Origin of the sequence: Nakamurella deserti, assembly GCF_003260015.1 — a bacterium.
GTDB lineage: Bacteria > Actinomycetota > Actinomycetes > Mycobacteriales > Nakamurellaceae > Nakamurella > Nakamurella deserti.
The window spans coordinates 172,389-403,074 of record NZ_QCXS01000003.1 but is presented as its reverse complement, the minus strand read 5'-3'; the positions used below and the strand labels follow the sequence as shown (position 1 = coordinate 403,074).

The window sequence follows — 230,686 nt, the reverse complement described above, 5'->3', positions numbered from 1 at the left end:
TGCGTTCATCGGCGCGGCGCAGGTCGGTCTGCTGGCCGCCGTCGGCCGCGACAAGGTGCTGGTGCACCCGCGGCCGCGGTTGTCCATCATCTCCGTGGGCGAGGAGCTCGTCGACGTCGCGCGGACCCCCGGTCCCGGTCAGGTCTACGACGTGAACTCCTTCGCGCTGGCCGCCGCCGCCCGTGACGCCGGCGCCGACGTCAACCGCATCGGCATCGGCCCCCGCGACCTGCGCCGACTGCGCGAAATGGTGGAGGCGCGGCTGCTGGTCAGCGAGGCCGTCATCATCGCCGGCGCGGCCGGCGGGTCGTCGGGCGCGGTCGTCGCCGAAGCGCTGGCCGACCTCGGCCAGCTCGACCTCACCCGGGTCGCCATGCAGCCCGGCTCGGCCCAGGGCTTCGGTCTGCTCGGGCCCGACCGGGTACCGACGTTCCTGCTGCCCGCGAACCCGGTCAGCGCGCTGGTCGTCTTCGAGGTCATCGTGCGGCCGGCGCTGCGGGTGATGCTGGGCCGCAGCAACCCCTACCGGCGCACCGTCTCGGCGCGCACGCTGGAGCCGATCACGTCGCCGTTCGGGCGGCGGTCGTTCCTGCGGGGGCAGCTGATGCGCGACGACGAGAACGACTACCTGGTGCACATCCTGGGGGGCCACAGCACCCACCTGCTCGCGTCGCTGGCCGAGGCCAACTGCCTGGTGCTGATCGACGAACAGGCCACCGACGTCAACGTCGGCTCCGAGGTGGCGGTCTCGTTCCTGGCCCAACGGGCCTGATCCGGCCGTGAGCTGGTTCGCCCCGAGCACGCCGGGTTGGCCGGGCCGGCTCGGCCCCGTGCCGTCGGCCCTGGGGCCTGTCGAACTGCGCCCGCTGCGGGCCGCCGACGGCGTGGACTGGCGGCGGATGCGTATCCGGGACGAGGCCCTCATCCGGCCCTGGGACCCGAGTTCGAGCCTGACCTGGGTGGCCAGGCACACCCGGCCCGCGTGGATGGACCATCGGGCGATGCTGCGGCAGGCCGCGCGGCTGGGCACCGCGCTGCCGTTCGCGGTGACCGTCGGCGGCCGGTTCGCCGGTCAGGTCACCATCGGCGGCATCCAACGCTTCCCGCTGCACAGCGGCTGGGTCGGCTACTGGATCGGCTCGGAGTTCGCCGGTCGAGGGGTCGCCACGGTGGCCGTCGCCCAGGTCGTCGCGCACGCCCTCACCGAGGGTGCGCTGCACCGGGTGGAGGCGACGGTGTCGCCGGCCAACCACGCCAGCCAGCGGGTGCTGGCGCACCTCGGCTTCCGTCAGGAGGGCCTGCTGCAGCGCTATCTGGACATCGACGGCGGTTGGCGCGACCACCAGCTCTGGGCGCTCACCGCCGAGGAGGCAACCGGCGGCGCCGCGGGTCTGCTGCGCTCCTGGTCGGCGGACGGATTCGCACGTCCGTAGGGCCGGCCCGCCCTGTGACCGGGCGGCCGCCTCCCGACCGCGTGTCCTCCCGAACGGGTGGGACCCGGGTGGCTAGCGTGACAGCGCAGAAGGGTTGGTTCGAGGCTGCGCGCCGTACACGGCGCGGACTGCGGGCGCGACCAACTCGGCAGTGCCAGGAGGATGGGTATGACGGTTCCGCAGTCGTTGCTGCTGGTGGCGCTCGCCGTCGCCTGGATCGTCCTGCTGGTCCCCTCGTGGTCGCGTCGCCGCGGCCACGTCAAGGAGACCGTGGAGGGCAGCGGCTTCCGGGTCCTCAGCCGTGTCCCCGCCGGCGGGCGCCGGCCCGGCCGCCGGTTCCCCGCCGTCTCCCGACGCACCGCCCAGAGCCCGACCAGAACCGTCCGGAGTGAGGATCAGATGTCCAGCCAGCAGGTGAACGACAGCGCCCGCGCCGACGACGACACCGTCGTGCTCGAGCCGGTGGCGGCGGCCGGAGCGGCTCCCGAGCCCCACGGCAGTCATCCGTTCGACGCGGCCCGGGACACGGCCGACCGTGACGGCGCAGATGACGACGGCACCGACGTCGCCGAGTTCGACGGCCGCGCCGACGACGCCCCCGCCCACCTCGACGACGAGGACGCCCGCGAGGAGGCCGCCGCCTACGACGAGCACGACGAGGCCGAGCTGCGCCGCCAGTACCAGGCGTGGCGCGCCTCCACCCGCACCGACGCCCCGGCCGACGCCGACGCCACCGACTCCCGGTCCGCCGACGCGGAGCCGGAGCCGGACAACGTCCGGCCGATCCCGCGCCGCCCCGGCCGCGGTCTGTACGACCCGGAAGCGGCCGAGCGCGCCCGCGCCTGGAAGTTCGCCCGCCGCCGCCGCGCCGTCCTCGTGCTGACCCTGCTGATCGTCGGGTTCGCGCTGGCCGCGATCCTGGTCTCGGGCACGTTGTGGATCGGTGCCGGGATCTCCGCGCTGCTGCTGGTGCTGTTCCTGACCTACCTGCGCCGCCAGGTCCGCATCGAGGCCGACATCCGGGCGCGCCGGCTCGCCAAGCTTCAGCGCGCCCGCCAGATCCGCCCCGAGCACGCCGCCGACCTCGACGGCTTCGCCGACCCGTACGCCCGCCGCGCGCCGGGCCCCCGGGACGCCGCCGGTCCGGTCCGTCACCGGTCGAACCGGGTCGTCCTGGACCTGGACGACGACGATCCCGGCTTCGACGACCTGGAGTACTACGAGCCGATGGAGTACCGCCGCGCCGTCGGGCAGTGACGTCCGTTGACGATGACGGGCGTGGGTGCCGGGGTCTATCAGCAGGCCGACGCGACCATCCGCTTCGACTGGGGCGCTGAGGGCGCGGCCGCCACGGCCGCTGGCGCCGGGATCGTCGTCGTCGTCGATGTCCTGTCGTTCACCACGACGCTGTCCGTCGCCGTCGACCACGGTGTCGAGGTCTTCCCCTACCGGGTCCGCGACGCCTCGGCCGCCGCCTTCGCCGCCTCTCGGCAGGCCGTGCTCGCCGTGGGCCGCAGCGAGGCCGGGGCCACCGGCGTGAGCCTCTCCCCGCTGTCGGTGCGCGCCGCCGCCGCCCCCGACGGCCCGCTCGACCGGGCCCGCCGTCTCGTCCTGCCGTCGCCGAACGGCTCGGCCATCGCCCGCAGCATGGCCGACCGCGGCGCGGTCGTCATCGGTGCGTGCCTGCGCAACGCCGCCGCCGTGGCCCGCTGGATCGTCCGATCCGGGCAGGGCCGTCCGGTCGCGGTGATCGCGTCGGGGGAGCGGTGGCCGGGTGACCTGCTGCGGCCGTCCGTGGAGGACATGTGGGGCGCCGGCGCGGTCATCGCCGAACTGCAGTCGTCGGGCATCCGGACCTCCTCACCCGAGGCCGACGCCGCGGTCGCCACCTACCGCGACGTGCGCGGCCGCATCGGGCTCGCCCTGCAGGCGTGCGCCTCCGGCCGTGAGCTGACCGCCGACGGCTTCGGCGCCGAGATCGCGGTGGCCGCCGAGCTCGGCGCCTCCTCGGTCGTGCCGATCCTGCGCGGCGAGGCGTTCACCGCCGCCTGAGGGACGCGCCGGGTGGCGGTGAACCGGTGGGCACCCCGCGGTGTGCACGACCGCCCCTCGGCGGCTGGTAGTCTTTCGATGCTCACGGGGAACCGTGCGCGGGGCTGTAGCGCAGTTGGTAGCGCGCTTCGTTCGCATCGAAGAGGTCCGGGGTTCGATTCCCCGCAGCTCCACCACGCACCACCATCACCACAGCACCGACAATCACGCAGCACCGACCATCACCGCAGCGCCGAACGGGCCCCGTCGCGAGACGGGGCCTGATCCGTCTCTGGGGTCGGTCCGCTCAGCCGCTGCAGCGGCAGCCGGGCCGTCCACGACGGCTGCGGCAGCGGCCGGTCCAGCAGGTAGCCCTGCACCGCGGGGCAGCCCATCTGCAGCAGCATCTCCAGCTGCCGCTCGTTCTCCACGCCCTCGGCGATGACGTTGAGCCCCAGCTCGGCCCCGAGCGCGATGACCGCCGCCACGATGACCGCGTCCCGCGAGTCGCTGTCCAGCCCGGCCACGAACGACCGGTCGATCTTCAGCGCCTGGATCGGGAACCGCGCCAGGTGGGTCAGCGACGAGTAGCCGGTGCCGAAGTCGTCCAGCACCAGGCTCGCGCCGGCCGTCACCAGCGCGTTCAACGCGGCGTGGGCCGCGTCGCCGCCGTCGAGCAGGGCGGTCTCGGTGATCTCCAGGGTCAGCGTCCCCGGGACCAGCCCGCTGGCGGCGATCGTGGTGGTCACCAGCGCCGCCAGCTCCGGGTCGTCGAGCTGACGCGGCGAGACGTTGACCGCGATGCGCACGGGGCGCCCGCCGAGCTCGCGTTGCCAGCGGGCGGTCTGTCGGCAGGCCTCCTGGAGCACCCACCGGCCCAGCGGCACGATCAGCCCGGTCTGCTCGGCCAGCGGCAGGAAATCGTCCGGCGGCAGCAGTCCACGCTCCGGATGCCGCCAGCGCACGAGCGCCTCCAGGCTGACCAGGTGCTGACCGGCGGTGGTGCGGATCGGCTGGTAGTGCAGGCAGAGCTGGTCCCGGTCGATCGCGGTGCGGAGTTCCGCCTCCAGCTTCACCCGGGCCTGTGCCTGCGCCTGCATGCGCTCGTTGAACAGCTCGATCCGGTTGCCGCCGTGGTCCTTGGCCCGGTACAGCGCGATGTCGGCCTCGCGGAGGAGGTCCTCGGCGTTGGCGCCGTGCCGACGCGGCGAGGTCAGCGTCACCCCGACGCTGGCGGTGACGGTGAGCACGGTGCCCTCGAACTCCACCGGCATCGTCGCGGCCTCCACCATCCGCGACGTCAGGTCGGTGACGTGCTCCTCCGACACGTGCTCGCACAGCATCGCGAACTCGTCACCGCCGAACCGGGCGAGGGTGTCCGACGGGCGCACCGCGGCCGCCAACCGCCGGCCGACCGTCTGCAGCACCACGTCGCCGGCGGCGTGCCCGAGACCGTCGTTGACACTCTTGAACCGGTCCAGGTCGATCAGGGCCACGGCGATGCCGGGTTCGTCGGCGCGCCCGCTGGGCCGGCGCGACAGCGCCTGCTCGAGACGGTCCAGCAGCAGCGCGCGGTTGGCCAGGCCGGTCAGCGGGTCGTGCAGCGCCTGGTGACTGAGCTGCTCGCGGAAGGCCACCTGCTCCCAGGCGGTGGCCACGATGTTGGCCATCGCCTGCAGCAGGGCCACCTCGTGGGCGGGGAACCAGCGCCGGCGGGTGGCGTGCACGGCCAGCACCCCCAGCGCCCCGTGCACGCCCGGCACCGGGACCGCGACGCCGCTGACGATGCCCCGGGCGATCAGCGGCACCGGCGGGGTGATGCGAGGGTCGCGCCGCAGGTCGCGGGAGACGAACGGTTCGGCCGACTCGACGACGTGCATCGCGTACGAGCCCGACGCCGCCAGTGGGATGACCGTCCCGGGTTGGATGGTGTCCGGGCCGAGCTCGGCGGCCACCCGCAGCCCGCCGTCGGGCAACCGCCGCAACGCCGTGCCGTACTCGGTGCCCAGCGCCTCGACGGCCACCGTCAGCGCCGTGGTCAGCAACTCGTCGGGCTCGCTCACCCGCAGCGCGCGCTGCCCCAGCTGGGCGACGGCCTCGGCCATCGCCGCGCGCTGGTACAGGTGCCGGTTGACCCGGCTGAGGAACAGCGCGACGACCGCGACGGTCAGACCGACGATTAGCCAGCGGTCCAGCGCCCCCGCGGTCGGGTCCGCGCCGGCCGCCAGTACACCGCAGCCGACCAGCAGTCCCGCGCCGACGGCCAGCGCCACCGTGGTCCGGGTCAGGTCACGGCGGGCGCGGATCACCGGCCGCCGGCCCGGTGCCACCCACCACGGCAGCGGTCGCCCGCGCAGGTACCCGCTCAGCGTCACCGGCCGGCGCAGAACGCGTCGCGCCGGACGGGGCTCGTCGCCGGCGGCAGGTAGGACGTCGCGACGACGATGGTCCGTGCGGTGACCGCGGCGTAGGTCTCGATCTGCTGGGCCACCAGCTCGCGCGCCTGCGGTGTCGGGGCCGCCACCAGCAGCTCGGCGAAGCGCCACGCGACCTCGCGCCAGCCGACGATGGCCTGCAGCAGCGCGGTGTACCCGACGCCCCACGGGGTGTTCAACGCCGGGATCTGCGGGTCCAGCGTCGCGGCGGTCTCGTCGATCAGCGGCTGGACCACACCGTTGAGCATCCGGTCGATCCGGTCGTGGTCGTTCTTGCGGCTGGTGCCGTCGGGCCGGGTCAGGCCGATCGCGGCCAGGACGAACGGCAGGTCGCGGTTGACGTGGGCGTTCATCCCCAGCAGCAGGTTGCCGAGCCCGCTGACCCCGTCGCGTCCGGCGGCGTCGAAGGCGATGCGCCAGGCCGGCGGCACCCGCTCCAGGGATCCGGCCGACCACGCGTCGTAGGCGTCGAAGTACATCCGGGCGAAGGCCACGTCCTGGTGGTTGACGAAGGTCGGGTCGGCCAGGTTGCCGTCGGTGGCACTGAACCGCCGGTAGGCCTCGGTGGTGCGCAGGTAGGCCAGCGCGAACACCGCCTGGTGGCTGCACGACGCGGCGAGGGGGGCGTACCGCTTCTCCATCGCCCGGATGGTGGCGTCGACGCACCGCAGCCGGCCGGCCACGCAGTCGTCCAGACTGGTGGGCTGGTACTCGTACGTCAGGGCGGGGAGCAACTCCGCCCAGCCGACGAACAGCGGGTCGTCGGCGGCCGCGGACGGCGCCGCCCACGACGACATCGCGACGGACAGGCTGACGGCGACGGTCGCCACACGGCGAAGCACCGAAGACCTCATGGCCACACTCCTGCACTGATGAGCGAAACAGGTGGACCCGCGAGCGGCGGTCAGCACGGAACCGTGAACCCGTCCTGACCTGCTGTGATTGTACACACACCCGTAGTGACCACAGTCGCTCCAATGGTCCATCCGAGGTCAAGCGCTGCGTGAACAAACCGGACGCGGTCGCCGCCGTCCCGGAGGCGGTTCCCCGACCGTGGACGCGGCGGAGGCGACCCGGATCGCCTCCGTCGGCGTCCCGGCTGCGGTTTACTGCGATCTGACGATGCGTCGGCGCATCGTCGCGGACCGTGCAGACGTCTGCCGCCGCCCACCGCTGAGGCACACCGCGCCGCAGCCGGCACCACCGAGGACGTGCGATGGACCCGACCCCCGCGAGCGCGACACCGTTCACCCTGCAGGCGAGGGTCAACGCCGCGGCGCACGCCTCCGGTCACCCCGTCATCGACGCCGGTCGGGGTCAGCCGAACTGGACGGCCGTCGCTCCCCGGGCGGGCTTCTTCCGGCTCGGGCAGTTCGCGGTCGCCGAAGCCGCCGCCGCCGGTGGCCGCCCGGAATGGGGGGAGATGCCCTCCGCCGCCGGGATCGCGGACCGGCTCACCGCCGACCTGGCGGGCGACGACAGCACCGGGGCGGTGTTCCTGGCCGAGGCCGTCCGCTACGCCGCCGAGCAACTCGGCTTCGAGCCCGACGCCTGGGTGCACGAGTTGGTGCGCGCCGTCCTGGGCTTCGGCTATCCGTCGCCGACGTCGATGCTGACGCACCTGGAGAAGGTGGCCGAGCGGTACCTGCTGACCTTCACCGGTTCGCCGGTCGCCCCGTCGCACCGGTTCCGGGTGTTCGCGACGGAGGGCGGCGCCGCCGCGATGACCTACGTGTTCAAGACCCTCCTGGAGAACCGGATCGTGGGCCCGGGGGATGCGGTGGCCATCGCCACCCCGACCTTCACCCCGTACCTGCAGATCCCGGTGCTGCAGTCGTACGGCTTCACGGTCGTGGACATCGACGCCGCCCACAACCGGTCCTACCGCTTCGACGACGAGGTGCTGCTGAAGCTCCTCGACCCCCGGATCAAGGTCTTCTTCGTCATCAACCCGGGCAACCCCGACAGCCGGGCGATGCGTCCGGAGCGTCTGGAGCAGCTCCGTGAGCTCGTCGAGACCAGGCGGCCCGACCTGTTGATCGTCGTCGACACCGCCTACTCGACGTTCGTCGAGGGCTACCGCGGCATCACCGCGGTGCTCCCGCGCAACGTCGTCGTGCTGCACTCGTTCTCCAAGAACTTCGCCGGCACCGGCAACCGGGTCGGGTTCCTCGCCGTGCACGAGGACAGCGTCGCCGACGAGGCGCTGGCCGCCCTGCCCGACGACACCAAGGACGCGCTGCGCATCCGCTACGCCCCGGTCACCGCGGACGTGGACAACCTGTCGTTCCTGCGTCGGCTCGTGGCCGACAGCCGCGAGGTGGCGCTGCACAACATCGCCGGCCTGGCCACCCCCGACCAGGTGCAGATGACGTTCTTCGAACTCGCCTTCCTGATGCCGGGCGGGGACGCCTACGTGCAGGCCACCCGCCGGGAGCTGGCGCGGCGGATGGACGCCCTGATGGGGGCCTTCGGCGTGGCACCGCCCGGGGGGACCGACAGCATGTACTACGCGATCGTCGACGTGCTGGCCGTCGCCCGGGCCCGCCGGGGCGACGCCTTCGCCGATCGGTTGGAGGCCGAGGTCGACCCCGGGGCGGTGGCGCTCAGACTGGCCACTGATCACGGCGTGATCGTGCAACCCGGGTCCAGCTTCCGGGCGGCGCCCTGGGACCTCCGGCTGTCGCTGGCCTCGCTGACCGCCGCGGACGCCGCCGCCGTCGGTACCGCCGTGCTCGCCGTGGTCGACGCCCTGGGCTGATCGACCCGCGCCCACCGCCGCCGTGGCCCTTGGCGCCAACGTGCTCGCCGAGGTCGAGGCCCTGGGCTTAGCGACCCGCACCCACCGCCGCCGCGGCCCTTGGCGCCGCCGTGCTCACCGAGGTCGAGGCCCTGGGCTGATCGTCCGGTGCCCGCCACCGCCGTGGTCGGCGCGTCCACCCCGGACGGGCGCGCTGACCTGCGATTCTGGACGCGGACGCGGGTGGCGACACCACCCGCCGAACGCCGGGCGGCCGCGGGAGGGTGCAGCTGTGAACCGAGGACGACTGGCCGGCCTGGTGGCCGCGGTGATCCTGACCGTCGTCACCGGGGTGCTGATCGCGCAGACGTCGAGCGCGACGTCGGCGACCGGACTGTCCGGCACCACGCCGCCGCCCGCGCCGCAGGCGGAGAGCGTGGACGAGGCGTCGGCGGCGCCGCTCCCGGACGGGGCGGTACCGCAGGCCGAGATCACCGACGACCGCTGGATCACCCCGAAGCCCTCGAACGTCCCGATGGACAAGATCCCCAAGGGCACCAAGGTCCCGCAGTTCGTCATCTTCTCCTTCGACGGCGCCGGCAGCCACAGCAAGATGCAGGAGTTCCTCGCCGCGGCCGCTCCCACCGACAGCCGCTTCACCGGCTTCCTGTCGGGCACCTACCTGCTCACCGACGACCACGCCGACGCCTACGCCGCGCCCGGCACCACGCCCGGTACGTCGTCCATCGGCTTCGGCGGCGACCGGGCCGAGGTCATCCAGCGCGTCGACGACCTGAACAACTTCTACGCGCTGGGCAACGAGGTCGGCACCCACTACAACGGGCACTTCTGCGAGCTGGGCGCCAACTGGTCGACCGCGGAGTGGAACAGCGAGCTCGACCAGTTCCTGAGCTGGTTCACCGACTACAAGGCGGTCAACGGGATCACCGACGGTCCCGACCTCAAGATCCCGGTCGAGGAGGTCAAGGGCGGCCGCACCCCGTGCCTGGCCGGCCAGTTCGACCAGTTGATCCCGTCCTGGCAGTCGCACGGCATGACCTACGACACCTCGGGCGAGAGCCCGTACACCGGCATCTCGTGGCCGACCAAGGAGAACGGGATCTGGCAGTTCCCGATCCCCACCATCTACTCCCAGGCGTTCGCCGACGCCGGCTACTCACCGCTGGTCAAGGCCATGGACTACAACTTCTGGTACAAGTTCAACGAGGCCCAGGAGCAGCCGGAGACCCAGCCGCAGCTCACCCAGCTCGTGCTGGACACCTACCGCTTCATGTACCAGCAGGCCTACCACGACAACCGGGCGCCCATCCTGATCGCCAACCACTTCAACGACTGGAACGGCAACTCGTTCAACCCGGCGGCCGAGCAGTTCATGAAGGAGACCTGCGGACAGCCGGAGACGATCTGCACGACCTACCAGGACGTCATCGCCTGGATGGAGGCGCAGGATCCGCAGAAGATCGCCGATCTGCAGGAGCAGGTCCCGACCGCCGACAAGGCGCCGAAGACCGACGGGTAGGCCCGGGTCACCCGCCCGGCAGCCCGGGGCCACAGGGTCCGGGGCTGCGGTGCGTCCCATGCCGGCGGTGGACGACCCGGGACCCGGGCGACGGCCCCGGAAACACGAGAACCGCCCCCCGCCGGAGCGGGGAGCGGTTCTCGAGGTGGTGGAGGACCTAGGACTTGAACCTAGCGAGGCGCCCCAAGTGCGCATCCCCCGAGGGGCGCAACACTACCCATCTGCGCGACCGGTTGGCAACCCGGCCGCGCAGACCGGTCACGGATGCATGACGGAGGCTCCGCGCGAACGCAGCCGCTGGTCCTCCATCGCCGCGTCGAACTCGGCCTGCCAGTCCACGGACAGGGTGACGCCGCTCCGGCCGGCCTCCTCGGTCGACAGCTCGACCGGGAAGCCGAAGGTGTCGTGCAGAGTGAACAGGTCGGACCCGGTCGCGCCCGTGCGGCGCAGTCCGCGCAGCTGCTTGAGCCCCTTGGTCAGGCTGCGGCGGAACGCCTTCTCCTCCTTGACCAGGACGGCGACGATCTCGGCCTCGTGCCGGTGCAGCTCCGGGTAGGAGTGCTCGTAGATGCCGACGACGGTGGGGACGATGCGGGGCAGGAAGTCCTGCTCGAGGCCCAGGTCGAAGGCGTAGCGGACGGCCCGCCGGACCAGCCGGCGCATCACGTAGCCCTGCGCCTTGTTGCTCGGTCGCACCCCGTCGGCGGCCAGGAACGTCGCACCCCTCAGGTGGTCGGCGACGATGCGCATCGACGCCGTTGCCTCCTCGTAGCTCTTCCCGGACAGCTCCTCCAACCGGGCCACGATCGGCCACAGCAGGCTGATCCGGAACACGTCCGAGGTGCCCATCGACGCGGCCGCGATCCGGGCGAGCCCGCCGCCGAAGTCGACGTTCCGGCGGGGCAGCGGCTCGAACCCGTCGGCGGTGCGGCGGTACTCCATGAACACCGAGTTGCCGATCTCGATGAACCGGCCGCAGTCGCAGTTCTGGTGGCAGTGCTCGCCGTAGGCGGGGTCGTGTTCGACCTCCGGGAACAGGTAGAACATCTCCGAGTCGGGCCCGCCGGGCTCGCCGACCGGCATGTGCTCCGCCGAGCCGCCCCGGCACCACCAGTTCTTCTTGCCGTAGAAGGCGATCCGCGCGCCGCCGGTGCCGACCGCGGCGGCGTGCTCCTCGGTCCCGACCTCGGCGGTGCCGGCGCTGATGCCGGCGGCGGTGAACAGCTCGGTCCAGATGGCGGCGGCCTCGGTGTCCTTTCCGATGCCGTGCGCCTCGTCACCGATGAAGCAGGTGACGTAGATGCGTTCCGGGTCCAGGCCGACCCGGTCGGTGAGGAACGTCCACACCTGACGGATCTGCTCTCGCTTGAAGTAGTCGCCGAGGCTCCAGTTGCCCAGCATCTCGAAGAACGTGGTGTGCCGGTTGTCGCCGACCTCCTCGATGTCCTGGGCGCGCAGGCACGTCTGGCTGTCGGCCAGCCGCTGCCCGGCCGGGTGCTCGGCGCCGAGCAGGTACGGCAGCAGCGGCTGCATGCCGCTCCCGGTGAACAGGGTGCTCGGGTCGTCGGCCGGCACCAGGGGTGCGCGCGGGATGATCACGTGGCCGTTCTCGGCCATGAACTCGAGGAACAGGGTCCTGATGCGGTCGGCGTCCATGCACGGATGGTGACACACGGCCGGCGGGGTCCGTCGGGAAACCCGGGATCCCCGGATCGGGTCACCGCAGCAGTGCCGCCGCCACGATCGCGTTGACCGTCGCGAGGCCGGCGCGGACCAGATCGACCCGCAGCAGGCAGCGGTGCGTGGCCGCGTCGAAGCCCGTCGACAGCCGCCGGTGCAGGGGTACGGCCAGCAGCCCGGTGACGCCCAGCACAGCGGCGAACAGCCCGATGGAGACGAAGCGGAGCGCGCCGTCGCCGGCGATCAGCAACCCGGCCGACGTGATCGCCTGGCCGGCGAAGAGCGGACCCACCACGTAGGTCACCCGACGCTGATGGGCGGCCTCGAACGCGGTGAAGGCGGCCGCCGGGACCAGCCCGAACTGCCGGTAGACCACCACCTGTACGGTCCACTGGAACCCGGCGTAGGCCGCGGTGAACAGCAGATGGACCACCAGCAGCACCGACACCGCACCCATTGTGCGGGACCGTCAGGGGGAGGCGCCGTGCCGCAGCGTCCGGGCCTGTTCCGCGGCCTGGTGCGCGATCCCGCGCACGGCGCACTGCCCGCCCTGCTGGTGATCCTGACGGTGGCCACCGGGGTGATCGACGCGGTGAGTGTGCTCGCCCTCGGCCGGGTGTTCGTCGCCAACATGACCGGCAACGTCGTCTTTCTCGGGTTCGCGTTGGCCGGTGCCCCGGGCTTCGCGCTGCTGGCGTCACTCGCGGCGCTGGTCGGCTTCCTGGCCGGTGCCTGGCTGGGCGGCGAGCTGGTGCACCGGATCCCGGCGGACCGGCCGCGGTTGCTGACGGTGACCTGCGCCGTGGAGTGCGTGCTGGTCGCCGTCGCGTTGGTCGTCGCCGCGGTGACCACCGTGGAGCCCGGCAACACTTCGGCCGTGCTGGTGGCCGCCTGCGCCGCACTCGCCATGGGCGCTCAGAATGCCGTCGCCCGCAGACTCGCCGTCCCCGATCTGACCACCACCGTGCTGACGATGACGCTCACCGGACTGGCTGCGGACCTGCGCACCGGCCACCGGGCCGGTGCGGCCCGCCGGCTGCTGGCCGTGACCGCGATGTTCGCCGGCGCGGTCGTCGGTGCGCTGCTGGTGCTGCACGTGGGCGTTCCCGCCGGGCTCGGCCTGGTCCTCGTCCTGCTCGCCGCCGCCACCTCCGGCGGCGCCCTCTCCGGCCGGCGGTCCCGCCGGCCGGTCGCTCCCGACCGGAAGGACGCCCCGTGACCGACCTCGCTATCGCCGTCACCGACGACCCGGACCACTCCCGCTACGCCGTGACCGTGGACGGCCGACCCGCCGGCGGTGCCTACTACCGCTTCCACGACGGCCGGGTGGTGTTCACCCACACCGAGGTCGACCCGGTCTGGGAGGGCCGCGGCGTCGGGTCGGCGCTGGCCCGGGCCGCCCTGGACGACGTCCGGCACACCGGTCGGCACGCGATCCCGCTCTGCCCGTTCATCGCCGGCTGGATCCGCAAGCACCCCGACTACCTGGACGTCGTCGACGAGCACCACCGGGCGTCGGTGAGCTGACGGCCGGCTCGGTGCATCGGCAGGGGAGCGGGGACCGCTCGGTCCATCGGCAGGGGGCCCGGGGCCGACCGCCGGCTCGGTGCATCGGCAGGGCCCGGGATCGAACACCGGTTCAGTCCAACGGCAGAGGACCCGGACCGAGACCGACGACCGACGCGGTCAACGCCCGGCCGGGCGGCCCGGCGGCCACGCAGGAGGCGTACACCCGGATGGTCCCCGGGACGTCCGTCGGCACCACGGTCAGCACCTGTACCCGCAGGTCGAGCTGCCCGTCGTAGGTGGGGTCGTCGCTGTCGGTCAACCGCCCGGCCAACGCGGTGCAGCGGGCGTCCAGGTCCGCGCCGACCGCGTCGGGCACGCTGCCCGCGTTGAGCGCCACCCCGAGGTAGACGCCGCCCAGGTCGACGTCGGGGTAGCTGCGGTCGGTGGTGCCCAGCAGCTCGGCGGCGTGCGGATCCCCGCACGGCACCGCCGGACCGGTGGGGTCGTCGGAGCAGCGGCCGACGACGTCGCCCCGGAAGGTCTCGAGGGTCATGCCGCGGACGGAGCCGGCGAATCGCTCCCCGGTGTCCGGACGCACGGCGCAGACCTGCCAGCCCCGGTCGGCCGACCGCTGCCCGGGTGGTGCCGGCACGACCGTGGTGCGCACCTCGAGTGGGAGAAGCCAGTCGTCGACCACGACCGGCGGCAGGTACCCGGCGGTCCGCGCGTCGCACTGCGACAGCGTCGGCGGGGTGGCGTCGGCGGAGACCCCGGCGGTCACCTCCAGGTCGTGGGGCGCGACGCAGTCGACGACGGCGGGTCGGCCGTCGGTGAGCAGCAGGCACGCCCCGACGGGCGGCGGCCCGGGCAACGGGGCTGCGGTCGCCGAACCGGGCAGGCCGGGGTGGCCCACCGCCCGCACCGCGAGCACCAGCACGAACGCGAGCAGCAGCGCCGCGGCACCGGCGGCTCTGCGGTTCATCGCCCCACCGTAGGGCGGGTCAGGCGGTGAGACGGTCGAGCAGGGCGGGGAGGTCGACGGTGGCGATCCGGATGGAGGAGTCGCTGCAGCCGTACGGCAGGACCAGTCGGTCGCCGTGCACGAGCGCTCCGCACGAGTAGACGACGTTGGGCACGTACCCGTCGCGCTCGTCGGCGTCGGCGGTGAGCAGCGGTTCCGGGAGCGCACCGATCAGGGTCGTCGGGTCGTCCAGGTCCAGCAACAGCGCTCCGATCCCGTACGTCCGGACGGCACCGACGCCGTGGGTGAGGACGAGCCAGCCGGCCGGCGTCTCGATCGGCGGCCCGCAGTTGCCGAGCTGGATCAGCTCCCACGGCTGGGTCGGTCGCTGGACGATCGGGCCGATGTCCCAGCGGTGGCCGTCGGGGGAGGTGGCCAGCGTGATGCTCTCGCGGTCCCAGCGGGACAGCGCCAGATGACGCCCGCCCACGGTGCGGGGAAACAGCGCCATCCCCTTGTTGGTCGCGGCCGGTCCGATCAGCGGGCTGATCTCGAAGCAGCTGAAGTCGTCGGTGCGGATCAGCCGGGGGGAGATCTCGCGGCCGTCGAAGGCGGTGTACGTGCCGACGTAGGAGCGGGTGCCGTCGTCGGCGGTGAACAGCGTGAAGCGGGCGTCCTCCATGCCCTGCCGTTCGGACTCCCCGGTGGGGTAGATGACCCGCTCGGACAGCGGCGGCCCGGCGGGGAACTCCAGACGGTAGTGACCCCGCGCGATCCGCCGGATGCGTTCGACGACGGCGTCGTTGGCGGCGCCGGTGAAGCCCTGGTGGCGGGCGTCGGCGACGGCGTCCTCGATCCGGGTCGCGCTGAACGACGTGCGGAGCAGACGCAGCACCGGGTCGGCGGCGTCGGCGTCGTCGTGGTCCAGGGAGAGCGCGTCCCGCAGGCGGTCGCGGTTCATCTCGGCGGGTGCGGCCCGTCCGGTGACCATCCGGCGACCGGGGTCGTCGACGGTGACCCCTTCCGCGGTGATCACACCGGTGCGGAACTCGATGCTGGAGACGTGGCCCTCGCCGACGGCCCGGACGCTCATCGCGTACCGCAGGGCGCCGTCGGGGAGTCCGCTCTGATCGGGGTGGCGGACCATCGACGGGTTGAACAACGCCGCCGCCTCGACGGCGAACTCCTGGGTGCAGTAGGCGCCGATCAGCCGTCGTCGCCCCTCGCTCGGCTCGGCGCCGTCCGGCAGGTGGTGCGAGATCATCGCGCAGTGTTCGTCGAACACCGCCGGCAGGTCGTGGTGCCGTCCGCCGAAGCGGTCGACGATGTCGGCCAGCAGCGCGTCGACCTCGTCCTCCGGGATGGCCAGCGCGCGGGCGATCACCGCGTCGGCGCGGGAGACGCCGCTGGCCACGAGCTCCTGGCCGGGCAGGAAGAGCTTGGCGATGACGCGCGTCGGATCCGGTCGCAGGACCACGGAGCCGCGGGTGAGGAGACGCCGCTGGTCACTCATAGGAGCCGAACGCTATCCCACCGCTACCGGGATGCGGGCATCCGGTGCGCCTGCTGCAGGGTGGAGAGCAGCGCCAGGGTGGACTCGGCACCCTGGTTCTCGTTGCGGCCGTAGACCAGCAGGCCGTCACAGCCGCCGCCGCTGACCGGGTCGTGCAGCGCCACCGCCGCGTCGTTGTAGCCGAGGAACCACGCGGCGCACAGCCGTACCCCGTCGGCCCAGCGGTGGTCGCCGGTGAGGGAGAAGGCGGTGGCGCAGGCGTCGGCCAGTGCGGCGACCTCGATGGGCTGCTGGTCGAAGGCGGGCCGGGGCTCGCCCAGCGACCAGCCGTCCACCGGGGTGATCGACAGGTGGCCCTGCACGGATTCGACGTCGAACAGCCAGCCCAGCATGGCCAGGCCGCGGTCCAGGGCGGCGGCGTCGTCGAGGCGGGCGCCGGCCAGCAGCAGCACCTCGGCGAGGGCGGCGTTGGCGTACCGCAACCGGTCCTCGGGCCAGCACCACCGCGGATCGTCGCCGGGGACGCCGACCGACGCCACGGAGTCGGCGAGCAGCGCGCGGGCTCCGGCATGGTCGGGGTGCACGGCCAGCACCTCGGCGGCGCCGAGTCCGGCGAAGGCCATCGCCCGCGGGTACTCCGACCGCAGCGTCGCACCCCGGTCGAAAGCGGCCAGGGCGCGGTCGGCGGACAGCGGCAACCGGGCCGCGGCGGTGCCGAGGCTCCACAGGGCACGTCCCCAGCAGTCCTCGACGGACGGCTCGTCCTCCCAGTGCCGGTCCAGCGCGCGCCGGTTGGCGAAGCGGCCGTCCGGGGCCTGGGCGTCGAGGACGAACTGCAGGTAGAGCTCGCCGAGTGCGAGGAGCCGGGCGTCGGGTGCGTCCTCACGGGCGATGGCGACGAGGCCGCGCGAGACGTCGTCGACGCAGTAGGCGTGCTCCTCGCGGGGCCGGGTGAACTCAGCGTGCTCGAACAGACCGACGTCGTCGGTGAGCCGGTACACGTGCGCGAAGGACACCGCCGGCAGCGCCGGCCGATCCGACCCCGCCGGCCGATCCGACACCGCCGTCGTGTCGGCGGTCGCGGCGGAGGGAACCGCGACCGGAGCCGTCACGCGGACTCGCGCAGGTCGGCGGTGCCGAGCGCCTCGGCGGCGAGCCGCCGGTAGCCGTCGGCGACGGCCGGCCAGAGCAGCTCGGGAGCGACCCGGGTGGCCTCGGCGGCCATCGCGGCGGCCAGTCCCGGCTCGGTGAGGACGCGGCGCAGGGCGGCGGTCATCCCTTCCGGGTCCTGGCGTTCGACGAGCAGGCCGGCGCCGGAGGCCAGCAGTTCACGGGCGTGCGGGAACCCGGTCGACACGACGGGCTTGCCGGCGGTGACCGCCTCGATGAGGACCCCGGACGTGACCTGCTCGCGGGAGTCGTAGGGGAGCAGCACGATGTCGGCCTGCTGGACGAGCGCGTTGAGCTCGGTCTTGTCGATGTAGCGGGCGTCGAAGTGCACGGCGTCCTCGACACCGAGTTCGACGGCCCGGGCCACCAGGCTCTCGCGGTACCGCTCGCCGAAGCGCTCGACGACCTTCGGGTGGGTCTGCCCGACCACGTGGTACTGCGGCTGCGGGCTGAGGTCGCGCAGGCCGGCCATCGCCTCGATGGCCCATTCGATGCCCTTGCCCTCGCCGAGCAGTCCCCAGGTCAGCACGACCGGGGCGCGGTCGGCGTGCTCACCGGTGAGCGGCGCGGTGTCGGCGGAGCGGACCTCGCGCAGCGACGGGCGGTTGTCGGCGGCGCCGTGCGGGATGACCCGGACCTTGGTGGGGTCGATGTCGTAGTGGGCGATCAGCCGCTCCTTGGCGGTGTGCGTCATGGTCACCACGGCCACGCTGTGCGCCACCAGCGCTTCGAGGATGCTGCGCTGCGACTCGCTGGGCGTGACCAGGACGGTGTGCAGGACCGTCACCGTCGGCACCGTGAGCAGCGGCAACAGGTCGAGCAGGACGACACCGTCACGGCCGGGGTAGATGCCGTACTCGTGCTGGATGATCGCGATGTCGTAGCCGTTGAGGTGGTCGGCGGCGGCGGCGACCGCCCCGTCGGCGTTGCGGACCCATTCGTGGGCCACGTCGGGGTGCCGGTCGGCGCTGGGCTCGTCGACGATGCCGAGGACGCGGACGTCGTCCCGCGGTGAACGCAGGGCCTCCAGCAGGGAGTTGGCGAAGGAGGCCAGCCCGCACTGGGTGGGGGGATAGGTGCCGAGGACGGCGAAGCGCACGGGGTCGGGCCCGGCTGTCCTGGCTGCGAACGGTTCGATGGTTTCAAACACGGCTGACCCTCCTGACGACGTCCAGCGGCGACGAGGCCGCGCGCAGCCGTGGTTTCGACCGCACAAGGAAACGATGTGGTGCCGGGTGGCACCGGGGACCGCGCGGGGGACTCACACACGGACGGTGAATGGAATGCCCAGATCAGATGGCCGGGACGCCACCGGTGGGCAACCTGTGAGCGAACCGTAACACCGGCATTCCGGCATACCTACACAACGTGGTAAACGCCTCAGGTATGCCGGGCAGCCGGGTGAGATTCCCCGGGCGGCGCCCGCACGGCTAGTTGTCGATTGCGTGACGATAACGGTCCGTTACCCAGCCGTTCACGTCAGGTGACCCCTGAACGCCCCTCATGGTGTATTCAGATGTCACAGTGAGCGCCATGCGAGAGGCGGTTCGCCCTTCGCAACACATTCACCCGTTGTCCCTGCTCCGTCCACGGCACACCGGTTGACCCAGGAGGTCGTTCGTGCGCAATTCCCTCTTCTCGCGCTCCGCGCCACGCACCGGGGCGGTGGCCGCTCTGGCCGCCCTCGCCCTCGTCGTCGCGGGATGCGGTTCCAGCGACGGTGGTTCCAGCACGACGGGCAGCAGCACGCCGTCGTCGACCTCGCCCGCCGCCTCGTCCTCGACGACCTCCGGTTCGTCGACCACGGCCGGTTCGACCACGGCCGGTTCCACCGGGTCCGGTTCGTCGGCCCCGGGTACCGCGTCCGGTGAGGCCGCGACCGCCACCTCGCTCGCCGACTTCGGCGGGATGGAGGGCCTGGAGGCCGCGGCGAAGGCCGAGGGCGCGCTGAACGTCATCGCGCTGCCGCCGGACTGGGCCAACTACGGCGAGATCATCGCCTCCTTCAAGGCGAAGTACCCCGAGATCACCGTCACCGAGCAGAACCCGAACGCCTCCTCGGCCGACGAGATCGCCGCGGCGGAGACCAACAAGGGCACCGACGTCGCTCCGGACGTGTTCGACCTGGGCACCGCCGTCACCCTGCAGTCCACGGCCTACTTCGCGCCGTACAAGGTGGCCGCCTGGGAGGACATCCCGGACGTCAACAAGGAAGCCTCCGGCCTGTGGGTCAACGACTACACCGGCACGATGGCCATCGGCTACGACGCCACCACCTACGGGGAGGTCACCAGCATCGACGACCTGCTCGACCCGAAGTTCGCCGGCGTCGTCGGCCCGAACGGCAACCCGACCCAGGCCGGTGCGGCCTTCAACGGTGTCGTGATGGCCGCGCTGGCCAACGGCGGCTCGCTGGACGACGTCCAGCCCGGCCTGGACTTCTTCCAGAAGGTCAAGGACGCCGGCAACCTGTACCCCGGTGACATCACCCCGGCGATCATCCAGTCCGGCGAGGCCGGCGCGGTGTTCGACTGGTCGTACAACATGCCCGGCTACGCCAAGGCGCTCGAGGCCGAGGGCATCGAGTGGAAGGTCTTCATCCCCGAAGGCGCCGCGCTGGGCTCGTACTACAACCAGGCGATCAACGTCGACGCCCCGCACCCGGCGGCGGCCCGCCTGTGGCAGGAGTTCCTCTACTCCGCCGACGCCCAGAACATGTGGCTCAAGGGTGGGGCCAACCCGGTCCTGCAGGAGGCCATGGTCGAGGCCGGCACCATCAACCAGGAGTACCTGGACGCGCTGCCGAGCTCGGAGACCCCGGTCGTGCAGACCGCCGACCAGATCGCGAAGGCCACCGAGCTGATCGCGGCCGGCTGGCCGAAGATCAACGGCTGAGCCGCCGGATCCGCACCCCATGACCGCTCCGGTCGCGCCGGCCGTCACCCCCGCGGGTGGCGGCCGGCGCCGCGGTGGCCGGCTGGGCGTTCTCGCCCCCACCGTGCCGTTCTTCCTCTACGTGGGGATCTTCCTCGTCCTGCCGACGCTGATCGTCGTGGTCGGCGCCTTCCAGGGCAACGACGGGGCGTTCACCCTGTCCAACCTGTCGCTGCTGAACACTCCGTCGGTGCGCTCGGCCACCCTGACCACGCTGGGGCTGTCGGCCATCTCGGCGGTCACCGGTGCGGTGATCGGCGGCCTGCTGGCCTACGCGCTGGCCACCGCCGACCCCGAGGGCCGGTTGCGCCGCACGGTGCTGGCGGTCTGCTCGGTGCTCGCCCAGTTCGGCGGCGTCATGCTGGCGTTCTGCTTCATCGCCGCGATCGGCCGCAACGGCAGCGTCACGCAGATCCTCTTCGACCTCACCGGCACCCGGATCACCACGGCCTGGCTCTACGAGTTCCCCGGGCTGGTGCTGGTGTACGCCTACTTCCAGATCCCCCTGATGGTGATCGTGTTCCTGCCCGCGCTGGACGGCATCCGGCCGCAGTGGCGGGAGGCGACCGAGACCATGGGCGGTTCGACCTGGACGTACTGGACCAGGGTCGCCGGGCCGATCCTGATGCCCGCGTTCGTCTCCTCGGTGCTGCTGCTGTTCGCCAACGCCTTCTCCGCCTACGCCACCGCGGCCGCCCTGATCAGCCAGGCCAACCCGCTGCTCGCCCTGCAGATCCGTGGGGCGCTGTCCGGTGAGGTCGTGAGCGACCAGCAGAACACGGCCAAGGTGCTGGCCTTCCTGATGGTCGTCATCGTCGCGATCGTGATGGCGCTCTACGCCTGGATGCAGCGCCGGGCCTCCCGGTGGATCCGATGAAGGAGTCCCGATGACCGCGACGTTGGCCGGCATCACCGAGACCCCGCCGGACCAGGGGCGCTCGCTGCACGCCGGGCGCCGCCGTTCGCAGCGCATCTTCCGCTGGGCGATCGTCACGCTGGTGCTGCTGTTCTTCGCGGTGCCGATCCTGTCGCTGCTGGACTCGTCGAGCCGGCTGCGGGGCGGGGGCCGCGACTGGTCGGCCTGGGACCCGATCCTGCAGATCGCCACCTCGTCGGACCCGTCCAGCGGGCTGATCCGCGAGGGCCTGCTCAACTCGCTGCTGCTGGTGGTGGCGACGCTGGTGCTGATGCTGCTGCTGCTCATCCCGACGATGATCTGGATCCGGCTGCGGGTGCCCTACCTGCGGCGGGCGATGGAGTTCATCTGCCTGCTGCCGCTGACCATCCCGGCGATCGTACTGGTGGTGGGTCTGGGGCCGGTGTACCGGCGGGTGGCCGACGTGCTCGGCACCGGCAGCGTGTGGCTGTGCTTCATCTACGCCATCCTGGTCCTGCCCTTCGCCTACCGGGCACTGGACGCCGGGCTGGACAGCATCGAGGTGCGCACGCTGTCGGAGGCCGCCCGGTCGCTGGGGGCGAGCTGGGGCACGGTGATGTTCCGCATCGTGCTGCCCAACATCCGCACCGCCGTGGTCAGCGCCAGCTTCATCTCGCTGGCCCTGGTGCTCGGCGAGTACACGGTGGCTTCGCTGCTCGCTCGGCGCAACCTGCAGACGGCGATCTTCCTGGTCGGCCAGAACAACGTGAAGACCGCGTCGGCGCTCGCGCTGGTCGCCCTGGCGCTGGGCTTCGTGCTGCTGTTCCTGCTCTCCCTGGTCAGTTCCCGCACGTCCCGAAAGGCCACTCCGTGACCGCCACCGCGTCGTCAGCGTCCTCCGCGTCCTCCGCGTCCTCTGCGTCACCCGCCGGTGCCGCCGCCACCGAGGGTGTCACCGTCGAGCTGGCCGGACTGCGGCGGAGCTTCGGGGCCGTCCGCGCGCTGGACGGCATGCAGCTGGCGATGACGCCGGGCGAGATGGTGGTGCTGCTGGGCCCGTCGGGTTGCGGCAAGACGACCGCGCTGCGGGTGCTCGCCGGGCTCGAGGAGGCCGACGAGGGGCGCATCGTCGTCGACGGCCGCGACATCACCCGGGTGCCGACGAACAAGCGCGACATGGGCATGGTCTTCCAGGCGTACTCGTTGTTCCCGCACATGACGGCCCGGCAGAACGTCGAGTTCGGGCTGCGGTTGCGCGGGGTCGACGGTGCCGCGCGGGCGAAGCGGGCCGCGGAGAACCTCGAGCTGGTCGGGCTGTCGGCGCAGGCCGACCGGTACGCCCACCAGATGAGCGGCGGACAGCAGCAGCGGGTCGCGCTGGCCCGGGCGCTGGCCATCCGGCCGCAGGTGCTGCTGCTGGACGAGCCGCTGTCCGCGCTGGACGCGAAGGTCCGGGTGCAGCTGCGGGACCAGATCCGCCGCATCCAGCTCGAGGTGGGCATCACCACGCTGTTCGTCACCCACGACCAGGAGGAGGCGCTCGCCGTCGCCGACCGGGTCGGGGTGATGCGGGAGGGGAAGATCGAGCAGATCGCCGCGCCCGACGAGATCTACAACCGACCGGCCACGAGTTTCGTCGCCGAGTTCATCGGCTCGACCAACCGGCTGCCGGGGACCGCGTCCGGCGGTGTCGCCGACGTGCTCGGCTCCCGGGTGCCGCTGCTGCCGGGGTCGCCCACGAGCGGTCCGGTGACCGTGCTGGTGCGGCCGGAGGCGGTCCGGGTCGGTCCGGGGGCCGACGGCCCGGGCGCGGCGAGCGTGGTGGCGACCAGCTTCCTCGGGGCCCACGGGCGGGTGCAGGTCCGGCTCCGCGACGACACCCTGGTCATCGCGCAGCTGTCGGCACCGGAGGTGTCGGCGCTGTCCCCGGGCGACCAGGTCACCGTGGTCGTGCAGCCGACGGAGGCGCTGGCCACGTCGGTCGCGTAGTCAGCGCAGCACCCGGACGACCAGGGCGTTGCGGTCCTCTCCGATCGCGGCGCAGAGCTCGTCGATGAGCTGCGCGCCATACCGAACAGAGCCCGGGCGGCGGCCTCGGGTCCAGGGTGGATCATCAGAGCCTCTTCCAGTCGGTTCTCGACATCGGGGTCGTCGTCGACCTCGTCGAGCAGTCGGCGAAGCTGGCGGCTGCGCAGCCGGTCGGACCGACGGGCCAAGTCCCGGGCTGCCTGTCGCTCATTCGGTGCTGTTCACTGGCGTTCGTTCATCAATCGATCGTGACACCACCAGCTGACGTACCGTCCCTGCATGCCGGCAGCTCACGAATGCTCGATCGCCGGCGTCTACCTGTCGTGAAGCCGCCCTTCGAGGACGTGGTGACCCGGCACGGTCCGACCGTGCTGCGGGTCTGCCGGGCCGTCGTCGGTCCGTCCGACGCCGAGGACGCGTGGTCGGAGACGTTCCTGGCCGCGCTGCGCGCCTACCCCGAGCTGCCGGCGACGGCCAACGTCGAGGCCTGGCTGGTGACCATCGCCCACCGCAAGGCGGTCGACCAGGGCCGGGCCCGCGGACGGCGGCCGGTGCCCGTCGGGGAGCTGCCGGAGCGGGCGGCGACCAGGGCCGAACCCGACGCCGCCCTGTGGGCCGCACTGGCCGCGCTGCCGCCGGGGCAACGGCAGGCGGTGGCCTACCACCACCTGGGAGGTCTGCCGTACCGGGAGGTCGCGGCGATCCTGGGCAACAGCGAGGCCGCCGCCCGGCGGTCGGCCGCCGACGGGGTCGCCGCGCTGCGGCGCGCCCTAACATCCGTGGAGGTGCTGTGGTGAGCCTGTTCGACGTGATGACCGAGCCGGTGGCGCTGGACCGCCTGCACGCGCGGCTGGTCGCCGAGGCCGACGCCGCCGGACTGGTCGACGTCGCCTACCGCACGATCGACAGCCCCGTCGGACCGCTGCTGCTGGCCGGGACCGACGCCGGCCTGGTGCGGGTCGCGTTCGAGAGCCTCGGGTTCGACGCGGTGCTGGCGACGCTGGCCGAGCGGATCAGCCCGCGGGTGCTGCACGCGCCGCGGCGACTGGACGCGGTGGCGCGGGAGCTGGAGGAGTACTTCAGCGGGCGGCGGCGGGTGTTCGACGTGCCGGTCGACCTGCGGTTGGCGGCCGGGTTCCGGCGGACCGTGCTGGAGCACCTGCCCGAGGTGCCGTTCGGCGAGGTGGCCAGCTACGGCGGGGTCGCCGGGTTGTCCGGGAATCCACGGGCGGTGCGGGCCGTGGGGACGGCGTGCGGGACCAACCCGGTCCCCATCGTGGTGCCGTGCCACCGGGTGGTGCGTTCGGACGGGGCGCTCGGCGGCTACCTCGGCGGTGTCGAGGCGAAACGGACGCTCCTCGCGTTGGAGGGAGCGTCCGTCCGCTGACGGGTCAGAAGCGGGGGAGCTTGAGCAGGTCCTCCGCGGCCGAGTCGTGCACGGTGGCGATGCACTTGGTGCCCCAGTCGGTGCTGCCGGTGGTCACCTTGCCCTCTTCGCCGGAGCGCTCGTCGTACCAGTAGTAGCTCTGCCAACGGTTCTCGATGTTGCGCACCACGGACGCGCGGGTCTCGGTCGACATCGCACCCGTGGGCGTGATGGAGAACCGGATCTGCGAGATGTGCTGGTTGGAGGTGGCCGGGTACTCCAGGTGGATCTGCCGGATGTAGCGCATGCGGGCCTTCCTCGATGTGACTCACACCGGGCCACGACGGCACCCACCGGCGGAGCGGCGAGGGCCGGGCGGACCCGACGAAGGGCCTGTGGCCCTGTGCCGATCCTACCCGGTGACCCTCCGCCGACCAGCACGAACGCGGGTGCGGTACGCGCTGTGGACGACCGACTGCAGCCCGACACCGGCTGCGGTGGGTCGGCGGCCTGCGGCGCCCGGCGGCCGGGTGTCGGCCGCCCGACACCCGCCACCGCGGCAGCGCCCTAGAGCGCGATACCGACGTACTTCGTCTCCAGGTACTCGTCGATGCCCTCGTTGCCGCCCTCGCGGCCGAGCCCGGACTGCTTGACCCCGCCGAACGGCGCCGCCGGGTTGCTGACCACACCCTGGTTGATGCCGACCATGCCGGTCTGCAGGCCCTCGGCGACCTTGAGCGCCCGGCTCAGGTCGGAGGTGAAGGCGTAGGCCACCAGCCCGTACTCGGTGTCGTTGGCCAGCAGCAGACCCTCCTCGTCGGAGCTGAACGTCGTCACCGGGGCGACCGGGCCGAAGATCTCCTGGTGGAAGACGTCGGCCGTGGGGGGCACGTCGGTCAGCACGGTCGGACGGTAGAAGTAGCCCTTGCCGTCGATCTCGGACCCGCCGGTCAGCACCGTCGCACCCGAGTCGACCGCGTCGGCGACCAGCTCGTTGACCTTGTTCACGGCCTTCTGCTCGATCAGCGGGCCGACCTGGATGCCGTCCTCGTACCCGGGGCCGACGCTCAGCGCGCCCATCCGCTCGGCGAACCGGCGCGAGAACTCCGGGGCCACCGACTCGTGGACGATGAACCGGTTGGCCGCGGTGCAGGCCTCGCCGATGTTGCGCATCTTGGCCAGCATCGCCCCGTCGACGGCCTTGTCGAGGTCGGCGTCGCCGAAGACCAGGAACGGGGCGTTGCCGCCGAGCTCCATGCTCACCTTGAGCACCTGCTCGGCGGACTGGGCGATCAGCTGCTGGCCGACCGGGGTGGAGCCGGTGAAGGTCAGCTTGCGCAGCCGCGGGTCGCTGATGATGCGCTTGCTGACGTCACCGGACTTCGTGGTGGTGACGACGTTGACCACGCCGTCCGGCAGGCCCGCCTCCGAGAGCACCTGCGCGAACGCCAGCGTGGTCAACGGCGTCAGCGCGGCGGGCTTGATGACGACGGTGCAACCGGCGGCGAGCGCGGGGCCGAGCTTGCGGGTGCCCATGGCCAGCGGGAAGTTCCACGGGGTGATGGCGTACACCGGGCCGACCGGCTGCTTCATGGTGATCAGCCGGGTGCCGCCGGACGGGGCGACGGCGTAGCGGCCGGCGATGCGGACGGCCTCCTCGGAGAACCAGCGGAGGAACTCCGCCCCGTAGGTGACCTCGCCGCGGGCCTCGGACAGCGGCTTGCCCATCTCCAGCGTCATCAGCAGCGCGAAGTCGTCGGCGCGGGCGGTGATGAGTTCGAAGGCCTTGCGCAGGATCTCGCCGCGCTGGCGGGGGTCGGTGGCCGCCCACGCCTCCTGCGCGCCGACCGCGGCGTCCAGGGCGGCGACCGCCTCGGGGACGCCGGCGTCGGCGATCTCGGTGAGGGTGTCCTCGGTGGCGGGGTTCTCGACGGAGAACGTGCGGCCGGTGCCGACCCAGTCGCCGCCGATGAGCAGCTTGGTCGGGGTGCGGTCGATCAGGGCGGAGATGGTGGCGGACGGGACGGTCATCGGGGCTCCAGGGGGTCGGGCGGGCGGTGGGGCGGACGGTGGCGGACGCCGGTGTCGGGCGCGGGATGCGGTGCGGTCAGGTCGTTCCCGGGCGGGCGCGGTCGCCGGGCAGCGGGGGCGCGAGCACCCAGAGCACCTCGGCGGCGTCGGCGCCGGGGTTGCGCCACTCGTGCTGGCTGCGGCCGCCGAAGGTGGTCGACTCGCCGGTGCCGAGCAGTCGCGGCTCACCCTCGATGACCAGCTCGAACGAACCGCGCAGGACGGTGACGAAGATGGTCTCGGTGTCGAGTGCGAAGACGCCGCCCGAACCACCACCCGGCTGCAGATGGGTGCGCATGACCTGGACGAGCTTCTCCGACGCCGGGGTGAGCAGGTACTCCTGCACGCCGATACCGCCCATGTCCAGCGGAACCGGCGCCACGACGGTGGTCTCCGGATAGTCGAACAGGCTGCCGATGCCGACGCCGAGGACGCCGCAGATCTGCAGCAGGGTCGGCACCGAGACCCGGGTCAGGCCGCGTTCGGCCTGGCTCAGGAAGCCCTTGGTAACGCCGGCCGCACTGGCGACGGCGGCCAGGGACCGCCCCTGCTCCACGCGGATCTCGCGCAGCCGGGGACCGGCCTGGCCCATCCCGGATGGCGCGATGGCGGTGTCGTCGGGTTCGGGCACCTCCACCACCTCCATCGGCTCCGGGTTTGGTATTGCTAAACCGCAGGGGTTTGGTGATACTAAACCGCATCCTGGTGCCGCTGTAAAGCATTCGATTGCAGTGACCGTCGTGACATTCTCCGAGAGGCGTTGCCCGTGACCACGCTGGCCCCCGACACCACCGCCGCCGCCGCCACCGCCGGCCTGCCGCAGGAGCGCCGGCTCGTCACCGCCGTGCCGGGGCCGAGATCCGCTGCGCTGCACGAGCGACGCCGCGGCGCGGTGTCCGACGGGGTGGCGTCCACGTTGCCGGTGTACGTGGCCGACGCCGCGGGTGGGGTCATCGTCGACATCGACGGCAACTCGCTCATCGACCTCGGCTCGGGCATCGCCGTCGCCTCGGTGGGCAACGCCGCCCCGCGGGTGGTCGACGCGGTGCAGGAGGCGATCACGCACTTCACCCACACCTGCTTCATGGTCACGCCCTACGAGGGGTACGTGGCCGTCGCCGAGAAGCTCAACGAGGTGACGCCCGGGTCGCACGCGAAGAAGACGGCGCTGTTCAACTCCGGCTCCGAGGCCGTCGAGAACGCCGTCAAGATCGCCCGTCTCGCGACCGGGCGGACCGCGGTGGTGGTGTTCGACCACGCCTACCACGGCCGGACGAACCTGACCATGGCCCTGACCGCGAAGGCGATGCCCTACAAGGCGGGGTTCGGGCCGTTCGCCGGCGAGATCTACCGGATGCCGATGAGCTACCCGTTCCGGGACGGCCTCGACGGCAAGGAAGCCGCGGCGCGGGCGATCTCGCAGATCCAGACGCAGATCGGGGCGGGCAACGTGGCCGCGGTGCTGATCGAGCCGATCCAGGGCGAGGGCGGCTTCGTGGTGCCGGCCGACGGGTTCCTGCCGGCTCTGTCGGAGTGGTGCACCGCCAACGGCGTGGTGTTCATCGCCGACGAGATCCAGACCGGCTTCTGCCGCACCGGCGACTGGTTCGCCTGCGATCACGAGGGTGTGGTGCCCGACCTGATCACCACGGCCAAGGGCATCGCCGGCGGGATGCCGCTCGCCGCGGTCACCGGCCGGGCGGAGCTGATGGACGCCGTGCACGCGGGTGGCCTGGGGGGAACCTACGGCGGCAACCCGATCGCCTGCGCCGCGGCACTGGCGGCCATCGAGACCATGGAGGCCGAGGACCTGGTCGGAGCGGCCCGCGGCATCGAGGCGATCGCCCGGCCGCGGTTGGAGGCGCTGGCCGCCGAGACCGGCCGGATCGGGGAGGTGCGCGGCCGCGGCGCGATGATCGCCGTCGAGTTCGTGGCGCGCGGGACGACCGACCCCGATGCGGCCGCCGCCGGTGCGGTGGCCAGGGCCTGTCACGCCGCCGGGGTCGTCGTGCTCACCTGCGGCAGTTACGGCAACGTCATCCGGCTGCTGCCCCCGCTGGTCATCGGCGACGCCCTGCTGTCCGAGGGCCTCGACGTGCTGGCCGACGCCGTCCGGGGCCTGTGAACCGGGGCTTGTAAACCGGCCCTCTGAACCGGCCCTGTGAACCGGGGCCTCTCAGCCGGAGCCGGAACCGGAACCGGAACCGGAGCCGGAACCGGAGCTTGGAGCCGGCCTCGGGCGGGCGGCCGGGGTTCGGGTGGGGAGCCCCGGCTGCACATCCGGGCGGAGCGCGACCTGAGCGGAAAGCTCCCCGATTCCGGTCGAAGAACGCCCATCCGGCAGGGGTCCGCTGCTCCCGGGGCGGATAACTCTCACCGGTGAGAGTTATCCGCCCGAGACCGCGACCCGCGCCCCAGGTTTCGCGCCGCGCCCGGGGTACCGCGCCGCGCCTCGGGTACCGAACTGCCCCCGGGTGCCGCGCCCCCGGGGTGCCGCGCCGGCGGAGCGGGAAGGTCAGCGGCCCCGTGCCGCGGCGGCGACGGCGGTGATCTCGGCGGGGCCGATCCGGCAGCAGCCGCCGACCAGGCGGGCGCCGGCGTCGATCCACTCCCGCACCTGGTCGGCGTCGAACGCCGCCGATCCGGTCCACCGGCGCCGCACCGCGTCCCAGCCCTGTCCGCTGTTCGGGTACACCACCACCGGCCGGTACCGGGCGGCGATCGCCACCGCGGCGGCCACGTCGTCCGGCGCGGTGCAGTTCACCCCCAGCGCGATGATCTCGGGGACCTCGGCGGCCATCGCGTAGACCTCGTCGAGCGGTTCACCGGTGCGGGTCCGCTCGCCGTCGACGGTCAGCGACAGCCACGCCGGGTGCCCGGTTCCGGCGATCAGACCGAGCACGGCGGCGGCTTCGGCCAGGCTGGGCACGGTCTCGACCGCGAGCACGTCCGCGCCGGCCGCCCTCAGCACCTCGAGTCGCGGCCGGTGCCAGTCCCGCAACTCCTCGGCGGACAGCCCGTAGTCGCCGCGGTATTCCGACCCGTCGGCCAGCACCGCGCCGTACGGTCCCACCGACGCCGCCACCCAGCCGTCCGGCCGGACGACATCCCGAGCCCGCCGCGCGATGTCGACGCTGGCGGTCATCAGCGCGGCGGCCGCGGCCCGGTCCGTGCCGAGCTCCGCGAGACCCTCGAACGACGCCTGGTACGACGACGTGATCGCGACCTGCGCACCGGCCTCGAAGTACTCCCGGTGGGCGGCCTCGATCGCTCCCGGCCCGTCGCGCAGCAGCCGCGCCGACCACAGCGACGAGGTCAGGTCCGCGCCGCGCGCCTCGAGCAGGGTGCCGAGACCACCGTCGAGCACGACGGGGCCGGCGGTCAGGGCCTCGGCCAGCGGGACGTGGGGCGGGGGAGCGGACACCTCGACGAGACTAACGAGCCGCCCCCGCCTACGGTGACCTCCATGCGTATCGAGGGAGCGACGGCACTGGTGACGGGCGGGGCCTCCGGGCTGGGACTGGCCACGGTGCACAGGCTGGCCGCGGCGGGTGCCCGGGTCACCGTCGTCGACCTGCCCCGCGCGGAGGTGGTCAACCTGCCGGCGCACGCCGACCACGTGGAAGCCGACGTCACCGACGAGGACCAGGTCGCCGCGGCGGTGGCGCAGGCCAACGCCGAGGGCACCCTGCGGGTGGTGGTCAACTGCGCGGGCATCGCCCCCGCGGTCAAGACGGTGGGCAGGTCCGGTCCGCACCCGGCGGAGATCTTCGACCGGACCATCCGGATCAACCTGATCGGCACCTTCACGGTGGTGCGGCTGGCCGCCGCGGCGATGGCCGGCAACGACGCGATCGACGGTGAACGTGGGGTCGTTGTCAACACCGCATCGGTCGCGGCCTACGACGGGCAGGTCGGACAGGCCGCGTACGCCGCGTCCAAGGGCGGCATCGTCGGCATGACGCTGCCGATCGCCCGGGACCTGGCGCCGCTGCTGATCCGGGTGGTGGCCATCGCCCCCGGACTCTTCGAGACCCCGTTGTTGGCCGGGCTTCCCGAGGAGGCGCGGGCGTCGCTGGGCACCCAGGTGCCGCACCCCGCGCGGCTCGGCCGGCCGGACGAGTACGCGCAGCTGGTCGAGCACATCGTCGCCAACCCGATGCTGAACGGTGAGGTCATCCGGCTCGACGGCGCCATTCGGATGGCGCCCCGCTGATCTGCTCCACGACGCTCCGGCACCGTCGAAACGCCACTGTCCCGGCGGTTTCCGCGCCGGAGGCGAGCAGCGACCGACGGTGCGCGGCGGCGGCGGGAGGGTGCCGCGGACGGTGTGTGGCGGTGGCTGGAGGTCCCGGTGGGCCTGCGCGGCGCAACCGGGACGGCCCCCCGGATCGACAAGGGAGACACCCCTTCAGCGGGCATCGCATCCCGACCCGGGGAGACCCTCCCCTCAGTCCCGGGCGGCGCCGGCGCTGGGCAGCACGGTGCGCAGCACCGGCGGGGTGCGCCCGTCGGCGGCGAAGGCGGCGGTGACCGCTTCACCCACGGTGTCCACCAGATCGGCCGGCACCAGTGCGATGGCCGAGCCGCCGAAGCCGCCGCCGGTCATCCGCGCACCCAGCGCGCCGGAGCTCGTCGCGACGTCCACGGCGAGGTCCAGCGACGGGTCGCTCACCTCGTAGTCGTCGCGCAGGGAGACGTGCGAGGCGACCATGAGATCGCCGATGTCGGTGATCCGGCCGGCCCGCAGCCGTGCGACGGTGTCGGTGACGCGGGCGTTCTCGGTGATGATGTGCCGCGCCCGCCGCACGAGCACGTCGTCGGAGAGCTTCGCCAGGGCGGCGTCCAGGTCGGCGACGTCGATCACCGACAGGTTCGGCACCCCGAGTTCGGCCGCCGCCGCCTCGCAGGATCGGCGTCGCTTCGCGTACTCGCCGTCGACGAGGGCGTGCTTGACCTGGGTGTCGATCACGAGCACCCGCAGGCCCTCCGCGACCGGGTCGAAGGGGACCTGTTCGGTGGTGTCGGCGCCGATGTCGAAGAACAGCACGTTGCCGGCGGTGCACGCGGCCGAGGCCATCTGGTCCATCAGCCCGCAGGGCATCCCGACGAAGTCGTTCTCGTCGCGCTGCGCGAGCCGGGCGAGCTCGGGTCGCTCCAGACCCAGGCCGAGCAGGTCCGACAGGGCCAGCAGGGTCGCGCACTCCAATGCCGCCGACGACGACAGGCCGGCGCCGACCGGAACCGTGGACGACAGGGCGAAGCGCACCCCGGGTACCGCGTGCCCGGCCTCGGTCAGCACCCACACCGCGCCGTTGAGGTAGGCCGACCACCCCTGCGCGCCGGTGCCACCGGGGGTCAGGTCGGTGATCGCCGCGGTGTGCACCTCGTCGGGTGCGACGTCGCTGACGACCGAGACGAGCCCGTCGTCGGTGAGCGCGGCGGCGACGGCAGCGCGGTCGTCGATGGCGAAGGGCAGGACGAGACCGTCGTTGTAGTCGGTGTGCTCACCGATCAGATTGACCCGCCCGGGGGACGACCAGACGCCGGAAGGCGAGTGGCCCCAGGTCTTGCCGAACAGTCCGGGGGCGCTCATCGGGCGGTCACCTCGACGGCGCGCAGCCGCGCGGCGACGTCCTCGGGGGAGATGTCGTTGACGAAGGCACCCATCGCCGACTCCGAACCGGCCAGGTACTTGATCTTGCCGACCGCGCGGCGGATGGAGAACACCGACAGGTGCATCCAGAAGTCGTCGCGGCCGGTGTGCGCGGGGGCCTGGTGGAGGGCCGTGATGGCGGGCAGCGTGTCGTCGAAGACGCCGCCCATCCGGCGCAGCACCTCCAGGTACAGCGCGGCCAGGGACGCCTGCTCCTCGTCGGAGGCGGCGGGCAGGTCCACCAGTCGGCGGCGGGGGTAGATGCTGACCTCGACCGGCCAGCGGGCGGCGAAGGGCACGAAGGCGACCCAGTGGTCGTTGCCGGCCACCACCCGTGAGCCGTCGGCGAGTTCGCGGTCGAGCAGGTCGCCGAACAGGTTGCCGCCGGTGCGTTCCCGGTAGTCGGCCGCGTTGGCCAGCATCACCGCGGTCCGGGGGGTGACGAACGGGTAGCCGTAGATCTGGCCGTGCGGGTGCGCGAGGGTGACCCCGATCTCGATGCCCTGGTTGATGAAGCAGAACACCTGCTCGACGCCGGGGACCCGGTTCAGCGCGGCGGTCCGGTGCGCCCACGCCTGCACGACGGTGCGCATCCGGGCCGGGTCGAGGTCGACGACCTGCGCGTCGTGATCGGCGGTGAAGCAGACCACCTCGCAGCGGCCGACGCCCGGGATCTGCAGTTGGAGCACGTCGGATCCGTGCGGTGCCAACAGGTCCCGGTCCAACGCGGTCGGGATCCCGCCGAACGACGGGAATCTGTTCTCGAACACCACGACGTCGTAGTCGGGGGAGGGGATCTCGGTGGCGAAGGCCCCGCGGGTCGGGCAGAGCGGGCACTGGTCGGCCGGCGGGTGGTAGGTGCGGGTCTGCCGGTGCGAGGCGATCCCGACCCACTCGCCGAGCAGGGCGTCGTAGCGCGCCGTGGACCCGACCTCGACGACGGGCAGGTCACGCGGATCGGTCAGGACCCGGGCCCCACCTTCGGTGTCGTCGAAGTAGATCAGTTCCCGGCCGTCGGCCAGCCGCGTCGGGAGCACGGCAGCGGGGCTGCGGTACACCGGCGCGGACGTCCGGGTGGTGGGTGTGACCGTCATGGGTCGACCTCCGACGTCGGTGACGGATTGGCGGACCGGACGGCCCGACAGGGCAACAGGTTAACGCCAAAGAGTGTTGATTTTCCAACATCGACACCGCCAGCTCTGTGGCGCGTGTTACAGCTTGTGTCCACGCAGGTGGCCGTGTAGAAGACCCGTCGACACCGCGGCCGACGCCGGTCGAACTTTCGCGGTACAGCGATGACGGCGAACGTCGCTGCTGGTCAGTCGGGGTGCGGTCAGCCGGGACATGTTTCGGATGGACAGCGGCGCCGCCGGTGCGCCGGCACCGGACAGCAGTGCTGGTGACGTTATCAATCCGAGACGACGGCCTGTTGACTTCACCATCGGTCACTGACAGATTGTGTTCACTCAACACAGGTGGGCGGCACTGGTGTGCTTCGTCCGATCCGGAGGTCAACGATGACTGGTTCTGATTTCGATGCTCTGCTGCGCAAGACCGGCATGAACCGCCGGTCGATGCTGCGGCTGATGGGCATGGGCGTGGCCGGTGCGGCCGCCGTCCCGCTGCTGTCCAGCTGCACCGGCACGTCCAACGGCGGGAACACCTCCGCCACCTCCACCAGCACCGCCTCGGCCGCCGGCTCGGCGACCGGCGGTTCCGCCGCCGGCGGTGGACAGGTCGGCGGCTCCGTCTCCTTCGGGTCCAACCTGTCCGACGAGGTGCCGAAGAAGGCCTACGAGGCCGTCTTCGCCAAGTTCACCGAGCAGTCGGGCACGACGGTCAACGTCAACACCGTCGACCACAACTCCTTCCAGGAGAACATCAACAACTACCTGCAGGGCAGCCCCGACGAGCTGTTCACCTGGTTCGCCGGCAACCGCATGCAGTTCTTCGCCGAGCAGGGCCTGCTGACCCCCATCGACGACGTCTGGGCCGGGTTCGAGGACCAGTACTCGGAGGGCTTCATCAACGCCTCCACCGCCGCCGACGGCAACAAGTACTTCGTGCCGTTCTACAACTACCCGTGGGCCTTCTTCTACCGGAAGAGCCTGTTCGAGGAGAAGGGCTACGAGGTCCCCACGACGCTGGACGAGCTCAAGACCCTCGGCGCCACGATGCAGGCCGACGGCCTCGCCCCGATCGCGTTCGGCGACAAGGACGGCTGGCCCGCGATGGGCACGTTCGACTACCTCAACATGCGCACCAACGGCTACCAGTTCCACATGGACCTGATGGCGCACAAGGAGGCCTGGACCGATCCCAAGGTCAAGACCGTCTTCGACACCTGGAAGGGCCTGCTGCCGCTGCACCAGTCCGACCCGCTGGGCCGCACCTGGCAGGAGGCGGCGCAGTCGATGGTCAAGAAGGAAGCCGGCATGTACCTGCTCGGCATGTTCGTCGGCCAGCAGATGCCCACCGAGGAGTACGACGACCTCGACTTCTTCGCCTTCCCGGAGATCGACTCCACCATCGGCGCCGACGCGGTCGAGGCCCCGATCGACGGCTTCCTCGCGTCGAGCAAGGGCCTCACCGACCAGAGCAGGGCGCTGCTGACCTACCTGGCGTCCCCCGAGGCGCAGCTGCAGTACCTGGGCGGTGATCCGTCCAACGTCGCGGCCAACAAGACCGCCGACACCAGCGGCTACAGCCCGCTGCAGAAGAAGGCCGTCGAGCTGATCAGCTCGGCCAAGAACATCTCGCAGTTCCTCGACCGCGACACCCGCCCGGACTTCGCCAGCCCGGTCGTCATCCCCGCCCTGCAGCAGTTCCTCAAGGACGGCGACGTCGACTCCGTGACCAACAGCCTCGAGGACCAGGCCAAGACGATCTTCGTCTGATCCGCGCGGTGGCGGGGTCCGGCGTGGCCCGGCCGCGCCCGGACCCCGCCACCGGCCCGTTCCCCCTGTTCCACCCCGAGTGTTCGTCACCCCCGTCCTCCTGGAGAGTCGTATGACCGGATCAACGCCGATCGCGCCCCCCGCGCCGCGCGGTGGCGCTCCCGCCGCGCCGGCGAAGCCCGTCGAGATCGTCGAGGTCAAGGGCAAGCTGAAGAAGCTGAGCACGACCGACAAGGTCGTCATCGGCCTGATGATCGGCATCCCGACGCTCATCGAGGCGGTGCTGGTCTGGTTCCCGGCGGTCGCGTCGATCGTGCTGTCGTTCGGCAACTGGAACGGCGTCGGTTCGCTCGCGCGGATCCAGTGGATCGGGGTGACGAACTACCAGAACATCTTCGAGGTCGACCCGAACTTCTGGCCGGCGGTCCAGCACAACGTGCTGTGGCTGGTGTTCCTCGCCGTCGTGGCCACCCCGCTCGGCGTCTTCCTGGCGGTGCTGCTGGACCGGGAGACGCCGGGCAGCAAACTGTTCCAGAGCGTGTTCTTCCTGCCGGTCATCTTCTCGCTGGCCCTCATCGGCGTCATCTGGCAGCTGATGTTCTCCCCGGAGCAGGGTCTGGTCAACGGTGTGCTGGGGACGGACATCGACTGGTTCGGTGACTCCGGCATCAACCTGTGGGCCGCGTTGATCGCCTCCAGCTGGAAGCATGTCGGCTACATCATGATCCTGTATCTGGCCGGGCTGAAGGGCGTCGACCCGTCGCTGCGCGAGGCCGCGGCGCTGGACGGCGCCAACAACCGGCAGACCTTCTTCCGGGTGGTGTTCCCGGCGATGAAGCCGATCAACATCGTGGTCGTCGTCATCACCGTCATCGAGGCGCTGCGCGCCTTCGACATCGTGTTCATCATCAACAAGGGCAACAACGGCCTGCAGCTGCTCTCCACGATGATCTACACGAACAGCGGTGCCGCGGCCCGGGTCGGGTACGCCTCCGCCCTCGCGGTGATCCTGCTGGTCATCGCCCTGGTGCCGATCGTCACCTACCTCAGCCAGGCCTTCAAGGAGGAGAACCGGTGACCACCCCCGCCGCTGTCATCGACCCGGAACCGCAGGCGCGCGGACGCCGTCGCAACCGCAGGCAGAACTACACCACCCCGCTCACCCGGGGCAGCAGGGCGAGCCGCATCGGCATCACGGTGTTCCTCGGCGGCGCCGCGTTCCTGTGGATCATCCCGCTGGCCTGGACGATCTACACCTCGCTGCGGCCGATCGACTACTTCAAGGACCACTCGTACTTCTCCATCGGCGGGACGTACGACTTCCAGAACTACGTCGACGCCTTCGAGCAGGCGCAGCTGCTGAAGTTCTTCGCCAACTCGGCGATCATCACCATCCCGGCCGTCATCCTGACCCTGCTGCTGGCGTCGCTCGCGGCGTTCAAGCTGTCCCGGGTGGCGTGGAAGTACAACGTCCCGCTGCTCATCCTGTTCACCGCGGGAAACCTGCTGCCGCAACAGGTGTTGGCGACGCCGCTGTTCCAGATGGCCAAGCACACGCCGCTGCCGGAGACCATCTCCGACTCGGGCTCGTTCATCAACACCTACTACGTCGTGATCGCCGTCAACGTCGCCTTCCAGCTCGGCTTCTGCACCTTCGTGATGAGCAACTACATGAAGGCGCTGCCCGTGGAACTGACCGAGGCGGCCCAGGTCGACGGCGCCGGCATCTGGAAGCAGTACTGGAAGATCGTGCTGCCGCTGTGCCGTCCGGCGCTCGCCGCGCTGGCGACGCTGGAGGTCATCTGGATCTACAACGACTTCTTCTGGGCACTGCTGCTGGTGCAGAAGGGTGACCGGCTGCCGATCACCTCGGGGCTGAACAACCTCAACGGGCAGTTCGCGCAGAACTACAACCTGCTCGCCGCCGGCGCGCTGATGTCGGCGCTACCGGTCCTGATCGTCTACCTGGTCCTGCAGAAGCACTTCAAGGCCGGCCTCACACTCGGAGCCAACAAGGGATGAGCACCACCACCACGGTCACCGCCGGCGGCCCGGGCTTCCTGCCCGACCGGTCGGAGCGGTTCGCCGAATCCATGTCGCGGGTGACCGCGGCCCTCGGCGGCCGGCTGGCCTTCGGTGGCGACTACAACCCCGAGCAGTGGCCGGAGGACGTCTGGGCGTCCGACGTCGCGCTGATGAAGGAGGCCGGCGTCAATCTGGTCTCGCTCGGGATCTTCTCCTGGGCCTGGCTGGAGCCCAAAGCGGGCCGGTACGAGTTCGGCTGGCTGGACAAGATCCTCGGCCTGCTGCACGACGGCGGCATCGCCGTCGACCTGGCCAACGCCTCGGCCACCCCGCCGCCGTGGTTCTCCGTCGCCCATCCCGACTCGCTGCCGGTGGACGTCGACGGCGTCCGCCGCAGCTACGGCGGCCGGCAGGCGTTCTGCCCGTCGTCACCGGAGTACCGGGCCGCGGCCGCGGCCCTCACCGAGGCGATCGTGGCGCGGTACGCCGACCATCCCGCCGTCGTGATGTGGCATGTGCACAACGAGTACGGCTGTCACAACTGGAACTGCTACTGCGACACCTCGGCCGCGGCGTTCCGCAGCTGGCTGCAGCGCCGCTACGGCGAGCTCGAGGTGCTCAACGACGCGTGGGGGACCGCGTTCTGGAGCCAGCGCTACTACGACTGGGACGAGGTGATCCCGCCACGGCGGCCGTCCTACAACACCTTCGCCAACCCCACGCAGCAGCTGGACTTCGCCCGCTTCAGCTCCGACGAGCTCCTGGACTGCTACCGCGCCGAGGCCGCGATCATCCGTGCCGGTGCGAGCCAGCCGGTGACCACGAACTTCATGGACTTCTTCAAGCCGCTGGACTACTGGTCCTGGGCGCAGGAGATGGACCTGGTGTCCAACGACAACTACCGCCTCGGCCACCTCGGTGGCACCGGTGCGACACACAACCTCTCGATGTCGGCCGACCTCATCCGGTCGCTGTCCGACACCGCGCCGTGGCTGCTGATGGAGCACTCCACCTCGGCGGTCAACTGGCAGCCGCGCAACGTGCCCAAGGCCGCCGGTCAGATGCGGCGCGACAGCCTGTCGCACGTCTCCCGGGGCGCCGACGGGGCGCTGTTCTTCCAGTGGCGGGCGTCCCGGGCCGGGGCCGAGAAGTTCCACTCGGCGCTGCTGCCGCACGCCGGGACCACGTCGTCCCGCTGGCGCGAGGTGTGTGAACTGGGTGCCGATCTGGTCAAGCTGGCCCCGGTCGCCGGCAGCCGCGGGACCGCCCGGATCGCCATCGCCTTCGACTGGAACGCCTGGTGGGGCGTCGAACTCGACTCGCACCCCAGCACCGACATCGACATGATGACCGCCGTCCGGCGCTGGCACCGCACCCTGTGGGAGCACGGCCACACCGTCGACTTCGTCCATCCCGGACGGGATCTGGACCGCTACCAGGTGGTGCTGGTGCCGTCGCTGTACCTGGTCACCGACGAGGCGGCCGCCAGCCTGGCCGCGGTGGTGGCCCGGGGCGGGACCGTGGTGGTCAACCACTTCTCGGGCATCGTCGACGAGAACGACCACATCCGGCTCGGGGGCTACCCGGGTGCCTTCACCGATCTGCTCGGGGTCCGCACCGAGGAGTTCGGCCCGCTGCTGCCCGACCAGCAGGTCACCCTCACCCTGGCGGGCGACCTCGTCGGCGCCGCGACCGGGACGGTCTGGACCGAGCTCATCGGCACGGCCGACCACGACGTCGAGGTGCTGGCCACCTTCGCCGACGGCATGTTCGCCGGTCGCCCCGCCATCACCCGGCGTCGTCCGGAGCCGGGCCCGCAGGGCTCGGTCGGCGGCGTCGCCTGGTACCTCGCCACGGTGCCCGACGACGCGACGCTGAGCGGGGTGCTGCTCACCGCTTGCCGGCAGGCCGGGGTCGCACCGGCGCTCGACATCGCCGACTGGCCGGCCGGTCTCGAGGTGGTCGTCCGCGAGAACGACGACACCCGTTTCGTCTTCGCGCTCAACGCCGCCGATTCCGACGTCGCCGTGCCGGCTACCGGGACGGACCTGCTGACCGGTGCGGCGTGGTCGCCGGAGAGCCGGCTGGCGGCCGGCGGCGCGGCCGTGATCGCGGCGCGCCGCACCCCGGGCGGGGGCTGACCCCGTGCTCGCCGATCAGCGGCGTGAGCTCATCCTGGCCGAGGTGGAGCGCACCGGGGCCATCCGGATCAGCGAGCTCACCGAGCTGCTGGGCGTGTCGGACATGACGGTCCGGCGCGACCTCGAGCACCTCGAGGCGCGGGGCTGGCTGCGGAAGGTGCACGGCGGCGCCGTGCTCAGCCAGTCGAGCGTGGAGGAGTCCAGCTTCGAGGCCAAGAGCGCGCTGCAGCAACCGGCCAAGCGGGCCATCGCCGCCCGGGCGCTGCAGCTCGTCGAGCCGCACACCGCGATCGGGCTGTCCGCGGGCACCACCACCTGGATGCTGGCCCGCGGGCTGCAGGGCACCGAGATGCCGCTGTCGGTCGTCACCAACTCGACCACCGTCGCCGACATCCTCGCCGTCAACGCGGGTCCCCACCTGCGGGTGGTGCTCACCGGTGGCGAGCGGACCCCCAGCGCGGCGCTGGTCGGGGCCATCGCCGACCGGGCGATCGGCTCGTTGCACGTCGACCGGCTGTTCCTCGGCGTGCACGGGATGGACGCCCGGGTCGGCTTCAGCTGCCCCAACCTGGCCGAGGCGCAGACGAACCAGGCGCTGATCGACAGCGCCCGGCAGATCGTGGTGCTGGCCGACTCGACCAAGTGGGGCGTCGTCGGGCTGGCCAACTTCGGCAAGCTGGGCGCCGCCGACATCCTCATCACCGACGACGGCATCTCCGCCGAGGCCCGGCGGGTGCTGGAGGACCAGGTCGGCAAGCTGATCGTGGTTCCGGTGTCCGAGGGGACCCTCGGCAAGGCCTTCGCCGGCACCACCACCCGTCAACGCGAGAGAGAACACGCATGACCGAGCACGTCCACCTCCGGCGCGACAGCGTCAGCCTGCTGATCGACTGCGCCGGTCCGGGGCAACCCGAGATCCTCCACTGGGGAGCCGATCTCGGAGAGCTCAGCGCCGACGAGGTCGCCGCCCTGCGGGTCGCGCGGACGCCCGCGCTGGCCAACTCGGTCGTCGACGTCCGGGTACCGCACACGCTGCTGCCCGAGCGGGCGCTGGCCTACCGGGGCCGCCCCGGTCTGGCCGGTCACCGCGCCGACGGCAGCGGGTTCGACTCCGCGCTGCAGCTGACCGGGGTGGCGGCCGACCACGGGGAGGCCGGCCGCGACGGCGGGGCGGCCTGGGACGTCGTCTTCACCCTCGCCGACACCGACGCGGGTCTCGAGGTCCGCTCGTCCTGGGCGCTGGACGCCCACGGCGTGCTCTCGGCCCGGCACCAGGTCCGCAACACCGGGACCGGACCGTTCGAGCTCGGCGAGCTGGGAGTCAGCCTGCCGGTGCCGGCCCGGGCGGCGGAACTGCTCGACTTCACCGGACGCTGGTGCTACGAACGCGGCCCGGTCCGCCGGCCGTTCCAGTTCGGTTCCGTGGTGCGGGAGAACCGCCGGGGACGCACCGGCGCCGACAGCTCCTTCGTCACCGTGGCCGGCACGCCGGCCTTCGCCAACCGCCGCGGCGAGGTCTGGGCGACCCACCTGGCGTGGAGCGGCGACCAGGTCACCTGGGCGGAGTCCGAACCGGACGGCACCCGCGCGCTGGGCGCGGCGGAACTGCTCGCCCCCGGCGAGATCTCCCTCGCCGAGGGCGACACCTACACCACCCCCACCGTGGTGGCGGCGTACTCGGCGGCCGGCCTCGACGGCATCTCCGACCGCTTCCACCGGCACCTGCGGGCGCGGACGACGCACCCGTCGTCGCCGCGGCCCGCGGTGCTCAACACCTGGGAGGCGGTGTACTTCGACCAGAACCTCGCCGGGCTGTCCACCCTCGCCGACGCCGCCGCGGCGGCCGGTCTCGAACGGTTCGTGCTCGACGACGGCTGGTTCGGCGGCCGCCGTGACGACACCACCTCGCTCGGCGACTGGACGGTGTCGGCCGACGTCTGGCCCGACGGTCTGACCCCGTTGATCGACCACGTCACCGGACTCGGCCTGCAGTTCGGCATCTGGGTCGAGCCGGAGATGATCAGCGCCGACTCCGACTTGTACCGGGCGCATCCGGACTGGGTCCTCGGGCCGGCCGGGAAGCTCGGCCCCGAGGCCCGCCACCAGCACGTGCTGGACCTGGCCAACCCCGACGCCTGGCGGTACATCCACGACGCGCTCCACGCGCTGCTGACCGATCACGACATCGCCTACCTCAAGTGGGACCACAACCGCGATCTGGTCGCGGCCACCCACGCCGGCCGGGCCGGTGTGCACGTCCAGACCGAGGCCGTCTACCGGTTGTTCGACGCGCTCAAGGCCGCGCACCCGGGCCTGGAGATCGAGAGCTGCTCCAGCGGTGGCGCCCGCGTCGACCTCGGCGTCCTGGCCCACACGGACCGGGTCTGGGCCAGCGACTGCAACGACGCCCTGGAGCGCCAGCAGATCCAGCGCTGGACGAACCTGCTGCTGCCCCTGGAACTCATCGGCTCACACGTCGGGCCGCCGACCGCGCACACCACCGGGCGCACCCACGAACTGTCGTTCCGGGCGGCGACCGCCCTGTTCGGCCACTTCGGTGCCGAGTGGGACATCGCGTCCGCCTCCGACGCCGACCGGGCCGGCCTCGCCGCGGCGACCGCGATCTACCGGCGGCTGCGGGAGCTGCTGCACACGGGTACGGCGGTGCACGCCGACCACCCCGACGACGCCGCCACACTGTCCGGCGTGGTCGCCGCCGACCGGTCGGCCGCGGTGTTCAGCTACGTCCAGCTCCGTACCGGCCCGCTCGAACACCCGGCACCGGCCCGCTTCGTGGGGCTGGACCCCGAACGCCGCTACCGCGTCACCGTCCTGGACGTCGCGGGCCGGCCGGGCACCACCCACCGGGCCGCCCCATCGTGGATGGACGCCGGCGGCATCACCCAGAGCGGCCGGCTCCTGGAGTCCGTAGGGCTGGAGCTGCCCATCCTGCAGCCCGAGCAGGCGCTGGTCCTGGAGCTGCGGACGGCCTGACCGTCCGGAGGGGTAGAACGGGAGGGCTGCCGCAGCCGCGGCAGCCCTCCCGCTCCAGGATCGAGTCCGATGCCCGAACCGACCCGCCGTCAGCGGCTGACGGTGCTGGCCATCTGCTGCTCCAGCCTGTTCGTCGTCGGGCTGGACGCGACGATCGTGAACCTCGCCCTGCCGGCCATCCAGCGTGACCTGGGGGCGTCGCTGACCGGGCTGCAGTGGACGGTGGACGCCTACACGCTGGTCCTGGCGAGCCTTTTGATGCTGGCCGGGTCCACCGCCGACCGGGTGGGCCGCCGCCGGGTGTTCCGGATCGGGCTGGTCACGTTCAGCCTCGGTTCGCTGCTGTGCAGCGTCGCGCCGACCACCGGGGCGCTGATCGCGTTCCGGATGGTGCAGGCCGTGGGTGGCTCGATGCTCAACCCGGTGGCGATGTCGATCATCACCAACACTTTCCGCGACCCGCGGGAACGGGCCCGGGCCATCGGCATCTGGGGGGCGGTCATCGGCCTGAGCTTCGCGCTCGGCCCCGTCGTCGGTGGTGCCCTCGTCGACGGCATCGGCTGGCGGTCTATCTTCTGGATCAACGTGCCGATCGGCCTCGCCGCGGTCGCGCTGACCCTGCACTTCGTCCCCGAGTCGCGCGCGGACCGCGCGCGCCGGCTGGACGTCCCCGGCCAGCTGCTGGTGATGACGGTGCTGGCCACCCTCACGTTCGGCATCATCGAGGGCCCGACGACGGGCTGGTCCTCCCCGGTCATCCTGGGGGCCTTCGTCGTCGGCGGGCTCGCCCTGGTCGCGCTCCTCGCGGTCGAGTCCCACCGTGCCGAGCCGCTGTTGGACCTGCGCTTCTTCACCAGCGTGCCGTTCTCCGCGGCGACGCTGATCGCGGTGTGCGGGTTCGCCGCGCTCGCCGGTTTCCTGTTCCTCAACGCCCTGTACCTGCAGAGCGTGCGCGGGTTCAGCCCGTTCACCGCCGGCCTGCTGACGCTGCCGCTGGCGGGGATGATGGCCGTGCTGCCGCCGCTCTCCGGGCGGATCGTGGCCACCCGGGGTGCGCGGATCCCGCTGGTGCTGGCCGGCATCGGGCTGGCCGCGAGCGGTGTGGTGCTGCTCGGCGTCGGTCAGGACACCCCGATGGCGCGGGTGATCGTCGCCTACGTGGTGTTCGGGGCCGGCTTCGGCATGCTCAACGCGCCGATCACCAACACCGCGGTGAGCGGGATGCCGGTGTCACAGGCGGGGACCGCCGCCGCCGTGGCCTCCACCAGCCGCCAGATCGGCTCCGCGCTGGGTGTCGCCGTCCTCGGGTCCCTGGTCACCTCCCGGGTCGTCGGGCCGCTGCCGCCGGCGTTCGGCGACGCGGCCCGCCCGGCCTGGATCGTGGTCGTCGGTTGCGGGCTGGCGGTGTTCGTCCTCGGCCTGGTCAGCACCACCGACTGGGCCGGGGCGACCGCGCGCCGGGCCGCTGCCGCCTTCGACGACCCCGCGCGGCCCGCCGCACCGGCGCCGCCGGCCGGGAGGACCCACTAGCGTCGAGGCCATGACGAGCACCACTCCCGCGACTGGGCTGACGAACTGGGCGGGGAATCACCGCTATCGCGCGCCGCGGTTGTCCGAGCCGTCGTCGCTGGACGAGTTGGCCGAGATCGTGGCCCGGGCGTCGTCGGTGAAGATCCTGGGCACCCGGCACACCTTCAACGACATCTCCGACACCGACGGTGATCTCGTGTCGATGGCGAACATCCCGCCGGAGATCGTCATCGACGACGCGGCCGCCACGGTCACCGTCGGCGGCGGGGTGACCTACGGGATGCTGGCGCCGGTGCTGCACCAGGCCGGGTGGGCGCTGCCCAACCTGGCGTCGCTGCCGCACGTCGGCGTGGCGGGTGCGGTCGCCACCGGCACCCACGGCTCCGGGAACACCGTCGGCAGCCTGGCCACCGCGGTGTCGGGAATCGAGATCCTCACCGGCGACGGCGAGATCATCGACCTGGACCGGTCGACCGGCGCGTTCCGCGGCGCGGTGGTCAATCTCGGGGCGTTCGGGGCGGTGCTGCGGCTCACCCTGGACCTGATGCCGACGTTCGACGTCCGGCAGTACGTCTTCGAGAACCTGGCCTTCGACGACCTGCTCGACGATCTGGGAGCGGTGACCGGCGCGGGGTACAGCGTCAGCCTGTTCACCAGCTGGGCGGGTGAGACGGTGCCCCAGGTGCTGGTCAAGGCGGTCGGCGACGCGGTGCCGGTCGTGGCCGGCACCACCCCGGCGACCGAGGCGATGGGTCCGGCGTGGACGGCGCAGCTGGGTGAGCCGGGGCCGTGGTCGGAGCGGCTGGCGCACTTCCGGCTGGAGTCGACACCGAGCGTGGGGGAGGAGATCCAGTCCGAGTACCTGGTCGACGTCGCCCACGCCGCGGACGCGATCCGGGCGGTGCGGGCGCTGACCGCGCAGGTGACCCCGCTGTTGTACGCCACCGAGATCCGCACGGTCGCCGCCAGCGACCTGTGGCTGGACCCGGCGTACGGCCGCGACAGCGTGGCCATCCACTTCACCTGGAAGCGCGACCAGGCCGCGGTGCTCGCGGTGCTGCCGGCGATCGAGGCTGCGCTGGCGCCGTTCGCGCCGCGGCCGCACTGGGGCAAGGTCTTCACCCTGGAGGCGGCGGAGCTGGCCGGGCGGTACGAGAAGATGGCCGACTTCCGGTGGATGGCCCAGTACTTCGACCCGAAGGCGAAGTTCGGCAACGACTACCTCCGGCGGACCGTCTTCGGCCGTTGACTCACGCCAGCGCGGCCGCCACGGCGGCTTCGGCGTGCAGCTGCGAGGTCGGGAACACCGGCAGCACGCTGTCGGCGGCTCCGATCAACAGCTCGATCTCGGTGCAGCCGAAGATGACCCCCTGGGCGCCGGCCGCGGCGAACCGCTCGATGACGTCCTGGTAGCGCCGCCGTGAGGACGCCTCCACGACGCCGAGGCAGAGCTCGTCGTAGATGATCCGGTGCACGGCCGCGCGGTCGTCGTCGTCCGGGACCAGGACGGTCAGCCCGTGCCGGGCGAGCCGGTCCCGGTAGAACGCCTGCTCCATGGTGAACGCGGTGCCGAGCAGCCCGACGGTGTCCATCCCGGCCGCCCGGACGGCCGTCGCGGTGCAGTCGCCCAGGTGCAGCAGCGGGATGTCGACCGCCGCCTGGACGGTGTCGGCGACCTTGTGCATGGTGTTGGTGCACAGCACCAGCAGCTCGGCGCCGGCCGCCTGCAGATCGCGCGCGACCCCGGCCAGCAGGGCACCGGCGGCGTCCCAGTCGCCGGTGACCTGCAACCGCTCCACCTCGGCGAAGTCCACCGACGCCAGCACGCACCGCGCGGAGTGCAGCCCACCGAGCTCCCGGGCCACCGCCTCGTTGAGCAGCCGGTAGTACAGGGCGCTGGACTCCCAGCTCATGCCGCCGATGAGACCGATGACCCGGGTGCTGGTGCGCATCCCGGCACCGTACTGCGGACCGGTCAGCCGGCGCGACGGGGTTCGCGGACCGCCCGCAGCGCCAGCCAGCCGAGGGCGACGAGCGCGGCGACGGCGAACACCGCGATGCCGCGCTCCATCAGCCCGAGCGGGAACATCCGGTACCAGGGCGTGCCGGTGACCGGTGCCAGCAGGAACGCCCCGACCAGGAACGACAGCCAGCCGGCCGAGACGATCCCGGAGACCAGGGCGGTGCGGGCGGGAGCCTTCAGCCGGCCCTGCCGGTGCCGGGCGATGGCCACCGCCGCGAGCGGCACGCTGACGAACGCGACGAGGCTCGCGACCCGGTGGATGGAGCCGTGAGCGCTGGGCCCGACCGACCAGTCGTGCTTGGGGAAGATCACCAGCACCACGAGGCTGACACTCCAGGCCAGGAGGGCGATGCTGCCCGGCGACAGCGGGCGCAGCGCCCGGGTGGCCCACAGCGAGCCCGCGATGAGCAGCGACCCGGCGGCGACGGCGACCACGCCGAGGTCGAAGACCCAGCCGAGCGAGGAGTAGGCGTACTCGCTGATCGTGCGCCGCCACGGCGACGTCGCCGAGGTCGGTGGGACGACGTGCAGGGCCAGCACGGCGAGACTGCCGGCCAGCAGCACCACGAGGCCGGCGACCGGCAGGGCCGCGGCGGCGCGTGGGGTCCGGCCGTCCACCGGGGTGCGGGCAGCGGCCGCCTCGTTCGTGACCGACGTGGACGTCACCGCGCACTCCTCACCGCAGGGCTTCACCAGGACTGCTCATGATGCCTGCGCCGCCTGTGCGCCGGATGTGAGTCCCGGGCCGGGACGGGGTTCAGTCGGTGTACATCTTGTCGAGCAGGTCCTTGTACTCCTTCTCGACGGCCTTGCGCCGGACCTTCATCGACGGGGTCAGTTCGCCGTCCTCGACGGAGAGGTCCTTGCCGAGGATCTCGAACTTCTTGATCGTCTCCCAGCGCTCCAGCTTGGAGTTCAGGTCGTCGATCTGCTGCTGGATCATCTGGTGCAGCTGCGGCTGGGTGGCGAGCTTCTCGTACGACGCCTCCAGACCCGCCGACTTCGCCCAGTCGCCGATGGCGTCCGGGTCCAGGGTGATCAGCGCCGAGACGTACTTGCGGCCCTCGCCGTGCACGATGATGTGGCTGACCTGTGGGGAGATCGCCTTGAACAGGATCTCGATCTTCTGCGGGGCGATGTACTTGCCGCCGGAGGTCTTGATCAGGTCCTTCTTGCGGTCGGTGACGCGCAGGAAGCCGTCCTCGGTCAGCTCGCCGATGTCGCCGGTGGCGAACCAGCCGTCGGCGTCCAGGACCTCCGCCGTCGCCTCCGGCATGTTGTGGTAGCCGCGCATGACGCCCGGCCCCTTGATGAGGATCTCCCCGTCGTCGGCGATCCTGACCTGGCTGCCGGGGAACACCGGCCCCACCGTGCCGAGCACGTTGTGCCGGGGCTCGTTGACGAAGCTGGCCGCACTCGTCTCGGTCAGCCCGTAACCCTGCAGGATGGGCATCCCGACCGCCCGGAACCACTCGGCGACCGGTGCGGACAGGGCGGCCGAGCCGGAGACGAAGAAGCGGATCCGGCCACCGAGACGGTGCTTGACCTTGCTGAAGACCAACGTGTCGGCCACCGCGTGCTGGGCGGTGAGCAGCGGGCCCGGTCGGCCGGCGGCGCGGGCGGCCTCGTAGCGGATGCCGACGGCGATCGCCCAGTCGAAGATCTTCGCCTTGGCGCCGCCCTCGGCCTGCGCGGTCGCGGTGACCTTGGCGCGGACCTTCTCGAACACCCGCGGGGCACCGGCCATGAAGGTCGGCCTGACCACCGCGAGGTTCTCCACGATCTTGTCGACGTTGCCGTCGACGGCCGTCACGAAGCCGATCCGCAGCTGGACGCCGAGGAGCACCTTGCCGAACACGTGCGACAGCGGCAGCCACAGGTACTGGACGTCGTCGGTGCGCAGGAAGTCCAGCAGTTCCGCCCCGCGGGCGGTGTAGGTCCAGCTGTCGTGGACCAGCCGCACGCCCTTCGGCCGGCCGGTGGTGCCGGAGGTGTAGATCAGGGTGGCCAGGTCCTCCGGGCCGACCCCGGCGATGGCGTCGTCGACGAGCCGCGGCTCGGCCGCGAGCCGCCGCGCGCCGCGCTCCTCGAGCTCGGCGAGGGTCATCGTGCGGTCGTCGTCCATCGCGCCGTCGATGAGCACGACGGCCAGCAGCCCGGCGGCGCTGTCGGGGTGCCCGAGGATCTTGCCGGCCTGCTCCGGATTCTCCGCGACGAGCACCCGGGAGCCGGAGTCGGACGTGATGTAGGCGAAGTCCTCCGCCGACGTCGACGGGTAGATCGTGGTGGTCGCGGCCGCCGCGCACATGATGGCGAGGTCGCACAGCACCCACTCGATCCGGGTGGTGGCGGCGATGGCGACCCGGTCCTCGGGGGCGATGCCCAGGTCGATCAGGCCGGCGGCGATGCGGTACACCCGGTCGCGGGTCTGGTTCCAGGTGATGGTCGTCCAGCCGCCGTCCTCGGGGTACCGGAAGGCGTCGCTGGTGCCGGACTCGGCCACCCGGTCGGCGAACATCTCGCCGAAGGAGCGCTGCCGCTGCGAGATGGGATCACCGGACGTCGTCGTCGAGTTGCTCATGGGGTCCTCACAGGCCGTACCGGGGTGCCGCGGCATCACCAGCCGCACGCGTTCCCGACCTTACTGATCGTTGACCTGCCACGTCGACAGCCGCGCACCGCGCGGTCGGTGCCACCGGCACCCGTCCGCCAACCGGTGACGGTGTCGGTGCCGGCCCCGGTGACGCCCGACGGGTGAGCGGCGCCCCGGACGGATGGCGGGCACCCGGCGACGCTCGTCGCAGCGTGGCTGCCGGCCGGGAGGACGCCCCGTGGCCACGGACCTCGGCTCAGGCCGGGCGTTCCTCGGCCATCGGCACGGCGTCGTGCTCGGGCAGCGCCCCCGGGCGTCCCAGCAGGTAGCCCTGTCCGTACCGGATGCCCAGCCGCACCAGGGCGGCCCGCTCGGCCGCGGTCTCGATGCCCTCGGCGACGAGCACCTTGCCGCCCCGTTCGGTGAACCAGCACATCGCCCGGGCCAGCGACTGGCGGGCGGCGTCGCGGTCGATGCCGCTGATCAGGTCGCGGTCGAGCTTGACGATGTCCGGCGCCACCGACAGGATGCGCTGCAGCCCGGAGTAGCCGGCACCGGCGTCGTCCACCGCGAACCGGGCGCCCCGCCGGCGCAGCGCGTCGACCCGGAGCAGCAGGTCCGGGCGGTCGACCGAGGTCTGCTCGGTCAGCTCCAGCACGAGCCGGCCCAGCGGGAGGATGTCGACGAGATCCTGGAACTCCGGCGAACACAGGGCGTCGGGGGAGACGTTCACGGCGAGGTAGGCCCCCACCGGCAGGCTCGCGACCTCGTCGACCGCGGCGATCAGGGTCGCCATCTCCAGGGCGACGGCGCTGCCGGTACGGGCGGCCATCTCGAACCAGTCCGTCGGGGTGCCCAGCGCGAAGCGGGTGAGGGCCTCGTAGCCGATGACCCGGTTGTCGCGCAGGTCGACGATGGGCTGGAAGACGGTGCGGAAGGCGTGCTCGGCGATCACCTGACGGACCCGGGTGCGGTCCTCCTCGGTCTGCCGGCGCAGGTCCCGCTGGCGCTCCAGGTGCCCGGCGACCAGCGCGGCGAGCATCCGCATCACCGCCAGGTCCCGGACGTGCAGGTCGTCCTTGGGGGTGTGGGCGAACGAGCAGAACGTGCCGTAGACGGTGCCGTCGGACAGCAGGATGGGCACGCTCAGGTGCGCCCCCACCGGCAGGGCCCGGGTGGCGACCAGGTCGGCGGCCGCGGGCAGCGCCGCGGCGTCGTTGATGAGCTCGGGCAGCCGTCCGTCGACCACCCGTTGGCAGTAGGACAGCTCGAGCTCGTCGCCCGCGCCGACCTGCACCGCGGCGCACCCGGAGGCGTTGTCGACGTACCGGAAGATCCGGGAGCCCTGGCTGAACTCGCCGATGAAGGCGACGTCCATGTCGAGGAAGGAGCGGGTGGCGGACAGCACCGCGTCCACGAAGTCCTCCTGACGGAGGGCCTCGGAGACCATCGAGCCGGCGATCGTGGCGGCGTCCAGCGTGGCGATCGAGCCGTCACCGGCCGGGCGGGCACCCGGGTCGTCGCCGCTGTCCCGGGGACGCGGGAGCTGCACCATCCGGGATCCCCTCCAGTTCGTCACGATGAGTGCTCGTTCGGACACGGGAATGGTATGTGAACGCCGGACCTGCATGTCACCGGACGGCGGCTGCCGGCGCAGAATGCTCCGTACGGGGTTCCGGGCGGGCGTCACGGCCGCACAGAGTGACCGGGCGGTCGCGGTGTTCACCCGCTCGCCGGGTCGCCGGACCCCGGCGGTGCGTCCGTCGGCGCCGCCCTCCGCGGGCAACGGCCGGATCCCGTCAGAGCTGGGCTTCCAGCCGGTCGAGCAGGGACTCCAGCGACTTCTCGAACTCCTCGGCGGAGCGGTTCTGCGACAGCATCGGCTCCAGCCGCTGCAGCAGCGGGTAACCGGTGAGGTCGGCCGACGTCGCCGGCTCCGGCTCGGCCTGCTCGATCGGTGCGGTGTCGGCGCCCAGGGCGGACACCTCCAGCAGCAGGTGGCCGAGCAGGAAGCTCGAGAAACCGCGGTAGGCCGAGACCGCCGCCTCGTCGGAGAACCCGCACTCGCGCAGCGTGCCGAGGAACGTCTCCATCCACCGCAGGCTCCGCAGCGGCGGACGCAGCCACGGCGCCGCCGGCGGACGTGTCGCGATCAGCGGGAACACCTCGGGGTGGGTGAGCGCGATCCGGCGCACCGCGTGCGCGAGCCGGGCCAGGTAGTCCTCCCAGTGCGGGGCGGTGAACTGCACGTCGGGATCGGTGTACAGGTCGTCGATGACGTGCTCGACGATGCCGTCCAGCAGGGCCTCACGCCCGTAGACGTAGCGGTACAGGGCCATCGCCTCGACGCCGAGCCGGGACCCGAGGCTGCGCATGGTGAAACCACGCAGCCCCTCGTCGTCGATCAGCTGCACCGCCGCCTCGAGGATCTTCCGCCGGTCGAGACTGCCCCGGGACGACGTCACCGTCTGGGCGGGGACCACCTGGTACGTGACGCCGGCCGCCGGGCCGTCGATCACGGCCTCGGCCGGTGATGTCGCGCCCGGTCGTTCCACGTCGCTCACGCTCTGAGGCTAGCCCCCCGGATGTCCGTCCGGTTCCCACCGAACGGACGAGGCTCAGCGCAGCCGGGTGATCTGCACCGTCACGTCGTTGCCGATGGCGTCCGGGCCGGCGTAGACCCCGCGGATCGGCGGAGTGTCCCGGTAGTCCCGGCCGCGGCCCGCGACCACGTGACGGAGTCCGGTGCGCTGGGCGTTGGTCGGGTCGAAGGCGTTCCAGCGGCCGTCCCAGAACTCGACCCAGGCGTGCGACTCACCGGTCACCGTCCGCCCGATCACGGCGTCGGCGTCGGGATGCAGGTACCCCGACACGTAGCGGGTGGGGATTCCCAGCGAGCGCAGCAGCCCGACCGCGAGGTGGGTGAGGTCCTGGCAGACGCCGCGGCGGTCCTGGTAGGCCTCCACGGCGGACGTGTGGATGCCGGTGCTGCCCTGCTCGTAGGTCAGCGTCCGGTACACCCAGTCGCACACCGCGTGTCCGGTGTCGGCGGGGGTGCCGCCGTCCCGGAGGTGGGCGGCGATGGTGGTCAGCTCGTCGTCCAGCGCGGTCAGCGGGGTCGGGGCCAGGTACTCCTCGAAACGGTCCTCACAGCCGGAGGTGGCCATCTCCGCCCAGCTCATCGCGGCGGGCGGGGCCTCGGCGGGGGTGAAGGTCTCCACCGTGGTCGCCGAGGTCACGGTGAGCTCCCGGTGCGGGCGGTGCACGTCGAAGGCGGCCACCCGGGTGCCGAAGTAGTCGGTGTAGTGCTGCATGCCCTCGTACGGGTCGATCTCGATGTAGGAGGACAGCACCGACTGGCCGGGCTCGTCACCCGGCTGCATCCGCACCTCGTTGTAGCTGGTGGTCACCGGCTCCGGGTAGGTGAGCCGGGTGCGGTGGATGATCGCCAGCCGCCAGATGTCGCCGGCGCTCAGGTAGTCCAGGGTCATGCCAGCGCTCCCAGCGTCGACTGGTTCGCCCAGGTGACCGCGTCACCCTGGCGGAAGAAGGACTTCGTGACCGCCACGTGGGCGTTCTCCACCGCACGCTGCAGGGTGGTCAGCACCGTCGTCAGCTCGTCCTCCAGCTCGGGACCGGAGCGGTACTCCAGGCCGGTGCGGACCCGGCCGATCAGCCGCCGCGCCGACGACGGGTCGCGCCGCGGGTCCCCGTAGCTGTTCGCACCGGCCGCCTCCAGCTCGGCCAGCGACAACTCGGCGGCGTTCATCGCCCGGAACACCGACCGCGGGAACCGGCGGTCCAGCAGCACGAACTCCAGCGCCGACCGCCGGCCCATGTTCTCCCCGTGGTAGCGCACGAAGGGTTCGAAGCCGCCGGTGGCGGTGACCAGCGCCCGCCACGGCGTGCCGGTGCCCTGGGTGGCCGAGGCCAGCAACCGCACGGTCATGTCGGCCCGTTCCAGCGACCGACCGACGTTGAGGAAGTGCCATCCCTCGTCGTGGCTCATCATCTGGTCGATCAGTCCGTTGGCCATCGCGCTGCGCTCGGCGACCCAGCGCAGGAAGGTGTGCGGTCCCGCCGCACTCGTGGACCGGGTGCGCAGCCCGTGCCAGGTGACGTTCAGGCACTCCCACACCTCCATCGGCACCACGTCGCGGACCCCACGGGCGTTGTCCCGGGCCGCGATCAGCGCCCCGGCGACGCTGGACGCGCGCTCGCCGTCGAAGACCAGCGCCCGGATGAGCAGGTCCGGGTCGTCGGGGGTGCCCTCGGCGAGTCCCATCGACTCCACCAGCTCGCGGACGATCTGGTTCTCCTGCTTCCAGGTCCCCGACGGCAGCAGGTGCAGGTAGGTGTCCACGATCCGGGCCGTGGTGTCGGCCCGCTCGATGTGCCGGCCCATCCAGTACATGGCCTCGGCGATCCGGCTCAGCATGCGTCGTTCCTCCCGGTCCGGTGGCGCTGTTGCTGCTGCTGACCCTGCTGCAACCGGTAGGACGCGGTGTCGAAGGCCGGCATCTCCTGTGGTCCGGTCCGGAACTTGGTGCTGACCTCGGGCACGATCGGCGCCGGTGCCCGGTCGCCGTCGCGGCCCTGCTCGAGCACCCAGGTGTCCTTGGAGCCGCCGCCCTGCGACGAGTTCACGACCAGCTCGCCCTCGGGCAGCGCCACCCGGGTCAACCCGCCGGGCAGCACCCAGACGCTGTCGCGGTCGTTCACCGCGAACGGCCGCAGGTCGACGTGGCGGGGCCGCATCTTGTCGCCGATCAGGGTGGGCACCGTGGACAGGGCGACCTCGCGCTGGGCGATCCAGCCCCGCGGGTTCTCCAGGATCGCCTCCCGGGCGGTGCGCAGCGTCTTCGGGTCGGCCTTGGAGCCGATCACGATGCCTTTGCCGCCGGAGCCGTCGACCGGCTTGACGACCAGCTCGGCGAGGTGGTCCAGGGCGTACTCGCGCTGGTCGGCCTCCTCCATCCGGTAGGTGTCGACGTTGGGCAGGATCGGCTCCTCGCCCAGGTAGTAGCGGATGATGTCGGGGACGTAGGTGTAGATGAGCTTGTCGTCGGCCACCCCGTTGCCGATGGCGTTGGCGATGGTCACGTTGCCGGCGCGGGCCGCGTTCACCAGTCCGGGCAGCCCGAGCATCGAGTCCGGCTTGAACTGCAGCGGGTCCAGGAAGTCGTCGTCGATGCGCCGGTAGATGACGTGCACCGGCATCTCGCCGGCCGTGGTCCGGACGAAGACCTTGTTGTTGCGGCAGATCAGGTCGCGGCCCTCGACGAGCTCGACGCCCATCTCGCGCGCCAGCAGGGTGTGCTCGAAGTAGGCGGAGTTGTACACGCCGGGGGTCAGCACGACGACGGTGGGATCGGCGACGTTCCACGGGGCGACGGCGCGCAGCGCGGCGTGCAGTTTGGCCGGGAAGTCGCTGACCGGACGGACCAGCTGGTCGCCGATGGCCTCGCTCATCAGCTCGGCGACGGCCTGCCGGTTCTCCAGGACGTAGGACACCCCGGACGGCACCCGGACGTTGTCCTCCAGGACCCGGAAGGCGCCGGTCTCGTCACGGATCAGGTCGACGCCGGACAGCACGATGCGGGCACCGTCCTGGCCGGAGATGCCGGCGACCTGACGGGCGAAGTGCGGGCTGGTGGTCAGCAGCCGCTTGGGCACCACCCCGTCGGCGAACACCCGGCCGGCCCCGTAGGCGTCGGCGAGGAAGTGCTCCAGCGCCCGGACGCGTTGTGACACACCCTGTTCCACGGCCTGCCATTCGCCGGCGGTGATGATGCGGGGGATGAGGTCCAGCGGGAACGGGCGTTCCACCCCGCCGAGCGCGAAGGTGATGCCCTGGTCGAGGAAGCTGCGGCCGAGGATCTCGGCGCGGGACTTCAGGTCGGCGGCGTCGAGCTTCTGCAGAGCCGCGTGCACGGTCGCGTAGGCGTCGCGCGTGCGGCCCTCGGCGGCGAACATCTCGTCCCATGCGCGGCCGAAGGGGTAGTTCTCGAACAGGTCCGCCATGTGCGGGACCGTATGCCCGGGCTGTTGCGAAAGCATGACGCTCGTCCGCCCCTCTGTTACGTGCCGGAGTCGTACCCGAACCGGCGGTTAGACCGACCGGCTCCGCCGCCCCACCCCACCGGGCCGCGGCGGACCCTGCGGAGCGGGTCCCCATTGTGGCAGTCCACCCACGGGGGCGCGCCCCGGCGGGGTGGTCCCGGCGTCGGGGGGACAACCGGTGGCCGGACGGGCGCTGCGTGCGGCGGTGCCCGGGCCGGGGTGCACAATCCTCGTCGGACCGGCGGGACACGGCGGCGCCGGTACGGACGAAAGGGACCACGACTGTGAGCACCTCCGGCGGGACCAGGGCGATCTTCGCCGCCCTGGCGGCCAACCTCGGGATCGCGGTGATGAAGTTCGTCGCGTTCGTGTTCTCCGGGTCCTCGTCGATGCTCGGCGAGTCGATCCACTCGCTGGCCGACTCGGGCAACCAGGTGCTGCTGCTGGTCGGCGGCAGGCGGGCCAAGCGGGCCGCGACCCCGGAGCACCCCTTCGGCTACGGACGCGAGCGCTTCGTCTACGCGTTCCTGGTCTCGATCATCCTGTTCTCCCTCGGCGGGCTGTTCTCGCTGTACGAGGGCATCCACAAGGTGCAGCACCCGGAGCCGCTGGAGGTGCCGTGGCTGCCGATCGCGGTGCTCGTCGGGGCGATCCTGATGGAGGGCTTCTCGTTCCGGACGGCGATCAAGGAGAGCAACCACGTCCGCGGCAACGTCGGCTGGGTCCAGTTCGTCCGGCGCGCCAAGGCGCCGGAGCTGCCGGTGATCCTGCTCGAGGACTTCGCCGCGCTCGTCGGCCTCACGCTCGCGCTGGTCGGGGTGTCGATCGCGATCGCCACCGGCGACGGCGTCTGGGACGGGGTCGGCACCATCGCCATCGGCGTGCTGCTCATCGTGGTGGCCTGCGTGCTGGCGGTGGAGACCAAGTCGCTGCTGCTCGGCGAGGGTGCGCTGGCCGAGGACGTCCGCCGGATCACCGCCGCCGCCGAGGCGGAGGACTCCATCGAGAAGGTGATCCACATGCAGACCATGTACCTGGGACCGGAGGAGCTGCTGGTGGCGATGAAGGTGGCCGTGCACCGCACCGACGACGCCGCCGCGGTGGCGCGGGCGATCGACCGGGTGGAGAGCCGGGTGCGGGCCGCGGTGCCCGTCGTGACCGCGATGTACGTCGAACCGGACATCCTGCGGACCGGGACCACCACCGGACCGACCGCAGCGGCGGCACCGACCTCGCCGCCCGGACCGACCGCACCGACCCGGGACGGGGTGCGCTGATGCTCGTCGCCTTCTCCGTCGCGCCGTCCGGCACCGCCCCGTCCGGTACCGCCCCGTCCGGTGGACCCGACCCGGACGGTTCCGGCTCCGGTTCCGGCGGTGACTCGGTCACCCGGGCGGTCGCCGAGGCCGTGCGGATCGTGCGGGCCTCCGGGCTGCCGAACCGCACCGACGCCATGTTCACCACCCTGGAGGGCGAGTGGGAGGAGTGCATGGCGGTCGTGCGGGAGTGCTGCGAGGCCGTCGGGCGGTACGGCACCCGGGTCTCGCTGGTGCTCAAGGCCGACATCCGGCCGGGGCACAGCGGCGAGCTCACGGCCAAGGTCGCCCGGGTCGAGGCGCTGCTCGAGCCGTGACGCGGCGGAGGTGAGGGGGATCACTCGCGCGGGACGTCCCAATCGTCGGGATGGTCCGGTCGACGGCCCGCCGGGCGCCCCCTGACAGGGCGGTGATCCCCCCGTCGGCGGTACGTTGCGTTGATGGACAGTCACTCACCGTCTGACCTGAGCGTCGGATTCGGCGCGACCGCCGCTGCCGCCGTGAGCGGTTCGCGTCACCGTCGGTCGGCGCTCGCGGACCGGGTGGCGGACACCCCGGAAGGCGGGTCTCCGGTGGCCGAGGGACGGTCCTGATGGCGGGCGGCAACGGTGCCGCCGTCCGGTTCGCGGGGACGTCGGACGACGAGGCCGCCCGACTGGCCGTGCTGCACTCCTACGGCGTCCTGGACACCGCCGCCGAACCGTTGTTCGACGATCTCACCGCGCTCGCCGCCGACCTCTGCGGCACGTCGATGGCCCTGGTCAGCCTGGTCGACGAGAGCCGGCAGTGGTTCAAGTCGCGGGTCGGTCTGGACCGGTGCGAGACGCCCCGCGAGCAGTCGTTCTGCGCGCACGCGCTCCGCCGGTCCGACCCGCTGGTCGTCCCCGACGCTTTGCTCGACCCGCGCTTCCGGGACAACCCGATGGTGGTGGAGGCCCCGTTCGTCCGCTTCTACGCCGGGGCCCCGTTGATCAGCCGGGAGGGTGCGACCCTGGGCACCCTGTGCGTGCTCGACGAGCACCCCGGCTCGCTGACCGACCGCCAGCGCCGACAGCTCACCGCGCTGGCGGGGCAGGTGACCGCGCTGCTCGAATCCCGCCGGCAGGCGCACGAACTGGCGACCGAGGTCGCGGTCCGGCGGCGCACCGAGCGGACGATGGCGGCCACCGACCGGCTGCTGCGCGGAGTGCTCTCGCACCCCGACGCGCTGATCTACGCCAAGGACCTCGACGGCCGGTTCGTGCTGGCCAACGACGCCCTGCACGCGCTCTTCGGGCGGACCGACGGCTGGTTGCTGGGCCGTACCGACGCGGACGTGGTCGACGCCGCCGCGGCGGCCGCGTTCCGCCGTGCCGACCGGGAGGTCGCCGACACCGGGGACCGCAGGGTGCTCGAGGAGACGCTCCCGCATCCCGACGGCACCGTCCGCCACTACCTGTCGGCCAAGTTCCCGCTGCGCGACGAGGACGGCGTGGTCTACGCCGTCGCGGGTGTGTCCACCGACATCACCGCACAGGTCGACGCCGCCGCGCGGCTGCAGGCGTCGGAGCGGCGCTGGCGGCAGCTGTTCGACGAGTCACCGGTCGGCATCGGCCTGTCCGACGAGCACGGCACCATCGTCGCCGCCAACGCGGCGCTGTGCGCCCTCTTCGGGCGGCCCGCGGAGGAGGTGCTGGGGGCCACGGCCGCCGACTTCGGGCATCCCGACGACGTGCGCCGTCAGGGCAGCACCCAGGAGATGCTGCGGGCCGCGGGGGGCGAGGTCGTCCAGGTCGAGAAGCGCTACGTCCGGCCCGACGGCGAACAGCGGTGGGCCTGGCTGACCGCGGCCCGCTCCCCGGGGCCGGCCGGTGAGCCGTGGGTGCTGGCCCACGCGCAGGACATCACCGAGCGGCTGCTGGCGGAGCAGGTGATCCGCGACTCCGAGGCCAACCTCTCGGCGGTCGCCGAGGTCGTCGCCGAGATCCAGGCGGGCAGCGACGCACGCGAGACGATCGTGCGGGCGTGCGCCGAGCTCGCCCGGGCCCGCTACGTCTGCCTGTTCGAGCCCGACCCCGCCGACGACGACCTGCTGCGGGTGACCCGGACCAACACCCCGGACCTGGCCGGCTTCGTGCTCGCCCGGGTCCTCCCGTCGGCCATCTGCCGCGCCTTCGACGGCGTCGACCCGGACCCCGTCACCGAGCGCGGCGCACGCTCGTTCCCCGCGCCGCTGGCCTCGGACAGCAACGTGATGGTGGTGCCGGTCCGCGCCGGTTCCACCGTGATCGCGGTGCTGACCCTCGGCTTCGACCACGGCGTCCCGCCGGCGGGCGACAAGCGGGACAACGTCGTCCGGCTGCTCGCCGCGCAGGCGGGGGTGGCGATGCGGCAGAGCGCGCTGCTCGCCGAGTTCGCCGAACGGGCCGTCACCGACCCGCTGACCGGATTGCCCAACCGGCGCGGCTGGGACGACGCCCTGGTGCGGCTGTCCACCGAGCGGCGCCCGGGGGAGCGGGTGATCGTGGCCCTGCTGGACTTCGACCGCTTCAAACTGTTCAACGACACCCGGGGTCACGCCGCCGGCGACGACCTGCTGCGCGGTTTCGCCGACCGCGCCCGCCGGGTGCTGCGGGCCGGCGACGTGCTGGCCCGCTGGGGTGGCGAGGAGTTCGCGCTGGCCCTGCCGCACCTGGAGGACGACCACGTCGACGTCGTCCTGCGGCGGGTCGCCGCGGCCATGCCGCACGGCCAGACCTGCAGCGTCGGCTGGGCCGAGCTCGCCGCCGGCCAGGAGATCCGGGAGGCGATGGTGGAGGCCGATGCGGCGCTCTACGTGGCCAAGGAGTCGAGCCGCAACCAGATCCGGCACTTCTGAGGCTCCGTCGGGCGGGCGTGCGGGAAGCGCCGCTGCGACCTGCGGGACGGCGGGCCCGTCTCAGCCGCGCAGCCGGACCGACAGGCAGGTCACGCAGCCCTCGAGCTTCTCGAACTCGCTGATGTCCACGACGACCGTCCGGTAGCCCAGCCCCCGGAAGACCTCCGCGGACCGGGGCGCCGACGCGGCCATCAGCAGGGTGTCGTCGCCGAGCAGGACGACGTGGGCGCCGCCTTCCTCGGGTACCGCCAGGAACGTGTCGAAGACGGCCGGGTCGTCGACCAGCGGTGGACAGCCGATCACCGTGCCGTCCGGCAGGGCGGTCACCGCGCTCTTGAGGTGCAGGACCCTGGTCGTGGGTACCGGGACGACCTCCCACCCCTCCGGGGTGACCAGCGCACGGAGCTGGTCCACGGCCGCGGCGTTGGTGCGCAGAGTCTGGCCGACGTAGACCGTGCGGCCGATCTTGAGCACGTCACCACCGTCGAGCGTCGCCGGCGCGGTGAGCTCCGCGATCCGGAGACCCGCGGCCTCGACGGCGGCGCGGACCGTGGGGAGCTCGGCACGGCGCTGCACCGCACCGGAGCGGCTGAGCACCGCCAGGTCTGCGTAGACCACGACGGCGTCCTCGACGAACACACCGTCGGGGCAGTCGTCCGCCGGGTCCACCTCGACCGGCCGGAAACCGTGGGCGCGCAACGCCTCCACGTAGTCCGACCACTGCCGTTCGGCGAGCGCCTGGTCGACGACGGACCGCTCGATGTGGGTGACGAGGCCGTCGGCGAGGTGCGGAGCGGGACGCCGGACGAGGGCGCGGGCGGCGGACATGAGGGACAAGATACGGTCCGGGTCCGTCCGCGGCCGGTCCGGAACGCACCGCGGCCCGGACCCCGGGTGGGGTCCGGGCCGCGGGATGCTGCGGGTCCGGGGTCAGCCGGGGATGATCAGGCCCTGGCTGCTGCTGCGCGCGCGGGTGAACCGCTCGGTGGCGTCGGCCCAGTTGATCACGTTCCACCACGCGGTCACGTAGTCGGCCTTGACGTTCTGGTACTGCAGGTAGAAGGCGTGCTCCCACATGTCGAGCAGCACGATCGGCACCTGCGCGAACGGGATGTTGCCCTGCTGGTCGAACAGCTGCAGGACGTTGAGCCGCTGGCCCAGGGTGTCCCAGGCCAGGACGGACCAGCCGGAGCCCTGGATCGCGTTCGCGTTGGCGGTGAAGTGCGCCTTGAAGCCGTCGAACGACCCGAAGAACTCGTCGATCGCCGCGCCCAGCTCGCCGTCGGGCCGGTCGCCGCCGCCCGGGGCCAGGTTCGGCCAGAAGATGCTGTGGTTGAGGTGACCGCCCAGGTGGAACGCGAGGCTCTTCTCGAGCCCGTTGACCGACGCGAAGGCGTTCTTCTCGCGGGCCTCGGCCAGCTGGTCCAGGGTGTCGTTGGCGCCCTTGACGTAGGTGGCGTGGTGCTTGTCGTGGTGCAGTTCCATGATCTTGCCGCTGATGAACGGCTCGAGCGCCGCGTAGTCGTAGGGCAGGTCAGGAAGGGTGTACGGGGCCATGAAGTGAGTCCTCCTCGTGGGTGGCGTGCCGTGATTCCACTCGGATTGGACCCTATACCCGCGGGCCCGGCCGCTTCCCGGGGCCTCGGACGGGTGACCGCCGGGCCCCGGTGTCGGTCGCCCCGGCGAGAAGTCCTCCGGTCCGGTCCCGCCGTCGCGGGAACATTCGCCGGTGCCGCCGCATCGAAGGGTGCAGTGCGGGCCGAGAGGCGGACCCGCGAGACCCGAGGACTCCCGATGACCACTCCGTGGAACACCGCCGGCACCACCACCACCGTCGGCGACGGCCGGCCGGAGACCGCCGCCCCCCAGCAGGCCTGGCAGCAGGCGCCGGCCCCGCAGCCGGCCTGGCCGCAGGCCCCGCAGTACCGGCCGGAGGCGTTCGGGCCGGCCGCCGGCGCGCCGGCCTTCGGCGTCCCGCCGTTCGGGCCGGCCGACGGTCCGTCGGCGCCCACCGCCGACCGGTCGCACGGGTTCCCGCCGCCGTCCTACGGCGCCCCGGCCTTCGGGCCCGGCGGGATGCCGCCGCAGGGACCCGGCGGCCCGGGGTTCACCGGCGGCCCCGGCTTCCCCGGCGGAGCGGCGCCGAGGAAGAACACCACCCTGATCATCAGCCTGATCGTCGCGGCGGTGCTGCTGATCGGCGGCGGCGTGACCGCGTTCGTCCTGCTCGGCCGGGACGACCCGGCCGGCCCGACCGGGCCGGGCACCGCCGCCCCGACGGCGGGACCCACGGTCGGCGCTCCGACGGCCACCACCACGAGCCGCCCGCAGGACGACCCGACGCCCACCACGTCGACCTCGGACTCGCCGGCCACCGGCCCGGCGACCACCGGGGCGCCCCCCGCCACGACCGGCCAGGACGACCCGATCGAGGACGACCCGATCGAGGACGACCCGATCGAGGACGACCCGGTCGAGAACACCGATCTGGGCGGCGGCGACATGGCCACCGCCGAAGGACTGATCGAGAACTGGCTCGGATTCGTCAACGAGGGTGACGCCGAGACCGCCTCCCAGCTGATCTGCGCGGCCGAGCAGCAGGACTTCATCGACGGCTTCGCCGGGGTGACCACCCCCGCCAACCAACTCGAGGCGGTCGACATGCAGTGGGACGGCGACACCATCGCCCTGACCCTCGGCGCGGTCGGCGACACCACGGGGGAGAGCCGGCTCGACCTGACCATGTGGCCGACCGACACCGGCTGGTTCCTCATCTGCAGCAACCCGCTGAGTGCCCAGGACCTGAACTGGTGATGCTCCGACACCGCGCGGCCGCCCTCCGGGGCGGCCGCGGCGGCGTGCTCAGCCCCAGGTGGGGAGCCAGATCCGGGCGGTCAGCTCGGCGTTGCTGATCGGGTCGCCGTTGAGGATCGGCCAGAGGAAGGCGAAGTCGGCGGCCACGACACCCACGTAGAGGCAGACGGCGGCCAACGCCAGCAGTTGCCGCTCCACCCCGGCGGTCCGCTTGGCCAGCACGTCACCCAGGACGAGCGCGATGGCCAGCACCAGGAACGGCGCCACCGGGGTCATGTAGAAGAAGTACATCTGGCGCTCGAGGTTGAAGAACCACGGCAGATACCCGGCGGCGTAGGCGGCGACCACCGCGGCGTAGCGCCAGTCCTGCCGGCCGACGATCCGCCACAGCGCCCACAGCAGCACCGGCAGCGCCAGCCACCACATCGCCGGGGTGCCGATCAGGAAGATCCGCTTCACGCAGTCCGTGGCGCCGTCACAGCCGGTCGCGTCGGCGCCGCCCTGCACGTAGTACAGCACCGGCCGGGTGCCCATCGGCCACGACCACGGCTTCGATTCCCAGGGATGCCGGTTGGCCACCACCGAAGGGGTGACCAGGTTGGCGTGGAACTTCAGCATCTGCTGCTGCCATTGCAGGAACGAGGTCACCACGTTGCCCGTGAGGTGCCGGGCCCAGGCCGTCTCGGACGCGAACCAGGCCCACCAGCTGCCGACGTAGACGATCACCGGCACCACGGCCAGCGACCAGACCGACGGCAGCAGGTCCCGGCGCAGCACCGCCCGCAGCGACCGGGAGACCCCGACCGCGCGGCGCGCGGTGATGTCCCAGACGACGACCACCACGCCGAACGCGGCGAACCAGTAGATGCCCGACCACTTCACCGCGGCCGCGCAGCCGAACATGACGCCGGCGCCGAAGCGCCACCAGCGGGCGCCCAGGGCGGGACCGGCCCAGTGGTCGGCGGTGATGCCACGGTCGCCGGCCGCGGCGGCCAGGGCGTGCAACCGGGTCCGGACCTGGTCCCGGTCGGCCACCACACAGGCGAAGCCGGCCAGGACGAACACCGCCTGGATCATGTCGAGCAGGCCGGTGCGCGACTGCACGTGGGAGACGCCGTCGCAGATCAGCAGGATGCCGGCGATGCCGCCGATGAAGGTCGAGCCGGTGAGCCGGCGGGCGACCCGGACGACCAGCGCGATGCAGACGACGCCGGCCAGGGCGGTCATGAACCGCCAGCCCACCGCGTTGTAGCCGAACAACCACTCGCCGATGGCGATGACCTGTTTGCCCAGCGGCGGGTGCACCACCAGGCCGTAACCGGGGTTGGCCTCGTAGCCGCCGTTGTTGAGCACCTCCCACGAGTTCAACGCGTAGTACTTCTCGTCGAAGATCGGGGTGCCGCCGTCGGTGCGGAAGCCCAACTGCCAGAACCGGACGATCGCGCCGATCGCGCTGATGACCACCGTCACCAGCCAGCCGCGGGTCACGTCGGGAGGCAGTCGTGGGGCGGCCGCCCGTGCCACCGGCACCGGCGGCGTCAGCGGCGGCAGCGCCCCGACCGGGACGACCGTGTCCGCCGGGTCCGGCTCGCGCGCTCCGCCCGCGGCCGGGCCGGGGTCGACCCCGGGAGGCGCCGTGGCCAGAGTGGTCATGCCCCGATCGTAGGGTGAGGCGGTGACCGACCCCGCCGTTCCCGCCGACCGCGCCGAGCCGTCCGACCGGGCCGCCGGAGCGTTGATCCTGGCCGGCACCCCGCTCGGGCGGATCAGCGACGCCTCGCCCGGGCTCGCACGTGCCCTAGCCGACGCCGACGTGATCGCCGCCGAGGACACCCGCCGGTTCCTGCGGCTGGCCGCCGACCTCGGGGTCGACCTGCACGCCAAGGTGGTGTCGTTCTACGAGTCCGTGGAGGCCGCCCGGGTGCCGGGACTGGTGGACCGGATCGCCGGCGGGCAGCGCGTCGTGCTGGTGACCGACGCGGGCATGCCGTCGGTGTCCGATCCCGGTTACACGCTGGTCGCGGCGGTCGCCGCCGCCGGGCTCGCCGTCACGAGCGTGCCGGGACCGAGCGCGGTCATCACGGCGCTGGCGCTGTCGGGGCTGCCCAGCGACCGGTTCACCTTCGAGGGCTTCCCGCCGCGCAAGACCGGTGAGCGGACCCGCGCGTTCGGTGCGCTGCGCACCGAGGCCCGGACGATGGTGTTCTTCGAGTCGGTGCACCGGATCGGTGAGTCGCTGGCCGCGATGGCGGCGGTGTTCGGCGCCGACCGGCCGGCGGCGGTCTGCCGGGAGCTGACCAAGACCCACGAGGAGGTCCGTCGCGGCCCGCTCGGCGAGCTCGCCGCGTGGGCCGCGGACGGGCTGCGGGGGGAGATCACCGTGGTCGTCGCCGGTTCGTCCGGCGCGGGTGACGCCCCGCCCGACGATGCGACGCTGCTCGCCGAGATCGCCGCCCTGGTGGCCGGCGGGAAGAGCCGCCGGGACGCCGTGGACCAGGTCGCGGCCACCTACGACCTGAACCGCCGGTCGGTCTACGCGCTGGCGACCGCCCGCCGCTGACCGGCGCCGGTCGGCGGTGCGGCGGGGTTTACGGTTGTCCGCATGAGCACGACTGTGAAGGAGCGCCTGCGCGCCGATCTGACCGCCGCGATGAAGGCCAGGGACGACCTGCGCAAGGGCACGCTGCGGATGGTGCTCGCCGCGATCACCACCGAGGAGGTGTCCGGCACCGCCGCCCGTGAACTCAGCGACGCCGAGGTGATGACCGTGCTGGCCCGCGAGCTGAAGAAGCGCAAGGAGTCCGCGGAGGCCTTCGACGGCGGCGGCCGGGCCGAGCTCGCCCAGCGGGAGCGCGCGGAGTCCGAGGTCATCGCCGGCTATCTGCCGACGCCCCTGACCGACGACGAGCTCGCCGCCGCGGTCGACGCCGCCCTCGCCGAGGTCGCCGACACCGTCGGTGGCGCCGCCACCATGAAGCAGATGGGCCAGGTCATCAAGGCCACCCAGGCCCGCACCGCCGGCCGCGCCGACGGCCGCCGGATCTCCGATGCCGTCAAGGCCGCGTTGTCGCGCTGACGCCGGCCCGCCCGGCCCGTCGTGGCCGGCTCCGTCCCCGCCCCCCGCGCCGCCCGACCCCGGGTGGCCGCCCGCCCCGAACCGGAAGTGACCCCAGATGACAGATTCTCCCGTCGGAACCGCCGAGATCGGTGTCACCGGCATGGCCGTGATGGGCTCCAACCTGGCACGCAACTTCGCCGGCAAGGGCTTCGTCACCGCCATCCACAACCGCTCGTCCGCCAAGACCCGAGCGGTCATCGAGGAGCACGGCTCCGACGGCACGTTCGTCCCCAGTGACACCGCCGAGGACTTCGTGGCCTCGCTGGCCAAGCCACGCAAGATCATCATCATGGTCAAGGCCGGGGGCCCGACCGACGCCGTCATCGACGAGCTGTCGGCGCTGCTGGAGCCGGGTGACATCCTCATCGACGGTGGCAACGCGCTGTTCGAGGACACCATCCGGCGCGAGAAGGCGGCCCGGGAGAAGGGCATCCACTTCGTCGGCTGCGGCATCTCCGGCGGCGAGGAGGGCGCGCTCAAGGGCCCGTCGATCATGCCCGGCGGCTCGGCGGAGGCCTACGCCTCGCTCGGCCCGATCCTGGAGAAGATCTCCGCGCACGTCGACGGTGACCCCTGCTGCACCCACATCGGCACCGACGGCGCGGGCCACTTCGTCAAGATGGTGCACAACGGCATCGAGTACGCCGACATGCAGCTCATCGCCGAGGCCTACGACCTGCTGCGCCGCGGCGCGGGCATGGAGCCGGCCGAGATCGCCGAGGTCTTCGCCGAGTGGAACCGCGGCGACCTGGACTCCTTCCTCATCGAGATCACCGCCGAGGTCCTCAAGCAGGTCGACGCCGAGACCGGCCTCCCGTTCGTCGACGTCGTGGTGGACGCCGCCGGCATGAAGGGCACCGGCACCTGGACGGTGCAGACCGCGCTGAGCCTCGGCATCCCGGTCACCGGCATCGCCGAATCGGTGTTCGCCCGCGGCCTGTCGTCGTCGACCAGGCAGCGCGCCGGTGCGGGCAACCTGCCCGGCCCGTCGCAGCCGTTCGACATCGGCGACCGCGCCGCGTTCGTCGAGGACGTCCGGCTGGCGCTCTACGCGTCCAAGATCGTCGCCTACGCCCAGGGCTTCGACGAGATCGTCGCCGGCGCGTCCGAGTACGGCTGGGACATCGACCGCGGGGCGGTGGCCCGCATCTGGCGTGGCGGCTGCATCATCCGGGCGCGGTTCCTCAATCGCATCACCGAGGCCTACGCCGACGACCCGGAGCTCGCGTCGCTGCTGTTCGCGCCGTTCTTCACCGACGTCGTCGCCAACGGCCAGGACTCCTGGCGACGGGTCGTCGCCGGAGCCGCCCAGGCCGGCATCCCGACGCCGGTGTTCGCCTCGTCGCTGGCCTACTACGACGGGCTGCGCACCGAGCGGCTGCCCGCGGCCCTGATCCAGGGCCAGCGCGACTTCTTCGGCGCCCACACCTACCGGCGCGTCGACAAGGAGGGCACCTTCCACACGCTGTGGTCCGGTGACCGCACCGAGGTCGAGGAGCAGGGCGCCACCCACGGCGTGAACCAGACCCCCAAGAGCTGAGCCCTGCCGCGGAGCCCCGCCCGGATCTTCTCCGGGCGGGGCCCGTGGCGTTTCCGGGCCCGTCGCGACGCCGGGTCGGGGGGAGGGCGCCGACGCGGCCGGGACGTCGGCCACCGCCGGTGGGGGCTCCGTTCCGGCGGCCGTCCGGGTGTCGGGGTCGCACGCACCGCGGCGGACAACGGGGTGAATTCCTTCGTTCGAGGGCATGAACACGCACGACGATCACGCAGTGTGATGCGCCGCATATGGCCCTGCGGATGTGAAATCCCTTAGATTTCCCGGTGAACGTCCACCTCTGTGGATCACCGACGAAGCCCCCGACGCCGTGGCGACCGTCCGTCGTTCGCCGCCCCGGGAGTCACCATGTCATCGTTCGCCGCCCGCCGTTCGGCGCTCTCCGCCGCCGTCACCCGGGTCGGGTCCGCACCCGCCCCGACCGGATCCCGCCTGCAGTGGGTCGACGCCGCCCGCGGGGTGTGCGTCGTGCTCGTCGTGCTCTACCACGTCGGACTGCTGACCTACGAGCCGTTCCGCGGCGTGATGTGGGCCCCGGCCGAGCGCGGCTGGTTCGCGGTCAACGCGCTGCTCGCGGCCATGCGGATGCCGCTGCTGCTGGCCATCTCCGGCATGCTGGCCGCTCGTCGCATCCGCGAGGGCTGGGGCCGGCCGGGAGCCGCGGTCCGCGCGGCGTCGACCTACTACCTGTACGTCGTCTGGCTGGCGGTGCACTCGGTGGTGTTCGTGCTGATCGGCGGGTCGAGCCTGCAGCAGCGCCTCGGCATCGCGCCGGCCTTCCTGATCGAGCTGGCCGTGCCGGTGCGGACGTTCCTCTGGTACATCTTCGCGCTCTCGCTGTACGTGGTGCTGTTCACGACCATCCGCCGGTTGCCCGGCCGCGTCGTGCTGCCGGTGCTGTTCGTCGGCGGGGTCGTGCTGGCCGCGTTCGAGCCGGGCGACGCGCAGTTCGTCAAGGTCGTCGTCAACTCCGTGTGGTTCGGCATCGGGGTGTACGCCGGGCCGCTGCTGGGCCGGCTGGGCGACCGCCGGCGGGTGCGGGACATCGCCGTGGCGGCGGTCGTCGGGGCCGCGCTGATCGGACTGGGCAAGCTGGGTCTGCCGCAGCCGCTGGACGCCTTCCTGGCCCAGGCCAGCGGCGTGGCGTTCATCGTCCTCGGATGCCTCACGGTGGCGACCTTCGCCCGGTGGGCGCCGTTCGCCCGCACCGCCGAGTACGTCGGGCGCCGGACCCTGCAGGTCTACGTCCTGCACATCCCGCTCTGCTACCTCATCGCCCGGTCCCTGGGCGCCGACCGGCTCCGGACGGTCCTGGCCACGCCGGTGGCGACCGTGCTGTGGCCGCTGCTGGTCACCGCGGCCCTCACCGTGCTGTCGCTGTGGCTGCGGACGGTCCTGGAGAAGGCGGGGCTCGGGGTGCTGTTCGCAATGCCCGCCGGTTGGGCCCGGCGGATCGACGCCGGTTACGCCCGACGGGACGCGCACGCCGCCGCCGGCCCCACCGCGTCCGTGGCGCCGGCCGCTGCGCCGGGCGGGTCGGGTGCGCCGCTGGTCATCCCGGCCCAGCGGTCCACCGCCGACGTCGGGCGGACCGCGCCGCGGCCCTGAGCCGGTACGCCGGGGTTCCCGGCCACCGACAGCGATCGTGCCGGCGGCGGGCGGGTCGGCCGACGCCGCCCGGGGCGGCCGGGAGCCGGACCGCAGCCCACTAACGTGGTGCCCCATGAGCTCGATACTGACCGCCGTCGCCTGGCCCTACGCGAACGGCCCCCGCCACATCGGCCACGTCTCCGGTTTCGGTGTCCCCTCCGACATCTTCAGCCGCTACCAGCGGATGGCCGGCAACGACGTGCTGATGGTGTCGGGCACCGACGAGCACGGCACCCCGATCCTGGTGCAGGCCGATCAGGAGGGCGTCAGCGCCAAGACTCTCGCCGACCGGTACAACCGGGTGATCGTGGACGACCTGCAGGGCCTCGGGCTCTCCTACGACCTGTTCACCCGCACCACCACCACCAACCACTACGCCGTGGTGCAGGAGATGTTCCGCACCGTGCACCGCAACGGCTACCTGGTGCCGCAGACCACGATGTCGGCGATCTCGCCGTCCACCGGGCGCACCCTCCCGGACCGCTACATCGAGGGCACCTGCCCGATCTGCGGCTACGCCGGCGCCCGCGGCGACCAGTGCGACAACTGCGGCAACCAGCTCGACGCCATCGACCTGATCGACCCGCGTTCCCGGATCAACGGCGAGGCCCCGAAGTTCGTCGAGAGCGAGCACTGGTTCCTGGACCTGCCGTCGCTGGCCCTGGCCCTGGGCGACTGGCTCGGCACCCGCACCGACTGGCGGCCCAACGTCCTGAAGTTCTCCACCAACCTGCTCGACGACGTCCGGCCCCGCGCGATGACCCGCGACATCGACTGGGGCATCCCGGTGCCGCTGGACGGCTGGCGCGACCGGGGCGACAAGAAGCTCTACGTCTGGTTCGACGCCGTCATCGGGTACCTGTCGGCGTCCATCGAGTGGGCCCGCCGGTTCGGCAGGGACGCCGACCAGTGGAAGCAGTACTGGGCCGACCCGGCCGCCCATCAGTACTACTTCATGGGCAAGGACAACATCACCTTCCACTCGCAGATCTGGCCGGCCGAGCTGCTCGCCCACAACGGCCGCGGCGCCCGCGGCGGGGAGCCGGGGCGCCTGGGTGCGCTGAACCTGCCGACCGAGATCGTGTCGAGTGAGTTCCTGACGATGAGCGGCTCGAAGTTCTCCACCTCGCGCCGCAACGTCATCTACGTCGGCGACTTCCTGCGCGACTTCGGCCCGGACGCGCTGCGGCACTTCATCGCCGTCGCCGGCCCGGAGAACCAGGACACCGACTTCACCTGGGACGAGTTCGTCCGGCGCACCAACTCCGAGCTGGCCAACGAGTGGGGCAACCTGGTCAACCGCTCGATCTCCATGACGCACAAGAACTTCGGCGTCATCCCGACGCCGGGCACCCGCACTGATGCGGACGCCGCGCTGCTCGCCGCCTCCGCCGAGGCGTTCGGCACCGTCGGAGATCTGTTGGCGCGCAGCCGTTTCAAGGCCGCCATCGGCGAGGCCATGCGGGTCGCGTCGCTGGCCAACAAGTACCTGTCGGAGACCGAGCCGTGGAAGCTGGGTGGCGACCCGCAGCGGCAGGGGACGGTGCTGCACACCGCGCTGCAGGTCGTGGACGACGCCAAGACGATGCTGACACCGTTCCTGCCGCACTCCTCGCAGAAGGTGTTCGCCGCGCTGGGCGGCGAGGGTGTGTGGGCGGCCCAGCCGGAGGTCGTCGAGGTCGAGGACCTCGGTGACGAGGTGGAGGGTGACATCGGGTTCCCGGCGTCGCCGTATCCGGTGATCACCGGCGACTACGCCGCTCAGCAGGCCGTCTGGGAGCGCCGCGAGATCCGGCCGGGGGTGGCGTTGTCCAAGCCGACGCCGCTGTTCCCCAAGCTCGACCCGAAGCTCGGCGAGACCGGGCCGGACTGGGCGCCGGTGGCCTGACCCGTGCTCGAACCGACCGAGTGGGTCGAGCCGCAGGAGTGGAAGCAGGTGCCCGACCCGGGGCCGCTGCGGGCGCCGGTGATCGACAACCACACCCACCTTGACGCCACCGGCTGCCGTACCGCCGACGACGTCGCCGCCGCGATGGCCCGGGCGCGGGCGGTCGGGGTGATCGCGGCGGTCACCGTCGCCGACGATCTGGCCTCCGCCCGGTGGGCGGCGGCCGCGGCGACGTGGCACCCGGACGTGTGGGCGGCGATCGGACTGCACCCCACCCGGGCCGACGTCCTCGACGAGGCCGCCCGCACCGAGCTGGCGGCGCTCGCCGCCGGACCGCGGGTGGTCGCCGTGGGGGAGACCGGGCTCGACCACTACTGGGACGCGGCCCCGCACGACGCCCAGCGCGAGGCCTTCGCCTGGCACATCGCGTTGGCCAAGGAGCTGCGGCTGCCGCTGATGATCCACGACCGCGACGCCCACGACGCGGTCTTCGACGTGCTGGCCGCCGAGGGGGCGCCGGACACGGTGGTGTTCCACTGCTTCTCCGGCGACGCCGCGATGGCCCGGTCCTGCGCCGACCGCGGGTACCTGATGTCCTTCGCCGGGCCCGTCTCCTTCCGCAACGCCCGGGATCTGCACGCCGCGGTCCGCCTCGCGCCCGTGGAGCTGTTGATGATCGAGACCGACGCGCCGTTCCTCGCGCCGCACCCGCACCGGGGCCGCAAGAACGGGCCCTACGCGCTGCCGTACACCCTCCGTGCGGTCGCGGATCTGCGCGAAGCGGACATCGACGAACTGGCCGACACTGTGACGGCCACCACGCAACGCGTCTACACCCTGAGTGATCTCCGCAGGTCAACCGCAGTTTGATCTGCGTTCATGTCGTTACAGTTCTCTTTGTTTCCGTCTCGTGACATCACTCTCACCAATCCAGGGTTGCCGCCCCGTGTAACCCCTCGTTACCGTCTTGTGATAACAGCCGGGATGGTCACGAACATCCGGGTGCGTTGGGTCCGGAATCCCTCACGGGAGACCGTCACCCACTCGGTGAGGATCACCCCCGACAGCAGCCGCGTCCACGCGGGCTGTCCGGCGTGCCCGGGCCGACGCCCTGCGACCTGCCCGGACGGTCCGTTCATTGGATGTGTCTCATTACTCACGACGACAAGAGCGCGTTCGACGGTCTCGCCTCCGAGTCCGCCGATCAGCCCACTGCCGCCACCCCGTTGACCCCCGCCCCGCGGGCCGGTTTCAGCTCCAAGCTCCGCAAGCCCTGGTTCATCGTCGCCGGTGCCGTCGTCGTGGTCGCCGCGACCGTCGGCGGTTCGCTCGTCGCGCTGACCAAGTCCGTCACCATCTCGGTCGACGGCCAGGACCGGGTCATCTCGACGCTCTCCGGCTCCGTGGACGGCGCGCTGGACGCCGCCGACATCGTCGTCGCCGAGCACGACACCCTGGCGCCCGCCGCCGACCAGCCGATCTCCGACGGCACCCGCATCGTCCTGAACAAGGGCCGGCTGCTGAACCTGACCGTGGACGGCGTCCCGACCCAGGTCTGGACCACCGCCACCACCGTCGACGAGGCGCTGTCCCAGCTCGGCCGCGACTCCGGTGACTACCAGCTCTCCGCCGACCGTGGCCGCGAGATCCCGCTGGGCGGCCTCGAGCTGAGCGCCGACACCCTGCACGCGGTGACCATCGACGACCGCGGTACCGCGACGTCCGTCGTCTCCCCGGCCCGCACCGTCGGCGACCTGCTGACCGCGCAGGGCATCACCCTGGGCGCCAACGACCGGGTCAGCCCCGCCGTCGGCGAGGCGCTCGCCGAGGGCACCGCCGTCACGGTCGTCACCCTGCCCACCGTCACTGTCACCGACGGCACCAACGCCGGCGTCCCGGTCGTCTCCGACGCCACCGACGTGGCCGGCCTGCTGGCCGCCCAGGGCATCACCCTCGGCGCCGAGGACACCGTGACCCCGGCTGCGGAGACCCCGCTGTCGGAGGGCCTGCAGGTGTCGGTCGCCCGCATCGCCACCACCCAGGTGGTGGAGGCCGCGGAGATCGCGCAGCCCGCCGACAAGAAGGTCAACGACTCGTCGCTGGCCAAGGGCACCACGAAGGTCGAGACCCAGGGGAAGCCGGGTTCCGCCGACGTCACGTTCTCCGTCACCACCACCAACGGTGTCGAGACCGCCCGCACCGAGGTCAGCCGGGTCACCACCGTCGAGCCGGTCCAGTCGGTCGTCAAGGTCGGCACCAAGACCGCCACCGCGCCGGCCGCCGCCGCCTCGCCTTCGTCCTCGTCGAGCAGCAGCGCGTCGTCCTCCGGTAGCTCGTCCGCGTCGGCTCCGGCCGCCGCCAGCACCCCGGCGCCCACCAGCTCCGGCAGCTCGGGGGTCAACTGGGACGGCATCGCCCGTTGCGAGTCGACCAACAACTGGTCGATCAACACCGGTAACGGCTACTACGGCGGCCTCCAGTTCGACAACCGCACCTGGCTGGGTGCCGGTGGCGGGCAGTACGCCCCGCGCGCCGACCTGGCCACCCGCGAGCAGCAGATCGCCGTCGCCGAGGTCCTGTACTCCCAGCGGGGCCTGTCCCCGTGGGCGTGCGGCCACGCCGGCTGACCCAGCCGTTCCGGCCCCTGAGGGCCGGTCGACAGGCGCCACCGCACTCGGCCCCCACCCGTTCCGGGTGGGGGCCGAGTCGCGTTCCGGGGCAGTCCACCGACGGGGGGCCGGTCGCGGTGGTCGCTGCGAAGGTCCGGGCAGGCACCCGTCCTCCGGGCGGCGTCTTGCCCGCGCCGTGATGCGCCCGTTATGGTTCCGTGATCAGCCGGGATGGGGAAGTCCCGGGTGCCATCCCGCAGGTCGCCCGTCGGGCGCGGTGACGTCACTGCGCCGCGGCCGGGTGGCGGCTGCGGTGGTGCGCGCCTGCCCTCGAACGGAGATCTCGACGGCAAGGACGTGATGTGACGGAGCCCGATGTGCTGGATCCCGCCGAACCCGCACCCACCGGCCCCGTCCCCTCTCCTCCCCGGCCCGCCCGTCAGCTGCTCCTGGGTCTCGCCGCCCTCGCGCTGACCGTCCTGGTCGTGGTGGCGGGAACCCTGGTCGCGCTGACCCGGACGGTCACCGTGTCCGTCGACGGCCAGCCGCGGTCGGTGACGACCCTGCGTGGCACCGTGGACGGTGTGCTCACCGCGGCCGGCCTCACGGTGGGTGAGCACGACACCGTGGCGCCGGCCACCGACACCGCCGTGGCCGAGGGCGCCACCATCGTGCTGAACCGCGGGCGACTGCTCACGTTGACCGTCGACGGGTCCGAGATCGCGCTCTGGACGACGGCCCGTACCGTCGACCAGGCGCTCGGCGAGCTGGGCCGCGACCCCGCGGACTACCAGTTGTCCGCCGACCGCTCGCGCGGCATCCCGGTCGACGGCCTCGCCGTCCGGGCCGACACCCTCTACGACGTCACCGTCGACGACCGTGGCACCGCCCGCCGGGTGTCGACCGTCGCGGCCACCGTCGCCGACGTGCTCGCGGAGTCCGGCGTCGTGCTGGGGCCGAACGACCGCGTCGATCCGGCGCTGACCGACCGGGTCGCCGCCGACACCACCGTCACCGTCATCACGCTGCCGACCGTCACCCTGACCGACGGCACCGCGGCCGCCACCCCGGTCGTCAGCGACCAGCCGACCGTGGGCAACCTGCTGGCGGCGGCCGGCGTCACCCTCGGCGCCCAGGACACCGTCTCGGTGCCGCTGGAGACGCCGCTCAGCGAGGGCCTGCAGGTCGCCATCACCCGGGTCGCCACCAGCCAGGTGACGGCGGTCGAGCCGATCGCCCAGCCCGCCGCCCAGACCGTGGACGACGCCGCCCTGACCAAGGGCACCAGCAAGATCACCCAGCAGGGCCGCGCCGGCGAAGCCACCGTCGTCTACGACGTCGTCACCACCAACGGCGTGGAGACGGCGCGCACCGAGGTGTCGCGGACGGTCACCGTCGAGCCCCTGGCCACGGTGACGCACCGGGGGACCAAGGCACCGGCCCCGGCACCGGCACCGGCACCGGCCCCGGCACCGGCACCGGCACCGGCACCGGCACCGGCACCGGCACCGGCCCCGGCCCCGGCTCCGGCGGCCGCCGCACCCGCGGCGACGCCCGCACCGGCCGCTGCCCCGGCGCCCGCGGCCCCATCGGCCGCACCGGCGCCGGCACCGGCCCCGTCGTACTCGGGCGGGAAGGTCCTGTTCAACGACTTCGAGTTCGGCGTCAACTGGGACGGCCTGGCGAAGTGCGAGTCGGGCAACAATCCGCGGGCGATCAACCCCAGCGGCAAGTACACCGGGTTGTTCCAGTTCGACGACCGCACCTGGCAGGGCACCGGCGGCTCCGGACGGGCGTACGACGCCTCACCGGAGGAGCAGCTGATGCGGGCGAAGATCCTGTACCAGGCGCGCGGGCTGCAGCCCTGGGCCTGCGCGTACGCCGCGCGCTGACGTTCCCGGCGGCCCCATCCGGTGTGGGGGTGGCGGACTCTCGCCGACCGCCCCACCGGAACCGGTGCCGGCCACCCGGTTTTGGCCCGGTCACGCGTCGACCCGTTCGGCGGACGGGCCTCTCGCCGGCAACGACGCAGGGTGACCACGGCCCGCACGGAGTCACCCGACCTGTGCGTTCGCTCATACATGCAGCCGCATGATGGCGGATCCGTTCACCCTCCGTTATTGTTCTGTGATAACCGCCGGGATGGGGAAGTCCCAGACGGTGCCTGTTCCCGAGTCCGATCCGCCACCTCTGTGGACCGTGTGCGCCGCCGGCTGTCGAGCCCGGCGCGTCCCGTCGTGGTGATCATGTCGCTCGTCTGAGGCATCGGTGCCCCCTGCCCGGAACCAGCAAGAACTGGAGCACCGTGAGCCTGCACGAGCCGACGACGCGCGACGACGATCCGACGGCACCCGCCACCGGGAGCGCTGCCGACGCCTCCGCCACCGGCACTGTCGGCACAGCGAGCGCCGCGAGCACCGCCGGTACCCCGGCCCCCCGCCGCAGCTGGAAGCGGCCATTCGTCGCGGCGGCCGCCACCGTGGTGCTGGCCGGTGCCGCGGTCGGCGGCACCCTGGTGTCGATGACCAAATCCGTGACGGTGACCGTCGACGGGCAGACCACCCAGGTCAGCACCCTGTCCGGATCCGTCGCGGGCGCCCTCGAGGCGGCCGGCGTGACCGCCGGCGACCACGACGTGCTGGCCCCCGCGGCCGACGCCGCGATCACCGACGGCAGCCAGATCTCGCTCAACCGCGGGCGGCTGCTCACGCTGACCGTCGACGGGCAGAGCCGCGAGGTGTGGACGACGGCGCGCACCGTCGACGAGGCACTGGCCCAGCTCGGTCAGGACAGCGCCGACTACGCACTGTCGGCCGACCGTGGCCGCGACATCCCGCTGGAGGGGTTCGCGCTGGATGCCGCCACCCTGCACACCGCCACCGTGACCGACGGCACCGGCGAGGCCGTCACGGTCGCCACCCCGGCGACCACCGTCGCCGACCTGCTGACCGCGCAGGGCATCACCCTCAACGACCAGGACACCGTCACCCCGGCCCTGGACACCCCGGTCACCGACGGCACGGCCGTCGCGGTCACCCGCACCGTCGTCAGCACCGTCGTCGAGGACGAGCAGATCCCGCAGCCGGCCGACGTCACCGTCGAGGACCCGAACCTGGACCGCGGCACCACCGCCGTCACCGTGCAGGGTGCTCCCGGCACCGCCGCCGTCAGCTACCAGGTCACCACCGTCAACGGCCGGCAGACTGCCAGGACCGAGGTCGGCCGGACCACCACGGTCGAGCCGGTCGCCGGTCAGATCGCCGTCGGCACCAGGACGAGCCTGACCTGGGTCGGCAACCAGGTGTTCTTCAACGACACCGAGTTCGGCGTCAACTGGGACGGCCTCGCCTTCTGCGAGTCCACGCACAACCCGAAGGCCGTCAACGCCTACCCGTCGCGCGGCCTGCCCACCTACGGGCTCTTCCAGTTCGACCTGCCGACCTGGCAGTCCGTCGGTGGCAGCGGTAACCCGGTCGACGCCACGCCCGAGGAGCAGATCATGCGGGCCAAGCTGCTGTTCCAGTCCCGCGGCCTGGAGCCGTGGGCATGCCGGGAAGCCGCCAAGTAGGCGGTCGTATCCGTGCCAGGATGAAAGACATGACTTCCCCGGGCGGCACCGAGCAGATCTCCCTGCTCGGTGCCGCCCGGATCCGTCAGTTGGCCGCCGAGCTGGACCTGCGGCCGACCAAGACGCTCGGGCAGAACTTCGTGCACGACGCGAACACGGTGCGCCGCATCGTGGCCGCCGCCGCCCTGCGTCCCGACGACCACGTGCTCGAGGTCGGCCCCGGACTCGGGTCGCTGACCCTCGGTCTGCTCGAGCAGGTCGAGCGCGTCACCGTCGTCGAGATCGATCCGCGGCTCGCCGGCCTGTTGCCGCGGACCGTCGCCGAGCAGGCACCCGACCGGGCCGACCGGCTCACCGTGGTCTGCGCCGACGCGCTCACGGTCGGCCGGGCCGAGGTGGGCGAGCCGACCGCGCTGGTGGCGAACCTGCCCTACAACGTGTCGGTCCCGGTGCTGCTGCACCTGCTCGCCGAGCTGCCCAGCCTGCGCCGGGTGCTGGTGATGGTGCAGGCCGAGGTCGCCGACCGGCTGGCCGCCGGTCCGGGGTCACGGACCTACGGGGTGCCCTCGGTCAAGGCGGCCTGGTACGGCACGGTGAAGCGGGCCGGGTCCATCGGCCGCAACGTGTTCTGGCCCGAACCCAACGTCGACTCCGCCCTCGTCGCCATCGACCGGCACCCGACCGCCACCGTCGGCGACCGGGACGCCGTCTTCAGCATCGTCGACCACGCCTTCGCGCAACGCCGCAAGATGTTGCGCTCCGCACTGGCCTCCTGGGCCGGATCCGGCGCCGCCGCCGAGGAGCTGCTCGCCCGGGCCGGGGTCGACCCCACCCGTCGCGGTGAGACGTTGGACGTGGCCGGCTATCTCGCGATCGCCGGAGCCGTGCGGTGATCGGCGCCCTGCCCAGCGCCACCGTCCGGGTCCGGGTACCGGCGAAGATCAACCTGCACCTGGGGGTCGGGGATCTGCGCGACGACGGCTACCACGAGCTGGTCACGATCTTCCAGGCCGTCAGTCTGTACGACGAGCTGTCGCTGACGCCGGCCGACGAGCTGTCCGTGGTCACCCGCGGAGCTCCCGGCGTGCCCGAGGGCGCGGCCAACCTGGCCGGCCGGGCGGTGCTGCTGCTCGCCGAGCACGCCGGGCGGCACCCCGGGGTGCGGGTCGAGATCAGCAAGCAGATCCCGGTGGCCGGGGGCATGGCCGGCGGCAGCGCCGACGCCGCTGCCGCCCTGCTGGGCTGCGCGCACCTGTGGCACCTGGACCTGCCCCGGTCGACGCTCGTCGCGCTGGCCGCGGAGCTCGGCAGCGACGTCCCGTTCGCGCTCACCGGCGGCACCGCGATCGGCACCGGCCGCGGCGAGCAGATCGCGCCGGTACTGACCCGGCATCAATGGCACTGGGTGCTGGCCATCGCCGGCGACGGGCTGTCCACCCCCGCGGTGTTCGGCGAACTGGACCGGCTCCGTGAGCAGTCACCCGGCCCGCGTGTCGGACCCGTCGAGGACGTGCTGGCCGCGCTGGCGCGGCCTGACGCCGCAGCACTCGGGGAGGCGCTCGGCAACGACATGCAGGCGGCCGCCATCTCGCTGCAGCCCTCGTTGCGCCGGGTGCTGTACGCCGGGACCGCCGAAGGCGCACTGCACTGCCTGGTCAGCGGTTCCGGGCCCACGGTGGCCATGTTGTGCGCCGACGCCGACCACGCCGCGGACGTCGCCGCCCGGGTCGCCGGGCTCGGGGTCTGCCGCACCGTGCGGGTGGTCAACGGGCCGGTCCCCGGCGCGCGGGTGCTCGGCGCCTGACGCCGTACCGCCCCACCCCGACACTTTTCGAGCACGGCACGACGGAGAAGGACTGACGTACAGATGGCCAACTTGGTGAACCTGGAGGGTGTGACGGTCGTCGTCGGCCACCGCAACCTGCTGGAGAAGATCTCGCTCGGCGTCCAGAGCGGCGACCGCATCGGCGTTCTCGGGCTGAACGGATCGGGGAAGTCGACCCTGCTGTCGGTCCTCGCCGGCGTCCGCGAGCCGGAGGCGGGCCGGGTGGCCACCGGCCGCGGTACCCGCGTCGCCGTGGTCAGCCAGAAGTCGGAGCTGGCGCCCGGTCTCACGGTGCGCGACATCGCGCTCGGCGACTTCGGCGGTGACGACTCCGCCGATCACCACTGGGCCTCCGACTCGTCCGTGCGGTCCATCCTGGACGGTCTGGGCCTGGGCAACATCGGCCTGGACACGTTGGTGGACAACCTGTCCGGTGGGGAGCGACGCCGGGTCGCGCTGGCCGCCGCCCTGGTCACCGACGCCGACCTGCTGATCCTGGACGAGCCGACCAACCACCTCGACATCGAGGGCGTGGCCTGGCTCGCCGCGCACCTGGTCGCCCACCGCGGCGCCGTCGTCGTCGTCACCCACGATCGCTGGTTCCTCGACGCCGTGGCCACCCTGACCTGGGAGGTCGTCGACGGCGAGGTGTTCATCCGCGAGGGTGGCTACAGCGACTGGGTGTTCGCCCGCGCCGAGCGGCTCCGGCTGGCCGGGGCGGCCGAGGAGCGCCGGCAGAACCTGGCGCGCAAGGAGCTCGCGTGGCTGCGCCGCGGTGCGCCGGCGCGGACCTCGAAACCGCGGTACCGGATCGAGGCGGCCGAGGCGCTGATCGCCGACGTCCCCGAACCGCGGGACACCGTGCAGCTGTCCGCGTTCGCCCGCAAGCGGCTCGGTCGCGACGTGCTCGACATCGAGGACGTCACCGCCAAGGTGGTGGCGACCGACCGCACGGACCGGATCCTGCTGGACCACGTGACCTGGCGGATCGGGGCCGGCGACCGGCTCGGCATCGTGGGAGTCAACGGTTCCGGCAAGACGACCCTGCTTAAGGTGCTGCTGGGCGAGTACCCCCTCGTCAGCGGCACCGTCAAGCGGGGGCAGACGGTGAGCCTGGGCTACCTGTCCCAGGACGTCACCGAGCTGCCCGGCAACCTGCGACTGCTGGAGGCGGTCACCGAGGTGGCCCGGGTGATCAACCTCGGCGGCAAGGACATGACCGCCGGTCAGCTGTGCGAGCGGTTCGGGTTCGGCACGCAGCAGCAGTGGACGTACGTCAAGGAACTGTCCGGTGGCGAGCGGCGGCGGCTGCAGCTGCTGCGGATCCTGATGAGCGAGCCCAACGTGCTCATCCTCGACGAGCCGACCAACGACCTGGACACCGACACCCTGCAGTCGCTGGAGGACCTCCTCGACTCCTGGGCCGGCACGCTCATCGTGGTGTCCCACGACCGGTACCTGATCGAGCGGGTCTGCGACAACGTGGTGGCGCTGTTCGGCGACGGCAGGATCACCCAGGTCATCGGCGGGGTGCCGGAGTACCTGCAGCGCCGGGCGGCAGCGTTGGCAGCCGCGCCGAAGCCGGCGGCCGGAGCGGTCGGCAAGCCCGGTCCGGCGGCTCCCGCCGGCCCGGCGGTGGACCGGCGGCTGGCCCGCAAGGAGCTGCAGAAGCTCGAGAAGCGGCTGGAATCGCTCGACCGCAAGGAGCGCGAGCTGCACACCGCGCTCGCCGGAGTCGGAACCGACTACACGAAGGCCGCCGACCTCGACGCCCAGCTCGCCACCGTCCGCAGCGACAAGGACGAGGTCGAGCTCGAGTGGATGGCCGTCGCCGAGCAACTCGAAGAAGCCTGAGTCCTCGGGTTCCGGACCCCGGCCGTCTCCGGGCGCGCCCCCTGGTCGCAGCCGCGCCCCGTGACGTCCTCGCACGTGGCCGGAGTCGCCACGATGCCGGCGTCGGGGGTGTGGGCGGCGACGACCGGTTCCGGTCGTCCGGCTCCTCGCCGGCGTGCTGCCGACCCGGCCGTGTGCCGCCGGCCAGGTCCCTGCGTCGCTTCCGGCGCGACGCCGCCGACGGGATCCCGTGCCGGTAGCCCGGATGGGTCGCGCTCAGTAAGTGCGGGCGACGAGCTCCTCGATCGCCTGGCGGGTCGGCGACGAGACGCTCGCCCCGGGCGTCGTGGTGGCGAGCGCCCCGGCCGCGCAGGCGAACTGCAGTGCCTCCAACGGCCGTCGGCCTTCGACCCACGCCACCGCGAGCGCTCCGGTGAACGCGTCGCCGGCGCCCGTGGTGTCCACCGCCTCGACCTCCGGCGCGGGGACGGTGAACACCTCGCCGTCGGGCCCGCGGTAGCGCGCGCCGTGACGCCCGAGGGTGGTCACGACGTGGAAGACGTCGTCGACGGCGTCGGCACCCACCTCGGCCGCCTCGTGCTCGTTGAGCACCAGCACCGTCGTGTTGCTCAACAGCGCCCAGCTCAGCGGCTGCATCGGGGAAGGGTTCAGCAGGAACGGTTTTCCGGCCGCCGCGGCGACCGCCCCGGCGTGCACCACCGTGCTGAGCGGGATCTCCAGCTGGCAGACGACGATCGACGCGTCGGTCAGCAACTGCTGCTCGGCGACGGTGAGCTCGGCCATCGCGGCGTTGGCGCCGGGCACCACGACGATGGAGTTCTCCGCTGCGTCGTCCACCGTGATCGCCGCGATCCCACTGGGCCCGTCGACGGTCCGCAGGGCGGCGGTGTCGACGCCGTTCCCGCCCAGATTGGCGGCGAGCTGCCCGCCGAAGGCGTCGTCGCCGACGGCCCCGACGAACCGGACCCGGCCGCCCGACCGGGCGGCGGCGATGGCCTGGTTCGCGCCCTTCCCGCCGCACACCGTCTGGAACGTCCGCCCCAGCAACGTCTGGCCGGGCCGGGGCAGCGTCGGCGTGGTGACCACGAGGTCCATGTTGACCGAACCGAGGACGACGATCGCCGCGTCGCCGGAGGCCGCGGAGGTGCCGGGGTCTGTCATGGACACATACTCTGCCATCATGACCGCATTCGTCACCGCGCTCGGTGCCGCTGCCCGTTCGGCGGCCTGCCTGATCACCGGTGAACCCACCGCCCCCGTCCGGACCCCCTGGTCGGACGTCCACGCCGCCGCCCGCCGGGGCGCCGCCCGGTTGACCGACGCCGGGCTGCGGCCCGGGGGCACCGTCGCGGTGCTCGCCGCCGCCCCCGCCGAAGTCGCCCCGCTGGTCCAGGCCGCCTGGTGGGCGGGAGCGTCGGTGACGATGCTGCACCAGCCGACCGCCCGCACCGATCCCGCGCATTTCGCCGCCGAGACCGCCCAGGTGCTCGGGGTGATCGGGGCGCACCACGTGCTGCTCGGCGCGCAGTACGCGTCCTTCGACACCCGGCTGCGGGCCGCGGGTATCGGTGTGCACCACGCGGCGGAGCTGACCGCCGACGGCGATGAGCTCACCGAAGCCGTTGCCGTGGGCGAGGACTCGACGCTGCTGCTGCAGCTGACGTCGGGTTCGACCGCCACCCCCAAGGCGGTGCGCATCTCGCACGGCAACGCCTGGAACAACCTCAACGCGATGCGGGAGCGGGCCGAGATCGTGCCCGGCTCCTCGGTGATGGTCAGCTGGCTGCCGCTGTTCCACGACATGGGGATGGTCGGATTCCTGACGCTGCCGATGGTGTTCGGCGTCGACGTGGTGACGGTGACGCCGACCGACTTCCTGCGGTCACCGCTGCTGTGGTTCGAGCTGGTCACCCGTTACGGCGGAACCCACACCGCCGCACCGAATTTCGCGTACGCGCTCGCGGCGCGTGCGCTGCAGCGTGCGGAGGGACTGGACCTGTCGACGCTGCGATTCGCGCTCAACGGGGCCGAGCCGATCGACGTGACGGCGGTGCGGGCGTTCCTGGCCGCGGGGGAGCGGTTCGGGCTGCCCGCCACCGCGATGGTGCCGGCGTACGGGATGGCCGAGACCACGCTCGGTGTCAGCATCCAGCACACCGGAAGACCCTTCGCCGTCGACGTTCTCGACGCGGTGGCGCTGGAGGAGGAGCGGGTGGCCCGGCCGCCGGCCGACGCCGACGCGGCGGTGCGGGAGTTCCCGCGGTTGGGTGAGCCGCTGGCCGACATCCAGATCCAGGTCCGCGACGACAGCGGCACCGTCCTGGCCGACGGCGGGGTCGGCACCCTGTACATCCGTGGGCCCGCGGTGACCGACCGCTACCTGACGGTGGACGGCGACGTCGCCACCCAGGGTCCCGACGGCTGGCTGGACACCGGCGATGTCGGCTACCTCGTCGACGGCGAGGTGGTGGTGTGCGGCCGGGTGAAGGACGTCATCATCATGGGCGGCCGCAACATCTACCCGACCGACATCGAGCGGGTGGCGACCTCGGTCGAGGGGGTGCGCGCAGGGAACGCCATCGCGGTGCGCTGGACGGCGTCCGGCGGGCGGGAGTCGTTCGTGGTGGCGTGCGAGTCCCGGCAGGCCGACGACCCCGAGCAGGTCGCGCGGATCGTGCAGCAGGTGCGTTCGGCGGTCACCGCGGCGATCGGCGTGCGGCCCGCGCAGGTGCTCGTCCTGCCGGTCGGGTCCATCCCGAAGACGCCGTCCGGGAAGCTCAAGCGGTCGGCGGCCCGGCAGCTGCTGGAGCAGCGGGCCGGCTGAGCACGCGTCCCCGTCCGACGGCGTGCCGGCTTCTTCGCGACCGTTGTGTCGTCTTCGCGACGGTTCCGGGTGCCTGGAGTGGTCGCTGAGTGGCTGAACTTGTCGCGGAGTGGGTGGTGCCGGCCCAACAGGTCGTCTCCGCACCGACGGTGTCCCTGGCGCACCAGCTGCAGCGGGTGCGTCACTGACCAACCTGGTGCAGAGGTGCGCCAGGCCTCTTCGCGACCGTGGTGTCGTGTTCGCGACGGTTCCGGTTGCCTGGAGTGGTCGCTCAGTGGCTGAACTTGTCGCGGAGTGGGTGGTGCCGGCCCATCAGGTCGTCTCCGCACCGACGGTGTCCGTGGCGCACCAGTTGGAGCTGATGTGTCACTCGTGAACTCGGCGCGGAGGTGTGGCGTGCGTCTTCGCGACCGTTGTGTCGTCTTCGCGACCGCTTCGGCTGCCGGGACTGGTCGCTGAGTGGCTGGACTCGTCGCGGAGTGGCGTGCGTCTTCGCGACCGTTGTGTTGTCTGCGCGACGGTTCCGGCTGCCTGGATTGGTCGCTGAGTGGCTGAACTCGTCGCGGAGTGGGTGGTGCCGGCCCAACAGGTCGTCTCCGCACCGACGGTGTCCCTGGCGCACCAGCTGCAGCGGGTGCGTCACTGACCAACCCGGTGCGGAGGTGCGTCGGGCCCCTTCGCGACCGAGGTGTCGTCTTCGCGACGGTTCCGGCTGCCTGGAGTGGTCGCGAAATGGCTGAACTCGTCGCGGAGCGGGTGGTGCGGCCCAACAGGTCGTCTCCGCACCGACGGTGTCCCTGGCGCACCAGCTGCAGCGGGTGCGTCACTGACCAACCCGGTGCGGAGGTGCGTCGGGCCTCTTCGCGACCGTTGTGTCGTGTTCGCGACGGTTCCGGTTGCCTGGAGTGGTCGCTCAGTGGCTGGACTCGTCGCGGAGTGGGTGGTGCCGGCCCGACAGGTCGTCTCCGCACCGACGGTGTCCCCGGCGCACCAGCTGCAGCAGGCGCATCGCTCGTGAACTTGGTGGGGTAGTGCGACAGACAACTTCGCGACCGTCGTGTCGTCTGCGCCACCGCTTCGGCTGCCCGGAGCGGTCGCGAAGTGGCTGAACTTGTCGCGGAGCGGGTCGTACCCGCCGCAGCTGGCGCGCCGCTGACCAAGCACGGTGCGAAGAGAAACGCAGCTCGACACCGCAATCCGGTAGGAAGGTGCCCGCCCAGCGGGCACTTTTCTCCCCGAATCGGGACGAAAAGTGCTCAGTGCCAGCGGTTCTGGGCGTCGACGAGGCCAAGCCGGATGAGGTCCTCGACGGCGTCGGCGGCGCGTTCGAGCTCCAGCGGGAGCTCCTTGCGTTCGAGGGAGGAGAAGTCCTTGAGGACGAAGTCCGCGGGGTCCTGCCGACCCGGGGGGCGCCCGACGCCGAAGCGCACCCGGGCGTAGTCCTTGCTGCCCAGGCTGGACGAGATGGACTTCAGCCCGTTGTGGCCGCCTTCGCCACCGCCGGCCTTGAGCCGGATCACGCCGAAGTTCAGGTCCAGCTCGTCGTGCACGACGATGACGTCGGAGACGTCGAACTTGAAGAAGCGCACCAGCCCGGCGGTCGCCCCGCCCGAGAGGTTCATGTACGAGCGGGGCTTGGCGATGGTCACGCGGGTGTCGCCGACGCGGGTGGTGGCGACGTCGGCCCCGGCCTTGTGCGAGCCGAAGCGGGCGCCGCCGCGGGCGGCGAGGATCTCGGCGACCATGAATCCGGCGTTGTGCCGGTTACCGGCGTACCCGGGCCCGGGGTTGCCGAGCCCGATGACCAGTGCCTGTTCAGACATGGCGGTCGGTCATCGGGCGCGGCATCCTCGGGGTCATCCGGTGCGAACGGAGCGAGCGGGAGCTCAGCTCGCGTCGTCCTCGGAGGTCTCGCCCTCGATCGGGGCGGTCTCGGCGCCGGTGGGCTCGGTGCCCGCACCCTCGGCCTCGAGCTCCTCGGTGGTCGGGGCCAGCGAGACGCCCACGACCAGCGACTCCGGGTCGGCGACCAGGACGGCGCCTTCCGGCAGCGTGACGTCGCCGGCGGAGATCTGGGTGCCGGCCTCGGCGCCCTCGACGGAGACCTCGAGCGACTCGGGGATGTTGAGGGCGTCGACCTCGATGGACAGCGTGGTCTGGTCGATCACGGTCAGGGTGCCCGGGGCGGCGTCGCCGACCACGTTGACCGGGACGTCGACGGTGACCTTCTCGCCGCGGCGGACCAGGATCAGGTCGACGTGCTCGACGTAGTCGCGCAGCGGGTGACGCACGACCGACTTCGGCAGCGCCAGCTCGTCGGCACCGTCGATGGCCAGGGTCAGCACGGTGTTCGCGCCGCCCTTGAGCGCGCGGCCGAACTCGCGGGCCGGCAGGCTCAGGTGGCGGGGATCGGTGCCGTGGCCGTACAGCACGGCCGGGATCTGGCCGGCCTTGCGGATGCGACGCGACGCGCCCTTGCCGAACTCGGTACGGGCGACGGCTTCGAGACGGGTCTCGGACACGGTGGAACTCCTCTGGAAACGATGTCGGCGCGCCGGGCGGCCGACGACTGCGATGGTCAAAGCGGTGGGTACGAGCGTCTCGACCCCGGCGCACGTCACGGGGGAGCGATCCCACCGCGTCGAATCACGGCTGACCCGATCCGTACCGCGATCGGGCCGCCCTCGCCGAGGCTGTGTCGCCGAAAGGCAACCTGGTCACTCTACCCGGCCAGGGCCTCCTTGAGTAACCGAGCGAAATCGTCCACGTCGTCCTCGGTGGTGTCCCAGGCGCACATCCACCGCACCTCACCGGTGGCGGCGTCCCAGTCGTAGAACTTGTAGCGCTCGCGGACGACGTCGGCCGCGGCCCGCGGCAGGATCGCAAACACCGCGTTGGCCTCGGTGGCCCGGGGCACGGTGACCCCGTCCAGCCCGGACACCGCGGCGGTCAGCCGGGCGGCCATCGCGTTGGCGTGCGACGCCGAACGCAGCCACAGGTCGCCCTCCAGCAGCGCGATCAGCTGGGCGGAGAAGAACCGCATCTTCGACGCGAGCTGCATGTTCATCTTGCGCAGGTACCTCAGGCCGTGCACCGTCTCCGGGTTGAGCACGACCACCGCCTCGGCGGCGAGCAGGCCGTTCTTGGTGCCGCCGAACGACAACACGTCCACCCCGACGTCGGTGGTGAACGCGGCCAGCGGCACGCCCAGCGCGGCGGCGGCGTTGGAGATCCGGGACCCGTCCAGGTGCAGCGTCATCCCGAGGCTGTGCACGTGGTCGGCGATGGCCTTGATCTGCGCCGGCGTGTAGAGCGTGCCCAACTCGGTCGACTGGGTGATGGACACGACGAGCGGCTGCGCCCGGTGCTCGTCGCCGAAGCCGTGGGCCTGCCGGTCGATCAACTCGGGGGTCAACTTGCCGTCCGGGGTGGGGACGGTCATCAGTTTGACGCCGCCGACCCGCTCGGGGGCGCCGTTCTCGTCGACGTTGATGTGCGCGGTCTCGGCGCAGACGACGCCACCCCAGCGGGGCAGCATCGACTGCAGCGACAGCACGTTGGCGCCGGTGCCGTTGAACACCGGGAACACCTCGACACCGGCGCCGAAGTGCGCGGCCATCACCTCGTGTAACCGGGCGGTGTAGACGTCGTCGCCGTAAGCGGTCTGATGGCCGCCGTTGGCGTCGGCGAGGGCCTGCAGGACCTCGGGGTGCACCCCGGCGTAGTTGTCCGAGGCGAAGCCGCGGCGGGTCGGGTCGTGGAGAGTCGTCACGCCGCCGATTGTCCCAGGACGCCGCGGTCCGCCGCGCCGCCCGTCGACGCCGTGATCCCCGCGGTGCCCCGGATCACGTCACCGAGCTTGCGGGACAGCGCCTCGTAGAACATCGACAGCGGGAACTCGTCCGGCAGCACGGCGTCGGTCAGCCCCTTGGGCGGCCCGTCCACCGGCAGCGCGCCGGCGCCCCTGGCCCACACCGACGCGGGATGCGGCGTCAGCGTGGAGCTCACCAGGGCGTACGCGGCCAGCCAGTGCGACACCTTGGGCCGGTCGATCGACCGCCAGTACAGGTCGTCGATGGCCTCCCCGAGCGCGGTCACCGCGCCGGCCACCCCGTTCCAGTCGATGGACAGTCGGTTGTCGGTCCAGTGCAGGACGTGGCGCTGGTGCAGCCAGGCGAACAGCAGCTGCCCGCCGAGGCCGTCGTAGTTGCGGACCCGGCTGCCGGTGATGGCGAACCGGAAGATGCGGTCGAAGAGGATCGCGTACTGGACGAGGCGGGCGTGCCCGATCCCGGTGCCCTCGAGACGGACGGCCTCGCGGAACGCGGTCAGGTCGCAGCGCAGCTCCTCCAGCGAGTACAGGAAGAACGGCATCCGCTGCTTGATCATGAAGGGGTCGAACGGCAGGTCGCCGTGCATGTGGGTGCGGTCGTGGATGAGGTCCCACATCACGAACGTCTCCTCGGCCAGCTGCTGGTCGGCCAGCAGGGCCGCGGCCTCCGGTGGCAGGGCCAGCCCGGTGATCGCGGCCGCGGCGCCGGCGACCCGGCGGAAGCGGGCCGCCTCCCGGTCGGCGAAGATCGCGCCCCAGGTGAACTGCGGCACCGAGCGCATCGCCACCGTCTCGGGGAACAGCACCGCCGAGTTGGTGTCGTAGCCCGCGGTGAAGTCCAGGAAGCGGACCGGCACGAACAGCTTGTTGGAGTGCTCGCCGGACTCGAGGTCGGCGATGAACTCCGGCCAGATGACCTCGAGCAGCACCGCCTCCACCAGCCGCGACGTGCTGCCGTTCTGGGTGTACATCGGGAAGACCACGAGGTGACGCAGGCCGTGCACCCGGTGCCGTTCCGGATGGAACGCCTGCAGCGAGTCCAGGAAGTCGGGGACGCCGAACGTCTCGGCCCAGCGCCGGAAGTCCACCACCAGGGCGGCGAGGTAGTCGGCGTCGTGCGGGAAGTGCGGAGCCAGCGCCTCGATCGAGGCGGTGAGCCGCTCGACGAGCGCCCGGGCCTCGTCGTGCCCGTCGGCGACGCAGCCGTCGGCGGACTGCAGAGCCTGCAGGGCGGTGGCGGCGGCCTTGAGGTGCGACCAGTGCCGGTCCACGACGAGGTCGTCGATGCGCGACGGCGCGGTCTCGGCCGCCGCGGCGGTACCGGCGCCGGCCCAGGAGATCAGGTTGACCATCAGCTCGACGTCGGCGGCCCGCTGCGGGTCGAGCTCGTCGCTGACCAGAGCGGACCGGACGCCGTCGCGTTCCCCGGTGCTGACCCGGTGGTGGGCGTCGCCGGTGTAAGCGGCGAGATCGGTGGCCGGTCCGTCGCCGGTCGGGCCCGCGGCGGTCCCGGTGAGGCGCACGCCGTCATCGGCGACCTCGACGACGACGTCGGCCAGGGCGGGATCGACCACGGCGGTGTAACCACGTCCGCCGAGGACCTCGTCCCACCGGTGATCCGATGCGGGATCACCGGGGATGCGGTGGAATCGTGCGAGTCGAGCCATGGTCGAGGCTCCTCTCCGGTCGGCGTGACGCCGGGACCGCGTGCAGAAATGAAGACGGTCCGCCCACTCTACCGAAGGATCTTCCGCTGGAACGCCATCACGCCGGAAGAACTCCAATGACGGGCGCCGGTGAGGTGAACATCTCCCGACGTCTGCCGTCACCCCGGAAGCCTTGCAACGACGACGGGGCCGCCCCCGGGTGGGGGCGGCCCCGAGCGGCGCCCCGTCGGGCGTCGTGTCGCGTAGGTACGCAGGTCCGTCGTCGGACCCCGGCCGGACCTCAGGTGCCGGGGCCGGACGTCAGTTGTCGAACAGCGAGGTGACCGACCCGTCCTCGAAGACCTCGTGGATGGCCCGGGCGATCAGCGGCGCGATGGACAGCACGGTCAGCGTCGGGAAGGAGTGCTCGGCCGGGATCGGCAGCGTGTTGGTCAACACCACCTCGGACGCGCCGCAGCCGGACAACCGTTCCGCGGCCGGCGGGGACAGCACCCCGTGGGTCGCGGCGATCACGACGTCCTTCGCACCGGCCTCGAACAGCCGGGTCGCCGCCTTGGCGATCGTCCCGCCGGTGTCGATCATGTCGTCGACGAGCACGCAGGTCTTGCCGGCGACGTCACCGACCACACGACCCGCGACGACCTGGTTGGGCTTGCTCGGGTCACGGGTCTTGTGGATGAACGCGACCGGCCGGCCGCCCAGGCGCTGCGCCCACTTCTCGGCCGTGCGTACGCGGCCGGAGTCGGGGGAGACGACGGCCAGGTCGTGACCGGCGTACTTCTCGGCGACGTAGTCGGTGAGCAGCGGCAACGCCATCAGGTGGTCGACGGGGCCGTCGAAGAAGCCCTGGATCTGGTCGGTGTGCAGGTCCACGGCCATCAACCGGTGCGCGCCGGCCGTCTTGAGCAGATCGGCGATGAGCCGGGCGGAGATGGGCTCGCGGCCGCGGTGCTTCTTGTCCTGCCGGGCGTACGGATAGAAGGGCAGCACCACGGTGATCCGCTTCGCCGACGCGCGCTTGAGCGCGTCGATCATCAGCAGCGTCTCCATGATCGACTTGTTCAACGGGCTGCCGCACGACTGGATCACGAAGACGTCGGAGCCGCGGACCGATTCCTCGGAGCGGACGAAGATCTCCTCGTTGGCGAAGTCGTAGATCGTCTGCGGGGTCACGTCGACCTCGAGGTGCTTGGCGATCTCGTCGGCGAGGTCGGGGAATCCCCGGCCCGAGAACAGCATCAGACTCTTGCGGGTCGTGATGGAGATGTGGTTCACGCGGGCGACGCCTTCCCCGGTTCGGTGGTGAGCGGTCCCGGCAGTTCCGGGATCGCGGCGGGCCCGGCCGACGGCGTGGCCGGGTGGTGGGAAGTCGTGTCGGCGGCGCGCTCGGCGGCGGCCGCCATGGTGCTGCCGGGCAGCCGGCGGGCGACCCAGCCGGGGACGGCGGACTGCCGGCCGCGGGCCACCGCGAGGTCGCCGGCGGCCACGTCGTCGGTGATGGTCGAGCCCGCCGCGGTGAACCCGCCCGGCTCGACGGTGACCGGGGCGACCAGGGTGGTGTTGGTGCCGACGAACGCCCCGTCGCCGATGACCGTGTCGTACTTGCCGACGCCGTCGTAGTTGGCCGTGATCGCGCCGGCGCCGAAGTTCACGCCCGCCCCCAGGGTGGCGTCCCCGACGTAGGACAGGTGGGGCACCTTCGCGCCGGGTCCGATCGTGGACTTCTTCACCTCGACGTAGGCGCCCACCTTCGCGCCGGCCGCCAGCACGGTGCCCGGCCGCAGGAACGTGAACGGCCCGACCGCGGCGCCGTCGCCGATGACCGCGCCCTGCGCGTGGGTGCGGACCACGGTCGCGCCGACGCCGACGCGGCAGTCCACCAGGGTGGTGTCCGGGCCGACGGTGGCGCCCGCGGCGACCGTCGTGCCGGCCTCCAGCGAGGTGTTGCGGGCGATGGTGGCGTCCGCGGCGACGACGACGTCGGCGTGCAACCAGGTGGTGCGGGGGTCGAGGACGGTCGCCCCCGCCAGCTGCGCCGACCGGACGAGCCGGTCGTTGAGGGTGCGGGCCATGTCGGACAGCTGCACCCGGTCGTTGACGCCCTCCGTCTCGGCGGCGTCCTCGGCCACCAGGCCGCCCACCGGCCGGCCGTCGCCGCGGGCGATGCCGACCACGTCGGTGAGGTAGCGCTCGCCCTGGGCGTTGGCCGCGGTGATCCGGGTCAGTGCGTCGGCCAGCACGGCGGCGTCGAAGGCGTACACGCCGGAGTTGATCTCGGTGATCGCGCGCTGCGCCGCATCGGCGTCCTTGTGTTCCACGATCGCCGAGACGCCGCCGTCCGGGGCGTCCCGGACGATGCGCCCGTAGCCGGTCGGGTCGGTCACGTGCGCGGTCAACACGGTGACCGCGTTGCCGGCGGCCTGGTGGGCGCTGACGAGCGCGGCCAGCGTCTCCGTCCGCAGCAGCGGCACGTCGCCGTAGGTGACCACGACGGTGCCGGTGAGCGGCCCGAGCACGTCGAGCGCACAGGACACCGCGTGGCCGGTGCCCAGCTGCTCGTCCTGGACGGCGGTGGCCACGTCGGGAAGGTTGGTCTCGAGCCAGGCGCCGACCGTCTCGCGCCCGTGCCCGACGACGGCGACCAGGTGCTCAGGCGCCAGACCGCGCGCGGCGGTCAGCGCGTGCCACAGCAGGGGACGGCCGGCCAGCGGGTGCATGACCTTGGGGAGGGTGGAGCGCATCCGGGTGCCGGCGCCGGCAGCGAGAACGACCACAGCGGTCACGCCCATCGGCATGCAGATCCTCCTGGACGGTGCGCCGACCGGCGCCGCAGCGGAGGAGCTGTGGTCCAGCGGTCGGTGAGGCGGGCTGGTGACGTCCGCAGACAGGGCCTGCGTACCGGTCGTGCGCGCTCCGCCGCCAGGACTCGAACCTGAAATATCTGAACCAAAATCAGAGGTGTTGCCGATTACACTACGGCGGATCGGACGCTCGGCCAGGAACATCATTCCATGCCTGCGGTGCTGCTCTCCCCGCCCCGGGGGTGATCCGTGACCGGGTCGCCCCGCGTCCCGCGCCCGGCGTCCGATCCCGGGGTACCCACCGCCGCGGCGGGTGGGAACGGCGCCGGACCGCGATCGCCCTCGCCGCACCCGGTGCCCGTGCCCGGGCAACACCGTCGGATCCCACCGGTTCGTCGCAACCGACGCCGCGGGGCCCGACGAGGACCGAACCACGCGCCGGCCCGTCTCGTTGACTGGCCACCTGGTCGGAGTGCCCCGGACCGGCGCTCGGCCGTCCCCCGCCCGGGACCGCCCGGCCCGCCGCCGTCCCCGCCCGGTGCCCGGGCCTCGACCAGCCGGGCGGGGGAGATGGGTCACCGACCCCGGCTACGGACCGGCCGCAACGGGTACCTTCGCGGACGGCCCGCCGCCGTCCCCGCCCGTCGCGCCCGATGGCCCGGCGGGACATGTTCCTCGTCTGGAAAGCTTGAATCCGTGAGCGCTGCACCCGTCGTGTCCACCTCCGGTCAGCGTCGTCGATCCGCACGGCCCCGGCCGCCGCTGGCGCCCCTGCTGCCCGCGCTGGCCGCCGATCCGCTGTTCGCGGACCTGATCGCGGCGGCCGGTGCGCCGACCTACCGGATCACCGGGCCGGCGTCGATCCGGCCGTTCGTCGCCGGCTGCCTCGCCGCCGCGAAGGCCGACGGCGGTGCCGCGGTGCCGGTGCTCTTCGTCACCGCGACCGGACGGGAGGCCGAGTCGCTCACCGCGTCGCTGGCCGACCTGCTCGGGGAGGACGCGGTCATGCTGTTCCCGTCGTGGGAGACGCTGCCGCACGAGCGGCTGAGCCCACGCGCGGACACCGTCGGCCGGCGGCTGTCGGTGCTGCGCCGGCTGGCCCACCCCGAGGAGTTCGACGGTGCGGCCCCGAAGGTCGTCGTCACCACCGTCCGGTCGATGATCCAGCCCCTCGCGCCGCACCTGGGCGAGCTCGCCCCCGTCCGGATCGCCACCGGCGCCGAGATCGACCTCGCCGAGGTCACCGAGCAGCTGACGATGCTGGCCTACAGCCGCGTCGACCTGGTCACCAAACGCGGCGAGATCGCGGTCCGCGGCGGCATCCTCGATCTGTTCCCGCCGACCGCCGAGCATCCGTACCGCATCGAGTTCTGGGGCGACGAGGTGTCGGAGATCCGCACCTTCGCCGTCACCGACCAGCGCTCCATCGACCTCGTCGACGCCGTCGTCGCCCCACCCTGCCGCGAGGTGCTGCTGACCCCGGCGGTGCGGGCCGCGGCGGGTCGGCTCTCCGCGGCGGCCACCGGTGACCCGTCGCTCGCCGAGATGCTGGAGAAGCTGGCGGCCGGGATCGCCGTCGAGGGCATGGAGGCGCTGATCCCGGCGCTCGTCGACAGCCCGATGGTGCTGCTGCCGCAGCTGTTCCCGGCCGGCACGCACGTGCTGCTGGCCGATCCCGAGAAGGTGCGATCGCGCGCCGAGGACCTCAAGCGCACCGGGCAGGAGTTCCTGGCCGCGTCGTGGGCGGCCGCGGCCACCGGCGGCAAGGCCCCGATCGAGCTGGGGGACGGTGCGTACCGCGAGCTCGAGGAGGTCTTCGACAGCATCCGTGACAACGACCTCACGTTGTGGCGCGTCGCCGCCTTCGGCGACGGCGAACTCCCCGAGGAGCCGGCGGTGACGCCCGCCCCCCAGTACCGCGGCGAGCTGGGCCCGGCCATCGAGCAGGCCCGCGAGCGGGCCGCGCGCGGCGGCGTGACCGTCCTGGTGGTCGCCGGCGCCGGCACCGCGGAGCGGGCCGCCGAACGGCTGTCCGACGCCGAGCTCGGGGTCCGCCTCGCCACCGACGGACTGGCCGAACGGCCCCACGCGGGAATCGTCACCGTGACGACAGGCCGCCTGGACGCGGGCTTCGTCCTCACCGCCTCCGACGTGGCCCTGCTGACCGAGTCCGACCTCACCGGCACCCGGGGTGCCACCGCCGCCCGGGCGCAGAAGATGCCCACGCGCCGGCGCAACGCCGTCGACCCGCTCGCGCTGAAGCCCGGCGATCACGTGGTGCACGCCCAGCACGGCATCGGCAAGTTCGTCGACCTGGTGCAGCGCACCACCGGCGGCGCCGTCCGGGAGTACCTGGTCGTGGAGTACGCGCCCAGCAAGCGCGGTCATCCGGGGGACCGGTTGTTCGTGCCCACGGACGCGTTGGACCAGCTGTCGCGCTACGTCGGCGGCGAGGTGCCGACGCTGAACAAGCTGGGCGGCGCCGACTGGGCCAAGACCAAGGGCAACGCCCGCAAGGCGGTCCGGCAGATCGCCGCCAAGCTGGTGCAGATCTACGCCGCCCGGGCCTCCGCGCCCGGTCACCGGTTCGCGCCCGACACCCCGTGGCAGCGTGAACTCGAGGACGCGTTCCCGTTCACCGAGACCCCCGACCAGCTCGCCGCCATCGACGAGGTCAAGGGCGACATGGAGAAGGCCATCCCGATGGACCGGGTCATCTCCGGTGACGTCGGCTACGGCAAGACCGAGATCGCGGTGCGCGCGGCGTTCAAGGCCGTTCAGGACGGCAAGCAGGTCGTCGTGCTGGTGCCCACCACGCTGCTCGCGCAGCAGCACCTGTCCACCTTCTCCGAGCGGATGGCCGCCTTCCCGGTCACCGTCCGCGGGCTGTCCCGGTTCACGCCGGCCGAGGAGTCGAAGAAGACGATCAAGGGGCTCGCCGACGGGAGCGTCGACATCGTCATCGGCACCCACCGGCTGCTGCAGCCGTCGGTGGTCTACAAGGACCTCGGCCTGGTCATCGTCGACGAGGAACAGCGGTTCGGCGTCGAGCACAAGGAGTTCATCACCGGCCTGCGGGCGCACGTGGACATGCTGACCATGTCGGCCACCCCGATCCCGCGCACGTTGGAGATGAGCCTGGCCGGCATCCGCGAGATGTCCACCATCGCGACCCCGCCCGAGGATCGGCACCCGATCCTGACCTACGTGGGTCCGTACGACACCAAGCTCGTCGCCGCCGCGGTCCGCCGCGAGTTGTTGCGCGACGGTCAGGTCTTCCTCGTGCACAACCGGGTGTCGGACATCGAGCGGGTCGCGGCGAGCATCCGCGAGCTCGTCCCCGAGGCCAGCGTCGGCGTCGGCCACGGTCAGATGGGTGAGCACGCCCTCGAGAAGGTCATCGACGGCTTCTGGGCGCGGGACTTCGACGTGCTGGTCTGCACGACCATCGTGGAGACGGGTCTGGACATCTCCAACGCCAACACGCTGATCGTCGACCACGCCGAGGTGCTCGGGCTGTCCCAGATGCACCAGCTCCGCGGGCGGGTCGGCCGTGGCCGCGAGCGGGGTTACGCCTACTTCCTGTACCCGCAGGAGAAGGCCATGACCGAAACCGCGCACGACCGGTTGGCGACCATCGCCCAGAATTCCGATCTCGGTTCCGGTATGGCCGTGGCCATGAAGGATCTGGAGATCCGCGGCGCCGGCAGCATTCTGGGCGCCGAACAGTCCGGGCACATCGCCGGTGTCGGATTCGATCTCTATGTGCGTCTGGTCTCCGAAGCCGTGAATGCATTCAAGAAGCAGGCCGGCGCCACGGCTGAAACGGATCAGCCCGACGACGACGATTCTCCGGAAGTGCGGGTCGAATTGCCGGTCGACGCCAATCTGCCGCACGAATACATTCCGTCCGATGTTCTCCGGCTCGACGCGTACCGCAAGATCGCCGACGCCGGGAATGCCGCCGATCTCGTCGCGGTGCGCGCCGAACTCGAGGACCGCTTCGGCCCCGTCCCCCCGCCGGTCGAGGCGCTGCTGGCGGTGGCGGAGCTGCGGCAGGCCGCCCGGGACGCCGGGGTCAGTGAGATCATCATGGGACCGCAGGGCGTGCGGGTCGGGCCGCTGGACCTGGCCGAATCCGGCTTGATGCGGCTCAACCGCCTCTATCCGGGGTCCCGGTACTCGAAGAACCAGCGCACCCTGACCGTCCGGGCGCCGGCCGAGTCCGACCGGATCGGCGCGGCGCCGTTACGGGACGCCGCCATCGTGGGGTGGGCGCACCAGCTGCTGGCCAACCTGTCGCCGGTGGCCGCCGCACGGTCCTGACCTGCGGCGCGAGCCGCCCGTGCACCCGGAACGGCCGTGCACGGGCACCTGGTGGTCGCCGCCGACGACCTCGCGCGACGACGCCTCCGGTCGGTCCTCGGAGGGCCGTCCGGTCGGGCTCTACGCCCGGAAGCGTGGGCCGATCGCCGGCACGCCCTCGATCCGCACCCTGAGTGACGGATCGGCACTCACGGCCCGCTCTGTGCATCCGTGGGCGATCGTGGTGGAGTCCGTGCGGTCGGCCGCCGTCTCGCGGTGTGATCGGTGTCTCAGTGTCCGATTCGTGGCGTTTCGGGCGGACCGGAGCGGCTCCACCCCCATCGGCGGAGTCCCTGGAGCTCCGCTGCCCGTAACCCGAACGTGGAGACGCCACACCCGGGATCCGTGGCATCCGGTCACTTGATCGGTTCCGATGCGGCCTCCGGTCATCGCACACGGGGTGACCGCGGCCGGCATGCGTCCCGGTCCGGGTGACGCTGTGTCACCGCACCGCGGTCCGGACCCCATGCCCCGCACGGTCCCGGAGCGCGTCGGCCGCAGGGGGCCGTCCCGTCCGGACCCCGCTGTCCGGCCGGTCCGCGACCGCCGACGTTTCCGCAGGTGCGCTGCGGGGTTACGGCTTCGTTACCGAAACCCGTCCGCACGCCCCGCAGGTGAACGGAGGGGGAACCGGCGGCCAACGGCACCCGTGGCGCCGCCGGTGCCGGAGCCGGATCCTCGACGCCACCATTTCCGTCGCCGGAACTTGCGGCAATCACGATCCGGACACAGTGCGCAGTCGGTACCACGCCGGAAATGCTGGTGTGCACTTTCCGGATGACCGCACACACACGTGCGGTCGCCGTTGTCAACAGCTGCGCGGAGCGACCGCGAAGTCGTCGTTTCGACCCCGTCGTTAGCCCATGCGTGCACATGGGTCGCCGGAAGGTGAGCCTCGTAACGTACGGTTGCCAGCCCGATCGGCCATGCCATACCGTCGTCCTCGGTCGAGCAACGACGCTTCAGGGACATACATAGCTCCCCGCCCGCGATTCCTGACATCGGCGTCGCCGATATCGAATTCAGTCGGAAGCCTTCCTCGAACCGTGCTCCTCGAACGAAAGTCTGGTCCTTCATGTCGCCTTCCCCCCAATTCCGTCGTCCGACCATCTCCGTCGTGATCCCGGCCCGGAACGAAGCGAAGAACATCCCCTTCGTTCTGGAGCGCCTGCCCGAGGGAGTCACCGAGGTCATCCTCGTCGACGGCAATTCCACCGATGACACCATCGCAGTCTCCCAGCGTCTGTGCCCGGAGATCGTCGTCGTGCGTCAGTCCCGCCGCGGTAAGGGCAACGCCCTGGCCGCCGGGTTCAGCGCCGCGACCGGTGACTACATCGTGATGATCGACGCCGACGGTTCCATGGACCCGGCCGAGATCCCCGCCTTCATCGCCGCGCTGGACGCCGGCGCCGACTACGCCAAGGGCAGCCGCTTCTGCGCCGGTGGCGGCAGCGACGACATCAGCCGCACCCGCGACCTGGGCAACAAGGGCCTGAACCTGACTGCCAACATCCTGTTCGGCACCCGGTACTCCGACCTCTGCTACGGCTACAACGCCTTCCGTCGCGAGTGCATCGCCGCCTTCGCGCTGCCGGACGCGCACGACACCAGCGTCGACGCGGTCTGGGGCGACGGCTTCGAGATCGAGACCCTGATCAACGTCCGCGTGGCCAAGCAGAAGCTCAAGATCACCGAGGTCGGCAGCTTCGAGTTCCCGCGCATCTCCGGCGAGAGCAACCTGCGCACCTTCCGCGACGGCTGGCGGGTGCTGTTCACCATCGGCCGTGAGCGCATCAGCAAGACCCGGATGGCCGACCACGTCGACCGCACCACCCCGGTGGTCGTCGGTCTCCCGGCGCAGCGGTCGTCGCTGGCCGAGCGTCCCGTCGCCGAGCGCGAAGGCGCCGAGGTCCGCGCCATATGAGTTCGGTGCTTCCCGAAGGATCCGCAGTTCCCCGCACCGTCGCCGTCGTGGTGTGCGCCTACACCATGGACCGTTGGGTCGACGTCGTGGAGGCTTACGAGTCCCTCGTGAAGCAGGAGCGACCGGCGGACGAGGTCGTGCTGGTCATCGACCACAACGACGACCTGCTGACGGCGCTGCAGATCACGTTCCCTTCGGCGCACATCATCCCCAACACGAGCGTGCAGGGGTTGTCGGGCGCCCGTAACACCGGTGTCGAGGCCACCACCTCCGACATCGTGCTCTTCCTCGACGACGACGCGAAGGCCGAGCCCGACTGGGTGGCTCGGCTGCTCGCCGTCTTCGACGAGCCCGGCGTCCAGGGCGTCGCCGGCCACGCCGAGGCCAACTGGCCCAAGGTCGGCAAGCCCGCATGGTTCCCGGAGGAGTTCCTCTGGGTCGTCGGGTGCAGCTACCGCGGCCTGCCCACCCGGCGCGCCGACGTCCGCAATCCCATCGGATCATCGATGGGGTTCACCCGGGCCGCTCTCGAGCGCACCGGCGGGTTCACCACCGGCATCGGCCGTATCGGCACCCATCCGGTGGGCGCCGAGGAGACCGAACTGTCCATCCGGCTCCGGCAGGCCGACCCCTCGGCGCGCATCGTGCTGGAACCCGCGGCGGTCGTGCACCACCGGGTGTCCGAACCCCGGTTGAAGCTCAGGTACTTCATGAGCAGGTGCTACTGGGAGGGCGTCTCCAAGGCGGTCATCTCCGGCGACGTGGGTGCCGGTGACGCGCTGGCCGCCGAGCGCAGCTACACGACGAAGGTCCTCCCGCTCGCCGTGGTCCGCGGTTTTCGCGACCTGCTGCGCGGCGACCTCGGTGGTCCCGGCCGGTCCGCTGCCGTCGTCCTCGGGTTCGGGTTGACCGGCCTCGGCTACGTCCGCGGCCTGCTGACGCGCAAGAGCGCCGTCACGCCCGCCACCGCTGTTCCCCTGACTGGAGAATCGTCATCATGACCATCGATACCGCGATCGAGGCCCCCCGGGTCTGGTGCACCGAGGTCGATCTCGGCGGCGAGGTCCCGGGCTCGCTCCCGGTGCCCTCCGACGAGGCGCCGTACACGGCCGCCCGGATCCTGGTCCGGCTGCACGGTGAGTCGCTGACCTTCGTCGAGCGTCCCGTCGTCGACGGCGCCTACGTCCTCGGGGACGTGGTCAGCGGCCTCGGGGCCGAGGCCCGCGCCCGGCTGGACGCCCACCTGGCCGAGGACGCCGGCAGCGTGCAGGTCGTCGACGGGGTGCCCTACGTGCACGCGCCGCAGAGCTGCACCCGTCCGCGCCCCACCGGCCTGTCGATGACGGTCGTCGTCTGCACCCGTGGCCGCGGCGAGGCGCTGCGCAGCTGCCTGGCTCGGTTGGCGCGGATGGACTACCCGGAACTCGACTTCGTCATCGTCGACAACGCGCCCACCGACGACAGCACCCGGCAGGCCTTCCTCGCCGAGGTCGGCGAGGACACCCGCTTCCGCTACGTCGTCGAACCGCGCCCGGGCCTGTCCTGTGCCCGCAACCGCGGTCTGGCCGAAGCCCGTGGCGAGCTCATCGCCTACACCGACGACGACGTCACCGTCGACCCGCAGTGGGCCGATTCGCTGGTCATCGGATTCCTGCGCCGTCCCGACGTGGCCTGCGTGACCAGCCTGGTCTGCACCGCCTCGCTGGAGACCCCGGCGGAGCACTACTTCGACAGCCGGGTGTCCTGGGCGGCGCGGTGCGAACCGCGCGTCTACGACTCCGTCGCACCCGAGGGCGACCTGCTCTACCCGTACTCCGCCGGCCTGTTCGGCACCGGTGCGGGGATGGCCTTCCGGACCTCGGTGATCCGCGACCTCGGCGGGTTCGACGAGGCGCTGGGTGCGGGTACCCGCACCGCCGGCGGCGAGGACCTGGACGCGTTCGTCATGGTGCTCCAGCACGGTCACGCGCTGGCCTACGAGCCGAGCTCGGTCGTCTGGCACCACCACCGTGCCGACCTCGAGGGTCTGCAGAAGCAGATGTACGCCTACGGCACCGGGCTCACCGCGTTCATCACCAAGCACCTGCTCAGCCGCGACACCCGCTACGCCCTGCTGCGCCGTATCCCCAAGGGGGTGGCCAAGATGGCCGCCATCCCGAAGGCGACCAAGAACTCGGTCGGGCGGCAGCAGTCGTCCATCCCGTCGCGCAACCTGCTGCTGCGGGAGTTCGCCGGGATGGCGATGGGACCGGCGCTCTACGGCATCGCCAAGCGGCGCATCCCCGAGCACGACTTGAGCGCGCCGTCGTTCGCCACGGACGCCACGGAGACCGCCTCGCGCTGACCCGCCGGGTTGCCGTCGCCGCGGCCGCCGTATCTGCACGACCGGAGCCCCGTGGCCGCCCGCCACGGGGCTCCGCCGTGTCTGCGGGGCCGGTGAGATTTCGCGGCCCGGCCGGGCAGGGCCCGTGAAGCCACGATGCGAAGACCGGGAACCCCCTCCGCTGTGGCGGATTCGCCCGCTCTGTCCGGGTCTGCGCAGGTCGCAGCCGGTAGCCTGGAGGGTGCCGCCGGACCCCGCCAGGCCCGAAGACGAAGGATTCCCCGTTGCTGAAGAAGCGAACACCGGTACTGCGCCGTCGCCGCGTCCTCGTGGGGGGTGGTGTCGGTCTGGTCCTGGTCGTCCTCGCCGCGTTCCTCACCGGCCGGGCGATCTCGGACTCCACGACGGGCGACGCCGCCCGCGACTACGTCTCGGGCGAGCCGATGCCGCGCGGTGACCTGCCGGGCTGGCGCCAGACCTTCAGCGACGACTTCAACACCGGGGCCCTGGACGAGGACCGGTGGGGTCGGTACAGCGGTACGCCCGGCGGCTCGCCGCAGAGCCACTGGGAGGGCGACCACGTCGTCGTCCGCGACTCCCAGCTGGTGCTCGAGGGTTACCAGGAGGAGGGCCGCTGGGTCACCGGTGGCGTGTCCAACTGGCCGGTCACGCAGCTCTACGGCAAGTGGGAGGTCCGCTTCCGCGTCGACCCCAGCGACGAGACGACGTTCCACTTCCTGCTGTGGCCCCAGGCGGACGTGTGGCCGCCCGAGATCGACTTCCTGGAGAACTTCGGCGGCGGTCGGCAGTCCGCGTCGGCGTTCCTCCACTACCGCGACGAGAGTGAGCCCAACGGCCGCGGCAAGACCGAACGCACCGTCGAGGCGGACTTCACGACCTGGCACACGGCCGGCGTGGAGTGGCTGCCCGGGGAGGTGACGTACACGCTCGACGGCGAGCCGTGGGCCTCCGTCACCGGCGAGAACGTCCCCGATCAGCCGATGTGGCTCGGGCTGCAGGCGCAGGCGGTGGACTGCTCGTCCGGCGACAACTGCACCGACGGCATCACCCGCGCCGACGTGATGATCGACTGGGTCACCGTCTACGAACGGGACTGACCCGCGGTCCCGTCCCGGCTCGCACGGACCGGGGCTGACCCGCGGCCCGGTCGGGCCGCCTCGCGGTCGAGCAGCACCACCGCGTGTCCCAGCGGCATCACCCCTCGCGTGCGGGGCGGCGCGCGGCACCACCCCCTGACGTTCCGCGGGCGGCGCCGCTGCACGGGTGGACGCGGTATCGGGTCGACTCCGCGACCGCCAGAGTGGCCAGCGTCACACTCCGCATCCGTCCGGGTGGCGGTTGCACCGTTGGGGCGCCGCCGGTGACTCCGCGGAGGGCTTCGCACCCACCCGCGGTCACCGTCGGCACGGGCCTCGCGCCGAGCGCCGGGTCGCCACCCTGCGTCAGGACCCCGATCCCCGTCAGGGGTGCGGCGGCGGGTGCCACCTGTTCGCCGCGCCGTCCCCCGATCGCGGCCGGAACGCTCACACTGTGCGCGCCGGACGACCCGAATGAACGTACGCAAGCGGAGTGGGTCTCGTCGAACGGGTGATCGCCCTTTTGCGCGTCGTGACGTCCGACTTGTCCGGTGTGATGCCCGCGCTGACGGTAACGATCTGGACATGTTGCGCGCTGTACCCACTTGCGCCGTAACGCGCCTGCCGAACGGGTGATCGCCCTCGTTCGCCTCGACCCCGGGTGATGCGCGGAAACCCATGCCGGGCTGCTCGATCTGGTTAATCTGCTCGACGTCCGCAAAAGCGGGTCGGGTGGTCGTGGGGGAGTTCTCATGAAGCGTGTGCTGGTCCTGTTGTGTGCGGTGCTGATGGGCCTGGTGTGGGTGGCGCCGGCCCAGGCGGCGGCGAAGCCGACCTGGGAGAAGCCGACGGCGCCCTCTGCCGTGGTCGTCGCCGCCGGCAAGACACCGGCTCAGGCGGTGCTGAGCTGGTCGTCGCCCGCGAAGGCGGGTTCCAAGAAGATCTACGGCTACTCGATCGTCAAGGAGGGCGGAGGCGCCCGATCCGTGTACTGGCAGAAGGCCGATCGGAACACCTCGAAGGGGTACGTGCGCACCTTCGCCAATCTCAAGCCCGGTGTGCGCGTCTCGTTCACGGTCAAGGCCTGGAGCCTGGCCGGCAGCAGCCCTGCAGCCACGGTGACCTACACCCCGGCCGCCGCGGCGAGCGTTCCCACTGTGTACAGCGTGGACACCGCTGCCGGCAGGTTGGTCGCGGTACCGACGACGGGTGGGACGCCGGTGACGGTGTTCTCGGCACCGGACATCTCCGGCCTGGTCGCGGACGCGAGCGGCAACGTGTACTTCACGGCCGGCGGGGCGCTCAAGAAGGTCGCCGCGGGTGGTGTGGTCTCCACCGTCGCCACCGGGGTCAGTGGTGATCTCGACGTGGACCAGGCGGGCAACGTCTATGCCGTGAACGGACGGGACATCGTCCGGATCTCGCCGGCAGGTAAGAAGACCGTGGTCTTCACCGCGACCGAGGACGTCGATCACTTCACGGTGACCGCGGCCGGTGCGGTGACCGTCAAGTACGTGACCGAGAGCGTCGAGACCACCATCGTCACCATCGCCCCGGGCGAGGCTCCGGCGTCGCGGGTGGTCGACTGCCTGGCCTACTGCTTCGGGAGCGGCATGCTCGGTGACGACGCGGGAACCGTCTACATCAACGTGGTCGCCACCGGCGCCAGCGGGTTCTCCTGGTGGCCCCGGTTGGCCGCCGGTGCGACGGTCGTCGAGTCGGTCGAGAACTCGCTGGTCCGGTTCGCCGCGGCGGTCGGGCCGGCTGACCGGTTCTACCTCCTGGAGACAACCCACCTGTGTGTCGGGCCGCCTCACCACCCCGAGGACCCGAACCCTCCCTGCGTGGACGACGACACGGTCAAGCAGGTCGAGGTGATCAACCCCGACGGAACCTCCGCAGGCGCGGTCCCGGTCTCCGGGCTGACGCTCCCGGGGCAGGGTGGCGATCTGGCGGTGGACGGCAAGGGCGCGTTCTACCTCGCGTCGTCGAACGGACTCGCCGGCATCCCGGCCGCCGGTGGCGCAGCCACCGTGCTGGCGTCGGGCTCCTTCAGGGACGTGGTGGTCGTCGGCTGAGCCGATCGACCCGCATTCCCATCACAGCGGCCGCACCGGGATCTTCCCGGTGCGGCCGCTGTCTGTTGTCACGGGCCGTGTCTGCTGGGTCGGGTGCTGGTCACGCACCGCGTTCACCGGACCCGTGCCAGAGCCCGCGTCATCCGGGGTCAGGGCTGCGGCGGGTACGACGCCGAGTGAGCGTGAGGCAGGTCACATCTGCGCTCTCCCGTGGTCCCATCGCCACCGATGGGGTGCGGGGAACGCGACACCGGTTCCCGCGTGATCGCCGATCAATGCCGATGCGGCCCCTTTGTCGAACGCGCGTTCGACGGGGAGTCGGTGGGCCGGGGTGACGTTCGCGTCACGCGAGGGGAGGACGGCGAGGCGTCGGAGCGGGGGAGCAGTCGCGAGGGGTGGTCACCCAGGGTGACAGCGGAGGCGGTGGCGGACTTCGGAGAAAGCTTCCCGCCGCTCGCAAACGTCGTTACAGTCCGTATCTAGGAAGACACGGTGAGTAACAAGAAGCCGGTCGACCGCTGACTCAGACCGCTCACGCTGTGCCTCCCGAAAGGCTACCTCCGATGGCTCTCTTCTCCACCCGCCGACTGCGATCCCTCACGATGGCCGGCGTCGTCGGCTCCCTGCTCCTGGCGGCCGCACCGGCCCAGGCCGCCGCCGCCCCGGTGTTGTCCGCCGGCACCCTCACCGCCTCCGTCCACGGCTACGAGGTCACCGCCACGACGACCGTCAAGTCCAGTGTCGCCACCAGCGTCGAGAAGTTCGGCGTCTGCGTGCGGGGGGCCAACAAGCTCAACGTCGACTTCATCAAGGCGCAGAACGCCTGGGTCACCCCCACCGGCACCACCCACACCGCCACCCAGACGCTGGCTCCGGGCACCTACAACTACTGGACCTGCGCCTACGACGAGGGCGCCTGGCTGACGCTGGACAAGGCCAGGCCGTTCGTGGTCACCGTGCCCGACCCGACCGTCGGGACCACCCCGGCCTCCACCACCCCGGTGACCACCATGCCGCAGGGGGACCTGCCCGGTTGGAAGCAGGTCTTCTCCGACGACTTCACCACCAACGCCCCCACGGGCACCTTCGGTGACGTCTACAAGAACAAGTTCTCGACCTACCACGGCTTCGCCGACTCCTTCAAGGGCGGCACCTACAACCGTGACGTCCTGTCCGTCCACGACGGCAAGCTGGACATGTTCCTGCACAAGAAGGACGGCCGACCGCAGGTCGCCGCCCCCGCCCCGATCGTCACCACCCCGTGGGCCGGCCAGACGTACGGCAAGTTCTCGGTCCGCTTCAAGTCGGACTCGCTGCCGGGCTACAAGGTGGCCTGGCTGCTGTGGCCGGACTCCAACAACTGGAACGAGGGTGAGATCGACTTCCCCGAGGGCGGCCTGAACAGCAAGATGTGGGGCTTCAACCACTGCGTGGGCAACCCGATGCAGAACTGCTCGTGGGCCGACACCCAGGTGAGCTTCACCGACTGGCACACCGTGAGCATCGAATGGACCCCCACCCGCGTGACCTTCCTGCTCGACGGCCAGGTCGTCGGCAACGACACCAAGAACGTCCCGCACACCGCGATGCACTGGATCCTGCAGACCGAGACCACCAGCGCCAACCCGGCCATCACCAGGGACGGGCACCTGGAGATCGACTGGGTCAGCGTCTACACCTACAACAAGTGACGTCGCGGGCCTGAGGCCCGTCGCGCACCCCCACACACGACAGAGCGCCCCGGCCGACGGCCGGGGCGCTCTGTCGTGCAGTGGGGTCGGTCAGGCCAGCGTCGCGAGCCGGATGACGGTGGCGATCACGGCGACGACCGCCAGCAGCACCGAGACGACGGTCAGCCAGAACACCCGGCCACCGGGGGTCCGGGCCGCGATCGTCTCGGCGGTGGTGGTCCGGGGGCCGGAATCACGCTGCCGGAAGAAGTCCGCTCCGACCGTGGCGAGTACCGCCACCACGAAGATCACGATGCCGAGCCAGCCGACGATGAGGTTCTGCATCAGGACGCTCCCTGCGCGTTGAGTTCCAGGAGCCAGGCATCGGGTCCCTCGTAGGTCCGGGTGTACTCACCCGAGTCGATCAGCTGCTGGCCGAGTTCCCAGACCCAGCCGGGCGGGCGGCTGCGGGTCAGCTCACCGACGCGGTCCTGGGTGCGGGTGATCAGCACGAACCGCGGCAGCGGGTCGGCGATGCACTCGGTGAGGGTCGAGCCGACGCAGGTCTCGGCGAGTACATACCGAGTTCGCACTTCGGTCAGCTGGAGATACGGCGTCAGACCGGAGAACAGGGGCAGACCGACATTGTCGCCGGGGACGGTCCGGTCGTACATCATCTGTGCGGCAGCGGCCTGATCGGGCGGTGTCCGCTCGAACGAGGCGTTGAGCCCGCGGGTGAAGGTGAGCAGCAGACCCGACACCACCAGCACGGGCACCATGACCGCCGTGCCGACGAGCACCGATCGGCGCTGGTCTGCCGGGACGGTGGAGGTGGGGGTGGTCGCGCGTCGCGAACGGACCAGCTCGAGGCCGGAGCGGATGGCCGAGGCCGCCAGCGGAGCCAACACGGGGGAGGCGTAGAGGAACGAGCGGATGACGACCTCGCCCCCGTAACTCTGCACGACCAGCAGGGCGAACGGCGCGCAGGCGAGCCCGGCCAGCAGCAGCGCCTCGCGCCGCCGGCGCAGTGTCCACACACCGACGGCGCCCAGAGCGAGCAGCAGCAACGACCAGCCGATACGGACGTACTGGTTGGACTGGTACGTCGCGTCACCGACGATGCGGCCACCGACGCCGGCGGTCACCGCATTGCCGACCTTGCCGACGTCACCCAGCAGGCCGTCGAGGTGTCCGATCCAGAAGTCGATCGCACCGTAGCTGAAGTAGCCGACGAAGATCAGCCCGGTGGCGACCCACAACAGCCGGTAGCGGGTGAGCCCGGTGACGGCGAAGCCGACCAGCGCGAAGATCATCGTGAACGGGGTCAGCTGGTGGGTCACCACCAGTCCACCGCAGAGCAGGGTGAGCACGATGCCCAGGCCCTGCGCGGAGCGGGCGCTCATAGCCTCCGGTAGAGCCGGCGTGCGTTTGAGGGCGCCGATGACCTTGGCCGCCAGGTTGCCGCGCAGCCGCGGCACCACCGCCGTGTCGATCATCCACAGCAGCGTGCCGATGACCGCGACGTAGATGACGAACGCGGTGGCCTGCGGGGAGAAGTAGTCCTGCTGGTACCAGTTGGTCACCACGAAGACGAGCACCGCGACCCACGACCACCGCCAGGAGTGGGTGATGGAGCGGGCGATCAGCAGCAACCCGGGAAGAGCGGCCAGGAAGTAGACCACCGGAGCGAGGACCAGAAAGCTGCGGGCATCGACGGTGCCGCCCAGCGAGACCAGTTGCGCGCCGGCGGCGAAGAAGCCGGGCCAGCTGAACCGGGCGTCGTAGCTGCTGGGGACCGCGCCGTTCTCGGAGATGTACTGGATGAAGCCGACGTGCACCCACCCGACGGGAACGCTGCCCTGACCGTCGGCGACCGGCACCGTGGCGTAGCCGACCAGCGCCCAGACGGTGACCGCCAGCGTGAGGACCAGCTGGTCGATGCGGGCCCGTAGCAGGCTGTAGCCGGTGACCGCGGACAGCACGATCAGCGCCAGCACGAAGCGCCAGCTGACCACCTCGAAGAGACCGTAAGCCGCGGCGTCGTCGAGGACGATCGTCTGCGTCTCCCAGAACCACAGCAGGCCGGCGATCAGGACGGCGCTGAGGCTGATCAGGCGCACCCGGTCGGCGACCACGGACCGCAGTCGCTCGCCGATCGGCGGCGCGGGAACCGCGGACCGCTGCTCCGGGCGCAACGCGAGGACGGTGAAGCCCAGCGCGATGACGGTGGCGAACCAGGACCCGCCGACCGGATGCCAGAACGCGTCTTTGATCGCGAAGGTCCCGTAGACGCTGTGGTAGCTGAAGCTCGCGGCGACCGCCAGGACCGCCGTGGCCAGACCGCTGCGCAGCCGCAGGCACAGGACTATTGGCACACCAGGGACGAGCAGCATAAACAACGAGGCGAGCAGCGGGCGGCCGGCGACGTCGAGGTCCACGGTGGCCAGCAACGGCACCAGCACCGCGAGCACGGCGGTGACGCCCAGCGCCAGCATCCGCGGTGTCACACGGGAACCGCCGGTCACGGGTGGCAGGGGACGGATCTCCTCGGTCGGATCGCCGGTCGTCGCCTGGTCGGTCACCATGGCCTCCTCCGAGCGCCGCTGTCCGGTCGGTTCTTCATCGGGGTGTCCTCTTTCCGCCGCGGACCGGCGCGCGCCGGATCGCAGGTGTCGATCGTCTCATCGGCGCGGCCGCCAAGGGCCGGTCCGTCGCCGTCGGGGATTCGTGGGTGGTGCGCGGGGTCCGGATCACCCGGCGCGGCGGGTGCGCTGCAGCTGGATCCAGGCCCACGGCAGGCAGGCCAGGGCCAGGACCAGCCGCGCGATGTTCCAGGCGGTGCTCTGCGGCAGCGCCGTGGACCCGGCGCCGATCAGGATCACCGCGGCGGCCTGCGCGAGGATGCGCGGCGGGGTCGACGGCCATTCCGCCCGGTTCCCGACCGACCAGCGCAGACCGAAGCTCTGCAGCGTGTAGGCGACGAGGGTGGCGCCGGCCGCGCCGGCGATGCCGAACGGCGGCACCAGGGCGAAGTTGAGTGCGACGTTGAGCAGCGCCGCGGCGGCGGCCCAGGCGGCGAGCGGCTTGGCCCGCCGGGAGGTGATCAGGATCCGACCGCTGGCGCCGCTAGCGGCCACCGGATAGGCGCTGATCAGCACCAGGAAGGAGACGAACAGCAGCGGCTCGAGCTCATAGCGGGCCGGGGCCACCACCCGCAGCAGTATCGGAGCGGCCAGCACGATCCCGAGGACGACCGGCGACAGCAGGGCGAAGATCGAGTCGCGAGAGGACCCGATGATCCGCCAGCGCAGCGCACGGTCGCGGACGGCGGCGAACCGCGGCGTCCAGGCGCTGCTGGTCAGGCCGATCAGCTGCACAGCGACGAAGCCCACCGTGTAGGCGATCTGGTACCGGCCCACCTCGACCGCGCCCAGCAGCGACTGGACGATGATCCGATCCCCGGCGTTGAGCACGAAACTGGACAGCGAACCCAGCATCAACGGCGCGCCGAGGAGCAGCGAGGGTTTGATCAGCTCCCACGAGAACGCCCGCTTGAGCGTGGGCCGGGTGAGGGTCCACCCGATCAGGGTGGCGAGCAGGTCGGCCCCGAGCAGGCCCCAGGCGTAGATCGACGACTGGCGGCCCAGTACCAGGACGGCGGTGATGCCGGCGATCTGGCCGCCGACCGCGGCGAGCACGCTGACCGTGGCGTAGGCCTTGAGCCGGTCGTTGGTGAGCAGCAGGGCGAGCTGGACCATGACGCCGGCGGACGGGATCGTCCACAGCACGGTGATCAGGACCAGAAGCTGAGAACCAGGATCGAAACCGAGCCACACCGACCACCACGGCGACGTCGCCGCCAGCACGGCGGTGACCGCGGTCGCGATCAGGATCGAGGTGCTGGCCAGGGCCCGCACGTTGCGGTCGTGGCCGTCCTCGGCGCGCTTGAGCACGATGGCCTGGTCGAGGCCGACGATCGCGGCGACGATCAGCAACTGGTGCAGCGCGATCGCTGTTGTCAGCTGCCCGAATGCCTGTGTGTCCAACAGACGCGTCATGACCGGCGACACGAACGCGCCAGTGACCAGCTGGAGCGAGGCGACGACGACGTAGAGCATGCCGCGGCCGAACAGCGCCGAACTGCTGGCGCCGGCCTTGTGCGCCTTCTGGGCGTCGGTGTCGGCGGCCGGGGGAGCCGGCACCGTGTCGGTGTGCTCCAGCGGGCCGGTCACCGGGGTGCCCGAGGCCAGCTCCGGCGTCACGGCGTCGGAGAGCGCCGGGTCCGCGGCCGTTCCGTCATGGTCGGCCCGGGGGGCGTCGGGAGGGGTGGGGGAGTCGTCGGAGGTCATGGTGGAGGGGGTGGCGGCCGGTGCGGGCCGGCCGGTCGGTGCGGTGGTGTCGTCCGACGGAACCTCCGTCGGTGACACACTGCCTTCGGGCACCAACCTCGCCACCTGTCGTCCTTTCTCCGTTGCCGTTCTCGTCGCGACCGCAGCGACGGAGTCGGTGCGGGTCCGGGTGCGCGCCGACGGGCGGCACACCGGTCCTGTCGTCGTCGAGTCAGGGATGAATCACTGCCACCGCGGCAGGGCACCGACGGCGCGGAACGTCCGGTCGACCACCATCCAACAGCATCAACCAGACGGCCGACGGTGGCAGCAGGTTGCCCGGTTGTGGCGTGGTCGTCGGTGAGCCATGCATTCCAACTGCGGCATAGCATCGACATCGGGCCGACGCCGGGACCGCGATGCCGTACACAACGTCACCGGAGTCGGGCCCAGTTCTGAGGGTAACCAGTGGAACGCGGGGAAAGAGGACCTGAGGTGGCAGTCACATGGAACGCTGCGTGATCGACGCCGCGATGTTCGTCACGACTAAAGTAGTGACAGCGTGACGGGCTTGGCCGCCGTCGTTCTCGCTCACCGCGACGCTCCACAAGTACGGCGACTCATCACCGCTCTCGGTGATGTGCCGGTGAGTCTGCACTGCGACATTAAGGCCCCGACTGAGGTCGCCACCGCCATGGCCGCAGGATGGGATTCCCGAGTCGAGCTACTGCACCGTAGCTCGGGCTCCCTGAACAGCTGGTCGTTGGTGCGCATCGAGCTCGACGCGCTCCGATCTGCGCTCCGCCATTCCGCAGCTGAACACATCGTCGTGCTGTCCGGCGCCGATTACCCGCTGCTGGGGGTCGATGCGCTCCGCGCGGCCTTGAGGCCGTGGGCCGGCCGTTCCTTCTTGTTGAACCGCCCGGTGCCCTTCGAACACTGGAGTGTCGATCGGCATCCCGACGGCGGACAGTGGCGCACTGCGCACCGGTTCCTCACACGGGGCGACGATCTCTTGACCATCAGAGGGGTGCCGGTGCGCTTCCCATGGAAGCGTCCGCTACCCGAACATCTCTCGGTGCGCGCCTCCAGCCAATGGAAGATCTACGGCCGCGACGACGCAACCCGGCTGCTGGCCACTTTGGACGAGCGACCGGACCTGGTCCGATTCTGGCGGTCCACACTCGTCCCTGACGAGAGCTGCGTCGCTTCGATCCTCAGCTCACCTGAATTGACCGGCGGACCTGACCTTCCCGAATGTCACGGCAGCCCGTGGTACATCAAGTGGGGTCAACGGGGGGCCCACCATCCGGAGTGGCTCGTCGACGACGACTTCGAGAGCCTCGTCGAGGCGCTCGCGGCGCCCGAGGGAGATCCGGTGAGCCTCACCCGCCCACAGCCTCACCGCATCCGACCGTTCTTCGCCCGCAAGTTCGCCTCCGACCGCAGCGCGGGCCTGCTGGACCGGATCGACGCCGAGCTGCACTGACGGGTCGACACCCGTCTCTCCGGCACTCCGGAACCGACGACAGCGGGGCGGTCACCGGAAGGTGACCGCCCCGCTGTCTGTTCCGGGACACCTGCCCCGGGTGGTCCGTCGCCAGACCGACCGGTCCGCCGGCGGCGGACCGGGCCGACTCAGCCGGTGTAGTCGTACATCGTGACCCAGTCGATCTGCAGGTGGCCGTTGGTGGTCATCCGGTCCGGGTTGGTGGTGCCGCTCTCGGTCTGCAGGATCCAGCGCATCGGGGTGCGGGGGACCGCGTTGGTCGAGGTCATGACCTTCTCGCCGTCCATCAGGAACACCACCGACGACGGGGTCCACTCGACGCTGGCGGTGTGCCAGCCGGTGAACGACTTGCCGGTGTTCACCCAGCCGCAGTTGACCGAGGGGTTGCCGATGCAGTGGTTGAAGCCCCACATCTCGCCGGCCAGACCGCCCTCGGGGAAGTCGATCTCACCCTCCTTCCAGTTGCCGCTGGTCGGCCAGAGCAGCCATGCGGTCCGGAAACCGGGCAGTGCGTCGGACTTGAAGCGGATCGTGTACTTGCCGTAGGTCTGCGAGTTCCAGTCGCCGTTGATCAACGGCACCGGGGCCGCGACCTGTCCCTTGCCGTTGGCCTTGTGCAGGTAGAGGTCCATCATCCCGTCGCCCATCGAGATGATGTCCTTGTTGTAGACACCACCGCCGAGGGTGTCACCGAAGCCGCTGTAGCTGGCCCACTTCGACCGGTAGCTGCCGGGGAACGAGCCGCGGGCCAGGTCGGTGGTGAAGTCGTCCTTGAACACCTGCTTGAAGTTGGGCAGGTCGCCCACCGGCATCGCCTGGCCGCTGGCGGTGGCGGCGCCACCGCCGCCGCTGACGGTGAAGGTCTTGGCCGCACCCAGGTCCTGCCAGGCGCCGTCGATCTTGGCGCACGACCAGTAGCGGTAGGTGCCGGCGTCGAACTGGCCGGTCTTGGTGATCGTGGTACCGGACTCGCTGAGCCAGACGCCGGAGTTCTTCAGGTCGAAGTTGTCGCCGGACTCGTCCCGGATGCAGACGCCCGCACGGGTCGCGGTGAGACCGTCGGTGGTGGAGATGGTCGTCCGGACGGTCACCGAGTTACCGGAGACGGAGCTGTCCAGCGTGCCCGCGGAGAGCGTCGCCGCCATCGCCGGGGTGGTGAACGCGGTCGTCAGCAGGCCGATGGTGGCCGCGACGGCGAGGATGCGTTTACCGCCTCGCTTGGTGGGGGATGACATGAACGCGGTGCCTTTCGTCGGGGCATCGTGGTGAGACCGCCCCGCCCTGCGTACGGAAACGCGAAGGCTGTGCCGCGGGAGCGTGGGGCGGCGCCGCACGCAGTTCCCGGGCACGGACGACCGGTGATGCTTCGGGGTGGGGTTGTGTTCGGTGACGGTGTCGCAGTCGGACCCTCATCCGGATCGATGACTGTGCACAGACATTACAAAACGATATCGGTGACTCAGCGCAACAATCGGACATCCAGCGTGATCACGGGCGATTTGGTGCGCCGGCCTCCCGCTGAGCCGGACGGGTGTCGGCGCGGAGCGCATCGGTGACCGGGCGGAGCGATGTCCCGGGCGGTGCAGTGAGAACGTTGGGCCGAACCGGTGTGATGCGACCCGAGGTGCCGCGCGAACGAGAGTTGCGTGATCCTGGCATGAGGTGGGTCACACGTCACGGACGGTGGCCGAGAATCGGACGAACGCCGCGAACGGCGCCGCCCCGGCGGGCGGTCGGGTGCACTTTCACACTTTCGTGCGAACGATGCGCACCTGGTCCCGGACGTCGCCGCTCTGCTGCGTTCGATTCGTCCGGGTTCAGCTGCGGTTATGCAACCGTGATCGGGCGACGTCCGTCCAGACATTCACCGACGGATGCCGCCACAGCCGCGACGTGCGGGTCCCGCAACAGCGACGTGTGCTCGCTGCGGACGTGCAGGTAGCGGTGCGGGCCGGTCAGCAGGGGCTCCCATTCGGCGGGGCCGTTGGGGTTGTTGACCGCGAAGACCATCAGGGTGGGCCCGGCGTAGGCACGCAGCCGGTAACGGCCGCTGACCATCACCCCCTGGTCGAAGAACGCGTCGAAGTGCCGCTGCCCGTCGAACCGGACGACGCCCGCGGTGAGCGCCCGCAGCCGGCGCGACACCCGGAACGGGAGGTCCTGCCATACCGGGACACCACCGGGGGAGAGCCGTCGCCGCCACGGCCCGGGGCGGGCCCGCCGATCCGACAGCGGGTCGGCGGACAGCTCCGACGGGGTCGCGCCGAGCGGCACCGGCAGTACGCCGGAGCTGCGGGGCAGATAGGTGTCGAGCACGGCGACCAGATCGACCGGTTCACCCGCCGCGGTCAGCCGGTGGGCCAGCTCCATCGCGACCAGACCACCGAAGGAATGGCCCAGCAGCAGGTAGGGACCGTGCGGCTGGACGGCCCGGATGAACTCGAGGTATCGGGTCGCCGCCTTCTCCACGCTCCAGTCCGGCACCGCCCGCCGCTCCAGTCCGTGCGCCTGGAACGAGTACACGCGGCGATCGGCGAAGTACCGGCTCAGCGGACGGAAGCTCAGGGCGAGGCCGCCGGAGCCGGCGAAGCAGAACAGCGGTGGAGCGTCCCCACCGTCCTGCAGCAGCACCACGTCGGGCAGGCTCGGCAGCGGCGCCGAGCCCTGGCCGATCCGGGCGGCGAACTCCCGGAGCGTCGGCGCGGCCAGCAGGTCGGTGGAGACCAGCGCGACGCCGGTGGCCTCCCGCAGGGCGGCCAGCATCTCCTCCACGGTCAACGAGTCACCGCCCAGGGCCATGAAGTCGTCGTCCAGACCGATCTGCTCCAGGCCGAGCACGCGTTCCCAGATGTCGGCCGCGACGAGCTCCCACTGGCCGGTGGGCCGCGCCGAGCTCTCCCGGGCCGGGGCCGCCGGCAGCAGCCGCCGGTCGACCTTGCCGCGTTCGTTGCGCGGCAGCCGGGCCAGCGCCACGATCGAGCCGGGGACCATGTACTCCGGCAGGCGACTGCGCAACCGGCGGCGCAGCGCAGCCGGCGACTCGGTGCGCACGGTCGGGTCGGGGACGACGTAGGCCACCAGCCGGGTGGCCGCGGGCGGCTCCGACACCGCGACGACCACGGTCTCCAGCACACCCTCGCCGGCCAGGATGGCCGCCTCGATCTCGCTCGGTTCCACCAGGTAGCCGCGCACCTTCACGGCGGCGTCCGCGCGGCCCAGCATCATCAGCTCGCCGGCGGCGTCCCACCGGCCGAGGTCGCCCTGCCGGATCATCGGCCGGTCGTCGGCGGTGCGTCCGAACCGGGCGGCCGTGGCGGCGGGGTCACGCCAGTAACCGCCCGAGAGGTAGTCCGAGACCACGACGATGTCGCCGGCCTCACCGCGGTCGGCCTCGGTGCCGTCGGTGCGCAGGATCAGGACGGTCTTGTTGCGGATGGGGACACCGGCCGGCACCTGGCCGTCCGGCAGCGGGTCGGTGTTGCCGATGCGCTTGATCGCCAACGTCCCCATCTCCGACGACCCGGTCTCGTTGAAGAACGCCCCGTCGTTGGGCAGGTGCGCGCGGATGCCGGTGACGTCCCCGGCGAACACCGGTTCGCCCAGCGTGCAGACGTAGCGCAGGGTGGCCAGTGACGAGCGGGGCGGCAGCACCGCGGTCAGCGACCGCACCAGGTGCGGCGTGCAGTGCACGGCGGTGACCCGGTGCCGGGCCACCCATTCCGCGAACGGCGCCACCCCCCGGTCCCGCGGGTCGTAGGTGTACACGCCCGCCCCGTTCAGCAGGGCGGCCATCAGCGCCGAGAAGCCGGCCGCGAAGCCGAACGGCAACAGGACGCCGACCCGGTCGGCGGGCGTCAGGCCGAAGGTGGTGCCCTTGGCCGCGACCTCGTTGAGGAACTGTTCGTGGGTCTGCGCGACGCCCTTCGGGCGGCCGGTCGAACCCGAGGTGAACACCACCGAGACCGGTGCCGGGCCGGCGGGCAGATCGTCCGGGTCGGGCAGCCGGCCCGCCACGTCGACCGCCTCGGTGCCGGTACCGGTGTCGGGCTCGGCGGCGAGTTCCTCGAGCGGCCGGATGTCGGTCAGGGTGCCGCCGATCGACCTGGCCGCCGCCAGATTGGTCGCGTCGGCCAGGCAGGTGCGGCAACCGGCGATCTCGACCACCTGCCGGAGCCGTTCCACGGGCTGGTGACGGTCCAGGACGACCAGGACCCGGCCCAGCCGCAGCAACGCCAGGATGCCGACCAGTGCGATCGCGCTGTTGTCGACGAACAGCGCCACCGGTTCGGTGCTGTCGGTGCCGTCGGTGCCGGGAATGCCGGAGGCGTCGCGGGAGCGGTCGGGGCCGAGATCGCGGGCCACCGCGCGGGCCACCCGCAGTGCGGCCGCGTCCGCCTCGGCGAAGGTGTAGGTGGCGTCGTCGGAGCAGATCGCGGTGCGGTCCGGCTGGTGCTCGACGACCGTGCGCCAGCGCGCGGCCAGGGACCGCGTCGGCCCCGGCACGGTCACGGGCGGGAGCGGTGTTGCTACGTCGGCCATCGGGATCTCCACGGGGGGCTCGGCCACGGATCGGCCGTTCGGGTGGGCACTGCGTCCGTCGCGCGGATGCAGGCTGCGACGGATGAGCTTATCGACGGAAACGCGAGGTGTATTCCGGACAGCGTTCGGCGTCGCTTCGTGACCATCCGATTCCGGACGGTGCCTGAAATGCGTCCCGAACGGATGTCGGCGTGTCCGTACTGTGATGTCCGCCCGGGAACTGGATCGATCCCGAGCCCGCCGGTAGCCTCAGGAGATATGGCTGACGAACCCCTGGTGACTGTCATTACCCCGGCATACAACGTGGGCCCTTTCATTCGCGAGGCGATCGAATCGGTCAAGGCGCAGACCGAGGGCCGATTCGAGTACCTGGTGGTCGACGACGGGTCCACCGACGACACGGTCTCGGAGATCCTCGCCGCCTTCGACGGTGACCCGCGGATGCGGCTCATCCAGAACGACCACCAGGGCGGCTCGCAGGCCCGCAACACCGGGATCCAGCAGGCGAAGGCCCCGCTCATCTCGTTCCTCGACGGCGACGACCGCTGGCACCGCGACAAGCTGCGCCACCAGATCGACGTCCTGAACCACCTCGGGCCCGAGTACGGCGTGGTCTTCAGCCGCTCGCGGTTGATCACCGAGGACGGTCTGGTCATCGGCGTGCAGAATGCGCGACCGGGCCGCCACGACATGGACGACCTGCTGGCCGAGAACTGCCCGGCCCGCAACGGTTCGTCGTTGCTGTTCCGTAAATCGTGTTTCGACGACGTCGGGTATTTCTCCGAGGAATACACGTCGGCCACCGACTTCGATCTCGAACTGCGAATCGCGCACGGTTCGGCGACCCCGCTGTACTGGGCCGACAAGCGTTATCTCATCGATTACCGGTTGCGCGGCGGTCAGGTCAGCCGGGCGATCGAACGCCGGTTGCTGGCGGTGGAGAAGATCCTCGCCAACTACGTGCCGTTGATGACCCGGCTCCCGCAGAGCTACGCCTACGTCGACCACGCGGTGTTCGCCCACCGGGGCGACGACGCCGAGCGCATCGAGCGCTGGAGCGATCTGGCCCGGTCGTCGGGCCTGCCCTACCTGATCCGCACCGGCCCGGGGCGCAAGCTCCTGGGCTGGCGCCTGCTGGGTCCGCAGGGCTCGGCGGTCTACCGCACCGTGACCACGCGCTCGCTCGGGGTGGCCCGGGCCGGCGCCCGCTGGGTCGCCGACCGCATCCGCTGATCCGCCGGGCCGGCCCACCCGGGCCGGACGGCGCTCCGCCCGCTCCGACGACGACGTCGCTCCCGACGACTCCGGCCGTCTCCCTGCGACGGCCCCGCCGTCGCAGGACCGGCCGCCGCCGTTCCGCCGCCCGACCCCGAGGAGTACCGCAGTGACCGTCACCCGCCCCGGCGAGCCCGGCCCCCGCACCACTGAGCCCGCCGCCGACGTCGCGAGCGCTGCGACGGCGGTGGGGGCTCCGACGCGTCGCCGTGACGCCGCCATCGACACCATCCGCGGCATCTGCATCGTCACGATGACCTTCAGCCATCTGGCGATGGGCACGCTGGCCGACAAGGTCACCCATCCCGCGCCCTGGGTCGACGGCGCCTCGGGCTTCGTGTTGATGTCCGGTCTGGTGCTGGGCATGGTGCAGCCGGGACGGATCGGCCGCGGCGGCATCCTCGCCGCGGAGATCAAGCTGCTGCGCCGGGCGGGTCTGCTCTACGTCGCGCACGTGCTGACCGTGCTGCTCGCGGTGGTGGCCGGCCACTTCGCGCCCGCGGTCGGCTGGCTCCCGCGTACCGAGGACCACGGCGGCACCTGGGGCACCGTCCGGGACACGCTGCTGCTGCAGGTCAACCCGCCGGACATCGACATCCTGAGCCTGTACGTGCTGCTGCTGCTGTCGGCGATGATCGGCACCGCTCTGCTGGCCGGCGGACTCGCCTGGCTGCTCGGCGTGCTCAGCGTGGGCGTGTACGTGGTCGCCTCGGCGCTGCCGTCGGCGTTCATCCTGCCCATCGGCAACGGTGAGTCGAGCAAGTTCAACGCGGGCGCCTGGCAGCTGCTGTTCCTCAGCGCGCTGGCGGTCGGCTGGTACTGGAAGCGCCTGGAGCTGCGCCGCCGCTTGACCTCGCCCCGGGCGCTTGTGCTCAGCGCCGGTCTCTGGGCGGGTGTCACGCTGGTCGGTGTGCTGTTCGCACGGATGGGCGTCATCCCCGGGATCCAGCCGGCGCTGCACGACGCGTTCTACGACAAGACCGACCAGGGGCTCGGCCGCTTCGTGCTCGCCTGGGCGGCGTTCGTCACCCTCTACGCGGGACTGAGCTGGCTGCTGGGTACGTTCCGGCTCCGTTGGCTGGCGCCGGTGGAGACCATCGGCAAGCGCAGCCTGGCGTCGTTCATCGTGCTGACCGTGATCACCGTGCTGGTGCCCGTGGTGGCCGGCGACGACGTCCCGGGCGCGGTGGCCACGGTGATCGCGGTGGCGTCGCTGTTCGTGATGTACGGGTACGTGCTGCTGCGCTACGGCCGTCCGGGCCGGCCGACGGCGGCTGCGGCGACGCCCACCGCCTGACCGGCCGCTCGCGGTCCGTGACCGCGGGCTCGAGCCGTGGTCACGCACAGCCACCCCCAATCCTCGGAGCCCGGGGCCGGATCCCGGCCCCGGGCTTCGTCGTGCGCTGCTCCGTTCGGTTCCGTGGGCCAGATCACACCGTCATCGGTCAGGGGACGGCCGGGATGCTCAGTCGGGGGCGGCGGCGCCCAGCCGTGCGACGGTCTCCCCATTATCACCGGTGTTCCCAGCAATTGATCGTACTGACGTACGAACGGTTACCTGAGCTTTACGCCGTCACCGTGCGTCCGGTGAGCCACCGGTCGAGAAGGTCGGCGGTCGTGTGCGGGGCGTCCGGACGGGACCGCCCGGTCACCCATCGTCACCGACACCCGGCGACCCGGTTCTCGGGAAACCCTGTTGCGCAGCGCCATGGACGCTTACTGTCGGTTATGCCACCAACACGGTGCGTATCCGGCCAGGGTCACGGACGATCCGCCACACGCCGGCCCGATCATCTGTCCGTCAGTCCCGGAAGGCCCTCCCATGGCTCTGTTCACCGCCCGCCGTCTCCGCGCCGCCGCCGTCGCCGGCATCCTCGGGTCGCTGCTCCTCGGCGCCGCGCCGGCCACCGCCAGCGCCGCCGCCGCCCCCACCCTGAGCTCGAGCGGTCTGGCCGCCACGGTCCGGGGTTTCGAGGTCACCGCCACGACGACCGTCACGGCGACGTCGCCCACGGTGGTGGCCAAGTTCGGCGTCTGCGTCCGCGGGGCCGACAGGTCCAACTTCGACTTCGTGAAGGCCCAGAACGTCACCGTCGGCACCAGCGGCTACACCCAGACCGCCACCCAGACCCTGCCCGCCGGCTCCTACAGCTACTGGACGTGCGCCTACTACAACGGCGCCTGGCTCACCCTGGACAGCGCCAAGCCGTTCGTGGTCAGCAGCACGCCGACGGTGGACGGGCCGGACATCGTCTCGATGCCCAAGGGCGATCTCCCCGGCTGGAAGCAGGTCTTCTCCGACGACTTCACCACCAACGCCGCCGCCGGCACCTTCGGTGACGTGTACAAGAACAAGTTCTCGACCTACCACGGCTTCGCCGACTCCTACAACGGCGGCACCTACAACCGCAACATCCTGTCCGCCAACAACGGGGTGCTGGACATGTTCCTGCACAAGGAGAACGGCCGCCCCCAGGTCGCCGCCCCGGCCCCGATCGTCACCACCCCGTGGGCCGGCCAGACCTACGGCAAGTTCTCCGTCCGGTTCAAGTCCGAGGCGCTGTCGGGGTACAAGACCGCCTGGCTGCTGTGGCCGGACTCCAACAACTGGAGCGAGGGCGAGATCGACTTCCCCGAGGGCGGTCTCAAGGGGACGATGTGGGCCTTCAACCACTGCGTCGGCAACCCGAGCAAGAACTGCTCCTGGGTCGACACCCAGACCACCTACACCAGCTGGCACACGCTGAGCCTGGAGTGGACGCCGACCCGCGTCACCTACCTGCTGGACGGCCAGGTCGTGGGCAACGACACCAAGAACATCCCCAGCAGCCCGATGCACTGGGTCCTGCAGACGGAGACCACCAGCGCCAACGCCATCACCCAGGACGGCCACCTGCAGATCGACTGGATCTCCGTCTACACCTACAGCCCCGGCACCACCGGCACCGCGGTGCCGACCTCGGGCAGCACCGCCCCGGTCACCACCACCTCCGGTGCGGCGCAGATCGAGACCGCCTCGGCCTGGAAGCGCCTCGGCTGATCCCCACCCCCTGCTGACGTCCACGACGGGCCCGCCCACCGGCGGGCCCGTCGTCGTGCGTCGGGGCGGCCGGCCCGACGCGGCGGGGCCTCCGGTCTAGCATCGACCGCCATGACGGACGTCGCCGGACGCCCGGAACCCGCCGGGACGACCACCGCCGGAGCTCGGCCGCATCCGCCCAGCGTCCGGCTCGTCGGCGCACCGGGACCGTGGTCGGACCGGGTGCGTTCCGTACTGCGGGACGGCGGTGTCGCCGTCGCCGCGCCGGACCGCCGGGGCCGTCCCGGTGCCGTGGATCTCACGGTCATCCTGTGGGCGGGGGAGGGGGCGCCGGGGGATCCGGTGCTCAGCGGACTGCCGGCGCTCATCGACGCGGTGCTGGCCGACGGATCGGGCGGCCGCGTGGTGCTGCTGACGCCGCCCGTGGCGGTGACGCCGGACGCCCTCCTCGCCGCCGTGACCGCCGGCGCCGACGGCTGGTTGACCACCGACCTGCCGGCCGACGCCCTCCGGCGGTCGCTGGTGGCGGTGGCCGCCGGGGAACCCGGGCTGGCCCGCCACCACGTCGCCCACCTGATCACCGCGTTGCGGCGTTCCTCGCCACGGACCGTGCTCCGGTCCGACGGCGTCGCCGTCGACCTCACCGACCGCGAACTCGACGTCCTGTCCGCGTTGGCCGCCGCGCCCACCACCCGGGCGGTCGCCGACCGGCTGGTGGTGAGCGAGGGCACCGTCCGCTGGCACATCGCGCAGCTCCTGCGCAAGCTCCAGCTGCCCGCCCGGCAGGACCTGATCGCCCTCGCGGTGGCGCGGGCCGGAGCCCGCGGCGCCGGTGATTCGCCGCCGCCCGGGCCGCCGGTGATCCCGACGCCGCGGACGGCACCGGACCGTGCCCGACCGGCGCCGGCCGACGACGCGGCGTTCGCGGCCGGCTGGCCCCGGCTCACCGACGGCGAGCGGCGCACCGTCGAGCTGGTCGCCCGGGGCCTGACCAACGCCGAGATCGCCGCCACCGGGGGTGTGTCCCGGCACACCGTGGACAGCCGGGTGAAGCGGGCCTTCGGCAAGCTGGGCGTCCGGTCCCGGGTCGAGCTGACCCGTGGCCTGCTCGGCGCCGGCTCGGACCCGCGGCCCGCTGCGGGTCCGGACCGCCGCGGCGACGGGCCCGCGGCCGGACCTTGATCCGGCGTGGGCCGACCCGCACGCGGTGGGTGCGCCGGCCGCCACCCGGCCGGCGTCGGCTCAGCCGCTGACGCGGTCGATGTCCACGTACTGCAGCTTGGTGTTGGTGCCGCCGGCGGCGTCCAGCGTGAGCCGGCCGTCGGACACGTCGACGGTCACGGTGACCGCTCGGGAACGTTCGGTGCTGGTCGGCGTGAACGTCACCCCGGGCTGCCCCTCGACCTGGATGCGGTGCACCGAGTCGGTGTAGGACGGGTCGCCCACACTGAACGTCACCTTGTACCGGCCGGTCGGCACCGCGTACTCCCAGCTGCCGGCGGTCGCACCGGTCGGCTGCATCTGGATGATGCTGCGCAGCCGCTGATCGGCGGTCACCGCCCGGTCGCGGGTCTGGGCCGTCATGTCGAGCGCGGTCGTGGTGCCGGTGCGCACCCAGCCGAAGCCGGTGGTGGCACTGAAGGCGGTACCGGTGTCGGCGGTGTAGCCGGCCGGGAGCGCGGCCGCGGCAGGTTTGAAGTCGATCCGCGCCACCGCGGTCGCCGTGGTCCCCCGGGGCCGGAGCAGTTTGATCCCGGTGGTGGCCGGGTTGTCGGTGAGCTCCGTGACGTAGAGGTTGCCGGAGGCCGGCACCTGCGCGATGTCCAGCGGTTGACGCAGGCCGGTGAATCCGGTGATGCCGGTGATCGGCAGCGACAGCCCGCCGGTCCCGTTCACGCTGAACGCGACGACCTCCTGGTTGGCGTGGTAGCGCACCACGAGCAACGAACCGGCGAGCGCGCCGCCGAACACGGAGCTGTTGCGGTACTCCAGCGCACCGTTGGCCGAGGCGTGCAGGCCGGCGTCGTAGACCCCGGCGAGGTCGAAGTTCGGATCGGCCTTCTGACCCTCGGGGTAGGCGCCGAACCGGAACAGCGGATTGCCGGTGTAGCCGGTGGGGTTGCCGGCCGCCAGCACGTACTCGCAGCGCAGCGCGTTGGGGTGCCCGTAGTACTTACCGGGTCTGACGTCGAAGACGTAGTCGGTCTCCTCCTGCAGGACCCCCTTCAGGGCCGGCGCCGCCGGTCCGGTGTAGCCGCCGTCCGCCCGTCGCGCGCAGGACGCCGGGTAGGGGGTCGGGGTGCCGGGGGTGTTGCCGCCGAGCGCCGAGCCGTTGGTCGGGGCGTAGAGGTGCCCGTTGCTGTGGAAGACCAGGTCGAAGGCGTTGCGGACGCCGGTCGCGTAGAGGGTCAGCGGGGCGGTGGTCGCATACGGGTCGTAGGTACCGGTGTGCGCGGGCACGCCCGACCGGGCGGGCACCTTCATGTCCGCGGTGGCGACGTCCACCGGCAGGGTGGCGGGCAGTTTCGCCGGATCGAGCTGCAGGACGGCGGCGGACAGCAGGTGCTCCTCGCGCTCCCAGGTGCCGTCCAGGGCACCCATCGCGTTCATCGCACCCTGGGCGAAGTAGACCTTGCCGTTCTTCAGCGCGATCGAGTTCGTCAGGTGGTCCTTGTTCGACCGGGGCAGGTTCACCAGTACCGCCTGGTAGTTCTCCAGGTTCGGGCCGGTCAGCCGGGCCACGGCGCCGGTGGTGTCGGGGGTGGGCTCGCCGAGGTAGGCCTGGTTGTCGGTGATCCACAGGATCGGCGCGGTCGGCGTCGACGCCGGGTCGAAGGCCAGGCCGATGACCGAACGGTTCGGGGCGCCTTCCCAGCCGGCGGCGACGGCGTGGTCGCGGACGGTGGTGATCGTCTGCTGGTTGCCCAGGGTGCCGTCGGCGTTGATCGTCCACCGGTAGATCTGCCCGTAGATGCTGCCGGCGTAGAGCTTGCCGTCGGGCCCGAGGACCACCGAGCTGTAGCTGTTGCCCTTGGCGGCACCGGAGTCCAGCGCGTCGAAGGCGACGTTGGCGACACCCGGGCCGGAGCCGTTGGAGGTGGTGAAGACGGAGCTGAACGGCATGAACGACCGGCCGCTGACGTCCTTGACGCCGGTGGTGATCTCGAAGCGGTAGAGCGTGTTGCCGTCCAGCGTGACGCCGGGCTCGAACGACACCGTGTCGCCGCCGCCGCTGGTGACGCCGCCGCCGGAGACCCTGGCGTTGTCGGCCACCCGGGTCAGCTTGACGTTGTCACCGGTCAGGGTCGACTCGTCGACCGCGCCGCCGGACGGGTTGAGCAGGTTGTCCGCGGTGACCGAGGAGTTGACCACCGCGCCGGTGGTGCCGTTGGCCGGGGTGGACTTGACCGTGTACGGCCGTCCGGCGAGGTCGACGGGGACCACGTCGACGTAGTCGATCTTGGTGTTGGTGCCACCGGTCGGGCTCAGCGTCAGCCGCCCGTCGGCGACCACCACGGTGCGGGTGACCGTGGAGAACCGGGTGGCCACCGTCGGCACGAACCGGGCCATGGCGTTCTGGTTCTCCACGTCGACCCAGTGCGCGCTGTCGGTCGCCGTGCCCGCGTCACCGACGGCCACCGTCACCTCGTAGGCGCCGTTGGTCACCGCCAGCTCCCACCGGCCGGTGGCCGCGCCGAGCTGCATGTGCATGAACGAGGCCAGCCGCGCGTCCGGCTGGTTCACCGGCGCACTGCCGGTGTTGCGGTTGCGGCCGTTGCCGACCAGCGACACCGGGGTCTGGTCGGTCGGGGAGATCCAGCCGTAGGTCAGGCCGCTGCCTTGGTTGGCCGACGTCCGCGGTCCGTAGGGCTGGCCCCAGTCGGCCACGTAGCCCGCCGGGGGAGCGGTCACCGCGTCGGTGAAGTCGACGCGGGTGCCGGTGGCCGGTGGGGTGGTGACGGCCGCGACGGTCAGGAAGTTCAGCTTGGTGTTGGTGCCGCCGATCGCGTCGACGGTCAGCCGGCCGTCGGTGACCTCGACGGTGGCGCTGCCGGTGGCGTACTGCCGGGCGTTGGACCCCTGGAAGCGGTTGATCAGGGTGACGCCCTCGGCGCGGACGGTGTGGAAGCTGTCGTAGCAGGGGGCGGCGCAGCCGGTGCGGCCCGGGCCGGCCTGGTCGCCGACGCCGGCGGTCACGGTGTACCGGCCGTTGGGCACCACGTACTGCCAGGCACCGGGCGTCAGGTTGCCGCCGGACGTCGGCCGGGGCACGAGATCGCCGTACTGCACGTGGATCAGCCGGTTCTGCACCGGCGTCACGGTCGTCCGGGTCCGCAACCGGGTGTTGGCCGACAGGTCCAGCGGTGTCGCGGGGTTGTCCTGACGGACCCAGCCGTAACCGCGCGTGGCGTCGAACGCGCGGCCGGTGTCGGCGACGTAGCCCGCCGGGGTCGAGGCGGTCGCCGGCTGGAAGACGAACTGGGCGTCGACACCCGCGGCGGCGGCGGCCGGCGCCGACCACGGCAGGCCGGCCGCCAGGACGACGGCGGTCACCGCGAGGGTGATCCGGGCGCGCCAGGGCGCGCGGCGTCGGAGTGTGGATGTCATCGGTGTTCCCCCTGTGGGCGGCGATACCGGTCGCCGCGTCCCGTCTGTCACGAAATCACCGTCTTGTTGCGGTGCGCGCCCCGAAACGGGGGCGTCTGTCGTTGGTCCTGGCCAACGCCGGCCCGGCGGGCGTCGGAACGTCGCCACGCGGCCGGCGGGCAGCCACGTCCGGGTGGTACCCGGAACGACGAACGGGGCCGGCGGCGGTCGCCACCGGCCCCGTCCGGGCCTGTCGATGCGGTCGGGGCGCCCGGTGACCGGGCGCCCCCCGCTCAGCCGTTGACCCGCGTCACCGAGAAGTTGGCGAAGTTGGCCACGAACGGCGAGCCGCCCTGCTGGTGGGAGGCGATGATGCCGGCCGGGGTGTTGGCGGTGACCCAGGTCGCCGGGATCGACACGTCCCCGGTGTTGATCCGGGTCCACGTCGAGGTGCCGTACAGCGAGTACGAGACGACGACCTGCGGGGCACCGTTGTAGTGCGCGGCGTCGCGCGGCGCCGGGTCGACCTCGATGCGCAGGTCGACGCGCTGCGAGTCGCCACCGGGCAGCAGCACACTGGCCGCGACGGCGCCACCGGCGGAGCTCGTCTGCTTCCAGACGGTCAGCTTGCGGGCGTTGTCGGCGGTGCTCCACTCGAGCTCGGCCTTGATGTAGTTGGTCGCGTTCGGGCCGAAGTAGATGCCCTGCTGCTCGGCACCGGCGTTGATGGCCGTGAACGGGCCGAGGAGCCGGCTCTGTACGCGGAACTTGGTGCCGGCGTTGACGCCCAGCTGCAGCGCGTTGGTGTGGCTGGTGTTGGTGTCGTTGCTGGAGGTCAGCAGCAGCGAGCCGCCGCCGTAGTTGATCTTGGCCGCGTCCACCGTGCCCTGGGCGGTGGTGAACCCGGAGCCGTCGACGCCACCGGCCGCACCGGTGAAGCCGGCGAGGGTCTTGCTGTACTCACCCGCGGTGGGCTGGCTGCTGCCGGCGTCCGGGGTGGCGTTGAGCAGCAGGAAGGCGAAGTCCTGGTAGTCCCAGTTCTTGGCGCTGTTGTTGGCCACGCCGCCGATGTCGTTGCCGATCAGGTAGGCACCGCGGATGACGTTGCCGGCGGCGTCCTTCGCCGGGTAGGCGCGCATGTTGTGCCACCGCGACCCGTTGCGGGCGTCGTCGGAGCGGTTGCTGTAGGACAGCGCGTCGACGATGCCGAAGGCGCCGGACGGCGTGAAGTTCACCGTGTTGACCCCGTTGCTGGCCGTCGTCGTGGCCGGCACGAGCAACTGGTTCTGGCCGTAGCCGCTGTTGGAGCCGTCGGCGCCGCCCGGGTAGGCGTACAGGTAGTTGTTGGTGGACGAGCCCTTGGCGTACCAGCCGATGGAGGCCGACTTGTTGCTGCTCTTGCCGGAGTACTGGGCCAGCGGCACCAGTTTGACCGGCGCCGAGGAGTCCAGCCGGGTGAAGTAGGGCGCGAGGACCTCGTCGCCGACCGGAGCCGAGGTGCCCGAGATCGAACCCCAGAACGGCTTGAAGCTGACGGCGGCGTTGGTCGTGTAGCCGAGCGCGTCGAAGATCAGCTGCAGGGACGGTTCCTTGTCGTTCTCGTACTTGATGGCGCTCAGGCCACCGAGCGTGACGACCCAGGGGCCGGCGCTGCTGTTGACGGTCAGCGTGGCCTGGCTGACCACGGTGCTGTTGGTCGTCGCGGCGTTCTTCTGCGGGGTGTAGCGGACGCACACCGCGGCACTGCCGCCGGCCGGCACCGAGAAGCTGGTCGCCTGCCCGGTGCAGAGGCGGAAGTCACCGGCCGAGGCGCCACCGAAGGTGAGCCCGGTGACGGCGAGCGGGCTGCCGCCGGTGTTGCGGACGGTCAGGTTGTGGCCGGCGCGGAACTCGTTCTGGACGGTGCTGAAGACCATCCGGCTGCCCAGCGCCAGGGCGTCCTCGGGGGAGCTGACCGCGATGGCCGCCGGTGAGGTGCTGCCCTGCGGGGCGATCTGCAGGTAGTCGATCTTGGTGTTGGTGCCGCCGGTGGCGTCCACGTCGAGGAAGCCGTCGGTGACGGTGACGTCGGCGGTGGACACCTTCGAGCGCGCGGCCGAGGTCGCGGTGTGGTCGACCACCCGGGTGCCCTCGACGTTGACCACGTGACGGCTGTCGAAGTACGACGGATCGCCGACCCCCACGGTCACCGTGTAGGTGCCGTTGGCGATGGCGGCCTTCCAGCTGCCCTGGGTGGTGGTGCCCGAGCCGGCCTTGGCCTGCATCTGCATGAACGTGTCCAGCAGCGGATCGCTGCTGACGTTGCGCTGCCGGCCGTTCGCGGTCAGGTCCAGCGGAGTGCCACCGGTGGTGGTCCAGCCGTAGCCCCGGGTGTCGGAGTAGGCCTGACCGGCGTCACCGGTCCATCCGGCGGGGGTGCTGGTGGTGGTGGCCTGGAAGTTCACCTTGAAGGTGCTGCTGACCAGGGTGTCGGCGTGCGCCGTCGACGGCAGGGCGACGGCGGACACGGACAGTGCCAGCACGGTCGAGGCCGCCGCCAGCAGACGCGGGCGGTGCAGTTTGCTCATTCGGAGCTCCAGAACGCTGAGGGATGGGTGCGGGGTCCAGGACGTGCCGGGACACCGACCCGTCGTCGGGTACGGCTGTCGGGGGTCGAGCAGGTCACGCCGGGTCGGCCCGGGTGGGTCGGGCGGCCGGAACGGGTGGTCCGGCCGGCCGGAAACGTCAAGGGCCGGTAATGCGTGGCTGCGCGATCCATGCGCACGAATGCGTCCCGAACGGACTCGTCCGGACCGACCGCGGTGTTACACGACGAGATATCCCTCGCATTGTCGAATGCATTTCGCGCCGTCGTCGACGAGGTGGTTCCCACGACAGGAATGACGACACCTTTCGACGGACGGAGCTCAGCGGACCAGGGCGGGGCGGGGTGGGGCGAATGGTGCGGTGGTGGCGGGGAGTGTCCCGCGGATCGGTCCACCGCGGATCCGAGGTCGCCGCCGTGGACACCGGTGCCGCCGTGGGGACGCCCGCCGCGCGTCGTTGCGCCGACCGGAACCACCGATGGGGACGGCGCCGGGCGCTTCACTCCAACGCCACAGGCAACAGCCCCGTATGACGGAGAGTATCGAACAACGCCGCACGAGAGAACCGCTCGTGTGCAGGGATTGAGTCACATCGCACCGGATGCCCGCCGGGGTGACACAACGTCATCAACCGATGGGTGCACTCGGACCGGTCGGGCGGGGTCCACCCTCTTCCGGTGAAAGGCCGGTGAACGTCCGGCGATCGGGTCCCGCGGCGGCGGGTCGGGGTCGGGCGGTTCACCGCCCGGCCTCCGTCGACCTCCCGGCCGGCTCGTCGCACCAGCGCCGGACGCGGCGTCGCGCTGTCTGTTCGGTCACCCCGGATCGGCGCACGCGATGCACCGGTCGGGGGTCATCCCGACCTTCGACGCGCCGCGGTGGATGTTTTCGTCACGGGTCCCGCATTCACCACCACAGTCGGTGACAAGCGCTTGTCGTAACGACGATCGATGTTCTCCGAGCCCCGGATTCCCGGGAGGGTGGACGTTATGCTCGTGGTGATGCGAATCGGGGTCGCGTCACGATTCCTGGTCATCCGGCCGGTATCGGCAGTGTGGACATCGCCGGAAAGCTGCGATGGCGATCGGCGTGGCCCACCGGCCGCGCGGGCCGGTCGTCGTGTCACCGCCGGTCGGTTGCCCCGCTGTCCGGCTCCTCGCCGGGCGGCCGCCAGCGCTACCCAGCGCTCCGGCGCCCCTCGTCTGACCGACGGGCGCGCGCCGGATCCGCCGTCGATCAGACATTGTGAAAGGTCCCGTCATCGTGGTGTCCAAGACCCAGACGTCCGCAGCAACCCTCCCGGCCTCGGCCGCCGACGCGCCACCGGTGGCGGCGCCGCGTTCGTTGATCGAGCCGCTGCGGCAGGCCCGTCGCGCGCTGCGTGCCGTGCGCACCGAGAGCCGCGCCGTCTCTCGCTACGTCTTCAACGCCGTGCCGGTGTGGCGCTACCGCCGCGCGGCGACGCCGCTGGACAGCGAGGTGCAGCGGGTCGCCCGTGAACTGCGGACCTCCGGTGTCGCGATGACGTCCATCGAGTCGCTGCTCGGCTCCGACGAGGCGTTGCACGAGCTGCAGGCCTACGTGGCGCAGGCCCGCGCCGAGCGCGAGATCGCCCGCGATCCGCTCAAGCCCTACCTGATCGAGCTGTTCGGGGCGCGTCCGGTGGTCTCCGCCGACGACACCCTGTTCTCGTTCGCGCTGAAGGACCGGGTCCGCGGTGTCGCGGAGGCCTACGCGCAGATGAAGCTCCGGGTGCAGGACATGAACGTCTGGATCAACCTGCCCACCGGCGCCGGTCCCACCCAGTCGCAGCGCTGGCACCGCGACCTGCCCGACGACTTCGAGATCATCAAGTGCTTCGTGTACCTGGCGGACGTGACGCCGGGCGCGGGGCCGCTGCAGTACATCCGCACCACCAACACGGTCGAGGGCCGTCGTCAGTGGTTCAAGTCGGAGTTCGACGGAGTCGGGTTCCGGGTCGCCGACGAGGACATCGCGTCGACCTACACCGACGACCAGATCGTCACCGCCGAGGGTTCCGCGGGCACCATCGTCTTCGCCGACACCCGCGGGCTGCACCGCGGCGGGTTCGCCAAGGACACCGAGCGGGTCGTCCTGCAGATCACCTACTCCTCCAACGCCTCCATCCGGCCCCGCAACCTGCAGGCGGCGCCGGGCACCAGGCGTTCCGCGCTGGCCGACTACCGGCTCCGCGCGGCCCGCTGACCCCTGCCCGTTCCGGCGGCGCCGGTCGGTCCCCCCGGGATCGGCCGGCGCCGTTCGTCATTCCGGGGCCGTGGCGGCACGATGACGCTCGACGAGGGCCCGGACGGCCGCGACCAGCGCCAGCACCACGATCAGCCCCAGGTACCAGCGGTAGGGGTAGCGGACCGGATCCGCGGTGACCGGCCACCACAGCGGCAGGCCCGGGCCGGTGGCGATGTCCCGGACGAAGTGCAACGCCACCCCGACCGCCGCGCCGGCCACCACCGTCCACCGCCGGCCGGACACCAGCCACACCGCCAAGAGGATCAGCACCGTGACCAGCGAGTGCGAGTACGGCCGGCCGCCGTGCTCGGCGACCCCCGGCACCCCGGCGTAGAGCGGTACGTGGTCGACGTCGATCAGCGTCGAGCAGGCCAGCGCGGACAGCGTGAACGCCGGTGCCGCGCCGAGCCGGCGGCCACCGACGACGGCCAGCAGGACCAGGGCCGCGGTCGCGACGTGGCCCGGCTCGTCCAACAGCCCGATCTCCAGCCGCGACGAGGCCCGGCGCATCGCCCGGTCGACGAGCACGATCACACCGGCGAGCGCGACCGGCACGAGCGGCTGGCGGCCGACCGCGGCGATCGCGCGGACGGCCGCCGGCCGGGCCGCCGTCCGCCACCAGGTCGTCATGACCCCCGACGGTAGGGGCCGCGGACAGGTCCCGCCGCCCCACCCGGTGTGCCGCCGCTCACCGGTCAGCCGGTGTTCTTCAGCCCGGCGGCCACACCGTTGATGGTGAGCAGCAGCGCCCGCCGCAGCTCCGGGTCGGGCGCCGAGCCGCCGCCGCCGTCGTTCTCGGCGGCGCGCAGCCGGGCCAGCAGGTCGACCTGGATGAACGAGATCGGGTCCAGGTAGGGGTCGCGGACGGTGAGCGTGCGCTGCAGCCCGGGCTGGGCGTCCAGCAGCGACGACTCCTCGGTGACGGCCAGCACCTCGCGGACGGTGAGGGCGTGCTCGGTGCGCACCATCTCGAACAGCGGACGCAGCTCCGCCGGCACCAGGGTGTCCACGTAGTGCGCGGCGATCTCCATGTCCGTCTTCGCCAGCGTCATCTCGACGTTGGAGATGAAGGTGCGGAAGAAGTGCCACTTCTGGTGCATCTCGCGCAGGGTGTCGAAACCACCGGCCTCGCGGACGGCCCGGATCCCGGAGCCGACGCCGAACCAGCCCGGCACGATCTGTCGCGACTGCGTCCAGCCGAACACCCACGGGATCGCCCGCAGCGCGCCCAGGCCACCGCCGCTGGACGGGCGCTTCGACGGCCGGGACCCGATGTTGAGCGATCCGAGCTGCTCCACCGGGGTGGAGGCGATGAAGTACGCCGGCAGGTCGGGGTGGTCGAACAGCTGCCGGTAGGCGCCGAAGGCCGCGTCGCTCATCGTCGTCATCGTCTCGTCCCACGCCGCCATCTGGGCGTGGGAGGCGCGGGCCTTGACGTGCAGGGCCGACGCGGTCAGCGTCGCGGCGACCGTCAGCTCCAGGTTCTCCCGGGCGAGGTCGGGCAGCAGGTACTTGTCGCTGATCACCTCGCCCTGCTCGGTGAACTTGATCTCGCCGGTCAGGGTGCCGTGCGGTTGGGCCAGGATGGCGTCGTAGGTGGGCCCGCCGCCGCGGCCCACCGAGCCGCCGCGGCCGTGGAACAGCCGCAACCGGACGCCGTGCCGGGTGGCCACGTCGCGCAGCGTGCGCTGGGTCTTGTGGATCTCCCACTGGGAGGTGGTCACGCCGGACTCCTTGTTGGAGTCGGAGTAGCCCAGCATCACCTCCTGCACGTCCCCGCGCAGCCGGACGATGAGCCGGTAGGTCGGGTCGGACAGCAGCTCGTCGAGCACTTCACCGGACCTGCGCAGCTCGTCGACCGTCTCCAGCAGTGGCGCGAACCCGATGCGGGCGAACCGGCCCCCGCCCCCGGCGGCGCCGTGCACGTCGAGCAGTCCGGCCTCGCGGGCCAGCACGGCGGCGGCCAGCACGTCGTCGGCCCCGCGGGTCATCGAGATGATGTAGGTCTGGATGACCTCGTCGCCGTAGGTGTCCAGCGCCCGGACGACCTCGCGGAACACCGACCAGGTCTTCGTCCCGGCGGCGTCCAGCGGCGGCGGGGTGCTGGCCAGCGGCCGCCGCGAGGCGAGCTCGCGGGACAGCAACCGCATCCGTGCATCGCGGGGGAGGTCCGCGTACTGCCAGGTGTGCTCACCGAGGCGGTCGACGAGCTGCCCGACCGCGTGGTGGTGGGCGTCGGCGTGCTCGCGGATGTCCATCGTCGCCAGGTGCAGCCCGTACATCGCGACGGTCCGCTCGAAGCGGGCGAGCATGCCGTGGGCGGCGAGCCCTCCGCCGTTGGCGGTCAGCGAGTCGCGGATCAGGGCGAGCTCGTCCTGCAGCGGCGTGATCGACGTGTAGTCGCGGCCCGGCTTCGAGGCCGTGCCGTCGTCCACCCGGGTGCGGGTGTTGAGCAGCTTGGCGCGCATGCAGGTCAGCTTCAACCGGTACGGCTCCTGGGCGTTGAGCTCCAGGATCCGCTGCGGCAACCTGGTCAGCACCGCCAGGTCGGCGTCGATGGACTCCTGCAGCGCGGTCGAGTGCCCGACGATGCCGGACGAGATCGACAGCGCGTGGATGAGCTCGTCGAGCTGGCGGATCATGATGGCGATGGCGGTCTGGTTCTGCAGCCGCAGGATCTCGCGGGTGATCTGGGGCGTGACGTTGGGATTGCCGTCGCGGTCACCGCCGATCCAGCTGCCGAAGGTCAGGGGGGCCGCGTCCGGCGGCAGCACGCCACCCTCGTCCTCGAGCAGGCCGGCCAGGTCGGCCGACAGCTGCGGGATGGTCTCGGAGATGATGTCGCTGAGGTAGTACATGGCGTTGCGGGCCTCGTCGACCGGCGTCGGCTGGACCTGACGCAGCTCGTCGGTCTGCCAGATGAGGTCCACCAGCTCGGCGAGCCGGCGGTCCTGCGCCGCGCGGGCCGCGGTGTCCGGCGCGGTCGGCACGGTGAGGATGTCGCAGAGCAGGCGCAGCTTGGTCAGCACCGACCGGCGGGACGCCTCGGTCGGGTGCGCGGTGAACACCGGCTGGACCGTCAGCTCGGCGATGGCGGAGGTCAGCACGCCCGGACCGGCGGTGCCCGCGATGTCGCGGACCGCCCGGGCGAGCCAGCCGTCGCCGGCGGGCCGGTCGCGGAGCCGCCGGACGCGGTGCACCTGCTCGGCGGCGTTGGCCAGATGGAAGTAGGAGGCGAAGGCGCGGACCAGCTTCGTCGCCTCGGGCAGCGGGAGGTCGGCGAGCAGCCGCCGCAGCTCGTTGCGGGTGGTCTCCCGGTCGGCCTCGTCGTCGAGCTCCTTGGCCGCCTTGCTCAGGGCGCGCACCTGCTCGACGAGCTGGAGGAGCTGGTCGCCGTGCTGCCGGACCAGGGTCTGGCCGAGCAGCGCGCCGACCCGGCGGACGTCGGCGCGGAGGTCGGCATCGGAGGCGTCGGTGACGCCGGGCGGGTCCGAGGGGACCGCGGGCCGGACGCTCCCGGCCGTGAGGGTGGGTACCTGCGCGGGTGCGGCGCTGTCGACAGTCACGGGGGCCAGTTTCCCGCGAATGCGTTACGGCAGCATTTCCCCGCTGGTCGCACGGGTGCGCCCACCTGCCCCGATCCGGGGCGGTGTGACAAGCTGCACAGGTGCCGATCTCTGCGCGACGTCGCCGTCGTCCCGCCCGGTGGGTGGCCCTGGCCGCCGCCGGCACACTGCTGCTCGCCGGGTGCGGGAGGCAGGTCGGAGCGGCCGCGGTCGTCGGCGGTGATCCGATCAGCTCCGCCACCATCGACGCCCAGCGCAGTGCCCTGCCGGACGCGACCGACACCCCGGCACCGGCGGCCGACCGGGTGGCCCAGGCAGCCAGGATCACCGAGGACCGGACGCTGGTCACCTACGCCATCTGGCACCGCCAACTGCAACGGGCCGGCATCGTCTCGCCCCTGACCGACGAGGAGTACGCGCAGTTCGTCGCCGACGCCGCGACCGTGTCCCGGATCTCCGGGTTGCTGGTCACCGGCCCGGACACGCTGCGCGAACGGGTCGAGGACACCTTCTCCCTGCAGCAGCTGGTGCAGGACGCGGTCCAGGCGGGCACGCCGGTGTCCGGTCCGACCATCCGGTACGAGTTCCTCGCCGTCGACACCCTGGCCGCCGCGCTGGACGCCCGGACGCGGTACGCCGGCGATCCCGGCGCCTGGGCGGGCGACGTCGCCGCGGCCGGGGAGCAGCGCGGCGGTGAGGGCGAGGCGGTCGCGGCGGGCGCGGGCGCGCGACTCATCCCCACCGGGCTGTTCTCCGCCGCCCCGGGCAGCTTCGTCGTGGTGCCCGGCGGCGACGGCACCGCCACGGTGCTGCGGGTGACCGAGCGGTCGGTGGGGTCGGCGCCGCTGGACGGCGCCGCCCTCTCCCAGCTCGACCCGAACGCGGTCAACGCACTCGGCGGGATGCTGCTCGCGCAGCGGGCCGGGTCGGCCGCCGGTGACGTCGAGGTCAATCCGCGCTTCGGGGTCTGGGATCCCGTCGTCGCGCACGTGGTGCCCGCTCCGGCTCAGCTGTAGGTCGCGGAAGGTCCGGGACGCGGTCCGGCCGGAGGGCTCGAGGTCCACCGATCGGGGGACCGTCGTCCACCCCCGGGTCGGACGATCGGCGGACACCGCTGCCGGACCCGCCGGCGAATGCTGGGAACACGGCCGCGGAACCCGCCGCGGCCCGTGACGCCCCGGAGTTCCCGATGCCTGTTCCGTCCCCGACCGAGCCCGCGCTGCACGCGACCGGCGTGTCGCCGCCCCACCGGACCACGCCCGTCGACGGCGTCCGGGCACGTGACGTGATCGTGATGCGGCAGGCGGGGGACAGCGCGTCAAAGCCCCGTCGGCGCCACGACGGGTCCCCTACGTTGAGCGCTGTGTCCACCTCCGCCCTGCCGCCCCGCCCCGCGGGCTGCGGTGGGCGCCCGAACGGGCGACTCCCAGGGGTGAACCGCTCACCGGCTGTAACGTTCGCCGTTCCGCGCCCGATGTGTCCCAGCAGTGATCGGTGGGTGGCCCCCGGGGTCCGCACCGCTGCCGGTGGCGGTGGAGCGGCTGCGGGATCGGCCACGCATCAGCACCAGGTCACCCGGCGACGGCTCCACGCCGGGACGGCCCGACGGACGACACCGCCGCCACGTCCGGGTCGGTCGTCGGCGGCTCGGGAGGCAGTGCGCGATCGGTTGTCCGGTTCGTGCCAGTCTGTCGGCGGAGTGCGTAATGCGAGGTTCCTCGTTTGGCGCAGTGGAAGGAGCCGGTTCGTGAACAAATTCGTCACGGAGCGTCAGCTGTTCCCCCATATGCCTGCAGAAGTGGCGATGCTGTTGTAACGTCGGGTCGAGAAGCGAAGAAACAGTGACTCCTCGCGCCCGCCATCACTCGATCGGCGGCCACCGCCCCGCCGGCACCGCCCGGCTCGATCACCGGCACCGCCGCCACCCGACCACGACACCGCCGACCACTCCCGAACTGAAGGTCATCATGAAAGCCTGGGCCGCGCTCTCCGCAGCTGCCGTACTGGTGGCGCTGCCGGTGTCCGTACAGCAGGCCGCCGGTGCGGCCCCCGACACCGCCGTCCCGTCGGCCGAGCTCCCCACGGCCGCCGTGGCGGCCGGTGTCTCGGCCGCCGACCTCGGCATGGTCCTGTGGCTCGCCGTGGCGGTCGTCGCCGCGTTCGCCGCGCTGCTGGTCCTTCGACGCAGTCGCACGGCGGCCGTCACCGACGTCGCCCCGGCCGCCGTGCTCGCGCCGGTGGTGCCGCTGACCGCGACGATCTCGCCGTCCCGCCCGGAGCGTCCGGCCCCTTCCACGACCGTGGCCGGCCGATAGCCCGTGGCCCTGATCGACGAGACACCAGCACGCTCCACCCCGGCGCCCGCCGCCACGACCCGCGGCTCCGTCCGCACCACCCACCGCCCGGCCCGTTCGCAGCACGCGTCCGGGCTGAGCTGGCGGCAGCGCTACGCCCGCTACCTCGCCCTCACCGATCTGCTCGTCATCATCTGGGCGGCGGCGGGCGCGCACTTCGCGCAATCCATCATCAGCCTCGGGCTGCGGGGGCCGATCGACCCGTTCGGGATCGACTCGATCACCACCAGTTGCGCGGTGGTCCTGCTGTGGATCCTGCTGCTGGCCGTCTTCGACACCCGTGACGCCAAGGTCGTCGGCTTCGGCTCCGAGGAGTACAAGCGGGTGCTGAACGCCACCTTCGTGGTCTTCGCGCTGTACACGATGGTGTCCTACCTGTTCCAACTTCCGTTCTCCCGCAGCTATCTGCTGGTGGTCATGCCGGCCGGCGTGATCGGCCTGGTGGCCGGCCGCTTCGTGTGGCGGCGGTGGCTGCAGTTGCAGCGGGACCGGGCGCAGTTCGTCACCAACGTGCTCGCCGTGGGCAACGCGCAGACGGTGCGTGACCTGATCACCGAGCTGCGGCGCGCCCCGCGTGCGGGGTACCGGGTCATCGGCGCGTGTGTGTCCGGTGGTACCGCGCAGTCGGCGGCCGCCGGCCAGGCGACGCTGTCCGGGGAGAACATCCTGGGGGTCCCGGTCGTCGGGTCACTGAGCCAGGTGCTCAGCGCCGTCCGGATGACCGGCGCCGACGCGGTCGCCGTGACCGCGACCGCGGCGTTCGGTCCCACCGCCGTCCGCGAGTTGTCGTGGGAGCTGGAGAAGACCGACGCCGAGCTCATCCTCGCGCCGGCCCTGACCGACATCGCCGGTCCCCGGGTGCACACCCAGCCGGTGGCCGGACTGCCGCTGATCCACGTGGAGCGGCCGACGTACTCGGGTCCGACCCGGGTGGTGAAGTCGGCGTTCGACATGGTCGGTGCGACCCTGCTGCTGATGCTGTTCTCACCGGTGATGCTGGCCATCGCGGTGGCGGTCAAGCTCGACAGTCCCGGCCCGGTGTTCTTCCGCCAGGAGCGGGTGGGGGTCGACGGAACCCGCTTCCGGATGGCCAAGTTCCGCACCATGCGGGTCGACGCCGAAGCCATGCTGGAGGATCTGCGCCGCGCGCAACAGACCGACGCCGGCAACGAGGTGCTGTTCAAGATCAAGAACGACCCGCGGATCACCCGCGTGGGGCGGTTCCTGCGTCGGTACAGCCTCGACGAGATCCCGCAGCTGTTCAACGTGGTGAGCGGGGAGATGAGCCTCGTCGGGCCGCGGCCGCCGCTGGCCGCCGAGGTCGCCCAGTACCAGGACGAGGTGCACCGCCGACTGCTGGTCCGGCCGGGCATGACCGGCCTGTGGCAGGTCTCCGGCCGCAGCGACCTGTCCTGGGAGGAGACGGTCCGGCTCGATCTGTCCTACGTCGAGAACTGGTCCATCACGGGCGACCTGATGATCCTGTTCAAGACGGCCAAGGCCGTCCTGTCGTCGTCAGGTGCCTACTGACGAGGTGACGTGACGTCACCGTCGTGACCCGTTCCGGCGGGTCGGAGCCCGATCCGTATCGGCCCCCTGCCGGGCACGAAATGTTAGCGTGGCTCACTGAGAGTAACTACCAGCGGGCGCCCCGATGAATCACCCGCCGGCTCTCGGACCACGCCCCCGGCCGGGCGGCCCCGCGCCCCCGGCCGGTCCCACACGCCGTCGAGGCGGCAGCGACCGGCGTCGCTGCGCCCGGCGGCCCGGCCCCGCGGCACCGCCGCGGCGCCGGACCACCCGAAGGAGTTCCCGCATGACCGACACCACGACCGCCGCCGACCGCGCGGCCGGCTCCACCCCGATGAGCATCGCGCTCGTCGGCACCCGCGGTGTCCCCGCCCGGTACGGCGGGTTCGAGACGTGTGTCGAGGAGGTGGGCCACCGGCTGGCCGACCGCGGCCACCGGGTCGTCGTCTACTGCCGGGACGCGACCAGCGAGACCCCGCTCGACCAGCGCCCCACCAGCTACCGCGGCATGGAACTCGTGCACAAGCCGGCGATGCGCAAGCGCTCGCTGGAGACGCTGAGCCACACCGCGCTGTCCGCGGCGCACCTCTTCGGCCACCGCACCGATGCCGCCATCGTGTTCAACTCGGCGAACGCGCCGTTCCTGCCGATCCTGCGGGCCGCGCGCATCCCGTTCGCCACCCACGTCGACGGCCTCGAGTGGCAGCGCGGCAAGTGGGGCGGCACCGGCAAGCGCTACTACCAGCTGGCCGAGCGGGCCTCGGTGTGGTGGTCGGACGCCCTGATCGCCGACGCCCAGGGCATCAGCGACTACTACCGGCAGAAGTTCGACGCCGACACCGAGCTGATCGCCTACGGGGCGCCGATCGTCAGCGACGCGTCCGACCGGCTGCACGAACTGGACCTGACCAGCCGCGGCTACCACCTGGTGGTGGCCCGGTTCGAGCCGGAGAACCACGTGCACCTCATCGTCGAGGGGTACACGGCGAGCTCGGCGACCAAGCCGCTCATCGTGGTCGGTTCGGCGCCCTACGCCGACGAGTACACCGCGCGACTGCACGCGCTGGCCGACGACCGGGTCCGCTTCCTCGGTGGGGTGTGGGACCAGGAGCTGCTCGACCAGCTGTACGCCAACGGCCTGACCTACCTGCACGGCCACTCGGTCGGCGGCACCAACCCGTCGCTGCTGCGCGCGCTCGGCGCGGCCGCGGCGACCACCGCCTTCGACGTCGTGTTCAACCGCGAGGTGCTCGGCGACTCCGGCCGCTACTTCGCCTCGGCCGACGACGTCCGCCGGCTGGTCGAGGAGGCCGAGGCCGATCCGGACGCCACCCGCAGCCGCGGGGCGGCGGCCCTGCGACGGGCCGATCTGTACACCTGGGACGACGTCGCCGACCGCTACGAAACTCTCTGCCGGAATCTGCGCAAATCGCGTGATGACCGAGCGCGACGGGCGTCCCACCCGAGAGAGCTACAGAAGCAGCCTTCGTGAGTGTGAGAACCACCCGTTGTGACCGTCCCTGATCCCGGAGAACCCCAGATGCCCAGCACCACCACGGCCGGCCCTGACCGCGCCGCGACATCGCCCCCCACCCGGGAGCGGTACGGCGATGTCGTCGCCAGGCTCGCCGGCGCGCAGAAGCACACGCCGGGTGCGCCCGCCTACTCGCGGTACGTGAACCGGCCGCTCGGCCGGCGGCTCGCCGCGGCGGGTTACCTGGCGGGGTTGACGCCGAACGTCATCACCGGCATCTCGGCGGCGTTCTCCTTCGCCGGGATCGCCGTACTCGCCCTGGCCCGGCCGTCCTGGTGGTCGGGGATCGTGGTGTGCCTAGCGCTGGTCGTCGGTTACGCCTTCGACGCCGCCGACGGCCAGCTGGCCCGGCTGCGCGGCGGCGGCAGCCACGCGGGGGAGTGGCTGGACCACATGGTCGACGCCGCCAAGATCACCGCGCTGCACCTGGCCGTGCTGATCGCCGCGTACCGGTTCTTCGACCTCGGGTCGGCGGGCTGGCTGCTGGTGCCGATCGGGTTCGTGCTGGTCGCCAACGTCATGTTCTTCGGGATGATCCTGAACGACCTGCTGCGGGCGCGGCAGGCCGCGAAGACCGGCACACCGGTCGCCCGGGACCGCAAGCCCTCGTTGCTGCGGTCGCTGCTGGTGGTGCCGACCGACTACGGCCTGCTGTGCGCGGTGTTCCTGCTGCTCGGCGCGAGCTCCGTCTTCTTCACCGTCTACTCCCTGCTGTTCGTCGCCAACGCCGCCTTCATGGCGCTGGCCGCCGTCAAGTGGTTCCGCGACATGGCCTCGCTGGACGCACCCCGCACCGACGCCCCCCGCCCGGCCACCCCCCGAACGGATCCCGCCCGATGAACGCCGTCCCCCGCACCCGTGCCCTGGTGGCCGCCCTCGGTGCGCTCGTCCTGCTCACCGTCGGGGCGTGCAGCTCCGCCGACTCCGACCAGGCCACCAGCACCGCTGCGTCGGTCACTTCCGGTGCGTCGCAGACGGTGTCGGACGGGCAGGTGTCGGACGGGCCGGTGTCGGACACGGCCGCGGAGAACCCGGACGGCTCGGACAACGTGCTGCCGCCGGCGACCACCGACCCGTCGGCACCGGAGTCGTCGGAGTCGATCCCGGCGAACACCGAGCTGCCGCCGGCACCGGATCCGGCCACCACCGAGGTGCCGGCGCCGGGCGGCGGGAACATCGACGAGACGGTGGCGGAATCCACCGTGACGACGAACCCGCCGGTCGCGGTGACCGACACCGCCGACTACGGGAACGGGGTCACCGCTTCCCTGACGAAGACCGAGAAGCTGACCACCACGGCCGAACTGCCGGGGGAGATCGCCGGTCCGGGCGTCGCCCTGACCGTGCGGCTCGTCAACGACAGCGACGCGCCCATCGACCTCGGGGTGGTGGTCGTCGATCTCCAGGACGCCGCCGGCACCCCTGCCATCCCGATGACCACCAGCCCCGCCGCACCGATGACCGGATCGCTGGCTCCCGGTGCGTCCGCCGACGGGACCTACGTCTTCACCCTGCCGTCCACCTACACCGGTCCCGCCACCGTGAGCGTCAGCTACACGGTCGATGCGCCGGTCGTCGTCTTCACCGGCGATCTCGCATGAACCCGCACCTCCACAGCCCCCGTCAGAGCCGTTCACCCAGGAGTCGACCAATGAGGTTCCCCGACCACCTGCGCGCTCGTCTCACCGCAGTCCTGACAACCAGCGCGCTGGTCGCCGGTGGACTGACGGTGTCGACGATCGTCGCACCCCAGGCGTCAGCCGACGTCTCGCCCATCGCCGCGCCGGCGTCGTCCACGGTGACCGCGGACGCGCTGCCCACCGTCCAGATCGACGGCGTGGTGTGGGACCAGGCCATCGTCGGCAACACCGTCTGGGCCGGCGGCCAGTTCGCCAACGCCCGGCCGGCGGGGGCCGCACCGGGCACCCAGCTGACCACCCGCAACAACCTGCTGGCCTACAACCTCACGACCGGTGCGCTGATCACCTCGATCGCGCCCTCGCTGAACGCCCAGGTCAAGGCGGTCGCGGTCTCTCCCGACAAGAAGCGGGTGTACGTCGGCGGCGCGTTCACGACGGCCAACGGCGTCAAGCACAACCGCATCGCCGCCTACGACGCCACCACCGGCGCCATCATCAACTCCTTCGCGCCCAATGTCGACGCGACGGTGAACGCCATCGTCGCCACCGACACGACGGTGTACGTGGGCGGCATCTTCACCACCGGCGGAGGGCTGGCCCGCCCCCGCCTCGCGGCCTTCAGCGCCGTCGACGGCAAGCCCACCGCCTGGGCGCCGACATCCGACGGAACCGTCAACGCCATGGTGCTCTCGCCCGCCGGCCAGGTCGTCGTCGGTGGGGCCTTCCAGAACCTCAACGGCTCGCCCGCCTACGGACTGGGCGCACTGGATCCGGTCACCGGCGCCTTGCTGCCCTGGAACGCCACCGCGAAGATCCGCAACGCGGGCAAGAACGCCGCGATCACCAGCCTGAGCACCGACGGCAACGCCATCTACGGGACCGCCTACCACTTCGGGGCCGGCGGCAACCTGGAGGGCACGTTCTCGGCCGATCCCGCCTCGGGTGACGTCACGTGGGTCGAGGACTGCCACGGCGACACCTACGACGCCTACTCCGACGGTACCCAGGTCTACACGGTCAGCCACGCCCACTACTGCGGCAACCTCGGCGGCTTCTTCCAGTCCGACCCCTGGTCGACCAACATGCGCCACGCGCTGGCCTTCACCACCAACGCGACCGGCACGCTGCAGCACGACCCGCACGGCTACTTCGACTGGTTCGGCACCCCCAGCCCGTCGATGATCAACTGGTTCCCCGACCTCGAGCCGGGTGACGTCACCGGCAAGGGACAGGCTGCCTGGAGCGTCACCGGCAACGGTCAGTACGTCGTGATGGGTGGGGAGTTCCCGCTGGTCAACCGCGTCGGCCAGCAGGGCCTGGTGCGCTTCGCGGTCGACACCATCGCGCCGAAGAAGGTCGGTCCGGACGTCAAGGGTGGCAACAGCAACCCCACCGTCCTCGGGCTGTCCACCGGAGCCGCCCGCGTCACCTGGCAGGCCAACTCCGACATGGACGACAACACCCTGACCTACCGTCTCACCCGCAACGGCGTGCTGATCCACCAGGTCGAGGCGTCCTCGACGTTCTGGAACCGCCCGACGATGGGGTACATCGATCCGGCCGCCAACCTGGTGCCCGGCACGGTCTACCGTTACCGCCTGACCGCCACCGATGCCGACGGCAACACCGCCACCAGCGAGAACGTCAACTTCACCGCGCCGGCCGCCGGCGCCACCAGCGCCTACACGACCCGCGTGCTGGCCGACGGCGCCTCCCCGTACTGGCCGATGAACGAGACCAGCGGCAACGTCCTGTTCGACAACTCGTCGACGTTCAACGACGCCGACGCGTCGGCCGGGCTCACCCGCTCCGTCGCACCGGGCGCCATCGCCGGCGACACCGCGTCCTCCTTCGACGGCACCGGGTCGGCCGCCACCCGGACCGCTGTCGTCGGGCCGAACACCTTCACCGTCCAGGCGTGGATCAACACGACCACCACCAACGGCGGCAAGATCATCGGCTTCGGCAACAACCGCACCGGTAACTCCGGCAGCTACGACCGCCACGTCTACATGGACGGCGCCGGCCGCATCTTCTTCGGCGTGTACCCCGGCTGGGTGGCCACCGTCAACTCGGGCACCGGTTACAACGACGGCCAGTGGCACCAGATCACCGCGAGCATGGGTGCCGGCGGCATGACGTTGTCCATCGACGGCAAGCAGGTCGCGCAGCGCAGCGACGTGACCTCCGGACAGGCCTACTCCGGGTACTGGCGGGTGGGAGGCGACAACACGGGCGGCTGGCCGAACGTGGTCTCGAACAACTTCGCCGGTGCCATCGACGAGGTGGCGGTCTACCCGACCGTCCTGAGCCGCCCGCAGATCGACGCGCAGTGGGTCGCCGCCGGCCGCACCTCCACCATCCCGGCGCCGCCCACCGACCCGTACGGCGCCACCGTCTACAACGACAGCCCGCTGCTGTTCTGGCGGCTCGGGGAGTCCGCCGGCGCCACCACCGCCGTCGACAGCGGACCCAACGGCGACCAGACCGGTGTGATCCAGAACGGCGTCACGCTGGGTGTCCCCGGCGGCATCAAGGGCACCGCCGGCACGGCGGCCGCCTTCGACGGAGCCGACGACCTGGTGGCCAGCACCAACAGCTTCGTGAACCCCAGGAACTACGCGGTCGAGGCGTGGTTCAAGACCACGTCGACCAACGGCGGCAAGATCATCGGCTTCGGGACGAGCCAGACGGGCACGTCCGGCGGCTACGACCGGCACATCTACATGACGCCCGACGGCAAGGTCACCTTCGGAGTCTGGACCGGGTTCACCAACACCATCACCTCGCCGACCGCTCTCAACGACGGGGTGTGGCACCACGTCGTCGGCAGCCAGACCAACGCCGAGGGCATGCGGTTCTACGTCGACGGCGTCCTCGTCGGCAGCAACGGTCAGACCGGAGCCGACGGCACCACCGGGTACTGGCGGGTCGGCGGTGACAACCACTGGGGCAGCGGGTCCCGCTTCATCAACGCCACCATCGACGACGTCGCCGTCTACAGCGGCGGCCTGACCGCCGCCCAGGTCAAGAACCACTTCACCCTGGGGAACACGGTGACGCCGCCGAACCAGGCGCCGGTCGCCGGGTTCACCTCCGCCACGACGTTCCTGGACGCGTCGTTCACCTCGTCGTCCACCGACGCCGACGGCACCATCGCCTCGTCCGCCTGGAACTTCGGTGACGGCGCCAGCTCCACCGACGTCAACCCGACGCACACCTACGCCGCTGCGGGCACCTACACCGTGACCCTCACCGTCACCGACGACAAGGGCGCGACCACCACGGTCAGCAACCCGGTCACCGTCACCGCCGCACCGGTCAACCAGGCCCCGGTGGCCGCCTTCACGGCGACCGCCGCCCAGCTGACCGCCAACGTGGACGCGGCCGGCTCGTCCGATCCCGACGGCACCATCGCGTCCTACGCCTGGAACTTCGGTGACGGGTTCACGACCACCGGTGTCACCGCGTCGCACGCCTACAACACCGCCGGCAGCAAGACGATCACCCTGACGGTCACCGACAACCAGGGGAAGACCACGACCACCAGCCAGCCGATCGAGGTCACCGCACCCCCGGTCAACCAGGCACCGGTCGCCGGCTTCACCCAGGCCGTGGAGAACCTGACGGTCAACGTCGAGTCCACCTCGACCGACCCCGACGGCTCCATCGCCTCCCAGTCGTGGAACTTCGGGGACGGCACCGCCGCGGTCACCAGCGCCGTCGCCACGCACACCTACGCGACCGCAGGCTCGTACACGGTCACGTTGACGGTCGTGGACAACAGCGGCGCCAGCCGGTCCGCGACGCAGACGGTCACGGTGACGGCACCGCCGCCCGCGAACGTCGCACCCACCGCGGTCTTCGCCTCCGCGACCGCGGGCCTGCAGGTGTCGGTCGACGGCGCCGCGTCGAAGGACCCGGACGGCACGATCGCCGCCTACGCCTGGAACTTCGGCGACGGCTCGACGGACCTGGTCACCACGGCCACCGCCACCCACACCTACGCGGTTGCCGGCACCTACCAGGTGACGTTGACCGTCACCGACGACAACGGTGCGACGCACTCCGTGACGGCTCCGGTCACGGTGTCGAGCCCGGCGGCCACCCCGCTGATCTCCGACACCTTCTCCCGGACCAGCACCTCGGGGTGGGGCACCGCCGACATCGGTGGCGCCTGGACGGTGACCGGCGGTGCGTCGAACTTCACCGTCAACGGTGGTACCGGCAAGGTGCGCCTGAACGCTGCCGGGTCGGGCCCCACGGCCACCCTCGGTGCCACCACGGCCGCCGATGTCAGCACCTCGGTGTCGTTCGCCATGGACAAGGCGCCGACCGGTGCCGGCCTGTACATGTCGCTCGGTGCCCGCAAGGTCGGCAACTCCGAGTACCGCGCCACCGCCCGCCTGCTGGCCGACGGCTCCGTCGTGGTCCAGCTGTCCAAGACCGTCGCCGGCGCGAGCACCAGCCTGCGCAGCGTCACCGTCAACGGACTGTCGTACAAGGCGGGCGATTCGCTGAATCTCAAGTTCGACGTCACCGGTTCAGCTAGCGTTGCCCTCGGAGCGAAGATCTGGAAGTCCGGCACGACCGAGCCCGCCACGTGGCAGGCCACGGCCACCGACGCTTCCTCGCCGTTGCCGGCCGGCACCGTCGCGCTGTACCCGTACCTGTCCGGCAGCTCCACCAACGCCCCCGTGGTCGTCACCTTCGACGACCTCGCGGTGAAGGCGGTCAAGCCGTGACGGAAGGGTCGCCGTGCCTCGTTCGATCCTGATCGCCCACCCCAGTGCCGAGCTGTACGGCTCGGACCGGGTGATGATCGAGACGATCGAAGGACTGCAGCTCCGGGGCTGGCGGGTCGTCACGACCCTGCCGGCCCCGGGGCCGTTGGTCCCGGAGATCGAGCGGCGGGGTGGGGAGGTCGTCGTCAGCCCAGCCCCGGTGCTGCGCAAGAGTGCGCTGCGGCCGCTGGGAATGCTGCGGCTGGTCGCCACCACGCTGCGCAGTCTGCCCTCCAGCGTGCGGCTCATCCGGGCCGCCGACATGGTCTACGTCTCGACGTTGACCGTGCCGTCGTGGCTCCTGCTCAGCCGGCTCCTGCGACGCCCCGTGGTCTGCCACGTCCACGAGTCCGAGCGGGCGGCCCCGCTGTGGCTGCGCCGGGTGCTGGCCGGGCCGCTGCTCGCGGCGGACCACCTGATCGTCAACAGCGAGTTCTCCCGGGGAGTGCTGCTGGAGAGCTACCGCTCACTCGCCCGCCACTCCGAGGTCGTCTACAACGGCGTTCCGGGTCCGGCGGCGGTGGTGCCGGCTCGCGAGACGCTGGCCGGCGGGGTCCGGCTGCTGTTCGTCGGCCGGCTGTCGCCACGCAAGGGACCCCAGGTCGCCGTCGAACTGCTGCGGCGTCTCGTCGCCGGCGGTGTGCCAGCCCGGCTGGCCGTCGTCGGCTCGGTCTTTCCCGGCTACGAGTGGTTCGAGGAGGAGCTGCGCCGGACGGTGGCCGAGGCCGGCCTCGACGACGCGGTCACCTTCGTCGGCTTCACCGAGGACGTCTGGTCCCACCTCGCCGACTCCGACATCGCACTGGTGCCGTCCCAGGGCGACGAACCGTTCGGCAACACGGCCGTCGAAGCCGTGCTGGCCGGGCGGCCGGTGGTGGTCAGCTCCAGCAGCGGGCTCGACGAGGCGGTGGCCGGCTACTCCGCGGCCCAGCGCGTCGCCGCCGGGGACATCGACGGGTGGGTCGCCGCCGTGAGGGCGGTCGTCGACCGGTGGTCGGACTACCGGATCGCGGCAGCCGCCGATGTCGCCATCGCCCGGAACCGCCACGCACCCCACATCTACCAACGAACAATGGCCGACCGGCTCGACGAGCTGGCGGCGGGAAAGTGACGGGCATGTCCGCTGCACCGGTCGATCAACTCGGAGCCGACCTCGACGTGGTCGTCGCGATGCTCACCTACCGTCGGCCGGGTGACCTGAGCGAGGCGCTGCCACGCATCCTCGCGCACACGGAGGCGGTCGGGGCGCGGTTGATGGTCGTCGACAACGACCCGGAGGGCAGCGCGGAAGCTGCCGTGGCGGCCTTCGGCGGGCGGGTGTGGTACGTCAACGAGACCCGCCCGGGCATCGCCGCGGCGCGCAACCGGGCGCTCGACGAGGCACCTGCCGACGCGCTGCTCGTCTTCATCGACGATGACGAGCGGCCGACGGACGACTGGCTGGAACTGCTGCTCGCCACCTACCGTCGACACCGCCCCGCCGCGGTGGTCGGGCCCGTGGTCAGTGAGTACGATGTGGAGCCCGACGCCTGGGTGGCGGCCGGCCGCTTCTTCGACCGGCGCCGCCTGCCCACCGGTACGGCGGTCGAGGTGGCCGCGACGAACAACCTGCTGTTGGACCTCGCCCAGGTGCACCGGCACGCCCTGCGGTTCGACGAGGCGTTCGGGGCCAGCGGGGGGTCGGACACCTTGTTCACCCGTCGGCTCGTCCGGGCGGGCGGTCGGATGATCTGGTGCGACCAGGCCGTCGTGATCGACAAGGTGCCGGCGTCGCGGACCACCAGGGACTGGGTGCTGCGCCGGGCGTTCCGCTCGGGGAACTCGTGGACGAGGACGTCGCTGGAACTGGCCGCGCCGGGCCTGCGACGCACCGCGGTCCGCGGACAGTCGCTGGGCATCGGGCTGGTCCGGATCGTCGCCGGTTCCGCCGCCGTGGTCGTCGGCGCGGTCACCGGCCGGCTGGGCCGCCGGGTGCGGGGCACCCGGACCGTGGCCCGTGGCGCCGGGATGGCCGCCGGATCCTTCGGCTACGTCTACCAGGAGTACCGCCGGACGCCGTGACCGGCCGGAAACGCAACGACGCCACCGCGGAGCGCTCGAGGCGCTCCGGGGTGGCGTCGGGGAAGCCGGCGGCAGGTCAGCTGCTGCTGATCTTCATGTTGTCCACGTCGACGTAACCGGTGCGGTTGCCCGCCCAGTCCAGCGTCCCGCCGCCGCGGAACAACGCGAAGGACAGGTGGGTGATGTGCACGTCGCTGCGCGTACGGTACTTGACGTTGCTCATGTTGAGGACCTGCTGTCCGTCCATCCACGCCTTGAGCGTGCCGTTGGACTGGCCGATCGTGTTCATCGAGTAGCACTGCTTGACCGTGTGCCACTTGCCTGCGACGAACGCCTTGTTCCACCGCACGTTGTCGCCGTAGTACCCGGCCTGACCCGAGTTGTAGAGGTAGCTGACCGCCATGTTCGACGGCCCGGCCCAGCTGTAGGCCTTCGGCCCCAGCCACATCAAGCGTCCGGACCAGCCCATCTCGGTCTTGCCGCCGCCCGTCGGGGTGGACGGGGCCGTCCCGGGCGCCACGCCCAGCAGACCGGGCAGCTTTCCGCCCAGCGACCAGTCGAAGCTGCCGTCGAAACGGATCTGGTACTCCACGCAGGCGGAGTCGTAGCTGCGGGGGAGGGAGATGAAGAGATTGTCGCCGTTGTCTCCGGGAGCGGGCTTGCTGTGGATGGTCCCGGCTTTCAGGGTGGTCCGCAGGAATTTGCCGCCCCGGCTGTCGTTCACCAGGCTCATGTCGTTGTAGGCCGAGGCGTTGGTGTTCGTCGATCCCAGGGCGCTGATGAACGCCGCCGGGTTGACGGCTCCCAGCGCCATCGAGTCGAAGGTGGTCGATTTGTAGACGGTGCCGCTCGTGGTGGCCAGCGCAGCGGAGACGACGGGTTCGGTGTCCGCGATCGCCGGCTCGGCGGCCAGGTCGTACGAGGCGAACGAGTCGTAGGCCACGGACACCTCCGGGGACGCGCCGGACAGGTAGTCCCAGACACCCACCCCGCCGGCCGCCGCGATCTTCTCCGGAGCGGCGTCGGTGACCGTCTGCTGCCAGGCCGGCGTGGCCTCGCCCGCCGGGAAGGCACGGAGCTCCACGGTGACCGGATCCGTGCCCGTGACCTGCATCTGCAGCGCAAGATCCTGTCCGGCTGCGGCGCTCACGGACAAGGGGACCGATCCGAGACCGGTGTCCACGCCGCCCGACAGCCGGCTCACACTGACGGTGAGGGCACCGCCCGGGCCGATGAGCACGCGTCCGCGGTAAGCGGAACCGTCGTCCTGCCGCCGCGCCTCGACGGTGTGGTGCAGGCGGAGTTCGGAGATGTCACCGGCCGGAACCGTGACCACGGACTCCACCAGGGCCTCGGTGGTCGAGACATCATCGAGGAACGCGCCGGCGGACTTCCCGGGCTGGAGCCCGGTGATCACGCCTTTCCCGCCGACGATGGAAAAGTCGGCGGAACCGGTGGTCGTGTACTCACCGCCGTCGGGAGCTGTACCCCACCCGGCGCCGTCGGCCCGGGTGAAGCTGTCCACGGTCAGCGGTACGTCGTCGGCCTGGGCGGACGGGACGGCCATGACTGCGGTGGCCAGGGTCGAGAGAGTGATCCCCACGACGGCGGCGCGGGTGGACCGGCGTCGCAGAGCGGCTCTCCAGGAAGATCCCGGGGCCTTCTGACAAATGGGCATGGGTGACGTCCTCTGTTCAGCTGCTGGATGTGCACGCCACCGGGAAAGGGACGGCACGGGAAAAGGGAGGACGCGGTGACGGCCACTCGATGAGTGCGCCGAAACGGGTATTCGTCAATGAATGCGTGATCTCCTCGTGACCTGTCGGGACAGTAATGCCGATGACTAACGCTGGAAAGACGTGCGGACGGTTCCACTACCACGCCCGGGTACGGCGGGAACTCGGAACGTGTGCCCGCCGGCAGACCCGGGCGTGGCAGTCCGCCCGGGGTGTGGCCCCGGCCGGGTGCAAGGCGCCTGGAGAACCCGGATGACGCAGGCCCGTTCGGTGATCCCTTGAGCTGAAAGGGTGAACTACGGTCGGCTCAGGACGGCTCGGCGGGGACTGCGGCGCCTCTGCCGCCCTCGGGTGGTCACCGGATGGATGCGGTAGTGCGCACCAACGGTGGGAGACCTCACCGGCCGATCCGGCCCCGGGCACGCCCTCAGCAGGGCTTTCGTCGGGCGGTGTGGCCGAGCACACACAGCCCCGGCGGTGTGTCGACCTCCGATGACGCAATCACCGGGACGGGCCTTCCGGGCGAACTGTCGGATTTCCTTTCGGTGCACGGGTTGCTCGTTGTGGCGCGAATCACGATCAGCGTCCGGCGCGGTTCGCGATGTTTGTCCGGGTCGAAATCACACGCATGCGCGCGCATGGTGGTGGGAACGGCAAATCCCCCGCCCCCTGCAGCACATGGCTGCAGGGGGGCGGGGGTGGAATCGACCGTGCCCGGGTCAGGAGCTGGTGATGGCGATGTTGTCGATGTCGATGAAGTTGTCCCGGCTGCCGGCCCAGTCCAGGGTGTTGCCGCCGCGGAAGATGCTGAAGACGATGTGCGAGATGTGGACGTCGTTGCGGACCCGGTAGACATAGCTGGTGTCGTCGACGACGAGCTTCCCGTCGATCCAGGCGCGCAGGACGCCATCGGCCTTGCCCACGGTGTTCATCGAGTGGCACTGCTTGACCGTGTGCCACTGGCCGGCGACGAAGGCTGTGTTCCAGCGGACGTTGTCTCCGTAGGTTCCGGCCTGTCCCGGGTGGTACATGTAGCTCACCGCCATGTTGAGCGGGCCCGCCCACTTGTAGGCCTTGGGGCCGAGCCACATCAACCGTCCCGACCACCCCTTGTCGGTGTTGTTACCGCCGGTCGGTGCGGCGAGCGAGGTGCCCGGGGCGACCCCCTCGAGTCCGGGCAGTTTGCCGCCCAGCGACCAGTCGAAGTCGCGGTCGAACCGGATGTCGTAGCTCATGCAGGCCTCGTCGTAGCTGCCGGGGAGCGCGATGAACAGGTTGTTGCCGTTGTCGGTCTTGGTCGGGAGGCTGTGGGTGGTGCCTGCCCTCAGGACCGTGCGGACGGCCTTGCCGCCACGCCCGTCGGAGACGATCGACATGTCGTCGTAGGCGGCGGTGTTCTTGTTCGTCGCCCCGACGGCGTCGTTGAACGCCTGCGGGGTGACGGGACCGTTGGGCATGTTCTCGAACCCGACGGTGCGGTAGCTGGTCGACGCGGAGAGGCTGATGGCGTCGATGATCTCGATGGTGGAGCCGGCCGCCGCCTCGGCGGAGCCGGCCGTGGACATCACGCCGGTGCCGAGCACCGTCGCCGCCAGTGCGACGAGGCCCCACCGGCGGGCCAGGCCGAAGCGGGGCCGGGTGGGTGCGGTGCGGACGGGGGCGGCGGGACCGGGCATGGCGAATCCTTCTGGCTGGCAGTGGCTGAGGAAGGATTCCGCGGGTGCCGGCTCGAACGGCGCGACGGTGACCTTCTGTGACTGCGGACGACCGTATCGCTACGCATAGTGATGGACAAGAGCGTTGAGTGACGGCGCGTTCGCAAAACCGCAGGTCGGCGTGGCGCACGGTAGCCGGCGAGCCGGTCCGGGAGCGTGCCGTCAGTCCGCGGTGTTCCATCACGCAGCGTCAACGTGCACCGACGGTCACCGCGAACGCCATCGAGGTCCCTGTGTCACCCCGCTGAGTGGAGTTCCTGGCCGGCAGGCCGGACCTCTCGTACCCGTGCCGGTGCGGCGGGTCACCGGGAGTGCCCGTCCGCTGCCTCCGGTCACCGCCACGTGGCGGTCCCGCGCCTGCGTCGGGCTCGAAGTCGCCGCGGTGACGACGGTGGGTGACCGCAGACCGGCCCGTCGGTGGGGCCGATGTCCCGCCGCGATGTCGTGGTGTGACCACGGCCACGTCCCGGGCCCATGCCCGCAGGCCCGGAAGGACGGAGCCGATCAGGTCGAACGACCGCCGGCCCGCCGGACGAAATCACGCAACACCGAGACGTCCTCCCGTACCGGGCGGACGACGGCGATCATCAGGACGACGAAGAGGCCGGCCGCAACGACCCCGGCCCCCAGGTCGGCGAGCGGGGGCAGCGGCAGCAGCGTGGCGGCGAAGGCGACGGCGCCCGCGGGCAGGCTCACCAGCGCCACGGGGCGCACAGCGTTGCGCAGCAGGCGGGCGCTGTCTACGCCGGTCACCCGGCCGACGTGGCGGACCGACACCAACCAGAACAGGAAGTAGGCGACCGTGTGGCCCACCGCCACCCCGATCGGTCCCCAGGGCACGCCGGCCAGGATGATCGCGATCATCAGCGGTCGGGTCACCAGGATCATCTTCAGCTGGGCTCCGGTCCGTCCCTTGGCCAGGTAGGTCCAGTAGGCGATCTGCTGGATCGACCGGAAGATCCCGCCGATGGCGAGGATGGCGAAGATGGGCGCGACCGGAGCCCAGGCCTCTCCGAACAGCACGAGGGTGAGAGGCCCGCTGACTCCGGCGGCGACAGCGAAGATCGAGGCGGTGAGGTAACAGGCCACCAGCTGAGCTCGCCCGAGATACCGGGCGAACCGTTCGTCGTCGTCCTGGATCTTGGACAGGACCGGCAGGGCGACGCCGGTCATCGGGGCGTTGATCTGGTTGAGCGGCGTCATCAGCAGCTGGTACGCCCGGCTGTACAGGCCGAGCTGGTACGGGCCGGAGTAGACGCCGAGCGCGATGTTGTCCACGTTCTTCGTCAGGTAGGTCAGCGCCTGGGTCGCGAACAGGCTGGATCCGAAGGCGAAGAAGCGCCGCAGGGAGACCCGGCGGCGGGGTGGTCCCGGGAGCCACCGTGTGGAGACGACGTTCATCGCCAGCGAGACGATCGCCACCGTCAGCTGCTGGGCGACGAGCGCCCAGACGCCGGCGCCGGCGACCGCCAGTCCGGCGGCCACGGCGATGCCCACCGCCTGTGCGGTGATGTCGGCCGCGGCCAGCTTCCCGTAGCGCATGGAACGTGTGAGGTCGGCTCGGAACTGGGTGTTCGCCCCACTGATCAAGAACACCGCCGACAGGCTCAGGATGATCGGCGTCAGGCCGGCCTGGTCGTAGATCGCCTGGATGAGCGGAGCGCACGAGGCGACGACCGCGGTGCACAGAGCACCGAACCCGAGGTTGACCCAGAACAGGTTGGTGCGTTCGTCCCGGGACAGGGTCGGGGACTGGATGGCCGCCGACGACAGGCCGAAATCACGTACCAGGTCGGCGATGCCGATCACCGCGGTCACCATGGCGACGAGTCCGAAGACGCTCGGATCCAGCAGTCGCGCCAGGATGATCATCGAGGCGAACTGCAGACCTGCCCGCACCGCCTGGGTCAGCAGGACGACCTTGCTGCCGCGTGCCGCCCGGTCGCCCAGGCTCATGACCAACGTGTCCGTATCTCTGCGGGCCCCGGGGTGCGGCTGCTAGTTTCCACCTCGGTCACACACCGCGACCCGGTTGTACCGGAGCGTGTGTGGACACGGGCGGCGTCGAGCATTGAGCGAAGTCCCTCAGGGCGGGTGGCAGTGGATGCGGACCCGCCGAGAGGCGGTTGCGCAGGCGACGGTACAGGACCAGGGATCGCAGGGGAGTGACTTCGTGAACGTCGCCGGAACGGCCGGATCGGACGGTGGCGAGACGCTGCCCCGGGTGTCGGTCATCGTCCCCGTCCGGGACGGCTTCGAGCTGCTGCGCAGATGCGTCGACGCGCTGCTCGCCCAGGACTATCCCGCGTCGAGGTACCAGATCCTCGTGGTGGACAACGGTTCCGCGTCGCCGCCGGCGGCGGTGCTGCCGACGGACGACCGCCTGACGGTTCTGGACGAACCGGGCCCCGGCTCCTACCGGGCACGCAACCGGGCCCTGTCCGTCGCGACCGGTGAGATCCTCGCGTTCACGGACGCCGACTGCCTGCCCGACCGGGGCTGGGTGCGCAGCGCCGTCGACGTCCTCCTCGCCCGACCCGAGGTCGACATGGTCGGCGGTCGGGTGGAACTCGCCTACGCGCACGGCCGCCCGGTGAACGGGCCGGAATGGTTCGAGTTCAACGAGGGGTTCCCGCAGGAGCGGTACGTACGGAACGGCTTCGCGGTCACCGCGAACATGGTGACGCGGCGTTCGGTCTTCGATCGCGTCGGAGTCTTCGATGCGGACCTGGTCTCGGGTGGGGACGCGGAGTGGGGGCGCCGGGTGCGCGACGGCGGTGGCGTGCAGGTCTATGTGCCGCAGGCGTGGGTCGCCCACCCCGCACGGGACACGTGGACGGAGTTGCGCACCAAGACGGTCCGTACCACCAGTGGCATCGTGCGCAAGGCCGCGCGCCGGCCACACACCCGCCGCTACCTGCTGCGGCTGCTCGCCGGGCAGCTGTTCCGGTCGGTGTCGCTGCCCTGGAACGTCGTCCGCAGCACCACGCTGCCGTCACCGGCTGCCAGAGCACGGTATGCCGTCACCCGGTGGCGGGTCGACGGCGTCATCATCGCGATCCTGGTGGGAGCGTTGCGTCGCCCGTCGGGCTACTGAGGGCGCACCCACCCGGCCGGGGCGGCGCGATCGAAGAGCGGACGCGTCGGGACTCCCCGACGGTGCACCGCTGGTCCTCCGACGGGTGATCCTCGGATGCAGCCCGTGACCTCCGACCTCATCCAGCGGGTGATTGCGTTACCTTTGTCCGAATTCAGGCCGACGCTACGGCGCCGGACATCGACTGCAGGATCCGTCGGCGGGACAGCCGCGCTCCCGGTGCCGCGGTCCCGGGCACGGTGCGCTGGGCCCGGGGGACGACCGTGCCCCGCGTACGACGGATGCTGCCCGATCGGCGGACAGGAACCATGTTCAACATCTCGCGGCAACGGTGGCGCGTCCTTCTCACGGTGGCGGTCCTGGCGGGCGCCGGGGTGGTGCACGGCGGGTCCGGAGTGGCGGCGGCCGCACCGGGACCGGTGCTGACCCCGCCGACCCAGCTCGCCTCGGCGGACGCGTTGCCGACGGCGCAGGTCGACGGCGTCGTCTGGCAGCAGGCCATCGTCGGTAACACCGTCTACGCCGGTGGCAATTTCGCCACCGCGCGGCCGGCCGGGGTCCCGGTCAACGGCGCGGGGCAGGTGACACGCACCCATCTGCTGTCCTACGACATCCGGACCGGCGTCCTCAACGCCGGTTTCGCGCCGGTCATCAACGGCCAGGTGCGTGCCGTCACGGCGTCACCGGATGGATCACGGATCTACGTCGGTGGGGACTTCCGCACCGTCAACGGGAGCACCAAGACCCGCATCGCGGCGTTCAGCACCGCGACCGGCCAGTTGATCACCGCGTTCGACCCGAACGTCGACTACGTGGTTCGGGCCATCGTCGCCACCGACAGCACGGTGTTCGTCGGCGGCAGCTTCTCCAACTCCCGGGGGGTGCCCCGTGGGCGGCTCGCGGCGTTCAGCGCGTCCACCGGCGCCCTGCTCGGGTGGAACCCGAATGCCGACGGCACGGTGAACTCCATGGTCATGGCCCCGGACGGCAGCAAGCTCGTGGTCGGCGGCTCGTTCCAGAACGTGGGTGGCGGTGCCGCCTACGGTATGGCCGCCATCAGCCCCACGACCGGAGCCCGGTTGCCGTGGAACGCCACCAACGCCATCCGCAACGCCGGAACGAACTCGGCCATCCTCAGCTTGACCACCGACGGGACCTCGATCTACGGCAGCGGGTACCGGTTCGGCACCGGCGGCAACCTCGAGGGCGCGTTCCGGCTCGACCCCGGCACGGGTGACGTGCAGTGGATCGAGGACTGCCACGGCGACACCTACGACACCGCCGTCGCCAACGGGATCGTCTACACGGTCAGCCACGCCCACTTCTGCGGCAACATCGGCGGTTTCTGGCAGAGCGAGCCCTGGTACACCAACATGCGGCACGCGCTGGCGTTCACCCGCGATGCGACCGGCACCGTCGACCACGACCGCCTCGGCTACTTCGACTGGTTCGGGTTCCCGAGCCCGTCCCTGTACAACTGGTTCCCCGACGTCGCCGTCGGCGACGTCACCGGTCAGGCGCAGGCGGCGTGGGACATCACCGCCAACTCCGAGTACGTCGTGCTCGGCGGCGAGTTCCCCACCGTCAACGGCGTCGCGCAGGCCGGCCTCGTCCGGTTCCGCGTGAAGAGCGCCGCCCCCAACGACCAGGGCCCGCGGGTGAGCGGGGCCGGAACGGCGCCCCGGTTGACCGCGCTGTCCCCGACGTCGGTGCGCGTCAGCTGGCAGACCAACTGGGACCGGGACGACCTCGGCCTGACCTACCGGGTGATCCGGGACGGCAACACCGCCGCTCCGGTGTGCACGGTGACCCGGAACTCCACCTTCTGGGAGAGGCCGAGCCTGTCCTGCGTGGACACCGGGCTCAGCCCGGGGACCCACACCTACCGGGTGGAGGCCTCCGATCCGTACCAGAACACCGTCGGCGGTGCCACGACCTCCATCACCCCGTCCTCGGCACCGGCGCGTCCGTACGTGAACCGGGTACTGGCCGACGGGGCCGCACAGTTCTGGCGGCTCGGTGAGTCCGGCGGCGCCGTCGCCGCCGACACGGCCGGGTTCACCGACGCCGCCGTCACCTCGGTGACCCGTGGGGCTGCGGGTGCCGTCCGCAACGATCCCGACACGGCGACCACCTTCGCCGGTACCTCGGCGTCCACGATGAGCACCACCGTTCCCGTCCAGGGACCGGACACCTTCACCGTCGAGGGCTGGTTCCGGACGACGACGACCGCGGGCGGCAAGATCATCGGCTTCGGCAACCGCGCCAGCGGGGCCTCGACCAGCTACGACCGGCAGATCTACCTGGACAACACCGGGCGTGTGTACTTCGGGGTCAACGGTGGCTCCGCCCGCACGGTCAACTCGACCGGGACCTACCGCGACGGAGCCTGGCACCACGTCGCCGCGACCCTGGGGACCGGCGGGATGGCGCTGTACGTCGACGGGACACGCGTGGCCTCCCGGACCGACGTGACCTCCGGTCAGTACTTCTCCGGGTACTGGCGGGTCGGCGGGGACAACCTGAACGGCTGGGCCGCCAGGCCGACCAGCGACTACTTCGCCGGCTCACTCGACGACGTCGCGGTCTACCCGGTGGCCCTGTCCGCCGCCACCATCGCCGAACACCGGGCCGTCGGCACCGCCGCCGCCGGCAACCAGACGCCGACGGCGTCGTTCACCGCGCAGACCAGCGGCCTCGGCGTGTCCGTCGACGGCTCCGGTTCGATCGACCCGGACGGCACCGTGACCGCCTACAGCTGGAACTGGGGGGACGGAACGGCCGCGTCGTCGGGGGTCACGGCGACCCACACCTACGCGACCGCGGGCACCCGGACGGTGACGCTCACCGTCACCGATCAGGCCGGTGCGTCGAGCAGCACCAGCCGGACCGTCACGGTCACGGCGCCGGCCACGCAGCCGCCGACGGCGTCGTTCACCGCGACGGTCACGGGACTGGCTGTCTCGGTCGACGGGCGCGCGTCCAGCGATCCCGACGGCACCGTCGCCGCGCACAGTTGGAACTGGGGGGACGGGTCACCGGCGGACAGTGGAGCCACGGCCGGCCACACCTACGCGACCGCCGGTCAGTACACGGTGCAGCTGACCGTCACCGACGACCGTGGTGCGACGGCGACGACGTCCCGCGCCGTCACGGTCACCGCCGCGCCGACGGCAGGGGTGACCGACACGTTCGAACGCACGGTCACCGGTGGCTGGGGATCCACGGACAGCGGCCAGGCCTGGTCGGCCGCGGGTGGGACGACCCGGTTCAGCGTGTCCGGCGGCGCCGGACAGCTGTCGCTGAACGCCCCCGGCGCGGGTCCGACCGCATCGCTGGACACGGTGTCCCAACGGGACATCGACGGGACGGTCGACATCACGCTCAGCGGCCTGCCCACCACGGGTAACGGGGTGTACGCCACGATGACGACCCGCCGTGCGGCGTCGTCCGGATACGTCACCTCAGCGAAGTTCCTCCCGGGCGGTGCGGTAACGGTGTCGTTGTCCCGGCTGGTCAACGGCGCCTCCACGTCCCTCGGTACCGCGACCGTGCCGGGGCTCGTGTACGCGCCGGGGGATGTGGTCCGCGTCCGGTTCCAGGCCGTCGGAGGTGGGTCCACCGCGCTCGCCGTGAAGGCCTGGAAGGTGGGCACCGCCGAGCCCGCCGGGTTCGCGCTGACCCGCACGGACACGACGGCGGCGCTGCAGAGCGGCGGCGGGTTCTCGCTCCAGGCGTACCTGTCGTCAGGATCGGACGGGGCGCCGATCACGGCCCGGGTGGACAACCTCCGTCTCGGATGACGCGGCTCGGCGCGGCCCGACCCGGGCCGCGCCGCGGCTCGGCGATTCCCCATCCACCCGGGCGTCCGCCACCGGGGACGCGATGCGTTCCTCGGGCCAGTCCCGCGAAAGCGACCCACCGAACCGTCGACCCGTGAGATTCTGACTACTCTGCGTGTCGACAGTGGGGACGATGATCGAAGCCCCGAGGAGGAGCCCGGTGGCATTTCCGTTGCCCGAGGTCCGGTCGGCAGACCGCACCGAATGGACCCGGACGCTCTGGACCGCCGGGCTGATCGGGGTGGTCTGGGCATGGATCATCGTTCCCAAGATCATCCAGTCGGTGTTGTCGCCGAAATACCGGAACAGCGTCGGTGTCGCCAGCGCGCCCTACAGCCGCGTCGCCGCACTCGCCGACTTCGGCCTGTACATCGCGGTCATCGCCGTGTGTGCGCTGATCATCCTGGGCTACCTCAACACCCTGGAATGGCGGAGCTCGGGTCTGCTGCTGTGTCTGCTGATCCCGTGGGCCTACATCGCGGTCCGTGACGTCTACGTCCCGGCCCGCCTGCTCGAGGAGGGGGTCTGCTATCCGCTGATCGTGATCGCGGTCTGGATCCTCAAACCGGATCTGCGCCGACTGGAGATCCTGGGCTATCTGATCGGTGCGACCGCGGTGGTGTCGGTGCTGCTCGCGGTGACGATGCCCACGCACGCCATCTTCCGGTCGGCCAGCGGGGAGGTGATCGTCGACGACAAGCAGATCATCCCCGGCGGGCTGCTGGTCGGGGTCTTCACCCAGGGGAACAATCTCGGGCAGTTCCTCGCGCTCGGGCTGCCGGCCGTGTTCCTCGTGCGCCGTCGGTGGTGGCGCTACGGTCTCGCCGCGGTGGCGACCTTCGCCGTGGTGTGGAGTGCGTCCCGCGGGGCGATGCTCGCCCTCGCGGTGGGAACGGTGGCCTACCTGGTGGTCCGCGTCACCAGGCCGGTGTTGCGGCAGCTGGTCGCGCCGTTCGTGGTCCTGGTGCCTTTCGTCGTGGTCTGCGTGGTGCCGCTGGTGACGACGACGGAGACCGCGTTCACCAACCGGGGGCTGGTCTGGCTGGTGAGCCTGCGAGCGTGGAGCTCGGACCGTTGGTTCGGGCTCGGTGCGAACTGGTACGAGGTGATCGGCAGTTCCTCCAGCCGTATCGCCGGCAGCGTCTTCCACGGGCACAACCAGCTGGTCCAGTTCCTCGTCACCGGCGGGATCGTGTTCGCCCTCGCCGTCGTGCCGCAGCTGTGGGCCGGGGTCGTCCGGGCGACGCGGTCCGCGGTCCACGGCGACCTGTTCGGCGTGACCTGGCTGGCCGTTCTCGCCGGCGCGTGCCTGTTCGAGAAGTCCTTCACCTACGTCGACAACGCCAATTTCCTCGTCCCGACGGTGCTGCCCTTCGCCTTCCTCCTCCTGGCCCGCCGGCCGGCGGAGCCCGATGCCGACGGCGGGTCGGCGGTCGTCGAGCACGGACCGGCCGGTGTGGGTGCGCCGCGTCGGGCGGTGCCCCGGACGCGGACCCGACCCCCGGCATCGGTCCGCCGCCCCCCGGGTACACCGGTCGGCCGCTCGCCGGTCCGGGTCCCGTCCGTCCGCGACGCGGTGGCACGCGGCCGGCACTCCCGTGCCTGAACGGCCGGCCCGGGGCCGCGGCGGCAGGTCACCGACCGGCCCGGCGAGTCGTCCCGAGCCGGGAAAGTCTGCATACTGTCCGGAATCAAAGCAGTACTGCGCGTAACATAGAGGGCGCGCCGTGCTGTGCTGGGGGACGATGACATCACAGAATGCGATGCGCTCGATGGATCGGACGGTCCAGCACACACCTGTCGGAGGGGCGGACACGCCATGGACCTGCAAGCGTATTTCCGCATCATCCGCAAGAACTGGTGGGTGATCGCGCTCCTGGCGGTTCTCGGAGTGGGCGCGGCCACCGCGTACAACGAAACCAGTACGCCCCGGTTCGAGAGCGACGTGACCTTCTACGTGTCGACCCCGACCGACGCGGCCGGCGGTAACGCCTTCCAGGCCAATCAGTACGCCGTGGCCAAGATCGAGTCCTACAACAAGCTCGTCAAGAGCGACGCGCTGGCGGAACGCCTGATCGCCCGGACCGGCCTCGATCTGTCTCCGTCCGAGGTCGCCGGCATGCTGTCCGCGGCGTCGGACCTCAACACCGTGCTGATCACGGTCACCGTCGTCGACTCCTCGAGGGACCGTTCCCTGCAGTTGGCCGATGCGGTCGCGCAGGAGTTCGGCCCGCTCATCGACGGTCTCGACAACCGTACGAGCGAAGAAGGCGTCCAGGGCTCGACGGTCAAGATGGTTGTGACCTCGGGGCCCACCTTGAACCCCGACCCGGTGTCACCCCGGAAGACGGTCAACCTCGCCCTCGGCCTGCTCGCCGGGCTCGTGCTCGGCTTCGTGCTGGCGACCATCCGCGGCCTGACCGACACCACGCTGCGGACGATCGACGCGCTGCGGACCGCCTCCGGGCTCCCCGTCCTCGGCGCCGTCGGTCTGGACTCGGGGGCGAAGAAGTCGCCCGTGCTGATCGGCGACCAGATACGGTCGATCCGCGCGGAGAACTACCGGCAGATCCGGACCAACCTGCAGTTCATGGACGTCGACAAGCCGGTCCAGGTGCTCGTGGTGACGTCCTCGGTGGCCAGCGAGGGCAAGTCCAGCACCGCGGTCAACCTCGCCATCGTCTCCGCCGAGACCGGCCGCCGGGTGCTGCTCATCGAGGCCGACCTGCGTCGTCCGCGCGCCGCTGACTACCTCGGCCTCGAGCGCGCGGTCGGGCTGAGCAACGTGCTCGCCGGTCAGGTCGCGGTGCAGGACGTCCTGCAGCCGTGGGGGACCGACGGGCTGATGGTGCTGCCCAGCGGTTCGGTGCCGCCGAATCCGTCAGAGATGCTGGGCAGCCAGAACATGGTCAACCTGCTCGCCGAGTTGCGGACCCTGTTCGACCTGGTCATCATCGACACCCCGCCGCTGCTGCCGGTGACCGACGGCGCTGTGGCCGCCACCCTCGCCGACGGGGTGGTCGTGGTCGTGCGGTACGGCAAGACCACCCGCAACCAGGTCAACGCCTCGCTGTACTCGCTGGAGGCCGTGGACGCCCGCATCCTCGGCTGTGTGCTGTCGATGGTGCCCCGCAAGGGTGCCGCGGCCACCGGCTACGACGGCTACGGCTACTACGAGGACGACCCCACGAAGCGCGCCGCGCCGTTGGAGCCGATGTCGGCCCCCACCCTCACGCCGATCTCCTCGGCCAGGACCAGCCCGGCGGCGACGCAGCCCGGCGGCTCCGACAAGGCCTCGTCGCGGCACGCGGCGGGCAGCGGTTCCAGCCGGAAGTGAGGCGTCCGCCGGGTGGCGACCGTCGGGCCGCCCCGCGACAACCGTGACGGGCCGCCGGCGCCGGCGGGTCAGCGCGGCGGAACAGTGCGGAGCATTCCCCGGATGGCGTCGTCGAGCTCACCGGCACACCGCCGGAAGTCCTCGACCGGCCGGCCCACCGGATCGGCCAGGTCGTCCTCGACCGTCCTGCCGGGTACCTGGGAACGTGCGGCCCGGGCCCGCGCCAGCAGGTCGAACCCGGCGTCGACCGGATCGGTGACGGTGCCCGGTTGGGCGGCGGCGGCCAGGTAGCCGAACTGCTGGATGGTGAACAGCCGCGACAGCGCCGCGGGGAGCAGTGAGGCGATCGCGCCGCGGTGCTCCCGCGTCGCCGCCAGCACCAGGTCGGCGTCCCGGATCAACTGCGGGGTGAGGGCGCGTCCGACGAATCCGGATCCGTCGATGCCCCGCTCGGCCAGCACCGTCGACGCGGCGGGATCCATCGGGCGGCCACCGCGGGTGCGGGTGCCGGCCGAGCCGACCGACCAGCCGGCGGCCGGACGCCCGTCGGCGAGGTCGGCGGTCGCGTCCGCGGGGATGCCGGCGGCCCGCAGCGCGTCCCGCAGCAGGTACTCGGCCATCGGCGACCGGCACTGGTTGGCGGTACAGACGACGAGAACCCGGAAGGCCCGCGCGGGGCCTTCCGGGTTCTGGGCGGAACCGGTCACGGACGTCCGAGGGCGCGGTAGGTCCAGCCCGCGGCACGCCAGGCGGCCGGGTCGAGCACGTTGCGGCCATCGAGGATCCGCTTGCCGGTCATCGTGTCGCCGAAGGTCGTCGGATCCAGCTCGCGGAACTGCTTCCACTCGGTGAGCAGCAGCACCACGTCGGCGCCCTTGGCGGCCTCGTCGGCGGTCTCCACGTAGGTCAGCTCCGGGCGGAGCCGCTGCGCGGTGTGGATCGCCTCCGGGTCGGTGACGACGACGGTGGCGCCGCGCTGACCGATGATGGCCGCGACGTCGAGAGCGGGGGAGTCACGGACGTCGTCACTGTCGGGCTTGAACGCCGCGCCGAGGACGGCCACGCGGGCGCCGGCCAGGGTCCCGCCGCAGATCTCCTGGGTCAGCTCGACCATGCGCCGGCGACGCCGGATGTTGATGTTGTCGACCTCGCGCAGGAAGGTCAGCGCCTCGTCGGCACCGAGCTCGCCCGCGCGCGCCATGAAGGCGCGGATGTCCTTGGGCAGGCAGCCGCCGCCGAAACCGAGACCGGCGTTGAGGAAGCGGCGGCCGATGCGCACGTCGTGCCCGATCGCGTCGGCCAGCTTGGTCACGTCGGCGCCGGTGGCCTCGCACAGCTCGGCCATCGCGTTGATGAAGGAGATCTTGGTGGCCAGGAACGAGTTGGCGGCCACCTTGACCAGCTCGGCGGTGGCGAAGTCGGCGACGAGCCGGGGGGTGCCCTCCGACAGCGGGGTCGCGTAGACGCCGTCCAGGATGGCGGTGGCCGGGTCGGACTCCTCGCCGGAGGCGACGCCGTAGACCAGCCGGTCGGGGTGCAGGGTGTCCTTGACCGCGAAGCCCTCACGGAGGAACTCCGGGTTCCAGGCGAGCGAGGCGTCGGCGGTGCCCGCGTCGATCAGGTCGGCCATCCGCTTGGCGGTGCCCACCGGGACGGTGGACTTGCCGACGACCAGGTCGCCGTCGCTCAGGTGCGGCACGAGCGACTCGAACGCGCCGTTGACGTAGGTCAGGTCGGCGGCGTTCTCGCCCTTGCGCTGCGGGGTGCCCACGCAGACGAAGTGGACCTGGCTGCCCTTGGCGGCGGCGATGTCGGAGGCGAAACGCAACCGGCCGGTGGCCATCGCCTCGGTGAGCAGTTCGGGGAGTCCGGGTTCGAAGAACGGTGCCTGCCCCTTGGCGAGCGCCTCGATCTTGGCGGTGTCCAGGTCGATACCGACGACCTCGTGGCCCATCTTCGCCATACACGCGGCGTGGACGGCACCGAGGTAACCGCATCCGATCACGGAGAGTTTCATCGTCTGTCTTTCATTAGCCGGAACGAAAAGGGGGCGGTACAGGCCGACGCTGGAGATCGCGCGACCGGACATCACTGTCGGAGTATCGAGGTCGATCCGCCCGGGGGCACCATCAACGTGACAGAACAACCGACGGCTGACAAAACGTGACCCGTCACCGGGCGTCGGGACGCCGGCCGCGGTGCGGTCCGGCCGCGAGGTGCGGCACCCGATGGCGCAGCCGCCCGCCCGGGCGGCGGTGCTCCGGGAGGCGTCCGCCCCCGGCCGGCGAGCAGCGCGCCGACCTGCGGCGGGAGGTCTGAACCGATTCCGCGGAACCACTGCGGAGGCGCTTTCCTCCGGGTTACAGTACGTCAGATTGCAGCTGGCATTCGGGTGACAATCGTCGTGTGGACCAAATCACAGGCGCTTGGCGTCACAACCTGTACTCCATTTGCGATGAATGCACTGGACGGTGGCGCGTGAGAACGGCGCCCTGACGAACTCGAGGACCGGGAATGACAACGCGCATCGGATACGCACCGGGTGTGTACGACCTGTTCCACATCGGCCATCTCAACATCCTCAAGCACGCCCGTTCCCAGTGCGACCACCTCATCGCCGGTGTCGTCTCCGACGAGATGAGCCAGCTGACCAAGGGCAAGTCCCCGGTCGTCCCGCTCGCCGAGCGGCTGGAGATCGTCCGCAGCATCCGCTACGTCGACGAGGCCGTCGCCGAGGTCGTCCCCGACAAGCTCGACACCTGGCGCGAGGTCGGCTTCGACATCATCTTCAAGGGCGACGACTGGCGGGGCACGGCCAAGGGCCGCAAGCTCGAGGCCGACTTCGCCACCGTCGGCGTCGAGGTCGTCTACTTCCCGTACACGATGCACACCTCCAGCTCGCTGCTGCGCCGCTTCCTGGCCGGTGTCGTGCCGGAGGAGGACAACCCCATCGCCGTCACCGGCTGACCGGCTGCGCGACACTGGGCGGGTGACCGACCCCGCCGCCGTCCCCCCGTCCCGACCCGCCCCCGGCGCCGCCCTGCTCGAAGCGGTGGCCGTGATGGACCGCCTGCGGTCCCCGGGCGGGTGCCCGTGGGACGCCGCCCAGACCCACGCCTCCCTCGTGCGCTACCTCGTCGAGGAGTGCTTCGAGCTGGTCCAGGCCATCGAGGACGGGAACGCGGCCGCCGTGCGCGAGGAGCTGGGCGACGTGCTCCTGCAGGTGCTCTTCCATGCCCGGATTGCGGCCGAACGCGCCGGGTCGGCCGACGGTTTCACCATCGACGACGTCGCCGGTGACCTCGTGGACAAGCTGGTCCGCCGCCACCCGCACGTCTTCGCCGACGACGCCGCGCTCACCGACGCCGACGAGCAGCAGCAGCGCTGGGACGAGCTGAAGAAGACCGAGAAGGGCCGCTCCGGGCCGTTGGCCGGGGTCGCGATGGCGGCGCCGTCGATGGCGCTGGCCGGCAAGCTCGGGGCCCGGGCCCGCAAGTTCGACGCCCACGCCGACCTGCCCGCCGGGGACGGGTGGGCCGAGCAGGTCTTCCGGCTGGCCTACGCGGCCGGCGCGGCCGGCGAGGACCCGGAGGTCGCCGTCCGCGCCGTCGCCAGGGCGCACGCCGAACGGATGCGCGCGCTGGACGCCGGCACCTGAGCCCCGGACGCCGGCGGAGTCAGTCGCCCGGCAGTGCCGCGCCGACCTGCCGGCGCAGCTCGTCCAGGGTGCCCATGATGGCCAGCGTCTCGGCGACCGGCAGCAGGTCGGACCCGGTGCGCCCGTCGGCGACCACACGCGCCAGCTCCGCCGCCTCGTAGGCCAGGCCCTCGTGGCCGTGCACGGTGTTGCCGTCCCAGGTGCGTCGGTCGCCGTCGCGGTCGATCAGGGTGACGGGCTGCGGCATGTAGAAGTCACCGGCGATCTCGATGCGCGCCCGGGTCCCCGAGATGGACGCCGTCGTCGGCGTCTTGGCGAACAGCGTGGTGTTCACGACCGCCTGCAGGCCGCTGTCGCTGCTCAGGACGGCGCTGACCTGGCCGTCGACACCCGTCGACGCCAGCGTGCCCGTGGCCTGGATGCGGTCGGGGGTGCCCTGCACGAACGAGGCGAACGAGACCGGGTAGATGCCCAGGTCCAGCAGAGCCCCGCCGGCGAGCTCCGGGTTGAACAGCCGGAACCGCGGATCGAAGTCGAAGTACTGCCCGTGGTCGGCGGTCAGCGTGACCAGGTCGCCGAGGGCGCCGTCGGCCAGCAGCTGGCGCACGACGTCGTAGTGGGGGAGGAAGCGGCTCCACATCGCCTCCATGACCACGACGCCCGCCGCGGCGGCGGCCTGTGCGACCTCCGCGGCCTGGGCCGCGGTCTGGGTGAAGGCCTTCTCGACCAGGACGTGCTTGCCGGCGGCGATGGCCAGCAGGGCGTGCTCGTGGTGCGCGGAGTGCGGGCTGGCCACGTACACCGCCTGCACCTGCGGATCCTCGACCAGGGCCGGGTAGCTGTCGTGCACCGTGCCGATGCCGAAGCGGTCGGCGAACGACCGGGCCCGCTCGGCGCTGCGGGAGCCGACGGCCACCAGCTCCTGGGCGGTGTGCCTGCGGACGGCGTCGGCGAACGAGCTCGCGATGCCGCCGGGGGCCAGCACGCCCCAGCGCAGCGGCGGGGCCGTGCGGGGGTCGGCGGTGCGGGGGGTGGGCAGCTGGGCGGGAAGGGCGGACACGCGGACTCCTCGGTCGGGCTCGGCTCCGTGGGACCGGTGGCCGGCGGGTGCGGCGCTCCGTCGGGGCCGCGGCCTTCCGAACACTAGCGGCGCCGCCTCCCCGGGCGTGTCGGGAACGGCGCCGGTGGGCGTCGGGGCGGGGTGGCGCCGGTCGCACCGCGTGAGCCCGCCGGGGGTGCTCTGTGCACACATTTGTGGATGCCGTGGGGACGGATCGCGGGCATCGCGGCTGGTGGGCGCGGGGCGGGTGTTGATGCGTTGGGGACGGTGCCGGGACAGCCGGTGAACCGTCACTGTCGGTGTGCGGTGGTAGACCTGCCTGATGGGCATCCGGGACACGCCGACACCAGATGTGGGGTCTAGGAAATCGAGCGCCCCTAGATGTACTGTTCGAGGCCCCCGGCGGGTACGACCCGTACGACAGTGCATCCCCTCGTGGGACCACCGTCACCGGACCGCCCGAACCGACCGCACGACGACGTGCACGCTGCTCCCTCCGGGGAATGGCCGGGACCGCGGTGGCGCTGTACCAGGTGGCCCCCGGGCCGGCTGATCCGCTGCCTCGCACCCCGCCGTCGCGGCACCACCCGCACCAGCACGCACAGCACGCAGCACCCGCCGATCGGCTCCGTCGACCGGCAGCAGTGGATCCGCACGCACGAGCTCGACAGGAGAGCGCATGGCCCCCAATGTGAGCACCACCGACAACGGTGTCGACCTGTACACCCAGGACCGCACCGATGCGGGCGACACCGCTCCCGGTGACGCCGGTCAGTACCGCAACGGCGGCACCCCCGCCACGGCGATGACCGTGATCCGCCGCAACGGTTCCACCGCCCCCTTCGACACCGGTCGCGTCGCCGTCGCCATCACCAAGGCCTTCATCGCCGTCGAGGGCGACTCCGCCGGCACGTCGTCGCGGCTGCGTGCGCTGGTCGCCGAGCTGACCGAGCAGGTGTCGAGCACCCTCGCCCGCCGGCACGGCCTCGAGCGTCACGTCAACCTCGAGGACGTCCAGGACCAGGTCGAGCTCGCGCTGATGCGCGGCGGCCACGCCAAGGTCGCGCGGGCCTACATCCTGTACCGCGAGGAGCACCGCCGCGCCCGTGAGGAGCGCGAGGCCGCCGAGGGCGACGCCGAGACCACCGCCGGCCGCGGCGCCCCGGTGTGGAGCGTCGTCGCCCCCGACGGATCGTCGAGCCTGCTCGACACCGTGCGGTTGCGCGCCATCGTCGACGAGGCGACCGAGGGCCTGACCGACGTCAGCGCCGACGCCGTCTACGCCGGCACCACGTCCAACCTGTACGACGGCATCAGCACCAAGGAGCTCGGCCTGGCCCCGATCATGGCCGCCCGCGCCCTGGTCGAGACCGAGCCCAACTACTCCTTCGTCGCGTCCCGGCTGCTCGCCGACACGCTGCGTACCGAGGCCCTGACCTACCTGGCCGGTGAGCACCGCCAGGCCGGCGCCCACGACATGGCCGAGGTCTACCCCGGATACTTCGCCGGCTACGTCGCCCGCGGCATCGAGCTCGGGCAGCTCGACCCGGTGCTGGCCGAATTCGACCTCGAGCGCCTGGGTGCGGCCATCGACGCCTCGCGCGACGGTCAGTTCACCTTCCTCGGTCTGCAGACGCTCTACGACCGGTACTTCCTGCACCACCGCGAGACCCGCTACGAGCTGCCGCAGGCGTTCTTCATGCGCGTGGCGATGGGCCTCGCGATCCGGGAGGCCGACCGCGAGGAGCGGGCGATCGAGTTCTACCGCCTCATCTCCAGCTTCGACTTCATGTGCTCCACGCCGACGCTGTTCAACGCCGGCACCACCCGGCCGCAGCTGTCCAGCTGCTTCCTGACCACCGTCGACGACGACCTGGACGACATCTTCCAGTCCATCAAGAACAACGCCCTGCTGGCCAAGTTCTCCGGCGGTCTCGGCAACGACTGGACCCCGGTCCGCGGCATCGGCGCCCACATCAAGGGCACCAACGGCCTGTCCTCCGGCGTCGTGCCGTTCCTCAAGATCGCCAACGACACCGCGGTCGCGGTGAACCAGGGCGGCAAGCGCAAGGGTGCGGTCTGCGCCTACCTCGAGACCTGGCACATCGACATCGAGGAGTTCCTCGACCTGCGCAAGAACACCGGTGACGAGCGTCGCCGGACGCACGACATGAACACCGCCAACTGGGTGCCGGACGAGTTCCTCCGCCGCGTCGAGGCCGACGGCGTGTGGACGCTGTTCTCCCCGGACGAGACCCCGGGCCTGCACGACACCTACGGCCTGGAGTTCAGCCGCAAATACGCCGAGTACGAGGCCGCCGCGGCTCGCGGCGAGATCCAGGTGTTCCGCCAGATCAAGGCGGTCGACCTGTGGCGCCGGATGCTCACCATGCTGTTCGAGACCGGCCACCCGTGGATCACCTTCAAGGACCCGTGCAACCTGCGCTCCCCGCAGCAGCACGTCGGGGTCGTGCACTCGTCCAACCTGTGCACCGAGATCACCCTGAACACGTCCAAGGACGAGGTCGCGGTCTGCAACCTGGGCTCGGTGAACCTGGCCGCGCACACCACCGCGGACGGCCTGGACGTCGAGCGACTGCGCGCGACCGTGAAGACCGCCGTCCGGATGCTCGACAACGTGATCGACATCAACATGTACACGATCCCGCCGGCACGTCGGTCGAACCTCAAGCACCGCCCGGTCGGGCTGGGCCTGATGGGCTTCGCCGACAGCCTGTACAACCTGGGCATCGCCTACGCCTCCGACGCCGCGGTGGAGTTCGCCGACACGTCGATGGAGCAGCTGTCCTACTTCGCCATCGAGGCGAGCTCGGACCTGGCCAAGGAGCGCGGTGCCTACGCCTCGTTCGACGGGTCGCTGTGGAGCAAGGGCATCCTGCCGATCGACTCGGTCGAGATCCTGCGTGAGCACCGCAACGGTGACCTCGACCAGGACGCCACCCAGCGGCTGGACTGGGACTCGCTGCGCACCAAGGTGAAGAGCCAGGGCATGCGCAACTCGAACGTGATGGCCATCGCCCCGACGGCCACCATCTCCAACATCATCGGCGTGGCGCAGTCCATCGAGCCGACCTACCGCAACCTGTTCGTCAAGTCGAACATGAGCGGCGACTTCACCGTGGTCAACGAGCACCTCGTCCGGGTGCTCAAGGAGCGCGGGCTGTGGGACGAGGTCATGATCGCCGACCTCAAGTACTTCGACGGCTCGCTGTGGCCGATCGACCGGATCCCGGCCGACGTCAAGGAACTGTTCGCCACCGCGTTCGAGATCGACGGGTCGTGGCTGGTCAAGGCCGCGTCGCGCCGGCAGAAGTGGATCGACCAGGCGCAGTCGCTGAACCTGTACATGGCGCAGCCGAACGGCCGCAAGCTCGACGAGCTGTACCGGCTGGCCTGGCGCACCGGGTGCAAGACCACCTACTACCTGCGCTCGACCAGCAAGACCCACGTCGAGAAGTCGACGCTGCGCGGCACCGACGGCAAGCTCAGCGCCGTCCAGGCCACCTCGGCGCCGGTGGCTGCCCCGGCCGCGGCTCCCGCTCCGGTCGCGGCTCCCGCTCCGGCCGCGGTCCAGGCCGTCGTCGCCCCGGCGCCGACGGCAGCGGTCCCCGCCGCGCCGGCACCGTCGACGGCCACCGCGGTGCCGGTGCTGTCCGCACCGACCCCGGCCGCGCCCCGCCCGGTGATCAAGACCCCCGACATCGAGCTGAACCCGTTCGCGGCCGACCAGGTCGCCGGTAGCGACATCTCGGCGTGCTCGATCGACAACCCCGACTGCGAAGCCTGCCAGTGACGGTCGAAGTTCCGACGACGACCACTCACCAGCCCGAAAGGATCTGACACCATGACCGACTTCGCCACCACGTTCGCCCCGGCCGCGACCGAGGCGCCCGAGACCACCTTCACCACCGCGACGGCCACCTCCGCTCCGGCGGTCAGCCCGACGGCGGAGACCGGCCTCGGCTCCATCGACACCTCCGGCGGCCGCGTGTCGGTCTCGGAGAAGCGCATGATCAACGCCCGCGCCGACGTCAACCAGCTGCTGCCGCTGAAGTACCACTGGGCGTGGGAGAAGTACCTGGCCGGCTGCAACAACCAGTGGATGCCGACCGAGGTGTCGATGCAGGCCGACATCGCGCTGTGGAAGTCGCCGAACGGGCTCACCCCCGCCGAGCGTCAGATGCTCAAGCGCAACCTGGGCTTCTTCGCCACCGCCGAGTCGCTGGTCGCGAACAACATCGTGCTCGCGGTGTACCGGCAGCTCACCAACCCGGAGTGCCGCCAGTACCTGCTGCGTCAGGCCTTCGAGGAGGCCGTGCACACGCACACCTTCCAGTACATCTGCGAGTCGCTCGGCCTCGACGAGGGCGAGCTGTTCAACATGTACCGCGAGGTCCCCTCGATCACCGAGAAGGACTCCTGGGCGCTGAACTACACCCAGCACCTGCAGGATCCGGAATTCCGCACCGGCACGGTCGAGAACGACCGGGCGTTCCTGCGGGACCTCGTCGCCTTCTACGTCATCTTCGAGGGCATGTGGTTCTACACCGGGTTCGCGCAGATCCTGTCGCTGGGCCGGCGCAACATGATGGTCGGCATCGCCGAGCAGTACCAGTACATCCTGCGCGACGAGTCGATCCACCTGAACTTCGGCATCGACGTCATCAACCAGATCAAGCTGGAGAACCCGGAGCTGTGGTCGGCCGAGTTCGCCGCCGAGATCTCGGGCATGCTGCGCAAGGCCTGTGAGCTGGAGATCGCCTACGGCCGCGAGACCCTGTCCACCGGCATGCTCGGCCTGTCGGCCGCGCAGTGCGAGCAGTACATGCACTTCATCACCAACCGCCGCTGCGTCCAGATCGGCCTCGAGCCGCTGTTCGCCGAGACGGAGAACCCGTTCCCGTGGATGAGCGAGATGATGGACCTCAAGAAGGAGAAGAACTTCTTCGAGACCCGCGTCATCGAGTACCAGACCGGTGGCGGCCTGGAGTGGTGACCACCCGGCGCTGACCGTCAGGCGCCGGACCGCGCCGCACGGCGGCGCACCCCGCACACGGGCGGTACCCGGAGGCTTCGTGCCCCGGGTGCCGCCCGTTCTGGCGTTCCGGGGTCACCAGGCGCAGTCGTCGCGCCAGTCGGCGAGCAGGTCGCCCGTGAGGTCCAGTGGCTCCGACGCACCCGGCCACACGAACACGCAGTCGTCGTCGTCGGGGGTGCGCACCGCGCCGTCCGGGGTCAGCGACCAGGTGCGCCCGGCCCAGGACCGCCAGCCGCGGGCCGTGTAGAAGCGGGCGCCGTCGTCCGTGGCGGCCAGCGCCCCCACCTCGTAGGCGTCGACGATCATCCGCTCCAGGGGTGCCATCACCGCCGACCCCAGACCCTGCCGCTGCCGGTCGGGGCGGACCGCGACGCCCTCGACGTAGCCGGCCCGCAGGGGGCGACCACGATGTCCGAGGCGCCGCGCGACCAGCGCCGCGTGGGCCACGATCCCGCCGTCGGCCACGGTCAGCGCGTGCACGCCCCCGAGGCAGTGCTCCCAGTCGGGCTCGGTCATGTCATCGAACACCTCGTACAGCAGCGCCCGCACCGCCGACCGCCGGATGCTCCCCAGGTCGGCGGTGTGCACCACTTCGACCCGCCAGGCACCGTTCATCCGCTCATCCCACCGCGGCCGGTTCCCGGGCGCCAGCGGATGGGCGACGTCATCGGACGCTTGATGGTCCCGTGGTCGGCGGTGTGCACCACCTCGACCTGCCAGGCGCTGTGCATCCGTCCATCCCATCGCGGCCCGTTCCCTGGCGCCAGCGGATGGGCGACGTCATCGGACGCTTGATGGTCCCGTGGTCGGCGGTGTGCACCACCTCGACCTGCCAGGCACTGTGCATCCGCTCATCCCACCGGGGCCCGCCCCGGAGCGCCGGGCGACTCCGCCGACCGCCGGATGCTCTGGAGCTCGGCGGTGAGCACCACCTCAACCCGCCAGGCACCGATCATCCGCCCATCCCACCGGGCCCGCCCCGAGGCACCAGCGGACGGGCGACTCGATCGGCCCTCGCGACCGGCCCGTGCGCATTATTATTCAAGCCGCACCGTCCGTTGGGCCCACCACGCACACCGGGCGACCCGCACGACAGCCGCCCGGTCCCGAGATCCGCCGACCGGTGCGACCCACGACAGGAGCGATCCGTGCACTCTCCCGACACCGCCCTCGACGGTCGCGAACGCATCCTGCACAGCACGGTCACGTTGCTCATCGAACGTGGTCTCGGCGCGATCGACGCCGACGCGATCTGCGCCGCCGCCGGCCTCGGGCGGGCCGAGTTCGACCGTTGGTTCGATTCCCTGGAGAGCATCTACGTCGCGATCACGGCGAGGTTGCTCGACTCGCACGTCGCCAATCCGGGCGGCCCCGTCCGGTTGGCCGCGTGCCTGGAGACCGGGCTGCGCACCTCGCTGCGTGCGGTCTGGGACATGATCGAGCAGCGGATCGACGAGCACCACGCCCTGCACGTCCTGCTGCTCGGCCAGGTGGGGGACCCGGGGCTGCTGGCCCGGATGGGGTTCTCGCTGCACACGACCCACCTGCGCATCGCCGAGCAGTGGCTGGCCGGCGTCGAGGCCCGGTACGGCATCGAATGGGTCGTCCCCGTCCCGCAGCTCGCCGCCCTGGTGCAGGCGACCCTCGACGGCCTGATGATCGACTACGTCGCGCGCCGCGACGGGGTCCAGGCGCGGGAGGTGCTCGACATCTTCGCCGGGCACCTGGCGACCAACGCGCTGCTGGTCTGACCGCGCACACGACGGCTCTCGGGGAACCCTCCCGCGCCGTCGCCGGACCGTACGGAGCGGCCGAGCCGGACCCGGCGATCACACCGTTGTCCCCCCGAACGGTCGGATACACTTTCGACCAGGTCATGAGTTCCAGCGTCAAGCCCCGGCTCGCTGGGCGGCAACCCTCCACACGCGGTGGGGTGCCCCGGGTGATTGACCCGGTGTCCCGCGAAGTGCGGGACACAAGCGCGGTCCGCCAGCAGGTGGACCAGTGGGACGCCTGAACGGAGCGCCGCTGTGTGTGCACGAATGTGTTGTCGCCGCTGACGCGCGGCTGATCGCCCGCCGCCCGGATCCGTCCGCCGCACGCGATCAGCCCCACCGGCCCGCACCACCCCGATCCCCGCGATCCGCCGTCGACCGTCGCATTGTCGCGCCCCGTCGGACCGCCCTCCCCGTCGCCGTCGGCGACGAGAAATGAGCATCTCCGTGAGCAACGACTGGAAGTTCGAGACCCTCCAGATCCACGCCGGCCAGGCGCCCGACGCCACCACCCACGCCCGCGCGCTGCCGATCTACCAGACCACCTCCTTCGCCTTCGACTCCTCCGCGCACGGTGCGAAGCTGTTCGCCCTGCAGGAGCTGGGCAACATCTACACCCGCATCCACAACCCCACCCACGACGCCGTCGAGCAGAAGATCGCCGCGCTCGAGGGCGGCGTCGGTGCGCTGCTGGTCGCCTCCGGGCAGGCCGCCGAGTCGATCGCGCTGCTCACCGTGGCCAACGCCGGCGACCACATCGTCGCCTCCCCGCGCCTGTACGGCGGCACCTACAACCTGCTGCACTACACGCTGCCGAAGTTCGGCATCACGGTCAGCTTCGTCGAGAACCCGGACGACCTCGAGTCCTGGCAGGCGGCGGTGCTGCCCAACACCAAGGCCTTCTACGCCGAGTCCATCTCCAACCCGCAACTGGACATCCTCGACTTCGAAGGCGTCTCCGGCGTCGCGCACGCCAACGGAGTGCCGCTGATCGTCGACAACACCGTCGCCACCCCGTATCTCATCCGGCCGCTGGAGCACGGCGCCGACATCGTGGTGCACTCGACCACCAAGTACCTGGGCGGGCACGGCGTCGCCATCGGCGGTGTCATCGTCGACTCCGGGAACTTCGACTGGACCGCGGATCCCGAGAAGTTCAGCATCTTCAACACCCCGGACCCGAGCTACAACAACCTCACCTGGGGCGTCGACCTGGGCCCGGACGGGTTGTTCGGCGTCAACGTCGCGTTCATCTTCAAGGCCCGCCTGCAGTTGCTGCGCGACCTCGGCCCGGCCACCACACCGTTCAACGCCTTCCTGCTCAACCAGGGGCTGGAGACGTTGTCGCTGCGGCTGGAGCGCCACGTCGCCAACGCGACCGCGGTCGCGGAGTTCCTCGAGGGTCGGGCGGAGGTCGCCTCGGTGAACTACCCGGCCCTCGCGTCGTCGAAATGGCATGCGCTGCAGCGGAAGTACTCCCCGAACGGTGGCGGCGCCATCGTCGCGTTCGAGGTGAAGGGCGGCGCGGCCGCGGGAGAGGCGTTCGCCGACGGACTCGAGATCTTCTCCAACCTCGCCAACATCGGTGACGTGCGGTCGCTGGTCATCCACCCGGCGTCCACGACCCACTCGCAGCTCACCCCCGAGGAGCAGGCCAGCACCGGCGTCACCCCGGGCCTGATCCGGCTCGCGGTCGGTATCGAGCACATCGACGACATCCTGGCCGATCTGGAGAAGGGCTTCGCCGCGGCGGCCGCCGCGAACGAGGCCGCCGTGGCCGAGCCGGCGGACGCCGCCGTCGAGCCCGTCGAACCGGAAGTGGCCCCCGCGGGCGTCTGAGATCGTTGAACGTTCACACTCCTACGACCACGAAACTGGCATGCTGATCTCCATGGCCTACGCCGATCGCACCGCGCCCGACCCGGGAGCCGGCTCCACCGGCGTCCGGGCGGGGGCGGTGCTGTCCGCCGTTCCCGGGCGGCGCCCCGACGTCACCGTCTCGCCGCTGTCCCGCGTCGAAGTGACGCCGCGTCCGGAGATCTGGCGGGAAGGCGATCCGGTGGCGGGCCGCCGCTTCGCCGACATCGGCGACCTCGTGCTGGAGAACGGCGCCGTGCTGCCGGACGTCCGGATGGCGTACGAGACCTGGGGCACGCTCGACGAGGCAGGCGGCAACGCGGTGCTGGTGCTGCACGCGCTCACCGGTGACGCGCACGTGGTCGGCCCGGCCGGACCGGGTCAGCCGACGCCCGGGTGGTGGGACGGTCTGATCGGCCCCGGCGCGGTGCTGGACACCGACGAGCTGTTCGTCGTCGCGCCGAACGTGCTCGGCGGCTGCCAGGGCACCACCGGCCCGTCGTCCATCGCGGCGGACGGGCGTCCCTACGGCTCCCGGTTCCCCACCCTCACCATCCGCGACCAGGTCGCCGCGGAGGCCGCACTGGCCGACGCGCTCGGCATCCGGACCTTCCTGGCCGTCATCGGCGGCTCCATGGGCGGGATGCGCGTGATGGAGTGGGCCGTCGGCCAGCCCGGCCGGTTGCAGGCGGCCGTCGCCCTGGCCACCTGCGGTTACTCCTCAGCCGACCAGATCGGCTGGACCACGCCGCAGCTGTCGGCCATCCGGGCGGATCCGCACTTCCACGGCGGTGACTACTACGACGGCGAATGGCCGTTGGCCGGGATGGCGGTGGCGCGGCAGATCGCGCACGCGACCTACCGCAGCGAGCACGAGCTCAACACCCGGTTCGGTCGTCAGGACCAGCCGGGGGAGAGCACCGCCGACGGCGGGCGTTACGCCGTGCAGTCCTACCTCGAGTACCACGGGGCCAAGCTCGGTCGCCGGTTCGACCCGAACTCCTACCTGTGCCTCACCGAGGCGATGAACTCCCACGACCTGGGCCGTGGTCGCGGCGGTCTGACCGCCGCACTGCAACGCATCACCGCCGAACTCACCGTGGCCGTCGTCGACTCCGACCGGCTCTTCCCCCCGCACCTGGGGTTGGAGCTCGCGGCCGCCCCCACCACCCGCCCGGTCGTCACCATGCACTCGGAGTTCGGTCACGACGGGTTCCTGATCGAGGCCGATCAGGTGGAGGCGGTCGTCGCGGACGCGGTGGCCTCCGTGCGCGCCGCCCGGGTGGCCGGCACCGTCGACCGCTGAGGCGCGCCGCCGCGCCAACAGCGCCACCAGGAGCACCGACGGCCCGACGACCTCGAACGGCACACGGACGACGCCACGCCGGTGAGCATCGGGAGCCCGCCGATGTCGCCCGGCAACCCGACGACGCGTCACCGGTGAGCGTCGCCAGGCCCGCCGACTCGGACGGGAACCCGCACGACGCCCAACCCGCGAGCGCCGAAGTCGAAGGGAGTCTGGCGCTGCGTCACGGTCAGCGTCGACGGTTCGCCGACGTCGACGGGCACCCCCACGACGCCGATCTCGCGGGCGAATGACCACGGTCCGACGACCGGTCACGCGCGGGTCGCGCCGGTCAGCGCAACGGCGATGAGCGACCCTGCGGCGAACAGGGGTGTGACCCACATCACGTGGTCGACCCGCTTGAGCCGACCGACGGAAACGCCTTCCCGAACGTTCACAGCCGCTCCACAGGTCTGGCCCGGGCCGGACGGACCGGACTAATTTCCTGCCTGACCGCCCGGGTCCACCGGGCCGCGAAGGAGCGGAGCAGACGTGCGGATGCGAAACAGATGGATCGTCGGGTCGGCGGCGGGGCTGCTCGCCGCCGCCCTGGTGTCACCGGTCGCGCAGGCCGGCGACGGGCGTGGCGGGCACGGTGGTGGCGGGCACGGCGGGCACGGCGGTGGCGACCCCAGCGGGATCACCGTCGTCGCCTCGGGTCTCGACGGGCCGCGGCAGATCTCCGACAAGGGCCGGGGCCACACGATCTTCGTGGCCGAGGCCGACGCCGGCCGGGTCTCCCGGGTCGACGTCCGGTCGGGCGAGGTGACGCCGTTGCTCACCGACCTCGGGGCCGGCCTCGTGCAGGGCGTGGACAAGGTGCACGGTCAGATCCTGGTGGCCGTCGGCGAACCCGGTCCCGGCAGCGAAGCGCCCGAGACGCCGTTCGGCATCTCGGTGCTGCTGGGTTCCTCCGGCGGCGGGACCCCCGAGGTGCTCGAGGACCTCGGTCAGTTCGAGCGGGACAACAACCCCGACGGCCAACCCCAGTTCGGACCGGAGGGCCTGCCCCTGGAGGCGTTGTCCAATCCGTACTTCGTCCGCGCCCACCGGGACGGCAGTGCGCTGATCGCCGACGCGGGCGGCAACGACATCCTGTTCCGCACCGCGGCCGGTGATCTGCAGTTGTGGCGCACGCTGCCGCTGATCACCGAGGGTCCGTGTGCGGAGATCCCGAACAACGACCCCGCCGTCCTGGGCTGCGACCCGGTGCCGACCGGGATCGCGTACGGCAATCACGACGACGTGTACGTGTCGGCGCTCGGCGGGCTGGTGCCCGGGGCGGGCCGGGTGTTCGTCTACGACTGGAACCACCAGGAGCCCGTCCGGGTGCTCGACGGGTTCACCGGACCCGCCGGTGTGGAGGTGGACGCCGAGGGCAACGTGTACGTCTCCGAGTTGACCGAGGGTGCGCCGGCGGACCCGAGCGCGCCGCCGCCCGGCTTCGATCCGGCCACGGTCGGCCAGATCGTCAAGGTGGCTCCGGACGGCACCCGCACCTACGCCCAGGTGCCGCTGCCCGCCGGGCTGCTCATCCACAAGGGTGAGTTGTACGCCTCCGCCTGGGCGCTCGGCGCCGAGCTGGGCCTGCCCGACGCCGGTCAGATCGTCCGGGTCGACGACAGGGCGTTCCAGCCCGCCGCGGAGCCTGCCACCTGACCGACCCTGTCCACCGCCGGCGGGTGCGACCGGTGCGGTCGCACCCGCCGGGGCCGGACCTCGGTCAGCCCCCGCGGCCGACGACACCCGGCTCCGGCACCGGTCTCCGCCGCGGGTGCCCGGGGCGACGGCCGCCGTCGGATCAGCTGCCGGTGTAGTACCGGTCGGCGACCGCGAGGGTCTCGTCCAGGATGGCCAGACCTTCTTCCACCTCGGCGTCGGTCACCGTGCAGGGCGGCACCACGTGTGTGCGGTTGAAGTGGGTGAACGGCCAGAGCCCGTGCGCCTTGCAGGCTTTCACGAACTCCGTCATCGGGGCGGCGTCCGGGCCGCTGGCGTTGAACGGCACCAGCGGCTCCCGGGTCGCCCGGTCCCGGACCAGCTCCACCGCCCAGAAGACACCCAGGCCGCGGACCTCGCCGATCGACGGGTGCTTCTCGGCCAGCGCGCGCAGCCCGGGGCCGATGACGTCCTCGCCGATCCGGCGGGCGTTCTCCACGATGCCCTCCTCGCGGAAGATGCCGATCGAGGCGACCGCGGACGCGCAGGCCAGCGGATGGCCGGCGTAGGTGAGACCGCCGGGATAGACGCGGTTGTCGAAAGTGGCCGCGATCGCGTCGCTCATGATGACGCCACCCAGCGGCACGTATCCGGAGTTGACGCCCTTGGCGAAGCAGACGAGGTCGGGGGTGACGTCCCAGTGGTTCACCGCGAGCCACTCGCCGCAGCGGCCGAAGCCGGCCATCACCTCGTCGGCGATGTAGACGATGCCGAACTCGTCGCACAGCGCGCGGACGCCGGCCAGGTAGCCGTCCGGTGGTACGAGGATGCCGTTGGTCCCGACGACGGATTCCATGATCACGGCCGCCACCGTGTGGGCGCCCTCCATGATGATCTGGTCGCGCAGGTGCTGCAGGGCCCGGGTGCACTCCTCCTCGGGCGTGGTCGCGTAGAACACCGACCGGTACAGGTACGGACCCCAGAAGTGCACCACCCCGGGGATTCCCGGCTCCGACGCCCACCGCCGCGGTTCGCCGGTCAACGTCACCGCGCCCGACGTGCCGCCGTGGTAGCTGCGGTACGCGGCGAAGATCTTGTTCCGGCCGGTGTGGATTCGGGCCATCCGGATGGCGTTCTCGACGGACTCGGCGCCACCGGTGGTGAAGTAGACCTTGTTCAGGTGGCCGGGGGCGATCTCGGCGATGAGCCGGGCCGCCTCGCTGCGGACGTCGTTGGCGACCACCGGGCCGATCGTGCACAGCCGGCCGGCCTGCTCCTGGATGGCGGCGACCAGCTTCGGGTGCTGATGTCCGATGTTGACGTTGACCAGCTGGGACGAGAAGTCCAGGTAGCGCTTGCCGGTGTAGTCCCACATGTACGAGCCGAGGGCCCGCTCGATGGGCAGCGGGTCGAGCACGCCCTGGGCGGCCCACGGGTAGAAGACGTGCGCGCGGTCGGCGGTCCGGACCTCCTCGCTCGTCACCGTCTCGGTCGCCGCCTGATGGTCCTCCGCCGGCGGGGCGTCGGCGCTGGAGACGGCCGGTTCGTCGGTGAGATCGGCACCGGTGGGATCTGCGAGGTTGGTCGACATGCACCCGACCCTACGACGGCGGATGCACCCGCGACACGGGGGCGGGCGGACGTTTTCGTGCCGTCGATTTCGTCCAGCGGACGCCAACCGGTGGGCGCGGGTGCCGTCCCCGGCACGCTGCGTAGACGGTGCAGGGTTGACGGCGTCCGGCGGTCATCCGCCGGAAACATTCGGGGTCCGGTGTTTATAGTCAGGCAATCTTGATCCCTCACGATCACTGTCTCCCGCCGCTCGATCCGGTCGGACCGGTGGCCGGGAGACGCGAGGGACCGAGGTGCGCGCGTCGAGGCAGTGCCGTCACCCGTGAGTGCCACCGTGGTTCCCCCGTACCGCAGTGCGTCCGATGAAGGAGTTCCGATGACCGTCGTACGAGCCGCCATCACCCAGGTCGCCTGGACCGGTGACAAGGAATCGATGATCGACCGACACGAGCAGCTGGCCCGCGACGCCGCCGCGCAGGGCGTGCAGATCATCGGATTCCAGGAATTGTTCTACGGTCCCTACTTCGGCATCCGGACCGACCAGAAGTACTACGCCTACACCGAGCCGGTCGACGGTCCCACCGTCCAGCGGTTCGCCGCCCTCGCGAAGGAACTGCACCTCGTCATCGTGCTGCCCATCTACGAGGTGGCCAACGAGGGGGAGTACTACAACACCGCGGTGGTCATCGACGCCGACGGCACCGTGCTCGGCTCCTACCGCAAGCACCACATCCCCAACCTGCCGCAGTTCTGGGAGAAGTTCTACTTCCGCCCGGGGAACCTGGGCTACCCGGTGTTCCCGACCGCGGTCGGCCGGGTCGGCGTCTACATCTGCTACGACCGGCACTTCCCGGAGGGCTGGCGTGAGCTCGGCCTGAACAACGCGCAGATCGTGTTCAACCCGTCGGCGACGAAACCGGGCCTGTCCAACCGGCTCTGGGAGATCGAGCAGCCGGCCGCCGCCGCCAACAACCAGTACTTCATCGCCGCCAACAACCGCATCGGCACCGAGACCGAGGAGTTCGGCGACGACGCCGTCACCTTCTACGGCTCGTCCTACTTCGTCGGGCCACGCGGGGTGTACGTCGGGGAGGTGGCCTCGCAGGACCGGGAGGAGATCGTCATCCGCGACCTCGACCTGGACGAGATCACCCAGGCCCGCAACGACTGGCAGTTCTACCGCGACCGCCGCCCCGAGTCGTACACGAAGACCACCACCCCCTGACCGCGCTCCACCCCGACCGAGCCCTCCCCAGCCGGATCCCGGCGCGTGCCTCCCGCCGTCCGGGAGGAACCGCCAGGACCCGGCGTCCCCGAGATGGAGTGAGTGAGTCATGACCACCCTGATCACCAACGGCACCGTCGTGAGTGCCACCGGCTCGGTGCGTGCCGACGTGCTGGTCGACGGCGAGACCATCGCCGCCGTGCTGGCGCCGGGCACGTCCGCCCTGGGCCCGATCACCGCGGACACCGTCATCGACGCGGCCGGGAAGTACGTCATCCCCGGTGGCATCGACGCCCACACCCACATGCAGATGCCGTTCGGCGGGACCGAGGCCTCCGACACCTTCGAGACCGGCACCCGCGCCGCGGCGTGGGGTGGTACCACCACCATCGTCGACTTCGTCGTGCAGGCCCACGGGCAACGCGTCCAGGACCAGGTCCAGCTGTGGCACGACAAGGCCGCCGGCAACTGCGCCGTCGACTACGCCTTCCACCAGATCATCGGCGAGGTGAACGACGCCTCGCTGGCCGCGATGGACGAGCTCATCGACGAGGGCATCACCAGCTTCAAGCTGTTCATGGCCTATCCCGGGGTGTTCCTGTCGTCCGACGGGCAGATCCTGCAGGCCATGCAGAAAGCCGCCGGCAACGGCAGTCTCATCATGATGCACGCCGAGAACGGTTCGGCCATCGACGTCCTCGTCCAGCAGGCGCTCGCGCGCGGCGAGACCTCGCCCTACTACCACGGTGTCACCCGGCCGTGGCAGACCGAGCAGGAAGCCACCCACCGGGCCGTCATGCTCGCCGACATCACCGGCGCGCCACTGTATGTCGTGCACGTCTCGGCCAAGCAGGCGCTGGCCCGGATCGCCGAGGCCCGTAACGCCGGGCAGAACGTCTTCGGCGAGACGTGCCCGCAGTACCTGTACCTCTCGCTGGAGGACAACCTCGGCGCACCCGGCTTCGAGGGGGCGAAGTGGGTGTGTTCGACCCCGCTGCGCTCCCGGGCGGAGGGTCACCAGGACGACCTGTGGCGCTACATCCGGACCGGGGACGTGACCACGGTGTCCACCGACCACTGCCCGTTCTGCATGAAGGACCAGAAGGAGCTGGGGATCGGCAACTTCGCGAAGATCCCCAACGGGATCGGCTCCGTCGAGCACCGGATGGACCTGCTGTACCAGGGCGTCAAGGACGGCCGGATCAGCCTCGAGAAGTGGGTCGACGTCTGCTGCACCACCCCGGCCCGGATGTTCGGGCTCTACGGGCGCAAGGGCGTCATCGCCCCCGGGGCCGACGCCGACATCGTCGTCTACGACCCGAACGGCCACACCAGCATCGGCCTCGGCAAGACCCACCACATGAACATGGACTACTCGGCCTGGGAGGGCTACGAGATCGACGGTCACGTCGACGTGGTGCTCTCCCGCGGCACCGTTGTCAAGGACGAGACCGGCTACGTCGGCCACAAGGGCCACGGCCGGTTCGTGAAGCGCTCCCTCTCGCAGAACCTCGTCTAGGGGCCGTCAGTGCTCCTCGACCGAGATGTGTCCGTCGGCGCCGCGGCCAGCATGCGCGCCGGCTGCGCCGTCGGCACGAACACGACCGTGGATCGGCTCCTTCGCTGTTCCCCGGTCCCGCCCGTCGACCGTGGTGATCTCCGGCTCCGGCGAACGACCTCGACCGAGGAGCAACTGTGGATTTCGGAGTAGTCCTGCAGAACGACCCGCCGGCGGCGCGGATCGTCGAGTTCGCCCGTCAGGCCGAGCTTCTCGGGTTCAGCCACGTGTGGACGTTCGACTCGCACCTGCTGTGGCAGGAGCCGTACGTCGTCTACTCGCAGATCCTGGCCAACACCCGCAAGGTGACGGTCGGTCCGATGGTCACCAACCCGGCCACCCGGGACTGGACGGTCACCGCATCGCTGTTCGCCACGTTGAACGAGATGTTCGGCAACCGGACGATCTGCGGCATCGGACGCGGTGACTCCGCGGTGCGGGTGACCAACGGCCGGCCGACCACGCTGGCCACCCTGCGCGAGAGCATCGGCGTGATCCGGGGTCTGGCCAACAGTGAGGCCGTCGAGTACAACGGCAACACCCTGCAGTTCCCGTGGAGCGTCGGGTCGAAGCTGCCCGTGTGGGTCGCCGCGTACGGCCCGAAGGCGCTGCAGCTGACCGGGGAGATCGGCGACGGGTTCATCCTGCAGCTCGCCGACCTCGACATCACCGCCTGGTCGATCGCCGCCGTCCGCAGGGCGGCCGCGGACGCCGGCCGGGACCCGGCCGCGGTGAAGATCTGCGTCGCCGCACCCGCCTACGTCACCGACGGGTCCGAGGCGGGACTGCAGCACGCCCGCAACCAGTGCCGCTGGTTCGGCGGGATGGTCGGCAACCACGTCGCCGACATCGTCGCCCGCTACGGCTCGCAGGGTGCCGCGGTCCCGGCCGCGCTGAGCGACTACATCGCCGGCCGGCAGGGCTACGACTACAACTCGCACGGCAAGGCCGGCAACGACCACACGAACTTCGTCCCCGACGAGATCATCGACCGCTTCTGCCTGCTCGGGCCGGTCGAGGCCCAGGTCGACCGGCTGGCGCAGCTGTGCGAACTGGGGGTGGATCAGTTCGCGCTGTACCTGCAGCACGACGCGAAATCCGAGACCCTGGCGGCCTACGGCGACCACGTCATCCCGGCCGTCAACACGCGCAAGGCGGCCAAGACGTGATCCCCGGCCTGAGCACCGCCGTCTTCCGCGCCCGCTTCGGCGGCGCGCACCGGGACGGCCGGACCACGGCGGCGGGGTCCGGCCCGCTGGACGGCGCGACCGGAGCCTGGTCCCGGGGGGACGGCGGCCGCGCCGATGGGACCGGCCCGGGTGCGGAGACGGTGGCCCCGGTCGACCGTGGCCCGCTCCTCGGCGGCCCGTTGTGGTCGGCTCCACGACCGGCCCGGGCGCCCGGCCGATGACCGCGCTGCGGTACGCCCGCAAGGCGGTGCTGGCGCTCGTGGGCCTGGCCGTCCTGATCGGCCTCTGGGAGCTCTACAAGTCCCTCGGCCCGGCCCGGGGAGGAACGCTGTTCGGGGTGCCCATCTGGGCGCGCGCCGGCAATGCCGCGATGCCGCACGTCACCTCGGTGATCGACGCGTTCGGCGCCCAGGAGGTCGGCGGCGCGACCATCGTCCGCGGCAGCACGGCGCCGACGGTGTTCGAGTCGGTACTGTCGGCGGCCGGCAACTCGCTGCTCTGGGCCGGGGTCGGCTTCGCCATCGGGGTCGTCGTCGGGCTCGGGCTCGCACTGGTGATGGACCGGCTGCAGGTGCTCGAACGGGCGCTGCTGCCGTGGATCGTGCTCAGCCAGACCGTCCCGCTGATCGCCCTGGCCCCACTCGTCACCGGGTGGGGCAACGGCCTGTCGATCGGGCCGTTGGAGTGGCAGCGCTGGATGTCGGTGTCGCTGATCGCCGGCTACCTCGCCTTCTTCCCGGTCGCCGTCGGCATGGCCCGCGGCCTCAAGTCCCCGGGTGCCGTGCCGACCGAGTACTTCCGCTCGGTCAACGCCGGCTGGTGGCAGACGCTGACGCGGCTGAAGCTGCCGGCCTCGGTGCCGTTCCTGGTGCCGGCACTGCGGTTGGCGGCGGCCGGTGCGGTCGTCGGCACCGTCGTCGGGGAGATCTCCATCGGCCTCGAAGGCGGCATCGGCCGCCTCATCATCAGCTACTCGCAGGGCGCCACCGGCGACCCGTCGCGGGTGTACACCGCGGTGATCGGGGCGGCCGCGCTCGGCCTCGTCACCGCCGCCATCGTCACACTGTTCGACCTGGCCCTGCGCCGCTACCAACGGACGGGGAACGCCTCATGAGCACACCTTTCGGAGCGGTACCGCAGACGGTCGCCGCCGCCGCCGTCGAGGTCAGCGGGGTCACCAAGACCTTCGGCAAGGGCCGGAACCAGGTCGTCGCGCTGACCGACATCGACCTGACCATCCCCGCCGGCGAGTTCATCTCGCTGATCGGCCCGTCCGGTTGCGGCAAGTCGACGCTGCTGCGGATCATCGCGGATCTGCTGCCGGCCACCACCGGCACCGTCCGGGTCAGCGGCGAGACGGCCCGCGAGGCCCGGCTGGGCCGCAAGTACGGCTTCGCCTTCCAGCAGGCGGGCCTGCTCGACTGGCGCACCGTGCTGGCCAACGTCGAGCTGCCGCTGGAGCTGCACGGCGTCGGGTCCCGGGAGCGCCGCGCCCGCGGCCTGGAGCTGCTGGAGATGGTCGGACTGGCCGACTTCGCCAAGCACCGCCCGCCCCAGCTGTCCGGCGGCATGCAGCAGCGCGTCGCGATCGCCCGCGCGTTGGCGGAGCGTCCCGGCCTGCTGCTGATGGACGAGCCGTTCGGGGCGCTGGACGAGATGACCCGCGAGCGCATGCAGGACGAGCTGGTCCGGATCGCCGCCGAGACGTCGGCCGCGGTCGTGTTCGTCACCCACTCCATCCCGGAGGCCGTGTTCCTGTCCGACCGGGTCGTGGTGATGTCCCCGCGACCGGGCCGGATCGCCACCGTCGTGCCGGTGGGGCTGCGACAGCACGCCGACGGCTCGATGGCCAGCGGCACCCAGGTGCGCGAGTCGCCGGCCTTCTTCACCGCGATCACCCAGGTCCGGGAGGCGCTGCGCGGACGCGAGATGTCCGACGGCGCGCACCCCGGTGCCGCGGGAGCGTTGTAGATGCTGCGCTCCGCGACCCGGTCGATCGCGCCACCGGTCGTCTTCGGCGTGCTGTTCCTGCTCGCCTGGCAGGCCCTGGTGCAGGTCGGGAACATCCAGGCCTACGTGCTGCCGTCGCCGGGCGCGATCTGGACGGCCTTCGTCAACGACGCCCCGCGGATCGCCACGGCCGCCCGCAACACCGGGCTCAACGCCCTCGTCGGCCTGGTCGGCGGGACCCTCGCGGCGCTGCTGTTCGCCGCGGTTGTGGTGCGCCTGCGGGTGCTCGACGAGATGTTCACCCCGCTGGTCGCCGCGCTGGCCACCATCCCGATCGTCGCGCTGGCGCCGCTGCTGAACATCCTCTACCCGTCGACCTCGGCGCTGCCCCGGCAGCTCGTCGTCGGCATCAGCGCCTTCGTGCCGGTCTTCATGAACGTCGTCCGCGGTCTGAAACGGATCAGTCCGGTGCACGCCGAACTGATGGCCAGCTACGCCGCGTCCGGCTGGGCCGTCCTGCGCACGGTCCGGATCCCCGGCGCCCTGCCGTACTTCTTCACCGGGCTGCGGATCGCGGCGTCGCTGTCGGTCATCGCCGCCGTCGTCACCGAGTACTTCGGTGGCCTGCAGAACGGGCTCGGTGCGCGGATCACGTCCGCCGTCGCCGCCACCAACTACCCGCGCGCATGGGCGTCGGTGCTCGGCGCCGTCCTGCTCGGGCTGCTGTTCTACGTCGTCGCGCTGCTCGTCGAGCGGCTCGCCACCCGCGGCCGGGTCGACGTCCGCTGACCCGCCCCCGGCACCCCCCGCACCGCCCCGCACCGCCGCACCGCCCGTCACACCCCGCACCGTCCCTCGCCCCCACCCGTCAGGAGATACCGATGCACCGCCTCGGAAAGACGATCGGCGCCGCCACCGCCGCCGCCGGTCTGTTCGTACTCGCCGCCTGTGGCAGCAGCGATCCGGCCGGTACCCCGGCCGCCACCGCGACCAGCACCAGCCCCGCCGTCTCGGGGACGATGAACGCCTCCGGGCAGACCAGCGCCCCGGACACCGCCGGCGGCGGCTCCGGCGCCACGACCGACGTCAAGCTGCAGCTGCAGTGGTTCACCCAGGCCCAGTTCGCCGGGTACATCGCCGCCCTCGACCAGGGCTTCTACGAGGCGCAGGGCCTGAACGTGGAGATCCTGCAGGGTGGCGCGGACATCGTCCCGCAGACCGTGCTCGCCGGTGGCCAGGCCGACTACGCCATCGCCTGGGTGCCCAAGGCGCTGCAGTCCCGGGAGCAGGGTGCGGCCATCACCGACGTCGGTCAGGTGTTCCAGAAGTCGGGTACCCGCCAGGTGTCCTTCAAGGACAAGAACATCACCGGCGCGGCCGACCTGCGCGACAAGGTGGTCGGGAACTGGGGCTACGGCAACGAGTTCGAGCTGTTCGCCGGGATGACCAAGGCGGGCCTCGACCCGGCCGCCGACGTCCAGCTGACCCAGCAGCAGTTCGACATGAACGGGCTGCTCAGCGGCGACATCGACGCCGCCCAGGCGATGATCTACAACGAGTACGCACAGGTGCTCGAGGCCGAGAACCCCGACACCGGTGAGCTGTACACCGCCGACGACTTCAACGTCATCGACTGGAACACCGAGGGCACCGCGATGCTCCAGGACGCGATCTGGGCCGACACCGCGCGGCTCGCCGACGACGCGGCCTACCAGGAGACGACGGTCAAGTTCCTGACCGCCAGCTACCAGGGTTGGATCTTCTGCGCCGAGAACCCGGAGGAGTGCCGCGACATCGTGGTCGCCGCCGGGTCGAAGCTGGGGGCGTCGCACCAGCTGTGGCAGATGAACGAGGTCAACCAGCTCATCTGGCCGTCCACCGACGGCATCGGGATGGTCGACGAGGAGGCCTGGAAGCAGACCGTCGAGGTCGCGCAGGGCACCAAGAACGCCGACGGCGACACCGTGCTGACCAAGGCGCCCGACGCGGAGGCCTACACGAACGAGTACACCGAGAAGGCGCTGGCGGCGCTGGAGGAGATGGGCCTGGACACCACGGGCGAGAACTTCGCGCCGATCGAGGTGACGCTCAACGCCGGCGGCAACTGAGCCGAGCCGCACCGGAGGCCGGTCCCCGAGGGGGCCGGCCTCCGGTCCGTTCGGGGGCCCCGGCATCGGGTCCGGCAACCTGCGGCCGGAGCGGTCGGTGCCCGGTCGTAGGGTGGCCGGAGTGGTTCGAGAGAGAAGGTGTGCGGTGCCGATCCGTCTGGGATACAAAGCTTCTGCCGAGCAGTTCGGGCCGTCGGAGCTGTTGGGGTACGGCGTTCTGGCCGAGGAGCAGGGCTTCGATTCGGTGTTCGTGTCCGATCATCTGCAGCCGTGGCGGCACGACGGTGGGCATGCGCCGGCGGCGTTGCCGTGGCTGGGTGCCTTGGGGGCCCGGACGGAACGCATCGTGATCGGGACCTCGGTGCTGACCCCGACGTTCCGCTACCACCCGGCGGTGATCGCCCAGGCGTTCGCGACGTTGGGGATGCTTTACCCGGGCCGGGTCATCCTGGGAGTGGGGTCGGGGGAGTCGCTCAACGAGGTGCCGTTGGGTCTCGAGTGGCCGGACGGCAAGGAGCGGTTCGCCCGGATGAAGGAGGCCATCACGCTGATCAAGGCGTTGTGGGCCGACGAGCGGGTCGACTTCGAGGGCACGTTCTACTCGACGGACAAGGCGACCATCTACGACCGCCCGGAGACGCCGGTGCCGCTGTACGTCGGTGCGTCCGGTCCGGCGGCGACCCGGCTGGCCGGCCGCGTGGCGGACGGGTTCATCACCACGTCGGGCAAGGCGGACTCGCTCTACCGCGACACCCTGCTGCCGGCGTTGGCGGAGGGGGCGGCGAAGGTCGACCGGACCCTGGACGACATGGACCTGCTGATGGAGATGAAGGTCAGCTTCGACCACGACCGCGACGCCGCACTGAACGACACCACGTACTGGGGTGCGCTGGCGTTGTCGCCGGAGGAGAAGACCGGCGTGGAGGATCCGATCGAGATGCAGCGGCTGGCCGACGCGTTGCCGGTGGAGCGGGCCGCGTCCCGCTGGATCGTGTCCACCGACCCGGACGAGCACGTCGAGAAGATCCGGCACTACCTCGATCTCGGGTTCAAGCACCTGGTGTTCCACGCCCCCGGGCCGGACCAGGCGAAGTTCCTGAAGCTGTACGGCGCCGAGGTGCTGCCCCGACTGCGGAACCTGGGCTACTGATGACCGATCTCGATCTGGGTCTGGACCCGAGGTACGGCCCGGTCCGGCTGGGCGACGCCCCGGCCGCGTCGCCGTCGTCGCTGCGGCGCGCGCTGCGCCGGGCCGCCGACGGCGCCACCCTCGACCAGACCGAGGCGTCGATCCTGCTGCAGGCCCGCGGCTCGGACCTGGACGCACTCTCTGCCTCGGCCGCGCGGGTGCGTGACTCCGGGCTGCTGGCCGCCGGCCGCCCGGGGGTGATCACCTACTCGAAGAAGGTGTTCATCCCGCTGACGCGGCTGTGCCGGGACCGCTGCCACTACTGCACGTTCGTGACCACCCCCGGTCGGGTGCCGGCGCCGTTCCTGTCGCCGGACGAGGTGGTGGCGATCGCCGAGGCCGGCCGGGCGATGGGCTGCAAGGAGGTGCTGTTCACCCTCGGGGACCGGCCGGAGGAGCGGTGGACGGCGGCGGCGGACTGGCTGGAGGAGGCCGGGTACGCCACCACCCTGGACTACGTCCGGGCCATGTCGATCCGGGTGCTGGAGGCCACCGGCATGCTGCCGCACCTCAACCCGGGGGTGATGAGCTGGCAGGAGCTGGCCCGGTTGAAGCCGGTCGCCCCGTCGATGGGGATGATGCTGGAGACCACGTCCCGTGCCCTGTTCACCGAGAAGTCCGGCGCCCACTACGGTTCGCCGGACAAGGACCCGGCGGTGCGGCTGCGGGTGCTGGAGGACGCGGGCCGCTCGTCGGTGCCGTTCACCACCGGCATCCTCATCGGGATCGGTGAGACGCTGTCGGACCGGGTCGAGTCGATCTTTGCGATCCGGCAGGTCGCCCGCGCCTACCGGGGCGTCCAGGAGGTCATCGTCCAGAACTTCCGGGCCAAGCCCGACACCGCGATGGCCCGGATGCCCGACGCCGAGATCGACGAGCTGATCGCCACTGTCGCGGTGGCTCGGCTGGTGCTCGGTCCGTCGGTGCGGATCCAGGCACCGCCGAACCTCATCGGCGAGGGCGACGAGGTCTTCACCCGGGTGATCGGAGCGGGCATCGACGACTGGGGTGGGGTGTCGCCGCTGACCCCGGACCACGTGAACCCGGAGCGGCCGTGGCCACAGATCGACGATCTGGCGGCGCGTACCGCGGCCGCCGGTTTCGAGTTGAAGGAACGGCTGACGATCTACCCCGAGTACGTGACCGCGGGGGAGCCGTGGCTGGATCCGCGGTTGCGAGCGCACGTGGACGCGCTCGCCGACCCCGAGACCGGGCTGGCCCGCGCCGATGTCATTCCGCAGGGCCTGCCGTGGCAGGAGCCGGAGTCGGGCATCGAGTCCAGCGGCCGCACCGACCTGCACACCGACATCGACCACACCGGGCGTTCCGAGGACCGCCGGTCGGACTTCTCCGACGTGTACGGCGACTGGGACGCGCTGCGGGAACGGTTGGCCGCCAGTGACTCGTCGATGCCGGAGCGGCTGGGCTCGGAGGTGGCCGCCGCCCTCCGGGTGGCCGCGGACAACCCCTCCCGGCTCTCCGATTCGCAGGCGCTGGCGCTGATCACCGCCACCGGCGCCGACCTGGACGCGGTGTGCGCGCTGGCCGACGCCGTCCGGGCCGACGTCAACGGCCCCGACGTCAGCTACGTGGTGAACCGGAACATCAACTTCACCAACGTCTGTTACACCGGCTGCCGGTTCTGTGCCTTCGCGCAGCGCCGCGGGGACGCCGACGCCTACACCCTGTCGGTGGACGAGGTGGCCCAGCGGGCCGCGGTCGCCTGGGACCTCGGGGCGACCGAGGTGTGCATGCAGGGCGGTATCCACCCGGACCTGCCCGGCACCGCCTACTTCGACCTGCTGCGGGCGATCCGTGCGCGGGTCCCGGACATGCACGTGCACGCGTTCTCGCCGATGGAGGTGGTCAACGGGGCGACCCGCGCCGACCTGTCCATCCGGGAGTGGCTGGCCGAGGCGAAGGCCTCCGGGCTGGGGTCGATCCCGGGTACGGCGGCGGAGATCCTCGACGACGAGGTGCGGTGGGTGCTGACCAAGGGCAAGCTGCCGACCGCGGCCTGGATCGAGGTCGTCACCACCGCGCACGAGCTCGGTATCCGCAGCTCGTCGACGATGATGTACGGGCACGTGGACACCCCGCGGCACTGGGTGGCCCACCTCGCGCTGCTGCGGGAGATCCAGTCCCGGACCGGCGGTTTCACCGAGTTCGTGCCGTTGCCGTTCATCCACACCAACGCGCCGATCTACCTCGCCGGGCTGGCCCGGGCCGGGGCGACGTTCGACCAGAGCCGCGCGGTGCACGCCGTGGCCCGGCTGATGCTGCACGGCTCGATCGACAACATCCAGACGTCGTGGGTCAAGCTCGGCCCCGAGGGCACCCGGGTGATGCTGCAGGGCGGCGTCAACGACCTGGGCGGCACCCTGATGGAGGAGACCATCTCGCGGATGGCCGGTTCCCAGTTCGGCTCGTACCTGACCGTGCCGCAACTCGAGGACATCTGCGCCCCGATCGGCCGGCCCGCCGTCCAACGCACCACCACCTACGGCCGCGCCGACCCCGAACGGGCCGCGCTGGCCCGGTCGTTCGCCGGGCTGGAGAACGCCCCGGCCACCGCGGGCTGCGGCACCGGCGGCGCCGCCCCCGCCGGACCCACCCCGCTCACCCTCGGGCGGCGGCCGGACCCGGTGACGGTCGGCTGACGCGGACGGGGCGCCGGCACGTTCGAGGCGCCCCGCTCGGCCGGCCGGCACGGTCGTCCGGATCGGTCGCGGTGCGGACCTGACCGGGGCCGTCGGGGTCGGTCCGGGCGCCCGGTGTCCGACTTCTCGCTCCGGGCGCCGGTCCTGGCCGCCCGGGGTCCGTCCGGGAGCCCGGTGTCCGACTCCCCGCTCCGGGCGCCGGTCCTGGTCGCCCGGGGGGCCGTCCGGACGTACGGTGTCCGACCGGGTCGGTCAGCGGCCGACCGCTCGGTCGTAGATCTCCTCGAGGCGCAGCGTGCGCCGCTCGATGTCGAACTCCTCGAGCACCCGCCGGCGACCCGCGGCGCCCATCGCCGCGGCGGCGTCGGCGTCGACCAGCAGCCGGGTGAGGCAGGCGGTGAGGGCCGCGACGTCGCCCTCCGGTACCAACAGCCCGGTCTCGCCGTCGGCCACGGCCTCCGGAACCCCGCCGTGCCGGTAGGCCACGACCGGGACGGCCTGCAGCGCCGCCTCCAGGTAGACCATCCCGAAACCCTCGGAATCGCCGTTGGCGGCCGTGCGGGACGGCCCGCAGAAGATCCGGCTGCGGGCGAGCGTGTCGGCGATGAACGCGGGGTCCCGCTTGCCGAGGAACTCCACCGGCAGGCCGGCCCGGCGGGCCCGGTCGCGCAGCGCGGTCTCGTCGGGCCCGTACCCGATGACCCGGATCGGCTGCCCGTCGAGCAGCTCGCGGGGCACCCCGGCCAGTCCGTCGATCAGGTCCGACACGCCCTTCTTCGGCACGAGCCGCCCGACGAAACTGACGCCGCACCGTGCCTGGTCGTCGTGGGTCCCGGGCTGCACCGGGATGCCGATGGGGGCGACCACGATCTTGTGGGACGGCGCGCCGAGGTCGCGCAGCCGCCCGGCGATGAAGCGCGAGACGGCGATGAGGGTGTCGGCGTAGTCGAACACCTCGCGCAGCCGGTCGACGTACCGGCGGCCCGCGCCACCGGTCTCCGCGGGAGCGCTGGTCACGTCGAAGCCGTGGAAGGTGACGACCAGCGGAAGTCCGAGGCGACGAGCCAGCGGCAGCACCGTGACGGCGTCCGGGCCGAAGTGCGCGTGCACGACCTGCACCGGCTCCCGGCGCAGCACGCTGTCGTAGAACAACCGCAGGGCCAGTTCCGCGTCGATCTGGTGGGCGATCCGGGCCGAGATGCGGTCACCCAGGACGCGGGCCGGTCGCAGGGGCAGCCCGTCCGGGATCACGCGCAGGCCGGCGGGCACCGGCTTCCAGCGGTGGGTCGCGCCGATCTGGTTGGCGATGAACGTCTCCGACGTCGCCAGCCACTCGTCCCGCCACACCGCCACCCGCGGTGGACCCAGGGGAGGCGGCCCGCCCACCGAACCCGGGAAGGCCCGGCGCGGCGCCTGGCCGTCCCCACCCGGCGGCTCCGGGGACGGTGCGGGGTCGGCACCAGACGTCACGGGTTCTCCGGGGGTTCGTGCTCGAGGGGAGATGTCGCACCGGGAGCTGCTCGTCGGTACTGACGCCGCGTCACGCTACCGCACGGTGTGGCGGTCCCACCCTGGCCGCACCGGCGCGGCGAGCGGGTCCGCGGCCCGCCGACCGGACGCCGATCCGGTGTCCCGGTCCGCCGCCGGCGGACCGCTCCGGTGGGCTCCGTCGCGGTCCGGCGGGCGACGGAAACGCCCGGGTGGTCGGCCGGTGAACAGTGCGCGTCCCGGCGGGTGCGCCGGGAAGCGGTGGCTAGGCTGTCCCGGGGCTCGGCGCGGTGCCCGCCGGACCCGGCCTCGGCCGGACCCGTGCCGCTCGCGCCGCTCCGCGAGCCCGCTGCCGTCGTCCGTGAAAAGCTGACCTGAGAACCATCAACCGTCTTACGAAGGGATCGCCGTGGCGGCCATCGAACTGATCGAAGCACGCGAAATTCTGGACTCCCGGGGCAACCCGACCGTCGAGGTCGAGGTGGAGCTGGAAGACGGCACCCTGGCCCGCGCGGCCGTTCCGTCCGGCGCCTCCACCGGTGAGCACGAGGCCGTGGAGCTGCGCGACGGCGACGCCAAGCGCTACCTGGGCAAGGGCGTGCAGAAGGCCGTCGACGGCATCATCGACGAGATCGGCCCCGAGCTCATCGGCATGGACGCCGTGGAGCAGCGCAACATCGACCAGAAGCTGATCGACCTGGACGGCACCCCCGACAAGTCCCGCCTCGGCGCAAACGCGCTGCTGGGTGTGTCGCTCGCGGTGGCCAAGGCCGCCGCCGACTCCGCCGACCTGGAGCTGTTCCGCTACATCGGCGGACCGAACGCGCACATCCTGCCGGTGCCGATGATGAACATCATCAACGGTGGCGCGCACGCCGACTCCGGCGTCGACTGCCAGGAGTTCATGATCGCCCCGATCGGCGCGGAGACCTTCAAGGAGTCGCTGCGCTGGGGTGCGGAGGTCTACCACACCCTCAAGTCGGTGCTGAAGAAGCAGGGCTTCTCCACCGGGCTCGGCGACGAGGGCGGCTTCGCGCCGGCACTGGCCTCCAGCCGCGCCGCGCTGGACCTCATCCTCGAGGCGATCAGCCAGGCCGGGTTCACCCCGGGCAAGGACATCGCCGTCGCGCTGGACGTCGCCGCCACCGAGTTCCACTCCGAGGGCAGCTACCAGTTCGAGGGCAAGGCCCACAGCTCCGCCGAGATGATCGCGTTCTACGCCGCGCTCGTCGCCGATTACCCGATCGTGTCCATCGAGGACCCGCTGTCGGAGGACGACTGGGACGGCTGGGTCGAGATGACCGCGCAGCTGGGCAGCAAGATCCAGATCGTCGGCGACGACCTGTTCGTCACCAACCCGGAGCGCCTCGAGCGCGGCATCGGCCTCCGCGCCGCCAACGCCCTGCTGGTCAAGGTCAACCAGATCGGCACGCTGACCGAGACGCTGGACGCCGTCTCGCTGGCCCAGACCAACGGCTACCGCTGCATGATGAGCCACCGCTCCGGCGAGACCGAGGACACCACCATCGCCGACCTGGCCGTGGCGACCTCGTCCGGCCAGATCAAGACCGGCGCCCCGGCCCGGTCCGAGCGGGTCGCCAAGTACAACCAGCTGCTGCGCATCGAGGACAACCTCAACGACGCCGCGGTCTACATGGGCGAGCTGGCCTTCCCCCGGTTCACCGCCGGCAGCTGAGCTCCACCCGCATGGCCCCGCAGTACGGAACCGGAAGCAGAACCACCGCAGCATGACGTCACCGTCGAGTCGCCGCCCGCGCCGCACCTCCCGCCCCGACCGGGCGGGGGTGCCCCGCGGGCGGCGCTCCACCCGGTCCGGTCCACCCACGACCGGCCCCGGGCGGCGCACCCGCACCACCACCGCCACGACCGGGACCGAGCCGGCCACCGCCGGCAGCCGCTTCGCCGGCTCCCGGCTGACCCGGCAGATCGCCGTCCTCGGCATGGTCCTCGCCGTCGTCGCGCTGTCGCTGGCCTACCCGCTGCGCACGTACCTCGCGCAGCGCGCCGACCTCGCCGCCGCCGTCGAACGGCAGCACGACCTCGATCAGCGCATCGCCGAACTGCAGATCCAGCAGGCCGCCCTGGCCGACCCGAACTTCATCGCGGCGGAGGCGAAGCGCCGGCTGCAGTACGTCAGACCCGGCGACACCGTCTACGTCGTGCAGGCCCCGGACCTCACGCCGGCCGACGCGACCGAGACCGCGCCGACCGCTCCCGGCGGCCCGTGGTACGCCACGCTGTGGGACACGCTGTCCCACCCGCCCGGAACCGCCGTCGATCCCGGTGTGCTGACGCCGGCCACGACCGGGCCCACCGGATGACCGGCACGTCCGTCTTCGGGCGGCAGCTCACGCCCCCCACCGACGCCGACATCGCCGCCCTGACCGCCGAACTCGGCCGGCCACCCCGTGGGTTGCGGGCCGTCGCCTACCGGTGCGCGCACGACGTCCCCGCGGTGGTGCAGACCGCCCCCCGGTTGCCCGACGGCTCGCCGTTCCCGACGCTGTACTACCTGTGCTGCTCGGTGCTCAACTCCACCGTCGGCCGGATGGAGGGCGAGGGCGTGATGGCCGGCATGACCGACCGGCTCGCCGACGACCCGGAGCTGGCCGTCGGGTACCGGGCCGCGCACGACGCCTACCTGGCCGAACGCAACGCCCTCGAGGACCTGGGGATCGAGGTCACCGCGGGCGGGATGCCCACCCGGGTCAAGTGCCTGCACGTCCTCGTCGCGCACGCGCTCGCCGCCGGCCCGGGCGTCAACCCGCTGGGGGACGAGGCCATCGCCCTGCTGCCGCAGTACAGCCGCGGGACGCCGTGCGTCCCGGCCACCGACCCGGCGGAGCCGGCGGAGGACGCCGGGTGAGGGTCGCCGCCATCGACTGCGGCACCAACACCATCCGGCTGCTGGTGGCCGACCTGACCGCCACCCCGCGGGGAATCACCCTGGTCGACGTGCACCGGGAGATGCGCGTCGTGCGTCTGGGGGAGAGCGTGGACCGGACGGGGCTCATCCAGCCCGGGGCGCTGGACCGCACCTGGGCGGCGCTGTCGGACTACACCGCGATCCTGCGGTCGTCCGGGGCGACCCGGGTGCGGATGGCCGCCACCTCGGCGACCCGCGACGCGACCAACCGGCAGCAGTTCGTCGACCTCGTGACCTCGACCCTGGGACAGCCGCCGGAGGTCATCACCGGCGAGGAGGAGGCGGAGCTGTCGTTCCGCGGGGCCGTCGGTGACCTCGACCCCGCCGACGGTCCGTTCCTCGTCACCGACATCGGCGGCGGCTCCACCGAGATCGTCATCGGCACCGCCGACCGGCACGGCGAGGTCACCCTGGCCGGCGCGGTCAGCGTGGACCTGGGCAGCGTCCGGCTCACCGAGCGCATCCTGCACGGCGACCCGCCGACCCCGGCCGAGGTCGCGCAGGCCCGCAGGCTCATCACCGGCACCGTGTCCGACGCGCTCGACGGCCTGCCGGTGTCGCGCGTCCGGACGGCCGTCGCGGTGTCCGGGACGGCGACGACGGTGGCCGCCGCGGCGATGCGGCTGCCCGGCTACGACCCGGCGCGCATCCACCTGTCGAGGATCGGGACCGGCCAGGTGGCCGACGCGGCGTCGTTCTTCCTGGGCGCGACCACCGCACACCGCGGGGCGTTGGGCTACATGTACCCGGGCCGCGTCGACGTCATCGGTGCGGGCGCGCTGATCCTGGACGTCCTGGTCCGCCAGATCGCCCGCCGGGTGCCGCTGGAGCGGATCACCGTCTCCGAGCACGACATCCTCGACGGACTGGCGCTGTCGCTGGCGCTCTGACCGGGACGGCCTAGGCTGGACCGGCCGTGCGGCCCCCGTATCCCAATCGGCAGAGGAAGGCGACTTAAAATCGTCGCAGTGTCGGTTCGAGTCCGACCGGGGGCACCGAGCCGCGGAGCCTCAGCGCGGAGCTGTCGGCCGGTCAGCCCTTCCAGACCACCGGGTTCTCCACGTAGGGGTCGTCGGGCTCGAAGCCGCCCTCGAACTGGATGCGGTCCACGGTCTCGCCGATGTTGACCGACAGCACCACGCAGGCGTCGTAGCTCTTCCCCACGCCGAAGTCCTCGGGGGCGTAGCTGAGGGGGCACAGGGCGTTCGCGTCGTCGTCGGGGTAGGCGGTGAGGATGTAGTCGTCGTCCGCGGAGTAGGCCCACAGATCGTCCTGGAACGACGTGTAGGTGAGGTCGCCCTCCGACTTCTGGGTCAGGGTCATCCGCAGGTACCAGGGCTCCTCGCCCTGCGCATCCGAGACGTCCATCCCCAGCGTCGCCCAGTCGGCCTCACTGCCCTTGGTCACCGTCAACCCGCTGACCTCGACCACGGCCTGGGCGTCGGCGTAGGACACCGGCAGCAGCGCCGACTGACCGTAGGTCAGCGCGGTGCCCGCCGGGGTCAGCGGCAGGTTGTCCGGGTTGCCGGTGAAGGTGGTCGAGTCGGTGGGGGTGGTGGTCGACGACGTACTGGTGCCGGTCGTCGGGTCGTCGTCGTCGGAGGTCGGACCGGCGGTGGACGACGTGGACGACGAAGAACCACCCGTCGAGCTCGCGGTGGACCCCGTCGAACCCGTGGAGCCGGTGGCGTCCGTCGAGGTCGGGTCCGACGCATCGGAGGCGTCGGAGGTGTCCGACGGGTCCGTCGCGTCCGAGGGGTCACCGGTGCCGGACGTACCGGGGTCGCCGGTCCCGGTGGAAGCGGCGGAGGTCGTCGGCGCGGTCCCGCCCGCCACCGCCCGGCCGTCGATCGTCGTCGCGCAGCCCACGAGGACGACCAGTCCCACCGCCAGCGCACCTGCGGCCCACCGGGACCGGTGCCGCATCCGCCGCTGCGTCGTCTCGTCCACAGTGAACCTCCCGGTCGACGACTCCGGTCGTCACGCGTGCCCGTCGCCGCGGCACACGGGGGCGCGGCAGCTCGGCGGTAGCCTATCGGCCCCTCCCGCGGCCCGGGCCCGTGATGGCGAAACCGGTCGGCGATCCCGTGTCGCACGCCGCGCCGGGGAACTCCCCGCCCCGGCCGCGCGTTGTCCCCACAGGGAATGAGAAGCAACTTTTATGTGTTCTTTACCGAGATGGCTCGGTCGGGGACACGGTCGGTCACTACGATCGGCACCGAGAGCCACCATTCCCCACGCAGTCACACAGAACGTCCCGCACTCCCAGGAGCCAACCGTGCAGAAGCCCCGCACCAGCAGCAATCCGGCGTTCAAGAACGTCGACGCCATCGTGCAGGCCCAGCAGAACGCCGCGCCGACCGCGTCCGCGCTGCAGGACATGTACAACCAGCCGTCCTACACACCGCCGGCCACCGCCGGCCGGCGCTACCTCACGGTCGACGACGTCATCGCCAAGACGGCCACCGTCCTCGGCGTGGCGATCATCGCCGCCCTGGCCACGATCTGGCTGCAGAACTCCGGGACCGTGAACACCTACGGTCTGATGATCCCGGCGCTGCTCGTCGGTTTCGTGCTGTCGATGGTCATCATCTTCAAGCGCTCGTCCAACCCCGGGCTGATCCTGGCCTACTCGATCGCCGAAGGCATCCTGCTCGGCGCGATCACCGGCCTGTTCGAGAGCATCCCGCAGTACGAAGGCATCGGCCTGCAGGCCCTCGCCGGCACCATGAGCGTCTTCGTCGGCATGCTGGTCGTCTACAAGACCGGCGCCATCCGGGTCACCCCGAAGTTCACCAAAATGATCATCGGCGCCATGATCGGCATCGTCGGCCTGCTGCTGGTCAACCTGGTCGCGTCCCTGTTCGGCTTCGACATGGGGATCCGCAGCGGTGGCCCGCTGTCGATCGTCATCTCGCTGGTCATTATCGTGGTCGCGGCCCTGAGCTTCCTGCTCGACTTCGACCAGATCGAGCGGGCCGTCAAGGACGGTGCCCCGGCCAACACGGCCTGGTACTACGCCTTCGGCCTGATGGTCACCCTGGTCTGGCTGTACCTGGAGATCTTGCGTCTCCTGTCGTACCTGCGTCAGGACTGACCCCCGGCAGGCCGCTAGCCTGCCTGCCATGACCGATCACCGGCCGGGCCCGCTGTACTCCGCGTTCTTCGGGAGACTGCGGGCCCGGCCGTTGTCGTCCTGGTCGGTGGGGGAGCGGTCGACGGTCGCCCATCGGGCGTGCGCGGAGCTCGCCGCCCTCGGCTGGGCCGCCGAGAACCGGGGCGAGGCGCCGGTACCCACGGTGCCGGACCTCGGCCCGCACGCCCTGGCCGACCAGCTGCAGGTGCTGCTGGACGACGCGCTGGCCGCCGGTGCCGACCCCGCCGCCGTGCACGCCCTGATGGCCGAGCTGGCCACCCGGCTGTCGGTCCGGTTCGACTGACCGGGCGGGGTCAGCCCGACCGACCGCCGCCCGCGTCCGCGGACCGGTGGCCGTCCGGCAGACGGGACGCCGGGAACTCCGGCACTGCGGCGACCGCGGCCGACACGGCCGACCCGAGGCCGGTGAGGACGGCCGGGGACAGCACGGCGACCGCCCGCGCGTAGCCCTCGCCCGACGGGTGGAACAGATCCGGTGAGAACAGCTCCGGATGACCCACGAACCCGGGGCTGACCCACCGCCCGATCGGCACCGCCAGACCGCCCGCCCGGTGCACCGCCTGCTCCTGGCGGGCGGCCAACGACCGCGACCAGTACCCGGCGAGCTGCCGCAGCGGGGCCGGGATGGGGGTGATGACCCCCAGATCCGGGCAGGTGCCGACGACCACGACGACGTCGTGCGTACGGAGCCGCGCCACCGCCGCGGCCAGTGCCCGCACCGACTCCGCGGGCGCGACCCGGTCCCGCACGTCGTTCGGGCCCACGATGACCACGGCCACGTCGACGCCGTCCAGCAGCGCCGCCTCGACCTGACGGGCCAGGTCCGCCGCGCCGGTGCCGACCACCGCGTGGGTGGACAGCTGCACCGGACGGTAGAGCCGCGCGGACAGGTCGCGGGCCAGCATCACGCCCGGCAGGAAGTCCTCGTCGGCGGCCCCGAAGCCGGCACTGGACGAGTCGCCCAGCATCGCCAGCCGCAGCCGCGACAGGTTCCGCGGCACGGTGGGCAGGCGGCGGAAGCGCCCGTCCGGGAGGTAGACGCCGTCCCGGCGGGGCGGCGGCTCGGCGGCCAACCCGATCCGCTCCGCGGCCAGCCGGGCCTGGTGTTCCAGGCCCTTCCACGCCGCCGACCCGGTGCCGACCGCGACGCCGACCCCGGCGGCCAGCGTCACCGCGGTGCGGGCGGCCAGGGCCCGGGTCACCCGACCCGTCAGGGTGGCGTCCGGTGCCGACGCCGCCGCCGGTGCGACCGCCGGTCGGGTGTCCCTCGCCATGCCCCGCCCCTTCCGTGCCCGTACCGTCACCGCGACGGCACCCCCTGTCCGCATTGTGCGCCGATCCGGTGCGCGACGCCCGTCGCCCGGGGCTCAGCGACCCCGGCGGCCGCCGGGACGACGTCGCCTGCGGCCCCGCGACCGCGGCGGCCGCCCTCTCGTGGTGCCGATGCGCGTCGTCGACCGGCTGATACACCGACGGACGGCGACCCCACCACGCCCCGGACCGTTAACCTGGAACAGCGTCGTCGTGCCCGGCGAAGCGGGGTCGCCGCCGACCCCGGGTCGTCGTGACGCCGCCCGCCCCCTTCCCCTGATCCCCGAGGACCTCCCGTGCGTTACGCCAACTCCGTCGTCGAGCTCGTCGGCAACACCCCGCTGGTCCGACTGAACTCGCTCACCGAGGGCCTCAAGCCACTGGTGCTGGCCAAGGTGGAGTACGTCAATCCGGGTGGATCGGTGAAGGACCGCATCGCGGTGAAGATGATCGACGCCGCCGAGGAGGCCGGCCTGCTCAAGCCGGGGGGCACCATCGTCGAGCCCACCAGCGGCAACACCGGCGTCGGGCTCGCGCTGGTCGCGCAGCAGCGCGGCTACAAGTGCGTGTTCGTCTGCCCGGACAAGGTCAGCGAGGACAAGCGCAACGTGCTGCGCGCCTACGGTGCCGAGGTCGTCGTCTGCCCGACCGCGGTGGCCCCCGAGGACCCGAACTCGTACTACAGCGTGTCCGATCGGCTGACCCGCGAGATCCCCGGCGCCTGGAAGCCCGATCAGTACTCCAACCCGGCCAACCCGGCGTCCCACTACGCCTCCACCGGGCCGGAGATCTGGAAGGACACCGACGGGCGGATCACCCACTTCGTCACCGGAGTGGGCACCGGCGGCACCATCTCGGGCACCGGGCGCTACCTCAAGGAGGTCTCCGACGGCCGCGTCCAGGTCATCGGCGCCGATCCGGAGGGCAGCGTCTATTCCGGCGGCACCGGCCGGCCCTACCTCGTCGAGGGCGTCGGCGAGGACTTCTGGCCGAGCGCCTACGACGCCACCGTCACCGACCGCATCGTCGCGGTGAGCGACAAGGACTCGTTCGAGACCACCCGCCGGCTCGCCCGCGAGGAGGGCCTGCTGGTCGGCGGCTCGTGCGGGATGGCGGTCGCCGCGGCGCTAGTGGTGGCCCGCGACCTGACCGAGGACGACGTGCTCGTCGTGCTGCTCCCCGACGGCGGCCGCGGCTACCTGTCCAAGATCTTCTCCGACAGCTGGATGTCCTCCTACGGCTTCATGACCCGCGACACCACCGCCACCGCCGGCGACGTGCTGCGGTCCAAGGACGGCAGCCTGCCCGCCCTGGTCCACACCCACCCGAACGAGACCGTCCGCGACGCCGTGGAGATCCTCCACGAGTACGGCGTCTCGCAGATGCCGGTGGTCAACGCCGAGCCGCCGGTGATGGCCGGCGAGATCTCGGGAGCGGTGTCCGAGCGGGAGCTGCTGGACGCGCTGTTCACCGGGAAGGCGTCGATGAGCGACCCGGTCAAGGCGCACATGTCGTCGACGTTCCCGCTGGTCGGAGCGGGTGAGGACGTGGCGACCGCGCGGACCGCGCTGGAGAGCGCCGACGCGGTGATGGTCATCGAGGACGGCAAGCCCGTCGGCGTGCTCACCCGTGCCGACCTGCTCGCCTTCCTGGCGAAGTAGCCCCTTCTCGGCGGCCCGGCGGGGGCCTACGCTCGGCGTCACCGCTGGTGAGGAGACCCGATGTCGAGCTACCTGCCGGCGCCGTACGAATCGGCGCCCGACGACGACCTGGCCGCGGCGGCCGGCGCCGCCCTCGCCGGGACCACCGCGTTGCTGGTCGCGCTGACCCTGGGCCGGCAGGCCTGGGCGCAGTACCGCAGCGTCGCCGACGTGCTCACCGCCGGCCGCATCGACGGCGCCGAACCGGCCGTCCTCGTGACCACGGTCACCTGGGCGGTGTCCGCGGTCCTGATGGCGGCCGGGGCGCTGGCCCTGCTGATCCGGCGCGGCCGCGGGGCGATCGTGGTGGGGGCGCTGGTCGGACTGGCCGGCACGGCCGCCGCCCGGTGGGGTTTCGACTGGTTCACCCCAACGCATCCGCTGGACGACGCGGCCGTGTACTTCGGTGGCGTCGTCGTCCTGGTGCTGGCCCTGCTGCCACCGGTGGGGCGCTGGATCGCCGGGCGCGGTCGACGACGGCCACGGGGACTGCCGCCCGTGACGTCGGCCACAGCGCTGACCCCGACCACCGTGCAGATCGGGCAGGCCCGCTGAGACGGCACGGGAGCCGCGCCGGCACTCGTTAGCCTGGGGTACGTGACGTCTCCGAACCCTCCCGCCCCGCACCCCGCCCGCGACTCCGTCCTGCGTTCCGACGTCGGAGGCGGCTTCTCCACCCGCGCCATCCACGCCGGTCAGGACCCGGAGCGCACCACCGGTGCGGTCATCGTGCCGATCTACCAGACCTCCACCTTCGCCACCGACGAGGTCGGCACCAGCAAGGCCGGCTACGACTACAGCCGCGCCGGCAACCCGACACGCACGGCCCTCGAGGTGGCGCTGGCGTCCACCGAAGGTGCCCAGTTCGGCTTCACCTTCGCCTCGGGGATGGCCGCCGAGGACACGCTGCTGCGCGCCGCGCTGCGCCCCGGGGACCACATCATCCTGCCGACCGATGCCTACGGGGGGACGTACCGGCTGGTCAACGCCATCCTCGGGCCGTGGGGCATCGAGCACACCGCGGTGCCGCTGACCGACCTGGACGCCGTCCGGGCCGCCGTGCGGCCCCAGACGAAGATGATCATGGCGGAGACGCCGACCAACCCGCTGCTCAACATCTTCGACATCCCGGCGCTGGCCGACATCGCGCACACCGCGGGCGCCACCCTCGTCGTCGACAACACCTTCGCCACCCCGTACCTGCAGAACCCGCTGTCACTCGGTGCCGACGTCGTCGTGCACTCCACCACCAAGTACGTCGGCGGACACTCCGACGTCATCGGCGGGGCGCTGCTGCTCAACGACGGTGAGCTCGCGGCGAAGATCCAGCTGCACTCCAAGTCGATGGGCAGCGGCTCGTCGCCGTTCGACTCGTGGTTGACGCTGCGCGGGCTCAAGACGCTCGCCGTCCGGATGGAGCGGCACTGCGACAACGCCGAGAAGGTCGCGGCCATGCTGTCCGAGCACCCGCGGGTGAGCCAGGTGCTCTACCCCGGGCTCACCGACCACCCCGGCCACCACGTCGCCGCACAGCAGATGCGCCGCTTCGGCGGCATGGTGTCGTTCCGGATGGCAGGCGGCCGCGAGGACGCGATCAAGGTCTGCTCGCGGACCCGGGTGTTCCTGCTGGCCGAGTCGCTGGGCGGGGTCGAGTCGCTCATCGAGCACCCGGGCCTGATGACGCACATGAGCGTCGCCGGGTCGAAGCTCGAGGTGCCGGACGACCTGATCCGGCTGTCCGTGGGGATCGAGGACGTCGACGATCTGCTCGGGGATCTGACGGATGCGTTGAGTTAGCGGTTCTCGAAGCGGTGGTGGACGCCCTCTTCGGCGACGAGGTGAAGCAGCACCTCTTCGGGCGTCCACCACCGCTCCTCGGGCCTCAGCGGTGATCGTGCGGGTGGGGGTGGGGTAGGGCCCTCCGGGTGTGCGTGAGCGCCGTGTCCCGGATCGGCTGTGTGTCTTGTGTGTCGTGGGGGCGGCTGGCCGGTCGACGCCTCATCGGCGACGAAGAGAAGCAGCACCTCTTCGGGCGTCGACCGTTCGTCCTCCAACTGAAGTGGTCGGCGTCGGTGGGCAGGTGCGTGCCGACCGGCGGGTGGGGGTGGGGTAGGGCCCTCCGGGTGTGCGTGGGCGTCGTGTCCCGGATGGGCTGTGTGTCTTGTGTGTCGTGGGGGCGGCTGGCCGGTCGACGCCTCATCGGCGACGAAGAGAAGCAGCACGTCTTCGGGCGTCGACCGGTCGTCCTCCGGCTGGAGTGGTCGGCGTCGGTGGGCAGGTGCGTGCCGACCGGCGGGGTGGGGGTGGGGTAGGGCCCTCCGGTGCGGTCTCGAACGCCGTGTCCCGCATCGGCTGTGTGTCAGTTCGTGTGGTGGGAGCGGCCGGTCGGTCGACGCCCTCATCGGCGACGAAGAGAAGCAGCACCTCTTCGGGCGTCGACCGGCGGTCCTCCGGCTGGTTCGGGGGTCGGGGTCGGGTCGCCGATCGTGCGGGTGGGGGTGGGGTAGAGCCCTCCGGGTGTAAGTGGCGTCGTGTCCCGGATCGGCCCTTTGGCGGTGGTGTCGACAGCGGTCGTGGGGGACAGGACACGAGTGGTCGCGGGGCGGGTCGGCGGGCGGGGGTGGCGAGAGCCGGAGCAGGATGGGCGGATGAACCTGAACCTGGTCACCGTCGAGCAGATCCGGGAGGCGGCCGAGCTGCTGGCCCCGGTCGTCCGGCACACCCCGATGGAGTCGTCGCGGCCGCTCTCGGACCGGGTCGGCGGCCCCGTCTACCTCAAGTGCGAGAACCTGCAGCGCACCGGCTCCTTCAAGATCCGCGGGGCGTACACCCGCATCGCCCGGCTGACCGACGCCGAACGGGCGGCCGGCGTGGTCGCCGCGTCGGCCGGCAACCACGCGCAGGGTGTGGCGCTCGCCGCGAAGCTGCTCGGCTGCCGGGCGACCGTCTTCATGCCGGTGGGGGCGTCGATCGCCAAGCTGCAGGCCACCCGTGCCTACGGCGCGACCGTCGAACTCATCGGTGACACCCTCGACGACGCGCTCGTCGCCGCCCGCGCCTTCGAGACCGAGACGGGTGCGACCCTGGTGCACCCCTTCGACCATCCGGACATCGTGATCGGACAGGGGACCGTCGCGCTGGAGATCCTCGCCGACCTCCCCGACGTGGCCACCGTGGTGATCGCCCTCGGCGGCGGCGGGCTGGTGAGCGGCATGGCCGCGGCGATCAAGGGCCTCCGGCCGGACGTGAGGATCATCGGCGTCCAGGCGGCGCAGGCCGCGGCGTGGCCGAACTCGATCGCCTCCGGCCGGCCGGTCCGGCTGTACGAGATGAGCACCCTGGCCGACGGCATCGCCGTGGGTGAGCCGACCGCCCTGACGTTCGCGCACGTGACCTCGATGGTCGACGAGGTCGTGACGGTCAGCGAGGACCAGCTCAGCCAGGCCATGCTGCTCTGCCTGGAGCGGGCCAAGCTCGTCGTCGAGGCCTCCGGGGCCGCCACCGTCGCCGCGATCATGGCCGAACCGGAGCGGTTCGCGCCGCCCGTGTGCGCGGTGCTGTCCGGCGGCAACATCGACCCGCTGGTCCTGCTGCACGTCACGCAGCACGGCCTGGTGTCGGCGGGGCGCTTCCTCAGCATGCAGATCGACATCCCCGACCGGCCCGGGTCGCTGGCCGGGCTGCTGGCGTTCGTCGGGGAGGCGGGGGCCAACGTGGTCGACGTGTCGCACAGCCGGCTCGGGTCGACCCTGGCGCTGGGCAACGTGCTCGTCGAACTGCGGCTGGAGACCAAGGGACACGATCACGCCGCGGAGCTGGTGGAGCGACTCGCCGCCGCCGGCTTCGTCGTCCGCGCGGTGCTCTGACCGGCATCGGCCACGAGCTCCCCGCAACGCAGAACGACCCGGTGGCCGAGGCCACCGGGTCGTGTCGGACGGGAGGTCAGCCGGTGTAGGGCTTGGCCTGCACGATGACGACCTTCTGCATGTTGCCGTTGGGCAGCAGGTACTCGCGGGTCTCGCCCGCGCTGCCGCCCAGGATCGCCGAGCCGAGCGGCGACTGGGGGGAGTACACCTGCAGATCACCGTGGGCGCCCTCCTCGCGGGAGCCGACCAGGAAAGTCTCGGTGTCGTCCTCGTCGCCGTCGTAGGCCACGGTCACGACCATCCCGGGCTCGACGATGCCGTTGTCGGCGGGTGCGACACCGACCTGCGCGCTGCGCATCAGCTCCTGGAGCTGGCGGATGCGCTGCTCCTGCTTGGCCTGCTCGTCGCGGGCGGCGTGGTAGCCACCGTTCTCCTTGAGGTCGCCCTCCTCGCGGCGCTCGTTGATCTCGGCCGCGATCACCGGACGCTCGGCGACCAGCGCGTCCAGCTCAGCCTTGAGCCGGTCGTGAGCTTCCTGGGTCAGCCACACTTCAGTCATTCGGGTACTCCTTATCACGCGACGAGCCACCCGGCGGGGGTGCTCCCACGACGGGTGGACGGGACTCACCGGCCTGGGCCGGCGGGGGTTCTGCTGGAGCGGGTGGCGCCGGACGGGGAGAAGGAGGGCCGATGGCCCTGCTCGCGACCGTCGATGCCGGACGGTAGGTCCTCCACCGGCGGTCGTGCGAACCGGGAAAGGCGCCGTACCGGTAAATGCATCGACCGGCTTCCCTGATACCGGTGTCGCCACCTGTATCAGTTCGCTGGGTCCGGGCGGTCTGTTCCGCGTCCCGATCCAGGCGTGGGAAACCGGTTCGTTGTCGCCAGGATAACACGCCGACCCCCGCCGGAGACCAGTCGGTGGCCGGCAGGTGAACGATCGTCGCAGGTCGCAGGGGGTGCGCCGACGGTCGGCCGGGGACGTCCGCACCCGATGCGAGACGGCCGTTCGCCGGAGGCGAAAGCCCGTGCGCCGACACCGGTGGCCGCGGGTGGGAAGATCGACGGTGGCGCAGAATGGTGCCCGGGGGCGAAGCCGTCGTGCCCGTCCCCGACGGGCCCGACCGGGACGGCTCTCCGGCGCCGCCGGTGCAGTCCGCCGGTATTCCCGCGCCGCCGCCGACGAAAGAGGAAGTCTCCGATCGTGACCGATCGCAACGTGACCGCCGCGCAGGCCGCGCTCCGGCTGATGGCCGTCCACGCGCACCCCGACGACGAGTCCAGCAAGGGCGCCGCGACCACCGCGAAGTACGCCTCCGAGGGTGTCGGCGTCATGGTCGTGTCCTGCACGGGCGGCGAGCGCGGCGACCTGCTCAACCCGTCGTACAAGGCGATGGACATGGACATCGACGACATCGCGGCCCTCCGGCAGGTCGAGATGGCCAACGCCGCCGACATCCTGGGCGTCGCCCACGAGTGGCTCGGCTACGAGGACTCGGGCTACCACGAGGGCGACCCCGCCGAGTGGGTGCTGCCGGAGAACTCCTTCGCCGCGCACAGCCCGGAGGAGGAGATCGAGGCACTGGTCCGCATCGTCCGCCGCTTCCGTCCGCACGTCATGACCACCTACGACGAGAACGGTGGCTACCCGCACCCGGACCACATCCGCTGCCACGTCGTCTCCATCGGCGCCTACCGCGCCGCGGGCGACCCGGACCAGTTCCCGGACGCCGGCGAGCCGTGGACGGTGTCCAAGCTCTACTACAACGTCGGCTTCTCGATGAAGCGGATGACCGCGATCCACGAGGCCGTCCTGGCGACCGGCGCCGAGTCGCCGTACACGGAGTGGATCGAGCGGTTCAAGAGCATGGACCGCAAGGACTCCTTCGAGCGGGCCACCACCCACATCGAGGTCGCCGACTTCTTCCAGCAGCGCGACGACGCACTGCGCGCCCACGCCACTCAGATCGACCCGGACGCCCACTGGTTCGCCGTGCCGCACGAGCTCGAGCGGGGCGTCTGGTCGACCGAGGAGTACGAGCTGGCCGACTCCCGGGTGCCCACCGAGCTGCCGGAGCACGACCTCTTCGCCGGGCTGCGCGACGGCGCGACCCCGGACACCTCGCTGGCCGCCGCGGAGCGGCAGGCGTCGTGATGCTCGCGCTCGTCCTGCAGCTCGCCGCCGACGACCCCGCGGTGGATCCGACGAGCGGCCGCGGCCCGGAGTGGGGCAAGGCCGCCCCGGTGGCGCTGCTGATCATCCTGCTGATGGGCGTGGCGCTGTTCCTGCTGATCCGCTCGATGAACTCCCAGCTGCGCAAGGTGCCGAGCGCGTTCATGCGGGGTGACACCGCCGGACCCGCGGACGGCCCGGCCGCAGCCGGGGCGACCTCCGACGCGGCGACGCGCGTGGCCGACGAGGAGCCGGCGCCGCCGGGCGACCCCGGGACCACGCCCCGGTCGTGACCCTCGGTGCCCGACCGCTGCGCCGAGCGGGTGCCCGGCCGGGCGCCTTCTCAGGCGATGCGGTAGCCGCCCCGCGATTGCGATACTGACTCCTCGGTTCACGAACGGGGGGCGGGTCGTGCAGACGAGGTTCCGGACGATCGCGGTGACGGCGGCCTTCGTCCTCGTGGCGGCGGGATGCGCGGGGGACCCGGCCCGGCCGTCGGACACCGGGAACGCCGGAGCCGCGTCGACCGCGGCGGCCGGTGGCACCGCGGCGGACCGCACGCTCACCTCCGCGTCAGCCGCCCCGGCGCCCGGCACGCCTGCCGCTCCCGGCACGCCCGCCGCCACTGTCACGTCCGCCACCGTCAGCGCCGCTGCCACGGCCACGACCACCGAGGGCGGCGGCGGCGTGCCCGCGGGGCCGAGCATCACGCTCGCGCAACCGTCGACCGCCCTGGCCAAGGGCATCATGGTGAACACCGTCATCGGCGGTGGCGCCCCGGTGGACATGGTGGTCGACACCGGCTCCAACGGCGTTCTCGTGTCCAGGAAGTACGTCGGCGCCGCCGCCACACCCATGACCCCCGCCCGCACCTTCACCGGGTTCGGCTACTCCAGCAGCGGCAACACCTACAGCGGTGAGTGGATGACGGCGACGCTCGAGCTCGGTGCGCCCGGCGGCGGCGACCACCCCGCGCAGACGGTGCCGATGGCCATCCGGGTCGTCGAGGAGGACGACGTCGCGATGATGGGCGTCGGCTTCGCCCGCGGCGGTGGTGGCGCGGACGCCGACCTGGACGGCCCCGGGCTCAACCCGTTCCTGCACCTGACCGGTATGAGCAGCGGCGCCCAGCCGTCGGCGTACGTGGTCGGACTCGGTGGCGTCGTCCTCGGTCCCACCGCCGCGGATCTCGCCGGGTTCCAGACCGTCGCCCTGACCAGGAACGCCGCCGGCACCGACTGGGACGCCGCCCCCGCGTGCGTCGCCGTACCGACCGGCGGGGTGGCCGCGCAGTGCGGCACGCTGCTGCTCGACACGGGTCTGGGCTACGCGATCATCCAGGCGCCGGCGGGGATCGCACCGCCGACGGTGCCGGCGGCGACCAGCGGCACCCGGCCGAGCGTCGCCACCGGCCAGCAGGTGCAGATCACCGTCCCGGGAATGACCACACCGCTGTACGACTTCACCGTGGGCGGCGCCGGGGCGCCACCGACGGTGCAGTGGGGGCACGACCTCACCGCCGGAGCGCCGTTCATGAACGTGAGCCGGTACGCGCTGACCCAGCACGACTACCTGTACGACGCCGACACCGGGCATGTCGGGTTCCGGTCGGCGGCGGGCGGCTGAATCCGGCGGGACCACGGGGGTTGTGAGCTCGCCGCCCGAGCGCGGTTGGTGGACGGCGGCCGGTACGTGACTATCGGTCCCGACCTGCTGTTTGCCGCCGTCGCCGGACACGCCGGGTTCCGGTCGGCGGCGGGCGCTGACTCCGGCGGGACCACGGGGGCTGTGAGCTCGCCGCCCGAGCGCGGTTGGTGAACGGCGGCCGGTACGTGCTGGTCGGTCCCGGCCCGCTGTAGGCCGTCGGCACCGGGGTTCCGGTCGGCGGCGGGCGGCTGACTCCGGCGGGACCACGGGGGTTGTGAGCTCACCGAGCAGCGCGGTTCGTGAACGGCGGCCGGTACGTGCTCGTCGGTCCCGACCTGCTGTTTGCCGCCGTCGCCGGACACGCCGGGTTCCGGTCGGCGGCGGGCGCTGACTCCGGCGGGACCACGGGGGTTGTGAGCTCGCCGTCGGAGGGCCGTTCACGGGTGGAAGCCGGCACATCCTGACTCCCCGGCACAACGACCTCCGCCGACGCCCGCACCGGGCACGTCGGGTTGGGGTGGGCGGCCGGCGGCTTGTTCCCGCGTCTCGACGACCGTCCGCCCCGGAGCGCCGCGGCCTCGACGCCGTCGGTGCAAGATCAGGCGTGTCCCGCCGGCCCGCCGCAGGCCCCCGCCCCCCACCACGGCCGCCCGGGTCCCCAGCGTCAAATCGCGGCCCCGTCCACGACGGCCCCGGCCGTGAATCCATCCGTCACCCGTCATGCCGGGCATCCCGCTCCGCTCTGGGCAGATCCCACTGGCGCACGTCGTGAAAGCGCGTAATCATGTAATCAACGTTGCGACGACAGAAGGAGTGGACCATGAGACCACCGTTCGCCACCGGCGACTTCGGACCCGGGATGCGCGGCGGCCGCCGCGGAGGACCGGGGGAGGGCTTCGGGCCCGAGGGATTCGGCGGCCGCGGCCGCGGCCGTGGGCCGGGCCGCACACCGGCCGACGTCCCGGACGCCACCGACGCCGCCGGCTGGTTCGCCGGCCGGCTGCCCGACGGGCTCTTCGCCGGAACGCCGACCATCACCGTCGACCGCGAGGAGATCACCGTCATCGGCGACCTGCCGCCGCTGACCGAGCAGCAGGCCGACCCGGCGGCGCAGGCTGCAGCGGAGGCCGGCCGCATCGCCCGCTTCCGGGAGGAGACCCGGGAGGTGCGCATCGAGGTCGCCCGGCAGGCCGAGCACCGCTACGCGCGGCACGTCACCTGGGGTGCCCGCCTCGGCGGTACCGAGCAGGTGTTCACCGCCTTGTCGGTGCCGGTGATGACCCGCCTCGCGCAGGCCGAGCGCCAGGTCCTCGACACGCTCATCGACGCCGGGGTGGCCCGGTCCCGCTCCGAGGCGCTGGCCTGGTCGGTCCGGCTGGTCGGCGAACACGCTCAGAGCTGGCTGGGCGAGCTTCGCGACGCGATGGAGCAGGTGAACCGGGTGCGCAGCCAGGGACCCGGCTTCGACAAGGGTGAGCCGAGCAGCTGACACCGATCACGACGACGGCCGGGCCGGGACACATGGTCCCGACCCGGCCGTCGTCGTGAGGGGCGGTCCCGCCCGGATCAGCTGAAGAGCACCAGCCAGATGGCGACGCAGTGGCAGGCCGCGGCAAGCGAGACGCAGGCGTGGAAGACCTCGTGGTAGCCGAAGACGCCCGGCCACGGGTTCGGGCGGCGGGTCGCGTACATGACCGCACCGACCGTGTAGAACAGCCCACCGACGCACATCAGCACGACCGGCGCGACACCGGTGGCCGCGAGCAGCTCCGGGATGATGAAGACCGCGACCCAGCCGAGGGCGACGTAGATCGGCACGCCGAGCCAGCGCGGCGAGTTCGGCCAGCCGAGCTTGAGCACGATGCCGCCCAGCGCACCGCCCCACACCACGGCCAGCACCCAGTTGCCCGAGCTGGACGGCAGCGCCAGCAGGGCGAACGGTGTGTAGGTGCCCGCGATGAACAGGAAGATCATCGAGTGGTCGAGCCGCTTCATCCACACGCGGCTGCGGTCGGACGTCCAGGTGTGCCGGTGGTAGGTGGCGCTCACCCCGAACAGCGCGACGATGGTGACGGAGTAGACCGCACACGCGAAGGCGGCCTGCGCTCCCACCGCGGTCGCGGCCAGCGTGGTCAGGGTGATGCCGACGACCACCGCGACGATCGCGGAGTAGAAGTGGATCCAGCCCCGGGCTCTCGGTCTCGTCTTCGGTCTGTCCGGCGCCAGCATCGTCACTCCCTGAGGTTACCGGGGTGCCCTGTGCATGGACGGTGGTCGCCGGGTGACCTTGGTCCCCGAACGCACGGCGTGGACGTCGCCGCGGTGACGCGTCCGGGCCGCGGGCACCGTCGATACCCCCGGAACGCACGGTCGGCTCCCCGAACGGGCATCCCGGCACACGGGCGGGGCGGTGACCGGCGAGCGGACCACCAGCCGCGCACGGCCGGCCGGACCCCACGGCGGCGGGCGACGGTCCGGCCCGGACGCGGGCGCCACGGCGCGTAAGGTCACCCGCGTGAGGTTGCCAGCCCTGTTGTACCGGGTGTACGAGAAGCGGTTGGCCCGCGACCTCGTGGGCGCGGACCTGCCCCATCACGTCGGCGTCATGCTCGACGGCAACCGGCGCTGGGCCCGGGAGAAGGGCTTCACCGACCCGAACGAGGGTCACCGCGCAGGTGCCGCGCACATCGACCAGCTGCTCGAGTGGTGCACCGAGTCGGGCATCCGGGTCGTCACGCTGTGGCTGCTGTCCACCGACAACCTGCGCCGTCCGCTCGCCGAGCTGGATCCGCTGCTGCAGATCATCACCGATGTCGTCGACGAACTCGCCGCGCCCGGTCAGCCGTGGAAGCTGCGGATGGTGGGTGCGCTGGACCGGCTCCCGGCCCCGATGCAGGCCCGGTTGTCCGGCGCTGAGCAACGGACCGCCGGCCGCGAGGGCGCGGAGGTCAACATCGCCGTCGGCTACGGCGGTCGCCAGGAGATCGTCGACGCGGTCAAGTCGCTGCTGCGCGACCACGTCGCGCAGGGCCAGACCCTGGAGGAGGTGATCGACGGCCTCAACGTCGAGGCCATCGGCGAACACCTCTACACCTCCGGCCAGCGCGACCCCGATCTCGTCATCCGCACGTCCGGGGAGCAGCGCATCGGTGGCTTCATGATGTGGCAGAGCGTGCACACCGAGTTCTGGTTCTGCGACGCCTACTGGCCGGACTTCCGGCGGGTGGACTTCCTCCGGGCGCTGCGCGACTACGCCGCCCGGCACCGGCGTTTCGGGAACTGACCGGCGGCCCCGCCCGCCAGGAGCGGGGGCCCGGACCCGCAGCGGGTGACGCCGCCCGGGTGGTGACCGGCGAGCGCATAGGGTGCCCGGCATGGATCTCGTGCAGGAATACCTCAAGCTGGGGCTGCGGTTCGACCGCGTCGTGGAGGGCTATGTCGATGCCTACATCGGCCCGGCGGAGCTGCGCGCCCAGGTCGCCGACGAGCCGCAGCCCGATCCGGCCGAGCTGTCCCGGCAGGCCGCCGCGCTGTCGCGTGAGGTGGCCGCGTCCGATCTCGCCCCGGCCCGGATCGGTTTCCTCACCGCCCACCTGGACGCGCTGACGGTCGGCGGCCGCCGGCTGGCCGGCGAGGAGATGAGCTTCGTCGACGAGGTCCGCAGCTACTTCCAGGTCGACATCGCGCCGATCCCCACCGACGTCTTCGCCGCCGCCCACGACGAGATCTCGGCGTTGCTGGGCGGCTCCGGTCCGCTGATCGACCGCTGGTCGGCGTTCCGCGAGGCCGACACCTGTCCGGTGCCGCAGGTGGAGACCGCGGTGCGGACGCTGGCCGCGGCGCTGCGCGAGCGGGTGGCCGGGCCGACGGGGCTGCCCGCCGACGAGCACATCGACTTCGAGATCGCCGCCGACGCCGCCTGGAGCGGCTTCAACTACTACCTGGGCGGCTACCGGTCACGCGTCGCGGTCAACGCCGGGGTCGGGCACCGGATCAGCCAGCTGCCGGTGCTCACCGCCCACGAGTGCTACCCCGGGCACCACACCGAGCACTGCCGCAAGGAGGACCTGCTCATCGGGCGCGGCGGCGAGCTGGAGCACTGCGTGTTCCTGGTCAACACGCCCCAGTGCGTGATGGCCGAGGGCCTGGGCGACCTGGCGCTGGCCGCCGCCGTCGGTCCCGGGTGGGGCGCCTGGTCGCGGCAGGTCCTCGACGGCATCGGCCCGTCGTTCGACCCGGACCTGGTCGAGGCGCTGGAGATCGCCTCCCGCCCGCTCAACTCGGTCCGGCAGAACGCCGCGATCATGCTGCACGACCAGGGCGCCGACGAGGCCGAGGTGCTGGATTACCTGCAGCGCTGGTGGCTGGTCAGCGAGCAGCGGGCCCGGCACATGCTGCGCTTCATGAGCGATCCGCTGTGGCGCGCCTACACCTCCACCTACGTGGAGGGGGAGCGGCTGCTGCGCCCGTGGCTGGAGGCCCGACCGGCCGGGCAGCCGGCGATGCAGCGCTTCCAGCGGCTGCTCGACGAGCCACTGACCCCGGCGATGATCCAGGCCGAGCTGGTCTGACCCGACCGGGTGCATCGCGGAGCGTCCCATCGGTTTCCCATCCGCCACCGATGCCCCCCACGCCGTGGTCTGATGTTCTCCTCCGTGGTGTCCGGCCGTCCGCTGCGGCACCGACCGATCGTCCGGGCCCGCCCGGACCTCCTGACGAAGGTGACGCGATGACAGGCACGACCCGACTCCTGGTCGTCGACGACGAGCCCTCGCTGCAGGACATCGTCGCCACGTCGATGCGCTTCCTGGGCTACCAGGTGAGCACCGCCTCGACCGGTCGTGAGGCGGTCAAGGCCGCCATCGCCGACCATCCGGACCTGCTGATCCTGGACGTGATGCTGCCGGACTTCGACGGCATCGAGGTGATGAAGCGGATCCGGGACGCCGGCCTGGACTCCGGGGTGGTGTTCCTGTCCGCCCGGGACACCCCGGCCGACAAGATCGCCGGCCTCACCGCCGGCGGCGACGACTACGTGACCAAGCCCTTCGGCCTGGAGGAGCTCGCCGCCCGGGTGTCGGCGGTGCTGCGGCGGGTGCGCCCGGAGAGCGGCTCCGGCTCGGTGATCCGGGTCTCGGACCTGGAGCTGGACGAGGAGACCTACGAGGTCCGCCGCGCCGGGCAGCTCATCGAGCTGGCGCCCACCGAGTACAAGCTGCTGCGCCACCTGATGGTCAACGCCAACGTCGTACTGTCCCGGGCCCAGTTGCTCGACGCGGTCTGGGGCACCGACTTCTACGGCGACGACTCGGTGGTCGCCACCTACATCTCCTACCTGCGGCGCAAGATCGACGCGGGGTCGGCCGAGCCGCTGCTGTACACCCACCGCGGGTTCGGCTACGTCCTGCGCGGCATCCGGCAGTGAGCTTCCCGGCCGGCGAGGCACCGCTGCCGCCCCGGCCGCGCTGGTCGCTGCGGGCCCGGTTGATCGGCCTCGTCCTGCTGGTAACGACGCTGGCCCTGGTGGTGGTCGACATCGTGCTGCCCACCCTGGTCAGGGGAGCGCTGAACACCACCCGCGACCAGTCGCTGAACGTGGTCGTCACCGCCCTTCCCGGCCGGATCGGTCCGGACAACCTGGAGCGACTCACCGCCACCAGCACGTTGCGCGGTGGCATCGGCTGGAGCCTCGTCTACCCGGACGGGAAAGTGAAGAGCCTGGTCGGGCCGGCCGACGACGATCCCGGTCCGCTCCTCGCCGGTGACCTGGGCACTCAGCTGCGCACCGTGGGCGGTCTGCAGACCGGCGACCACTACCGGATCCTGCCGACGCAGGTCGCAGCCGATGGGGAGACCGCCACGCTCGTCGCCTGGACCAACGTCGAGGACGACGCCGAGCTGCTCGAGCGGTTGATCGTCACCGAGCTGGTCATCTCCGCCGGACTGCTGCTGCTCCTGGGGTCCGCCGCGTCGCTGCTCATCCGGCGGGAACTCAAGCCCCTCGAGCAGATGGCCGACACCGCCGACTCCATCGCCGCCGGTGACCTCAGCCGCCGGGTCGCCGTCGGTGAGTCCGGTGTCGAGGTCGACCGTCTCGGGGTGGCGTTCAACGGGATGCTGGACGGGATCAACACGCTGCTCGCCGAGCGCGAGGCCGCCGAACACCGGCTGCGCCAGTTCGTCGCAGACGCCTCCCACGAGCTGCGCACCCCGGTCGCCGCGGTCCGCGGCTACTCCGACCTCTACGCCGCCGGGGCGCTGCCGGAGGCGCCGGCGGTGGCTCGGGCGATGGAGCGGATGGGCTTCGAGGCCCGCCGGATGGGGTCGCTGGTGGAGGACCTGCTGACGCTGGCGCAGGCCGACGCGCCCGACTCGTTGGTGGCCGACCGGGTGGAGCTCACCGACCTGCTGGCCGGCGCGGTCGAGGACGCCGCGGCGATCGACCCGTCCCGGCAGTGGGTGATGGTGCCGCGGCCCGACGACCTGCCGCCCATCGTGGTGTTCGGCGACCACAACCGGCTGCACCAGCTGTTCGCCAATCTGCTCGGCAACATCCGCACCCACACCGAGCCGGGCACCACCGCCACCGTCTCGGTCGAGCCCGACCCGGACCCCAGGTTCGTCGTGGTGACCGTCGCCGACGACGGGCGTGGGGTGGACGCCGCGGCGCTGCCGTTCCTGTTCGACCGGTTCTACCGCGCCGACCCGTCCCGCAGTCGGGAGCACGGCGGATCGGGACTCGGACTGGCCATCGTGGCGGCCATCGCGACCGCCCACGGGGGCGCCGTGTCGGCGACGCGGGCCGCCGCCGGAGGGCTCGCGGTCCGCGTCCGGCTCCCGCAGGCCCGGCCCGGTGACGGCCGCCCCGCCACGGTTGCCACGGCCTGACGGCCTCCTGCGGCCCGGGAGTCCTCGGACGGCGCAGTCCGGGTGCCGGTGTGAACGCCGTGTTTCGTCCGGATGGACGAGAACCCCGTTCGACGCGAACGGCGGGGATCCCGCGTCGGATCACGCGTGTCCGGCGTCCGGCCGGCCGCGGATCCGCGTACTTTCGCACCTACGGGCCGTGGGGAAGCGGTCCCGTTCGGGAGGTCTCGATTCGTGCCAGTGCCACAGCACCGAGCGCGGAGGAGGCCGGCATCCGGTCTCCGCGACCCGCTGACGCGGTCCGTCAGCGACGTGAGGAGACCGACCGGCCACTTCGCCGATCCAGGGGGCGTGTGATGCCACGCCCAGGGGAGCACCCGATGGCCATCAGCAGCCGTGCCGCCACATCCGACCCCGCTCCGATCCCCGGTTCCTCGGCTGCCGCCGACCCCGCCGCCGCCGGGCGTGCACCGGACCTGCGGGCCCCGGACGTGCAGACCTACGTCATCGACACCTCCGTGCTGCTGTCCGACCCGGGCGCGTTCACCCGCTTCGCCGAGCACGAGGTGGTCCTCCCTCTGGTGGTGATCAGCGAGCTGGAGGCCAAGCGCCACCACCCCGAACTCGGGTACTTCGCCCGCCAGTCGCTGCGCTTCCTCGACGACCTGCGCATCGCCCACGGCCGCCTGGACACCGCGGTACCGGTCGGCACCGAGGGGGGCACCCTGCGGGTCGAGCTCAACCACACCGACCCGTCGGTCCTGCCGCTGGGGTTCCGCACCGACGGCAACGACAGCCGCATCCTGGCCTGCGCGCTGAACCTCGCCGCGGAACGAGTCAGAGGCACGGTCGTTCTTGTCAGCAAGGACATGCCGCTGCGGGTGAAGGCCTCGGCGGTGGGTCTGCGGGCCGACGAGTACCGCGCGATCGACGTGGTGCCGTCCGGGTGGACCGGCACCGCCGAGGTCGCCGTCGCCCAGGAGACCGTCGACGCGCTCTACGCCACCGGTGTGGTCGACGTCGACGAGGCGCGGGAGATGCCCTGCCACACCGGTCTGAAGCTGGTCGGTTCCGGCGGGTCCGCGCTCGGCCGGGTCACCGCCGGCAAGCAGGTCCGGCTGGTCCGCGGCGAGCGGGAGGCGTTCGGTCTGCGCGGACGGTCCGCCGAGCAGCGGCTGGCCCTGGATCTGCTGATGGACGACGAGGTGGGGATCGTGTCCCTCGGCGGGCGGGCCGGCACCGGCAAGTCCGCGCTGGCGCTCTGCGCCGGGCTCGAGCTGGTGATGGAGCGCCGCGCGCACCGCAAGGTCGTGGTGTTCCGCCCGCTGTACGCGGTCGGCGGGCAGGAGCTGGGGTACCTGCCGGGCAGCGAGGGCGAGAAGATGGGCCCCTGGGCGCAGGCGGTCTTCGACACCCTCGGTGCCGTGGTGTCACCGGCCGTGGTCGAGGAGGTGGTGGCCCGCGGCATGCTCGAGGTACTGCCGCTGACCCACATCCGCGGCCGGTCGCTGCACGACTCGTTCGTCATCGTCGACGAGGCCCAGTCGCTGGAGCGCAACGTCCTGCTCACCGTGCTGTCCCGCATGGGCGCCAACTCGCGTGTCGTGCTCACCCACGACGTCGCGCAACGGGACAACCTGCGGGTCGGCCGGCACGACGGCATCGCCGCCGTGGTGGAGGCGCTCAAGGGACACCCGCTGTTCGCCCACATCACCCTCAGCCGCTCGGAGCGGTCACCGATCGCGGCGCTGGTCACCGAGATGCTGGAGTTCCCCGAGCTGTCCTGACGTGGACGCCCACGACGGCCGGGCCCGGCACGACCGGGCCCGGCCGTCGTCGTGTCCGTGCAGCTCAGTGCCGGCGCCCCGGTCGCTCGACCGGGCTCCGCCGAGGCGATGCTCTACCGTGGCCGTGTCCCGCCGCTCGCGGCGCACCGACGAGAAGGAGCCCGCCGTATGCCCCGACGCCGTAGGTCCGCGGGCCTGACCGCAGGCCTGACCGCCGTGCTCGTGCTGGGCGTTCCGCTCGCGCTGGGCACCGTGGCGGCCGCGGAGCCGGCCACCCAGAAACAGGGCGCGCGCACCGTCGCGGTCAGCGAGTCCCAACTGCCGGACACCGACGCCACCTTCACCGTCACCGGCAGCGGCTTCGACCCGGCGGTGGACACCTACCTGGCCGTGTGCCGTGCCGACATCACCGCCACCGACCCGCTGACCACCTGCGTCGGCGGTCCGGTGCCGGACGACAACGACACCGCCGGTTGGGCGGAGGTCACCAGCGAGCCCGAGGGCAAGCGCAACTCCGCGGTGTACGGCGACGGCGGCACGTTCAGCGTCGACCTGACGCTGACGTCGGCGTCCGACGCCGGCGTGGACTGCGTCGCCGAGGGCTGTGTGCTGATCGTCCGCAGCGCCGGCGAGGAGGCCGACCGGCCGCAGGACATCACCGTCGGACTCGGCTTCGCCGCCGCCCCCAGCTCGTCGGCGTCGTCGGAGAGCAGCACCACCGCCAGCGAAGCCCCCGCGACCGTCGGGCCGGACACGGTGGCCCTGCCCGAGGCCTACCTCGGGCAGCAGCAGACCGTCGTCTTCACCGGCTTCGCCCCGGACGAGGAGGTCGGCGTCACGGTGTTCTCCGAGCCGGTGAACGTCGACGGCGTCGTCGCGAGCCCGGCGGGGGTCGTCGCCATCACCTTCCCGGTCAGCGAGGCGCTGGTTCCCGGGACGCACACCGTCCAGGCCATCGGCCGTCAGTCCGGGGTGATCGGGATCGCCAGCTTCGCCGTCGTCGCGCCCCCCGTGACCAGCTCCGCTTCGGTGGAGACCAGCACCAGCGCGCCGACCACCGAGGCGAGCAGCGCGCCGGTCACCACCGCGGCGCCGACGACCACCGAGAGCAGCACCGGTGCCGCCGTCACCACCGGGGAGGCGACGACGACCGGGTCGGCGGCACCGGCCGAGCCGGTCGACCCCGGACGCAACCTGTGGTGGGTGTGGGTGACCCTCGCCCTGCTGGTCGTCGCCGCGGCGGTCGCGGTGGCCGTGACCGCTTCCCGGCGCCGGGCCCAGCAGCTCGAGCAGGAGCAGCTGGACCGCGAGGCCGAGCTGGCCGCGATGGCCGACACCCACCCGCCGACCTGGGCGGGCGGCACCGGGGCGCCCTACACCTCGCCGCCCCCGCGACCGGGGTACGAGCCGTACGACCCGGGTCAGTCCTACGGGCTGCTGTCGGGACGCGACGGGGACGGGCCGGCGTTGTACTCCGGCCAGGGTCTCGGCGGCCAGGCTTCCCGCGACGACGAACCGCCGACCCGGTGGATCGACCCCGACGACCGCTCCGCGGACCTGCCGACCACGGCGATCCGACCCGAGCGTCCCGACGCCGGCAGCACCCCGGCCGCGCCGTCGACGCCGCCGGCGACGGAGCGCGCCGCCCCGGACGGGGACGACCCGGACGCCCCACGCACCCAGCAGTGGTCGCCGTTCGGCGACGAGGACGAGGGCGGCGGGGAGCCACCCCGGCGCCGCTGAGCCGGTGGCCGGGCCGGGCGGCAGCCGTGCCGCCGCGCGTCGTCGTACCGAGGCGCCGCTGAGCCGGTGGCCGGGCCGGGCGGCAGCCGTGCCGCCGCGCGACGTCGCACCGCTGAGCCGGTGGCCCGGCGGCCGGGAACGGGTGGACGGGCCGCCGTGCCGACGACCACCGTCGCACCGCGGAGCCGGCGGCCGGGTCTCGCTGACGGGCGGCCGTGCCGCCGCGCGCCGTCCACCCGGCGCCGCTGAACCCGGGGGCCTGGCCGGGCTGACGGGCTGCCGCGCCCGTCACGCCCGGGCGCCGCTGAGTCGGCGGCCGAGCCGCGCGGACGTGCCGCCGTCCCACCGCCGCGCCGCGGCTCGTCGTGCCACGCGAAGGGGCCCGTCCGGTCGGACGTGCCGCCGTCTCACCGGGCGCCGTCCCACCGCGCGCCGCGGCTCGTCCTGACATGCGAAGGGGCCCCGTCCGGTCGGACGGGGCCCCTTTGCATCGCTGCGGGTTACGGGTGCGTCATCGACAGCACGTCCAGCGCCGCGTCGAGCTGCTCGGCGGTGAGCTTGCCGCCCTCGACGTGGCCGCGTTCGAGCACCACCGACTTGATGGTCTTGTTCTCCTTGAGTGCCTGCTTGGCGATGGAGGCCGCTTCCTCGTACCCGATGTACTTGTTCAGCGGGGTGACGATCGACGGCGACGACTCGGCGAAGGCCAGGCAACGGTCGACGTCGGCCTCGATGCCGTCGATGCACCGGTCGGCGAACAGCCGCGACACGTTGGCGATCAGCCGGATCGACTCCAGCAGGTTGCGGGCCATCACCGGCAGCATCACGTTGAGCTCGAAGTTGCCCTGCGATCCGGCGAACGCGACGGTGGCGTCATTGCCGATGACCTGCGCGGCGACCTGCAGGGTGGCCTCGGGCAGCACCGGGTTGACCTTGCCGGGCATGATCGACGACCCCGGCTGCAGGTCGGGCAGGTGGATCTCGGCCAGGCCGGCACGGGGGCCGGAACCCATCCAGCGGATGTCGTTGCTGATCTTGGTCAGACCCACGGCGATCGTGCGCAGCTGACCGGAGGTCTCCACCAGGCCGTCGCGGGCGCTCTGCGCCTCGAAGTGGTTGCGGGCCTCGGTGAACGGCAGACCGGTGGTGCTCGCCAGCTCCGCGATCACCGCGGCCGAGAACCCGGGCGGGGTGTTGATGCCGGTGCCGACCGCGGTCCCGCCGAGGGGCAGCTCGGCGAGGCGGGGGAGCGAGGCGTGCAGCCGCTCCACGCCGTAACGGACCTGCGCGGCGTACCCGCCGAACTCCTGGCCCAGGGTGACCGGGGTGGCGTCCATCAGGTGGGTGCGCCCGGACTTGACCACGGTCGCCCACTGCTCGGCCTTGCGCTCCAGCGACGCGGCGAGGTGCTCCAGCGCCGGTACCAGCTCGTTGACCACGGCCTCGGTGGCGGCCACGTGGATGGACGTCGGGAACACGTCGTTGCTGGACTGCGAGGCGTTGACGTGGTCGTTCGGGTGGATCTTCGTCCCGCCTCCGGCCGGGGTGAAGCCCTCGTTGGCCAGGGTGGCGAGCACCTCGTTGGTGTTCATGTTGGAGCTGGTGCCCGAGCCGGTCTGGAAGACGTCGATGGGGTACTCGCCGTCGTGCACACCGGTGGCGACCTCGGCGGCGGCCCGCTGGATCGCGTCGGCCACCTCACCGGGGATCACGCCGAGCGAGGCGTTGACCTTGGCGGCGGCGCCCTTGATGAGAGCCAGCGCGCGGATCTGCGCGGGATCGATGCCGCGGAAGGAGATGGGGAAGTTCTCGACCGCACGCTGGGTCTGCGCCTGGTACTTCGCGTGCTTCGGGACGAGGACGTCGCCCATGGTGTCGTGCTCGACGCGGAACTCGCCGCTGTCGGGACCGCCCGGATTCATCACTTCGTTGTGCTCAGCCATTCCGAAGACGCTAGTGGCCGGGCGGGGGGTGGTCATCCGGGAGCGGGATGGTCTTCGTCTCACCGCCACCCCGCAGCGCCGGGGGGCGCCGGCCTGAGGTGGCACGATGGGCGACATGGTGGATCGCCGCAGTCTCACGATGAAGGACATGTGGGGCGCCGTCGCGGTCCTGGCCGTCGCGCTCGTCGTCGTCCTCGGACTGATGGGCAACATCGGCTTCGGCAACGACACCGACGACGGACAGACCCCGACCGCCGACGTCGTCGGCGGGTTCCAGCGTTCCGCCGCGGCGCTGCAGCTGCCGCTCGCGGTGCCGCGGGGTCTGCCCGCGGAGTGGCAGCCGAACTCCTTCTACCAGACCGACCCGGCCACCACCGGGGGAACCGCCTCCCGGATCGGCGGCGGCTGGCTGACCGCCGAGGGCAGGTTCGTCACGCTGATCCAGAGCACCGCGACGCCCGACGTCCTCGCTGCGGAGGTCTTCGGCGGCGGCCGGACGAGCACCGCGGTGGTGCAGGCCGGGGGTACGGAGTGGAGCTCCTACCCGGGCGCCCGCGAGGAGGTCGCCTGGGTGCGCACCGCCGGCCCGGTCACGCTGCTGATCACCGGGTCCGCGTCGGAGGCGGACTTCCGGATCCTGGCCGACAGCATCGCCTGAGACCTGTCGGCGGCCCGGTCAGTCCTGTTCGTCGGCCCGGGCGAGTGCGGCGTCGACCCGCTCCCGGGCCCCTTCGAGGAACCGCTCGCAAATCCGGGCCAGCTCCTCGCCGCGCTCCCACAGCGTGAGCGAGTCGTCCAGGCCCAATCCGCCCGACTCCAGCTTCTGCACCACCCGGGCCAGTTCGTCCCGCGCGTCCTCGTAGGACAGCGTCGGCGCCGTGGTCGTGTCCTGCGGTGCCCCCGACTTCTCGGCCGTCATGGCGCCACCCCCTCTCGTTCGGGGAGCCGCGCCCCCCGCTGGTCCGTACCCTCATCCGCCGGTCGCCTCCGGTCCCCGGGTTCGGCGCCCCGGCTGGTGGCGAGCACCGCACCGTCGGCGACCCGGATCCGCAGGGCGGTGCCCGCGGGGGCCTGCGCGGTGTCCCGCAGCACCGCACCCGCCGCCTGCACCACCGCGTAGCCGCGCTGCAGGGTGGCGGCCGGACCGAGCGCCGACAGCTGCGAGCGGCGGTGCGCCACCGCCGCGGTCTCGGTGTCCAGGCGGCGCCTGACCAGGTCGCGGGCGCGGGAGCGGGCGCGCTCCACGTCCTGCTCGCGGGCCAGGATCGGCGTGTGCGGGTCGGCCAGGACGGCGCGGGAGCGCATCCCGGCCAGCCGGGCCTGCTCGTGGGCGACCCAGTTCTGCAGGCTGCGCCGGGCCCGGGCGTGCAACTGCTCGACGATCCGCCGCTCGGCCTGGACGTCCGGCACGATCCGCTTGCCCGCGTCGGTCGGGGTGGAGCAGCGCAGATCGGCGACGTCGTCGACGATGGGGTGGTCGGGCTCGTGGCCGATGGCCGACACCACCGGCGTCCGGCAGGACGCCACCGCGCGGCACAACGTCTCGTCGCTGAACGGCAGCAGGTCCTCCACCGAGCCGCCGCCGCGGGCCAGCACGATGACGTCGACCCGCGGGTCGGCGTCCAGCTGCCGCAGGGCCAGCACGATCTGCTGGACGGCGTTGACGCCCTGCACGGCGACGTTCTCGATGTGGAACTCCACGGCCGGCCAGCGCGCCCGGGCGTTGGCCAGCACGTCGGACTCGGCGGCGCTGGCCCGGCCGGTGATCAGGCCGATGGCCCGGGGCAGGAACGGCAACGTCTTCTTGCGGCCGGCCGCGGTCAGCCCTTCGGCGGCCAGCAGCTCACGGATCCGCTGCAGACGCGCCAGCAGTTCGCCGAGGCCCACCGGGTGCAGCTCGGTGACCCGCAGCGACAGTGATCCGCGCGCGGGGTAGAACTCGAACTTGCCGTAGACGACGACCCGGTCGCCCTCCCGCAGCGGCTGCGCGAGCCCGGTCAGGATCGCTCTGCTGCAGCTCACCGAGAGCGACATGTCGGCGGCGGGGTCGCGCAACGTCAGGAAGGCGGTCGCCGCGCCGGGCCGGACCGAGAGCTGGGCGAGCTGCCCCTCGATCCAGGCGGCCGGCGACCTTGCGATGTACTCGGCCATCCGCCGGGACAGCGCGCGCACCGGCCAGGGGTTCTCCCGGGTGGTCTCACCGGCCCGTTCGGCCATCGGCGGCCGCTGTGCGGGGGTGGTCATCGGCGCACCGGCTCAGGCACCGCCGCGGGCCAGCGTCGACAGCCGGTTGGTCAGGACGGTGAGGAACGCCGGGCGGGCCTTCTCCCGCTGTTCCTGCTCCAGCGCCGCGCGGACCTGCTCGGACCCCCAGCTGCGGACGCGGCTGCGGAGCTGCCCGATGGTCATGGCGCTGATGTCGGTGGGCGGGTGGTCCTCGGCCGACGGCAGGCCGACGAGCGGCGCCGGACGGTCGACCTCGAGCTCGTGGATGTCCCCGAGCAGCGAGGTGGCGGCCGGGACGTCGGTGCGCTCCGGGTGCGTGGTGGGGGAGGTGCCGGCACCGACGACGGCGCCGGCGGAGTCGCCGGCCGCGCCGACCAGGGTGCCGGCGGCGTCGGCGCGACCGCCGGTCCGGGGTCGGCGGACGGACGGCGTGCGGGGGGCGGGACGGCCGGTCCCGGTCGCGCCGGTGGTGGCCCGGGGCGGGACGGGGGCGTCCTCGTCGCGTACCAGCCGCGGCGACGCGGACGGCACGGGTGGTTCGTCGTCCAGGACGAGACCGGGGGCGCCGGTACCGGGCGCCGTCGACCCGGGGTCGGCGGCGGTGGTGGGGGCGGCCGTGGTGTCGGGCGCGGCGGTGTCGGGAGTGCTGGTGTCCCAGGTGGCCGCGGCCTGCGGGTCCTTCGCCGCGACCTCGTCCTCGTCGTCGATGGTCGACCAGGCGGTCCGCTGCGGCGGCTCGTCACCGCCGTGCAGACCGGCCAGCAACCGGTCGCCCTCGGTGGCGAGCTCGGCCAGCTGCTGGTTCAGCTCGAAGGAGAACTTCGCGACCTGGCCGATCACCGACACCGGCAGCGTGGTCAGGTCGGCGGGCAGCCGGCGGGCGCGGCCGACGGCTTCGGACAACAGCCCGGCAGCGACCCGGACCGCGAAGGGCAGCGACGATTCCATGGGTCCAGACTGCCTCATCCGGAGCCGGTACGCCGTCGCGGGAGGGGCGGGGCCGGCGGTCGCCGGCGGCCGGCGGGAGGTGATCCCGCCCACGGTGGCGCCCCGGACGGGCGTCGGGAGCGCCGGGACCCGGTCGGGCCCCGGGCCGGCGACCTACCATGGGGAGCGTGACTGCTCCCATCCGCCGTGTCCTGCTCGCCGCCCCCCGGGGCTACTGCGCCGGCGTCGACCGCGCGGTCGTGACCGTCGAGAAGGCGCTGGAGCAGTACGGCGCCCCGGTCTACGTCCGCAAGGAGATCGTCCACAACAAGCACGTGGTGGCCACCTTGCAGAAGCGCGGGGCGATCTTCGTCGACCAGACCGACGAGGTGCCCGAGGGCGCGCTGGTGGTGTTCTCCGCGCACGGCGTGTCGCCCGCGGTGCACGCCGAGGCCGCCGACCGCGACCTGCGGGTCATCGACGCGACCTGCCCGCTGGTGACCAAGGTGCACAAGGAAGCGGTGCGCTTCGCCAACGAGGGCTACGACATCGTCCTGATCGGCCACAAGGGGCACGAGGAGGTCGAGGGCACCTACGGGGAGGCGCCGGACGCCATCCAGATCGTCGACACGCCGGCCGACGTCGAGGCCGTCCAGGTCGCCGACCCGGAGAAGGTGATCTGGCTGTCCCAGACCACGCTGAGCGTCGACGAGACGCTGAGCACCGTGGGGCTGCTGCAGAAGCGGTTCCCGCTGATGACGAGCCCGCCGTCGGACGACATCTGCTACGCCACGCAGAACCGGCAGGAGGTCGTCAAGCAGATCGCCCCGGACTGCGACCTGGTCCTGGTCGTCGGGTCGCGCAATTCGTCGAACTCGGTGCGGCTGGTGGAGGTGGCGCTGCAGGCCGGCGCCCGCACCTCGTACCTGGTCGACTTCGCCCACGAGGTGGACGAGGCCTGGCTCGACGGCGTGTCGACCATCGGGGTGACCTCCGGCGCCTCGGTGCCGGAGGAGCTCGTCGAAGGCCTGCTCGACTGGCTGGCCGAGCGCGGATTCGGTGACGTCGAGGTGTTCACCGCCGCCAAGGAGACGCTCACCTTCTCACTGCCCAAGGAGCTGCGCCGCGACCTGCGGGCCGAGGTGCCGGCCGCCCGCTGACCGGATGCCCCGACGGTGGTCCGCACCACCGTCTGGAGTGCGCAGGGCTCAGAGGTGCGACGGGGAGCCAGTGGTGCGCCGCGGCGACACGGTGCGCAGGGGCTGGGCGACCAGCCGGACCACGCCGAGGATCGCCGCGACCGCGGTGGCCACGAGCATCAGCGGGAACGTGCCGACCAGCTTCAGACCGAGGTTGAGCACCCCGCCGGTGATGCCGCCGGTGAGGGTGGCGATCACGTAGCCGATGACCAGCGCGGCGAGCACCACCAGCGGCGGCTGCACCATCACGGTGAACAGGGCGTGCCGGCGGACGGCCAGCGCGGCCAGCGTCACCCCGAGCAGGGTGAGCACCCACGCGATGACCCCGATGTCGTTGTTGACCGACAGGTCGACGACGACACCGATGACGGTGGGCACGAACGCGATCAGCACCGCCACCCACCAGGCCACTCCGGGCCGGGCCGCCAGCATCGAGGCGTAGCCGCGAGGGTCCGGGTCGCGATGGTGAGTGCTCATGGGGTCACGGTAACCGGCGGACCGGGCCGGGACGGCGCACCGCCGTGCCCGCGCCACCGATGTCCCCGCCGGCGTCCCGGACCGCGCGCCGCCCGGCTGTCGCCGACCGGGTGTGCTCCGGGTCGGTGACCCGGATCAGCCCGCGGCGTGGCCCCGTGTGCCGCGTGCCGTCGGCCGGGGTGGCGCCGCGGCCGCCCGCAGGACCTCGTCGGGATCGCGCGCGGCCAGCACGTCCTCGGGCCGCCGCGCGTCGAGCAGCTCGGGCGCCTGCACCCGGCGGGGCGTGTGGTCGATCTGCGCCGGCGCGTCCAGGGCCGGCCCGGACTGCAGGTCGGTGAACTTGCGCGCCGTGACCAGGACCCGCGACTCCAGCGACGCCACCGCCGCGTTGTAGTGCTCCACCGCACGGCCCAGTCCGGTTCCCAGCCGGTCCACGTGCTCCCCGAGCGTCCCCAGCCGGACGTGCAACTCGCGGCCGAGCGCATGGATCTCGGCGGCCTGGGCGCCCAGCTTCTCCTGTCGCCAGCTGAACGCCACCGTCCGCAACAGCGTGATCAACGTGGTCGGCGTGGCCAGCACCACGTTGCGGGTGAAGGCGTAGTCGGCGAGCCCGGGATCGCGCACCAGCGCGGCGTCCAGCAGCGGCTCGCCGGGGATGAACATGACCACGAACTCCGGCGCCGGCTGGAAGTGCCGCCAGTACGCCTTGGCGGCGAGCACGTCCACGTGGGCCCGGACCGCCCGGGCGTGCGCGGCCAGCAGCCGGTCGGACTCCCGTCCCTCACCACCGTCCATCGCCTCCAGCCACGCCGCGAACGGCACCTTGGCGTCGACCGGGATCGTGCGGCCGCCGGACAGCCGCACCACCAGATCGGGGCGCGCGGTCACCGGACCGCCGGGGGATTCGCTGACGCTCACCTGGGTGGAGAAGTCACAGTGTTCGGTCATCCCGGCCAGCTCGACGATCCGCTCCAGCTGGATCTCCCCCCAGCGACCGCGGACCTGCGGGCTGCGCAGCGCTCCCGCGAGCGTGCGGGTCTGTGTGCCGAGCTCCGACGACGTCCGGTGCAGCGCCGCCACCTGTTCCTGCAGGGCGCTGTAGGCGCCGACCCGGTCCCGCTCGATCTCCCGGAGCTGCGTCTCCACCCGCTCCAGTGCGTGCCCGGCGGTGCCCAGCAGCGCACCCACCGCGGTGGCCTCGTCGGTCGATCCCGCCGGAGGAGCGGAGCGGCCGATCCGCCAGCCGAGCGCGAGCCCGAGCAGCAGCAGCCCGACGGCGACGAGCACGGTGGTGAGGTCCATGGGCCGAGCATGCCGGGCGGCACCGACAGTGCCCGTCCCGGCCGCGGCGCAGGCACGCCGTGCCGCGGGTCGCACCCGCTCGAAGCGGTGAAATGCGCAGGTCCGGACCGGCGCACGCACCCGGCGGGCCGGACGTCAAGACCCTCCGCCGTGAAGTTCTCGGCCCCTCCGGCGGGGTTCCGGGGCCGGGAACCGCGGTTATGCTGTGCGGCGTGTATGACGAAGGTGCCCTTTTGGTGACGCGACCCGAGATCGATCTCGTGCGCGTCGCCGCCGGCATGTGTCGCACCGTCTAGAAGCCTCCTCGACCGCCGCCTAGTACCGCCGCTGTCGGGACGTCCTTCGAAGGTCCCCCGGTCGGCAGGCACGCCTGTGGCACGGCGGGCTCGCGCGGGTGTTCCGGACCGGCCCGAAGGATCGCCGTGCCCGCAGTGCCGCCCGCCACCGCCGTTCCCCCCGCCGACGTCCTCGACACCGCCACTGTCGACACCACCGGCGCCTCGCCCGGTCCCGCCGACCGGTCCGTCGCCGACCGCCCGGCCCGGCCCGAGCGTCCGGCCCGGCCCGAGCGTCCGGCCCGCCCCGAGCGACCCGCCGCCGCGGCGGCGCCCGGGGCGCACCGCAACCGCCCCGACGCGAAGGGCCGCGAGCGCGGCCAGGGTCAGTGGGCGCTGGGCTACCGCGAGCCGCTCAACCCCAACGAGCGGATGAAGAAGGACGACGACGGCCTGCACTGCCGCGAGCGCATCGAGAACGTCTACCGCTACACCGGCTTCGACTCCATCGACCCGGGTGACCTGCGTGGCCGTTTCCGCTGGTGGGGCCTGTACACCCAGCGTGCGCAGGGCATCGAGGGCGGCAAGACGGCGATCCTGGAGCCCGAGGAGCTCGAGGACAAGTTCTTCATGATGCGGGTCCGCATCGACGGCGGGCTGCTCACCACGGCGGCGTTGCGCACGGTCGGTCAGATCTCCACCCGCTACGGCCGCGACACCGCCGACCTCACCGACCGGCAGAACGTCCAGTACCACTGGATCCGCATCGAGGACGTCGCCGACATCTGGGAGCAGCTGGAAGCGGTCGGCCTGTCCACCACCGAGGCCTGCGGCGACGTGCCGCGCATCATCCTGGGTTCGCCGCTGGCCGGGATCGCGGCCGACGAGATCATCGACGGCACCCCGGCCGTCGAGGCGATCCTCGAGCGCTACATCGGCAAGGAGGAGTTCTCCAACCTGCCGCGGAAGTTCAAGACGGCCATCTCCGGCTCGCCCCGTCAGGACGTCGCCCACGAGATCAACGACGTCGCCTTCATCGGCGCCGTGCACCCCGAGCGCGGCCCCGGCTTCGACGTCTGGGTCGGCGGCGGACTGTCCACCAACCCGATGCTCGGCCAGCGACTGGGCACCTGGGTGTCGCTCGACGAGGTCCCCGAGGTCTGGGCCGGCGTCGTCGGCATCTTCCGCGACTACGGCTACCGCCGGCTGCGCACCCGGGCCCGGCTGAAGTTCCTGGTCGCCGACTGGGGCGTGCAGAAGTTCCGCGAGGTCCTCGAGCAGGAGTACCTCCACCGCACCCTCACCGATGGCGACGCCCCGCCGGTGTACGACGGCCCCCGCGACCACATCGGCGTGCACCCGCAGAACGACGGACTGTTCTACGTCGGCGTCAAGCCGACCGTCGGCCGGGTCAACGGCACCCTGCTCGCCCGGCTCGCCGACCTGGTGGAGGCCCACGGCTCGCGCCGGGTCCGCACCACCACCGACCAGGGCCTGGTGATCCTCGACATCGCCGCCGACCAGGTCGACTCGCTGACCGAGGGGCTGCACGCGCTGGGCCTGTCGACCACCCCGTCGACGTTCCGCCGCAACCTGATGGCGTGCACCGGGCTCGAATTCTGCAAGCTCGCGATCGTGGAGACCAAGGCGCGCGCGATGGTCATCGCCGACGACCTGGAGGCCCGCCTGGGCGACCTGGACGTGCCGCTGACCATCAACGTCAACGGCTGCCCGAACGCCTGCGCCCGCACCCAGGTGGCCGACATCGGCCTCAAGGGGATGCTCGTCACCGACGCCGACGGCAACCAGGTCGAGGGTTTCCAGGTGCACCTCGGTGGTGGGTTGGGGCTCGACGCCGGGTTCGGCAAGAAGCTCCGCGGCCACAAGATCACCAGCGCCGAGGCGAGCGACTTCATCGAGCGCGTCGTGAACTCGTTCACCGCCCAGCGCACCGAGGGTGAGCGGTTCGCGCAGTGGGTGGCCCGCGCGGACGAGGCGGCGCTGCGGTGAGCGCCCCCGAACGCTCACCCGCGCAGTACTGCGCGTACTGCGGCGAGACGAACCTGTGGCCGCACGAGGCGGGCCACGGCGCCTGGGAATGCCGCGACTGCGGCCGGGTGTTCTCCGTGAAGTACCTGGGCCTGTCCGGTCAGGTGCGCCTCACCCGTGCCGAGACCCCCGGTGGTGCCGCATGACCAGCGTCCTCGTCCGTCCGCCCGCCGAACTCGAGGCGATCGCGCTGCGCGGCGCCGCCGAACTCGCCGGCGCCACCGCCGCGGAGATCCTCACCTGGGGGGTCGCCGAATTCGGCCGCGGCCTCGCGGTCAGCGCGTCCATGCAGGACACCGTGCTGGCGCACCTGGCGTCCACGGTCAGCCCCGGCATCGACGTGATCTTCCTCGACACCGGCTACCACTTCGTCGAGACCATCGGCACCGCGGACGCGGTGGAGGCCGTCTACGACGTGACGCTGCGGCGCATCCTGCCGGAGCTGACCGTCGCCGAGCAGGACGCGCGGTACGGCGCGAAGCTGCACGACCGGGATCCCGACGCCTGCTGCGCGATGCGCAAGGTCGCCCCGCTGAACGAGGCCCTCCAGGGCTACGAGGCGTGGGCCACCGGCGTCCGCCGCTCGGAGTCGCCGTCCCGCGCACACACCCCGGTCATCGCGTTCGACCCGAAGAAGAAGAAGGTCAAGTTCGCCCCGCTGGCGTCGTGGACCGACGACGAGGTCGAGGCCTACGCGAACGCGAACGGCGTGCTGATGAACCCGTTGCTGCAGCTGGGCTACCCGTCCATCGGCTGCGAGCCGTGCACCGCGGCCGTCGCCCCCGGCGAGGACGCCCGTGCCGGCCGCTGGTCCGGCTCCACCAAGACCGAATGCGGGTTGCACCTGTGACCACCTCACTGCGCACCGCCGGTGCGACCGTCTGGCTGACCGGGCTGCCCAGCGCCGGCAAGACCACCCTGGCGTTCGCGCTGGCCGACCAGCTGCGCGCGTCCGGCCGTGACGTCGAGATCCTCGACGGCGACGAGATCCGCACCTACCTGTCGGCCGGCCTCGGCTTCTCCCGGGAAGACCGCGACACGCACGTCCGGCGGATCGGCTACGTCGCCGAGCTGCTCGCCCGGCACGGGGTGCTGGTGCTCGTCCCGGTCATCGCGCCCTACGCCGACACCCGCGACGAGGTCCGTGCCCGGCACGCCGCGCAGGGCACCCCGCACCTGCAGGTCCACCTGTCGACGCCGGTCGAGGTGTGTGCCGACCGCGACGTCAAAGGCCTGTACGCCAAGGCCGCCCGCGGCGAGATCAGCCACATGACCGGCATCGACGACCCCTACGAAGTGCCGGCCGACCCGGACCTGCGCCTCGACACCTCGACCCACGACCTGCAGGGGAGCGTCTCGGCGCTGCTGGACCTGCTCGCCGGGAGGAACCTGCTGTGACGTCCACCCTCACCCCGCCGCGCTCGGCGCTGGACTCCGAGCTCGACGCCCTGGAGTCCGAGGCGATCCACATCCTGCGCGAGGTGGCCGGCGAGTTCGACCGCCCGGTCATCCTGTTCTCCGGCGGCAAGGACTCGATCCTGGTGCTGCACCTGGCGCGCAAGGCCTTCTTCCCGGCAGCACTGCCGTTCGCGCTGCTGCACGTGGACACCGGCCACAACTTCGACGAGGTCATCGCCTACCGCGACCGCGTCGCCGCCGAGGGCAACCTGCGGCTGCATGTCGCGCACGTCCAGGACTGGCTCGACGACGGCCGCCTCACCGAACGCCCCGACGGCACCCGCAACCCGCTGCAGACGGTGCCGCTGCTGGACTCCATCAACGAGCTGGGCTTCGACGCCGTCATCGGTGGCGCCCGCCGTGACGAGGAGCGCTCCCGCGCCAAGGAGCGCATCTTCTCGCTGCGCGACGCGTTCGGCGGCTGGGACCCGCGCCGGCAGCGCCCGGAGCTCTGGGACCTCTACAACGGCCGGCACGCCCCGGGGGAGCACGTCCGCGTGTTCCCGCTGAGCAACTGGACCGAGCTGGACGTCTGGCGCTACATCCAGCGCGAGCGCATCGAGCTGCCGGAGATCTACTTCGCCCACGAGCGCGAGGTCTTCGCCCGCAGCGGCATGTGGCTGACCGCCGGCGCCTGGGGCGGACCGAAGGCGACGGAGACCGTCGTCCGGCGGCAGGTCCGCTACCGCACGGTGGGGGACATGAGCTGCACGGGTGCAGTCGACAGCGACGCCACCGACATCGCCGCGGTGATCACCGAGATCATGGCCACCCGGATCACCGAACGGGGAGCCACCCGCGCCGACGACCAGCTCAGCGAGGCCGCCATGGAGGACCGCAAGCGCGAGGGCTACTTCTGAGATGGCCCGCACCCGAGGCACGTCCACCGCCGGCGACGCCGGTCCAGCCGCCCGCTGCGTCTTCGTCATCGCGACGACAACTGCGTTCGACTCCTTCTACGCCCCGCCGGTCGGCAGTGCCGATCCCCACCGGCGAACGACTCCGACAGCTGGACACCCATGACGATCCTGACCGAAGTCCCCGACACCCCGGTGAAGCACGGGCTGCTCCGCTTCGCCACCGCCGGTTCCGTCGACGACGGCAAGT

The 230,686-nt window shown here is 71.8% G+C and carries 174 protein-coding genes, 3 tRNA genes and 1 riboswitch (2 of these 178 only partly in view); of the genes, 115 read left to right on the top strand and 62 right to left on the bottom strand.

Going from position 1 to position 230,686, the window contains the following annotated elements:
• The 5 genes from glp to DB033_RS15045 all read left to right on the top strand — a co-directional run.
• Positions 1-772, top strand: the 3' portion of a protein-coding gene (gene glp, locus DB033_RS15065) for a molybdotransferase-like divisome protein Glp (protein ID WP_111767749.1). Its footprint begins 452 nt before the window's first position; 772 of the gene's 1,224 nt are visible here — the last part of the coding sequence; its start codon lies beyond the left edge, outside the window; the stop codon is at positions 770-772.
• Positions 773-779: 7 nt separating this feature from the next.
• Positions 780-1,433 carry a GNAT family N-acetyltransferase gene (locus DB033_RS15060; protein WP_111767748.1) on the top strand — a complete coding sequence of 218 codons (654 nt, stop codon included), beginning with the start codon at positions 780-782 and terminating at the stop codon, positions 1,431-1,433.
• Positions 1,434-1,601: 168 nt separating this feature from the next.
• Complete coding sequence (gene sepX, locus DB033_RS15055) at positions 1,602-2,690, top strand: divisome protein SepX/GlpR (RefSeq protein WP_111767747.1); 1,089 nt, start codon at positions 1,602-1,604, stop codon at positions 2,688-2,690.
• Between the two features lie 21 nt (positions 2,691-2,711).
• Positions 2,712-3,485 carry a 2-phosphosulfolactate phosphatase gene (locus DB033_RS15050; RefSeq protein WP_205843924.1) on the top strand — a complete coding sequence of 258 codons (774 nt, stop codon included), beginning with the start codon at positions 2,712-2,714 and terminating at the stop codon, positions 3,483-3,485.
• Positions 3,486-3,585: 100 nt separating this feature from the next.
• Positions 3,586-3,661, top strand: a tRNA-Ala gene (locus DB033_RS15045).
• A gap of 45 nt (positions 3,662-3,706) precedes the next feature.
• Here DB033_RS15045 and DB033_RS15040 read toward each other — a convergent pair.
• Both DB033_RS15040 and DB033_RS15035 read right to left on the bottom strand, forming a co-directional pair.
• Positions 3,707-5,839, bottom strand: coding sequence for a putative bifunctional diguanylate cyclase/phosphodiesterase (locus tag DB033_RS15040; RefSeq protein ID WP_111767745.1), 2,133 nt, complete (start codon positions 5,837-5,839; stop codon positions 3,707-3,709).
• Positions 5,836-6,753: a DUF5995 family protein gene (locus DB033_RS15035; protein ID WP_157970714.1), complete on the bottom strand. Its 918-nt coding sequence runs from the start codon at positions 6,751-6,753 to the stop codon at positions 5,836-5,838. The genes DB033_RS15040 and DB033_RS15035 overlap by 4 nt, the downstream gene beginning before the upstream one ends.
• A gap of 362 nt (positions 6,754-7,115) precedes the next feature.
• Here DB033_RS15035 and DB033_RS15030 point away from each other — a divergent pair, with 362 nt between their 5' ends.
• Complete coding sequence (locus tag DB033_RS15030; RefSeq protein WP_111767743.1) at positions 7,116-8,660, top strand: bifunctional aspartate transaminase/aspartate 4-decarboxylase; 1,545 nt, start codon at positions 7,116-7,118, stop codon at positions 8,658-8,660.
• A 271-nt stretch (positions 8,661-8,931) separates the two neighbouring features.
• Positions 8,932-10,179, top strand: a complete 1,248-nt coding sequence (locus tag DB033_RS15025) for a polysaccharide deacetylase family protein (RefSeq protein ID WP_157970713.1) — start codon at positions 8,932-8,934, stop codon at positions 10,177-10,179.
• Positions 10,180-10,437: 258 nt separating this feature from the next.
• Here DB033_RS15025 and DB033_RS15020 read toward each other — a convergent pair whose 3' ends face one another.
• On the bottom strand, positions 10,438-11,835 hold the full coding sequence (locus DB033_RS15020; protein ID WP_111767741.1) for an alanine--tRNA ligase-related protein: 1,398 nt from the start codon (positions 11,833-11,835) through the stop codon (positions 10,438-10,440).
• Between the two features lie 61 nt (positions 11,836-11,896).
• The gene (locus DB033_RS15015; RefSeq protein ID WP_205843923.1) at positions 11,897-12,307 is read right to left on the bottom strand and encodes a hypothetical protein; all 411 of its coding nucleotides are present in this window, start codon (positions 12,305-12,307) and stop codon (positions 11,897-11,899) included.
• A 36-nt stretch (positions 12,308-12,343) separates the two neighbouring features.
• On the opposite strand from DB033_RS15015, the gene DB033_RS15010 reads away from it, so the two are divergent.
• Both DB033_RS15010 and DB033_RS15005 read left to right on the top strand, forming a co-directional pair.
• Positions 12,344-13,078, top strand: a complete 735-nt coding sequence (locus DB033_RS15010) for a YoaK family protein (protein ID WP_205843922.1) — start codon at positions 12,344-12,346, stop codon at positions 13,076-13,078.
• Positions 13,075-13,386, top strand: coding sequence for a GNAT family N-acetyltransferase (locus tag DB033_RS15005; protein WP_170315564.1), 312 nt, complete (start codon positions 13,075-13,077; stop codon positions 13,384-13,386). The genes DB033_RS15010 and DB033_RS15005 overlap by 4 nt, the downstream gene beginning before the upstream one ends.
• Before the next feature lie 112 nt (positions 13,387-13,498).
• Here the strand turns inward: DB033_RS15005 and DB033_RS15000 are convergent, their stop codons facing one another.
• The 4 genes from DB033_RS15000 to DB033_RS14985 form a co-directional block, all read right to left on the bottom strand.
• Positions 13,499-14,350, bottom strand: coding sequence for a hypothetical protein (locus DB033_RS15000; protein WP_111767738.1), 852 nt, complete (start codon positions 14,348-14,350; stop codon positions 13,499-13,501).
• A 19-nt stretch (positions 14,351-14,369) separates the two neighbouring features.
• On the bottom strand, positions 14,370-15,842 hold the full coding sequence (locus DB033_RS14995) for a glycoside hydrolase family 130 protein (RefSeq protein ID WP_111767737.1): 1,473 nt from the start codon (positions 15,840-15,842) through the stop codon (positions 14,370-14,372).
• A 23-nt stretch (positions 15,843-15,865) separates the two neighbouring features.
• Positions 15,866-16,858: a glycosyltransferase gene (locus DB033_RS14990; protein WP_240615923.1), complete on the bottom strand. Its 993-nt coding sequence runs from the start codon at positions 16,856-16,858 to the stop codon at positions 15,866-15,868.
• A 92-nt stretch (positions 16,859-16,950) separates the two neighbouring features.
• Positions 16,951-18,162, bottom strand: a complete 1,212-nt coding sequence (locus DB033_RS14985; RefSeq protein WP_240615922.1) for a glycosyltransferase — start codon at positions 18,160-18,162, stop codon at positions 16,951-16,953.
• Between the two features lie 470 nt (positions 18,163-18,632).
• Between DB033_RS14985 and DB033_RS14980 the strand changes: the two genes are divergently transcribed.
• The 6 genes from DB033_RS14980 to DB033_RS14955 all read left to right on the top strand — a co-directional run bounded on the left by DB033_RS14980 (position 18,633) and on the right by DB033_RS14955 (position 24,238).
• Entirely contained in the window at positions 18,633-19,907 is a 1,275-nt protein-coding gene (locus DB033_RS14980; protein ID WP_205843921.1) for an ABC transporter substrate-binding protein, read from the top strand.
• Positions 19,908-19,926: 19 nt separating this feature from the next.
• On the top strand, positions 19,927-20,823 hold the full coding sequence (locus tag DB033_RS14975) for an ABC transporter permease (protein ID WP_111767735.1): 897 nt from the start codon (positions 19,927-19,929) through the stop codon (positions 20,821-20,823).
• A gap of 10 nt (positions 20,824-20,833) precedes the next feature.
• Complete coding sequence (locus DB033_RS14970; RefSeq protein ID WP_111767734.1) at positions 20,834-21,697, top strand: ABC transporter permease; 864 nt, start codon at positions 20,834-20,836, stop codon at positions 21,695-21,697.
• On the top strand, positions 21,694-22,812 hold the full coding sequence (locus tag DB033_RS14965; protein WP_205843920.1) for an ABC transporter ATP-binding protein: 1,119 nt from the start codon (positions 21,694-21,696) through the stop codon (positions 22,810-22,812). Before DB033_RS14970 ends, DB033_RS14965 begins: the two co-directional genes overlap by 4 nt.
• Positions 22,813-23,147: 335 nt before the next feature.
• On the top strand, positions 23,148-23,648 hold the full coding sequence (locus DB033_RS14960) for an RNA polymerase sigma factor (protein ID WP_111767733.1): 501 nt from the start codon (positions 23,148-23,150) through the stop codon (positions 23,646-23,648).
• Between the two features lie 14 nt (positions 23,649-23,662).
• Positions 23,663-24,238: a methylated-DNA--[protein]-cysteine S-methyltransferase gene (locus DB033_RS14955; RefSeq protein ID WP_111768339.1), complete on the top strand. Its 576-nt coding sequence runs from the start codon at positions 23,663-23,665 to the stop codon at positions 24,236-24,238.
• A 4-nt stretch (positions 24,239-24,242) separates the two neighbouring features.
• Here DB033_RS14955 and DB033_RS14950 read toward each other — a convergent pair whose 3' ends face one another.
• From DB033_RS14950 to DB033_RS14940, 3 genes are all read right to left on the bottom strand, one after another.
• Complete coding sequence (locus DB033_RS14950; RefSeq protein ID WP_111767732.1) at positions 24,243-24,524, bottom strand: hypothetical protein; 282 nt, start codon at positions 24,522-24,524, stop codon at positions 24,243-24,245.
• Positions 24,525-24,784: 260 nt separating this feature from the next.
• The gene (locus DB033_RS14945; RefSeq protein WP_111767731.1) at positions 24,785-26,248 is read right to left on the bottom strand and encodes an NAD-dependent succinate-semialdehyde dehydrogenase; all 1,464 of its coding nucleotides are present in this window, start codon (positions 26,246-26,248) and stop codon (positions 24,785-24,787) included.
• A 76-nt stretch (positions 26,249-26,324) separates the two neighbouring features.
• Complete coding sequence (locus DB033_RS14940; protein WP_205843919.1) at positions 26,325-26,918, bottom strand: helix-turn-helix domain-containing protein; 594 nt, start codon at positions 26,916-26,918, stop codon at positions 26,325-26,327.
• A 144-nt stretch (positions 26,919-27,062) separates the two neighbouring features.
• Between DB033_RS14940 and gabT the strand changes: the two genes are divergently transcribed.
• Positions 27,063-28,412: a 4-aminobutyrate--2-oxoglutarate transaminase gene (gabT, locus tag DB033_RS14935; RefSeq protein ID WP_170315590.1), complete on the top strand. Its 1,350-nt coding sequence runs from the start codon at positions 27,063-27,065 to the stop codon at positions 28,410-28,412.
• Between the two features lie 390 nt (positions 28,413-28,802).
• Here the strand turns inward: gabT and mmuM are convergent, their stop codons facing one another.
• On the bottom strand, positions 28,803-29,711 hold the full coding sequence (gene mmuM, locus DB033_RS14925) for a homocysteine S-methyltransferase (protein WP_111767730.1): 909 nt from the start codon (positions 29,709-29,711) through the stop codon (positions 28,803-28,805).
• 42 nt (positions 29,712-29,753) lie between these two features.
• Between mmuM and DB033_RS14920 the strand changes: the two genes are divergently transcribed.
• Positions 29,754-30,503, top strand: a complete 750-nt coding sequence (locus tag DB033_RS14920; RefSeq protein ID WP_111767729.1) for an SDR family NAD(P)-dependent oxidoreductase — start codon at positions 29,754-29,756, stop codon at positions 30,501-30,503.
• A 234-nt stretch (positions 30,504-30,737) separates the two neighbouring features.
• Here the strand turns inward: DB033_RS14920 and galK are convergent, their stop codons facing one another.
• Both galK and galT read right to left on the bottom strand, forming a co-directional pair.
• Positions 30,738-31,883 carry a galactokinase gene (gene galK, locus DB033_RS14915; protein ID WP_111767728.1) on the bottom strand — a complete coding sequence of 382 codons (1,146 nt, stop codon included), beginning with the start codon at positions 31,881-31,883 and terminating at the stop codon, positions 30,738-30,740.
• Complete coding sequence (galT, locus tag DB033_RS14910) at positions 31,880-33,037, bottom strand: galactose-1-phosphate uridylyltransferase (protein WP_111767727.1); 1,158 nt, start codon at positions 33,035-33,037, stop codon at positions 31,880-31,882. The genes galK and galT overlap by 4 nt, the downstream gene beginning before the upstream one ends.
• A gap of 423 nt (positions 33,038-33,460) precedes the next feature.
• Here galT and DB033_RS14905 point away from each other — a divergent pair, with 423 nt between their 5' ends.
• The 8 genes from DB033_RS14905 to DB033_RS14870 all read left to right on the top strand — a co-directional run bounded on the left by DB033_RS14905 (position 33,461) and on the right by DB033_RS14870 (position 44,779).
• Positions 33,461-34,840, top strand: a complete 1,380-nt coding sequence (locus tag DB033_RS14905; RefSeq protein WP_111767726.1) for an ABC transporter substrate-binding protein — start codon at positions 33,461-33,463, stop codon at positions 34,838-34,840.
• A 112-nt stretch (positions 34,841-34,952) separates the two neighbouring features.
• Positions 34,953-35,918, top strand: coding sequence for a carbohydrate ABC transporter permease (locus DB033_RS14900; protein WP_111767725.1), 966 nt, complete (start codon positions 34,953-34,955; stop codon positions 35,916-35,918).
• On the top strand, positions 35,915-36,862 hold the full coding sequence (locus tag DB033_RS14895) for a carbohydrate ABC transporter permease (RefSeq protein WP_205843918.1): 948 nt from the start codon (positions 35,915-35,917) through the stop codon (positions 36,860-36,862). The genes DB033_RS14900 and DB033_RS14895 overlap by 4 nt, the downstream gene beginning before the upstream one ends.
• Positions 36,863-36,933: 71 nt before the next feature.
• On the top strand, positions 36,934-39,006 hold the full coding sequence (locus DB033_RS14890) for a beta-galactosidase (protein ID WP_111768335.1): 2,073 nt from the start codon (positions 36,934-36,936) through the stop codon (positions 39,004-39,006).
• Positions 39,007-39,010: 4 nt separating this feature from the next.
• On the top strand, positions 39,011-39,850 hold the full coding sequence (locus DB033_RS14885; RefSeq protein ID WP_111767724.1) for a DeoR/GlpR family DNA-binding transcription regulator: 840 nt from the start codon (positions 39,011-39,013) through the stop codon (positions 39,848-39,850).
• On the top strand, positions 39,847-42,000 hold the full coding sequence (locus DB033_RS14880) for an alpha-galactosidase (protein ID WP_111767723.1): 2,154 nt from the start codon (positions 39,847-39,849) through the stop codon (positions 41,998-42,000). The genes DB033_RS14885 and DB033_RS14880 overlap by 4 nt, the downstream gene beginning before the upstream one ends.
• Before the next feature lie 69 nt (positions 42,001-42,069).
• Positions 42,070-43,530: an MFS transporter gene (locus DB033_RS14875; protein WP_111767722.1), complete on the top strand. Its 1,461-nt coding sequence runs from the start codon at positions 42,070-42,072 to the stop codon at positions 43,528-43,530.
• Between the two features lie 10 nt (positions 43,531-43,540).
• Positions 43,541-44,779, top strand: coding sequence for a D-arabinono-1,4-lactone oxidase (locus tag DB033_RS14870; protein WP_111767721.1), 1,239 nt, complete (start codon positions 43,541-43,543; stop codon positions 44,777-44,779).
• A gap of 1 nt (position 44,780) precedes the next feature.
• Here DB033_RS14870 and DB033_RS14865 read toward each other — a convergent pair whose 3' ends face one another.
• From DB033_RS14865 to DB033_RS14830, 8 genes are all read right to left on the bottom strand, one after another.
• Positions 44,781-45,482, bottom strand: a complete 702-nt coding sequence (locus DB033_RS14865) for an aspartate/glutamate racemase family protein (protein ID WP_111767720.1) — start codon at positions 45,480-45,482, stop codon at positions 44,781-44,783.
• A gap of 23 nt (positions 45,483-45,505) precedes the next feature.
• Positions 45,506-46,219: a DUF998 domain-containing protein gene (locus tag DB033_RS14860; RefSeq protein ID WP_157970712.1), complete on the bottom strand. Its 714-nt coding sequence runs from the start codon at positions 46,217-46,219 to the stop codon at positions 45,506-45,508.
• Between the two features lie 91 nt (positions 46,220-46,310).
• Complete coding sequence (locus DB033_RS14855; RefSeq protein WP_111767718.1) at positions 46,311-48,134, bottom strand: AMP-dependent synthetase/ligase; 1,824 nt, start codon at positions 48,132-48,134, stop codon at positions 46,311-46,313.
• A 268-nt stretch (positions 48,135-48,402) separates the two neighbouring features.
• Positions 48,403-49,701 carry a sensor domain-containing phosphodiesterase gene (locus DB033_RS14850; RefSeq protein ID WP_170315563.1) on the bottom strand — a complete coding sequence of 433 codons (1,299 nt, stop codon included), beginning with the start codon at positions 49,699-49,701 and terminating at the stop codon, positions 48,403-48,405.
• Positions 49,702-49,945: 244 nt separating this feature from the next.
• Complete coding sequence (locus tag DB033_RS14845; protein WP_420814078.1) at positions 49,946-50,701, bottom strand: TetR/AcrR family transcriptional regulator C-terminal domain-containing protein; 756 nt, start codon at positions 50,699-50,701, stop codon at positions 49,946-49,948.
• A 63-nt stretch (positions 50,702-50,764) separates the two neighbouring features.
• Positions 50,765-51,637, bottom strand: coding sequence for a transglutaminase family protein (locus tag DB033_RS14840; protein WP_111767716.1), 873 nt, complete (start codon positions 51,635-51,637; stop codon positions 50,765-50,767).
• On the bottom strand, positions 51,634-52,584 hold the full coding sequence (locus DB033_RS14835) for an alpha-E domain-containing protein (RefSeq protein WP_111767715.1): 951 nt from the start codon (positions 52,582-52,584) through the stop codon (positions 51,634-51,636). Before DB033_RS14835 ends, DB033_RS14840 begins: the two co-directional genes overlap by 4 nt.
• Positions 52,578-54,170, bottom strand: coding sequence for a circularly permuted type 2 ATP-grasp protein (locus DB033_RS14830; RefSeq protein ID WP_111767714.1), 1,593 nt, complete (start codon positions 54,168-54,170; stop codon positions 52,578-52,580). Before DB033_RS14830 ends, DB033_RS14835 begins: the two co-directional genes overlap by 7 nt.
• Positions 54,171-54,493: 323 nt before the next feature.
• Here DB033_RS14830 and DB033_RS14825 point away from each other — a divergent pair, with 323 nt between their 5' ends.
• From DB033_RS14825 to DB033_RS14815, 3 genes are all read left to right on the top strand, one after another.
• Entirely contained in the window at positions 54,494-55,486 is a 993-nt protein-coding gene (locus DB033_RS14825) for a cation diffusion facilitator family transporter (protein WP_111767713.1), read from the top strand.
• Positions 55,486-55,842 (top strand): thiamine-binding protein, encoded by a 357-nt coding sequence (locus tag DB033_RS14820; RefSeq protein ID WP_111767712.1) that lies wholly within the window; start codon positions 55,486-55,488, stop codon positions 55,840-55,842. Before DB033_RS14825 ends, DB033_RS14820 begins: the two co-directional genes overlap by 1 nt.
• Before the next feature lie 275 nt (positions 55,843-56,117).
• Positions 56,118-58,382 (top strand): PAS domain-containing protein, encoded by a 2,265-nt coding sequence (locus DB033_RS14815; RefSeq protein WP_111767711.1) that lies wholly within the window; start codon positions 56,118-56,120, stop codon positions 58,380-58,382.
• 60 nt (positions 58,383-58,442) lie between these two features.
• Here DB033_RS14815 and ddaH read toward each other — a convergent pair whose 3' ends face one another.
• Positions 58,443-59,210, bottom strand: a complete 768-nt coding sequence (gene ddaH, locus DB033_RS14810; protein WP_111767710.1) for a dimethylargininase — start codon at positions 59,208-59,210, stop codon at positions 58,443-58,445.
• 102 nt (positions 59,211-59,312) lie between these two features.
• Complete coding sequence (locus tag DB033_RS14805) at positions 59,313-59,939, bottom strand: superoxide dismutase (RefSeq protein WP_111767709.1); 627 nt, start codon at positions 59,937-59,939, stop codon at positions 59,313-59,315.
• 237 nt (positions 59,940-60,176) lie between these two features.
• Between DB033_RS14805 and DB033_RS14800 the strand changes: the two genes are divergently transcribed.
• Positions 60,177-61,196, top strand: a complete 1,020-nt coding sequence (locus tag DB033_RS14800; protein ID WP_111767708.1) for a flagellar basal body-associated FliL family protein — start codon at positions 60,177-60,179, stop codon at positions 61,194-61,196.
• A gap of 48 nt (positions 61,197-61,244) precedes the next feature.
• On the opposite strand, the gene DB033_RS14795 is transcribed toward DB033_RS14800, so the two are convergent.
• Positions 61,245-62,849 carry a dolichyl-phosphate-mannose--protein mannosyltransferase gene (locus tag DB033_RS14795; RefSeq protein ID WP_111767707.1) on the bottom strand — a complete coding sequence of 535 codons (1,605 nt, stop codon included), beginning with the start codon at positions 62,847-62,849 and terminating at the stop codon, positions 61,245-61,247.
• A 22-nt stretch (positions 62,850-62,871) separates the two neighbouring features.
• Here DB033_RS14795 and rsmI point away from each other — a divergent pair, with 22 nt between their 5' ends.
• From rsmI to DB033_RS14735, 12 genes are all read left to right on the top strand, one after another.
• The gene (gene rsmI, locus DB033_RS14790; protein ID WP_205843915.1) at positions 62,872-63,756 is read left to right on the top strand and encodes a 16S rRNA (cytidine(1402)-2'-O)-methyltransferase; all 885 of its coding nucleotides are present in this window, start codon (positions 62,872-62,874) and stop codon (positions 63,754-63,756) included.
• 42 nt (positions 63,757-63,798) lie between these two features.
• Positions 63,799-64,272, top strand: a complete 474-nt coding sequence (locus tag DB033_RS14785; RefSeq protein ID WP_111767706.1) for a GatB/YqeY domain-containing protein — start codon at positions 63,799-63,801, stop codon at positions 64,270-64,272.
• A gap of 97 nt (positions 64,273-64,369) precedes the next feature.
• Positions 64,370-65,854 (top strand): NADP-dependent phosphogluconate dehydrogenase, encoded by a 1,485-nt coding sequence (gene gndA, locus DB033_RS14780; RefSeq protein ID WP_111767705.1) that lies wholly within the window; start codon positions 64,370-64,372, stop codon positions 65,852-65,854.
• Between the two features lie 363 nt (positions 65,855-66,217).
• Positions 66,218-67,477: an acyltransferase family protein gene (locus tag DB033_RS14775; protein ID WP_111767704.1), complete on the top strand. Its 1,260-nt coding sequence runs from the start codon at positions 66,218-66,220 to the stop codon at positions 67,475-67,477.
• A gap of 115 nt (positions 67,478-67,592) precedes the next feature.
• Entirely contained in the window at positions 67,593-69,407 is a 1,815-nt protein-coding gene (gene metG, locus DB033_RS14770) for a methionine--tRNA ligase (RefSeq protein ID WP_170315562.1), read from the top strand.
• Between the two features lie 3 nt (positions 69,408-69,410).
• Complete coding sequence (locus DB033_RS14765; RefSeq protein ID WP_111767703.1) at positions 69,411-70,277, top strand: TatD family hydrolase; 867 nt, start codon at positions 69,411-69,413, stop codon at positions 70,275-70,277.
• 272 nt (positions 70,278-70,549) lie between these two features.
• Positions 70,550-72,034, top strand: a complete 1,485-nt coding sequence (locus tag DB033_RS14760) for a ubiquitin-like domain-containing protein (RefSeq protein ID WP_111767702.1) — start codon at positions 70,550-70,552, stop codon at positions 72,032-72,034.
• Positions 72,035-72,378: 344 nt separating this feature from the next.
• Positions 72,379-73,908: a ubiquitin-like domain-containing protein gene (locus DB033_RS14755; protein ID WP_111767701.1), complete on the top strand. Its 1,530-nt coding sequence runs from the start codon at positions 72,379-72,381 to the stop codon at positions 73,906-73,908.
• A gap of 413 nt (positions 73,909-74,321) precedes the next feature.
• Positions 74,322-75,584, top strand: coding sequence for a resuscitation-promoting factor (locus DB033_RS14750; RefSeq protein WP_111767700.1), 1,263 nt, complete (start codon positions 74,322-74,324; stop codon positions 75,582-75,584).
• A 29-nt stretch (positions 75,585-75,613) separates the two neighbouring features.
• On the top strand, positions 75,614-76,477 hold the full coding sequence (gene rsmA / locus DB033_RS14745) for a 16S rRNA (adenine(1518)-N(6)/adenine(1519)-N(6))-dimethyltransferase RsmA (RefSeq protein WP_205843914.1): 864 nt from the start codon (positions 75,614-75,616) through the stop codon (positions 76,475-76,477).
• 8 nt (positions 76,478-76,485) lie between these two features.
• The gene (locus DB033_RS14740; RefSeq protein ID WP_111768331.1) at positions 76,486-77,388 is read left to right on the top strand and encodes a 4-(cytidine 5'-diphospho)-2-C-methyl-D-erythritol kinase; all 903 of its coding nucleotides are present in this window, start codon (positions 76,486-76,488) and stop codon (positions 77,386-77,388) included.
• A 63-nt stretch (positions 77,389-77,451) separates the two neighbouring features.
• Complete coding sequence (locus tag DB033_RS14735; RefSeq protein WP_111767698.1) at positions 77,452-79,263, top strand: ABC-F family ATP-binding cassette domain-containing protein; 1,812 nt, start codon at positions 77,452-77,454, stop codon at positions 79,261-79,263.
• A gap of 255 nt (positions 79,264-79,518) precedes the next feature.
• Here the strand turns inward: DB033_RS14735 and DB033_RS14730 are convergent, their stop codons facing one another.
• Complete coding sequence (locus tag DB033_RS14730; RefSeq protein ID WP_111767697.1) at positions 79,519-80,424, bottom strand: ribokinase; 906 nt, start codon at positions 80,422-80,424, stop codon at positions 79,519-79,521.
• 19 nt (positions 80,425-80,443) lie between these two features.
• Here DB033_RS14730 and DB033_RS14725 point away from each other — a divergent pair, with 19 nt between their 5' ends.
• Positions 80,444-82,087, top strand: coding sequence for a fatty acyl-AMP ligase (locus tag DB033_RS14725; RefSeq protein WP_111767696.1), 1,644 nt, complete (start codon positions 80,444-80,446; stop codon positions 82,085-82,087).
• Between the two features lie 1,256 nt (positions 82,088-83,343).
• On the opposite strand, the gene pth is transcribed toward DB033_RS14725, so the two are convergent.
• The 7 genes from pth to DB033_RS14690 form a co-directional block, all read right to left on the bottom strand.
• Positions 83,344-83,910, bottom strand: a complete 567-nt coding sequence (gene pth, locus DB033_RS14720) for an aminoacyl-tRNA hydrolase (RefSeq protein WP_111767695.1) — start codon at positions 83,908-83,910, stop codon at positions 83,344-83,346.
• A gap of 63 nt (positions 83,911-83,973) precedes the next feature.
• Positions 83,974-84,609: a 50S ribosomal protein L25/general stress protein Ctc gene (locus DB033_RS14715; RefSeq protein ID WP_111767694.1), complete on the bottom strand. Its 636-nt coding sequence runs from the start codon at positions 84,607-84,609 to the stop codon at positions 83,974-83,976.
• Positions 84,610-84,809: 200 nt separating this feature from the next.
• On the bottom strand, positions 84,810-85,868 hold the full coding sequence (locus tag DB033_RS14710) for a threonine aldolase family protein (RefSeq protein ID WP_111767693.1): 1,059 nt from the start codon (positions 85,866-85,868) through the stop codon (positions 84,810-84,812).
• The gene (locus DB033_RS14705) at positions 85,856-87,271 is read right to left on the bottom strand and encodes a DUF6421 family protein (protein WP_420814077.1); all 1,416 of its coding nucleotides are present in this window, start codon (positions 87,269-87,271) and stop codon (positions 85,856-85,858) included. The genes DB033_RS14710 and DB033_RS14705 overlap by 13 nt, the downstream gene beginning before the upstream one ends.
• A gap of 615 nt (positions 87,272-87,886) precedes the next feature.
• Entirely contained in the window at positions 87,887-88,861 is a 975-nt protein-coding gene (locus DB033_RS14700) for a ribose-phosphate diphosphokinase (protein WP_111767692.1), read from the bottom strand.
• Positions 88,858-90,375 carry a bifunctional UDP-N-acetylglucosamine diphosphorylase/glucosamine-1-phosphate N-acetyltransferase GlmU gene (gene glmU, locus DB033_RS14695; RefSeq protein WP_111767691.1) on the bottom strand — a complete coding sequence of 506 codons (1,518 nt, stop codon included), beginning with the start codon at positions 90,373-90,375 and terminating at the stop codon, positions 88,858-88,860. The genes DB033_RS14700 and glmU overlap by 4 nt, the downstream gene beginning before the upstream one ends.
• Positions 90,376-90,497: 122 nt before the next feature.
• A tRNA-Gln gene (locus tag DB033_RS14690) sits at positions 90,498-90,569 on the bottom strand.
• 514 nt (positions 90,570-91,083) lie between these two features.
• On the opposite strand from DB033_RS14690, the gene mfd reads away from it, so the two are divergent.
• The 7 genes from mfd to DB033_RS14655 all read left to right on the top strand — a co-directional run bounded on the left by mfd (position 91,084) and on the right by DB033_RS14655 (position 103,865).
• Positions 91,084-94,713, top strand: a complete 3,630-nt coding sequence (gene mfd, locus DB033_RS14685; RefSeq protein WP_240615916.1) for a transcription-repair coupling factor — start codon at positions 91,084-91,086, stop codon at positions 94,711-94,713.
• Positions 94,714-95,827: 1,114 nt separating this feature from the next.
• Complete coding sequence (locus tag DB033_RS14680) at positions 95,828-96,676, top strand: glycosyltransferase family 2 protein (RefSeq protein ID WP_111767689.1); 849 nt, start codon at positions 95,828-95,830, stop codon at positions 96,674-96,676.
• On the top strand, positions 96,673-97,677 hold the full coding sequence (locus DB033_RS14675) for a glycosyltransferase family 2 protein (protein WP_111767688.1): 1,005 nt from the start codon (positions 96,673-96,675) through the stop codon (positions 97,675-97,677). Before DB033_RS14680 ends, DB033_RS14675 begins: the two co-directional genes overlap by 4 nt.
• On the top strand, positions 97,674-99,020 hold the full coding sequence (locus DB033_RS14670) for a glycosyltransferase family 2 protein (RefSeq protein ID WP_111767687.1): 1,347 nt from the start codon (positions 97,674-97,676) through the stop codon (positions 99,018-99,020). The genes DB033_RS14675 and DB033_RS14670 overlap by 4 nt, the downstream gene beginning before the upstream one ends.
• A gap of 263 nt (positions 99,021-99,283) precedes the next feature.
• Positions 99,284-100,117 carry a glycoside hydrolase family 16 protein gene (locus tag DB033_RS14665; protein ID WP_157970710.1) on the top strand — a complete coding sequence of 278 codons (834 nt, stop codon included), beginning with the start codon at positions 99,284-99,286 and terminating at the stop codon, positions 100,115-100,117.
• Positions 100,118-100,848: 731 nt separating this feature from the next.
• The gene (locus tag DB033_RS14660; RefSeq protein ID WP_111767685.1) at positions 100,849-102,174 is read left to right on the top strand and encodes a hypothetical protein; all 1,326 of its coding nucleotides are present in this window, start codon (positions 100,849-100,851) and stop codon (positions 102,172-102,174) included.
• Positions 102,175-102,737: 563 nt separating this feature from the next.
• Positions 102,738-103,865 (top strand): glycoside hydrolase family 16 protein, encoded by a 1,128-nt coding sequence (locus DB033_RS14655; RefSeq protein ID WP_111767684.1) that lies wholly within the window; start codon positions 102,738-102,740, stop codon positions 103,863-103,865.
• A 90-nt stretch (positions 103,866-103,955) separates the two neighbouring features.
• Here DB033_RS14655 and DB033_RS14650 read toward each other — a convergent pair whose 3' ends face one another.
• The 3 genes from DB033_RS14650 to DB033_RS14640 form a co-directional block, all read right to left on the bottom strand.
• Positions 103,956-104,189, bottom strand: a complete 234-nt coding sequence (locus DB033_RS14650) for a hypothetical protein (protein ID WP_111767683.1) — start codon at positions 104,187-104,189, stop codon at positions 103,956-103,958.
• A complete protein-coding gene (locus tag DB033_RS14645; protein WP_111767682.1) occupies positions 104,189-106,429 on the bottom strand; it encodes a serine/threonine protein kinase in 2,241 nt (746 codons plus the stop codon). The genes DB033_RS14650 and DB033_RS14645 overlap by 1 nt, the downstream gene beginning before the upstream one ends.
• A gap of 165 nt (positions 106,430-106,594) precedes the next feature.
• Complete coding sequence (locus DB033_RS14640; protein WP_157970709.1) at positions 106,595-108,298, bottom strand: lipopolysaccharide biosynthesis protein; 1,704 nt, start codon at positions 108,296-108,298, stop codon at positions 106,595-106,597.
• Positions 108,299-108,734: 436 nt separating this feature from the next.
• Here DB033_RS14640 and DB033_RS14635 point away from each other — a divergent pair, with 436 nt between their 5' ends.
• Positions 108,735-109,661: a beta-1,6-N-acetylglucosaminyltransferase gene (locus DB033_RS14635; RefSeq protein WP_111767680.1), complete on the top strand. Its 927-nt coding sequence runs from the start codon at positions 108,735-108,737 to the stop codon at positions 109,659-109,661.
• A gap of 149 nt (positions 109,662-109,810) precedes the next feature.
• Here the strand turns inward: DB033_RS14635 and DB033_RS14630 are convergent, their stop codons facing one another.
• Both DB033_RS14630 and DB033_RS14625 read right to left on the bottom strand, forming a co-directional pair.
• The gene (locus tag DB033_RS14630) at positions 109,811-110,917 is read right to left on the bottom strand and encodes a glycoside hydrolase family 16 protein (protein WP_111767679.1); all 1,107 of its coding nucleotides are present in this window, start codon (positions 110,915-110,917) and stop codon (positions 109,811-109,813) included.
• 592 nt (positions 110,918-111,509) lie between these two features.
• Positions 111,510-114,248 carry an AMP-binding protein gene (locus tag DB033_RS14625; RefSeq protein ID WP_157970708.1) on the bottom strand — a complete coding sequence of 913 codons (2,739 nt, stop codon included), beginning with the start codon at positions 114,246-114,248 and terminating at the stop codon, positions 111,510-111,512.
• Positions 114,249-114,287: 39 nt separating this feature from the next.
• Between DB033_RS14625 and DB033_RS14620 the strand changes: the two genes are divergently transcribed.
• From DB033_RS14620 to DB033_RS14605, 4 genes are all read left to right on the top strand, one after another.
• Entirely contained in the window at positions 114,288-115,454 is a 1,167-nt protein-coding gene (locus DB033_RS14620) for a glycosyltransferase family 2 protein (RefSeq protein WP_338066274.1), read from the top strand.
• 151 nt (positions 115,455-115,605) lie between these two features.
• Positions 115,606-116,793, top strand: a complete 1,188-nt coding sequence (gene opgC, locus DB033_RS14615) for an OpgC domain-containing protein (protein ID WP_111767676.1) — start codon at positions 115,606-115,608, stop codon at positions 116,791-116,793.
• A 525-nt stretch (positions 116,794-117,318) separates the two neighbouring features.
• Positions 117,319-118,536 (top strand): glycoside hydrolase family 16 protein, encoded by a 1,218-nt coding sequence (locus DB033_RS14610; protein ID WP_111767675.1) that lies wholly within the window; start codon positions 117,319-117,321, stop codon positions 118,534-118,536.
• 111 nt (positions 118,537-118,647) lie between these two features.
• A complete protein-coding gene (locus DB033_RS14605) occupies positions 118,648-119,718 on the top strand; it encodes a response regulator transcription factor (protein WP_111767674.1) in 1,071 nt (356 codons plus the stop codon).
• Between the two features lie 60 nt (positions 119,719-119,778).
• Here the strand turns inward: DB033_RS14605 and DB033_RS14600 are convergent, their stop codons facing one another.
• Together DB033_RS14600 and DB033_RS14595 are read right to left on the bottom strand one after the other, a co-directional pair.
• Positions 119,779-123,144: a PQQ-dependent sugar dehydrogenase gene (locus tag DB033_RS14600; RefSeq protein WP_111767673.1), complete on the bottom strand. Its 3,366-nt coding sequence runs from the start codon at positions 123,142-123,144 to the stop codon at positions 119,779-119,781.
• A gap of 272 nt (positions 123,145-123,416) precedes the next feature.
• Complete coding sequence (locus DB033_RS14595) at positions 123,417-125,690, bottom strand: hypothetical protein (protein ID WP_111767672.1); 2,274 nt, start codon at positions 125,688-125,690, stop codon at positions 123,417-123,419.
• A 1,281-nt stretch (positions 125,691-126,971) separates the two neighbouring features.
• Here DB033_RS14595 and DB033_RS14590 point away from each other — a divergent pair.
• Positions 126,972-127,934 (top strand): phytanoyl-CoA dioxygenase family protein, encoded by a 963-nt coding sequence (locus tag DB033_RS14590; RefSeq protein ID WP_157970706.1) that lies wholly within the window; start codon positions 126,972-126,974, stop codon positions 127,932-127,934.
• 57 nt (positions 127,935-127,991) lie between these two features.
• On the opposite strand, the gene DB033_RS14585 is transcribed toward DB033_RS14590, so the two are convergent.
• The gene (locus DB033_RS14585; RefSeq protein ID WP_111767670.1) at positions 127,992-128,606 is read right to left on the bottom strand and encodes a metal-dependent hydrolase; all 615 of its coding nucleotides are present in this window, start codon (positions 128,604-128,606) and stop codon (positions 127,992-127,994) included.
• Between the two features lie 65 nt (positions 128,607-128,671).
• Positions 128,672-131,542: a phosphoenolpyruvate carboxylase gene (ppc, locus tag DB033_RS14580; RefSeq protein ID WP_111767669.1), complete on the bottom strand. Its 2,871-nt coding sequence runs from the start codon at positions 131,540-131,542 to the stop codon at positions 128,672-128,674.
• Positions 131,543-131,643: 101 nt separating this feature from the next.
• On the opposite strand from ppc, the gene DB033_RS14575 reads away from it, so the two are divergent.
• From DB033_RS14575 to DB033_RS14535, 9 genes are all read left to right on the top strand, one after another.
• On the top strand, positions 131,644-132,558 hold the full coding sequence (locus DB033_RS14575; RefSeq protein WP_157970705.1) for a hypothetical protein: 915 nt from the start codon (positions 131,644-131,646) through the stop codon (positions 132,556-132,558).
• 951 nt (positions 132,559-133,509) lie between these two features.
• The gene (locus DB033_RS14570; RefSeq protein WP_157970704.1) at positions 133,510-133,857 is read left to right on the top strand and encodes a hypothetical protein; all 348 of its coding nucleotides are present in this window, start codon (positions 133,510-133,512) and stop codon (positions 133,855-133,857) included.
• 3 nt (positions 133,858-133,860) lie between these two features.
• Positions 133,861-135,426 carry a sugar transferase gene (locus tag DB033_RS14565; protein ID WP_111767666.1) on the top strand — a complete coding sequence of 522 codons (1,566 nt, stop codon included), beginning with the start codon at positions 133,861-133,863 and terminating at the stop codon, positions 135,424-135,426.
• Positions 135,427-135,712: 286 nt separating this feature from the next.
• Positions 135,713-136,918 (top strand): DUF1972 domain-containing protein, encoded by a 1,206-nt coding sequence (locus DB033_RS14560; protein ID WP_205843911.1) that lies wholly within the window; start codon positions 135,713-135,715, stop codon positions 136,916-136,918.
• Positions 136,919-136,966: 48 nt separating this feature from the next.
• On the top strand, positions 136,967-137,800 hold the full coding sequence (locus tag DB033_RS14555) for a CDP-alcohol phosphatidyltransferase family protein (RefSeq protein WP_111767665.1): 834 nt from the start codon (positions 136,967-136,969) through the stop codon (positions 137,798-137,800).
• Positions 137,797-138,561, top strand: a complete 765-nt coding sequence (locus DB033_RS14550; protein ID WP_111767664.1) for a hypothetical protein — start codon at positions 137,797-137,799, stop codon at positions 138,559-138,561. Before DB033_RS14555 ends, DB033_RS14550 begins: the two co-directional genes overlap by 4 nt.
• Positions 138,562-138,611: 50 nt before the next feature.
• Entirely contained in the window at positions 138,612-143,345 is a 4,734-nt protein-coding gene (locus DB033_RS14545) for a PKD domain-containing protein (RefSeq protein WP_111767663.1), read from the top strand.
• A gap of 13 nt (positions 143,346-143,358) precedes the next feature.
• A complete protein-coding gene (locus DB033_RS14540) occupies positions 143,359-144,495 on the top strand; it encodes a glycosyltransferase family 4 protein (protein ID WP_205843910.1) in 1,137 nt (378 codons plus the stop codon).
• 5 nt (positions 144,496-144,500) lie between these two features.
• Positions 144,501-145,445: a glycosyltransferase family 2 protein gene (locus tag DB033_RS14535; protein WP_111768327.1), complete on the top strand. Its 945-nt coding sequence runs from the start codon at positions 144,501-144,503 to the stop codon at positions 145,443-145,445.
• Positions 145,446-145,521: 76 nt separating this feature from the next.
• Here DB033_RS14535 and DB033_RS14530 read toward each other — a convergent pair whose 3' ends face one another.
• The 3 genes from DB033_RS14530 to DB033_RS14520 all read right to left on the bottom strand — a co-directional run bounded on the left by DB033_RS14530 (position 145,522) and on the right by DB033_RS14520 (position 150,852).
• Complete coding sequence (locus tag DB033_RS14530; RefSeq protein ID WP_157970703.1) at positions 145,522-147,012, bottom strand: polysaccharide lyase; 1,491 nt, start codon at positions 147,010-147,012, stop codon at positions 145,522-145,524.
• Between the two features lie 888 nt (positions 147,013-147,900).
• Positions 147,901-148,857, bottom strand: a complete 957-nt coding sequence (locus DB033_RS14525) for a polysaccharide lyase (RefSeq protein WP_111767661.1) — start codon at positions 148,855-148,857, stop codon at positions 147,901-147,903.
• A gap of 543 nt (positions 148,858-149,400) precedes the next feature.
• Positions 149,401-150,852, bottom strand: coding sequence for a lipopolysaccharide biosynthesis protein (locus DB033_RS14520; RefSeq protein WP_111767660.1), 1,452 nt, complete (start codon positions 150,850-150,852; stop codon positions 149,401-149,403).
• A gap of 217 nt (positions 150,853-151,069) precedes the next feature.
• Here DB033_RS14520 and DB033_RS14515 point away from each other — a divergent pair, with 217 nt between their 5' ends.
• From DB033_RS14515 to DB033_RS14500, 4 genes are all read left to right on the top strand, one after another.
• On the top strand, positions 151,070-151,993 hold the full coding sequence (locus DB033_RS14515) for a glycosyltransferase family 2 protein (protein WP_157970702.1): 924 nt from the start codon (positions 151,070-151,072) through the stop codon (positions 151,991-151,993).
• Between the two features lie 308 nt (positions 151,994-152,301).
• Positions 152,302-155,796, top strand: a complete 3,495-nt coding sequence (locus tag DB033_RS14510; RefSeq protein WP_205843909.1) for a PKD domain-containing protein — start codon at positions 152,302-152,304, stop codon at positions 155,794-155,796.
• 199 nt (positions 155,797-155,995) lie between these two features.
• Positions 155,996-157,441, top strand: a complete 1,446-nt coding sequence (locus DB033_RS14505) for an O-antigen ligase family protein (protein WP_157970701.1) — start codon at positions 155,996-155,998, stop codon at positions 157,439-157,441.
• Between the two features lie 213 nt (positions 157,442-157,654).
• Positions 157,655-159,172, top strand: a complete 1,518-nt coding sequence (locus tag DB033_RS14500; RefSeq protein WP_111767657.1) for a tyrosine-protein kinase domain-containing protein — start codon at positions 157,655-157,657, stop codon at positions 159,170-159,172.
• A 68-nt stretch (positions 159,173-159,240) separates the two neighbouring features.
• Here the strand turns inward: DB033_RS14500 and DB033_RS14495 are convergent, their stop codons facing one another.
• Together DB033_RS14495 and DB033_RS14490 are read right to left on the bottom strand one after the other, a co-directional pair.
• Entirely contained in the window at positions 159,241-159,879 is a 639-nt protein-coding gene (locus DB033_RS14495) for an arsenate reductase/protein-tyrosine-phosphatase family protein (protein WP_205843908.1), read from the bottom strand.
• The gene (locus DB033_RS14490; protein WP_111767656.1) at positions 159,876-161,189 is read right to left on the bottom strand and encodes a UDP-glucose dehydrogenase family protein; all 1,314 of its coding nucleotides are present in this window, start codon (positions 161,187-161,189) and stop codon (positions 159,876-159,878) included. The genes DB033_RS14495 and DB033_RS14490 overlap by 4 nt, the downstream gene beginning before the upstream one ends.
• Before the next feature lie 497 nt (positions 161,190-161,686).
• On the opposite strand from DB033_RS14490, the gene DB033_RS14485 reads away from it, so the two are divergent.
• Together DB033_RS14485 and DB033_RS14480 are read left to right on the top strand one after the other, a co-directional pair.
• Positions 161,687-162,139 carry an FAD synthase family protein gene (locus DB033_RS14485; RefSeq protein ID WP_111767655.1) on the top strand — a complete coding sequence of 151 codons (453 nt, stop codon included), beginning with the start codon at positions 161,687-161,689 and terminating at the stop codon, positions 162,137-162,139.
• Between the two features lie 22 nt (positions 162,140-162,161).
• The gene (locus DB033_RS14480) at positions 162,162-162,830 is read left to right on the top strand and encodes a nucleoside triphosphate pyrophosphohydrolase (RefSeq protein WP_240615915.1); all 669 of its coding nucleotides are present in this window, start codon (positions 162,162-162,164) and stop codon (positions 162,828-162,830) included.
• Positions 162,831-162,849: 19 nt separating this feature from the next.
• Here DB033_RS14480 and DB033_RS14475 read toward each other — a convergent pair whose 3' ends face one another.
• Complete coding sequence (locus tag DB033_RS14475) at positions 162,850-163,890, bottom strand: Gfo/Idh/MocA family protein (protein WP_205843907.1); 1,041 nt, start codon at positions 163,888-163,890, stop codon at positions 162,850-162,852.
• 805 nt (positions 163,891-164,695) lie between these two features.
• Between DB033_RS14475 and DB033_RS14470 the strand changes: the two genes are divergently transcribed.
• Together DB033_RS14470 and DB033_RS14465 are read left to right on the top strand one after the other, a co-directional pair.
• Positions 164,696-167,704: a ribonucleoside-diphosphate reductase subunit alpha gene (locus DB033_RS14470; RefSeq protein WP_420814076.1), complete on the top strand. Its 3,009-nt coding sequence runs from the start codon at positions 164,696-164,698 to the stop codon at positions 167,702-167,704.
• Positions 167,705-167,755: 51 nt separating this feature from the next.
• A complete protein-coding gene (locus DB033_RS14465) occupies positions 167,756-168,907 on the top strand; it encodes a ribonucleotide-diphosphate reductase subunit beta (RefSeq protein ID WP_111767652.1) in 1,152 nt (383 codons plus the stop codon).
• 114 nt (positions 168,908-169,021) lie between these two features.
• Here the strand turns inward: DB033_RS14465 and DB033_RS14460 are convergent, their stop codons facing one another.
• Positions 169,022-169,564, bottom strand: a complete 543-nt coding sequence (locus tag DB033_RS14460; RefSeq protein WP_111767651.1) for a GNAT family N-acetyltransferase — start codon at positions 169,562-169,564, stop codon at positions 169,022-169,024.
• Positions 169,565-170,097: 533 nt separating this feature from the next.
• Between DB033_RS14460 and DB033_RS14455 the strand changes: the two genes are divergently transcribed.
• From DB033_RS14455 to metX, 3 genes are all read left to right on the top strand, one after another.
• The gene (locus tag DB033_RS14455; protein ID WP_111767650.1) at positions 170,098-170,700 is read left to right on the top strand and encodes a hypothetical protein; all 603 of its coding nucleotides are present in this window, start codon (positions 170,098-170,100) and stop codon (positions 170,698-170,700) included.
• Positions 170,701-170,821: 121 nt separating this feature from the next.
• Positions 170,822-170,937: riboswitch (SAM riboswitch) on the top strand.
• A 222-nt stretch (positions 170,938-171,159) separates the two neighbouring features.
• Positions 171,160-172,563: a bifunctional o-acetylhomoserine/o-acetylserine sulfhydrylase gene (locus DB033_RS14450; RefSeq protein ID WP_170315561.1), complete on the top strand. Its 1,404-nt coding sequence runs from the start codon at positions 171,160-171,162 to the stop codon at positions 172,561-172,563.
• Positions 172,564-172,603: 40 nt separating this feature from the next.
• A complete protein-coding gene (gene metX / locus DB033_RS14445) occupies positions 172,604-173,887 on the top strand; it encodes a homoserine O-acetyltransferase MetX (RefSeq protein WP_111767649.1) in 1,284 nt (427 codons plus the stop codon).
• A gap of 311 nt (positions 173,888-174,198) precedes the next feature.
• On the opposite strand, the gene DB033_RS21690 is transcribed toward metX, so the two are convergent.
• A complete protein-coding gene (locus DB033_RS21690; protein ID WP_276309220.1) occupies positions 174,199-174,324 on the bottom strand; it encodes a hypothetical protein in 126 nt (41 codons plus the stop codon).
• Between the two features lie 100 nt (positions 174,325-174,424).
• Between DB033_RS21690 and DB033_RS14440 the strand changes: the two genes are divergently transcribed.
• A complete protein-coding gene (locus DB033_RS14440) occupies positions 174,425-175,585 on the top strand; it encodes a ScyD/ScyE family protein (protein WP_111767648.1) in 1,161 nt (386 codons plus the stop codon).
• Positions 175,586-175,727: 142 nt separating this feature from the next.
• On the opposite strand, the gene DB033_RS14435 is transcribed toward DB033_RS14440, so the two are convergent.
• Positions 175,728-177,176 (bottom strand): aspartate aminotransferase family protein, encoded by a 1,449-nt coding sequence (locus tag DB033_RS14435; protein WP_111767647.1) that lies wholly within the window; start codon positions 177,174-177,176, stop codon positions 175,728-175,730.
• Between the two features lie 357 nt (positions 177,177-177,533).
• Here DB033_RS14435 and DB033_RS14430 point away from each other — a divergent pair, with 357 nt between their 5' ends.
• From DB033_RS14430 to DB033_RS14385, 9 genes are all read left to right on the top strand, one after another.
• A complete protein-coding gene (locus DB033_RS14430) occupies positions 177,534-178,382 on the top strand; it encodes a nitrilase-related carbon-nitrogen hydrolase (protein ID WP_111767646.1) in 849 nt (282 codons plus the stop codon).
• Between the two features lie 109 nt (positions 178,383-178,491).
• Positions 178,492-179,901, top strand: coding sequence for a dihydropyrimidinase (gene hydA / locus DB033_RS14425; RefSeq protein ID WP_111767645.1), 1,410 nt, complete (start codon positions 178,492-178,494; stop codon positions 179,899-179,901).
• A 176-nt stretch (positions 179,902-180,077) separates the two neighbouring features.
• Positions 180,078-181,109: a TIGR03842 family LLM class F420-dependent oxidoreductase gene (locus DB033_RS14420; protein ID WP_111767644.1), complete on the top strand. Its 1,032-nt coding sequence runs from the start codon at positions 180,078-180,080 to the stop codon at positions 181,107-181,109.
• A 238-nt stretch (positions 181,110-181,347) separates the two neighbouring features.
• On the top strand, positions 181,348-182,244 hold the full coding sequence (locus tag DB033_RS14410) for an ABC transporter permease (protein ID WP_111768322.1): 897 nt from the start codon (positions 181,348-181,350) through the stop codon (positions 182,242-182,244).
• On the top strand, positions 182,241-183,101 hold the full coding sequence (locus DB033_RS14405; protein ID WP_111767642.1) for an ABC transporter ATP-binding protein: 861 nt from the start codon (positions 182,241-182,243) through the stop codon (positions 183,099-183,101). The genes DB033_RS14410 and DB033_RS14405 overlap by 4 nt, the downstream gene beginning before the upstream one ends.
• Positions 183,102-183,869 carry an ABC transporter permease gene (locus tag DB033_RS14400; protein WP_111767641.1) on the top strand — a complete coding sequence of 256 codons (768 nt, stop codon included), beginning with the start codon at positions 183,102-183,104 and terminating at the stop codon, positions 183,867-183,869.
• Between the two features lie 92 nt (positions 183,870-183,961).
• On the top strand, positions 183,962-185,188 hold the full coding sequence (locus DB033_RS14395; RefSeq protein ID WP_111767640.1) for an ABC transporter substrate-binding protein: 1,227 nt from the start codon (positions 183,962-183,964) through the stop codon (positions 185,186-185,188).
• Positions 185,189-185,333: 145 nt separating this feature from the next.
• Positions 185,334-186,338 (top strand): glucose-6-phosphate dehydrogenase (coenzyme-F420), encoded by a 1,005-nt coding sequence (gene fgd / locus DB033_RS14390; protein WP_111767639.1) that lies wholly within the window; start codon positions 185,334-185,336, stop codon positions 186,336-186,338.
• Positions 186,338-189,037, top strand: coding sequence for a bifunctional FO biosynthesis protein CofGH (locus DB033_RS14385; protein WP_111767638.1), 2,700 nt, complete (start codon positions 186,338-186,340; stop codon positions 189,035-189,037). Before fgd ends, DB033_RS14385 begins: the two co-directional genes overlap by 1 nt.
• Positions 189,038-189,289: 252 nt before the next feature.
• On the opposite strand, the gene DB033_RS14380 is transcribed toward DB033_RS14385, so the two are convergent.
• Positions 189,290-190,507, bottom strand: a complete 1,218-nt coding sequence (locus DB033_RS14380; RefSeq protein ID WP_111767637.1) for a glycosyltransferase — start codon at positions 190,505-190,507, stop codon at positions 189,290-189,292.
• A gap of 427 nt (positions 190,508-190,934) precedes the next feature.
• Between DB033_RS14380 and eno the strand changes: the two genes are divergently transcribed.
• The 5 genes from eno (at position 190,935) to DB033_RS14355 (ending at position 194,467) form a co-directional block, all read left to right on the top strand.
• A complete protein-coding gene (eno, locus tag DB033_RS14375) occupies positions 190,935-192,221 on the top strand; it encodes a phosphopyruvate hydratase (protein WP_111767636.1) in 1,287 nt (428 codons plus the stop codon).
• Between the two features lie 52 nt (positions 192,222-192,273).
• Positions 192,274-192,867 carry an FtsB family cell division protein gene (locus tag DB033_RS14370; RefSeq protein WP_111767635.1) on the top strand — a complete coding sequence of 198 codons (594 nt, stop codon included), beginning with the start codon at positions 192,274-192,276 and terminating at the stop codon, positions 192,865-192,867.
• Positions 192,864-193,412 (top strand): DUF501 domain-containing protein, encoded by a 549-nt coding sequence (locus DB033_RS14365; RefSeq protein ID WP_111767634.1) that lies wholly within the window; start codon positions 192,864-192,866, stop codon positions 193,410-193,412. Before DB033_RS14370 ends, DB033_RS14365 begins: the two co-directional genes overlap by 4 nt.
• Positions 193,409-194,362: a Ppx/GppA phosphatase family protein gene (locus DB033_RS14360; protein ID WP_111767633.1), complete on the top strand. Its 954-nt coding sequence runs from the start codon at positions 193,409-193,411 to the stop codon at positions 194,360-194,362. Before DB033_RS14365 ends, DB033_RS14360 begins: the two co-directional genes overlap by 4 nt.
• 31 nt (positions 194,363-194,393) lie before the next feature.
• Positions 194,394-194,467 (top strand) — tRNA-Leu (locus DB033_RS14355).
• Between the two features lie 37 nt (positions 194,468-194,504).
• Here the strand turns inward: DB033_RS14355 and DB033_RS14350 are convergent.
• On the bottom strand, positions 194,505-195,422 hold the full coding sequence (locus tag DB033_RS14350) for a hypothetical protein (RefSeq protein WP_111767632.1): 918 nt from the start codon (positions 195,420-195,422) through the stop codon (positions 194,505-194,507).
• A 328-nt stretch (positions 195,423-195,750) separates the two neighbouring features.
• On the opposite strand from DB033_RS14350, the gene DB033_RS14345 reads away from it, so the two are divergent.
• On the top strand, positions 195,751-196,569 hold the full coding sequence (locus DB033_RS14345) for a Bax inhibitor-1/YccA family protein (protein WP_240615913.1): 819 nt from the start codon (positions 195,751-195,753) through the stop codon (positions 196,567-196,569).
• A gap of 28 nt (positions 196,570-196,597) precedes the next feature.
• On the top strand, positions 196,598-196,912 hold the full coding sequence (locus tag DB033_RS14340; protein ID WP_111767630.1) for a hypothetical protein: 315 nt from the start codon (positions 196,598-196,600) through the stop codon (positions 196,910-196,912).
• Positions 196,913-196,922: 10 nt separating this feature from the next.
• Here the strand turns inward: DB033_RS14340 and DB033_RS14335 are convergent, their stop codons facing one another.
• On the bottom strand, positions 196,923-197,903 hold the full coding sequence (locus DB033_RS14335; RefSeq protein ID WP_157970700.1) for an SGNH/GDSL hydrolase family protein: 981 nt from the start codon (positions 197,901-197,903) through the stop codon (positions 196,923-196,925).
• Between the two features lie 333 nt (positions 197,904-198,236).
• Here DB033_RS14335 and DB033_RS14330 point away from each other — a divergent pair, with 333 nt between their 5' ends.
• The 5 genes from DB033_RS14330 (at position 198,237) to ilvA (ending at position 203,506) form a co-directional block, all read left to right on the top strand.
• On the top strand, positions 198,237-199,601 hold the full coding sequence (locus DB033_RS14330; RefSeq protein WP_111767628.1) for a cystathionine beta-synthase: 1,365 nt from the start codon (positions 198,237-198,239) through the stop codon (positions 199,599-199,601).
• A 60-nt stretch (positions 199,602-199,661) separates the two neighbouring features.
• Positions 199,662-200,195, top strand: coding sequence for a hypothetical protein (locus DB033_RS14325; protein WP_111767627.1), 534 nt, complete (start codon positions 199,662-199,664; stop codon positions 200,193-200,195).
• A 90-nt stretch (positions 200,196-200,285) separates the two neighbouring features.
• A complete protein-coding gene (locus tag DB033_RS14320; RefSeq protein ID WP_111768321.1) occupies positions 200,286-201,437 on the top strand; it encodes a cystathionine gamma-synthase in 1,152 nt (383 codons plus the stop codon).
• Between the two features lie 134 nt (positions 201,438-201,571).
• Complete coding sequence (locus tag DB033_RS14315) at positions 201,572-201,952, top strand: hypothetical protein (protein WP_157970699.1); 381 nt, start codon at positions 201,572-201,574, stop codon at positions 201,950-201,952.
• 342 nt (positions 201,953-202,294) lie between these two features.
• Positions 202,295-203,506 (top strand): threonine ammonia-lyase, encoded by a 1,212-nt coding sequence (gene ilvA, locus DB033_RS14310; protein ID WP_111768320.1) that lies wholly within the window; start codon positions 202,295-202,297, stop codon positions 203,504-203,506.
• Positions 203,507-203,582: 76 nt separating this feature from the next.
• Here ilvA and greA read toward each other — a convergent pair whose 3' ends face one another.
• Positions 203,583-204,065, bottom strand: a complete 483-nt coding sequence (greA, locus tag DB033_RS14305) for a transcription elongation factor GreA (protein WP_111767625.1) — start codon at positions 204,063-204,065, stop codon at positions 203,583-203,585.
• Between the two features lie 690 nt (positions 204,066-204,755).
• Here greA and mca point away from each other — a divergent pair.
• The 4 genes from mca (at position 204,756) to DB033_RS14285 (ending at position 208,815) form a co-directional block, all read left to right on the top strand.
• The gene (mca, locus tag DB033_RS14300) at positions 204,756-205,661 is read left to right on the top strand and encodes a mycothiol conjugate amidase Mca (protein WP_111768319.1); all 906 of its coding nucleotides are present in this window, start codon (positions 204,756-204,758) and stop codon (positions 205,659-205,661) included.
• A complete protein-coding gene (locus DB033_RS21155; RefSeq protein ID WP_205843905.1) occupies positions 205,661-205,972 on the top strand; it encodes a hypothetical protein in 312 nt (103 codons plus the stop codon). Before mca ends, DB033_RS21155 begins: the two co-directional genes overlap by 1 nt.
• Before the next feature lie 118 nt (positions 205,973-206,090).
• Positions 206,091-207,305 (top strand): hypothetical protein, encoded by a 1,215-nt coding sequence (locus DB033_RS14290; protein WP_111767624.1) that lies wholly within the window; start codon positions 206,091-206,093, stop codon positions 207,303-207,305.
• Between the two features lie 880 nt (positions 207,306-208,185).
• Positions 208,186-208,815 carry a hypothetical protein gene (locus tag DB033_RS14285; protein WP_111768318.1) on the top strand — a complete coding sequence of 210 codons (630 nt, stop codon included), beginning with the start codon at positions 208,186-208,188 and terminating at the stop codon, positions 208,813-208,815.
• A gap of 77 nt (positions 208,816-208,892) precedes the next feature.
• Here the strand turns inward: DB033_RS14285 and trhA are convergent, their stop codons facing one another.
• Positions 208,893-209,555, bottom strand: a complete 663-nt coding sequence (gene trhA / locus DB033_RS14280; protein WP_111768317.1) for a PAQR family membrane homeostasis protein TrhA — start codon at positions 209,553-209,555, stop codon at positions 208,893-208,895.
• A 286-nt stretch (positions 209,556-209,841) separates the two neighbouring features.
• Here trhA and DB033_RS14275 point away from each other — a divergent pair, with 286 nt between their 5' ends.
• The 6 genes from DB033_RS14275 (at position 209,842) to DB033_RS14250 (ending at position 217,723) form a co-directional block, all read left to right on the top strand.
• Positions 209,842-210,609, top strand: coding sequence for an isoprenyl transferase (locus DB033_RS14275; protein WP_111768316.1), 768 nt, complete (start codon positions 209,842-209,844; stop codon positions 210,607-210,609).
• Positions 210,610-210,700: 91 nt separating this feature from the next.
• Positions 210,701-211,897, top strand: coding sequence for a DUF885 domain-containing protein (locus DB033_RS14270; RefSeq protein WP_111767623.1), 1,197 nt, complete (start codon positions 210,701-210,703; stop codon positions 211,895-211,897).
• A gap of 158 nt (positions 211,898-212,055) precedes the next feature.
• Complete coding sequence (locus DB033_RS14265) at positions 212,056-212,751, top strand: response regulator transcription factor (protein ID WP_111767622.1); 696 nt, start codon at positions 212,056-212,058, stop codon at positions 212,749-212,751.
• Positions 212,748-214,214: a sensor histidine kinase gene (locus DB033_RS14260; protein ID WP_111767621.1), complete on the top strand. Its 1,467-nt coding sequence runs from the start codon at positions 212,748-212,750 to the stop codon at positions 214,212-214,214. Before DB033_RS14265 ends, DB033_RS14260 begins: the two co-directional genes overlap by 4 nt.
• Positions 214,215-214,573: 359 nt before the next feature.
• A complete protein-coding gene (locus tag DB033_RS14255) occupies positions 214,574-215,980 on the top strand; it encodes a PhoH family protein (protein ID WP_111767620.1) in 1,407 nt (468 codons plus the stop codon).
• 168 nt (positions 215,981-216,148) lie between these two features.
• On the top strand, positions 216,149-217,723 hold the full coding sequence (locus tag DB033_RS14250) for a hypothetical protein (RefSeq protein WP_157970698.1): 1,575 nt from the start codon (positions 216,149-216,151) through the stop codon (positions 217,721-217,723).
• A gap of 500 nt (positions 217,724-218,223) precedes the next feature.
• Here DB033_RS14250 and DB033_RS14245 read toward each other — a convergent pair whose 3' ends face one another.
• Positions 218,224-219,666 (bottom strand): class II fumarate hydratase, encoded by a 1,443-nt coding sequence (locus DB033_RS14245; RefSeq protein WP_111767618.1) that lies wholly within the window; start codon positions 219,664-219,666, stop codon positions 218,224-218,226.
• A 115-nt stretch (positions 219,667-219,781) separates the two neighbouring features.
• On the opposite strand from DB033_RS14245, the gene DB033_RS14240 reads away from it, so the two are divergent.
• Entirely contained in the window at positions 219,782-220,324 is a 543-nt protein-coding gene (locus DB033_RS14240; RefSeq protein WP_157970697.1) for a DUF4245 domain-containing protein, read from the top strand.
• Positions 220,325-220,342: 18 nt separating this feature from the next.
• On the opposite strand, the gene DB033_RS14235 is transcribed toward DB033_RS14240, so the two are convergent.
• Genes DB033_RS14235 through DB033_RS21685 form a run of 3 tightly spaced genes read right to left on the bottom strand, consistent with a single transcriptional unit; the run spans position 220,343 to position 222,840 of the window.
• A complete protein-coding gene (locus DB033_RS14235) occupies positions 220,343-220,585 on the bottom strand; it encodes an exodeoxyribonuclease VII small subunit (protein ID WP_111767616.1) in 243 nt (80 codons plus the stop codon).
• Complete coding sequence (xseA, locus tag DB033_RS14230) at positions 220,582-221,910, bottom strand: exodeoxyribonuclease VII large subunit (RefSeq protein WP_240615910.1); 1,329 nt, start codon at positions 221,908-221,910, stop codon at positions 220,582-220,584. The genes DB033_RS14235 and xseA overlap by 4 nt, the downstream gene beginning before the upstream one ends.
• A gap of 12 nt (positions 221,911-221,922) precedes the next feature.
• Positions 221,923-222,840, bottom strand: coding sequence for a hypothetical protein (locus DB033_RS21685; protein ID WP_111767614.1), 918 nt, complete (start codon positions 222,838-222,840; stop codon positions 221,923-221,925).
• A 158-nt stretch (positions 222,841-222,998) separates the two neighbouring features.
• Between DB033_RS21685 and DB033_RS14220 the strand changes: the two genes are divergently transcribed.
• Positions 222,999-223,979: a 4-hydroxy-3-methylbut-2-enyl diphosphate reductase gene (locus tag DB033_RS14220; protein ID WP_111767613.1), complete on the top strand. Its 981-nt coding sequence runs from the start codon at positions 222,999-223,001 to the stop codon at positions 223,977-223,979.
• Between the two features lie 48 nt (positions 223,980-224,027).
• Here the strand turns inward: DB033_RS14220 and DB033_RS14215 are convergent, their stop codons facing one another.
• Together DB033_RS14215 and DB033_RS14210 are read right to left on the bottom strand one after the other, a co-directional pair.
• Positions 224,028-224,495, bottom strand: coding sequence for a DUF6542 domain-containing protein (locus DB033_RS14215; protein ID WP_157970696.1), 468 nt, complete (start codon positions 224,493-224,495; stop codon positions 224,028-224,030).
• Between the two features lie 135 nt (positions 224,496-224,630).
• Entirely contained in the window at positions 224,631-225,797 is a 1,167-nt protein-coding gene (locus tag DB033_RS14210) for a DNA recombination protein RmuC (RefSeq protein WP_111767611.1), read from the bottom strand.
• A 422-nt stretch (positions 225,798-226,219) separates the two neighbouring features.
• On the opposite strand from DB033_RS14210, the gene DB033_RS14205 reads away from it, so the two are divergent.
• From DB033_RS14205 to DB033_RS14180, 6 genes are all read left to right on the top strand, one after another.
• Positions 226,220-228,082 (top strand): nitrite/sulfite reductase, encoded by a 1,863-nt coding sequence (locus DB033_RS14205; protein WP_276309218.1) that lies wholly within the window; start codon positions 226,220-226,222, stop codon positions 228,080-228,082.
• On the top strand, positions 228,079-228,267 hold the full coding sequence (locus DB033_RS14200; RefSeq protein ID WP_111767610.1) for a hypothetical protein: 189 nt from the start codon (positions 228,079-228,081) through the stop codon (positions 228,265-228,267). Before DB033_RS14205 ends, DB033_RS14200 begins: the two co-directional genes overlap by 4 nt.
• Positions 228,264-228,971, top strand: coding sequence for a phosphoadenylyl-sulfate reductase (locus tag DB033_RS14195; protein WP_111767609.1), 708 nt, complete (start codon positions 228,264-228,266; stop codon positions 228,969-228,971). The genes DB033_RS14200 and DB033_RS14195 overlap by 4 nt, the downstream gene beginning before the upstream one ends.
• Complete coding sequence (gene cysC, locus DB033_RS14190) at positions 228,953-229,519, top strand: adenylyl-sulfate kinase (RefSeq protein WP_111767608.1); 567 nt, start codon at positions 228,953-228,955, stop codon at positions 229,517-229,519. Before DB033_RS14195 ends, cysC begins: the two co-directional genes overlap by 19 nt.
• Positions 229,516-230,439 (top strand): sulfate adenylyltransferase subunit CysD, encoded by a 924-nt coding sequence (cysD, locus tag DB033_RS14185; RefSeq protein ID WP_111767607.1) that lies wholly within the window; start codon positions 229,516-229,518, stop codon positions 230,437-230,439. Before cysC ends, cysD begins: the two co-directional genes overlap by 4 nt.
• Positions 230,440-230,598: 159 nt before the next feature.
• Positions 230,599-230,686, top strand: partial view of a sulfate adenylyltransferase subunit 1 gene (locus DB033_RS14180; protein WP_111767606.1) — the start only. Its footprint extends 1,283 nt past the window's final position; 88 of the gene's 1,371 nt are visible here — the first part of the coding sequence; the start codon lies at positions 230,599-230,601; the stop codon falls past the right edge of the window.

Coding starts and splice junctions, on each gene's coding strand:
- hydA (WP_111767645.1), top strand. CDS start 178,492: ATGACCACCCTGATCACCAACGGCACCGTCGTGAGTGCCACCGGCTCG.
- DB033_RS14215 (WP_157970696.1), bottom strand. CDS start 224,495: ATGAGCACTCACCATCGCGACCCGGACCCTCGCGGCTACGCCTCGATG.
- DB033_RS14650 (WP_111767683.1), bottom strand. CDS start 104,189: ATGCAGAACCTCATCGTCGGCTGGCTCGGCATCGTGATCTTCGTGGTG.
- DB033_RS15020 (WP_111767741.1), bottom strand. CDS start 11,835: ATGGACGCCGACCGCATCAGGACCCTGTTCCTCGAGTTCATGGCCGAG.
- DB033_RS21685 (WP_111767614.1), bottom strand. CDS start 222,840: ATGGAATCGTCGCTGCCCTTCGCGGTCCGGGTCGCTGCCGGGCTGTTG.
- gndA (WP_111767705.1), top strand. CDS start 64,370: ATGACAGATTCTCCCGTCGGAACCGCCGAGATCGGTGTCACCGGCATG.
- DB033_RS14410 (WP_111768322.1), top strand. CDS start 181,348: ATGACCGCGCTGCGGTACGCCCGCAAGGCGGTGCTGGCGCTCGTGGGC.
- DB033_RS14840 (WP_111767716.1), bottom strand. CDS start 51,637: ATGACCCTGGACTACCTGAGCGCCGGCGACATCTGGCGGCTGGCGATC.
- DB033_RS14595 (WP_111767672.1), bottom strand. CDS start 125,690: ATGAGCAAACTGCACCGCCCGCGTCTGCTGGCGGCGGCCTCGACCGTG.
- DB033_RS14430 (WP_111767646.1), top strand. CDS start 177,534: ATGACCGTCGTACGAGCCGCCATCACCCAGGTCGCCTGGACCGGTGAC.
- rsmA (WP_205843914.1), top strand. CDS start 75,614: ATGACTTCCCCGGGCGGCACCGAGCAGATCTCCCTGCTCGGTGCCGCC.
- DB033_RS14760 (WP_111767702.1), top strand. CDS start 70,550: ATGTGTCTCATTACTCACGACGACAAGAGCGCGTTCGACGGTCTCGCC.
- DB033_RS14680 (WP_111767689.1), top strand. CDS start 95,828: ATGTCGCCTTCCCCCCAATTCCGTCGTCCGACCATCTCCGTCGTGATC.
- DB033_RS14240 (WP_157970697.1), top strand. CDS start 219,782: ATGGTGGATCGCCGCAGTCTCACGATGAAGGACATGTGGGGCGCCGTC.
- DB033_RS14510 (WP_205843909.1), top strand. CDS start 152,302: ATGTTCAACATCTCGCGGCAACGGTGGCGCGTCCTTCTCACGGTGGCG.
- DB033_RS14440 (WP_111767648.1), top strand. CDS start 174,425: ATGCGAAACAGATGGATCGTCGGGTCGGCGGCGGGGCTGCTCGCCGCC.
- DB033_RS14550 (WP_111767664.1), top strand. CDS start 137,797: ATGAACGCCGTCCCCCGCACCCGTGCCCTGGTGGCCGCCCTCGGTGCG.
- DB033_RS14850 (WP_170315563.1), bottom strand. CDS start 49,701: ATGGTGCAGCTCCCGCGTCCCCGGGACAGCGGCGACGACCCGGGTGCC.
- DB033_RS14960 (WP_111767733.1), top strand. CDS start 23,148: ATGCTCGATCGCCGGCGTCTACCTGTCGTGAAGCCGCCCTTCGAGGAC.
- trhA (WP_111768317.1), bottom strand. CDS start 209,555: ATGCTGGCGCCGGACAGACCGAAGACGAGACCGAGAGCCCGGGGCTGG.
- DB033_RS14620 (WP_338066274.1), top strand. CDS start 114,288: ATGCAGGCTGCGACGGATGAGCTTATCGACGGAAACGCGAGGTGTATT.
- DB033_RS14435 (WP_111767647.1), bottom strand. CDS start 177,176: ATGTCGACCAACCTCGCAGATCCCACCGGTGCCGATCTCACCGACGAA.
- DB033_RS14570 (WP_157970704.1), top strand. CDS start 133,510: ATGAAAGCCTGGGCCGCGCTCTCCGCAGCTGCCGTACTGGTGGCGCTG.
- pth (WP_111767695.1), bottom strand. CDS start 83,910: ATGTCTGAACAGGCACTGGTCATCGGGCTCGGCAACCCCGGGCCCGGG.
- metX (WP_111767649.1), top strand. CDS start 172,604: ATGCTGATCTCCATGGCCTACGCCGATCGCACCGCGCCCGACCCGGGA.
- DB033_RS14400 (WP_111767641.1), top strand. CDS start 183,102: ATGCTGCGCTCCGCGACCCGGTCGATCGCGCCACCGGTCGTCTTCGGC.
- DB033_RS14395 (WP_111767640.1), top strand. CDS start 183,962: ATGCACCGCCTCGGAAAGACGATCGGCGCCGCCACCGCCGCCGCCGGT.
- DB033_RS14735 (WP_111767698.1), top strand. CDS start 77,452: ATGGCCAACTTGGTGAACCTGGAGGGTGTGACGGTCGTCGTCGGCCAC.
- DB033_RS14865 (WP_111767720.1), bottom strand. CDS start 45,482: ATGCGCACCAGCACCCGGGTCATCGGTCTCATCGGCGGCATGAGCTGG.
- DB033_RS14465 (WP_111767652.1), top strand. CDS start 167,756: ATGACCGACTTCGCCACCACGTTCGCCCCGGCCGCGACCGAGGCGCCC.
- DB033_RS14800 (WP_111767708.1), top strand. CDS start 60,177: ATGACCACTCCGTGGAACACCGCCGGCACCACCACCACCGTCGGCGAC.
- DB033_RS14890 (WP_111768335.1), top strand. CDS start 36,934: ATGTCGCGGGTGACCGCGGCCCTCGGCGGCCGGCTGGCCTTCGGTGGC.
- DB033_RS14325 (WP_111767627.1), top strand. CDS start 199,662: ATGTCGAGCTACCTGCCGGCGCCGTACGAATCGGCGCCCGACGACGAC.
- DB033_RS14470 (WP_420814076.1), top strand. CDS start 164,696: ATGACCGTGATCCGCCGCAACGGTTCCACCGCCCCCTTCGACACCGGT.
- DB033_RS14920 (WP_111767729.1), top strand. CDS start 29,754: ATGCGTATCGAGGGAGCGACGGCACTGGTGACGGGCGGGGCCTCCGGG.
- DB033_RS14655 (WP_111767684.1), top strand. CDS start 102,738: ATGGCTCTCTTCTCCACCCGCCGACTGCGATCCCTCACGATGGCCGGC.
- ddaH (WP_111767710.1), bottom strand. CDS start 59,210: ATGTCCGCCGCCCGCGCCCTCGTCCGGCGTCCCGCTCCGCACCTCGCC.
- DB033_RS14875 (WP_111767722.1), top strand. CDS start 42,070: ATGCCCGAACCGACCCGCCGTCAGCGGCTGACGGTGCTGGCCATCTGC.
- DB033_RS14775 (WP_111767704.1), top strand. CDS start 66,218: ATGTCATCGTTCGCCGCCCGCCGTTCGGCGCTCTCCGCCGCCGTCACC.
- DB033_RS14235 (WP_111767616.1), bottom strand. CDS start 220,585: ATGACGGCCGAGAAGTCGGGGGCACCGCAGGACACGACCACGGCGCCG.
- DB033_RS14500 (WP_111767657.1), top strand. CDS start 157,655: ATGGACCTGCAAGCGTATTTCCGCATCATCCGCAAGAACTGGTGGGTG.
- DB033_RS14950 (WP_111767732.1), bottom strand. CDS start 24,524: ATGCGCTACATCCGGCAGATCCACCTGGAGTACCCGGCCACCTCCAAC.
- DB033_RS14905 (WP_111767726.1), top strand. CDS start 33,461: ATGACTGGTTCTGATTTCGATGCTCTGCTGCGCAAGACCGGCATGAAC.
- xseA (WP_240615910.1), bottom strand. CDS start 221,910: ATGACCACCCCCGCACAGCGGCCGCCGATGGCCGAACGGGCCGGTGAG.
- DB033_RS14250 (WP_157970698.1), top strand. CDS start 216,149: ATGCCCCGACGCCGTAGGTCCGCGGGCCTGACCGCAGGCCTGACCGCC.
- DB033_RS14855 (WP_111767718.1), bottom strand. CDS start 48,134: ATGAGCAACTCGACGACGACGTCCGGTGATCCCATCTCGCAGCGGCAG.
- DB033_RS14525 (WP_111767661.1), bottom strand. CDS start 148,857: ATGCCCGGTCCCGCCGCCCCCGTCCGCACCGCACCCACCCGGCCCCGC.
- DB033_RS14705 (WP_420814077.1), bottom strand. CDS start 87,271: ATGGTCAACCTGATCTCCTGGGCCGGCGCCGGTACCGCCGCGGCGGCC.
- DB033_RS14660 (WP_111767685.1), top strand. CDS start 100,849: ATGAAGCGTGTGCTGGTCCTGTTGTGTGCGGTGCTGATGGGCCTGGTG.
- DB033_RS21155 (WP_205843905.1), top strand. CDS start 205,661: ATGCTCGCGCTCGTCCTGCAGCTCGCCGCCGACGACCCCGCGGTGGAT.
- DB033_RS14450 (WP_170315561.1), top strand. CDS start 171,160: ATGAGCATCTCCGTGAGCAACGACTGGAAGTTCGAGACCCTCCAGATC.
- DB033_RS14785 (WP_111767706.1), top strand. CDS start 63,799: ATGAGCACGACTGTGAAGGAGCGCCTGCGCGCCGATCTGACCGCCGCG.
- DB033_RS14585 (WP_111767670.1), bottom strand. CDS start 128,606: ATGACGACCTGGTGGCGGACGGCGGCCCGGCCGGCGGCCGTCCGCGCG.
- DB033_RS14725 (WP_111767696.1), top strand. CDS start 80,444: ATGACCGCATTCGTCACCGCGCTCGGTGCCGCTGCCCGTTCGGCGGCC.
- DB033_RS14975 (WP_111767735.1), top strand. CDS start 19,927: ATGACCGCTCCGGTCGCGCCGGCCGTCACCCCCGCGGGTGGCGGCCGG.
- DB033_RS15030 (WP_111767743.1), top strand. CDS start 7,116: ATGGACCCGACCCCCGCGAGCGCGACACCGTTCACCCTGCAGGCGAGG.
- DB033_RS14555 (WP_111767665.1), top strand. CDS start 136,967: ATGCCCAGCACCACCACGGCCGGCCCTGACCGCGCCGCGACATCGCCC.
- DB033_RS14645 (WP_111767682.1), bottom strand. CDS start 106,429: ATGGTGACCGACCAGGCGACGACCGGCGATCCGACCGAGGAGATCCGT.
- DB033_RS15000 (WP_111767738.1), bottom strand. CDS start 14,350: ATGAACCGCAGAGCCGCCGGTGCCGCGGCGCTGCTGCTCGCGTTCGTG.
- DB033_RS14195 (WP_111767609.1), top strand. CDS start 228,264: ATGACCAGCGTCCTCGTCCGTCCGCCCGCCGAACTCGAGGCGATCGCG.
- DB033_RS14560 (WP_205843911.1), top strand. CDS start 135,713: ATGACCGACACCACGACCGCCGCCGACCGCGCGGCCGGCTCCACCCCG.
- DB033_RS14530 (WP_157970703.1), bottom strand. CDS start 147,012: ATGGCCGTCCCGTCCGCCCAGGCCGACGACGTACCGCTGACCGTGGAC.
- DB033_RS14220 (WP_111767613.1), top strand. CDS start 222,999: ATGGGGAGCGTGACTGCTCCCATCCGCCGTGTCCTGCTCGCCGCCCCC.
- DB033_RS14880 (WP_111767723.1), top strand. CDS start 39,847: ATGACCGAGCACGTCCACCTCCGGCGCGACAGCGTCAGCCTGCTGATC.
- cysC (WP_111767608.1), top strand. CDS start 228,953: ATGCGGGTTGCACCTGTGACCACCTCACTGCGCACCGCCGGTGCGACC.
- DB033_RS14835 (WP_111767715.1), bottom strand. CDS start 52,584: ATGCTGAGCCGGATCGCCGAGGCCATGTACTGGATGGGCCGGCACATC.
- DB033_RS14675 (WP_111767688.1), top strand. CDS start 96,673: ATGAGTTCGGTGCTTCCCGAAGGATCCGCAGTTCCCCGCACCGTCGCC.
- DB033_RS14605 (WP_111767674.1), top strand. CDS start 118,648: ATGACGGACGTCGCCGGACGCCCGGAACCCGCCGGGACGACCACCGCC.
- DB033_RS14900 (WP_111767725.1), top strand. CDS start 34,953: ATGACCGGATCAACGCCGATCGCGCCCCCCGCGCCGCGCGGTGGCGCT.
- DB033_RS14535 (WP_111768327.1), top strand. CDS start 144,501: ATGTCCGCTGCACCGGTCGATCAACTCGGAGCCGACCTCGACGTGGTC.
- DB033_RS14815 (WP_111767711.1), top strand. CDS start 56,118: ATGGCGGGCGGCAACGGTGCCGCCGTCCGGTTCGCGGGGACGTCGGAC.
- DB033_RS14255 (WP_111767620.1), top strand. CDS start 214,574: ATGGCCATCAGCAGCCGTGCCGCCACATCCGACCCCGCTCCGATCCCC.
- DB033_RS14370 (WP_111767635.1), top strand. CDS start 192,274: ATGACGTCACCGTCGAGTCGCCGCCCGCGCCGCACCTCCCGCCCCGAC.
- DB033_RS14820 (WP_111767712.1), top strand. CDS start 55,486: ATGCTCGTCGCCTTCTCCGTCGCGCCGTCCGGCACCGCCCCGTCCGGT.
- DB033_RS14730 (WP_111767697.1), bottom strand. CDS start 80,424: ATGACAGACCCCGGCACCTCCGCGGCCTCCGGCGACGCGGCGATCGTC.
- DB033_RS14545 (WP_111767663.1), top strand. CDS start 138,612: ATGAGGTTCCCCGACCACCTGCGCGCTCGTCTCACCGCAGTCCTGACA.
- galT (WP_111767727.1), bottom strand. CDS start 33,037: ATGACGGTCACACCCACCACCCGGACGTCCGCGCCGGTGTACCGCAGC.
- DB033_RS14795 (WP_111767707.1), bottom strand. CDS start 62,849: ATGACCACTCTGGCCACGGCGCCTCCCGGGGTCGACCCCGGCCCGGCC.
- DB033_RS14490 (WP_111767656.1), bottom strand. CDS start 161,189: ATGAAACTCTCCGTGATCGGATGCGGTTACCTCGGTGCCGTCCACGCC.
- DB033_RS14405 (WP_111767642.1), top strand. CDS start 182,241: ATGAGCACACCTTTCGGAGCGGTACCGCAGACGGTCGCCGCCGCCGCC.
- DB033_RS14210 (WP_111767611.1), bottom strand. CDS start 225,797: ATGGACCTCACCACCGTGCTCGTCGCCGTCGGGCTGCTGCTGCTCGGG.
- galK (WP_111767728.1), bottom strand. CDS start 31,883: ATGAGCGCCCCCGGACTGTTCGGCAAGACCTGGGGCCACTCGCCTTCC.
- DB033_RS14460 (WP_111767651.1), bottom strand. CDS start 169,564: ATGAACGGTGCCTGGCGGGTCGAAGTGGTGCACACCGCCGACCTGGGG.
- DB033_RS14805 (WP_111767709.1), bottom strand. CDS start 59,939: ATGGCCCCGTACACCCTTCCTGACCTGCCCTACGACTACGCGGCGCTC.
- DB033_RS14365 (WP_111767634.1), top strand. CDS start 192,864: ATGACCGGCACGTCCGTCTTCGGGCGGCAGCTCACGCCCCCCACCGAC.
- DB033_RS14670 (WP_111767687.1), top strand. CDS start 97,674: ATGACCATCGATACCGCGATCGAGGCCCCCCGGGTCTGGTGCACCGAG.
- DB033_RS14630 (WP_111767679.1), bottom strand. CDS start 110,917: ATGTCATCCCCCACCAAGCGAGGCGGTAAACGCATCCTCGCCGTCGCG.
- DB033_RS14285 (WP_111768318.1), top strand. CDS start 208,186: ATGCGCGGCGGCCGCCGCGGAGGACCGGGGGAGGGCTTCGGGCCCGAG.
- DB033_RS14995 (WP_111767737.1), bottom strand. CDS start 15,842: ATGAGTGACCAGCGGCGTCTCCTCACCCGCGGCTCCGTGGTCCTGCGA.
- DB033_RS14970 (WP_111767734.1), top strand. CDS start 20,834: ATGACCGCGACGTTGGCCGGCATCACCGAGACCCCGCCGGACCAGGGG.
- DB033_RS14520 (WP_111767660.1), bottom strand. CDS start 150,852: ATGAGCCTGGGCGACCGGGCGGCACGCGGCAGCAAGGTCGTCCTGCTG.
- DB033_RS14600 (WP_111767673.1), bottom strand. CDS start 123,144: ATGACATCCACACTCCGACGCCGCGCGCCCTGGCGCGCCCGGATCACC.
- DB033_RS14830 (WP_111767714.1), bottom strand. CDS start 54,170: ATGGCGGACCTGTTCGAGAACTACCCCTTCGGCCGCGCATGGGACGAG.
- metG (WP_170315562.1), top strand. CDS start 67,593: ATGAGCTCGATACTGACCGCCGTCGCCTGGCCCTACGCGAACGGCCCC.
- DB033_RS14335 (WP_157970700.1), bottom strand. CDS start 197,903: ATGGCGAGGGACACCCGACCGGCGGTCGCACCGGCGGCGGCGTCGGCA.
- greA (WP_111767625.1), bottom strand. CDS start 204,065: ATGACTGAAGTGTGGCTGACCCAGGAAGCTCACGACCGGCTCAAGGCT.
- DB033_RS14955 (WP_111768339.1), top strand. CDS start 23,663: ATGACCGAGCCGGTGGCGCTGGACCGCCTGCACGCGCGGCTGGTCGCC.
- DB033_RS14265 (WP_111767622.1), top strand. CDS start 212,056: ATGACAGGCACGACCCGACTCCTGGTCGTCGACGACGAGCCCTCGCTG.
- DB033_RS14485 (WP_111767655.1), top strand. CDS start 161,687: ATGACAACGCGCATCGGATACGCACCGGGTGTGTACGACCTGTTCCAC.
- DB033_RS14945 (WP_111767731.1), bottom strand. CDS start 26,248: ATGACCGTCCCGTCCGCCACCATCTCCGCCCTGATCGACCGCACCCCG.
- DB033_RS14610 (WP_111767675.1), top strand. CDS start 117,319: ATGGCTCTGTTCACCGCCCGCCGTCTCCGCGCCGCCGCCGTCGCCGGC.
- sepX (WP_111767747.1), top strand. CDS start 1,602: ATGACGGTTCCGCAGTCGTTGCTGCTGGTGGCGCTCGCCGTCGCCTGG.
- DB033_RS14385 (WP_111767638.1), top strand. CDS start 186,338: ATGACCGATCTCGATCTGGGTCTGGACCCGAGGTACGGCCCGGTCCGG.
- DB033_RS14245 (WP_111767618.1), bottom strand. CDS start 219,666: ATGGCTGAGCACAACGAAGTGATGAATCCGGGCGGTCCCGACAGCGGC.
- mca (WP_111768319.1), top strand. CDS start 204,756: ATGGCCGTCCACGCGCACCCCGACGACGAGTCCAGCAAGGGCGCCGCG.
- DB033_RS14870 (WP_111767721.1), top strand. CDS start 43,541: ATGACGAGCACCACTCCCGCGACTGGGCTGACGAACTGGGCGGGGAAT.
- glmU (WP_111767691.1), bottom strand. CDS start 90,375: ATGGGCGTGACCGCTGTGGTCGTTCTCGCTGCCGGCGCCGGCACCCGG.
- DB033_RS15035 (WP_157970714.1), bottom strand. CDS start 6,753: ATGAGGTCTTCGGTGCTTCGCCGTGTGGCGACCGTCGCCGTCAGCCTG.
- DB033_RS14340 (WP_111767630.1), top strand. CDS start 196,598: ATGACCGATCACCGGCCGGGCCCGCTGTACTCCGCGTTCTTCGGGAGA.
- DB033_RS14270 (WP_111767623.1), top strand. CDS start 210,701: ATGGATCTCGTGCAGGAATACCTCAAGCTGGGGCTGCGGTTCGACCGC.